The organism is Janthinobacterium woesei, assembly GCF_051380875.1.
In the GTDB taxonomy this organism is placed as follows: domain Bacteria; phylum Pseudomonadota; class Gammaproteobacteria; order Burkholderiales; family Burkholderiaceae_D; genus Janthinobacterium.
On record NZ_JBNYXW010000015.1, the window covers coordinates 1 to 178558 of the forward strand.

Annotated in this window: 145 protein-coding genes and 4 tRNA genes; 85 read left to right on the plus strand and 64 right to left on the minus strand. The window is 61.1% G+C overall.

Annotated elements, in window-relative coordinates:
* Window positions 1-173: 173 nt before the first annotated feature.
* Both dacB and ACQ4W6_RS17865 read right to left on the minus strand, forming a co-directional pair.
* Window positions 174-1676 carry a D-alanyl-D-alanine carboxypeptidase/D-alanyl-D-alanine endopeptidase gene (dacB, locus tag ACQ4W6_RS17860; protein ID WP_436568519.1) on the minus strand — a complete coding sequence of 501 codons (1503 nt, stop codon included), beginning with the start codon at window positions 1674-1676 and terminating at the stop codon, window positions 174-176.
* Between the two features lie 8 nt (window positions 1677-1684).
* Window positions 1685-2923, minus strand: coding sequence for a nucleoside recognition domain-containing protein (locus tag ACQ4W6_RS17865; RefSeq protein ID WP_436568520.1), 1239 nt, complete (start codon window positions 2921-2923; stop codon window positions 1685-1687).
* 219 nt (window positions 2924-3142) lie between these two features.
* On the opposite strand from ACQ4W6_RS17865, the gene ACQ4W6_RS17870 reads away from it, so the two are divergent.
* The 4 genes from ACQ4W6_RS17870 to ACQ4W6_RS17885 all read left to right on the plus strand — a co-directional run bounded on the left by ACQ4W6_RS17870 (window position 3143) and on the right by ACQ4W6_RS17885 (window position 10038).
* Window positions 3143-4963 carry an ABC transporter substrate-binding protein gene (locus ACQ4W6_RS17870; protein ID WP_436568647.1) on the plus strand — a complete coding sequence of 607 codons (1821 nt, stop codon included), beginning with the start codon at window positions 3143-3145 and terminating at the stop codon, window positions 4961-4963.
* 216 nt (window positions 4964-5179) lie between these two features.
* Window positions 5180-7933 (plus strand): TonB-dependent receptor, encoded by a 2754-nt coding sequence (locus ACQ4W6_RS17875; RefSeq protein WP_436568521.1) that lies wholly within the window; start codon window positions 5180-5182, stop codon window positions 7931-7933.
* Window positions 7934-8020: 87 nt separating this feature from the next.
* Window positions 8021-9100 (plus strand): S66 peptidase family protein, encoded by a 1080-nt coding sequence (locus ACQ4W6_RS17880; protein WP_436568522.1) that lies wholly within the window; start codon window positions 8021-8023, stop codon window positions 9098-9100.
* 44 nt (window positions 9101-9144) lie between these two features.
* Window positions 9145-10038 carry a YihY/virulence factor BrkB family protein gene (locus tag ACQ4W6_RS17885; protein WP_436568523.1) on the plus strand — a complete coding sequence of 298 codons (894 nt, stop codon included), beginning with the start codon at window positions 9145-9147 and terminating at the stop codon, window positions 10036-10038.
* Between the two features lie 494 nt (window positions 10039-10532).
* Here ACQ4W6_RS17885 and ACQ4W6_RS17890 read toward each other — a convergent pair whose 3' ends face one another.
* The 6 genes from ACQ4W6_RS17890 to ACQ4W6_RS17915 form a co-directional block, all read right to left on the minus strand.
* A complete protein-coding gene (locus ACQ4W6_RS17890; protein WP_436568524.1) occupies window positions 10533-11660 on the minus strand; it encodes an acyl-CoA dehydrogenase family protein in 1128 nt (375 codons plus the stop codon).
* Window positions 11661-11701: 41 nt separating this feature from the next.
* The gene (locus ACQ4W6_RS17895; RefSeq protein WP_436568525.1) at window positions 11702-12370 is read right to left on the minus strand and encodes an SDR family oxidoreductase; all 669 of its coding nucleotides are present in this window, start codon (window positions 12368-12370) and stop codon (window positions 11702-11704) included.
* An 81-nt stretch (window positions 12371-12451) separates the two neighbouring features.
* Entirely contained in the window at window positions 12452-13648 is a 1197-nt protein-coding gene (locus ACQ4W6_RS17900) for an acetyl-CoA C-acyltransferase (RefSeq protein ID WP_436568526.1), read from the minus strand.
* Window positions 13649-13686: 38 nt separating this feature from the next.
* The gene (gene aceK, locus ACQ4W6_RS17905; RefSeq protein WP_436568527.1) at window positions 13687-15516 is read right to left on the minus strand and encodes a bifunctional isocitrate dehydrogenase kinase/phosphatase; all 1830 of its coding nucleotides are present in this window, start codon (window positions 15514-15516) and stop codon (window positions 13687-13689) included.
* Window positions 15517-15567: 51 nt separating this feature from the next.
* Window positions 15568-16752, minus strand: coding sequence for an isovaleryl-CoA dehydrogenase (locus ACQ4W6_RS17910; RefSeq protein WP_436568528.1), 1185 nt, complete (start codon window positions 16750-16752; stop codon window positions 15568-15570).
* A gap of 148 nt (window positions 16753-16900) precedes the next feature.
* A complete protein-coding gene (locus ACQ4W6_RS17915) occupies window positions 16901-17305 on the minus strand; it encodes a MerR family transcriptional regulator (protein WP_436568648.1) in 405 nt (134 codons plus the stop codon).
* A gap of 713 nt (window positions 17306-18018) precedes the next feature.
* Between ACQ4W6_RS17915 and ACQ4W6_RS17920 the strand changes: the two genes are divergently transcribed.
* A complete protein-coding gene (locus tag ACQ4W6_RS17920; RefSeq protein WP_034753756.1) occupies window positions 18019-18426 on the plus strand; it encodes a hypothetical protein in 408 nt (135 codons plus the stop codon).
* An 89-nt stretch (window positions 18427-18515) separates the two neighbouring features.
* The gene (locus ACQ4W6_RS17925; RefSeq protein WP_436568658.1) at window positions 18516-18842 is read left to right on the plus strand and encodes a hypothetical protein; all 327 of its coding nucleotides are present in this window, start codon (window positions 18516-18518) and stop codon (window positions 18840-18842) included.
* Between the two features lie 171 nt (window positions 18843-19013).
* Here ACQ4W6_RS17925 and ACQ4W6_RS17930 read toward each other — a convergent pair whose 3' ends face one another.
* From ACQ4W6_RS17930 to ACQ4W6_RS17945, 4 genes are all read right to left on the minus strand, one after another.
* Window positions 19014-19604 carry a UbiX family flavin prenyltransferase gene (locus tag ACQ4W6_RS17930; RefSeq protein WP_436568529.1) on the minus strand — a complete coding sequence of 197 codons (591 nt, stop codon included), beginning with the start codon at window positions 19602-19604 and terminating at the stop codon, window positions 19014-19016.
* A complete protein-coding gene (grxD, locus tag ACQ4W6_RS17935) occupies window positions 19597-19908 on the minus strand; it encodes a Grx4 family monothiol glutaredoxin (protein WP_436476003.1) in 312 nt (103 codons plus the stop codon). Before grxD ends, ACQ4W6_RS17930 begins: the two co-directional genes overlap by 8 nt.
* 105 nt (window positions 19909-20013) lie before the next feature.
* Window positions 20014-20484 (minus strand): GNAT family N-acetyltransferase, encoded by a 471-nt coding sequence (locus tag ACQ4W6_RS17940; RefSeq protein ID WP_436568530.1) that lies wholly within the window; start codon window positions 20482-20484, stop codon window positions 20014-20016.
* A gap of 4 nt (window positions 20485-20488) precedes the next feature.
* Window positions 20489-22837, minus strand: coding sequence for a Tex family protein (locus ACQ4W6_RS17945; RefSeq protein ID WP_436568531.1), 2349 nt, complete (start codon window positions 22835-22837; stop codon window positions 20489-20491).
* 353 nt (window positions 22838-23190) lie between these two features.
* Between ACQ4W6_RS17945 and ACQ4W6_RS17950 the strand changes: the two genes are divergently transcribed.
* The 30 genes from ACQ4W6_RS17950 to tatC all read left to right on the plus strand — a co-directional run bounded on the left by ACQ4W6_RS17950 (window position 23191) and on the right by tatC (window position 53383).
* Window positions 23191-26295 carry a DEAD/DEAH box helicase gene (locus tag ACQ4W6_RS17950; protein WP_436568532.1) on the plus strand — a complete coding sequence of 1035 codons (3105 nt, stop codon included), beginning with the start codon at window positions 23191-23193 and terminating at the stop codon, window positions 26293-26295.
* A gap of 62 nt (window positions 26296-26357) precedes the next feature.
* Complete coding sequence (locus ACQ4W6_RS17955) at window positions 26358-27539, plus strand: PAS domain-containing sensor histidine kinase (protein ID WP_436568533.1); 1182 nt, start codon at window positions 26358-26360, stop codon at window positions 27537-27539.
* Window positions 27540-27622: 83 nt separating this feature from the next.
* Window positions 27623-28303 carry a response regulator transcription factor gene (locus tag ACQ4W6_RS17960; protein WP_436568534.1) on the plus strand — a complete coding sequence of 227 codons (681 nt, stop codon included), beginning with the start codon at window positions 27623-27625 and terminating at the stop codon, window positions 28301-28303.
* 166 nt (window positions 28304-28469) lie between these two features.
* A complete protein-coding gene (locus ACQ4W6_RS17965; protein WP_436568535.1) occupies window positions 28470-29177 on the plus strand; it encodes a transposase in 708 nt (235 codons plus the stop codon).
* 194 nt (window positions 29178-29371) lie between these two features.
* Window positions 29372-34072, plus strand: coding sequence for a glutamate synthase-related protein (locus ACQ4W6_RS17970; RefSeq protein WP_436568536.1), 4701 nt, complete (start codon window positions 29372-29374; stop codon window positions 34070-34072).
* 69 nt (window positions 34073-34141) lie between these two features.
* Window positions 34142-35605, plus strand: a complete 1464-nt coding sequence (locus tag ACQ4W6_RS17975; RefSeq protein WP_436568537.1) for a glutamate synthase subunit beta — start codon at window positions 34142-34144, stop codon at window positions 35603-35605.
* 222 nt (window positions 35606-35827) lie between these two features.
* Complete coding sequence (locus ACQ4W6_RS17980; RefSeq protein ID WP_436568538.1) at window positions 35828-36637, plus strand: ABC transporter ATP-binding protein; 810 nt, start codon at window positions 35828-35830, stop codon at window positions 36635-36637.
* The gene (gene mlaE, locus ACQ4W6_RS17985; protein ID WP_436568539.1) at window positions 36634-37416 is read left to right on the plus strand and encodes a lipid asymmetry maintenance ABC transporter permease subunit MlaE; all 783 of its coding nucleotides are present in this window, start codon (window positions 36634-36636) and stop codon (window positions 37414-37416) included. The genes ACQ4W6_RS17980 and mlaE overlap by 4 nt, the downstream gene beginning before the upstream one ends.
* An 80-nt stretch (window positions 37417-37496) precedes the next feature.
* Entirely contained in the window at window positions 37497-37967 is a 471-nt protein-coding gene (gene mlaD, locus ACQ4W6_RS17990; protein ID WP_436568540.1) for an outer membrane lipid asymmetry maintenance protein MlaD, read from the plus strand.
* Window positions 37964-38848 (plus strand): MlaA family lipoprotein, encoded by an 885-nt coding sequence (locus tag ACQ4W6_RS17995; protein ID WP_436568541.1) that lies wholly within the window; start codon window positions 37964-37966, stop codon window positions 38846-38848. Before mlaD ends, ACQ4W6_RS17995 begins: the two co-directional genes overlap by 4 nt.
* A gap of 71 nt (window positions 38849-38919) precedes the next feature.
* On the plus strand, window positions 38920-39555 hold the full coding sequence (locus tag ACQ4W6_RS18000; RefSeq protein WP_436568542.1) for an MlaC/ttg2D family ABC transporter substrate-binding protein: 636 nt from the start codon (window positions 38920-38922) through the stop codon (window positions 39553-39555).
* A gap of 51 nt (window positions 39556-39606) precedes the next feature.
* The gene (locus tag ACQ4W6_RS18005) at window positions 39607-39954 is read left to right on the plus strand and encodes an STAS domain-containing protein (RefSeq protein WP_436568543.1); all 348 of its coding nucleotides are present in this window, start codon (window positions 39607-39609) and stop codon (window positions 39952-39954) included.
* A gap of 212 nt (window positions 39955-40166) precedes the next feature.
* Window positions 40167-41084: an ABC transporter ATP-binding protein gene (locus ACQ4W6_RS18010; protein WP_436568544.1), complete on the plus strand. Its 918-nt coding sequence runs from the start codon at window positions 40167-40169 to the stop codon at window positions 41082-41084.
* Entirely contained in the window at window positions 41081-41842 is a 762-nt protein-coding gene (locus ACQ4W6_RS18015; RefSeq protein ID WP_436568545.1) for an ABC transporter permease, read from the plus strand. The genes ACQ4W6_RS18010 and ACQ4W6_RS18015 overlap by 4 nt, the downstream gene beginning before the upstream one ends.
* 72 nt (window positions 41843-41914) lie before the next feature.
* Window positions 41915-42151 carry a BolA family protein gene (locus ACQ4W6_RS18020; RefSeq protein ID WP_436568546.1) on the plus strand — a complete coding sequence of 79 codons (237 nt, stop codon included), beginning with the start codon at window positions 41915-41917 and terminating at the stop codon, window positions 42149-42151.
* A gap of 4 nt (window positions 42152-42155) precedes the next feature.
* Entirely contained in the window at window positions 42156-43406 is a 1251-nt protein-coding gene (gene murA / locus ACQ4W6_RS18025) for a UDP-N-acetylglucosamine 1-carboxyvinyltransferase (protein WP_436568547.1), read from the plus strand.
* A gap of 20 nt (window positions 43407-43426) precedes the next feature.
* Window positions 43427-44098: an ATP phosphoribosyltransferase gene (gene hisG, locus ACQ4W6_RS18030; protein WP_436568548.1), complete on the plus strand. Its 672-nt coding sequence runs from the start codon at window positions 43427-43429 to the stop codon at window positions 44096-44098.
* Window positions 44099-44115: 17 nt separating this feature from the next.
* Window positions 44116-45441, plus strand: coding sequence for a histidinol dehydrogenase (gene hisD, locus ACQ4W6_RS18035; protein ID WP_436568549.1), 1326 nt, complete (start codon window positions 44116-44118; stop codon window positions 45439-45441).
* Window positions 45438-46403 carry a DNA-methyltransferase gene (locus ACQ4W6_RS18040; protein WP_436568550.1) on the plus strand — a complete coding sequence of 322 codons (966 nt, stop codon included), beginning with the start codon at window positions 45438-45440 and terminating at the stop codon, window positions 46401-46403. Before hisD ends, ACQ4W6_RS18040 begins: the two co-directional genes overlap by 4 nt.
* 45 nt (window positions 46404-46448) lie before the next feature.
* Window positions 46449-47543: a histidinol-phosphate transaminase gene (gene hisC / locus ACQ4W6_RS18045; RefSeq protein ID WP_436568551.1), complete on the plus strand. Its 1095-nt coding sequence runs from the start codon at window positions 46449-46451 to the stop codon at window positions 47541-47543.
* A gap of 20 nt (window positions 47544-47563) precedes the next feature.
* Window positions 47564-48154, plus strand: coding sequence for an imidazoleglycerol-phosphate dehydratase HisB (hisB, locus tag ACQ4W6_RS18050; RefSeq protein ID WP_010402123.1), 591 nt, complete (start codon window positions 47564-47566; stop codon window positions 48152-48154).
* 40 nt (window positions 48155-48194) lie between these two features.
* Complete coding sequence (gene hisH, locus ACQ4W6_RS18055; protein WP_436568552.1) at window positions 48195-48833, plus strand: imidazole glycerol phosphate synthase subunit HisH; 639 nt, start codon at window positions 48195-48197, stop codon at window positions 48831-48833.
* 75 nt (window positions 48834-48908) lie between these two features.
* A complete protein-coding gene (hisA, locus tag ACQ4W6_RS18060) occupies window positions 48909-49682 on the plus strand; it encodes a 1-(5-phosphoribosyl)-5-[(5-phosphoribosylamino)methylideneamino]imidazole-4-carboxamide isomerase (RefSeq protein ID WP_436568553.1) in 774 nt (257 codons plus the stop codon).
* Between the two features lie 60 nt (window positions 49683-49742).
* Window positions 49743-50504, plus strand: a complete 762-nt coding sequence (hisF, locus tag ACQ4W6_RS18065) for an imidazole glycerol phosphate synthase subunit HisF (protein ID WP_436568554.1) — start codon at window positions 49743-49745, stop codon at window positions 50502-50504.
* Between the two features lie 23 nt (window positions 50505-50527).
* On the plus strand, window positions 50528-50965 hold the full coding sequence (gene hisI / locus ACQ4W6_RS18070) for a phosphoribosyl-AMP cyclohydrolase (protein ID WP_436568555.1): 438 nt from the start codon (window positions 50528-50530) through the stop codon (window positions 50963-50965).
* Window positions 50962-51333: a phosphoribosyl-ATP diphosphatase gene (locus tag ACQ4W6_RS18075; protein ID WP_436568556.1), complete on the plus strand. Its 372-nt coding sequence runs from the start codon at window positions 50962-50964 to the stop codon at window positions 51331-51333. The genes hisI and ACQ4W6_RS18075 overlap by 4 nt, the downstream gene beginning before the upstream one ends.
* Before the next feature lie 15 nt (window positions 51334-51348).
* A complete protein-coding gene (locus ACQ4W6_RS18080; RefSeq protein WP_436568557.1) occupies window positions 51349-51720 on the plus strand; it encodes a histidine triad nucleotide-binding protein in 372 nt (123 codons plus the stop codon).
* Between the two features lie 80 nt (window positions 51721-51800).
* A complete protein-coding gene (gene tatA / locus ACQ4W6_RS18085; RefSeq protein WP_436568649.1) occupies window positions 51801-52037 on the plus strand; it encodes a Sec-independent protein translocase subunit TatA in 237 nt (78 codons plus the stop codon).
* A 48-nt stretch (window positions 52038-52085) separates the two neighbouring features.
* Window positions 52086-52631 (plus strand): Sec-independent protein translocase protein TatB, encoded by a 546-nt coding sequence (gene tatB, locus ACQ4W6_RS18090; protein ID WP_436568558.1) that lies wholly within the window; start codon window positions 52086-52088, stop codon window positions 52629-52631.
* Window positions 52628-53383, plus strand: a complete 756-nt coding sequence (tatC, locus tag ACQ4W6_RS18095; RefSeq protein ID WP_436568559.1) for a twin-arginine translocase subunit TatC — start codon at window positions 52628-52630, stop codon at window positions 53381-53383. The genes tatB and tatC overlap by 4 nt, the downstream gene beginning before the upstream one ends.
* Window positions 53384-53814: 431 nt before the next feature.
* On the opposite strand, the gene ACQ4W6_RS18100 is transcribed toward tatC, so the two are convergent.
* From ACQ4W6_RS18100 to ACQ4W6_RS18115, 4 genes are all read right to left on the minus strand, one after another.
* Window positions 53815-55674: a DUF885 domain-containing protein gene (locus ACQ4W6_RS18100; RefSeq protein ID WP_436568650.1), complete on the minus strand. Its 1860-nt coding sequence runs from the start codon at window positions 55672-55674 to the stop codon at window positions 53815-53817.
* Between the two features lie 175 nt (window positions 55675-55849).
* Window positions 55850-56338, minus strand: coding sequence for a hypothetical protein (locus tag ACQ4W6_RS18105; protein WP_436568560.1), 489 nt, complete (start codon window positions 56336-56338; stop codon window positions 55850-55852).
* 52 nt (window positions 56339-56390) lie between these two features.
* The gene (locus ACQ4W6_RS18110) at window positions 56391-60572 is read right to left on the minus strand and encodes an SNF2-related protein (protein ID WP_436568561.1); all 4182 of its coding nucleotides are present in this window, start codon (window positions 60570-60572) and stop codon (window positions 56391-56393) included.
* Window positions 60569-62527: a dipeptidyl-peptidase 5 gene (locus tag ACQ4W6_RS18115; protein ID WP_436568562.1), complete on the minus strand. Its 1959-nt coding sequence runs from the start codon at window positions 62525-62527 to the stop codon at window positions 60569-60571. Before ACQ4W6_RS18115 ends, ACQ4W6_RS18110 begins: the two co-directional genes overlap by 4 nt.
* A gap of 196 nt (window positions 62528-62723) precedes the next feature.
* On the opposite strand from ACQ4W6_RS18115, the gene hemE reads away from it, so the two are divergent.
* The 3 genes from hemE to ACQ4W6_RS18130 all read left to right on the plus strand — a co-directional run bounded on the left by hemE (window position 62724) and on the right by ACQ4W6_RS18130 (window position 67112).
* Window positions 62724-63809, plus strand: coding sequence for a uroporphyrinogen decarboxylase (hemE, locus tag ACQ4W6_RS18120; RefSeq protein ID WP_436568563.1), 1086 nt, complete (start codon window positions 62724-62726; stop codon window positions 63807-63809).
* A 945-nt stretch (window positions 63810-64754) separates the two neighbouring features.
* Window positions 64755-64889: a hypothetical protein gene (locus ACQ4W6_RS18125; protein WP_436568564.1), complete on the plus strand. Its 135-nt coding sequence runs from the start codon at window positions 64755-64757 to the stop codon at window positions 64887-64889.
* A gap of 159 nt (window positions 64890-65048) precedes the next feature.
* Window positions 65049-67112 (plus strand): primosomal protein N', encoded by a 2064-nt coding sequence (locus ACQ4W6_RS18130; RefSeq protein ID WP_436568565.1) that lies wholly within the window; start codon window positions 65049-65051, stop codon window positions 67110-67112.
* Window position 67113: 1 nt separating this feature from the next.
* Here the strand turns inward: ACQ4W6_RS18130 and ACQ4W6_RS18135 are convergent, their stop codons facing one another.
* A complete protein-coding gene (locus ACQ4W6_RS18135; protein ID WP_436568566.1) occupies window positions 67114-68004 on the minus strand; it encodes an ArgP/LysG family DNA-binding transcriptional regulator in 891 nt (296 codons plus the stop codon).
* Between the two features lie 129 nt (window positions 68005-68133).
* On the opposite strand from ACQ4W6_RS18135, the gene ACQ4W6_RS18140 reads away from it, so the two are divergent.
* Both ACQ4W6_RS18140 and ACQ4W6_RS18145 read left to right on the plus strand, forming a co-directional pair.
* Window positions 68134-69582, plus strand: a complete 1449-nt coding sequence (locus ACQ4W6_RS18140; RefSeq protein WP_436568567.1) for a dihydrolipoyl dehydrogenase — start codon at window positions 68134-68136, stop codon at window positions 69580-69582.
* A gap of 173 nt (window positions 69583-69755) precedes the next feature.
* Window positions 69756-70877 (plus strand): HD-GYP domain-containing protein, encoded by a 1122-nt coding sequence (locus ACQ4W6_RS18145; RefSeq protein ID WP_436568568.1) that lies wholly within the window; start codon window positions 69756-69758, stop codon window positions 70875-70877.
* 6 nt (window positions 70878-70883) lie between these two features.
* Here the strand turns inward: ACQ4W6_RS18145 and ACQ4W6_RS18150 are convergent, their stop codons facing one another.
* Window positions 70884-71369: an SRPBCC family protein gene (locus tag ACQ4W6_RS18150; RefSeq protein ID WP_436568569.1), complete on the minus strand. Its 486-nt coding sequence runs from the start codon at window positions 71367-71369 to the stop codon at window positions 70884-70886.
* 209 nt (window positions 71370-71578) lie between these two features.
* Between ACQ4W6_RS18150 and ACQ4W6_RS18155 the strand changes: the two genes are divergently transcribed.
* Window positions 71579-73639: a UvrD-helicase domain-containing protein gene (locus ACQ4W6_RS18155; protein ID WP_436568570.1), complete on the plus strand. Its 2061-nt coding sequence runs from the start codon at window positions 71579-71581 to the stop codon at window positions 73637-73639.
* 23 nt (window positions 73640-73662) lie between these two features.
* On the opposite strand, the gene ACQ4W6_RS18160 is transcribed toward ACQ4W6_RS18155, so the two are convergent.
* Window positions 73663-74022: an addiction module antidote protein gene (locus tag ACQ4W6_RS18160; protein WP_436568571.1), complete on the minus strand. Its 360-nt coding sequence runs from the start codon at window positions 74020-74022 to the stop codon at window positions 73663-73665.
* Window positions 73962-74378, minus strand: a complete 417-nt coding sequence (locus ACQ4W6_RS18165) for a type II toxin-antitoxin system RelE/ParE family toxin (RefSeq protein ID WP_436568651.1) — start codon at window positions 74376-74378, stop codon at window positions 73962-73964. Before ACQ4W6_RS18165 ends, ACQ4W6_RS18160 begins: the two co-directional genes overlap by 61 nt.
* 197 nt (window positions 74379-74575) lie before the next feature.
* Between ACQ4W6_RS18165 and ACQ4W6_RS18170 the strand changes: the two genes are divergently transcribed.
* The 16 genes from ACQ4W6_RS18170 (at window position 74576) to ahpF (ending at window position 94859) form a co-directional block, all read left to right on the plus strand.
* Window positions 74576-74794 (plus strand): SlyX family protein, encoded by a 219-nt coding sequence (locus ACQ4W6_RS18170; protein ID WP_436568652.1) that lies wholly within the window; start codon window positions 74576-74578, stop codon window positions 74792-74794.
* Between the two features lie 154 nt (window positions 74795-74948).
* The gene (locus ACQ4W6_RS18175) at window positions 74949-77108 is read left to right on the plus strand and encodes a M3 family metallopeptidase (RefSeq protein ID WP_436568572.1); all 2160 of its coding nucleotides are present in this window, start codon (window positions 74949-74951) and stop codon (window positions 77106-77108) included.
* Between the two features lie 224 nt (window positions 77109-77332).
* Complete coding sequence (locus tag ACQ4W6_RS18180; protein ID WP_436568573.1) at window positions 77333-79486, plus strand: M3 family metallopeptidase; 2154 nt, start codon at window positions 77333-77335, stop codon at window positions 79484-79486.
* A 144-nt stretch (window positions 79487-79630) separates the two neighbouring features.
* The gene (locus tag ACQ4W6_RS18185) at window positions 79631-79843 is read left to right on the plus strand and encodes a VF530 family protein (protein WP_436568574.1); all 213 of its coding nucleotides are present in this window, start codon (window positions 79631-79633) and stop codon (window positions 79841-79843) included.
* 12 nt (window positions 79844-79855) lie between these two features.
* The gene (locus ACQ4W6_RS18190; RefSeq protein WP_436568575.1) at window positions 79856-80134 is read left to right on the plus strand and encodes a DUF4404 family protein; all 279 of its coding nucleotides are present in this window, start codon (window positions 79856-79858) and stop codon (window positions 80132-80134) included.
* Between the two features lie 237 nt (window positions 80135-80371).
* Window positions 80372-82627, plus strand: a complete 2256-nt coding sequence (locus ACQ4W6_RS18195) for a YgiQ family radical SAM protein (protein WP_436568653.1) — start codon at window positions 80372-80374, stop codon at window positions 82625-82627.
* A gap of 249 nt (window positions 82628-82876) precedes the next feature.
* On the plus strand, window positions 82877-83836 hold the full coding sequence (locus ACQ4W6_RS18200; protein ID WP_436568576.1) for a sugar ABC transporter substrate-binding protein: 960 nt from the start codon (window positions 82877-82879) through the stop codon (window positions 83834-83836).
* Between the two features lie 93 nt (window positions 83837-83929).
* On the plus strand, window positions 83930-85498 hold the full coding sequence (locus ACQ4W6_RS18205; RefSeq protein WP_436568577.1) for a sugar ABC transporter ATP-binding protein: 1569 nt from the start codon (window positions 83930-83932) through the stop codon (window positions 85496-85498).
* Between the two features lie 18 nt (window positions 85499-85516).
* Window positions 85517-86488 carry an ABC transporter permease gene (locus ACQ4W6_RS18210; protein WP_436568578.1) on the plus strand — a complete coding sequence of 324 codons (972 nt, stop codon included), beginning with the start codon at window positions 85517-85519 and terminating at the stop codon, window positions 86486-86488.
* Between the two features lie 20 nt (window positions 86489-86508).
* Window positions 86509-87558 carry a LacI family DNA-binding transcriptional regulator gene (locus ACQ4W6_RS18215; RefSeq protein ID WP_436568579.1) on the plus strand — a complete coding sequence of 350 codons (1050 nt, stop codon included), beginning with the start codon at window positions 86509-86511 and terminating at the stop codon, window positions 87556-87558.
* The gene (gene rbsK / locus ACQ4W6_RS18220; protein WP_436568580.1) at window positions 87555-88466 is read left to right on the plus strand and encodes a ribokinase; all 912 of its coding nucleotides are present in this window, start codon (window positions 87555-87557) and stop codon (window positions 88464-88466) included. Before ACQ4W6_RS18215 ends, rbsK begins: the two co-directional genes overlap by 4 nt.
* 9 nt (window positions 88467-88475) lie before the next feature.
* Window positions 88476-88868, plus strand: coding sequence for a D-ribose pyranase (gene rbsD, locus ACQ4W6_RS18225; protein WP_436568581.1), 393 nt, complete (start codon window positions 88476-88478; stop codon window positions 88866-88868).
* 133 nt (window positions 88869-89001) lie between these two features.
* A complete protein-coding gene (locus ACQ4W6_RS18230; protein WP_436568582.1) occupies window positions 89002-91848 on the plus strand; it encodes an EAL domain-containing protein in 2847 nt (948 codons plus the stop codon).
* Window positions 91849-92009: 161 nt separating this feature from the next.
* Window positions 92010-92414 carry a DUF3597 domain-containing protein gene (locus ACQ4W6_RS18235; protein ID WP_436568583.1) on the plus strand — a complete coding sequence of 135 codons (405 nt, stop codon included), beginning with the start codon at window positions 92010-92012 and terminating at the stop codon, window positions 92412-92414.
* A gap of 188 nt (window positions 92415-92602) precedes the next feature.
* The gene (gene ahpC / locus ACQ4W6_RS18240; protein WP_436568654.1) at window positions 92603-93166 is read left to right on the plus strand and encodes an alkyl hydroperoxide reductase subunit C; all 564 of its coding nucleotides are present in this window, start codon (window positions 92603-92605) and stop codon (window positions 93164-93166) included.
* A gap of 97 nt (window positions 93167-93263) precedes the next feature.
* Window positions 93264-94859 (plus strand): alkyl hydroperoxide reductase subunit F, encoded by a 1596-nt coding sequence (ahpF, locus tag ACQ4W6_RS18245; RefSeq protein ID WP_436568584.1) that lies wholly within the window; start codon window positions 93264-93266, stop codon window positions 94857-94859.
* Between the two features lie 72 nt (window positions 94860-94931).
* Here the strand turns inward: ahpF and ACQ4W6_RS18250 are convergent, their stop codons facing one another.
* The 8 genes from ACQ4W6_RS18250 to ACQ4W6_RS18285 all read right to left on the minus strand — a co-directional run bounded on the left by ACQ4W6_RS18250 (window position 94932) and on the right by ACQ4W6_RS18285 (window position 100150).
* Window positions 94932-95270 (minus strand): CzcE family metal-binding protein, encoded by a 339-nt coding sequence (locus tag ACQ4W6_RS18250; RefSeq protein ID WP_436568585.1) that lies wholly within the window; start codon window positions 95268-95270, stop codon window positions 94932-94934.
* 126 nt (window positions 95271-95396) lie between these two features.
* Window positions 95397-96023, minus strand: coding sequence for an ABC transporter ATP-binding protein (locus ACQ4W6_RS18255; protein WP_436568586.1), 627 nt, complete (start codon window positions 96021-96023; stop codon window positions 95397-95399).
* On the minus strand, window positions 96014-97111 hold the full coding sequence (locus ACQ4W6_RS18260; RefSeq protein ID WP_436568587.1) for a hypothetical protein: 1098 nt from the start codon (window positions 97109-97111) through the stop codon (window positions 96014-96016). Before ACQ4W6_RS18260 ends, ACQ4W6_RS18255 begins: the two co-directional genes overlap by 10 nt.
* Window positions 97112-97219: 108 nt before the next feature.
* A tRNA-Asp gene (locus ACQ4W6_RS18265) sits at window positions 97220-97296 on the minus strand.
* Between the two features lie 54 nt (window positions 97297-97350).
* Window positions 97351-97426: transfer RNA gene (locus ACQ4W6_RS18270), tRNA-Val, on the minus strand.
* Window positions 97427-97654: 228 nt separating this feature from the next.
* A tRNA-Asp gene (locus tag ACQ4W6_RS18275) sits at window positions 97655-97731 on the minus strand.
* 54 nt (window positions 97732-97785) lie between these two features.
* Window positions 97786-97861 (minus strand) — tRNA-Val (locus ACQ4W6_RS18280).
* 111 nt (window positions 97862-97972) lie between these two features.
* Window positions 97973-100150, minus strand: a complete 2178-nt coding sequence (locus ACQ4W6_RS18285; protein WP_436568588.1) for a S9 family peptidase — start codon at window positions 100148-100150, stop codon at window positions 97973-97975.
* A 179-nt stretch (window positions 100151-100329) separates the two neighbouring features.
* On the opposite strand from ACQ4W6_RS18285, the gene dinB reads away from it, so the two are divergent.
* Together dinB and ACQ4W6_RS18295 are read left to right on the plus strand one after the other, a co-directional pair.
* Entirely contained in the window at window positions 100330-101520 is a 1191-nt protein-coding gene (gene dinB / locus ACQ4W6_RS18290; protein WP_436568589.1) for a DNA polymerase IV, read from the plus strand.
* Window positions 101521-101638: 118 nt separating this feature from the next.
* Window positions 101639-102535: a recombination-associated protein RdgC gene (locus ACQ4W6_RS18295; RefSeq protein ID WP_436568590.1), complete on the plus strand. Its 897-nt coding sequence runs from the start codon at window positions 101639-101641 to the stop codon at window positions 102533-102535.
* A 143-nt stretch (window positions 102536-102678) separates the two neighbouring features.
* On the opposite strand, the gene ACQ4W6_RS18300 is transcribed toward ACQ4W6_RS18295, so the two are convergent.
* Window positions 102679-105402 (minus strand): TonB-dependent receptor, encoded by a 2724-nt coding sequence (locus ACQ4W6_RS18300; protein WP_436568591.1) that lies wholly within the window; start codon window positions 105400-105402, stop codon window positions 102679-102681.
* Window positions 105403-105922: 520 nt separating this feature from the next.
* A complete protein-coding gene (locus ACQ4W6_RS18305; RefSeq protein WP_436568592.1) occupies window positions 105923-106408 on the minus strand; it encodes an asparaginase domain-containing protein in 486 nt (161 codons plus the stop codon).
* 154 nt (window positions 106409-106562) lie between these two features.
* Here ACQ4W6_RS18305 and ACQ4W6_RS18310 point away from each other — a divergent pair, with 154 nt between their 5' ends.
* Window positions 106563-107336, plus strand: coding sequence for an L-asparaginase (locus ACQ4W6_RS18310; protein ID WP_436568593.1), 774 nt, complete (start codon window positions 106563-106565; stop codon window positions 107334-107336).
* Here ACQ4W6_RS18310 and ACQ4W6_RS18315 read toward each other — a convergent pair.
* Window positions 107324-108337, minus strand: a complete 1014-nt coding sequence (locus tag ACQ4W6_RS18315) for a D-2-hydroxyacid dehydrogenase family protein (RefSeq protein WP_436568594.1) — start codon at window positions 108335-108337, stop codon at window positions 107324-107326. The two genes, ACQ4W6_RS18310 and ACQ4W6_RS18315, sit on opposite strands and share 13 nt — an antisense overlap.
* A gap of 369 nt (window positions 108338-108706) precedes the next feature.
* Between ACQ4W6_RS18315 and ACQ4W6_RS18320 the strand changes: the two genes are divergently transcribed.
* On the plus strand, window positions 108707-110578 hold the full coding sequence (locus tag ACQ4W6_RS18320; protein WP_436568595.1) for a phosphoenolpyruvate carboxykinase (GTP): 1872 nt from the start codon (window positions 108707-108709) through the stop codon (window positions 110576-110578).
* Window positions 110579-110814: 236 nt separating this feature from the next.
* Here the strand turns inward: ACQ4W6_RS18320 and uvrA are convergent, their stop codons facing one another.
* Window positions 110815-113664: an excinuclease ABC subunit UvrA gene (gene uvrA / locus ACQ4W6_RS18325; RefSeq protein ID WP_436568596.1), complete on the minus strand. Its 2850-nt coding sequence runs from the start codon at window positions 113662-113664 to the stop codon at window positions 110815-110817.
* Window positions 113665-114043: 379 nt separating this feature from the next.
* Here uvrA and ssb point away from each other — a divergent pair, with 379 nt between their 5' ends.
* Window positions 114044-114556, plus strand: a complete 513-nt coding sequence (gene ssb, locus ACQ4W6_RS18330) for a single-stranded DNA-binding protein (protein WP_436568597.1) — start codon at window positions 114044-114046, stop codon at window positions 114554-114556.
* Window positions 114557-114562: 6 nt separating this feature from the next.
* Here ssb and ACQ4W6_RS18335 read toward each other — a convergent pair whose 3' ends face one another.
* Window positions 114563-115519 (minus strand): LysR substrate-binding domain-containing protein, encoded by a 957-nt coding sequence (locus ACQ4W6_RS18335; protein WP_436568598.1) that lies wholly within the window; start codon window positions 115517-115519, stop codon window positions 114563-114565.
* 113 nt (window positions 115520-115632) lie between these two features.
* On the opposite strand from ACQ4W6_RS18335, the gene phnD reads away from it, so the two are divergent.
* The 5 genes from phnD (at window position 115633) to phnX (ending at window position 120111) form a co-directional block, all read left to right on the plus strand.
* A complete protein-coding gene (gene phnD, locus ACQ4W6_RS18340) occupies window positions 115633-116505 on the plus strand; it encodes a phosphonate ABC transporter substrate-binding protein (protein WP_436568599.1) in 873 nt (290 codons plus the stop codon).
* Window positions 116502-117302, plus strand: coding sequence for a phosphonate ABC transporter ATP-binding protein (gene phnC / locus ACQ4W6_RS18345; protein WP_436568600.1), 801 nt, complete (start codon window positions 116502-116504; stop codon window positions 117300-117302). Before phnD ends, phnC begins: the two co-directional genes overlap by 4 nt.
* A complete protein-coding gene (phnE, locus tag ACQ4W6_RS18350; RefSeq protein ID WP_436568601.1) occupies window positions 117299-118126 on the plus strand; it encodes a phosphonate ABC transporter, permease protein PhnE in 828 nt (275 codons plus the stop codon). Before phnC ends, phnE begins: the two co-directional genes overlap by 4 nt.
* A 63-nt stretch (window positions 118127-118189) precedes the next feature.
* Window positions 118190-119272, plus strand: coding sequence for an iron-containing alcohol dehydrogenase PsrA (gene psrA, locus ACQ4W6_RS18355; RefSeq protein ID WP_436568602.1), 1083 nt, complete (start codon window positions 118190-118192; stop codon window positions 119270-119272).
* An 11-nt stretch (window positions 119273-119283) separates the two neighbouring features.
* Window positions 119284-120111: a phosphonoacetaldehyde hydrolase gene (gene phnX / locus ACQ4W6_RS18360; protein WP_436568603.1), complete on the plus strand. Its 828-nt coding sequence runs from the start codon at window positions 119284-119286 to the stop codon at window positions 120109-120111.
* Between the two features lie 357 nt (window positions 120112-120468).
* On the opposite strand, the gene ACQ4W6_RS18365 is transcribed toward phnX, so the two are convergent.
* A complete protein-coding gene (locus tag ACQ4W6_RS18365; RefSeq protein WP_436568604.1) occupies window positions 120469-124050 on the minus strand; it encodes an ABC transporter permease/M1 family aminopeptidase in 3582 nt (1193 codons plus the stop codon).
* 9 nt (window positions 124051-124059) lie between these two features.
* Window positions 124060-124977 (minus strand): ABC transporter ATP-binding protein, encoded by a 918-nt coding sequence (locus ACQ4W6_RS18370; protein ID WP_436568605.1) that lies wholly within the window; start codon window positions 124975-124977, stop codon window positions 124060-124062.
* Between the two features lie 278 nt (window positions 124978-125255).
* Between ACQ4W6_RS18370 and ACQ4W6_RS18375 the strand changes: the two genes are divergently transcribed.
* Both ACQ4W6_RS18375 and ACQ4W6_RS18380 read left to right on the plus strand, forming a co-directional pair.
* Window positions 125256-125744 carry a hypothetical protein gene (locus ACQ4W6_RS18375; protein WP_436568606.1) on the plus strand — a complete coding sequence of 163 codons (489 nt, stop codon included), beginning with the start codon at window positions 125256-125258 and terminating at the stop codon, window positions 125742-125744.
* A gap of 247 nt (window positions 125745-125991) precedes the next feature.
* Entirely contained in the window at window positions 125992-126741 is a 750-nt protein-coding gene (locus ACQ4W6_RS18380) for a metallophosphoesterase family protein (protein WP_436568607.1), read from the plus strand.
* On the opposite strand, the gene ACQ4W6_RS18385 is transcribed toward ACQ4W6_RS18380, so the two are convergent.
* The 4 genes from ACQ4W6_RS18385 to ACQ4W6_RS18400 form a co-directional block, all read right to left on the minus strand.
* Window positions 126738-128081, minus strand: coding sequence for a sigma-54-dependent transcriptional regulator (locus ACQ4W6_RS18385; RefSeq protein ID WP_436568608.1), 1344 nt, complete (start codon window positions 128079-128081; stop codon window positions 126738-126740). The two genes, ACQ4W6_RS18380 and ACQ4W6_RS18385, sit on opposite strands and share 4 nt — an antisense overlap.
* The gene (locus ACQ4W6_RS18390; protein WP_436568609.1) at window positions 128074-129981 is read right to left on the minus strand and encodes a sensor histidine kinase; all 1908 of its coding nucleotides are present in this window, start codon (window positions 129979-129981) and stop codon (window positions 128074-128076) included. The genes ACQ4W6_RS18385 and ACQ4W6_RS18390 overlap by 8 nt, the downstream gene beginning before the upstream one ends.
* Before the next feature lie 118 nt (window positions 129982-130099).
* On the minus strand, window positions 130100-131092 hold the full coding sequence (locus ACQ4W6_RS18395) for a porin (protein ID WP_436568610.1): 993 nt from the start codon (window positions 131090-131092) through the stop codon (window positions 130100-130102).
* A gap of 105 nt (window positions 131093-131197) precedes the next feature.
* Window positions 131198-132511 carry a dicarboxylate/amino acid:cation symporter gene (locus ACQ4W6_RS18400; RefSeq protein WP_436568611.1) on the minus strand — a complete coding sequence of 438 codons (1314 nt, stop codon included), beginning with the start codon at window positions 132509-132511 and terminating at the stop codon, window positions 131198-131200.
* A gap of 27 nt (window positions 132512-132538) precedes the next feature.
* On the opposite strand from ACQ4W6_RS18400, the gene ACQ4W6_RS18405 reads away from it, so the two are divergent.
* The gene (locus ACQ4W6_RS18405) at window positions 132539-132778 is read left to right on the plus strand and encodes a hypothetical protein (protein ID WP_436568612.1); all 240 of its coding nucleotides are present in this window, start codon (window positions 132539-132541) and stop codon (window positions 132776-132778) included.
* A gap of 129 nt (window positions 132779-132907) precedes the next feature.
* Here the strand turns inward: ACQ4W6_RS18405 and ACQ4W6_RS18410 are convergent, their stop codons facing one another.
* Window positions 132908-135232, minus strand: coding sequence for a catecholate siderophore receptor Fiu (locus ACQ4W6_RS18410; RefSeq protein WP_436568613.1), 2325 nt, complete (start codon window positions 135230-135232; stop codon window positions 132908-132910).
* A gap of 301 nt (window positions 135233-135533) precedes the next feature.
* Between ACQ4W6_RS18410 and nudC the strand changes: the two genes are divergently transcribed.
* Together nudC and folE are read left to right on the plus strand one after the other, a co-directional pair.
* Entirely contained in the window at window positions 135534-136367 is an 834-nt protein-coding gene (gene nudC / locus ACQ4W6_RS18415; protein WP_436568655.1) for an NAD(+) diphosphatase, read from the plus strand.
* Window positions 136368-136445: 78 nt separating this feature from the next.
* On the plus strand, window positions 136446-137012 hold the full coding sequence (folE, locus tag ACQ4W6_RS18420; RefSeq protein WP_183682873.1) for a GTP cyclohydrolase I FolE: 567 nt from the start codon (window positions 136446-136448) through the stop codon (window positions 137010-137012).
* Between the two features lie 90 nt (window positions 137013-137102).
* Here the strand turns inward: folE and ACQ4W6_RS18425 are convergent, their stop codons facing one another.
* Window positions 137103-137468 (minus strand): hypothetical protein, encoded by a 366-nt coding sequence (locus ACQ4W6_RS18425; protein ID WP_436568614.1) that lies wholly within the window; start codon window positions 137466-137468, stop codon window positions 137103-137105.
* 73 nt (window positions 137469-137541) lie between these two features.
* On the minus strand, window positions 137542-137970 hold the full coding sequence (locus ACQ4W6_RS18430) for an EamA family transporter (RefSeq protein ID WP_436568615.1): 429 nt from the start codon (window positions 137968-137970) through the stop codon (window positions 137542-137544).
* A 264-nt stretch (window positions 137971-138234) separates the two neighbouring features.
* On the opposite strand from ACQ4W6_RS18430, the gene ACQ4W6_RS18435 reads away from it, so the two are divergent.
* Complete coding sequence (locus ACQ4W6_RS18435) at window positions 138235-139884, plus strand: methyl-accepting chemotaxis protein (protein WP_436568616.1); 1650 nt, start codon at window positions 138235-138237, stop codon at window positions 139882-139884.
* 4 nt (window positions 139885-139888) lie between these two features.
* Here ACQ4W6_RS18435 and ACQ4W6_RS18440 read toward each other — a convergent pair whose 3' ends face one another.
* Window positions 139889-140311, minus strand: coding sequence for a YdgH/BhsA/McbA family protein (locus ACQ4W6_RS18440; RefSeq protein WP_436568617.1), 423 nt, complete (start codon window positions 140309-140311; stop codon window positions 139889-139891).
* 209 nt (window positions 140312-140520) lie between these two features.
* On the opposite strand from ACQ4W6_RS18440, the gene ACQ4W6_RS18445 reads away from it, so the two are divergent.
* The 3 genes from ACQ4W6_RS18445 (at window position 140521) to ACQ4W6_RS18455 (ending at window position 143403) form a co-directional block, all read left to right on the plus strand.
* The gene (locus tag ACQ4W6_RS18445; RefSeq protein WP_436568618.1) at window positions 140521-141219 is read left to right on the plus strand and encodes a glutathione binding-like protein; all 699 of its coding nucleotides are present in this window, start codon (window positions 140521-140523) and stop codon (window positions 141217-141219) included.
* Between the two features lie 67 nt (window positions 141220-141286).
* Window positions 141287-142006: a heavy metal response regulator transcription factor gene (locus tag ACQ4W6_RS18450; protein WP_436568619.1), complete on the plus strand. Its 720-nt coding sequence runs from the start codon at window positions 141287-141289 to the stop codon at window positions 142004-142006.
* Window positions 142003-143403, plus strand: coding sequence for a heavy metal sensor histidine kinase (locus tag ACQ4W6_RS18455; protein ID WP_436568620.1), 1401 nt, complete (start codon window positions 142003-142005; stop codon window positions 143401-143403). The genes ACQ4W6_RS18450 and ACQ4W6_RS18455 overlap by 4 nt, the downstream gene beginning before the upstream one ends.
* Here ACQ4W6_RS18455 and ACQ4W6_RS18460 read toward each other — a convergent pair.
* The 4 genes from ACQ4W6_RS18460 to ACQ4W6_RS18475 all read right to left on the minus strand — a co-directional run bounded on the left by ACQ4W6_RS18460 (window position 143400) and on the right by ACQ4W6_RS18475 (window position 150080).
* Window positions 143400-146738: a DEAD/DEAH box helicase gene (locus ACQ4W6_RS18460; RefSeq protein ID WP_436568621.1), complete on the minus strand. Its 3339-nt coding sequence runs from the start codon at window positions 146736-146738 to the stop codon at window positions 143400-143402. The genes ACQ4W6_RS18455 and ACQ4W6_RS18460 overlap by 4 nt on opposite strands.
* 174 nt (window positions 146739-146912) lie before the next feature.
* On the minus strand, window positions 146913-148622 hold the full coding sequence (locus ACQ4W6_RS18465; RefSeq protein ID WP_436568622.1) for a methyl-accepting chemotaxis protein: 1710 nt from the start codon (window positions 148620-148622) through the stop codon (window positions 146913-146915).
* A 262-nt stretch (window positions 148623-148884) separates the two neighbouring features.
* Complete coding sequence (locus ACQ4W6_RS18470) at window positions 148885-149433, minus strand: DinB family protein (RefSeq protein ID WP_436568623.1); 549 nt, start codon at window positions 149431-149433, stop codon at window positions 148885-148887.
* A gap of 47 nt (window positions 149434-149480) precedes the next feature.
* Window positions 149481-150080 carry a MarC family protein gene (locus ACQ4W6_RS18475; protein WP_436568624.1) on the minus strand — a complete coding sequence of 200 codons (600 nt, stop codon included), beginning with the start codon at window positions 150078-150080 and terminating at the stop codon, window positions 149481-149483.
* 597 nt (window positions 150081-150677) lie between these two features.
* Between ACQ4W6_RS18475 and ACQ4W6_RS18480 the strand changes: the two genes are divergently transcribed.
* Window positions 150678-152411: a methyl-accepting chemotaxis protein gene (locus ACQ4W6_RS18480; protein ID WP_436568625.1), complete on the plus strand. Its 1734-nt coding sequence runs from the start codon at window positions 150678-150680 to the stop codon at window positions 152409-152411.
* A gap of 1 nt (window position 152412) precedes the next feature.
* Here the strand turns inward: ACQ4W6_RS18480 and ACQ4W6_RS18485 are convergent, their stop codons facing one another.
* The 5 genes from ACQ4W6_RS18485 to dnaA all read right to left on the minus strand — a co-directional run bounded on the left by ACQ4W6_RS18485 (window position 152413) and on the right by dnaA (window position 160620).
* Window positions 152413-153564 carry an AI-2E family transporter gene (locus ACQ4W6_RS18485; protein WP_436568626.1) on the minus strand — a complete coding sequence of 384 codons (1152 nt, stop codon included), beginning with the start codon at window positions 153562-153564 and terminating at the stop codon, window positions 152413-152415.
* 199 nt (window positions 153565-153763) lie between these two features.
* Complete coding sequence (locus ACQ4W6_RS18490) at window positions 153764-154825, minus strand: GGDEF domain-containing protein (RefSeq protein ID WP_436568627.1); 1062 nt, start codon at window positions 154823-154825, stop codon at window positions 153764-153766.
* A gap of 562 nt (window positions 154826-155387) precedes the next feature.
* A complete protein-coding gene (gene gyrB, locus ACQ4W6_RS18495) occupies window positions 155388-157886 on the minus strand; it encodes a DNA topoisomerase (ATP-hydrolyzing) subunit B (RefSeq protein WP_436568628.1) in 2499 nt (832 codons plus the stop codon).
* Window positions 157887-157975: 89 nt separating this feature from the next.
* Window positions 157976-159082, minus strand: coding sequence for a DNA polymerase III subunit beta (dnaN, locus tag ACQ4W6_RS18500; RefSeq protein WP_436568629.1), 1107 nt, complete (start codon window positions 159080-159082; stop codon window positions 157976-157978).
* 140 nt (window positions 159083-159222) lie between these two features.
* On the minus strand, window positions 159223-160620 hold the full coding sequence (gene dnaA, locus ACQ4W6_RS18505) for a chromosomal replication initiator protein DnaA (protein ID WP_436568630.1): 1398 nt from the start codon (window positions 160618-160620) through the stop codon (window positions 159223-159225).
* Between the two features lie 514 nt (window positions 160621-161134).
* On the opposite strand from dnaA, the gene rpmH reads away from it, so the two are divergent.
* The 6 genes from rpmH (at window position 161135) to ACQ4W6_RS18535 (ending at window position 165579) form a co-directional block, all read left to right on the plus strand.
* Window positions 161135-161269, plus strand: coding sequence for a 50S ribosomal protein L34 (gene rpmH, locus ACQ4W6_RS18510; protein ID WP_010401996.1), 135 nt, complete (start codon window positions 161135-161137; stop codon window positions 161267-161269).
* A 23-nt stretch (window positions 161270-161292) separates the two neighbouring features.
* On the plus strand, window positions 161293-161730 hold the full coding sequence (gene rnpA / locus ACQ4W6_RS18515) for a ribonuclease P protein component (RefSeq protein ID WP_436568631.1): 438 nt from the start codon (window positions 161293-161295) through the stop codon (window positions 161728-161730).
* The gene (yidD, locus tag ACQ4W6_RS18520) at window positions 161727-161987 is read left to right on the plus strand and encodes a membrane protein insertion efficiency factor YidD (protein ID WP_436568632.1); all 261 of its coding nucleotides are present in this window, start codon (window positions 161727-161729) and stop codon (window positions 161985-161987) included. Before rnpA ends, yidD begins: the two co-directional genes overlap by 4 nt.
* 11 nt (window positions 161988-161998) lie before the next feature.
* The gene (yidC, locus tag ACQ4W6_RS18525; protein ID WP_436568633.1) at window positions 161999-163738 is read left to right on the plus strand and encodes a membrane protein insertase YidC; all 1740 of its coding nucleotides are present in this window, start codon (window positions 161999-162001) and stop codon (window positions 163736-163738) included.
* A gap of 88 nt (window positions 163739-163826) precedes the next feature.
* Window positions 163827-165206 (plus strand): tRNA uridine-5-carboxymethylaminomethyl(34) synthesis GTPase MnmE, encoded by a 1380-nt coding sequence (mnmE, locus tag ACQ4W6_RS18530; RefSeq protein WP_436568634.1) that lies wholly within the window; start codon window positions 163827-163829, stop codon window positions 165204-165206.
* Window positions 165207-165375: 169 nt separating this feature from the next.
* Entirely contained in the window at window positions 165376-165579 is a 204-nt protein-coding gene (locus tag ACQ4W6_RS18535) for a hypothetical protein (protein WP_436568635.1), read from the plus strand.
* A gap of 9 nt (window positions 165580-165588) precedes the next feature.
* Here the strand turns inward: ACQ4W6_RS18535 and ACQ4W6_RS18540 are convergent, their stop codons facing one another.
* Entirely contained in the window at window positions 165589-166224 is a 636-nt protein-coding gene (locus ACQ4W6_RS18540) for an Hpt domain-containing protein (RefSeq protein WP_436568636.1), read from the minus strand.
* 108 nt (window positions 166225-166332) lie between these two features.
* Window positions 166333-167289, minus strand: coding sequence for a CAP domain-containing protein (locus tag ACQ4W6_RS18545; RefSeq protein WP_436568637.1), 957 nt, complete (start codon window positions 167287-167289; stop codon window positions 166333-166335).
* 228 nt (window positions 167290-167517) lie between these two features.
* Here ACQ4W6_RS18545 and pssA point away from each other — a divergent pair, with 228 nt between their 5' ends.
* Window positions 167518-168288 (plus strand): CDP-diacylglycerol--serine O-phosphatidyltransferase, encoded by a 771-nt coding sequence (gene pssA / locus ACQ4W6_RS18550; RefSeq protein WP_436568656.1) that lies wholly within the window; start codon window positions 167518-167520, stop codon window positions 168286-168288.
* A gap of 11 nt (window positions 168289-168299) precedes the next feature.
* Here pssA and ACQ4W6_RS18555 read toward each other — a convergent pair whose 3' ends face one another.
* The 10 genes from ACQ4W6_RS18555 to ACQ4W6_RS18600 form a co-directional block, all read right to left on the minus strand.
* On the minus strand, window positions 168300-169226 hold the full coding sequence (locus ACQ4W6_RS18555) for an aldo/keto reductase (protein WP_436568638.1): 927 nt from the start codon (window positions 169224-169226) through the stop codon (window positions 168300-168302).
* 150 nt (window positions 169227-169376) lie between these two features.
* Window positions 169377-170522 (minus strand): D-alanyl-D-alanine carboxypeptidase family protein, encoded by a 1146-nt coding sequence (locus ACQ4W6_RS18560; protein WP_436568639.1) that lies wholly within the window; start codon window positions 170520-170522, stop codon window positions 169377-169379.
* Between the two features lie 113 nt (window positions 170523-170635).
* Window positions 170636-171289, minus strand: a complete 654-nt coding sequence (locus ACQ4W6_RS18565; protein ID WP_436568640.1) for an alpha/beta hydrolase — start codon at window positions 171287-171289, stop codon at window positions 170636-170638.
* A 35-nt stretch (window positions 171290-171324) separates the two neighbouring features.
* Complete coding sequence (locus ACQ4W6_RS18570) at window positions 171325-171642, minus strand: (2Fe-2S) ferredoxin domain-containing protein (protein ID WP_436568641.1); 318 nt, start codon at window positions 171640-171642, stop codon at window positions 171325-171327.
* A 43-nt stretch (window positions 171643-171685) separates the two neighbouring features.
* Window positions 171686-172873 carry a VanZ family protein gene (locus ACQ4W6_RS18575; protein ID WP_436568642.1) on the minus strand — a complete coding sequence of 396 codons (1188 nt, stop codon included), beginning with the start codon at window positions 172871-172873 and terminating at the stop codon, window positions 171686-171688.
* Between the two features lie 10 nt (window positions 172874-172883).
* Entirely contained in the window at window positions 172884-173507 is a 624-nt protein-coding gene (locus tag ACQ4W6_RS18580; RefSeq protein WP_436568643.1) for an ABC-type transport auxiliary lipoprotein family protein, read from the minus strand.
* A gap of 12 nt (window positions 173508-173519) precedes the next feature.
* Window positions 173520-174479 carry an MlaD family protein gene (locus ACQ4W6_RS18585; RefSeq protein WP_436568644.1) on the minus strand — a complete coding sequence of 320 codons (960 nt, stop codon included), beginning with the start codon at window positions 174477-174479 and terminating at the stop codon, window positions 173520-173522.
* Entirely contained in the window at window positions 174479-175378 is a 900-nt protein-coding gene (locus ACQ4W6_RS18590) for an ABC transporter ATP-binding protein (protein ID WP_436568645.1), read from the minus strand. Before ACQ4W6_RS18590 ends, ACQ4W6_RS18585 begins: the two co-directional genes overlap by 1 nt.
* Window positions 175378-176511 carry an MlaE family ABC transporter permease gene (locus ACQ4W6_RS18595; protein WP_436568657.1) on the minus strand — a complete coding sequence of 378 codons (1134 nt, stop codon included), beginning with the start codon at window positions 176509-176511 and terminating at the stop codon, window positions 175378-175380. Before ACQ4W6_RS18595 ends, ACQ4W6_RS18590 begins: the two co-directional genes overlap by 1 nt.
* Before the next feature lie 56 nt (window positions 176512-176567).
* On the minus strand, window positions 176568-178088 hold the full coding sequence (locus ACQ4W6_RS18600) for a B12-binding domain-containing radical SAM protein (protein WP_436568646.1): 1521 nt from the start codon (window positions 178086-178088) through the stop codon (window positions 176568-176570).
* Between the last annotated feature and the right edge of the window lie 470 nt (window positions 178089-178558).

Genomic DNA, 178558 nt, shown 5'->3' on the forward strand with positions numbered 1-178558 from the left:
GCGGTCGCCAATTGATTTACCTAAAAGACGAGAGTAAACGCGAAAACGAGAAAGTTTACAAGGGCTGCCGCAACGCATTGAATGTAAACGGCTTTTTCGCCCACGCGCTCGACGGTCCGGACTTGTGTATAACGACGTGGGTCAGACCCAAAAGGGTCTGACCCCAAAGTGGTTTATTGGCCAGCGGCCACCGGCGCGGCACCGCTCCTGGCTACCCACTCGATCAGCGCGTCGACGGCGGCGCGGCCGTTGCCATTGCCTACCAGGTCGCTATTGACCATGGCGACCACCACGCACAGCTGGTTATTGGCGTCGGGCACATAACCGGCGATGGCCACCACATTCTTTAATGTCCCCGTCTTGATGCGGGCCCGCGCGGCGGCGGGGCTGCCCAGCAGGCGCTTGCGCATGGTGCCGTCGAGGGCGGCGATGGGCAGGCTGGACTGGAACTCGGGCGCCCATGGACTTTGCTGCATCGCTTGCAAGACACCCGCCAATTGCGCTGGCGCAATGCGTTCCGTGCGCGACAAGCCGGAACCGTTCTCGAGCAGCATGCCCTGGGTCTCGATATTGTGCCGCTGGAACCATTCTTGGACTACTTGCCGCGCCCGGCTGGCCGTGTCTTCCGGCACGCTCATGGCGACGGGGCGGCTGCCCAGCCAGCCATCGCTTTGCAAGCTGCCCAGGCTGAGGAACAAGGTGCGGGCCAGGGTGTTATCGGACGTCTTGTTGATATCGCGCAGTACGTCCGGCAAGGCGCGTGCGACATGGTCGGCCAGCATGCGCGTGCCGACGGGCTCGGCGGTGGGTGGCAAGCCCGTTGCGGCTGCTTCGCGCACGCTGCCCGTGATCGTGCCGCCCAGGCGTTTCCAGGTGGCGCGGAACAAGCGGTCCGCGTAATCGTTGCGATCGAGCACATTGATGCTGGTCGCCTTGCTGCAGTTTTGCGGGAAGGTGCCGTGCAGTACTACCTGCAGCTTGCCGCTGGCATCGCGCCGGTATTCGGGTGGGCGCCAGCCATCTTCCCATTTGGCGCAATTGCCCTTGACCAGCTTCATGTCGCTGGTGATGCTGACATTCTCCAGTGCCGGCTGCATCTGGAAGTCCAGTTGCCGCTCTGTCGCGCTGATGTTGATATCGATCAAATTGGTATTGAGCAATAGCGCATCGGGGATGACGTTGTAGCGGAACTCGGCCGACTCATCGAATGGCTGCGCACCGATGTCCGGCCGTGCCGGCTGGAACAACTGGCGATCGAGGATCAGGTCGCCCTTGATTTTCACGATACCCTGGGTGCGCAGCGTTTGCAGCATGCGCGCCAGTACGTCCGCATTGAAATCCGTATCGGCGCCGCCGCGCAGGATCAAGTCGCCCTTCAGCACGCCATTGATGACGTCGGCACTGGTGCGCAGCTCGGTGCGGCCGCGAAAGATGGGACCGAGTTGCTCCAGGCCCACGGCCGTGGTCACCAGCTTCATGGTGGAAGCGGGCTGCATGCTGCGCTCGGCCCCATGCGACAGCACGGTGGTGTTGCCACGCAGGACGACGGCACCCATGGCGTCTTCGGGGATATTCGCGCTGCGCAGCAGCAGGCTGACCGATTCGGGCAATTGCGCCTGTGCATTCGACAGGCCAAGACTAGCCAAAAGCGCGGCCATCAGAACAGGACGTAACATGGCTCTCCTTAGTGGAAAAAGACGTAGGCGACAAAGACGGCGGCGATTACGCCAGCGAGATCGGCGATCAGGCCGGCCGTGATGGCATAGCGCGTCTTGCGGATGCCCACCGAGCCGAAATACAAGGCCACGATATAGAAGGTGGTGTCGGCCGAGCCCTGGAAGACGCAGGCCAGGCGGCCGACGAAGGAGTCGACGCCGTAAGTGTTCATGGCGTCGATCATCATGGCTTTCGAGCCGGAGCCGCTGAGCGGCTTCATCATGGCCGTCGGCAGGGCCGGCACGAAGTCCGTATTGATGCCCAGGCTGGCGAAGAACCAGTTCAGGCCGCTCATCAGGAAATTGAACACGCCCGCATTGCGGATCACGCTGATGGCTACCAGCATGCCGACCAGGTAGGGAATCACGGTGATCGAAGTCTGGATGCCGCCTTTCGCCCCTTCGATGAAGGCGTCGTACACGTTCACCTTCTTGCGCAGGGCGCCAATGATGAAGATGGCGATGACGCTGATCAAGACCAGGTTGCTGACTACTTTTGATACCAGTTCAATTTCCTGTTTCGTCAGGTATTGGGTGAAGTACCAGATCATCGCCACGATGGCGGCCGTCATGCCGCCCAGCCAGCTCAGCACGACGCGGTTGAGCAAGTTGATGCGTTGCTTGATGGATACCGTGATGATGCCGACCACGGTGGCCACATAGGTAGCGATCATGCACGGAATAAAGATATCGGATGGGTCGGCCGCGCCGAGAATGGAGCGCTGCGCCATGATGGCCAGCGGAATCAGGGTCAGGCCCGAGGTATGCAGCACCAGGAACATGATTTGCGCATTCGTCGCCTCATCCTTGTTCGGATTCAGGGTTTGCAGGCTTTCCATGGCTTTCAGGCCGAACGGCGTGGCGGCATTGTCCAGGCCCAGCAGGTTGGCCGAGAAATTCATCACCATGTGGCCCGTGGCCGGGTGGTCCTTGGGAATTTCCGGGAAGATCCGCGAAAAGAAGGGCGCGATCACCTTTGCCAGCCAGCCGACGATGCCGGCCTTTTCGCCGATGTTCATGATGCCCAGCCACAAGGTCATCACGCCCGCCAGCGGCAGGGCGATGTCCATCACGCCCATGCGCGCCGTCTCGAACGTGCCATCGATGATGCGCTTGAAGATATCGGTATCGCCGAGAAACAGCCACTGCAGCACTGCGGCCAGGAAGCCAACGAGGAAAAAGCCGGACCAGATGTAATTAAGTGCCATATGCGATCAGTTCTGTGTGTCGGGAGGGTGAAAAATATCAGCAAGCAAAGTATAGAGGCAGCCCGATACGAGTTGATGAAAGAATGCAGCAATTGCATGCCAAAAAGTTATAAGCTGGCAGTCTGTTTTCATTGGCGCCCCGTAGCTTGCCCGCGTAGTCTGGGGGATGCCTGCTGCTTATCGCTGTTCGTTACTCTTGTCTGCACTGGATCACTGATGATGTTTTTACGCAAAACCGCCTGCGCCGCCGGCCTGGCCCTGTTGACTGTATTGATGGCGCCTGGCATTGCTGCCACCGATGCGGCCCACGCCCAGGCTGCCCGCGCGGGCAAGACCTTGCACTTGTTCCTCAGCACCAGCGAGACGGGACTGGACCCCGCCGTGGCTTCCGACCTGGCCAGTTTGAACCTGATGGAAAACATCTTCGACCCGCTGCTGCGCTATGACTACCTGGCGCGCCCGGTGCAATTGCAGGGCAATACGGCGCGCAGCTTGCCGGCCATAGAAGATGGCGGGCGCACGTATCTGTTTCACTTGCAACCCGGTATTTTCTTTACGCCCGACCCCGCCTTCAAGGGCCAGCCGCGCGAAGTGACGGCGCAGGATTATGTCTACAGCCTGACGCGGCTGTATGACCCCAGCCTGAAGTCGCCCTGGCTGTTCTTGCTGGAAGACAAGCTGGTCGGCGATGCGGCTCTGAAAGCCAGGTTCAGCTACGACACGCCGATTGCCGGCCTGCAGGCGCTGGACAAATACACCTTGCGCATCCGACTGAACGCCATCGATCCGAACTTTTTGTTTTACCTGGCCATGCCGGCCACCGCCGTGGTGGCGCGCGAAGTGGCAGAAGCGTATGCGGCGCCCGGGCAGATCGGCAACCATCCCGTGGGCACGGGGCCGTTCCTGGTGAAGCAATGGAAGCGCAGCGACAAGATCGTGCTGCAGGCCAACCCGACTTTCCGCGCCACCGTATTCCATACCGAGGCCAGGGTGCTGGCCGCCTTGCCGTTTGACGCGCGTGCCATCGCCACGTCGCTGGAAGGCCAGCAATTGCCGCTGGTCGAGCGCATCGAGGTGCGCATCGTTGAGGAATATCAATCGCGCATGCTGGGTTTCTTGAAAGGCGAATTCGATTACCTGGAGCAAGTACCTGAATCGATGACGGACATGGTGCTGGCGAAGGGCGCTTTGAGGCCGGAACTGGCTGCCAAGGGCATGCAACTGACGCGCTTTCCCGTGCTGCAGACTTATTATATGTGGATGAATATGGACGACCCCGTGCTGGGCGGCACTACCAAGGACAAGCTGGCCCTGCGGCGCGCCATCGCCCTCAGCTACAACAGCGGCGAAGATATCGCCCTGCTGAAAAAAAGCCTGGCCTTGCCGGCGCAATCACCGCTGCCGCCCAACGTGCTGGGCCATGACAAGAGCTACCGCAGCCCTGTCGGCTACGATCCGGCGCTGGCGCGCGCGCTGCTGGACCGCTTCGGCTACAAGGTTGGCCCCGATGGTTTCCGCACGCAGCCTGACGGCACGCCCTTGCTCTTGAGCATGCATACGGAACCGAGCACGGTGGGACGCTTGCGCGATGAATTGTGGCGCCGCAACTTGAACGCCATCGGCGTGCGCGTAGCCTTCAAGAGCGACAAGAAGACGGAAATCATCAAGGCGTCGCGCCTGGGCAAGGTGCAGATGTTCGAGACCAACTGGATCGCCGACTTTCCCGATGGCGATAACTTTATGCAATTGTTGTACGGTGGCAACATCGGTCGCGCCAACTATGCCCGCTTCAACTTGCCCGATTACAATAAACGCTATGAGGAGGCGCGCCTGCTATCCGATACGCCGCGCCGACGCAGTCTGTACTTCGACCTGTTTCAGTTGATCCACGCTTACACGCCGTGGGTGCTGCTGACACATCCCATCTCTGCCGACCTGCAGCAATCGTGGCTAAAAAACTACAGGCGCCACCCCGTGGAATTCACGTCCTGGCGCTACCTGGACGTGGATATTGCCAAGGGTAGCCCCGCAGGCAAGTGACCATGTCGCTGAAAAGGGCATTCATTCCAAAAAGTTATGGTTAGGAAAGCATTTTTCATTGGCTGGCTGCGGATGCATCGCGCTACTCTGAAAATGAAAACAAATAAAGTAATGCGCTGGCGTCATAAAAAAATGTACCGCGAGACAGATGCCGCGACCTTACAAAACAGCCTGACTTGAGAACTCAAGTTTCGATTGCCCAACAAGGAGAGACCAGTGAAATTGAAGAAACTAGCGCAGTTGGTGGCATTGATGGGGGTGGTGGGGCCGGTACTGGCACAGGAAGCGGCACCGCCAGCGATGCAACGGGTCGAAGTCACCGGTAGTAGCATCAAACGCGTCGCCAAGGAAGGCGCGCTGCCGGTGCAAGTCATCACCTTTGATCAGATTGAAAAGCAAGGCATCACGACGACCGAGCAATTGGTGCGTACCCTGTCGGCAAATGGCACGGGCGCCGATAACATGACCTCTGGCAATAACGTCTTTGGCGCCGATGCCGACCGGGTCAGCGGTGGCGCTTCGTTCGCCTCGCTGCGCGGACTGGGGCCGTCGAGCACCCTGGTGCTGCTGAACGGACGCCGCATCGCCACCCATGGCGCCAGCGGCAAATCGGTCGACTTGAATTCGATTCCGCTGGGCGCGATTTCGCGCGTGGAAATTCTCAAGGACGGCGCCTCCGCCATCTATGGCACGGACGCCATCGGCGGCGTGATCAATTTCATTTTAAGAACCAATTACAGCGGCGTGGAAGCGTCCGTCTCCACCAACGACACGCAGGCAGGCGGCGGCGCCACGCGCCGCGCTTCCATCCTGGCCGGCACGGGCTCGCTGGAGGAAGACCGCTACAACGTCATGGCCAGTTTGACCGTCGACAAGGCGCAGCGCCTGAACGGCAGCGACCGCTCCTTCGTCAATGGCTTCCAGCCGGGCCGCGGCCTGTCGCCCGATACCACGGGTACGCCGTTTGCCAACCAGTTGACGGGCGCCGGCACGGCGCTGGGCACCTCGTACCAGTTGCCGGGCGACCCGAATAAATACCTGCAAGCCAATCCGCTGAGTTTCCAGGGCAAGTGCGACACGATAGCCGGCATGTCGCAATACCAGACGGAACTGTGGAAAGACGTGACCTCGCCGTTGCGCACCAAGTATTCCTGCGCGTATGACTATGGCGCCGACTATGTGCTGCAATTCCCCGTCGAGCGGGCCAATTTGTTGTCGCGCGGCACCTTCCAGCTGGCGCCCGAGCACCGCATGTTTGTCGAAGTGCTCGGTTCGCGCACCAAGGCCACGGCCATTTTGACGCCGATGCAGGTGCAGGCGACGATGACCAACAAGGCCGTGTATCCGGTGGGCGGCGCGTATTACCAGGATTTGTCGGCGTATATCCCATCGTTTGACAATACCAAGCCGATTTCCTATAAATGGCGCGCCAATGACGTCGGCAACCGTACCCAGGAAAACACCACCGACAATGCGCGCGTGCTGGTCGGCTTCGAGGGTAACTTCGGCAAGTGGGATTACAAGGCCGGCATTTCGCGCGCCGAAAGCACCACCAAGACCAAGCTGACGGACGGCTATTCCTACACGGACAAGCTGTATGCGGCGCTGGCGACGGGCATCATCAATCCGTGGGTGGGCGCTGGCCAGAGCCAGACGGACGCGGCCAGGCAATTGATCGAATCGACCAAGTTCCGCGGCGACTTCCAGCACGGCAAGACGACCTTGACGCAGATCGACGGCGCCGTTTCTGGCGAGCTGTTCCAGCTGCCAGCCGGCGCGCTGGCCATGGCGGCCGGCTTTGATTTGCGCCGTGAAGGCTATAATTTTGCGCAAGACACCGATGCCACGAAAATTCTGTTGGCACCAGGCAACGCCTCCTTGAGCGATGCCAGCCGTACCGTCAAGGCAGTGTATGCCGAGCTGCTGGTGCCGGTCCTGAAAGACCTGGAAATGCAGCTGGCCATCCGCCGCGATGAATACAGCCTGGTGGGTGCGACGACGAATCCGAAAGTGGCCTTCCGCTATCAGCCGACCGACTTCCTGCTGTTCCGTGGTTCAGCCAGCAAGGGCTTTTTGGCGCCCAGCTTCCAGCAGCTGTATTCGGGTTCGCTGAGCCAGGAATTGCCCAACGGCGTGATCGACCAGGAAGGTTGCGCCAAGCATCCGGGCGTGCCCGAGTATTGCGCCATCGACCGCCTCGATTACACGACCGGCGGCAACATCAACCTGAAGCCGGAAACATCGAAGCAGGGCAGCGTGGGTTTTGTCATCGAGCCATTCAAGGGCTATTCCGCCTCGTTTGACTACTGGGCCATCAATACCAAGGACCGCATCCTGAACCGCACGCCGCAAATCGTGCTGGCCAACTACCAGGCGCTGAACCAGTACATTCACCGCAATCCGGACGGCACCATCGAGTACGTGCAGGCGGGCTGGATCAATGCGGCAGGCAGCCGCGTGCGCGGTCTTGATGTGGCATTGCGCGGCGAAGGCAAGATCGAGGATGCCAAATGGACGGCGACCCTCGATGGCACGTATATGGACAGCTTCAAGTTTGCGGAATATCAAGGCCAGCAATACCAGGAACTGGTCGGCAAGTTTTATACGCGCGATCTGTACCTGCGCTGGAAGCACAATGCCAGCTTTGGCCTCTCGCGCGGCGACTGGAGCGGCTTGCTGATCCAGAGTTTTGCTTCCGGCTACAAGGACCAGGTGCCGAATGGGGGCAAGGGCACGCCGCCTGCCGGCTTCAACCCGGACGTGTCCAGCTACACCACGTATAACTTGTCGGGCAGCTACACGGGCTTCAAGAATACCACCTTGACCCTGGGCATCCAGAACCTGTTCGACCGCGATCCGCCATTCACCGCGCACAACGTCGATGAAGTGGTGGGCGCCGGCTGGGATCCGCGCGTGGCCGACCCGCGTGGCCGCGCCTTCACCTTCCAGCTGAAGTACAAGTTCATGTAAGCAACCATGCCGGTGGTAATCCCGCTGGCATGCTACTCTCGTGCGGCGGCGCCTGGCGCCGCCGTTTTTATTCCAGGAAAGGGCCGCATGTCCAGTCAGACCAATCTCAGCCGGCGCCGCTTTGGCGGCTTGCTGGCCGCCACCTTGGGGGCGGCAGGTGCACCGGCATTGGCGGCGGCCGCGCAAGGGAAGGGCAAACGCATGCAAGAGCAATATCCTTTGATCAAACCGGCGCGCTTGCGCCAGGGCGACTTGGTCGCCATCGTTGCACCGGGCGGCTTTACGGATGACGACGCCATCGCCAAGGCCGTGCGCAATATCGAATCGCTGGGCTTGCGTGCCATGCTGGGCGCCAACATTCGCGGCGTGCACGGCACCTACGCGGGCACGGTGCAGCAACGCCTCGACGATTTGCATGCGGCGTTTCGCGATCCCGAAGTCAAGGCGATCTGGGCGATACGCGGCGGCTCCGGCTGCATTTCGCTGCTGGCGCTGCTCGACTATGCCTTGATCCGCGTCAGTCCGAAGATATTGATCGGTTACTCCGACATCACGGCCCTGCACCTGGCTATCGGTCGCCAGACAGGCCTGGTAACCTTCCACGGCCCCGTGGCCTCGTCGACGTTGTCCGACTACACGCTGACGCAGCTGCAAAATGTGCTGATGACGCCGCAAGACAACTACACGATACCGATGGCGCTGGACAACCACCGCCGCGCGCAGACGGCAGCGAACTTCGCCATCCGCACCGTGCATGGCGGCCAGGCCACGGGACGCTTGACGGGCGGCAACCTGTGCATGGTCAGCGCGCTGGCCGGCACGCCGTATGCGGCCGATTTCCGCGAGCATATTTTGTTCCTCGAAGAAATCAACGAAGTGCCGTACCGCATCGACAGGATGTTGTGCCAGCTGGACCTGTCCGTGGGTTTTGACCAAGCGGCGGCATTGATGCTGGGCATCTTCGAGCATTGCGAAGCGGCCGAGGGCGACACCTCGCTGACCTTGAATGAAACGCTGGACCAGCATTTGCAGCCCTTGAGCGTGCCGGCCGTCAGCGGCTACTCGTTTGGGCATATCCGCCACCAGTTCACCATCCCGATGGGCATATTGGCCACGCTCGATGCGGATCGGCAAACGCTGACCTTGCTGGAGGCGGCCGTCAGTTAGCTTGCGCACGTCGGCGCGTGCAGATTGTCAGTATGATAGGGGGCATGATCAACCGCCACGCCAGTGCCTACATACTCAGCCATCCGCTGGCCTTCACGCTGCAGGTGCTGAAGGCCTTTCGCGCCAACCAGGGCTTGCTGCTGGCGGGCGCCGTCGCGTATTACTCGCTGCTGTCCATCGTGCCCCTGTTGATGCTGGTGGTGGTGGTTCTGTCGCATGTGATTGCGCAAGACGAGCTGTTACGCACCATCGGCCATTACCTGGAGTGGCTGGTGCCGGGCCAATCGAAGGCCATCGTGGCCGAAGTCGCGCATTTCCTCAACAACCGGGGCGTGATCGGCTGGCTCTTGCTGCTGACCATGCTGTTTTTCAGTTCGCTGGCGTTTACCGTGCTGGAAAACGCCATGAGCGTGATTTTCATGCACCGCGTAGCCATCCGCCGCCGCCATTTCCTCATTTCCGCTGTCTTACCTTATTGCTACATCCTGTGCCTGGGTGCGGGCATCTTGCTGATCACCCTGGTGGCCGGCGGCCTGCAAGTGATGAGCGAGGAAAGCGTGCGCTTCCTGCGCCATGACTGGGGCCTGGAAGGCGTCTCCGGCGTGCTGTTGTACTTGCTGGGGCTGACGGGTGAAATCCTGGTGCTCACTTCGATTTACCTGGTCATGCCCGTCGGAAGGCTGTCGATCACGCATGCGCTGATCGGCGGCGTAACGGCGGCCCTGCTGTGGGAAATCGCCCGTCATGTGTTGGTCTGGTATTTCTCGACCTTGTCACAGGTCAATATTGTCTACGGCTCCATGACGACGGCGATCGTCGTCATGTTCAGCCTGGAAATCGGCGCCACCTTGCTGCTCTTGGGCGCGCAAGTCATTTCCGAATACGAAAGAGTGGCACGCGGTGGCGAACAGGACAAGCCGCTGGCGCTAAGAACTTGATTTAAAGTATGGATTCAAATCGTTGTTGCAGCGCACAAAAATCTATGCTATACTGCGTTCAGTGATTGAGATTCGCTTGCGAATAGTCTCACTATCCAGTTTCAGCGCGGCGAGCGACAGGTGTAATGTCGATGGCGTGACAGTGCGAATGAATGGATTTTGTAATTCCGGATACGATGGTCGATTTACACCTTGGAGTCACCATGCAGATAGCATGGGAGTCCGAAAATCAGGAGGCACTTTGCAGATAGCACTGGCGTCCATGACACGATTAAAGCATTGGTAATACATTGGAACGAAGCCTGCATATGTGTGCAGGCTTTTTTTTCGTCTGTGGTTGGCATCTTGATCAACCTACTGCGCAGCTCGCTCTCGAATCGGCGTTACTCGCCGTACCGGAGTACGGCTGCGTTACTCAATCCGATATCGAGCTTGCTCGCTACGGTTGCTCAAGGCGCCGAGGCTTTTACTGCCTCACCCTTTTCGTTCCTTGCTTATAAAGCCCTGGCAATCAGGATTTTCTGGATATCGCTGGTGCCCTCGTAAATCTGGCACACGCGCACGTCGCGGTAGATGCGTTCGACGGGGAAGTCCGACACATAACCATAGCCGCCGTGCACCTGGATGGCGTCCGAGCACACTTTTTCCGCCATTTCCGAGGCAAACAGCTTGGCCATGGCCGCTTCCTTCAGGCATGGCAGGCCCGCATCCTTCATCGATGCCGCGTGGCGTATCAGTTGCCGCGCCGCTTCGATCTGCGTGGCCATGTCGGCCAGGCGGAATTGCACGGCCTGGTGCTCATAAATAGCCTTGCCGAAACTTTCCCGTTCGCGTGCGTAACTTAACGCCGCTTCATACGCGGCGCGCGCCATGCCGACCGCCTGCGAGGCGATGCCGATGCGTCCGCCTTCCAGGCCAGACAGGGCGATCTTGTAGCCTTGCCCTTCTTCGCCGATCAAGTTTTTCGCCGGGATACGGCACTGTTCGAACAGGATTTGCGCCGTGTCCGACGAATGCTGGCCCATCTTCTGTTCCAGGCCCGCCACGATGTAGCCGGGCGTGCCGGTCGGCACCCAGAAGGCGCTGATGCCGCGCTTGCCGGCCGCCTTGTCGGTCACGGCCATAACAATGGCCACGTCCGCATATTTGCCGCTGGTAATGAACTGTTTCGTGCCGTTGATGACGTATTCATCGCCATCGCGCGTGGCCGTGGTGCGCAGGGCCGAGGCGTCGCTGCCCGTATGCGGTTCCGTCAGGCAAAACGCACCCAGCATGCTGCCTTGCGCCAGCGGGCGCAGCCATTGTTCCTTTTGTGCCTCATTGGCGTACATCATGGCAATGCTGCATACGGGGCAATTGTTGACGGAGATGATGGTGGACGTGCCGCCATCGCCGGCAGCGATTTCTTCCAGCACCAGGGCCAGCGACACGTAATCGAGGCCGGCGCCGCCCAGCGCTTCCGGCACGGCCACGCCAAAGGCGCCCAGCGCGGCCAGTTCCTGCAATTCTTCCTTGGGGAAATGATGTTCCTTGTCCCAGCGGGCCGCGTTGGGCGCCAGGCGCTCGCGCGAAAAACTGCGCAGCGCTTCCTGGATCATCGTCTGTTCTTCATTGAGTATCATGGGACGTCGTCTCGATTATTCTTATGGTCGGTGTGGGGGAGTTACCAGCCGATGGGCTTGCCATCGTAGTTGCGGAACACGGCTTTTTCCGTGGCCGGCAGGCTGGCCAGGGTGGCGCGGATGCCGGCAGCGCTTTCCTCGGGAGAAATATCGGCGCCGGCGCCGCCCATCTCCGTGCGTACCCAACCCGGGTGAAAGGCCACGCAGCTGACGCCTTGCGGACCATGCACGAGGGCCGTGTCGATCAGCACGGAATTCAAGGCCGCCTTGCTGGCGCGGTACAAGGAACCGCCAGGGTTGCCGCGTTCGCTCAGGGAACCCATGTGCGAAGACAGCACGGCCAGCTTGCCGTGGGCATTGGCCACCAGCGGCGCCAGGATGGGCAGCAAGCGCATGGCTGCCAGCACGTTCGTGTGCATGACGGCATCGAAATCTTCTTGCGCAGGAAAACCGTCGTGGCGCGGGCCATACACGCCTGCGTTGAGGATGGCCACGTCGAGTTTTTCATCGTCGAGTTTCCAGCCCAGGCCGGCGCAGCCTTCCACGTCCGTCACGTCGAGCAGATGCGCTTCGGCGCCCAGTTGCCTGAGGGCGTCGCAATCGTCCGATTTACGCGCCGTGGCGATGACGCGCCAGCCATCGTGGCAGTATTGACGCACCATTTCGTGGCCGATGCCACGCGAAGCGCCGATGATCAGTGCGGTAGACATGCGTTTTCTCCTGGAAATAAAATGAAAGGGCGCGCAGCCATGCAGTAAAAACGGCGCTGCGCGCCCGTGCTCAGGAACAGCTTATACCAGTTCGATCGCCATCGCCGTCGCTTCGCCGCCGCCGATGCACAGGGCCGCCACGCCGCGCTTGCCGCCGGTTTTCTTCAGTGCGCCCAGCAGGGTGACGATGATGCGCGCGCCCGAGGCGCCGATCGGGTGGCCCAGCGCGCATGCGCCGCCATGGATGTTGATCTTGCTGTGTGGAATGTCGAGGTCATGCATGGCGGCCATCGGCACGGCGGCAAATGCTTCATTGATCTCGAACAAGTCGACATTGCTGCTGCTCCAGCCCGTTTTTGCGTAGAGTTTCTTCACGGCGCCGATGGGCGCCGTAGTGAACTCGTTCGGTGCCTGCGCATGCGTGGCGTGGCCGTGGATCCTGGCGATGACGGTGCAGCCCAGCTTTTTCGCCGTCGATTCGCGCATCAGCACCAGCGCTGCCGCGCCATCGTTGATGGATGACGAAGAGGCAGCCGTGATGGTGCCGTCCTTCTTGAAGGCCGCTTTTAACGTGGGAATTTTTTCCAGGCGGGCCTTTTGCGGGCCTTCATCGATGCTGACGATGGTGTCGCCGCCGCGCCCGGTCACGGTGACGGGCACGATTTCCCATTCGAAACTGCCATCCTTGGTGGCTGCCTGGGCGCGTTTCACCGATGCGATGGCAAACGCGTCCTGCGCTTCGCGCGTGAAGCCGTACTGGCTGGCGCACTCTTCGGCAAACGTGCCCATCGAGCGGGCATTGCCCTTTTCATCGCGGCTGTAGGCGTCTTCCAGGCCATCCATCATCATGTGGTCGTAGATCATGCCGTGGCCGATGCGGTAGCCGCCACGCGCCTTCGGTACCAGGTAGGGGGCGTTGGTCATCGATTCCATGCCGCCCGCCACCACCACCTCGGCGCTGCCCGCCAGCAAGGTGTCGTGCGCAAACATGGTCGTCTGCATGGCCGAGCCGCACATTTTCGACAGGGTCACGGCGCCGGTGGAGTCCGGCAAGCCAGCCTTGCGCAAGGCTTGGCGCGCGGGCGCCTGGCCCTGGCCAGCCATCAGGCAATTGCCGAAATACACGTGTTCAACGGCATCGGGAGCGATACCGGCGCGCTCGACGGCGGCGCGGATGGCCACGGCGCCCAGGTCACTGGCGGTGACGTTGGCAAAGTCGCCCTGGAAGGCGCCCATTGGGGTGCGCGCGGCACCGACGATTACGACTGGATCATGCATGGTGGATCTCCATTATTAAGGTGGTTCAATGAGGTGGTTCAATGAGGTGTGGTCAATGTGGTCATCACTGCTGGCGCTGCTGGCGCCGGAGTTGGGTGTTGCGGCTGCTTGCAGAAGCGGATGTGTTGCGGGTAGGGAAAGACGTCCTCGATATGCCCGTCGAGGATGCGCTGCTTGCGCGCTTGCCAGTATTGGGCCGTCAGCAGGTCGGCATGGTGCTGCATGAAATGCTTGCGGATGCGGGGATTGCCCAACAGGAAGGTGCCGAATTGCTCGGGAAACACATCATGCTTGCCGATGGGATACCACGGTTCGGCCGACATTTCTTCTTCCTCTGTACGGGCTTGCGGGATGACGCGGAACTGGCAATCGGTGATGTACTCGATTTCATCATAATCGTAAAAAACCACACGCTGCTGACGCGTCACGCCAAAGTTCTTGTACAGCATGTCGCCGGGGAAAATATTCGCCGCCACCAGTTCCTTGATGGCGTTGCCGTACTCGATGATGCCGTGTTCGACAAGGTCGTCGCGGCCCTCTTTCTCGGCGTTGCTCAGCCACATATTCAACGGCACCATGCGCCGCTCGATGTACAGGTGGCGGATGATGATTTTATCCTGGTCTTCTTCCACCAGCGACGGCGCGAAATGCTGCAGCTCGGCCAGCAAAGCATCGCTAAAGCGGGCACGGGGAAAGGCCACGTTCGAGTATTCCAGCGTGTCGGCCATGCGGCCCACGCGGTCGTGGTATTTCACCAGCAAATACTTTTCCTTGATCTGCGCGCGCGTGGTTTCCTTCGGCGGCGGGAAGAAATCCTTGATTACCTTGAATACATACGGAAACGAGGGCAGGGCAAACACCAGCATCACCAGGCCGCGGATGCCTGGGGCGATTTCAAAATGATCGGATGAGTGTTTCAGATGCTGCAGGTAATCGCGGTAAAACAGCGTCTTGCCCTGCTTTTGCAAGCCCAGTATCGTATAGATTTCGCTGCGCGGTTTGCTTGGCAGTAGGCTACGCAGGAATTGCACATAGGCCGACGGCACTTCCATATCGACCAGGAAATAGGCGCGCGTAAACGAGAACAGCATGGCGATTTGCTGGTGTTCGCACAGCACCGTGTCGAGCACCAGCTTGCCATGGCGGTTATGTAGAATTGGCACGACGAACGGGTATTCGCGGTTGCCATTGATGCCTTTGCCCACCAGGTAGGCGCCCTTGTTGCGGTAGAACAAGCTCGTCAGGACCTGGATCTGGTGGTTCGGTTCCAGCTTGTCGCCGCCAAACAACTGATGCAATCGCGCCTCGACTTGGGCCACGTCGCGCTCCAGGTTGGCAAACTCGCAGTCCAGCTGGAAATGGGTAACGATGCGCTTCAGGATGACGCGCAAGCCATCCTTGCCGGGGTAATACACGCGATAGGTGGGAACCCGCTCTTCTGTCTCGATGTATTCGGTGGAGACGACGGGGCGCACGAAAATGTAGTCATTGTGAAAATACGTGCGGTGCAAAATGTTGCAGCAGACGGAATTGAAGAACGTTTCCGCCAGTTCCGGCTGCTTGTGGCCGCTCAGCATGCCAATGTAGTGCAGCTTGAGTTCGCGCCACACTTCGTCGCTTAACTCCGACTCTTCGTATTCATCTTCGAGCATCTGCACGCATTCCTGCACGCGCTTGTCATAAAATCCGATGCGTTCGCGGGCCGCGGTTTGCGCCGCGGTCCAGGCGCCCTGCTCGAAATACTGGCGCGCTTGCTGGCTTGTTTCGCGGAATAAACGGTAATGCTTGTCGAAGCCTTCGCGGATGGTGCGCGCGATATCGAATGCAATCTGGGAAGACAGCAGTTTGGGGAAGGCAATTTGCGTCATTTGTCTGCTCGCATTGATAATCCCACCCAGTCGATAGCCGCGCGTCCGTGTTTACTTGGTTTCGGCAAATAATTCGCGGCCGATCAGCATGCGGCGGATTTCGCTGGTCCCGGCGCCGATTTCATACAGCTTGGCGTCGCGCCACAGGCGGCCGGCCGGATACTCATTGATGTAGCCGTTGCCACCCAGGGCCTGGATCGCCTCGCCGGCCATCCAGGTTGCCTTCTCCGCACTATACAGAATGGCGCCGGCCGCGTCCTTGCGCAACTGGCGCACGGCTTCCGGCGAGGTGGCGCGGTCGCAGGCCTGGCCCACGGCGTAGACATACGCCTTGCACGCCATCATGGTCGAATACATGTCGGCCAGTTTGCCCTGCATCAACTGGAATTCGCCGATGGCCTGGCCGAATTGCTTGCGATCGTGCACGTAGGGCACGACCAGGTCCATGCAGGCCTGCATGATGCCCAGCGGGCCACCGGACAGCACGGTGCGCTCGAAATCGAGGCCCGACATCAGCACGTTGACGCCCTTGCCCAGGCCGCCCAGCACATTTTCGGCCGGCACTTCGCAATCCTGGAACACCAGTTCGCCCGTGTGCGAGCCGCGCATGCCCAGCTTGTCGAGCTTTTGCGCGATGGAAAAACCCTTGAAATTCTTTTCAATCAGGAAAGCCGTCATGCCGCGCGCGCCCGCTTCCAGGTCGTTCTTCGCGTACACCACCAGCACGTCCGCGTCGGGGCCGTTGGTGATCCACATCTTGGTGCCGTTCAAGACCCAGCGGTCGCCCTTGAAGTCGGCGCGCAGCTTCATACTGACGACATCCGAACCCGCGTTCGGCTCGGACATGGCGAGGGCGCCGATATGCTCGCCCGTGATGAGCCTCGGCAGGTATTTCGCCTTTTGCTCGGCCGTGCCGTTGCGCTTGATCTGGTTGACGCACAGGTTCGAGTGGGCGCCGTAGGACAGGCCAACGGACGCCGAGGCGCGCGAGATCTCTTCCATGGCGATGATGTGCGCCAGGTAGCCCATGCCGGCGCCGCCGTATTCTTCGCTGACGGTGATGCCGAGCAAGCCCATGTCGCCCATCTTGCGCCACAGATCCATAGGGAACTGGTCGCTGCGGTCGATTTCGGCCGCGCGTGGCGCGATTTCAGCGGCGGCAAATTGTTGGATCGCTTCGCGCAGCGAGGCGATGTCTTCGCCGTGGTCAAAGGTCAAGCCTGGGAGATGGAGCATGTCGTCCTCGTCGTCGTTATCTTCGTTATATTGGTGGCGGTCATGGATGCCGGCTCAGTGAAGCTATGATACTCAGTTGTGACGTTTACGTAAACGTAAAGTAATACGTAAAGTGCTGCACGGCCAGGCAGCGCCCGGCACCTGTACCTTAGGCAGTATGCGCCTTGCCATCGTTCAACCCGGCCAGCATGCGCGCGCATGCATCTTCGTGTGAACTGATTTCCGCCAGCGCCATTTCGATATCGATGCGCTGCTGTTCCAGGGTTTGGCGATGCTGCGCCAGCAGGCCCAGGAAGCGGTCCATCTGCGCGCGCGTGTCCTTCGGCGACTCATACATGTCGACCAGGCTCTTGATCTCCGACAGCGTCAGGCCCAGCCGCTTGCCGCGCAGCGTCAGCTTCAAGCGGGTGCGGTCGCGCGGCGTGTAGACGCGGTTGCGCCCGCCTGCGCCTTCGCGTTTCGGGCTGAGCAAGCCCTGGTCTTCATAGAAACGGATGGCGCGGGCCGTGATGTCGAATTCCCGCGCCAGTTCGGTAATGGTATAGGTCGTCATTGCTGCGGGCGGTGTCGGTTGCATGGGGCGGTCGGTAGAAAGATGGGCGCTGCAAGGCAGGCTGGGCGGCAAAGTGCCGTTTACGTCAACGTCAACTATATTGTAGCGTGCCTTGTCCGTGCTGCAGCACAGAAAAATACGCCCCACATGGCGCAATTTGGCGATTTAGGCAACAGTTGCTGAAAATAAATTGATTCTTCTACCGCAAACACGTTTAAGATCGAGAGTTGGTGGCCAAGATGACACCAAAAAGAGCTTTCCTGGCGTAACGGCGGCATTTTTTCGCTAGGATCGCAGTAAAATTTTTTTGGGCCTGATTTTGCCATCCGGCACGACGAAAAAACAACGTTTCACTATGAAAACGTCAACTAATTTGTTTCAATATTAAAAACAAGATGGCTGTTATGAAAACTTTGTCCATAGGAAATTGTATGACATGGGCATTGCGCTAATCGGTGGAGGCGGGCATTATCCGATACCGTACGTTGTAATGCCAAACCGAGGCTTTGAATCGTGCTGCAGTGCGAAAATCAAGGCTAGCCGCGAATTTCACCCGAAGCCACGCAGGATAACAAGAGAAAATTCGGCCCAGGTTTTCATCCGAAAAGCCCCGCCGGAGTGTAAATTGTTAATTGATGCATTTTTCAAATGTAACAATCTGTATGGTCATTCAAGAAACTGACTTTCATGTTACAACATGAAATAGTACACCTATGAATTCTTCTAACGAACGCGAAAGCTTCAGCCAGCGACTTCAGTTGGCTCTCAAAAACGCCCATTATTCTCCAGACAGCCCGACCAGACTGGCACGGGAATTCAATATCCGTTTCGACGGGCGTCCGATTACCGTGCATGCTGCTAGGAAATGGTTAGTAGGTGAAGCAATTCCCACGCAAGAGAAATTGCGCATGATTGCCCAATGGTTGGGCGTTCCTGCGGAATGGTTGCGTTTTGGCGGCCCGGAAAGTGCCACGCCGAATGGTGAAGCGGGCAGCGCCTTATCGCGTTTTGAGTCCGCCGATGTAAAATTAATTGCCGATTTGCAAAGATTGGATGAACATCATCGTCAAATCGCGCGTGAATTTATTCGCATGTTGGTACGCGTCAACTACCAAAAGTAACCATTCAAGCCCTCCCGGGCTGGCGCCGTCCGCTTTTTGCTGGCGGCGCATCTCCTGTTCTTCTATTTGCGCAGAGTCATACTGGAGCCATGATTTTGCCGCACAATAAGACCTCGTATGTTGCGCTGCAGCGAAATTATTTGAGAATAATCCCGCCTGCAGCGGCGCAGCGAACAATAGCAGCGCATAATCACATCAGAAACAGCCAGTTCATCCACCACGGAGCCGAGCATTTGAGCCGTCTTATGAAAAGTAACTACAGCAATACCGCGCAGCTGAAAGACTTGATGACCGTGCCTCCCATGACCGCCGCGCAACATGCGGAAGTGATGCGAAAACGGATCGCCCACCGCAGGATGGTTGAAGAAGCCAGGGACTTGAAACAGGCCAGCGCCCAACAGTTCGAGAAGCGTTAATGAAGAATGCCTGACCAAAACTACTGCGCGTCGGAATAGGTGGTCTGCGATGCTCACCGTGCTTGAGCACGGTTGCGCTTCTCGACCACCTCTTCCTTCCGCTCGCTACGCTTTTGTCAGGCATCGTAGCGTGTGTAGTTTGTCAGTTTGTTGCTGTCTGGTTTGGCGCTTTCAAGTCAGTCCAGCCCAGCGCGGTGCCAGGCCATGTTCAATGCCGAGCAGGTCGATGACGCGCGCGACGGTGTGGTCGACCATCTCCGCAATGCTTTGCGGGTGGTGGTAAAAGCTGGGCAGGGGCGGAAAGATGATGCCGCCCATTTCAGTGACCATCGTCATATTGCGCAGGTGCGCCAGGTTGAACGGCGTTTCGCGCACCATCAGGATCAGGCGCCGGCGCTCCTTGAGCACCACATCGGCAGCGCGTGTGATCAGATTATCCGACAAGCCAAGGGCCACGGCTGCCAATGTCTTCATCGAGCACGGCGCCACGACCATGCCATCCGATTGAAATGAACCGCTGGCAATCGACGCGCCAATGTCGCGCAGCTTGTGCACCACGTGCGCCTGCGCTTCGACTTCCTTGCGCGCCATGCCGGTTTCCTGGTGCAAGGTCAACACGGCTGCGTCCGACAACACCAGATGCGTCTCGACGCCGGGGATGGCGCCTAGCAATTGCAGCAGCCGCAAGCCATACACGGCGCCCGTGGCGCCCGTGATGGCCACGACGATCCGCCGCGGCCGCTGCTGCAAACTATCAGGCATCGATCAGCGACTTCAGTTCGCCCGATTCAAACATTTCATTCATGATATCGGAACCACCGATGAACTCGCCTTTGACATACAGTTGCGGAATGGTTGGCCAGTTCGAGTAATCCTTGATGCCCTGGCGCACTTCCGGGTCATCGAGCACGTTGACGGTGGCGATGTTTTCCACGCCGCAGGCTTTCAGGATCTGGATGGCGCGGCCGGAAAAGCCGCACTGCGGGAATTGGGCCGTGCCCTTCATGAACAGCACGACCGGCGTGTTCGTCACGGTTTCTTTAATCCAGGTTTGTACGTCGCTCATAGCTGCCTCTGATGGGTAAATAAATAGATGGCGTCATTTTATAAGAAAACGACGCCACGGGTACGCGCTCAGGTCATATATTGAGCAAGTGCGCCACGCTGGCGTCTATAACTGCTTGCCCAGACAGGCCGATTGCGCGGCGCCCACGTATTTTCCCCACGCGGCAACGCTTGCATAGCCGTGCCTGGCATAAAAGGCCAGCGCGCGGACATTTGCTACGCGGGTGGACAAGTGCAGCCACGCATAGCCGTGCAGGTGCGCCTGCGCCTCCACATGCGCCAGCAGGGCCGCGCCCACGCCACCCTGGCCGGGGCGCGCATACATGCGCTTGAGCTCAGCGGTGGGGCTGTCCTGTTCGCCCAGCGGACGCAGGGCGGCGCAGCCGAGCAGTGCGCCAGCGGCATCGCGGGCGATATAGAAGCCGCCGCGCTGCGTTGCCGCCTCGGCATCGAACGAAGAACGGCCACTGTCGCCATTGATGCGCAGCAATGCTGCCGATAATTCATCGAGCAGCAGCTGGGCATCAAAGCCGGCGGCGTCCACCGCCAGCACGACGATGTCATGCCTGGCGGCCACGTGCTTAGCCGCGCAGCTTGGCGAACGCGGCGGCCATGCTGCCGGCCGGCTCGGGCGCATTGCGCGTTTGCGACTGGTGCTGCGCCATGCTGCGGCGGTCGTTGCGGTCGCCCTTTTGCTCGGGCTTGCTGCCCGCTTGCGGCGCGCTGTCCGTCAAACGCATGGTCAGCGCGATGCGCTTGCGCTTTTCATCGACTTCCAGCACTTTCACGCGCACCACCTGGCCCGCCTTCACCACCGTGTGCGGGTCTTTCACGAAGGTGTTCGACAGGGCCGAAATGTGCACCAGGCCATCCTGGTGCACGCCGATGTCGACAAAGGCGCCAAAGGCGGCCACGTTGGTGACCACGCCCTCCAAAATCATGTCCGGACGCAAGTCGCGGATTTCTTCCACACCTTCCTTGAAGGTGGCGGTGGTAAATTCCGGACGCGGGTCGCGGCCCGGCTTTTCCAGCTCCTTCAAGATGTCAGAGATGGTCGGCACGCCGAAAGTTTCATCGGCGTATTTGATCGGGCTCAAGGTTTTCAACAGCGCCGTTTCGCCGATGACGGCCTTGATGTCTTTCTTGATGTCAGCCAGGATCTTTTCCACCAGCGGGTACGACTCCGGGTGGACGGCCGAAGCGTCCAGCGGATTGTCGCCACCCATCACGCGCAAAAAGCCGGCTGCCTGCTCGAACGTTTTATCGCCCAGGCGCGGCACGGCTTTCAGCGCCGCGCGCGAGGTGAAGGCGCCCTTCATGTCACGGTAGCTGACGATGCTTTGCGCCACGCTGGCCGACAGGCCCGAGACGCGCGCCAGCAGGGGTGCCGAGGCCGTATTCACGTCCACGCCCACGGCATTCACGCAGTCTTCCACCACGGCATCGAGCGAGCGGGCCAGCTGGCTTTGACTCACGTCATGCTGGTACTGGCCCACGCCGATCGATTTCGGGTCGATTTTCACCAGCTCGGCCAGCGGATCTTGCAGGCGGCGCGCAATCGAGACGGCACCGCGCAGCGTCACATCCATGTCCGGCAACTCCTTCGAGGCGAACTCGGACGCCGAATACACCGACGCGCCCGCTTCCGAGACGACGATCTTCGTCATCTTCGCTTCCGGGTGCTGCTTGATCAAGTCCTGCGCCAGTTTATCGGTCTCGCGCGAAGCGGTGCCGTTGCCGATCGAAATCAGGGACACATTGTGCTTGGCGGCAAGACGGCCCAGCGTATGCAGGGAGCCGTCCCAGTCATTCTTCGGCTGGTGCGGGTAGATCACGGCCGTGTCGACCACCTTGCCGGTGGCGTCCACCACGGCGACCTTGACGCCCGTGCGCAGGCCAGGGTCCAGGCCCATGGTGGCGCGCTGGCCGGCGGGTGCGGCCAGCAGCAGTGCTTTCAGGTTGGTGGCGAAGACATTGATGGCGTCCAGTTCCGAGCGTTCGCGCAGCGCGCCCATCAGTTCCGTTTCCAGGTGCATGAAGCTTTTCACGCGCCAGGTCCAGCGCGCCGTGTCCGCCAGCCATTTATCGGCAGGGCGGCCTTGTTGCTTGATGCCGAAACGGACGGCGATGCGGCCTTCGCACGGATTGTGCGGCGCATCCCATTTTGGTTTTTCCGCTTCCGTATCCAGGCGCAAGATGACGTCGAGTATGCCTTCGCGGCGCCCGCGCAGCAGTGCCAGCGCACGGTGCGATGGCACCGTGGCAATTGTTTCCGAATAGTCAAAATAATCGGCGAATTTCTCGCCTTCGTCCTGCTTGCCTTCCACCACTTTCGATTCCACGATGCCATGTTCCTGCACGTACTCGCGCAAGGTTTGCAGCAGGGTCGCGTCTTCGGCGAAACGCTCCATCAAGATCTGGCGCGCGCCATCGAGGGCTGCCTTGGTGTCGGCCACGCCTGGATTGTTGCCGTCGGCACTAGTAAACGCCTCGCGCAGGAACTTGCCCGCTTCCATTTCCGGCGTCAGCTCCGGATTGCCCAGCAAGCCGTCGGCCAGCGGCGTCAAGCCCGCTTCGATGGCGATCTGCGCCTTGGTGCGGCGTTTTTGCTTGTACGGCAAATATAAATCTTCCAGGCGCGTCTTGTCTTCCGCATGCATGACGGCGTCGAGCAACTCGGGCGTCATCTTGTTCTGTTCCGTGATCGAGGCCACGATGGCGGCGCGGCGCTCTTCCAGTTCGCGCAGGTAGCGCAAGCGCTCTTCGAGCAGGCGCAGCTGGATATCGTCGAGGCCGCCGGTCGCTTCCTTGCGGTAACGGGCGATGAAGGGCACGGTGGCGCCTTCGTCGAGCAATTCGATGGCGGCGGCAACCTGCACCGGTTTGGCGGCAAGTTCAAGGGCAAGGCGTTGTTCGATAGTGGGCAGCATGGTTGTTTCCAGAGCGATCAAGCTTGGAATGATACGCAATCGGTGCGATTGCGCAATCTTGACAGCGCAAATGGACTGTGCGTTGACGGACAAGCCCAGCCTGCAACAAAAATGCTGGCCGAAGTGGCAACCGTGCCAGCCTGATAAAACGTGTGCAGACGGCAAAAAATGGCTGATTGCAGGCCGTTTTCGCCGCCTGCAGGGCCGGAGTGTCGTATTAAATACTTATTTTTTAGGCATCACACATGAAAACTGCGCAAACAGCGTGCGTGAATCAAGCCAGCAAGGCCGGTATGGCGGATAATATTGCCTGTTGCCGATTTGGATACGACCTTTACACAATCATGCGCCCCATGGATTTTACCCGCGACGAAACCAGTGAAACCCCAGTTGCCCCGGCCAGTACGCCGGGTGCGCCTTTGCCGTATGCCGTCGCCACCTGGCTGCAGCGGGTGGAGGCAGCCGCCCATCCGAAGGCCGTGCTGAGCATTGCCGAACCCGACCCAAAACTCAACCAGCATCGCCTGATCTACGTGCTGGCGCCCACCAGCGGCGGCCGCCACGTGGCGCTGTGCCTGTACAAGGCGCGCTTGCGGCCGAATGGCGATGTGGCGGCGGCGAGTCCGATCAGCGAAATTTTCTCGCTGCTGTCGGCGCCGCCGAGCTTTCTTACGCCAGCCGACGAAGACCTCGTGCGTTTCTTCGTGGCCATGCGCAGCGGGCAAAATTCGCAGACGGGCAGCGCCACGGAGCCCAAGGGCAAGGTGGGCGCGGCCCTGCTGAAAATGTTGGCCGAGCAAGATAAGCTGTTGTGGGCCAATTCCTGGGCCGATGTGGGCAATGGCCTCGTGTATCCATTGAAGGAAGGTCCCGTGCGTCCCGCCCGCCTGTTCTGGCGCGACGAAGGCAAGACCATGCGCCTGGGCTGGCAAGTCGATCCGCCGGAAGGCGCGAAGCACCATGGTGCCGACCAGATCGACTACATGCTGCCCACCGATCCGCCATGGTATATCGACAATCTGTCGTGCGGCGTGCTGGAGCTGAACCAGGGCGGTTCCGACATTTCCCTGGCCGACTTGCAGGCGCTGGTGGCGCAGGCGCCGCCGCTCAACGCGAACGACAAGGTGCGCGTCTCGCAATTGCTGCTGGCGCAGGGCTTGCAGCATTTGATGCCGTTGCCGCAACCGTTGCCGCAGCGCTTGCGCAAGGATGTGCCGGCGCAACCGGTGTTGCTGATGGACAGCGCCATGCTGGCCGACGGCAGCATCCAGCGCTGGCAGGACTTTGCCGTGCTGTCCTACGACTACGATGGCGAGCGCGTCTCGTTCGACCCCGCGCAGCGCGTGGTGCGCCAGGTGGGCGAAGTGACGGAAATTATCCAGAGAAATACGGCGGACGAGGCGCGCGCGCTGGCCACCCTGGCCGAGCTGCAATTCAAGAAGCCGGGCTCTGCGCCCTTGAGCGGCTTGAAGGGCGCTCAGCTGTTGCCTGGCCAGGCGCAATGGCTGCGTTTTGCCGAGTCCGGCATTGACGCTTTGCAAGAGCAGGGATGGATCGTTGAAAAGACGGCCAAGTACCGCTACGACGTCAGCGATGTGGACGACTGGTATGCGGACATCGATGACCAGGACCCGGACAGCGGCAACGCCTGGTTCGAGCTGGAACTGGGCATCGTCGTCAACCACCAGCGCGTGCCGCTGCTGCCCGTGCTGGTGCAGCTGATCCGCAACGCGCCCAACGATTTCAATCCGAAAGTCATCGAAGCGCATGCCGACGACGACCACATGCTGGCGACCTTGCCCGATGGCACGCGCGTGGCCCTGCCATGGGGCCGGGTGCGTCCCATCTTGAACACGCTGGGGGAACTCTACTTCAGCGACAAGATCAAACATGCCGTGCGCATGTCGACGCTGGATGCGGCGCGCCTGGAAGAGCTGGCGCGAGGGCTGGAGCTGCGCTGGACGGGTGGCGAGCGATTGCGCGCCATGGGCCGCAAGCTGAGCCAGTTCGGTTCCGTGCAAAAAGTGCCAGCCCCTGCCGGCTTGCAGGCGACCTTGCGCGATTACCAGGCGGACGGCCTGGCGTGGATGCAATTCCTGCGCGACCATGACCTGGCCGGCATCCTTGCCGATGACATGGGGCTGGGCAAGACCGTGCAAACCCTGGCGCATATCCTGGTGGAAAAGGAAGCGGGCCGTTTGACGCATCCGGCGCTGGTGATCGCGCCCACCAGCCTGATGGGCAACTGGCAGGACGAGGCGGCCAAGTTTGCGCCCAGCCTGAAGGTGCTGTTATTGCAAGGCAAGGACCGCGCGCAGCAATTCGACCAGATCGATCAATGCGACCTGGTGCTGACCACGTACGCCTTGTTGCCGCGCGATGAGGAAACCTTGCGCGAGCATGATTTCCATCTGGTCATCCTGGACGAATCGCATTACATCAAGAATACGCGCAGCAAGGCGGCGCAAAGCGCGGGCCTGCTGCGCGCGCGCCACCGGCTGTGCCTGTCCGGCACGCCGCTGGAAAACCACCTGGGGGAATTGTGGTCGCAATTTCACTTCCTGCTGCCGGGCTTGCTGGGCGACGAGAAAACCTTCAATACGCAGTTCCGCCATCCGATCGAACGCCAGGACGATCCGCTGCGCCGCATGCTGTTGAACCGCCGCATCAAGCCCTTCCTGCTGCGCCGCACGAAGGACAATGTGGCCAAGGAATTGCCGCCGAAGACGGAGATGGTGCGCAAGGTGGAACTGACGGGTCCGCAGCGCGACCTGTATGAAACCGTGCGTCTTGCGATGGATCAAAAAGTACGCGAAGAAATCGACAAGAAGGGCGTGGCGCGCAGCCAGATCGTCATCCTGGAAGCGCTGCTGAAACTGCGCCAGGTCTGTTGCGATCCGCGCCTGGTGAAATCCCTGCCGGCGAAGAAGCAATCGGCCGGTTCGGCCAAGCTGCTCGACCTGATGCAGATGGTGGAAGACTTGCTTGACGAAGGGCGCAAGATTCTCGTCTTCTCGCAATTTACCAGCATGCTGGAATTGATCGAAGAAGAGCTGGAATCGCGCGACATTCCCTACGCCTTGCTGACGGGCGACACCAAGGACCGGGGCGCGCAAGTGGCCGCCTTCCAGCAGGGCGCCGTGCCGATCTTCCTGATCAGCCTGAAAGCGGGCGGCGTGGGCCTGAACCTGACGGCTGCCGACACGGTCATCCACTACGATCCGTGGTGGAATCCGGCGGCGGAAAACCAGGCCACCGACCGCGCCTGGCGCATCGGCCAAGATAAGCCCGTGTTCGTCTACAAGCTGATCGCCAAGGGCACGCTGGAAGAAAAAATCCAGCTGCTGCAGCAAAAGAAAGCGGAACTGGCGCAATCGATCCTGGCCGAAGGCGAATCGCAAAAGATGGCCCTCACGCAGGAAGACTTGCAGCAGATTTTCGCGCCGCTAGAGGATTAAGGACACACGCCTGTTCCAGGCTGGCTCTATACTTGGCGATTCTATATTGCCAGGTGTAAAGCATGCTGCCCTTCCTCCTCTTGCTGCTTGCCGGCGTCATCCTGATGGCGCTGCGCTTTGTCCAGTTGCGCCGCGCCCTGCTGCGCGCGCGAGCAGGCGAAACACTGTTCCGCCTGCTCGCTGAACACAGCCGCGACGCGGCTTTCCTGCTCGACGCCACGACCCTGGAATTGATTTACATCAGTCCCGCCGCGCAGCGCGTGACAGGTTATGGCTTGCCCATGCTGCGCGAGCATGCGGCGCGCCTGGCGGTGGACGTGCCTGCCCGCTTGCAGCGCTGGCGCGACGGCGATAGCAGCCGCTTGACCCTGCTGCGCGAAGTGGCATTGCCGCATGCCGACGGGCATGTGCTGGCGCTGGAAATCAGTTCCACCATCGTACCCGCTGCAGCGGGGCGTGGCGTGAGCGTGGCGGGCAGCGTGCGCGATGTCAGCGAAGCGCAGGCGCAGGAAGCTGCGCGCGAGCACGAGCAAAAACGCTTCGCCTCCATGCTGTCGCACGAATTTCGCACGCCGCTGGCCACCATCGATGGCGCCATCCAGCGCCTGGTGTCGACCTCCGCGCAGGCCGACGAGGCCACGCGCAAGCGCTATGTGAAAATCCAGACGGCCGTCGACCGCCTGCTGGGCATGATAGACGAGTATCTGTCGCCCGAGCGCATGGCGGCGATTGGCCGCGAGCGTGCCGCCGACGGCATCGCGCCGCTGGCCTTGCTGCAGCAGGCGGCCGCCAATGTACCGGCCAGCCATGGCGTGCAGCTGGAACTGGACGAAGACTTGCCGCTCAAACTGCGCTGTGACGTACCCGGCATGGCGCTGTGCCTGAAAATCTTGCTGGACAACGCCGTCAAGTTCAGCCCGCCGGGCAGCGGCATCACCCTGTCGGCCGGCTTGGCGTCCGAGGGCGGCGTGGCACTGTGCGTGCGCGACGCGGGGCCCGGCATACCAGAGGAAGAATTGGCACATCTGTTTGAAAAAGGATGGCGCGGTGCCCATGCGGCGCATCCGGGCGCGGGCCTGGGCTTGTACATGGCGCGTGCCGTCGTCGAGGTACATGGCGGGAGTTTGCACGGGCATAATCTGCCCGCAGGCGGCGCGCTTTTCCGCATTTGGCTGCCCCTTCCTGTCCCGGCAGGGAAAAGCCTTGCTTCCGCTGACGGCAACCGTGATAATTCCTTGACGTAAACCTAGTGCGCCGTCCATCATGGTGCAGAAGTCACTGGCACGGTTTGCCCACGGCAGCTCACTAACAGAAGAATGGCGTAGCAATGACGAAAATATTGATCGTCGAAGACAATCTCGACTACGCCGAAGACATGGCGGAGTTCCTCGTTGAGCGCGAGCATGAAGTGCATATCACCAGCTCCGCTGGCGGCATGTGGACTGCGCTCAGCCATGGTAATGTAGGCGTGGTGGTGCTGGACCTGGGTTTGCCTGACGAGGACGGTTTCAACGTCATCCCCCGCATGCGCCAGCTGTATCCGCACATCGGCGTGCTAGTGCTGACGGGACGCGTCGCTTTCGACAGCCGCATCCTGGGCCTGCGCCTGGGCGCCGACCATTACCTGACCAAGCCGATCAAATTCCCCGAACTGGCCGCGCACATCGAGGCGCTCGACCGCCGCGTCGGTCCGCAAGACCCGCTGCCTGAACCGGGCCGCTGGACCTTGAAAGTAAGCGCTCGCCAACTCGAATTGATGGGCGCCGTAATCGCGCTGACGGAAAAAGAATTCAACTTCCTGCACCTGCTGACGATTAACACCCGCCCAGTGCCGCGCGACGTCATCGTGGCCGGCATGGGCGGCGAAGACCCCGATGCGGGCCGCCGTGTCGATATGCTGGTGTACCGCCTGCGCAAGAAGGCCAAGACCGGCCTGGGCCAGGACCTGCCCCTGCGCAGCGCGTATGGCGAGGGTTACAGCCTGTCAGCCAGCTTCAATCTGTCCTGATTGCCACTTCCTGCCGCTTCCTGCCACCCCACAACGCGGTGGCGGTATAAATAGGGACATAGCCGCCCGCTTTTTCGAACGCTTGAAATAAATCAGGGTCAGAGTCGCGCTGTGCACGGCAGAGTGTGTAAAATCAAGGCCTTAGCCTTCATTGACTGACCCTGCCATGGCCCGTTTGCCCCGCCTCATCATCCCCGCACTTCCCCATTACGTGATCCAGCGCGGCAACAATCGCCAGAGCGTATTCCAGGATACGGCGGATTACGCGCAATTTCTATCCTGGCTGAAAACGGGGGCGAAAATGTTCAAGGTGGCCATCCACGCCTATGTTTTATTGCCGGATCAGCTACATTTACTGGCCACTCCCAGCGATGCAACGGGCCTGGGGCAACTGATGCAGTGGCTGGGGCGCTATTACGTGCCGTATTTCAACCAGAAATATGCGCGCGTAGGCGGCTTGTGGCAGGGACGCTACAAAACGGCCGTCATCGATCCCGACAATTTCTTCCTCCTGTGCTGCCGCTACCTGGAATCCGTGCCCGTGCAAATGGGCCTGGCAGGGCAGGCGCTGGATCACGCCTGGTCCAGTTATGCCCACCATGCGGGCATCCGCGCCGATCCCGTCATCACCGACCACGCGCTGTACTGGGCGCTGGGCAACACGCCGTTCGACCGCGAGGCAGCCTATCTGCGCCTGTTCGAGCAGGGCCTGGGTCGCAGCCAGGTGAAAACGCTGGAACAGGCCGTATTGAAGGGCTGGCCGCTGGGTTCCGACGCTTTCAAGCAGGTGCTGGAACTGAAAATGCATCGGCAAGTGCTGCCCGCCAAGCGGGGCCGCCCGCGCAAAATCGTGGCCGAATCGGGCGCAGACTGAAACGCATTTGCATTTAAAACAAATATTACTTACTTCCTGATCTTTTATTGAGATCGCATTGACTATGTCCCTATTAAATTTTATGGACGACGGAAATAAATTTAATTCGACTCCGACCCTAATTGTTCTGGTTGAGTTTTTTGTTGCGTTGCACTACTCTAGCTTTTCGATATCCATATGCAGCGGAGAAGCCCATGAAAGCGCAAGGCCTGTACGACCCAGCCAATGAACACGATGCCTGCGGCGTCGGTTTCGTCGCCCATATCAAGGGCAACAAGACCCATTCGATCGTCGAGCAGGGCTTGCTGATCCTGAAAAACCTCGATCACCGGGGCGCCGTGGGCGCCGATGCGCTGATGGGCGATGGCGCCGGCATCCTGATCCAGATTCCAGACCAGTACTACCGCGAAGAAATGGCCAAGCAGGGCGTGGAATTGCCGCCGCCTGGCGAATACGGCGTGGGCATGGTCTTTTTGCCGAAAGAACACGCCTCGCGCATCGCTTGCGAACAGGAAATCGAACGCGCCGTGCGCATCGAAGGCCAGGTCGTCCTGGGCTGGCGCAACGTGCCCATCGATACCGACATGCCGATGTCGCCGACCGTACGCGCCAAAGAACCGGTCATCCGTCAGATCTTCATCGGCCGCGGCCCGGATATCATGGTCACCGACGCGCTCGAGCGCAAACTGTATGTGATCCGCAAATCGTCGGGCCACGCCATCCAGGCCTTGAAGCTGCTGCACGGCAAGGAATTCTTCGTACCGTCGATGTCGGCGCGCACGATTGTGTATAAAGGCTTGCTGCTGGCCGACCAGGTGGGCGTGTACTACAAGGACTTGCAGGACGCGCGCTGCATCTCGGCCCTGGCCCTGGTGCACCAGCGTTTCTCGACGAATACTTTCCCGGAATGGCCGCTGGCCCACCCCTACCGCTTGATCGCGCACAATGGCGAGATCAACACGGTGAAGGGCAACTTCAACTGGATGCGCGCGCGCGAAGGCGTGATGAAGTCGGCCGTGCTGGGCGACGACCTGCAAAAATTGTTCCCGCTGATCTATGAAGGCCAGTCCGACACGGCATGCTTCGACAATGCGCTCGAATTGCTGCTGATGGCCGGCTACCCGATCGCCCAGGCGATGATGATGATGATTCCGGAAGCGTGGGAAAACCACACGACGATGGATGACAACCGCCGCGCCTTCTATGAATACCACGCGGCCATGATGGAACCGTGGGACGGCCCTGCCGCCATGGCGTTCACCGACGGACGCCATATCGGCGGCACCCTGGACCGCAATGGCTTGCGCCCGGCCCGCTACATCGTCACCGACGACGACCTGGTGGTGATGGCATCCGAATCGGGCGTGCTGCCGATTCCTGAGTCGAAAATCATCCAGAAATGGCGTTTGCAGCCTGGCAAGATGTTCCTGATCGACCTGGAAGCGGGCCGCATCATCGACGACCAGGAACTGAAAAACACCTACGCCAACGCCAAGCCATACAAGGCGTGGATCAACTCGGTGCGCATCAAGCTCGACGAGATCAAGATGGCCGAAGGGCAAGCCAAGCAAGACCGCGCCCAGGGCGAAAAAGAGCAGCCATCGCTGCTGGACCGCCAGCAGGCGTTCGGCTACACCCAGGAAGACTTGAAGTTCCTCATGGCGCCGATGGCCGTGGCGGGCGAAGAAGCGACGGGCTCGATGGGCAATGACTCGCCGCTGGCCGTCATGTCGAACAAATTGAAACCGCTGTATAACTACTTCAAGCAGTTGTTCGCGCAAGTGACGAACCCGCCGATCGACCCGATCCGCGAAGCGATGGTGATGTCGCTGGTATCGTTCATCGGCCCGAAACCGAACTTGTTAGATACCAACAACGTCAACCCGCCGATGCGCCTGGAAGTGGCGCAGCCCGTGCTGGGCTTTGACGACATGGCGCGTTTGCGCAACATCAGCGCGCACACGGGTGGCAAGTTCAAGTCGTACGAACTCGACATCTGCTACCCGCTGGCCTGGGGCAAGGAAGGCATTGAGGCCTGCCTGGCCTCGCTGTGCGCGGAAGCCGTCGATGCCGTCAAATCGGGCCACAACATTTTGATCGTCTCGGACCGCGCCATCTGCGCCGACCAGGTGGCGATCCCCGCGCTGCTGGCCACGTCGACCGTGCATCAGCATCTGGTCAGCAAGGGCTTGCGCGCTTCCACTGGCCTCGTCGTGGAAACGGGCTCGGCTCGCGAAACGCACCACTTCGCCTTGCTCGCTGGCTATGGCGCGGAAGCCGTCCACCCGTATCTGGCCATGGAAACCCTGGTCGAGATGGCGCACGGCTTGCCGGGCGACTTGTCGGGCGACAAAGCCATCTACAACTATACCAAGGCAGTGGGCAAAGGCTTGATGAAAGTCATGTCGAAGATGGGCATTTCGACGTATATGTCGTACTGCGGCGCGCAGATTTTCGAAGCCATCGGCCTCAACAAGTCGCTGGTCGACAAGTATTTCAAGGGCACGGCCTCGAACGTGGAAGGCATCGGCGTGTTTGAAGTGGCGGAAGAAGCGCTGCGCCTGCACGCGCTGGCCTTCGGCAACGATCCCGTGCTGGCCGACAAGCTCGACGCGGGCGGCGAATATGCGTTCCGCGTGCGCGGTGAAGACCACATGTGGACGCCGGACGCGATTGCGAAATTGCAGCACTCCACGCGCAGCAACAATTTCTCCAGCTACAAGGAGTACGCGCAGATCATCAACGACCAGAGCCGTCGCCACCTGACCCTGCGCGGCCTGTTCGAGTTCAAGCTCGATCCGACCAAGGCGATACCGCTCGATGAAGTGGAACCGGCCAAGGAAATCGTCAAGCGCTTCGCCACGGGCGCCATGTCGCTCGGTTCCATCAGCACGGAAGCGCACGCGACATTGGCTGTCGCCATGAACCGCATCGGCGGCAAGTCGAATACGGGCGAAGGCGGCGAAGATCCGAACCGCTACATGCAGGAATTGAAGGGCATCCCGATCCGCCAGGGCGACACCATGGCCTCCATCGTGGGCAGCGAGCAGATCGTCGTCGATATTGCCCTGCAGGAAGGCGATTCCATGCGCTCGCGCATCAAGCAGGTGGCGTCGGGGCGTTTCGGCGTCACGGCCGCCTACCTGAACTCGGCCGACCAGATCCAGATCAAGATGGCGCAGGGCGCGAAACCGGGCGAAGGCGGCCAGTTGCCGGGCCATAAGGTGTCCGAATACATCGCCAGCCTGCGCTTTTCCGTGCCGGGCGTGGGCCTGATTTCGCCGCCGCCGCACCACGATATCTATTCGATCGAAGACCTGGCGCAGCTGATCCATGACTTGAAGAACGCCAATCCACGCGCCTCGATTTCCGTCAAACTGGTGTCGGAAGTGGGCATCGGCACGGTGGCCGCCGGCGTCACCAAGGCCAAGGCCGACCACGTGGTCGTCGCTGGCCACGACGGCGGCACGGGCGCCTCGCCTTTGTCGTCCGTCAAACATGCGGGCACGCCGTGGGAGCTGGGCCTGGCAGAAACGCAACAGACGCTGGTGCTGAACGGGCTGCGCAGCCGCATCCGCGTGCAGGCCGACGGCCAGATGAAGACGGGCCGCGACGTGGTCATCGCCGCACTGCTGGGCGCCGACGAGATCGGCTTCGCCACGGCGCCGCTGGTGGTCGAAGGCTGCATCATGATGCGTAAATGCCACTTGAATACCTGCCCGGTGGGCGTGGCCACGCAAGATCCGGTGCTGCGCGCCAAGTTCTCGGGTAAGCCGGAATACGTCGTCAATTACTTCTTCTTCGTTGCCGAAGAAGCCCGTCAACTGATGGCGCAGCTGGGCATCCGTACCTATGACGAGCTGATCGGCCGCGTCGACTTGCTGGATAAATCGAAGGCGATCACGCACTGGAAGGCGCAGGGCCTGGACTTCTCGGCCATCTTCTACAAGCCGGAAACGACGGGCGAGCAAGCCGTCCGCCACGTGGAAAACCAGGATCACGCGCTGGAAAAGGCGCTCGACCACAAGCTGATCGCGCAAGCGCGCGCGGCGCTGGAAAAGGGCGAGCGCGTCTCGTTCATTTCGCCGGTGCGCAACGTCAACCGCACGGTGGGCACCATGCTGTCCGGTGAAGTGGCGAAGAAATATGGCCACGCCGGCTTGCCGGACGACACCATCCACATCCAGTTGCAAGGCACGGCGGGCCAGTCGGCCTGCGCCTTCCTGGCGCACGGCATCACCATCGACCTGGTGGGCGAGGGCAACGATTACGTGGGTAAAGGCCTCTCGGGCGGACGCATCATCGTGCGCCCGAACACGGAATTCCGTGGCTGGGCGGTGGACAACATCATCATCGGCAACACGGTGCTGTACGGCGCCATCGCCGGCGAAGCGTTCTTCAATGGCGTGGCCGGCGAACGCTTTGCCGTGCGCAACTCGGGCGCCACCACGGTAGTCGAGGGCCTGGGCGACCATGGCTGCGAATACATGACGGGCGGCACGGTAGTGGTCCTGGGCAATACGGGACGCAACTTTGCGGCCGGCATGTCGGGCGGCATCGCCTACGTGTATGACCCTGCCGGCGACTTTGCCAGCCGATGCAACACGGCCATGGTCAGCCTCGACAAGGTCGTGTCTGCTACAGAACAGCACGTCGACCGCGACGCCTGGCATAGCCAGCACCGCGATGGCGCGCCGGAAGCCGATGAAGTGATCCTCAAGCGCCTGATCGAGCGTCACTTCAAGCACACGGGCAGCACCCGCGCCCGCGCCCTGCTCGACGACTGGGCAGCGGCCCGCGGCAAGTTCGTGAAAGTCTTCCCGAACGAATACAAGCGCGCGCTGATTGAAATGGCGGCCGATGCTGCCATGGAAGTACAAGCCGTCGCCGCCTGAGCCAGCCGAGATCAATGACAAGGGAGCGGCCAGGCCGCTCCCAGCTTTGCCAAATACAAAGGAACTATCGTGGGTAAAATTACCGGCTTCATGGAATTCAAGCGCCAGGACGAGCACTATCTGGAGCCTGCCGCGCGCCTGAAGAACTACAAGGAATTCGTGCTGCACCTGTCGAACGCACAAGCGACCGTGCAGGGTGCGCGCTGCATGGATTGCGGCATTCCTTTCTGCACCACGGGTTGTCCTGTGAATAACATCATTCCCGACTGGAATGACCTGGTCTACCGCGGCGCCTACCGCGAAGCGCTCGATATCTTGCACTCGACCAACAATTTCCCGGAATTTACGGGCCGCATCTGCCCGGCGCCGTGCGAATCGGCTTGCACCCTGGGTATCCACGAAGATCCGGTCGGCATCAAGTCGATCGAGCACAAGATCATCGACATGGGCTGGGAGCACGGCTGGGTCACGCCGCAGCCGGCCAGTTTCAGCACGGGCAAGAAAGTGGCCATCGTCGGTTCCGGCCCCGCCGGCCTGGCGGCGGCGCAGCAGCTGGCGCGCGCCGGCCATGCCGTCACCGTGTTTGAAAAGAGCGACCGGGTCGGTGGCTTGCTGCGTTACGGCATCCCCGACTTCAAGATGGAAAAGTCGCACATCGACTTGCGCGTGAAACAGATGCAAGCCGAAGGCGTGGTGTTCCGCACCAGCGTCCTGGTGGGCAAGGATTTCCCTGCGCATGTGAACAACTGGGCCAAGGAAACCATTTTCCCAGAAGACCTGGAAAAAGAATTCGACGCCGTCATCATGGCCGGTGGCGCCGAGCAGCCGCGCGACTTGCCCGTGCCCGGCCGCGAGTTGAAAGGCGTGCATTTCGCCATGGATTTCCTGCCGCTGCAAAACAAGGTCAACGCGGGCGACAAGCTCAAGGATCAGATCAAGGCCACCGGCAAGCATGTGGTGGTGATCGGCGGCGGCGACACGGGTTCGGATTGCGTGGGCACCTCGAACCGCCATGGCGCCGCCTCGGTGGCCCAGTTCGAACTGATGCCGCAGCCGCCGGAACAGGAAAACAAGCCGCTGGTGTGGCCGTACTGGCCGACCAAGCTGCGCACCTCGTCCTCGCACGAGGAAGGCTGCGAACGCGACTGGGCCGTGGCCACCAAGCGTTTCGAAGGCAAGGGCGGCAAGGTGGAAAAGCTGATCGCCTGCCGCGTCGAATGGAAAGACGGCAAGATGAGCGAAGTGCCGAACTCGGAATTCGAGATGAAGGCCGACCTGGTCTTCCTGGCCATGGGCTTTGTTTCACCAGTGCAACAAGTGCTGGAAGCGTTTGGCGTCGATATGGATGCGCGCGGCAATGTCAAGGCGACAACCGATGGCGAAGGCTGCTACCAGACCTCGGTGGCCAAGGTGTTTGCCGCAGGCGACATGCGCCGTGGCCAGTCGCTGGTGGTATGGGCCATCCGCGAGGGACGCCAATGCGCGCGCGCCGTCGATGCATTCCTGATGGGAGCTTCCTTGCTGCCACGCTAAGCTTTTTTTCTGCTGGGCAAGGCCAGGGCCACGGCGCGCGATGCGTCGTGGCCCTTGTTATTTTGTTCACGCGTGCAGACGGGCGTTTTTTACAAAAAATTATCTGACTTTTGATTCATTAGTGTTGTATTCTCCCCCTGTACAGGGTTGCCCCGAGGGGCGTCTCAGCAGAGATTGGCGTTTCTGCACTACAATACGCCATTGAAAAAAATGAGCTTCGTCGTGCCAAATCTTGTTGAAATCCGTGATTTACACTTTGCCTATGGAGAACGTTCGATCTTATCGGGCCTTCGAATGGATTTCCCACGTGGAAAAGTCGTGGCCGTCATGGGTGGCTCCGGCAGTGGCAAGACGACCGTATTGCGCCTGATCGGCGGACAATTGCGCCCCAATTCGGGCTCCGTCAATGTCGACGGCCAGATCGTGCATACGCTTAAGACCGACCAGCTATATCAGTTGCGCCGCAAGATGGGCATGCTGTTCCAGCACGGCGCGCTGTTTACCGACCTGACGGCGTTCGAGAACGTCGCCTTCCCGCTGCGCGAACATACGGATTTGAATGAAGAGCTGATCCGCACCCTGGTGCTGATGAAGCTGCACGCCGTGGGCCTGCGCAATGCGGCGCAATTGAAGCCAGCCGAGATTTCCGGTGGCATGGGCCGCCGCGTCGCCCTGGCGCGCGCCATCGCGCTCGACCCTGAATTGATCATGTATGACGAGCCGTTTGCCGGCCTCGATCCGATATCCATGGGCGTAACGGCCAATCTGATCCGCAATTTGAACGATGCGCTGGGCTCCACGTCCATCCTGGTATCGCACGATGTGAAGGAGTGTTTCACCATCGCTGATTATGTCTATTTTCTGTCATCGGGCAAGATTGTGGCGCACGGCACGCCGGCCGAGATGGCCGTGTCGACGCATCCGTACGTCAAGCAGTTCGTCAATGCCGAGGCCGATGGCCCCGTACCGTTCCACTATCCGGGCAAGTCGCTGGCCGACGACCTGGGTCTGCACGCGGGGGCGGGCCGATGATCGCGCGTTTCCTGGCGGCTATCGGAGCATGGTTGCGCAGTTCGGTACAAGACCTCGGCTTTGCCGTGCGTTCGTTCTTTATCATCATCGCCTCCTCGGGCGGCGTGTGGCGCCGTCCGCGCCTGGTGATTGAGCAGCTGTTTTTTCTGGGTAACCGCTCGCTGGTGATTACTGCCGTTTCCGGCCTGTTCGTCGGCATGGTGCTGGGGCTGCAGGGTTATTACACCCTGACCACGTACGGCGCCGAACAGTCGCTGGGCTTGCTGGTGGCGCTGTCGCTGACGCGCGAGCTGGGCCCGGTCGTCACGGCGCTGCTGTTTGCGGGCCGCGCCGGCACCTCGCTGACGGCGGAAATCGGCCTGATGAAGGCGGGCGAGCAATTGTCGGCCATGGAAATGATGGCCGTCAACCCGATCCAGCGCGTGCTGGTGCCGCGTTTCTGGGCTGGCGTGATCGCCATGCCGATTTTGGGCGCCATTTTTACGGCCGTCGGCATCATCGGCAGCTATCTGGTCGGCGTGGTGCTGATCGGCGTCGATGAAGGTTCGTTCTGGTCGCAGATGCAAGGCGGCGTGGATGTCTGGAAAGAAGTGGGCAACGGCACCATCAAGAGCCTGGTCTTCGGTATCGCGGTGACGTTCATCGCCCTGTTCCAGGGTTATCAGGCAGAGCCGACGCCGGAAGACGTGTCCGGCGCTACCACCCGCACGGTGGTGATTTCGTCGCTGATGGTGTGGTGGCTCGATTTCATGATGACGGCGTTGATGTTTAGCAAGTAATTGCCGATCAGCGACAAATTTAGCGGCCTGGGCAGTGTTTTGCGCAGGTGGCAGCAAGTAAAAATTATTTAGGATTGTTTATGCAACGTAAATTTTTGGATGTCTGGGTCGGCTTGTTCGTCTTGCTGGGTGTGGCGGCATTGATGTTTCTGGCGCTCAAGGCCGGCAATATGAGCTCGCTGTCGTTCAGCAAGACGTATACCATTAATGCCAAGTTCGACAATATCGGCGGCCTCAAGCCGCAGGCACCCGTCAAGGGGGCCGGCGTGGTGGTAGGACGCGTGTCGGAAATCACGTTTGACGACAAGACTTACCAGGCGCTGGTGAAACTCGACATCGAAGATGGCTACAAATTCCCGAAAGACAGCTCGGCCAAGATTCTGACGGCCGGCTTGCTGGGTGAGCAATATATCGGCCTGGAAGCAGGCGGCGATTTGGCTAACCTGGCAGAGGGCGACAAGATTGCCCGCACTCAATCGGCCACAGTGCTGGAAGACCTGATCAATCAGTTCATCTACAGCAAGGCAGCAGACGGAAAGGACAGCAAATGAGCGAGTCGACCATGCAACCCCGAGGCAGCCTGGCGCGTATCGCGCTGGGCCTGGCCATCGCCGCCACGTTGAGCGCTTGCGCCACCGGCACCAATCCGCGCGACCCGCTCGAAGGTTACAACCGCGCCATGTTCAAATTCAACGATACCGTTGACCAGGTGGCCCTGAAACCGGTCGCCACGGCCTACAAGACGGTCACGCCGTCGTTCGTGCAAACGGGCGTGGGCAACTTTTTCGGCAACTTGTCCGATGTCTGGAGTGCCGTGAACAACTTGCTGCAAGGCAAGGGCGAGGCGGGCTTGCAGGACGTCGTGCGCGTCAGCATGAACTCGACCTTCGGTTTGCTGGGCTTGATCGACATCGCCTCGCAGGCCGGCCTTCCCAAGCACAACGAAGACTTCGGCCAGACCCTGGGCTGGTATGGCGTGCGGCCCGGTCCGTACGTGATGCTGCCACTGCTGGGCCCATCGACCGTGCGCGACACGGTGGCCCTGCCGCTCGATATCACGGGCGACCCATGGCGCTACAAGAATCCGGCGTATGTGCGCAATATCGGCACGGTGACGCGCGTGGTCGACAAGCGCGCCGCGCTGCTCGACGCGACCAACCTGATGGAAGCGGCCGCGCTGGACCGCTATGAATTCATCCGCGACGGCTTCCTGCAAGCACGTGAAAGCAAGGTTTTCGATGGCGACACGGACCGCCGCGACCGCAAGTTGCCAAAAAACGACACCAGCGATTACGAACCTGAATACGACGCGAGACCGCAGTCGGCCCCGGCAGAAGCACCGCCCGCCACGGCTACCGCCCAGCTTGTGCCTGCCGACCTCGTAACATCTGGTAGCAATACCGTTGCTGCCGAGGCCAGGCCGCAAGAGTAAACTGGACGCAAGAACACCACGGCTGCGATCAACGCCAGCCGGTGCATAGCAATACCATGAAAGGTTAAACCATGAAATTGATGAAACAACTGCTGGCGATGGCCACCATCGCCTTTGCTGCCGCCGCCCAGGCCGCGGCCGCCGTGGAAGCGCCGGATGTGTTGGTAAAACGCATCAGCCAGGACGTGATCGAGACGGCCAAGGCAGACAAGTCCATCCAGGCTGGCGACATCAAGCGCGTCACCGAATTGGTGGAAAGCAAGATCTTGCCGTACGTGGATTTCCAGCGCATGACGGCCCTGGCCGCCGGCCGCTACTGGCGCGATGCTACGCCGGAGCAGCAAAAGCAACTGGCCGCGGAATTCCGTAGCCTGCTGATTTACACGTATTCGGGCGCCCTGTCGCAAATCAAGAACGAAACCGTGGAATTCAAGCCGCTGCGCGCCGATGCTGGCGACACGGAAGTGGAAGTGCGCTCGCAAGTGAACATGGCGCGCGGCGAACCCGTGCCCCTGAACTACCGTGTGGCGAAAACCCCGTCCGGCTGGAAGATCTATGACATCAACGTGCTGGGCGCGTGGCTGGTGGAAACCTACAAGAGCAGCTTTGCCAGCGAGATCAGCAAGGGCGGCATCGATGGCCTGATCAAGACCTTGGCCGCGAAAAACAAGGCCCTGGCAAGCCGTCCTGCTGCCAAAGCCAAATAATCGGCTATCATATAGCTCCGACTCAGCTACAGACCAGCGCAGCCCTACGCCATGCCCGACTCTCTCGACACCTTGCAGTCCCTGACTTCCCTGACCGTGCTCAATGCCAGCTCGGCATTGGAGCAGGGTCTGGACGCCATCCGCTCGGGCCAGACCAGGTTTGACTTGCGCAACGTCAAGGCCGTCGATTCGGCGGCCGTTTCCGTCATGCTGACGTGGCAGCGCGCGGCGCAGAATGCCGGCGGCGTGCTGGAACTGAAAAACCTGCCGGACAACCTGAAAAAACTCACCAAGCTGTATGGCGTCTGCTCGCTCGTCTCGAGCACCGTGAGCGCCGACGACTGCGCCAGCGCCGGCGGCCACGCTGAACGCGGCCCTTCCGACCTGCATCATCATTGATCCTGTCCCACTCCCCGCATCAGCAGTAGCTTTCAAGCCGGCAGGCCAGCAGCGCCGCCGGATTGATCTCCAAGTGTTCCACGAATTTTCCAACTATAATTGACTGTTGCGCTACCCTCTGCGGAAGGGGCGCCCTGCCCCGGTCTGTCGGCCTGTATCTGCCCCCGACAAACGGCGCATCACACCAGACGCATTACACTTGAAACAAGCACATGACCGCAATTCAAATAACGAATGTAGAAAAGAGCTATAAAGCGCTCAAGGCGCTGGGCGGCGTGTCGCTGGCCATCGAGGAAGGTGAATTCTTTGGCCTGCTCGGTCCCAACGGCGCCGGCAAGACCACCCTCATTTCCATCATCGCCGGCCTGATACGGCCCGATGCGGGCACTGTCAAGATCCACGGCCACGACGTGGTCAAGGACTTCCGCAATGCGCGCCGCAACCTGGGCGTGGTGCCGCAGGAACTGGTATTCGACCCGTTCTTCACCGTGCGCGAGACCCTGCGCCTGCAGTCCGGCTACTTCGGCCTGCCGAACAACGACAAGTGGATCGACGAGGTCATGGAAAACCTCGACCTCACCGGCAAGGCCGACACGAATATGCGCGCCCTGTCCGGCGGCATGAAGCGCCGCGTGCTGGTGGCGCAGGCGCTGGTGCACAAGCCGCCCGTCATCGTGCTCGATGAACCGACCGCCGGCGTCGACGTGGAACTGCGCCAGACCCTGTGGAAGTTCATCTCGCGCCTGAACCGCGAAGGCGGCCACACCGTCGTGCTGACCACCCACTACCTGGAAGAGGCGCAAGCCATGTGCCAGCGCGTGGCCATGCTCAAGACGGGCAAGGTGGTGGCGCTCGACACCATGTCGGCCCTGATCCGCCGCATCGCCGGCTCGCAGTTGCTGGTGCACCTGAAGCACGGCACACTGCCTGCCGACCTGCAGCACCTGGTGCTGCACCCGGAAGAACAGCAGGCGCCGAACAAATTCAGCCTGCGCGTGAACGAATACAGCGAAGTCGAAAAAATCCTTGCCCGCCTGCGCGAAGCGGGTGCCGAGATCGACGAAATGCAATTGCAACAAGCCGATCTGGAAGATATCTTCTTGCAGATCATGGATAAAGGTACCGTATGATTTCGACAGGATTTCGCACCCTCGTCTACAAAGAGACTTTGCGCTTCTGGAAAGTGGCGACGCAAACCGTGGCCGCTCCCGTGCTCACGTCGATGCTGTACCTGCTGGTGTTCGGCCATGTGCTGGACGGCCGCGTGGAACCGAGCCCCGGCGTCAGCTACACGGCGTTCCTGATTCCCGGCCTGGTGATGATGAGCGTGCTGCAAAACGCCTTCGCCAATTCCTCGTCCTCGCTGATCCAGTCGAAGATCACGGGCAACCTGGTGTTCGTGCTGCTCACGCCATTGTCGCACTGGGAAATCTTCTCGGCGTATGTACTCGCTTCCGTCGCACGCGGCCTGGCCGTGGGCTTTGGCGTATTTGCCATTACCTGCTGGTTCGCCGACCTGGCGTTTGTCGCGCCGCTGTGGATCGTCATCTTTGCCTTCCTGGGCGCCGCCATGCTGGGCACCATGGGCCTGATCGCCGGCATCTGGGCCGAAAAATTCGACCAGCTGGCCGCCTTCCAGAATTTCCTGATCATGCCGGCCACCTTTTTGTCGGGCGTGTTCTATTCGATCCACTCGCTGCCCCCGTTCTGGCAGACTGTGTCGCACCTGAACCCCTTCTTTTACATGATCGACGGCTTCCGCTACGGCTTCTTCGGCACCTCCGACGTCAGCCCCTGGCTGAGTCTTACCATCGTCGCCGGCTTCCTCGTGATCCTGGCGCTGGTATCGATCCGCTTGCTGAAAAGCGGCTATCGTTTGCGTCACTAGTTACGACACTAATTGCGGCGCCACTGATTGCGGCACATCACACACTACATTATTCAATATCAAGGACTTATCGTGACCACCACTCCAGAACTGATCCACGGCTACCTGTCGGCCGGCCTCGAATGCACGCACCTCGAAGTGGAGGGCGATGGCCAGCACTTCCAGGCCGTCATCGTCTCGCCCGCGTTTGTCGGCAAGCGTTTGATCGCCCGTCACCAGATCGTCTACGCGGCGCTGGGCGACCGCATGCGCGAAGAAATCCACGCGCTGTCGATGAAAACCCTGACACCTGAAGAATACCAAGGATAAGCACATGGACAAACTCCTGATCAACGGCGGCAACCGCCTGAACGGCGACATCGCCATCTCCGGCGCGAAGAACGCTGCCCTGCCTATCCTGTGCGCCGGTCTCCTGACGGCGGGCGACCTGGACCTCTCCAATGTGCCGCACCTGCACGACGTCGCCACCATGCTCAAGCTGCTGGGCCAGACGGGCCTGAAAGTGCAGCACGACGGCGACCGCGTGGTCTTGAACGGCAGCGCCATCACCTCCCTGGAAGCGCCGTATGAACTGGTGAAAACCATGCGCGCCTCGATCCTGGTGCTGGGCCCCATGCTGGCGCGCTTCGGTGAAGCCAAGGTGTCCTTGCCGGGCGGCTGCGCCATCGGTTCGCGCCCGGTCGACCAGCACATCAAGGGCCTGGAAGCGCTGGGCGCCGAAATCCGCATTGAAGCGGGCTACATCTACGCCAAGTGCGCCAAGCTCAAAGGCGCGCGCATCGTCACCGACATGATCACCGTCACCGGCACCGAGAACCTGCTGATGGCCGCGACCCTGGCCGAAGGCGAGACCATCCTGGAAAACGCCGCCTGCGAACCGGAAGTGACCGACCTGGCGCACCTGCTGGTGGCCATGGGCGCGAAGATCGACGGCATCGGCACCAGCCGCCTGGTGATCCAGGGCGTCGATGCGCTGCATGGCGCCTCGCACGCGGTCATCGCCGACCGTATCGAAACGGGCACCTTCCTGTGCGCCGTGGCGGCCACCGGTGGCGATATCACCCTGCGCAACGTGCGCACCGACATCCTCGATGCGGCGCTCGACAAGCTGCGCGCCATGGGCCTGACGATGACCTTCGGCGCCGACTGGATCCGCGCCGAGATGTCGGCCCGTCCGAACCCCGTCAGCTTCCGCACCACGGAATATCCGGGCTTCCCGACCGACATGCAGGCGCAGTTCATGGCCGTCAATACCATCGCCAATGGCGCCAGCCGCGTCACCGAGACGATTTTCGAGAACCGTTTCATGCACGTGCAGGAAATGAACCGCCTGGGCGCCGACATCACCATCGAAGGCAACACGGCCATCATCGCCGGCGTCAAGCAGCTGCGCGGCGCGCCCGTGATGGCGACCGACCTGCGCGCTTCGGCCTCGCTGGTGATCGCGGCCCTGGCCGCCGATGGCGAAACGCTGATCGACCGCATTTATCACCTCGACCGCGGCTACGACCGCATGGAAGTGAAGCTGTCGGCCGTGGGCGCGAACATTGTTCGTATCAAGTAAAAAGAAGAAAAGGAACAAGCATGAACGGATCGAACAACGGCGACAACTCCCAGCTGATACTGGCGCTGTCGAAGGGCCGCATTTTTGAGGACACCATGCCGCTGCTGGAAGCGGCCGGCATCAAGGTGCTGGAAAACCCGGAGACGTCGCGCAAGCTGATTTTGGCCACCAACGATCCGAACGTGCGCGTCATCATCGTGCGCGCCAGCGACGTGCCAACCTATGTGCAGTACGGCGCGGCCGACTTTGGCGTGGCGGGCAAGGATGTCTTGCTCGAACACGGCGGCGAAGGCCTGTACCAGCCGATCGACCTGAATATCGCCGCCTGCCGCATGTCGGTGGCGGTGCAGGCCGGTTTTGACTACGAAAAGGCCGTCCACCAGGGCGCGCGCCTGCGCGTGGCCACCAAGTTCGTGCACACGGCGCGCGAGCATTTCGCCGCCAAGGGCGTGCACGTCGACCTGATCAAGCTGTATGGTTCGATGGAGCTGGCGCCGCTGGTGGGCCTGTCCGACGCCATCGTCGACCTGGTCAGCACGGGCAGCACCTTGCGCGCGAACAACCTCGTCGAGGTCGAGCACATCATGGAAATCTCGTCGCGCCTGGTGGTCAACCAGGCAGCGCTCAAGCTCAAGCGCGAGCGCTTGCAGCCGATCATCGAGGCGTTCGAACGCGCTTCGCAGAGCAGATAAACAGCAGGGAGACGATTATGCCGATACAGATACGCAAGCTCGATTCAAGCCAGGAAGGTTTCCAACAATCGCTCGATACGCTGCTGGCGTTCGAGGCGGGTACCGATGCAGCGATTGAAACGTCGGTCGAAAAAATCCTGGCCGATGTGAAAACGCGGGGCGACGCCGCCGTGCTGGAATACACCAACCGTTTCGACCGCATCCCGCATGGCGGCGCGGCGGAAATGGCGGCCTTTGATATTTCGCAAGCCGAATTACAGGCAGCCTTGAACGGCTTGCCGTCGGCCCAGCGCGAAGCGTTGCAGATTGCCGCGCAGCGCATCCGCGCCTTCCACGAACGCCAGCGCGAAGAACTGCGCGGTTTTAGCTACACCGAACCCGATGGCACGGTGCTGGGGCAGAAGATCACGCCGCTCGACCGCGTCGGCATCTATGTCCCGGGCGGCAAGGCCGCCTACCCATCGTCGGTGCTGATGAACGCCATTCCCGCGCATGTGGCGGGCGTGGGCGAAATCATCATGGTAGTGCCGACGCCGGACGGCGTGAAGAACCAGATGGTGCTGGCCGCCGCCGCGATTGCCGGCGTGACGCGCGTGATCACCATCGGCGGCGCGCAAGCCGTTGGCGCGCTGGCCTACGGCACGCAGACGATAGGCGCCGTGGATAAAATCGTCGGCCCGGGCAACGCCTATGTGGCCGCTGCCAAGCGCCGCGTGTTTGGCATTGTCGGCATCGACATGATCGCCGGGCCGTCGGAAATCCTGGTGCTGTGCGACGGCACCACGGACCCGGACTGGGTCGCCATGGATCTGTTCTCGCAGGCCGAGCACGACGAGCTGGCGCAAGCGATTCTGCTGTGCCCCGACGCCGATTACATCGCCAGGGTCGAAGAAAGCATCCAAAAGCTGCTGCCGACGATGCCGCGCCAGGCCACCATCAGCACCTCGCTGGCCGACCGCGGCGCCCTGATCAAGGTGCGCAGCATGGAAGAGGCGTGTGAAATCGCCAACGCCATCGCCGCAGAACACCTGGAAATCTCGGCGGAAAACCCGCAGCAGTGGGCCGAGCAGATCCGTCATGCGGGTGCCATGTTCCTGGGCCGCTTCTCGTCCGAATCGCTGGGCGACTATTGCTGCGGTCCCAATCACGTGCTGCCGACGTCGCGCACGGCGCGCTTTTCCTCGCCGCTGGGGGTGTATGACTTCCAGAAGCGTTCGTCCATCATTCATGTCAGTGAGGCGGGCGCGCAAACCCTGGGCCGTGTCGCCGCCACCCTGGCGTATGGCGAAGGCTTGCAAGCCCACGCGCGCAGTGCCGAACTGCGCCTGAAGCCGCAGCCATGATGGCAGCGGCGGAGCGGCCGGACTGGGTCAACCAGGTTTATTGCGAAGACGCGCTGGCGGGCCTGGCGCGCATTCCCGATGGCTCGGTGGACCTGATCCTGACGGACCCGCCGTACAACCTGGGCAAGGATTACGGCAATACCTCGGACCAGCAGTCGGTGGCGGACTACCTGCGCTGGACGGAGCAATGGATCGATGCGGCGCTGCCCAAGCTGAAAGCCAACGGCAGCCTGTATATTTTTCTCACCTGGCGCTATTCGCCGGAGATCTTCGTCATGCTGAAACAGCGCATGGCGATGATGAACGAAATCATCTGGGACCGCCGCGTGCCGTCCATGGGCGGCAGCGTGCGCAGCTTTTCATCGGTGCACGACACCATCGGCTTCTTCGTCAAGCGCAAGGATTACTACTTCGACCTTGACGCGGTGCGCATCGCCTACGACGCGGCCACCAAGAAAGCCCGTTCGCGCTCGATCTTCATCGGCGCGAAATGGCTGGAAGTGGGCTACAACCCGAAAGACTTGTGGAGCGTGTCGCGCCTGCACAAGGAACACCCGGAGCGGGCCGACCACCCGACGCAAAAGCCGCTTGAAATCATCGAGCGCATGGTCAAGGCTTCGTGCCCGCCCGGTGGCGTGGTGCTCGACCTGTTCATGGGCAGCGGCACGACGGCGCTGGCGGCGAAGCGCTGCGGGCGCGATTTCGTCGGTTTTGAATTGAATCCCGATTACTGCGCCGTCATCGAACAGCGCTTGGCGGTGCTGGAACGGGACATGCACGCGCCACCCGCAGTGCCTGCCGAAAAAAAGGCGCCGGCCAAGCGCCGCGCGGCAGCGGCCGCGCCGAAGGCGGCCAAGGCGGCGGCGAAAAAGCCGGCAGCGGCGAAGCAGGCACCGGCAGTGAAAAAAGCCCCGGCCCGCAAGGCGCGCAGCGCTGCCATGCCGGAAGACGTGGCCCTGTAGCGCGGCCCTTTAGTTCCCCTATTTTATTCAGGAGTGTTTGCAGCAATGTCTTTCCTCGATCAGTTAATCAGCAACACCGTGCGGCCCGATGTGCGGGCCATTGGCAGCTATCAGGTAGCTGATGCCAGCGGCTATATCAAGCTCGATGCGATGGAAAACCCGTATCTGCTGCCGCAGCACTTGCGCGATGCACTGGGCGTGCGCCTGGCCGGCGCGGTGCTGAACCGCTATCCGCCTTCCTATGCCAGCCTGCAGGCGGCCATTTGCGCCAAGCTCGGCGTGCCAGCCGGCTACGACGTCATGCTGGGCAACGGCTCCGATGAACTGATCTCGATCCTGGCCATGGCCTGCGCGCACCAGGAGCGGGACCGCCGCGCCGTGCTGCTGGCACCCGTGCCCGCCTTCGTCATGTATGGCCGCTCGGCGCAGTTTGCCGGCATGGACTTCGTCGGCGTGCCCCTGCAGCCCGACTTCAGCCTGGACATGGACGCCATGCTGGCGGCGATTGAAAAGCACCGCCCGGCGCTGGTCTTCCTGGCCTACCCGAACAATCCGACCGGCAACCTGTTTGCCAGCGCCGATATCGAGCGCATCCTTGCCGCCCTGGGCGACACCGGCATCGCCGTCGTCGACGAAGCCTATGAACCGTTCGCGAAGCAGAGCTTCATGGGCCGCCTGCCCGAGTTCGAGAACCTGGTGGTGATGCGCACCGTGTCGAAACTGGGCCTGGCCGGCATCCGCCTGGGCTATATGTCGGCCGCGCCGGCCCTGCTGGAACAGTTCGAGAAAGTGCGTCCGCCGTACAATGTCAATGTGCTGACGCAGGCGGCAGCCGAATTCGCGCTTGAGCACCTCGAGGTGTTGAATGCGCAGGCAGCCCTGCTCAACAGCGCGCGCGACGAACTGGCGCTGCGCCTGGCAGAATTGCCCGGCGTGACGGTATTTCCCTCGAAGGCAAATTTTCTTCTGATTCGTGTGGCTGATGCCGACGATGTTTGCGCAAAACTGCTTGCCCGCAGGGTTTTAATTAAAAATATGCGTAAAATGCATGCTGTGCTGGCCAATTGCCTGCGCATCAGCGTCAGCACCCCGGAAGAGAATTCCCTTTTTTTCGATGCCTTCAAGGCATCCCTCGTTTAGCTAATCGCCAGAGTCCCTCCATGAACCGCACCGCAGAAATCACGCGTAACACCAATGAGACGCAAGTTCGCGTCGCCCTCAATCTTGACGGCACCGGCCAGCAAAAGCTGAATACCGGCGTGCCTTTCCTCGACCATATGCTGGACCAGATCGCCCGCCACGGCTTGATCGACCTGGACATTGAAGCGACGGGCGACGTGCATATCGACAACCACCACACGGTGGAAGACGTCGGCATCACCCTGGGCATGGCAGTGGCCAAGGCCATCGGCGACAAGAAGGGCATCCGCCGCTACGGCCATGCCTACGTGCCGCTGGACGAGGCGCTGTCGCGCGTGGTGCTCGATTTCTCGGGCCGCCCGGGCATCGAATACCACATTCCGTTTACGCGCGCCATGATCGCCGGCTTCGACGTCGACCTGACGCTGGAATTTTTCCGCGGCTTCGTCAACCATGCCGGCGTGACCTTGCATATCGACAACTTGCGCGGCACGAATGCCCACCATCAATGCGAAACCGTGTTCAAGGCTTTTGGCCGCGCGCTGCGCATGGCTGCCGAGCTCGATGAGCGCGCGGCCGGCATCATTCCATCGACCAAGGGCAGCCTGTAAGCGCCGCCCTCGATACACTGTAGATTCTGAGATCAAACACATGAAGAAAATTGTGGTGGTGGATTACGGCATGGGCAATTTGCGCTCGGTGGCGCAAGCGCTGCGCGCCGTCGCGCCCGAAGCCGATGTGCGTATTTCCGGCGTGCCGGCCGATATCGACAGCGCCGACCGCATCGTCCTGCCGGGCCAGGGCGCGATGCCCGACTGCATGCGCAGCCTGCGCGAATCAGGTGTGCAGGAAGCGCTGCTGCGCGCTGCCGCCAGCAAGCCCGTGCTGGGCGTGTGCATCGGCGAGCAAATGCTGTTCGAGCGTAGCGAAGAGGGCGATGCAGCCGGTTTGGGCTTGCTGCCAGGCAAAGTCGTGCGTTTCCAGCTCGACGGCCAAGTGCAGCAAGACGGCTCGCGCTTCAAGGTGCCGCAAATGGGCTGGAACCAGGTGCGGCAAACGGCGTCCCATGTGATGTGGGATGGCATTGCCGACAATGCTTATTTTTACTTTGTGCACAGTTATTTTGCTCAGCCTCAAGTGGCAGAACACACGGTCGGCGAGACTGTCTACGGTGCGCCGTTTGCCTGCGCCGTCGCCCGTGATAATATTTTCGCGACACAGTTTCATCCTGAAAAAAGCGCTGCCGCTGGCTTGCAGCTGTACAAGAACTTCGTTCACTGGCAACCTTGACGTTCCTTATTGACGTACCTTCGTGACCTTTCCGGCTTTTTTTCGCTCCTCACTCACTCATACACCACACTGACCATGCTGCTTATTCCCGCCATCGACCTGAAAGACGGTCACTGCGTACGCCTGAAACAAGGCGATATGGAACTTGCCACCGTATTTTCCGAAAACCCGGCCGACATGGCCCTCCATTGGCTCAAGCAAGGCGCGCGCCGCCTGCACCTGGTCGACCTGAACGGCGCCTTTGCCGGCAAGCCGAAGAACGAAGGCGCCGTCAAATCCATCCTGAAGGCCGTGCAGGATTTCGCCCTGGAGCATGACATCGAGGAAATCCCCGTGCAGCTGGGCGGCGGCATCCGCGACCTCGACACCATCGAACGCTACCTGGACGCTGGCATCAGCTACGTCATCATCGGCACGGCGGCCGTGAAAAACCCCGGTTTCCTGCACGATGCCTGCAGCGCTTTCCCGGGCCACATCATCGTCGGCCTCGATGCCAAGGATGGCAAAGTGGCAACGGATGGCTGGAGCAAGATGTCGGGCCACGAAGTGATCGACCTGGCCAAGAAATTCGAGGCGTATGGCGTCGAATCGATCATCTACACGGACATTGGCCGCGACGGCATGATGGGCGGCATCAATATCGAAGCCACCGTCAAGCTGGCGCAAGCGGTCAAGATCCCCGTCATCGCTTCGGGCGGCCTGCATAATATCGGCGACGTGGAAGCGCTGTGCGCGGTCCAGGCCGAAGGCATCGAAGGCGTGATCTGCGGCCGCTCCATCTATGAAGGCACGATCGACCTGGCGCAGGCGCAAGAACGCGCCGACGAGCTGACCGACGCCGCCGTTTAAGCCAGCCCGGCCGGGGCGTGCGTGCGCATGCCCTGGCCTGGCGACAATCTGGATACCATCATGCTTGCAAAACGTATCATCCCCTGCCTCGACGTGACCAATGGCCGCGTCGTCAAAGGCGTCAATTTCACGCAATTGCGCGACGCCGGCGACCCGGTGGAAATTGCCCGCCGTTATGACGAGCAGGGCGCCGATGAAATCACTTTTCTCGATATTACTGCCTCGAGCGACAACCGCGGTTTGATCTTCGACATCATCGAAGCGGTGGCGTCGCAAGTATTCATTCCGCTGACGGTGGGCGGCGGCGTGCGCGTGGTGGAAGACGTGCGCCGCCTGCTCAACGCGGGCGCCGACAAGGTCAGCATCAACACCTCGGCCGTGACGAATCCGCAGCTGGTGTTTGAGGCATCGCAAAAGCACGGCTCGCAATGCATCGTCGTGGCCATCGATGCCAAGCAAGTGTCGCCCGGCAAGTGGGAAGTATTTACCCACGGCGGACGCAATGCCACGGGCCTCGATGCGTTCGAATGGGCGCGTAAAATGGAAAGCCTGGGTGCGGGGGAAATCTTGCTCACCAGCATGGACCGCGACGGCACCAAGGTAGGCTTCGACCTGGGACTGACGCGCGGCGTGTCCGACGCCGTGGGCATTCCCGTCATCGCCTCGGGCGGCGTGGGCGGCTTGCAGGATCTGGTCGACGGCATCAAGGTGGGCCGCGCGGATGCCGTGCTGGCCGCCAGCATCTTCCACTATGGCCAGCACACGGTGCAGGAAGCCAAGCGTTTCATGGCGCAGCAGGGCATTCCCATGCGCCTGGCGTAAAGAAGTCAGAAGGATAGAATAATATGCAAAACGCAACGATGGTATCGAGCAATGCCAAGTGGCTGAAAAAGGTCAGATGGGACGAACACGGCCTGGTGCCGGTGATCGCGCAGGAAGCGGGCAGCAATGACGTGCTGATGTTTGCCTGGATGAACCGCGACGCCCTGGCGCGCACGGTGGAATTGGGCGAAGCCGTGTACTGGAGCCGCTCGCGCAAGAAACTCTGGCACAAGGGCGAGGAATCGGGCCATACGCAAAAGGTGCTGGAAATCCGCCTCGATTGCGACGAAGACGTGGTCTTGCTGAAAATCGAGCAGGCCGGCGGCATCGCCTGCCATACGGGCCGCCACTCGTGTTTCTTCCAGAAGTTCGAAGGCGACGAGAAAATTGGCGAATGGCAAGTTACCGACCCGGTGCTGAAAGACCCTGAAACGATCTACGCGGAAACCAAGAAAAAATGAGTGAAACTTTAAAGCGCCTGGCTGCCGTGATTGAATCGCGCAAGCCGGCCAATGGCGGCGACCCTGCCACTTCGTATGTCGCACGCCTGTTTGCCAAGGGCGATGATGCGATCTTGAAAAAAATCGGCGAAGAAGCGACGGAAACGGTGATGGCCGCCAAGGATGCGCGGCGCGACAACGACCCGTCGAAAGTCTTGTACGAGTGCGCCGACCTGTGGTTTCACACGCTGGTGATGCTGGCCCAGTTCGACTTGACGCCACAACAGGTGCTCGACGAGCTGGCGCGCCGCGAAGGCTTGTCCGGCCTCGAAGAGAAGGCCGCGCGCAAGGATGAGCTGCGCGACGCCGGCGAAGCGGACAAACACTGACACGAAGGAGCGTACGTGGATAACTGCATTTTCTGCAAGATTGCTGCAAAACAAATTCCTTCGTCCATCGTGTATGAAGACGAAGACTTGCTGGCCTTCAAGGACATCAACCCGGCTGCCCCCGTGCACCTGCTGCTGATCCCGAAACGCCACGTGGCCAGCCTGTCCGACTGCGACGACAGCCATACGGAAGTGCTGGGCAAGCTGCTGCGCCTGGCGCCAAAGCTCGCGGCCGAGTTCGGCTGCGCCGTCAGCTATGATGCCGATGGCGTGCCGTCGGGCGGCTTCAAGACCATGATCAACAGCGGCCCGAATGGCGGACAAGAGGTGTATCACCTGCACATGCATGTGTACGGCGGCCCCCGTCCGTGGCGCGGCCAGCACTGATTTCGCCGCACGCCGGGTTCGCGTGTATACTATCGGCATTGGTTGACGCTATTCGGGCACCGTCCCGCAAGGAGAATATGATGGGTTCATTGAGTATTTGGCACTGGCTGATCGTCCTGGTTATTGTGATGCTGGTTTTCGGCACCAAGAAACTGGGCAATATGGGCGGTGATATCGGCAAGGCCGTCAAAGGCTTCAAGGATGGCGTCAAGGGCGAAGATGATGCCCCGGCAGCCAACACTCCTCCTGCTGCGCCATCGCAAGTGGCCGACAAGACCACCATCGATGTCGAAACGAAAGAGAAAAACAAGTCCTGATAGCGTGGCGGGGCGCTTGCCTCGTCCGGTAACAGGCCTTGTCCGCTTATGATCGATCTCGGTCTCTCTAAAATCGCCATCATCGGCGTGGTTGCACTGATAGTCATCGGCCCTGAAAAGCTGCCGAAAGTAGCGCGCATGGTCGGTACCCTGTATGGCCGCGCGCAACGCTATCTGAACCAGGTGAAATCCGAAGTCACGCGTGAAATCGAGCTCGAAGAGCTGAAAAACCTGCAGAAGGAAGTGCAGGATGCGGCCCATTCCGTCAAGCAAAGCGTGGAGAAATCCATGCATGGCGTGGAAAACTCGATTTCCGGCAACCTGGCCGAGGTGGAAAACGCCTGGCGTGGCGATACGGCAGCGTATGCGGGACATGAAGACGGGCAACACGACGCCCACGAAGCCATGTTGCGCGCTACCAACGATGACCTGGCCCGCAAGGCGCGTGAATTTCGCCGCAAGAAACTGGTGCGCAACTCCGCCATCCCAGGCTGGTACAAGCAGCGCCATGGCGGCAAACTGCACGTGCAGTCGGCGGCCGCCCGCGTGGCGCGTTTTCGTCCCCGCGCCACTTCCTCCTCCTTTTACTCATGAGTAGCAAATCCCCGGTGGAAGAAACCTTTATCTCGCATCTGGTCGAGCTGCGCAACCGCCTGGTCAAGGCCTCGATCGGCATCGCCATCGTCTGCGCCGTGCTGTTTTACTGGCCCGGCCCGTCGCAGATCTACGACTTTATTGCCGCGCCGATGATCGCCTCGCTGCCGGCCGGCTCGAAAATGATCGCCACTGGCGTCATTTCCCCCTTCCTGGTGCCGATGAAAGTCACCCTGGTGATCGCCTTCATTGTCGCTTTGCCATGGGTGCTGTACCAGATGTGGGCCTTCATCGCCCCCGGCCTGTACACGCATGAAAAACGCCTGATCGCGCCATTGGTCATTTCCTCGTCCCTGCTGTTCATCGCCGGCGTGGCCTTCTGTTACTTCTTTGTCTTTGGCCGCGTGTTTCACTTCATTAGCGACTTTTCGCCGTCGTCGATTGCCGTCACGCCCGATATTGAAAACTATCTCGATTTCGTCATGTCTATGTGCCTGGCCTTTGGCGCCACCTTCGAAGTGCCCGTGGTCGTCGTCATTCTGGTGCGCATGGGGCTCGTTTCCGTCGCGAAACTCAAGGAAATGCGCTCGTACGTGATCGTTGGCGCCTTCGTCATCGCCGCCATCGTCACGCCGCCGGACGTGGTCAGCCAGTTCTCGCTGGCCATCCCGATGTGCTTGCTGTTCGAACTGGGCTTGCTGGTGGCGCCGATCTTCGTCAAGGCCACTCAGGCGCCTGAAGAAGCGTCCTAGACGGCAAGCAATACGTGCAAAAGCCGCTGACCTCCACCAAGGAGCAGCGGCTTTTTCATTGCCGGTGAAGTGGGCGGCACTTACTGCAGCATCACTTTGCTGAGGATGCCCAGATTGAGCAGGATCAAGGTGCTCATCATCCAGTACACGTGTTTCATGACCGCGCCCTGGCGCAAGTCCATGCGTTCCAGGCGGCCATCGCATTTCTGATCCAGGGTATCTATCCTGGTAGCGAATTTCTGTTCCAGCTCCTATGTTCCAACCTAGCAGAAAAAACGGCAATTGCCAGTGAGGAGAGCGGTGGCGCCTGCCTTCCAGTCAGCCTAGAGCGGATGGGGCAGCGTGGTTTGCGCTGGCGCAAACGGTGGCGAAAAGATAAAAAAAGGCGCCGCAGCGCCCCTTGAAGGTGAAGATATTCGTGCGTTAATTCATCAATTCATCAATTCCTTGATGACTTTGACGGGCGCGCTGCCGTAGCTGAGGAATTGCTCATGGAAATCCTTCAGCACGAACTTGCTGCCCAGGGCTTGCTTGCGCTGTTCGCGCAACTCCATGATTTCGCTGTAGCCGCTGAAATAGCTGGTCAGCTGCACCGAGCTCAACTGCACGCGACGCCATTTTTCCGTGGCTTCACGCTGCGTCTGGAAGGCCTGGCGCGTCAGCAGGTCCAGCGCCTGCGGTTCGGTGATGCCCAGCACGTGTACGCTGTAGTCGAGGATGGTGTTGGTGACGCTGCGCAAGTTCCACTTCGAGTACATCAGCCACATTTCCGGTGCGTTGTTGCCGTAGCCCGATTCGAGCATCATGCGTTCGCCATACACGGCCCAGCCTTCGATCATGGCGCCATTGCCGAAGATGGACTTGATCAGCGACGGCGACTTGTTGGCGTACACCAGCTGCGTGTAATGGCCGGGGATGGCTTCGTGGATATTCAGAATCTGCAAGATCCAGTGGTTGTATTCGCGCAAGCTGCTTTCTGCCTGTGCCGGCGTTTCGCCGTCGAGCGGCGTCACGTTGTAATAGGTGCGGTCTTGCGGACGGTAAGGACCGGGCGCTTCGATACTGGCGCCAGCCACGCCGCGCTGGTACATCGGCGTTTCACGCACGACCAGGGGCTTTTTCGGATCCATCGTCAGCAGGTTGTGGCTGGTTACCCATTCCTGCAATTCCGGGATCTGGCGGCGGATTTCCGGTACGAAATCGGCAGCGGCCACATGGTTGCTGGACAGCTTGTCGATCACCATGCCGATCTTCGCCGTGCGGTCAGCCGGCTTGGCCGTATTGCCCATGGTCTTGCTCCACAGCTCATCGGACAGGCTGTCCATGTGCTCCAGCAACTTTTCGCGCGCGGCCAAGGCCTTCTGGTACATCTGCTCGGCGCTGACACTAGCCTGGATATCGTAGGCAAATTTTTGCTCGTACAGATCCTTGCCGATGCGGAAGGAACGCGCGCTGCCGTTTTGCGCCAGCGCGCCATCCTGTTCCGTCAGCCAGCCAGCATAGCCTTGCACGGCCGTGCGCGCCGCCGCGATGCGGGCGTTGTACAGCTGCTTCTCGGCCGGTGTCAGGATGGAACCCTGCGCCGTCTTGTTCAAGTCGTCGAGCACGCTCAGCACGCCAGCACTCTGGGCGATGGCCAGCTGCGTGTGTTCGCGCGTGGGGTTGACAATGCTGGCGCGCGCGGCCGCATAGTATTGCGGCACGGTGGCGATGCGCTTGAGCAAGGTGCGCAGGCGCTGCGGCTGCGAAGCGTATTCCGTATTCAGGATGAAGTCGAGCGTGCCGGCCACGTTGTACTGGGCCGGATTCCATTCGAATTCGCGGAAGGTGGTCAGGTACCAGCGGTCCGATTGCAATTTGTTTGTCAGCAAGGCCAGGTCGGTACGTTGCTTGTCCGACATTTTGCTCGCATTCAACTTGCCGAACTTGCCCTGCCATTCCGCGATGAAGGCCAGCTGTTTCTGGCGGCTGGCGGCGTCTGGAATGCTCAGGTTGGCGGCGCCGTCGTATTTGCCGGCGGCAATCGCGCTTTCCGGATCCTGGCGCCACAGGGCCGTCAGGAACTGGCCGCTGAGGTTATTCATGGAACGGTCGCTGCTGGTCTCGTTGGCGACGGCCGCGGCGGTCGCTACCGTGGCCGCGCCGACGACAACGGCTTTCTTGGCAACGGCTTTTTTCTTGCTGCTGCTGGTACCCGCCTTGCCGTTTTTCTGCGGTTTTTTGGCGGCGCTGGCTGGGGTCAGGGTGAAAGCCAGCATCAATGCGGCGAGCGCAACTTTATTTTTTATCAGCATCGTTTATCTCTTGAATATTTTGAGGTTTGTCATTATCAGCAAAGAATAAACTGACAATATAGGCAACAAACAACTATTGAAAGGTTGGCTTTGCTTGCCAGGGCGGCCAAAGATTAGCATTAATTGCCGCCGCTGCGCAGATTTTTGCGCGCGCGCTGCCAGCTTCGCTGATCTAGACGACGACGGCGCTGCCGCGCAGCATCTCTTGGTGACGCGCATTCAGGGCCGTCACGGCATCCTTGCCGCGCGCCATGCCGGTAGCGTGGATCTCGCTTGCCTGGGGAGTGCGCTGGCTGACGCGCACCGTGTAGGACTGGAACAGCCAGCTCCAGAAGTTGGTTTCATAGACGGCTACAGCCATGTCGCGCCATTTGATGCCCGTCAATTTCTTTTTCCACGGCAAGATGCCGGACGCCAGCCAGACGCCAGCCTCGTCGTAATACAACTGGTAGCTGCGGATAGTCAGCAGGCGGTAGCCGACGATCAGGGCCGAGCCGATCAGCACCACGAAGGCGGCGCGCGCGTTGTACTTGAAGGCCAGCGGCAGGGCGGCGAAAAACAGCAGCACGGCAATGATAAAGGTGCTGGTGTAGGCGGTCCAGGATTTGCCACACAAGAAGGTGGCGCGCGGGCCGGCGCTGTTGGCGATAAAGTCGGTCATGGCAAGCTGGGACGAAGAAACAGGAATAATCGCACGGAACGGGGCTCGCCGTTTATTTTTTCAGCCCCTCCTGCAGCATGCCCAGCATGTCGCTGGCCGACATGCGCGCCGCAGCATCGCTGCCTTCCAGCAGACTGTCGGCCAGGTCGCGCTTGTGCTGGTGCAATTCGACGATGCCCTCTTCGATCGTGTGTTTCGCCACCAGGCGGTAAATGGTAACAGGACGCAATTGCCCCATGCGGTGGGCGCGGTCCGAGGCCTGGTCTTCCACGGCAGGGTTCCACCATGGGTCCATGTGGATCACGTAATCGGCCGCCGTCAGGTTGATGCCCATGCCGCCCGCCTTCAGGCTGATCAGGAAGACATCTCCCTCTCCAGCCTGGAAGGCATCGACGCGGCGCTTGCGCTCCTGCATCGGCGTGGCGCCATCGAGGTATTGATAGGCCACGCCATGCTGTTCCAGGTGCTGGCGGAGCAAGGTCAAATGGTCAACGAACTGGCTGAAGACGAGTACCTTGTGGCGGTTTTCCAGCAAACCCGACAGCAGCTGCGCAAACGCCGCCAGCTTGCTGCTGGCCAGGCCCAGCTCGGGCGCCACCAGTTGCGGATTGCAGCAGGCGCGGCGCAGCTTCATGATCTCGGCCAGGATCTGGATGGCTTTCTTCGACGCCGGCCCTTCCACCATGGCCAGCTTTTCCAGCGCTTCGCGGCGCAAGGATTCATACAGCGCCGTTTCCTGCGGCGAGAGCTGCACTTCCAGCACGATTTCCGTGCGCGACGGCAATTCCGACAGCACTTGCGTCTTGGTGCGGCGCAAGATGAACGGCGCGATCAATCGCCGCAGGCGCAGCCGCGCGCCGGCCGCCGCCCGCTTGTCTTGATCTTTCTCAATCGGCCCGGCGAAGCGCAAGTTAAACTGGTCGAGCGTCCCCAGCAAACCAGGGTTGATGAAGCGGAATAGATTCCACAATTCGCCCAAGTGGTTTTCCAGCGGCGTGCCGCTGGCCACCATGCGGAAGTCTCCTTGCAGCGCCATTACGGCTTGTGAGCGCTTGGTGGCGCCATTCTTGATCGCCTGCGCTTCGTCCAGCACGATCGTATGCCAGTGCACGCCGGCAAACAGGGCCGCTTCCTGCTGCAGCAAGCCATAGCTGGCCACCACTACATCGAACGCTTGCAAGCTGTCCAGCATGTCGGCCCGGTCGCCCGCGCCAAACAGTTTCACCTTCAACGTGGGCGCGAAGCGCTGCGCCTCGCTGATCCAGTTCATGCACACGGACGTGGGGGCCACCACCAGCGTGGGGCCGTTTGGCGCGCGCGCCAGGATCAGGGCTAGCGCCTGCAAGGTCTTGCCGAGCCCCATGTCGTCGGCCAGGCAGGCGCCCACGCCCCAGTGCGCCAGGCGCGCCAGCCATTCGAAGCCGGCCAGCTGGTAGTCGCGCAAGTCCGCCTGCAAGGTGCTGGGCAACTGCGGCGTCAGGTCGTCGAGTGCGCGCAGGCGCAGCAAGTGTTCGCGCCATAATTTGTCGGCTTTCACGCCGCCCGCGTCATTCGCCAGTTCTTCCAGTGCGAAGGCGGCCAGCGGGTGGATGTGCACGCCGTCGGCATGCACCTCGCCATACGCGGCCAGTTCGGACAGGCGGCGGTGCAATTCATCGCTGAGGGCGAGGAACTGGTTGTCGCCCAAGGCCACGAAGCGGCTCTTATTGTTCTGCATCAAGTCCAACAAGGCGCGCAGATCCATCACCTTGTCTTCATCGATCTGCACTTCGCCGCTGGCGGCAAACCAGTCTTTTTCGCTCTTGATATTGAGGCGCATCTGGCCACTGTCGATGCGTTTCGACACGCGCATCGCTTCGCCTTCCGGCCAGGCCAGCACAATACCGGAGCCGATAGCGGCGGGGTCCAGCGCTTGCAGCTCCACCAGCAATTGCAGGCCCAGGGCAGGCTGGCCCAGCAGCCATTCGCCATGCTCTTCCTGCGCCTCTTCCAGCACCAGGCAACGCCCGATCAGCTGGCGCTGCGCTTCGCGCTCGGCGTTCAAGTCGCGCCGCGCCTGCACGGCCCGCCCCGCCACGTCGGCAAACACGCTTTCGGCGCCGCTGCCCGGCGCGTAATAGGCGCCATTGTCGAGCAGTGGGCGCACCAGGATTTGCATCTTCAAGCCTTGGCTGTACGGCAGCAAATGCACGTGCAGGCGCTGGTCGGCCGTGATCATTTGCGCGTCGGCCGCGCCGCCGCCGATATCGGATTGCACGGTGACCATGGACGAGATGGCGCCGATGGCTTGCATGACTTGCTTTTCAGCATGCAGGGGCACGGACAGGCCCAGCCCGACGATGGCGCCGATGCGCCGGTGCTCGTCGAGGATGTGCACCACGCGCAAGCGCGTCGGCGTCTCTTTTTGCACCACCACATTGCTGCCGCTGTCGGGCAGGGGCGGCTGCATGCCCAGCCACAATTGCCCCTCGTGCGACTTGATCAACAGTTCCGGCGCGCCGGCGATCAGTTCCACGCGGGTGTCGGGGTTGTCCAGCCAGAACACCAGCGGATGGCCCGCCAGCAGCACGGCGGCCTTGTCGAGCTCGATTTCATAGCGGGGCGCCGACGAATAATACTGCTTGAACGGCGCGATGCTGCCGGCCGCACGGGCGTCTTGCGGCGTGAGGAAATCGATGTCGCCTGCCTCTTCGGCCAGGCGTTTCAAGCCCATGGCGCGGCCCTTGCTCCAGCCGCCCCGGGCGTCGCGCTTTTGCTCGCGCACTTCCACGGCCGTCAGGCCAAAGCGCGGGTCGAACGCCACCAGCCACACCAGCCGCGAGACGCTGCCGCTGGCCTCGGCGGTGGCATTTTGCTGCAAGTTGATCAAGGCGCTCAGCTGGCGCTGCCATGCTTCCTGGCGCTCGAACCACGGCGCCATGTCCGTCAAGCCATGTTTCGCCCGCTTGGCTGTGGCATAGCGCTCCTGTTCCGGCTCGCTCATCAAGCCCAGCAAGCCGGCCGCCTGCGCCGCGATCAAGTCGTAGCCGGCAGCGTCGGCCTGCTGTACCAGCAGCTGCAACTGGGGCTTGCGTTCGGCCAGTTGCGGCAGCGCAAGCCAGTAGTACAGCAAGCCCTGGAACAGCTGTGCCTGCAAGCCCGTTTCCCAGTTGCGCGTGAGTATCCCATCGGCCTGCATCACGCCGGCGCGCACCAGGCGCAGCATGTGCAGTTGCTGGTAGACGCTGCTGTCGTGGTTCGGCTGCGCGTGCAGGGCGATATCGAGATAGGTTTCCGCGTTTTTCAGCAGCTTGGCGTCGTTGCTGCGCAGCAAGGCCAGCATATACAGATGGCCGCCGATGCCCGTAAAGCACAGCTTGCGCTTGCCCGCTTCCTTGCGCAGGCCCTTCAGGGCCGTCTCGAAGCCCGCTACGGCGTGCGCATGTTCGCCGCGTAACAGGGCGATGCTACTGTCGATAAACAGCACCTGCGGCCCCTGCTGGCCTGCCAGGTAACGCGCGGCCGTGTCGAGTTCGCCGCACAGCAGGGCATCCTCGGCCATGGCCAGCGGTAAGGCGGCGCCGATATGGTCGCCGGCCGCCGTCTGGCGCGCATGATGCTCGCGCGCGTAGCGACGGATGGCGTGCGCCGTGGCTGGTTCGCGCGGCGCGTTGCCCAGCAGCACGGCCAGGATGTCATCCTGCAGTTGCGGCGTGACGAAGGACAACATTTCCGGCTCGAACGGTCGGCCGAAAATCTCGATCAGCGGATGCAGTTGCTGCGCTTCATAGCACGCCATGCAGGCGGCCAGGATGGCGGCCACCTGGCGTACCTCGTCATTGCGCAGCAGGGCGATGCGCAGGCGCGCCACGCCTTGGCGGTAGCTGCGCAGCTCCACATAGCCATCCCAGTTGCGGCGCACGGGATTGATCAGTTCGATGGCCTGGCACAGGTCGCGAAACACCAGGTGTTCGATGGCGGCGCGCATGGCGGGCCAGCGCAGCTTCGCCTCGCAGGCAAAGCCGCGCCCCACCACTTCGGCAACCAGCGCCAGGCGCGCCAGGCGCTGCAGCATGCCCGTGACGACGGCCAGCGTAAATGGCGTGCCGTTTGGCTCGACCACATTGGCGCGCTGCAAGTGTTCATACACCGCATGCTTGCCCACCGGCTCGCCCGTGATCGCCAGCAAGGCCAGGATCATCTGTTCGTGCTGCTCCAGGGCGGCGAATTCGTCAAGCAAATGCTGGTCGTTCATGCAGGCAAGTTATCGATCTGCACGGGGGCGTTACCGGCCGGCACCGGCAGGCCGAACACGCGCTGGTAGAAATACAGTTCCGCTTCCAGCGTGCGCACGATGTTTTCCGCCTTGCGGAAGCCATGGCCTTCGCCTTCCAGTGGCACATACGCCACCGGCACGCCGCGCGCCTGCAAGGCGTCGACCATCAGTTGCGACTGCTGCGGCGGCACCACTTTGTCATCCAGGCCCTGAAAGAAAATCATGGGGCGCGACAATTTATCCGTGTGGTGGATGGGCGAGCGTTCGCGGTACAGCGCTTCGGCCTGTGGCTGGGAGGCGATCAGGTAGTCGTTGTAGTGCGATTCGAACTTGTGCGAATCGAGGTCCAGCCCCTTCAGGTCGGACACGCCGTAATAGCTGGCGCCCGCCTTGAAGACGTCGTGGAAGGTCAGCGCGCACAGGGTCGTCAGGCCGCCGGCGCTGCCGCCGCGGATGATCAGGCGCTCCGGGTCGGCCAGGCCGTTGGCCGCCAGGTAGCGCGCGCCGGCGATGCAGTCTTCCACGTCGACGATACCCCACTGCCCGCGCAGCGCATCGCGGTATTCGCGGCCAAAGCCGCTGCTGCCGCCATAGTTGACATCGAGCACGCCGATGCCACGGCTGGTCCAGTACTGTGTCGCCAGTTTCAGGGTATTGCTGGCCATGCTGGTGGGGCCGCCATGGCTGATGACGATGACGGGTGGCAAGGTTCCTGCCGGCGCCTGCACGTCGGCGTTCTGCGGCGCATAAAAGAAGGCGTAAGCGGTGCGGCCATTGCTGCTAGGAAAGCTCAAGCTGCGCGGCACGGACAGGTAGCCCAGCGCGGGCAATTGCCCGATCGATTGGGCCAGCACTTCCAGTTCGTTGTTCGACAAGTCGATGCGCGCCAGTTCCAGCGCGATGGTGGGGCTGCCGCCCAGCAGCGCCACGAAGCCCGGCCCGACGCGCAGTTCGCGGATTTCCTGGTACGGGTGGGGCAGCGATTCGAGCTTGGCGGCGCTGACACTCAGCAGGGCAAGCTGGCTGATGCCGGCCTGGATATACGTGCAGACGATCTCGTCGGCTGAGAGGAAGCCGTACATGCTGGCGCCAAAGGTCCAGTGCGGCGTGGCAAATTCCGCCTCCATCGGGCACAGCGCTTCGATCTCGCCGCCCTGCAGGCGGTACAGGTTCCACCAGCCGCTGCTGTCGGAAACGAAATGCAGCAAGCCGCTGGGCGACCATTCCGGCTGGCAAATCGATTCGCGCGTGCCGCCGGCGATCAGGCGCGGCGAGCCAAGGCTGCCGTCCGCGTGCACGTCGGCCAGCCACAGTTCCGTGCCCTGCCACGGCAGGCGCGGGTGGTCCCAGCTGATCCAGGCCAGCTGGCTGCCGTCCGGCGACAAACGCGGTGCCGCATAGAAATCGTGGCCCCGTGCCAGCACCGTTTCGCACCCGTCGAAGCCGACGGCGGCCAGGCAGTTTTCCGGGTGTGCATGGCCTTCGTCCGGATGCTGTTCGCGCACGGCGATCAGGCGCGCGCGGGCCGTATCGACGACGAAGTCCGCATGGCGCGTATTGCCGCCCGCGCTCAATGGCTGGGGTGCGCCATCGCCGGCGATGCGGTACAGGCGGTTGTCGGCGAAATGCGAGAAGACTACGTTGTCGCCATCGACGCAATACGCGCCGCCGCCATATTCATGCACGCGCGTGCGCACATTGAAGGGCGCCGGCGTGAGTTCATCGACCCGCGCGCCGCGCTGGCGCAGCAGGGTATTGCGGCCCGCCTCGCTGGCGCGGCCCGCCAGCCAGTACACATCGCCGCCATCGGCGCCACCCAAGGCCAGCTGCGTCAGCGGCGAGGCGCCAGCGGCGACGACGGCGGCGCTGATCGGCGATGGCCAGGTAGCGAAGGGGGCGGTCAGGGCGGGCGTACTGGATGCGGTCGAGGTCATGCGGGCTCCGTAGGGTGGTGGAATCAAGGGCCGCCAGGCGGGGCTAGGCGTGTGGCAGCGTGCATCATGATAATGGAAGGGCAAGCACAACGAAAGCCATGGCGTGCGCGGGAAATGCTGCAAAGCGGCACTGGAATCAATGAAATGGCGGCGATTGGATGCGATAATACCGCTTCTCCAAGCTCGATTGCCTGCCATGCCACAATTTGCTCCGCTTCAGAATGATACTTTCCTGCGTGCCCTGCTGCGCCAGCCGACCGAGCACACCCCTGTCTGGCTGATGCGCCAGGCCGGCCGCTACCTGCCCGAATACCGCGCCACGCGCGAGCGGGCTGGCTCCTTCCTGGGCCTGGCAAAAAATCCCGATTACGCCACCGAAGTGACCCTGCAGCCCCTGGAGCGCTTCCCGCTCGATGCGGCCATCCTGTTTTCCGACATCCTGACGGTGCCCGACGCGATGGGCCTGGGCCTGTATTTTGCCGATGGCGAAGGACCGAAGTTCGAGCGCCCGCTGCGCACCGAGCAAGACGTGATGGCCTTGCAAGTGCCGGACCTGGAATCGCTCGACTATGTCTTCAAGGCCGTCACGCAGATCCGCACGGAATTGAACGGCCGCGTGCCGCTGATCGGCTTTTCCGGCAGCCCGTGGACCCTGGCGTGCTACATGGTGGAGGGTGGCGGCTCGAAAGAGTTCCACACCATCAAGAAGATGCTGTACAACCGGCCTGACCTGATGCACCACATCCTGGCCACCAACGCCACGTCCGTGGCGCAATACCTGAACGCGCAAATCGATGCCGGTGCGCAAGCGGTGATGATTTTCGACTCGTGGGGCGGTGCGCTGGCCGACGGTGCCTACCAGGAATTCTCGCTGACCTACATGCAGCAAGTGGTGGCGCAATTGAAGCGCGACAAGGATGGCGTGAAGATTCCCGCCATCGTGTTTACCAAGGGCGGCGGGCAGTGGATTGAGCAGATCGCCGACATCGGCGCCGATGCCGTGGGCCTGGACTGGACCGTCAACCTGACGCGCGCGCGCCAGCTGGTGGGCCACAAGGTGGGCTTGCAGGGCAACCTCGATCCGGCCATCCTGTTTGCCAGCCCGGAGCAGATCCGCGCCGAAGTGGCCAAGGTGCTCAACGCCTTTGGCGCGCCATCGGCAGGCACGGGCCACGTCTTCAACCTGGGCCATGGCATTTCGCAGTTCACGCCGCCGGAATCGGTGGCGGCGATGGTGGAAGCGGTGCACAGCATGAGCCGCGCCATGCGCAGCGACGCGTAATATTCAATAAGCAACATCGCAGCGGGGGCCAGCAAGGCGCCCGGCACGGTAAAAAGGCAGGTTTTCCCCAGGAAACCTGCCTTTTTTCAGGGCTGCCCTGCACTGCGCAATACCGACTTATGCACAATTTTTTTTGCTGCGGAAATAAAAGGCAGTTAAAAAGCCATGCCCGGGGAATCAATGCAAGTATTTGATTATTAAGAACTAAAAAATGCATCAAAGTGTGAACCTTGGCGCAATGGGCAAGGTTGTTCTGTTACCCGGCAGGCTTATAAGTTCATTGTCCACAAAGTTATCAACAGATTCTGTGGATAAAATTGAAAAGTATTTTGTTAACCGAGACTTAGCGCAGATGCTGAGGTTTTACCTGAAGTGCATGTTGCAGTACATGATATTTGAATAATCTTTTGTGACAACGGGCGTGCCAGCCAGCGCCTTCTCTGCCGAAGCGGCAACGTGCCTCTGCGTAGCATAAAAAACATGGAATCTGCGCATGCAAATGGCGTCTATCCTTGTGTGAAAAATTCATGAATGGCTCAGTTATGCACAGACACGGGGAAAGTCACCCGATTTTTCGCCTCCCGGGCAACGATTTTTAAGTCATTGATTTTAAATGATTAAATTTTCTTTCGTGCCCCCTTGACGGCGGCAAAATTTTTCTATTCAGATTATTTCGGAAGTTAATTTTGCTTTGTCCACAAAGTTATCCACAGACATATTCAGGCAGGATGCTGTTTTTTATCTGGCTAAAGGAGGGCATATATTCCGGTAGACAAGATTGCCCTGCGCACACTCGCGACTTGCAAAGAAAGCATTGATAAAATTTGCATTGTGGCAAGACTTGTCCTTGCCTGGACGATATCCCACAGTCTGGCGCTCTGGTGAAGGACGGGAACGCATCCAGCGTGCAGTTTCTCAGGCATATCGTGGCGCCAGTGTTTCCCCATGATGGAAAACATTGCATCGCTCGACCGCCTGGCTTCGCAAGCGGGCCAGCGCGAATGGCAGAGAATTGCCGGTCACTTGCATGACAGTAGCCTGCAGCCGTACATCGGCCTGCGCCATGGCATGCGTGCCTGAAATTGCCGAAAGGATAACCATGGGCGGCGCGCTGACGCTGCGTGCCCGCTAGGTGTTTGCCGGGCAGAGCTAGTATCATGGCCGGCTGGCGCACGCGCCGGTACCTGACGCCGCGCCGCGCGTTGTTGACGCTAATTATTCTGATAGGCCATCCCCCCCATGCCGCAGTGCCAGACGACGCAGTGCATCTTGAAAATTGCGCTCGACACCCCTTTGAACGCCCTGTTCGATTACCGCTGGAACGCGGCGCCGGATGTGGGCGCAGACGCGGGTGCCGCAGCGCCGCTGCCGCAGGTGGGACAGCTGGCGCTGGTGCCGTTTGGCCGGCGCGAGGTGATGGGGCTGATCGTCGGCGTATCCGACAGCACCGACGTGCCTGCGGCGAAATTGAAAGAGGTGCTGGCCGTGCGCAGCCAGCTGGCGCCGTTGTCCGGGCAATGGCTGGCGCTGGCCGCCTTTGCCGCCGATTACTACCAGCGCCCGCTGGGCGAAGTGGCCTTGCCGGGGCTACCTAAAAATTTGCGCGTGCTCACTACCGTGGCGCTCGACCGCGCCATCAAGAAGCTGGCCAAGCTGCCCGATGCGCACGACGGCACGCCGCTGAACATGCCGGCGCTCAACCCGGCACAGCAAGAGGCGGCCGACGCCGTCGGCGGCGCGCAGGGTTTTAAGCCAACCCTGCTGTACGGCGTCACGGGCAGCGGCAAGACGGAAGTGTATTTGCAGGCCTGCGCGCAGGTGCTGGCGCGCGACGAGGCGGCGCAAATCCTGATCCTGGTGCCGGAAATCAACTTGACGCCGCAGCTGGAAGGCAATATCCGCGCGCGCTTTCCCGGCGTCATGCTGGCCACCTTGCACAGCAGCCTGTCCGAAGGCGAGCGCATGCTGCACTGGCTGGCCGCGCACCAGGGCCAGGCGCGTATCGTGCTGGGTACGCGGCTGGCCATCCTGGCTTCCCTGCCGCAACTGAAACTGATCGTCATCGACGAAGAGCACGACCCGTCCTACAAGCAGCAGGAAGGCTTGCGTTATTCGGCGCGCGACCTGGCCGTGTGGCGCGCCTGGCAATTGCAGATTCCCATCGTGCTGGGCTCGGCCACGCCATCGCTGGAAAGCTGGCACCACGCGCAGACGGGGCGCTACCGCAAGCTCGAATTGCGCGAGCGCGCCGTCAAGAACGCCGTCTTGCCGCGCGTCAAGATACTCGACATGGAGCGCGACCGGCCCAAGGATGGCTTGACCTCGCACCTGGTGGCGGCCTTGAAGCTGCGCATGGAGCGGGGCGAGCAGTCGCTGCTGTTCTTGAACCGGCGCGGCTATTCTCCCGTCATCTGCTGCGAATCGTGCGGCTGGATCAGCAATTGCACGCGCTGCACCTCGTTCATGGTGCTGCACAAACCCGAACACCGTTTGCGCTGCCACCATTGCAGCCTGGAATTGCGCATTCCCCGTCATTGCCCCACCTGCGGCAACGTCGACTTGCAACCGCTGGGACGCGGCACGCAGCGGGTGGAAGAGGGCTTGCAGCAATTGTTTCCAGAGGCGCGCATTTTGCGCATCGACGCCGATTCCACGCGCAAGAAGGGCAGCGCGCAAGAAGCGTTCGACACCGTCCACCGTGGCGAAGTGGATATCCTGATCGGCACGCAGATGGTGGCCAAGGGCCACGATTTCAAACGGCTGACCCTGGTGGGCATTTTGAACCCGGACACGGCCCTGTTTTCCCAGGATTACCGCGCCAGCGAGCGCCTGTTTGCCCAATTGATGCAAGTGGCGGGCCGCGCCGGACGTGCCGCGCAAACGGAAGGCGGCAGCGTTTCCGAAGTGCTGATCCAGACGCGCTATGCGCGCCATCCGCTGTACGACGCCGTGGTCAACCACGATTACGACCATTTCGCCACCACCTTGCTCGAAGAGCGGGCGCAGGCGGCGCTGCCGCCGTATCTGTTCCAGGCCCTGCTGCGCGCCGAAGCGCCCGAACTGGCCACCGCCATCGAATTCCTGCAGGCGGCGAAAGAGTGCATGGAGCACCCGCAGATCACCATCAATGACCCGATTCCCATGAGCATGACGCGCGTCTACAACGTCGACCGTGCCCAGCTGCTGTTGGAGTCAAGCTCGCGGCCCGCCCTGCAGGCGTTTTTAAAGGAATGGCTGACGCAACTGCGCGCCATGAAGACGCGCGTGAAATGGTCGCTGGAAGTGGACCCGCTGGATATTTGATTCAGCTCAAATAGGCGCGGCCCGCCTGGATGACTTGCTCGGACAGCAGCTTGGTAAATGGCGTGTCCAGCGTCCAGGCGTGCCAGCTCAGGGGCACGTCCAGGGTGCTGCCCGGCGCCAGGTCGACCAGGCGTTCCGTCGCCAGCGCCTGCGCGGCCAGGCGCTGCGGCATCAGGCCGTAGGCCAGGCTTTCCTGGACGCAGGCGCGGCGCGCCGCTTCCACCGGCAAGGTGTGGTGCGGAAACGCTGCGTGCAAGTTCAATTGTTCCGCCAGGAAACGCGCCAGCAAGCCGTGCTGGCCCACCACGGCGGGCGCCAGTTGCACCGCTTCGCTGCTGAAGCCATCGCCAAACCAGTGTCCGGCAAACGTCGGTGTTGCCACGCAGACATAGCGCAGGCTGCCCAGCGGCGTCACGCTGGTGGCCGCTGCCGCGTCCTGCGCCACGCCGGACTGCGTTGCCACGCAGCCAAATACCGTGCCGTCGCGCACCATCTGCAAGGCGGCATCGCTGTCGGCCAGGCGCACGTCGAGCTGGCAGCGGGGCGGCGCCAGCAGGGCCGGCAGGGTGTCGGGGAACCAGGTGGCCAGGCTGTCGGCATCGATGGCGATGGCGATTTCCGGCATGCTGACGCTATTGCCCAGGTCGATATCGAGCGATGCTTCCATCAGCTTGACGTTGCGGTGATGCACGATCAGGCGCTGGCCCAGCCCCGTCGGCACGGCTGGCTGGCCACGGATGATCAACAGGCGCCCGCTGGCGTCTTCCAGCGCCTTGATGCGCTGCGAGACGGCCGACTGGGTGATGCCCAGCGCCAGTGCGGCCTTGTCGAAACTGCCATGGCTGGCCACGGCGTCCAGCACGGCCAGCGCGCGATAATCGAGTGATCCCATTAGTTCAGCTTATAAATTTTGAAATTGATTAGTTATACTAATGCATATATTGCCGCAAAGTAAAACCTTATTTTTGGCAAACGGGTAGTATCGAACGCTGTGAGTAATCTGAACGGGATGAACAGCAGCATGAAGACGATACGAGTGGATGTGGTCGTGATCGGCAGCGGCACGGCCGGCATGACGGCGCACAGGGCGGCGCGCATGCAGGGCAAGCGCGTGCTGATGATCGAAAGCGGGCCTTACGGCACGACCTGCGCGCGCGTGGGCTGCATGCCCAGCAAACTCTTGATCGCGGCGGCCGAAGCGGCCCATGCGGTGACAGCGGCACCCGGTTTCGGCGTGCATGCTGGCCCCGTGCGCATCGATGGCCAGCAGGTGATGGCCAGGGTGCGCAGCGAGCGCGACCGCTTTGTCGGCTTCGTGCTCGATGGCGTCAATGCGATTGCTGACGAGGAAAAACTGCGCGGCCATGCGCGTTTCATCGCTCCGGGCAAGCTACAGGTCGATGAACACACCATTGTCGAGGCTGCCAGCGTGGTGATCGCCACCGGTTCGACGCCCATCGTGCCGCCCGAGTGGCAGGCGGCGGGCGAGCGCGTCATCACCAGCGACGCCGTGTTCGAGTGGACGGACTTGCCGCGCTCGCTCGCCGTGGTTGGCAGCGGCGTCATCGGCCTGGAGCTGGGCCAGGCGCTGGCCCGGCTCGGCGTGCGCGTGACGGTGTTTGCGCGCGGCAACAAAGTGGCGCAGCTGACCGATCCGCTGGTCTTGCAGGAGGCGGCAGCGGTGCTGGCGCGCGAACTCGACATCCGCTTCCAGACCAGCGTCGCCCACCTGGCAAAAAGCCCGGATGGCAGCGCCATCGTGCTGACCAGCCGCGATGGCGCCGGCCAGGAAAAAACCGAATCGTTCGACTATGTGCTGGCCGCCATCGGCCGCCGTCCGAATGTCGACCGGATCGGCCTGGAAACGGCGCAAATCGAGCTCGACCGCCATGGCATCCCCCTGTATGACCCGCACACCATGCAGTGCGGCAAGAGCGCCATCTTCATCGCGGGCGACGCGGACAACGCCATGCCGCTGCTGCCCGAGGCAGCTGACGAGGGCCGCATCGCGGGCGACAACGCGGCGCGCTTTCCTGATGTGCAACCAAGCATGCGCCGCACGCCCTTGACGATCGCCTTCACGGAGCCGCAGATCGCCACCCTGGGCGCGACGTACCAGCAATTGTGCCTCAGCCATGCGGGCCGCTACGTCGTGGGCGCCGTGTCCTTCGGCAACCAGGGCCGCAGCCGCGTGATGCTGCAAAACCAGGGCTTGCTGCGCGTGTATGCGGAGTTTGGCAGCAAGCGTTTCCTTGGTGCCGAGCTGATCGGCCCACGGGCGGAGCACCTGGGTCATTTGCTGGCCTGGGCTTGCCAGGCGCAGCTGACGGTGCCGGCCATGCTCGAGATGCCGTTTTACCACCCCGTCATCGAGGAAGGCGTGCGCACGGCCTTGCGCGAACTGGCGCTACACCTGGAAAAAGACCCGGAACACGCACCCGGCTGCGCCGATTGCTCGCCTGGCGTCTGATGAAAATTTAATACAACTTTACGTTTTAAACAATTATGTAGACAAGCTCGCATGATTGCGCGATCATCGCTGCCACATTGAAACATTGATTAAAAGCAAAAAACATTTCAATTGGTATATAGCGCCGCCGTCCAGATGGTAAAAAGCGGTGCTAGCGATGACATGGAGACGATGTGAAGATTCGGCGCATTTATGCGGGGGAACTGGCGCTGGGCCTGGCCCTGCCCTGGGACGTGCACGGCGAGACGGGCGGTTTGCTGGCCAGGCTGGGCCACGTGATCAGCAGCGAGGCGCAGATCGAACTGCTGCTGGCGCGCGGCATCATCGCCGATGCCAGCGAGGATGCGCGCGGCGCAGCCAAGGAAGCGCCCTCGGCCCTGCGCATGCTGAACCTGGCCACCACGGGCCTGGCGCTGGTCTTGCCGGCCATCGCCGCCGGGCAAGTCATGGCGCAGGAGCAACTGGCGCCGCTGGCGCAACTGGTGCAAGAAGCCGTTGCGCTCGACGCCGACGTGGCGCTGGCGTGCATCTTGCACAACCAGGGCGCGGGCGACTTTGCCGTGCGCCATAGCGTCGACACGGCCGTCATCACGGCCCTGCTGGCGCGCGCCTTGAAACTCGATGAGGCCGTCCTGCGCAGCCTGGTGCTGGCCGCGTTGAGCATGAATGTGGGCATGCTGGAACGCCACGCACATTTCCAGCACAAGGAAGGGCCACTCGACGCGGCGGAGCGCGCCTATATCCGCGCCCATCCGCAAATGGGGGTCAATTTGCTGCGTGCGGCTGGCGTGACGGATGGCGTCTGGCTGCAGGCGGTGCTGCAGCACCATGAAAATGTCGATGGCAGCGGCTATCCGCTGGGCATCGACGGCGCGCAAATCGGCGTCGGCGCTAGGCTGATCATGCTGGCCGACCGCTATTGCGCCCGGGTTTCCGCGCGCAGCTACCGCAAGCCCTTGTTGCCGAACGTGGCCCTGCGCGAAATGCTGATGGCGGACAAAGCCACGCTGGACGCACCGCTGGCGTCCCTGCTGGTGCGCGAGCTGGGCATTTACCCGGTCGGCACCTTCGTCAAACTATTGAATGGGGAAATCGGCGTCGTCACGCGCAAGGGCCTGAGCGCTGCCACGCCGCACGTGCAATCGCTGATCGGCCCGCGCGGCGCGCGCCTGGATGTGCCGCTGCGGCGCGATACGCGCGTGGACTTGCACGCCATCCGCGAAGTGCTCAGCGCAGAGCAGGCGGGGCTGCAGTTTCGCCCCGACCAGCTGTGGGGCCGCAGCGCGCGGATTTAGTTCAGTTTAATTCAGCAGGCCAGCGTCGAGGCGGCCTTCTGCTGCCAGTTCGCGCAAGACGCGCACGGTGTCGATGTCGGACTCCTGGTAGGCCGAGCGGCGGAAATCGTCATACATGGCGTTGGCCGCATCGGTGGCCGCATCGTGGCCGTCGTCATACTGGAAACGCACCCACAGGCTCGCTGCATCGGGCATCTCGATCGTCATCACCAGCGAGGACGCGCTGATATCCTTTTGCGCCAGCACTTCGTAGCGTACCTGCAGTTGCGGCACCAGCACCACCTTGTCGTTGATGACCAGCTCGCCATAGCGCAGGCTGCGCGCAAAACCGGCATCGCTGCGCTCGCTGATCTGGCACGCGTCCAGGTGCGGCACGAACAGCTTGGGCGATTCGGCGCGCAAGACCAGACCGCACCAGACTTGCTCCAGCGTCAAGGTGTCGATCAGTGGATTCAAGGGATCGTTGATTTCAATCAGATGTTCAAATTTCATAGGACTGCCATTCGGTAAGTGGGCGCGCGCGGGCGATATAGCCGGAATGGTACTCCAGGCGTGGCTGCGCCGCACGCATTGAATCGCCCAAGGTGGCGCCACATGGCGATATATCAATGCCCTTGCCTGTTTTTCAGGCGCGGCCGGCCGTGTAAATGGCGGACGCGACGCTGTTACAATGGGCTGCTGTTCCCTGCGGAAATACCCTGATGTCCAAAGCGCCACAATTCGGCCTGAATGCCCCCCAAAGCGAAGCGGTTACCTACCTCGACGGCCCCTGCCTGGTGCTGGCGGGCGCCGGCTCGGGCAAGACACGCGTGATCACGCAAAAGATCGCCCATCTGATCGAAGACCGGGGCTACGATCCGCGTACCATCGCCGCCTTGACATTCACCAACAAGGCGGCGCTGGAGATGCAGGAGCGCATCGCCAAGCTGTTGAAGCAGCCACGCCAGGCCAAGCAGCTGACGGTGTCGACCTTCCACTCGTTGGGCGTGAAAATCCTGCGCCAGGAAGCCAATGGCGTGGGGCTGAAGGACCGCTTTTCCATCATGGACAGCGACGATTGTTTTTCCCTGGTGCAAGACCTTGCCATTACCACCGATAAACAGGTGATCCGTGGCATCCAGGGCGCCATGTCGCTGTGGAAAAACGGCCTCATCGATCCGGACATGGCCCTGGCGCAAGCCAAGGATGAAGATGAAGCGAACGCGGCGCGCATCTACCGCAGCTATGTGGCAACGCTTTCGGCCTACCAGGCCGTCGATTTCGACGATCTGATCCGTTTGCCGGTGGAACTGTTCCGCAACAACGGCCCCGTGCGCGACAAGTGGCAGCGCCGCCTGCGCTATCTGCTCGTCGACGAGTACCAGGATACGAATACCTGCCAGTACGAACTGGTGAAACTGATGGTGACGGGCATCGGCAAGAAGCCGATGTTTACGGCCGTGGGCGACGACGACCAGGCCATCTATGCGTGGCGCGGCGCCACCGTGGAAAACCTGAAGACGCTGGAGACGGATTTCCCCGATTTGCGCGTCATCAAGCTGGAGCAGAATTACCGTTCCACCATGCGCATCCTGAACGCGGCCAATGCCGTCATCGGCAACAATCCGAAGCTGTTTGACAAGTCGCTGTGGTCCGAACACGGCTTGGGCGAACCGATCAAGGTGCTGGGCATGCAGACGGACGAGCAGGAGGCCGAACAGGTCGCCATCATGATTTCGGCCGACCATTTCGAGCGCAAGAACAAGTTTTCCGATTACGCGATTTTGTACCGGGGCAATCACCAGGCGCGCATCATCGAACAATGTTTGCGCAAGGAACGTATTCCGTACACGATTTCGGGCGGCCAGAGCTTCTTCGACAAGGCCGAGATCAAGGACATCATCAGCTATTTGCGCCTGCTGGCCAACGAGGACGATGACCCGGCCTTCATCCGCGCCGTGACGACGCCGCGCCGTGGCGTGGGCCAGTCGACGCTGGAAGTGCTGGGCGCGTTTTCGGGCCAGTGGCAGTGTTCGCTGTTCCAGGCCGTCTTCAAGGGCGGCATCGAGGCCAAGCTGACGGACCGCCAGCTGGGACCCTTGCGCGACTTCTGTAACTTCATCAACGATCTCGAATCGCGCGCCAGCCGCCCGGGCGCGGCCGGCAGCGGCGACAACGCGGCCGAAGTGCTGGACGACATGATGAAGGAAATCCACTACGAATCGTATCTGTACGATGCCTTCGAGGAACGCCAGGCGCAAAGCAAGTGGCAAAACGTGCTGGAATTCGTCAACTGGCTCAAGGAACGGGGCCGCGGTGGCAAGGACCGCGACGGCGAAGAAAAGAACGTGCTGGAACTGACGCAGATGGTGGCCTTGATGACCATGTTGGAGGGCAAGGACGAAGAGCAGGATGCCGTACGCATGTCTACCCTGCACGCCTCGAAAGGGCTGGAGTTTCCGCACGTCTTCCTGGTTGGCGTGGAAGAGGGCATTTTGCCGCACAAGGGCGACCCGGACGCACCGGCAGAAACCATCGCCGCGCGCATCCAGGAAGAGCGCCGTTTGATGTACGTGGGCATCACGCGCGCCCAGCGCACCCTGCAAATCACCTGGTGCAAGAAGCGCAAGCGTGCTGGCGAGCAAGTCCATTGCGACCCGTCACGTTTCATCAAGGAAATGGAACTCGACGTGGGCGACGCCGTGCCGACGGAGTCGGAAATCATCTCGCCGAAGGAGCGGCTGGCGCGCATGAAGGCGCTATTGGCCATGCCGAAGGTTTAGGACACACAAACATTAAGCGGCGTTCAAGCTTCCACGGCGCCGCTATCGTGTGGCGTCTTCGGCACGATGGCCAGCTGCATGCCGAGCGCATCGAGCATCTTTAAAATGGTTTCGAAGCGCGGCTTGCTGCCTTGGCGCAAGGCTTTATACGCGCCTTCGCGCGTGATGTCGGCCCTGGCCGCCACCTTGCCCATGCCATGCGCGCGCACCACGTCGTTCATGGCGGACTGGAACAGTTCCGCATTGCCGGTGGCGACGATTTCGCTCATGTAGGCGGCCACCGCTGCCTGGCTGGTCAGGTGTTGCGCTGGATCAAATTTGCTCAGTCCCAGCGCTTCCAGGTCATCGAGGTCAAAGGTGTCGTTGTCGGGGTGTTGCTGCATTTTTTTCTTACTCCTGTGGATGGCCCTGCCGCCGCCTTTCTGATGGCCGCTTGTTGGGCTTTCAATGCCTTGAGGATCGCTTGCGCTTTCTTGATGTCGCGCTGCTGGCTCGACTTGTCGCCGCCCAGCAACAGCAAAATCAGGGTGCCCAGATTGGTTTCGTGAAAATACACGCGCCAGCCTGGCCCCGTCTGTAAAAAGCGCAGTTCGCACACGCCTTCGCCCACCGCCCGCGAATCGCTCTTTTTGCCATGCTGCAAATGCTTGATGCGCGCATCGATGGTGGCCGCCGCCACGTCATGCAGGGTATCTTCCCAGCGGCGATATTCGGCGATATTCGGCGCTCTTGCGCGTATCGATCAGGACTGGTTCGGAAGGTGTTGATGTAGTCATTGTAATCGTTTGTTCTCATTCGTCAAGCAGATTAAGCAGCCGTCTATGAAGAATAGGCCGCAATCGCGGCCCGTCCGGCAGGCAATGCTGCATGTTTGTCCTTGCTCACACCGCGACGGCGTTAGAATGCCGCTTTAAGTCAGGAGTCACCGTGAGCACCATGGAAAATGCAGAACAGATGGAAGTGCGCTTCGTCGATATCGAAATCAAGTTGGCGCAGCAGGAAGACCTGGTCGAGTCGCTGAACCAGATGGTGTACCAGCAGGGCAAGCGCATCGATCAATTGGAAGCGATGCTGCACAAGCTGGGCGAGCACGTGCGCGACGGCGCACAGCAGGCGAATGGCGGACCGGTCAACGACCGCCCGCCGCATTACTAAATAGGCATCATGGCGTGAAGAGCATGAAAACCGTTCATCACTGGCCGGCGCGCTACCATCGGTAGTTGCGAGTGACGCAAGTGTTTCAGACTGGTATTATTTCAGGCTGGCCCGCGACACAATCGCGGTTCTCTTGCGTTCCTTGAAAGATGTCATGACCCGTCCAACCCTACTCGTCATCGCCGCCAGCCTGATGCTGGCGCCAGCCGCTTTTGCCGCCACCAGCGCGCCGACCACTGCCCCGACCGCTACCGCGGCTGCAGCGCTGCCCGCTTCGAACCCGTTTGCGCAGGCCAGCAGCCTGCCATTCAACTACCCACCGTTCGACAAGGTGCAGGACGCCGACTATGCGCCGGCCTTTACCGCAGGCATGGCCGCCAACCTGGCGGAAATCAATGCGCTCGCCAACAACCCGAAAGCGGCCACGTTTGACAACACCATCGTGGCCATGGAACGCTCGGGCCAGTTGCTGGGCCGCGTGCGCACCGTGTTTTCGGTGATGTCCGGTTCGAACACGAATGACACGATCCAGGGCCTGGAACGCGAGCTGGCGCCCAAGATGGCGGCCCACAGCGACGCGATCATGCTCAACGACAAGCTGTTCAAGCGCATCGACACCCTGTACGCCAAGCGCGACAAGCTGGGCCTCGATGCGGAATCGAAACGCTTGCTGGAGCGTTACCACACGGACTTCGTGCGCGCCGGCGCCAAGCTGTCGGCGGCGGACAAGGAAAAGCTGCGCGCCTATAACGGCCAGCTCGCTGCCCTGTCGACCAAGTTTGCGCAGAACGTACTGAAAGAATTGAACGCCTCGGCCGTCGTCGTCGACACGCGCGAAGAGCTCGACGGCCTGTCGCCGGCTGCCATCGAAGTCGCTGCCGGCCTGGCCAAGAAGCGCGGCCTGGATGGCAAGTATGTGATCGCCCTCGTCAACACGACGGGCCAGGCGCCGCTGTCGCAGCTGACCAACCGCGCCTTGCGCGAACGCATCATGGCCACTTCGCAAGCGCGTGGCAGCCGTGGCGGTGAGTTCGACAACACCCAGGAAGTGCTGGAATTGGCGAAACTGCGCGCCGAACGTGCCGCGCTGATGGGCTACCCGAACTACGCGGCCTACTCGCTGGAAGACCAGACGGCAAAGAACACCACCGCCGTGAACGCCTTGCTGGGCGAACTGGCGAAACCGGCCGTCGTCAATGCGCGCCATGAAGCGGACGATATCCAGAAGATCATCGATGCAGAAAAGGGTGGTTTCAAGGTGGGCGCAGCGGACTGGGCCTTCTACAGCGACAAAGTGCGCGCCGAACGCTATAACTTTGATCAGAATCAATTAAAACCGTACTTTGAAATGCACAGCGTGCTGACCCGTGGCGTGTTCTTTGCCGCTGGTAAATTGTACGGCTTGAGTTTCAAGCAACGCACCGACTTGCCCGTCTACAACGCCGACATGCTGGTGTTCGACGTCTTCAACGAAGACGGCACGCAGCTGGCCATCTTCACGCTCGACCCTTACGCGCGCAGCAACAAGCGCGGCGGCGCTTGGGCGAATGCCTACGTGGGCCAGTCGGCCTTGCTCAATCGCAAGCCTGTCATCGCGAATAACCTGAACATTCCAAAGCCGGAAGCGGGCCAGCCGACGCTGATGACGTTTGACGAAGTCACCACCATGTTCCACGAATTCGGCCATGCGCTGCACGGCATGTTCTCCAACGTGAAATACCCGCGCTTCGCCGGCACCAGCGTGCCGCGCGACTTCGTCGAATACCCGTCGCAAGTCAATGAAATGTGGTCGCTGTGGCCGGAAGTGCTGCAAAACTACGCCAAACACTATCAAACGGGCGCGGCCATTCCGGCCGAACTGCTGGCGAAGGTGACGGCGGCCGACAATTTCAACCAGGGTTATAAAACTACGGAGTACCTGGCGTCGGCCCTGCTGGACCAGCGCTGGCACCAGCTGACCCCGGCTCAGATCCCGACCGACGTGGTGGCCTTTGAAAAGACCGCCTTGACGGATGCCGGCGTCGATTTCGCCCCGGCGCCACCGCGCTACCGCACCACGTATTTCTCGCACGCGTTCGCGGGCGGCTACTCGGCCGGCTACTACGCCTACCTGTGGTCGGAAAAGCTGGACGCCGACACGGTCGAGTGGTTCAAGGAAAATGGCGGCCTGACGCGCAAGAACGGCGACTGGTTCAGAGCCAAGCTGCTGTCGCGTGGCGGCAGCGCCGATGCGCTCGACATCTACCGCAACTTCCGCGGCCGCGATGCGAAGATTGAACCGTTGCTGGAACGCCGTGGCTTGAACGCCAAGTAATCGCTTTTCGCCGGCCCCGCCGGTGATGATTATCAATGGCCGCCAAGCAATTGGCGGCCATTTTTATTTGGCAAATAGCTGCGCAAACCGTGGTAAACCGCGCAGTTGGGCCACAGGGCCAGCATATCGGCCATGTTGGATGACGCCTGTGTGACAGGCTGCTATGATCTGCAACTGGCCCGCGACGCGATCGCGGTTCTTCCCCGCGCTTCCTGAAAGATGTCATGATCCGTCCACAACTGCTCGTCATCGCCGCCAGCGTCATGCTGGCCCACGCCGCCCCATCCGCCCTGGCCGCCGCCGCTGCACCTGCACCTGCCATTGCCGCCATCAGCGCCCAGAACCCCTTGCTGAAAGCCAGTGCGCTGCCTTTCCAGATGCCGCAGTTCGGCCTGATCAAGGACGCGCACTACGCGCCGGCGTTTGCCGAAGGCATGAAGCGTCAGCTGGCCGAAGTCAATGCGATCGCCAACAACCGCCAGGCGCCCACGTTTGAAAACACCATCGTGGCGCTCGAGCGCACGGGGCAGTTGCTGCACCGTGTGCAAAGCATCTTCAGCAACATGACCTCCACCAACACGAATAGCGTGCTCGAAGCGGTGGAAGTGGACATGTCGCCAAAACTGGCCGCCCACACGGACGCCATCGACCTGAATCCGAAGCTGTTCGCGCGTATCGACACCCTGTACGCCAAGCGCGACAAGCTGGGTCTCGATGCCGAGTCCTTGCGCTTGCTGGAACGCTATCACACCGATTTCGTGCGCGCCGGCGCCAAGCTGTCGGACGCGGACAAGGAAAAACTCAAGGCCTACAACGCCGAGCAGGCAAGCCTGGAAACGGCCTTCGCGCAAAACGTGCTGAAGGAAACCAATGCCAAGAGCATCGTCGTCGATACGCGCGCCGAACTGGCGGGCATGACCGACAGCGATATCGACACGGCCGCCGCGGCCGCCAAGGAACGTGGCTTGACGGGCAAGTTCGTCATCGCTCTGGTCAACACCAGCGGCCAGCCGCCTCTGGCCGTCTTGACGGATCGCAAGACGCGCCAGCGCCTGATGGATGCGTCGCTGAACCGTGGCAGCCAGGGCGGCGAATTCGACAACCGCGCCAACGTGCTGAAATTGGCGAAACTGCGCGCCGAACGGGCCACCTTGCTCGGTTATGCGAACTATGCCGCGTATGCGCTGGAAGACCAGACTGCCAAGACCACCACGGCCGTCAACACCTTGCTGTCGGAACTGGCGAAACCAGCCGTGGCCAATGCGCGCCGCGAAGCAGCTGACCTGCAGCAAATCGTCGATGCGGAAAAAGGCGGCTTCCAGGTTGCGGCTGCCGACTGGGCCATCTACACGGACAAGCTGCGCAAGCAGCGCTTCAATTTCGATGAAAACGAACTGAAGCCGTACCTGGAATTGAATAGCGTGCTGAACAACGGCGTCTTCTTTGCCGCCAATAAACTCTACGGCATCAGCTTCAAAGAACGCAAGGACTTGCCGGTGTACAACCCGGACGTGCGCGTGTACGACGTGCTGGACGCCAATGGCAAGCCGCTGGCCCTGTTCATCGCCGACTTCTATGCGCGCGGCAACAAGCATGGCGGCGCGTGGATGAATGAATACGTGTCGCAGTCGTCCCTGATGGGCACGCATCCGGTGGTGGCCAACCAGCTCAACATTCCCAAGCCGCCCGCCGGCCAGCCGACTTTGCTGACGTTCGATGAAGTGACGACCATGTTCCATGAATTCGGCCATGCGCTGCACGGCATGTTCTCGAACGTGAAATACCCGCGCTTTGCCGGCACCAGCGTGCCGAGCGACTTCGTCGAGTACCCGTCGCAAGTCAATGAAATGTGGGCCGTGTGGCCGGAAGTGCTGCAAAACTACGCCAAGCACTACCAGAGCGGCGCGGCCATGCCGCAAGAACTGCTGGACAAAGTCACGGCGGCAAAAAAATTCAACCAGGGCTTCATGACGACCGAATACCTGTCGGCTGCCCTGCTGGACCAGCGCTGGCACCAGTTGGCGCCAGCGCAGATTCCAACGGACGTGCTGGCCTTTGAAGCGGCGTCCCTGAAAGACGCGGGCGTCGATTACGCACCCGTGCCGCCGCGCTACCGCACCAGCTACTTCTCGCACAGTTTCTCGGGCGGCTACTCGGCGGCGTACTATGCCTACCTGTGGTCAGAAAAGCTGGACGCGGAATCGGTCAACTGGTTCAAGGAAAACGGCGGCCTGACGCGCAAGAATGGCGACTGGTTCAGAACCAAGCTGCTGTCGCGCGGCGGCAGCGTCGATGCGCTGCAACTGTTCCGTGACTTCCGCGGCCGCGATGCGACCGTCGAACCGCTGCTGGAACGCCGTGGCTTGAACGCCAAGTAAGCCTTCGTACTAGTGCCTGCGCTGCGTCGTCATGACGTGGCGCAAGCATGCGGCGCAAGCAGAACGGTATCGTCAGCGTAGAATTGAGTAATATAGACAGTAAGATCGACAGTAAGATTGACAGTAAGCGGCAGAAAGAGAAATATGAGTCAGCAAGATTTGAATGGCATTACCCTGGAAGGTATCGTGACGCGCCTGCAAGCCCATTACGGCTGGGATGGCCTGGCCAAGCACATCGATATCAATTGCTTCATCAGCGATCCCAGCGTCAAGTCGAGCCTGAAGTTTTTGCGCAAGACCCCGTGGGCCAGGAGCAAGGTGGAACAGCTATACCTGGACACGCAATTTACTGACTGACAGGAAAAAAACATGGATAGCAAACTCAAGGAAGCGTTACAAGAACTGAAGTCGAACCTGGAGTCCAGCGGCCCCGTCGATGAAGAGCTGCATGGTTTGCTGAAGAAACTCGATGGCGACATCAAATTGGTGATGGAAAAGCGCGCAGTGCTGGAACAGAATGCCGAAACGACGACCTACGGGCTAGCCGAGCGCAGCCAGGAACTGTCGGCCAAGTTTGCCGTGAAGCATCCGAAACTGGAACCCGCCTTGCGCGAGCTTGGCGAGATCCTGGCGAACATGGGGATCTGATTTCAGCCCCGAACAAAGGATTGGGCCAGGCCAAAAAGGCTCTGGCCCCGTCATGAACGTTTCACAAGTGATTGAAAAATAAACGTTTTTTGTACTGAAATCCAACAGTAAAAAGCAGGCCGTCAGGTTGGAAATGGCCAATTCCGGTACAATCCGTACCCTATGAGCTCCCCTACCAATTTATTTGCGACCGTTCCCAAGCGGTCTGCCCGCGCTGCCGTTGCGCCTTTCCTGCCGATGTCGCGTGCCGAGATGGACGTGCTGGGCTGGGACCAGTGCGACGTCATTCTTGTCACGGGCGACGCCTACATCGACCATCCGAGCTTCGGCATGGCCCTGGTCGGGCGCCTGCTCGAAGCGCAAGGTTACCGCGTCGGCATCATCAGCCAGCCGGACTGGCTGTCGGCCGAAGCCTTCCGCGTGCTGGGCAAGCCGCGCCTGTACTACGGCATTACGGCTGGCAACATGGATTCCATGGTCAACCAGTACACGGCCGACCGCAAGATCCGCTCCGACGACGCCTATACGGCCAACGCGGAACCAAACAAGCGTCCGGACCGCGCCGTCACCGTGTACGCCCAGCGCGCGCGCGAAGCGTATGCCGACGTGCCCATCGTCATTGGCAGCATCGAAGCGTCGCTGCGCCGCATCGCCCATTACGATTACTGGTCGGACAAGGTCCGCCGTTCCGTCTTGCCCGATTCCAAGGCCGATTTGTTGATTTTCGGCAATGCTGAACGGGCGCTGGTGGATCTGACCCACCGCCTGGCCGCCGGTGAACCGATCAAGGATATCCGCGACTTGCGCGGCACGGCCTTCATGGTGCCGGCTGGCTGGCTGCCTGGCGCCGACTGGGGCGAGCACAATTCCACCCGCGTCGATGTGCCGGGCAAGGTCGATCCGCACTACAGCCCGTATGAAATGGTGCAGGAAGACAAGACCGCCTGCGCCACGGAAAATGCGTCGAAGTCGGCCGAAGTCATCAAGCCGATCCGCATCATGAGCCGCGAAGAGCGCCTGGCCATGGCCAAGGAAAAGCACGACAAGACGGTGGTGCGCCTGCCCGCCTACGATGTCGTCAAGGATGACCCCGTGATGTATGCGCACGCTTCGCGCGTGTTCCACCTGGAATCGAATCCCGGCAATGCCCGCGCCATGGTGCAGGCGCATGGCGAGCGCGACGTGTGGCTCAATCCGCCGCCGCTGCCGCTGGCCATGGACGAGATGGATGGCGTGTATGACATGAACTACGCGCGGGCCCCGCACCCGAGCTACGGCAAGGCACACATCCCGGCCTGGGAAATGATCCGCTTTTCCGTCAACATCATGCGCGGCTGCTTCGGCGGCTGCACCTTCTGCTCGATTACCGAGCATGAAGGACGCATCATCCAGAGCCGTTCGGAACCGTCGATCCTGCGCGAGATTGAACATATCCGCGATAAAACCAAAGGCTTTACGGGCACCATTTCTGATATGGGTGGCCCGACGGCCAACATGTACCGCCTGGCTTGCAAGGAAAAAGAGATCGAAGTCTCATGCCGCCGCCTGTCCTGCGTCTACCCGTCCATCTGCGTCAACCTGGGTACCGACCACAGCAAGCTGATCTCGCTGTACCGCAAGGCGCGCGCCATTCCCGGCATCAAGAAAGTGCTGATCAGCTCGGGCTTGCGCTACGACCTGGCCGTGCGTTCGCCCGAGTACGTGAAGGAACTGGTGACGCACCACGTGGGCGGCTTGCTGAAGATCGCGCCCGAGCACACGGAAGAAGGCACATTGTCGAAGATGATGAAGCCCGGCATCGGCGCGTACGACGAATTCAAGGAAATGTTTGACCGTTTCTCGCTCGAAGCGGGCAAGAAGCAGTATCTGATTCCTTACTTCATCGCTGCGCATCCGGGCACGACGGACCTGGACATGCTGAACCTGGCCCTGTGGCTGAAGAAAAACAATTTCAAGCTCGACCAGGTGCAAACCTTCATGCCAACGCCGATGGCCATGGCCACGACGATGTATCACACGCGCAAGAATCCCTTGCGCAAGGTGACCGCCGACTCGGAAGTGGTGGAAACGGCGCGCAGCGGCAAGATTCGCCGCACGCACAAGGCCTTCCTGCGCTACCAGGACCCGGCCAACTGGCCGATCCTGCGCGAAGCGCTGGTCAACATGGGCCGTGGCGACCTGATCGGCAATGGCGACAAGCACTTGATCCCCGCCTGGACGTCGTCGGAGTCTGGCGGCCTGGCAGCGGGCGAACGCAGCCGCCAGACGCATGGCGCCGGCACGCCCGACAAGTTCAAGGTGGCGCCAGGCAAGAGTCGCATCGCCCTGGGTGGCACGGCAGCCGCGCCAAAGGCTTCGGCTGCGGAATCGAAGGTGCGTCCATCGATTCTGTCGACCATCAAGACGAAAGCCAAGCCCGCCGACGCACCGATGGGCCGTGGCAGCAAGCCGCCGGCCAAGGGTGGCACGCCGGCACGCGGTGGCCGCAGGTAAGCTTGCATTGCTGCAGCAAGAACCCGGCCTGTGCGCCGGGTTTTTTATTGGTGCGCCGGGCAGGGTGCACTGACTCTGTGAGCGGCATGAAGCCCCTGGCGGCGTCTTTTTGCTGCACCGCACATACAGTTTTGCTTGCACTGTTACGTGGCATTGAGGCACTATTCGCTTCGCGCAAACGTTTGCGCACTGTTAAATTCCACAAAAGCATGGTGTAGACGTGCTTGACCAACAATTCTGGAGACGCTCATGACATCCCGTATTCGCCTGAAAATGATTGCCGCCGCTGTCCTGGTGTGTGCCTTGCCCGCTGTGCCGGCGCTGGCGCAAACGCCTGCCAAACCGAAGGTGGCGCTGGTGATGAAGTCGCTCGCCAATGAATTTTTTCTGACCATGGAAAACGGCGCCAAGGCGCACCAGAAAGCCAATGCCGCCAAGTACGACTTGCTGTCGAACGGTATCAAGGACGAAACGGATACGTCCAGCCAGATCAAGCTGGTTGAGCAAATGATCGTCGCGCGCGTCAGCGCGCTGGTGATCGCCCCTGCCGATTCGAAAGCGCTGGTGCCGGTGCTGAAGAAAGCCATCGATGCAGGCATCATCGTCGTCAATATCGACAATCAGCTCGATGCTGGCGCCCTGAAAGAAAAGGGCATCACGGTGCCGTTCGTCGGCCCGGACAACCGCAAGGGCGCCAAGGTGGTGGGCGACTATCTGGCCAAGCAAATCAAGAAAGGCGATCCGGTCGGCATCATCGAAGGCGTCTCCACCACGTACAACGCGCAGCAGCGCACCCTGGGCTTCCAGGATGCCATGAGCGCGGCTGGCGCGAAAGTGGTCAGCGTGCAGTCGGGCCAGTGGGAAATCGCCCCTGCCAACACGGTGGCCGCCGCCATGCTGAACGCCAACCCGAATATCAAGGCCTTGCTGTGCGGTAACGACAACATGGCCATCGGCGCCATTTCCGCCATCAAGGCAGCCGGCAAGACGGGCAAGGTGCTGGTGGTCGGCTACGACAACATCAACGCCATCAAGCCGATGCTGGCCGATGGCCGCGTACTGGCTACCGCCGACCAGTTCGGTTCGCAGCAAGCCGTGTTCGGCATCGAAACCGTGCTGAAAGCCCTGGCGCAGAAGAAGAAACAGTCCGAACTCGGTGGCGCCATCGTCACCAAGGTCGAACTGGTCGCCAAGGGCGCCAAGTCCTGATCGCCTGATCGTCTGATCCCGCCGGGGCCAGCGGCCGCGTACCCATATGAGGTCGCGGCGCCGGCCCCGCCGCCACTACCGCGGAGTTTTATCATGCCTACCGACATTCCCCCGGCGCCACCAGCCGCCACCCCTCTGTTGACCCTGGATAACATCGGCAAGTCCTATGTCGGCCCCGTGCTGGGCGGCGTAGGCCTGCGTTTTGCCCCTGGCCAGGTGCTGGCGCTGACGGGCGAAAATGGCGCGGGCAAGAGCACCTTGTCGAAGATCATCTGCGGCCTGGAGCAAGCCACCACGGGCACGATGCTGCTCGACGGCAAGCCTTACCAGCCCGCCTCGCGCGGCGCCGCCGAGGCGCTGGGCATTCGCATGGTGATGCAGGAATTGAACCTGATTGCCACCCTGTCGATCGCGGAAAACCTGTACCTGAAGCATTTGCCGCAGCGCTTCGGCTTTATCGACCGCGCCCGCCTGGAGCGCGACGCGCGCGAGCAGATGGAAAAAGTGGGCCTGGGCGGACTCGACCCGTGGACCCTCGTTGGCGCGCTGGGCATTGGCCACCAGCAAATGATTGAAATCGCGCGCAACCTGATCGGTTCCTGCCGCTTGCTGGTGTTAGATGAGCCGACGGCCATGCTGACGCACCGCGAAGTCGAATTGCTGTTCCTGCAAATTGAACGCCTGAAGGCCGAAGGCGTGTGCATCATCTATATTTCCCACCGCCTGGAAGAACTCAAGCGCGTGGCCGACCGCATTGCCGTGCTGCGCGATGGCCAGCTGGTGTGCGACGACGACATCGCCGGCCACTCGGCAGCCGACCTGGTCAGCCTGATGGTGGGCCGTTCGGCCGACGACGCCGTCGATTTGAGCGGCCGCACCATCGGCGCACCCTTGCTGCGCGTGCGTGGACTGGCGCGCGGCACGGTGGTCAAGCCCACCTCGTTCGACTTGCGCGCCGGGGAAATCCTCGGCATCGCCGGCCTGATCGGCTCGGGCCGCACGGAATTGCTGCGCCTGATCTTCGGCGCCGACCGCGCCGACGCGGGCGAAGTGTTCCTTGGCGACAGCGAGATTGCTGCCGCCATCGGCTCGCCACAGGCCGCCGTCAAGGCCGGCATCGCCATGATCACGGAAGACCGCAAGGGCCAGGGCTTGCTGCTGCGCCAGTCGATCGCCGTCAACACGACGCTGGCCTCGCTGGCTACCGTCAGTCATGCTGGCCTTGGCTGGCTCAACGAGGCGGCCGAAGCGACGGTGGCCGACGATTACATCAGCCGCCTGGGCATCCGCTCGCGCAACAGCGCGCAAACGGTGGCGGAGCTCTCCGGCGGCAACCAGCAAAAGGTGGTGATCGCGCGCTGGCTGTACCGCGACTGTCCCGTGATGCTGTTTGACGAACCCACGCGCGGCATCGATATCGGCGCCAAGTTTGATATTTATCAGGTGCTGGCCGAACAGGCGCGCCAGGGCAAGGGCCTCGTTATCGTGTCGAGCGACCTGCGCGAGCTGATGCTGATCTGCGACCGCATCGCCGTCATGAGCGCCGGCAGCATCGTCGAGACCTTCGAGCGCGGCGCCTGGAGCCAGGACGCGCTGCTGTCGGCCGCCTTCTCCGGCTACATGTCGTCCCCGTCTTCCTCATCCACTCCCGCTGCGGCTTGATCCGCCGGAAAGATTCCCATGACCACTACTTCTTCTCCTTCGTATCTGCAGCGCAGCCTGGCTGACCTGAAAAATTATGCCGGCCTGATCGGCGCCTTGCTGGCCATGTGCGTGCTGTTCTCGTTTGCCAGCGAAAACTTCTTTACCCTGGCCACGCTTAGCACCCTGTCGAACAATATCCCGACCCTGGTGGTGATGGCGGTCGGCATGACGTTCGTGCTGATCATTGGCGGCATCGATCTGTCGGTCGGCTCCGTGATGGCGCTGGCCGCTTCCGTGCTGTCGCTGGCCGTGGTGCACTGGGGCTGGCCCGTGTGGAGCGCGGCCCTGCTGGGCATGTTTGTCGCCGCCCTGTGCGGCGCGACGACGGGCTTGATTTCCGTCGGCTGGCGCATCCCTTCGTTCATCGTTTCGTTGGGCGTGCTGGAAATGGCACGCGGCCTGGCGTATCAGGTGACCAACTCGCGCACGGAATACATCGGCAGCGCCGTCGAAGGCATCAGCTCGCCGATCGTGCTGGGCCTGTCGCCCGCCTTCATCGCCTCGATCGCCGTCGTCGTCATCGGCCACCTGGTGCTCACGCGCACGGTGCTGGGACGCCACTGGATCGGCATCGGCACGAATGAAGAAGCCGTGCGTTTGTCCGGCATCAACACGAAACCGTCGAAAGTGCTGGTGTTTGCCTTGATGGGTTTACTGGCAGGCGTCGGTGCGCTGTTCCAGGTGTCGCGCCTGGAAGCGGCCGACCCGAACGGCGGCGTGGGCATGGAATTGCAAGTGATCGCCGCCGTGGTGATCGGCGGCACGAGCCTGATGGGCGGGCGCGGTTCCGTCATCAGCACCTTCATTGGCGTGTTGATCATTTCTGTACTGGAAGCGGGCCTGGCGCAAGTGGGCGTGTCCGAACCCGTGAAACGCATCGTCACCGGCCTCGTCATCGTGGCCGCCGTGGTGCTCGACACCTACCGCCGCCGCGGCGAGCGCGCCTAAGCGACGCAGAGCGCTGCTCCATGGCAACCATCAAACAAGTGGCGCTGGCGGCGGGGGTGTCGTTTACCACCGTCTCGCATGTCCTCAACAACACCCGCCCCGTCAGCGACGAGGCGCGCCGCGCCGTGCTGGCGGCCGTGGAACAATTGCATTACGTGCCCAGCGCGCTAGCGCGCTCCCTGCGCTGCCGCAGCACGGGCACCATCGGCCTGATCATTCCGAATAATACGAATCCGTACTTTTCGGAAGTGGCGCGCGGCATCGAAGACAGCTGCTACGCGGCCGGCTACAGCGTGATCCTGTGCAATTCCGATGACGACCCCGTCAAACAGCGCGAGTACCTGAACGTGCTGCTGACCAAGCGTTGCGACGGCTTGATCTTGTCTGCGCTGGCCGACAGCGATGGCGAATTGCTGCGCAAGATGAAGGTGCCGGCCGTGCTGCTCGACCGCGCGCCCAGCGACCTGTCCATCGATGCGGTGGCCGTCGACAACCGCGCCGGCGGTGTCCTGGCGGCGCGCCACCTGCTGGACCTGGGGCGCCGCCGCCTTGCCTGCATCGCCGGTCCGCGTGAAGTGAGCATTTCCAACGAGCGCATCGACGGCGCCCGCAGCGCCATGGCGGACGCGGGCGTGGCCCTGGCCGATGCCCTGTGCCTGTATAGCGACTTTACCAGCGCGGGCGGCTATGCGGCGGCGCTGGACTTGCTGGCGCTGCCCAAGGGCCAGCGCCCCGACGCCCTGTTTTGCTGCAATGACTTGATGGCCTTTGGCGCCCTGCGCGCGGCCGCCGAACGCGGTGTCGCCGTGCCGGGTGACTTGGCCGTGGTGGGCTTCGACGATATCGACCTGGCCAGCTTCGTGCATCCGGCGCTCAGCAGCGTGGCGCAAAATACGCGCGAGCTGGGCCATATCACGGCCGCCTGCCTGCTGGCGCGCATCGCCGAGCCGGGCTTGCCGCGCCAGCAGCGCAGCATCGCCCCCGTGCTGCACGTGCGCGGCTCCAGCGCGGCGGCGCCCGGACGGTCTTCTTTTTTACCACCAACTGAACTGATGGGAATGACACCATGATCGTGGTTATCGGCAGCATCAATATGGACCTGGTCTTGCGCGTGCCGCGCATGCCACTCCCCGGCGAAACCCTGACGGGCGGCGCTTTTAGAACCATTCCTGGCGGCAAGGGCGCAAATCAAGCCGTCGCTTGCGCGCGCATGAGCGGCAAGGTCGAGGCCGGTGGCCAGCAAGTGGCCATGATAGGTTGCGTGGGCGACGATGCGTTCGGCGCGACCCTGCGCGCGGCGCTGGTGGGCGATGGCATCATCGACAGCCACATTACCACCTTGCCGGGTGTCGCTTCCGGCATCGCCTCGATCCTGGTGGACGACAATGGCCAGAACAGCATCGTGATTGCCGGCGGCGCCAACGATTTATTGAGCCCTGCGCACATTGACGCAGCGCAAGGTTTGATCGAACAGGCCGACATCGTCGTGCTGCAGCTGGAAACGCCGATGGCCACCGTCGTGCACGCCATCAAGCTGGCCCGCTCGCTGGGCAAGACCGTGGTGCTGAACCCGGCGCCGGCGGCCAGCTTGCCGGACGGCTTGCTGGAACTGGTCGACTACCTGATCCCGAATGAAATCGAAGCGGCCATGCTGGCCGGCGTTAGCCCGGACAGCACGGACATCCCGGCGCTGGCTGCCGCGCTGCAAAAGCAGGGCAGCGACAACGTCATCATCACCCTGGGCTCCAAGGGCGTGCACGCGGCCCTGTATGGCGGCGACACCACCTTCCCGGCCGAAGCCGTGAAAGCCGTCGATACGACAGCGGCCGGCGACACCTTCATCGGTGGTTTCGTCGCGGGCCTGGCGTCCGGCATGGACGAGGCAGAAGCCATCGGGCAAGGCCAGCGCGCGGCCGCCTGGAGCGTCACCAAGCCCGGCGCGCAAACGTCGATTCCCCACCTGCACGAATTGTTCTGAACCACTGCCATGAAAAAAACACCGCTGCTGAATATTGCGTTATCGCAAATGATCGCTTCGCTGGGCCATGGTGACATGCTCGTCATCGGCGACGCAGGCTTGCCCTCGCAGCCGGGCGTGCCCCTGATCGACCTGGCCCTGACGCGTGGCATTCCCGGCTTCATCGATACCGTGCAAACGGTCTTGAGCGAAATGCAGGTGGAATCCCACTTGCTGGCCAGCGAATTGCCGCAGCACAACCCGGCCGTGGCGGCGCAGGTGGCTGGTTTGAACTTGCCTGACGCGCGCCAGGTGACGCACGAAGAGTTCAAGCAACTGTCCAAAGGCGCGCGCGCCATCGTGCGCACGGGAGAGTGCAGCCCGTATGCCAACATTATCCTGGTGGCCGGCGTCGTGTTTTAAGCACGCAATTGTGTGACTGTTTGATAAAAGCATCAACGATATTGCTACTAGTAAAATAATTTTCCATCGGTAATAGGGACGGCTACAATAGGCTTATCCTGCCTGCTCGGCAGTTACCCTATGGTTTCCTGCCATGCCAATGGAAGCATTGCGCGCTTTCCGTGCCCCCTTGTTGTCGCCCGCTGGCAGGCGCGCACTCGGCTGGCTGGCTATCCTGGTCTTGCTGTGGGGTTGCATGGTGCCTGCCCAAGCCCTGGAGCATGTCGCGCTGCAACTCAACTTCACCCACCAGTTCCAGTTCGCTGGCTATTACGCGGCCATCGAGCAAGGCTATTACCGCGAGGCGGGCCTCGACGTGAGGCTGCTGGAGGGCCGCGACGGGCGGCGTGCCGAGGCGGTCGTGCTGGACGGCCAGGCCGAATATGGCGTGGGCAACAGCGATCTCTTGCTCAGCCGCCTGAGTGGCAAGCCGGTGGTGGTGCTGGCCGTGGTCTTCCAGCATTCACCCAGCGTGCTGCTGATGCGCCAGCATGGCGGCGCGCCCGATGTGCGCCGGCTGGCCGGTGCGCCCGTGATGATAGCCACGCCCGGCGAGGTGCCGTTCGCCACCGATGAAGTCTCGCTATTCCTGCAGAAAATGGGCGTCGCGCCAGAGCAGATGCGCCACTTGCCGCCCAGCTACCGTGTCGAGGACTTGATCGATGGCAAGGTTGATGCGCTTGCCGCGTATTCCACCAACGAGCCGGACTACCTGGACCGGGCCGGTTTCCCCTACTACCAGTTTACGCCGCGCACGGTCGGCATCGATTTCTACGGCGACAACCTGTTTACCAGCGAGCACGAAGTGCGCCGCCATCCCGAGCGCGTGAAAGCATTCCGCGTGGCCAGCCTGCGCGGCTGGCAATATGCGATGGCCCATCGCGAGGAAATGGCGCAGTTGATCCTCCGCAAATACAGCCAGCGCCATGACCGCGCGCACCTGCTGTACGAGGCGCAGCAGATGGAGTTGCTGCTGCAGCCCGTGCTGGTGGAAGTGGGTTACATGAATCCCCAGCGCTGGCAGCATATTGCCGATACCTATGCCGGCATGGGCATGCTGCCGCTTGACGCCACCGACAGCACCGCGTACAAGGGCTTTTTGTACCGCCCCGCGCCGGGCGCCGAGATGGGCTGGCTGTATTTGTCGCTGGGCCTGGCTGGCAGCATGCTGGCGGTGGCGGCCGCGTTTCACTTCAGCAACCTGGCGCGCGAGCGGCGCCGCACCGAGGCAACCATCCGCCAGGGTGAATTGCGCTTTCGCACCATGTTCGAGGAAGCGCCGATGGGCATCGCCCTGATCGATACCCTGAGCGGACAGTTTCTCGACATCAACCCGCGCTACCTCGCCATCGCCGGGCGTAGCCTGGAACACATGAAGCAATCGAGCTGGATGGAAATCAGCCATCCTGACGATGTGGCGGGCGAGCAGGAGCAAATGGCGCAGTTGCTGGCGCGCTGCCTGCCCGGCTTTCGCCACTCGAAGCGCATCGTGCGCCCCGATGGCGCCGTGGTGTGGGTCGACGCTTCCGTGACGGCCATCGACACGGCGCGCCATGGCGGCCCGCACCACCTGTGCATGCTGGAAGACGTGACGGACAAGCGCCAGTCGGAGGCGCTGATCTGGCAGCAAGCCAATTTTGATGCCCTGACGCAACTGCCGAACCGGCGCATGTTCCACGAGCGCTTGCGCCAGGCGCTGGCGCACGGCCGCCGCGACACCAGCCGCGTGGCCATCCTGTTCATCGACCTCGACCACTTCAAGGAAGTCAACGACACGCTCGGCCACCACCAGGGCGACATCTTGCTGATCGAAGCGGCGCGGCGCATCCGCGTGGGCGTGCGCGAGACCGACACGGTGGCGCGCCTGGGCGGCGATGAATTCACGGTGATCCTGTCCGACCTCGATGATCTGCAGCAAGTGGACCGCATCGCGCGGCAAATCCTCGACGGCTTGCTGGCGCCGTTCCTGCTGGGCCAGGAGCAGGCGTTTGTCTCGGCCTCGATCGGCATCACGCTGTATCCGGACGATGCGGGCAATATCGAAGACTTGCTCAAGCATGCGGACCAGGCCATGTATGTCTCGAAAGGGGCGGGGCGCAACCGCTACAGCTATTTCACGCCCGCGCTGCAGGTGGCGGCCGTCAACCGCATGCGCCTGGGAGCGGACTTGCGCACCGCCCTGCGCGAGCAGCAGATGCAGCTGTATTACCAGCCCATCGTTGCGCTGCACGACGGGCGCATCGTCAAGGCGGAAGCCTTGCTGCGCTGGAACCATCCGCAGCGGGGCCTGGTGGCGCCGTCCGACTTCCTGGCGCTGGCCGAAAGCAGCGGCCTGATCGTGGACATCGGCGACTGGGTGCTGCGCGCGGCGGCCGCGCAATTACTGCACTGGCGCGCAGAAGGCGTGGCCATCGGCTTGCCAGGACTGCAACTGTGCCTGAACCTGTCGCCGCTGGAGTTGCAGCGCGAGGCGGAAGCGCCCGGCGCCTGGATGCGCCAGCTGGCGGCGCTGGGCGTGCCCGCTTCGGCCATCGTGCTCGACATGCGCGAAGATGCGCTGCTGGGCGCCGGCAGCGGCATGGCGCAGCGGCTGCAGCACTTGCGGGTGGCCGGTTTGCAGGTTGCCCTCGACGATTTTGGCAGCGGCCATGCCTCGCTGACGCAATTGCAGCAGTGCAGCATCGATTACCTGAAGATCGACGGCGCCATGATCGGCAAGCTGGCGCCAGGCAGCAGCGAACTGGCCCTGTGCGAAGCGATCATCAACGTGGCCCACAAGCTGGGCTTGCAGGTGATCGCCGAAGAGGTGGAAACGGTGCTCCAGCGCACGCTGCTGCAGGACATTGGCTGCGACCTGGCGCAAGGCTATCTGTTTGCGCCGCCGTTGAGCATCGAGGCGTTCGACGCGCTGCTGCACGCGCAGCGGCCCTTGAACCGTTGAAACGGGCACGCCGCGCAGCGGCCAGCGGGACGGGGCTCCCGGCCTGAACGGGCTTATACTCGACATGCTGGCGCCTGCGCGCCCGGCTTTAGCTGTCACCGGTCCTTGCACCGGGCGCGCAGGCAATACTTCTTCCATTCACTCCAACTCGAGGTGTACTCATGGGCATTTTCAGCAATATCTACAACAAAATCTTCCACCATTCGTCCGATGCCGCTCCGGCTGCCACGCCGGCTGCCGCCACGCAAGCCCCTGCCGCCGCCGCCCCTGCCGCCGCCCCTGCGTCGGTACCGGCTGCTGCCGTGCCCGTGGTGGACGTGGAAGTGGTGCTGGTCGACCTGGCCAGCAAGAATGCAGAAAAACTCAATTGGCGCACGTCCATCGTCGACCTGATGAAACTGTTGCAACTCGATAGCAGCCTGGCCTCGCGCAAGGAACTGGCGCAAGAGCTGCATTTCACGGGCGACACCAACGATTCGGCCAGCATGAATATCTGGCTGCACCGCCAGGTGATGATCAAGCTGGCGGAAAACGGCGGCAAAGTACCGGCAGAGTTGCAAAATTAAACACCTGGCGGTGGCAGGGGTATCTACTGCTGCCGCTATTCAATCCCGTGGGAACTGCCTATGATGGTGTTCCCATAGCGTCGCGATAGCTAAAACTAATTGAAACTATTGTGACAATCAATTTTGAATATGGACAAAAACCCCTTACACTAGGGTCTTACTGATTCACAACCCGAGAGGAAATGACTATGTCGCTCATCAATACCCAAGTTAAACCATTCAAGGCAACCGCATTCCACAATGGCAAATTCGTCGACCTGACGGAAGCGTCGCTGAAAGGCAAGTGGGCGGTATTCATGTTCTACCCAGCCGACTTCACCTTTGTTTGCCCAACCGAACTGGAAGACCTGGCCGATAACCACGCCGAGTTCCAGAAGATGGGCGTCGATGTCTACGGCATCTCGACCGATTCGCACTTTGCGCACAAAGCATGGCATGACACCTCGGACGCGATCAAGAAAGTGCAATACGCACTGATCGGCGACCCAACCGGTACCCTGTCGCGCAATTTCGAAGTCATGATCGAAGAAGAAGGCATGGCACTGCGCGGTACCTTCGTCATCAATCCAGACGGTTTCATCAAAGTGCTGGAAGTGCATGACAACGGCATCGGCCGTGACGCATCGGAACTGTTGCGCAAAGTCAAGGCAGCCCAATACGTTGCCGCTCACCCAGGTGAAGTTTGCCCGGCAAAATGGACGGAAGGCGCAGCAACCCTGACCCCATCGCTGGACCTGGTTGGCAAGATCTAAGTCTTGAAGTACCAAGTAGCAAACAAGTAGTTACCGCGATGCCGGACCGGGTGTCCGGCCCGGCATACGCCTAAATATTTGTAAAGGAATAAAAATCATGTTGGACGTAAATCTCAAAGCGCAGTTGAAAACCTATTTGGAAAAAGTAGTGCAGCCCATTGAGATCGTCGCCAGTCTCGATGACAGCGCCAAGGCCCGTGAAATGGAAGAACTGCTCCAGGAAATTACCCTGTTGAGCGACAAGATCACCTTGGTCAAGCGCCTGGACGACGCCGAGCGCAAGCCATCGTTCAGTATCAACCGCCCAGGCACCGATATCGGCGTGCGTTTCGCCGGCATCCCGCTGGGCCATGAATTTACCTCGCTGGTGCTGGCGCTGCTGCAAGTGGGCGGCCACACCATCAAGCTCGACGATGCCGTGATCGAGCAGATCCGCAACCTCGATGGCGATTACGCGTTTGAAACGTTTATTTCGCTCTCCTGCCATAACTGCCCGGAAGTGGTGCAGGCATTGAATGCGATGGCGGTGATCAACCCGCGCATCAAGGTCACCACCATCGATGGCGGCGTGTTCCCGAAAGAAGTGGAAGAGCGCCAGATCATGGCCGTGCCGATGATGTTCCTGAATGGTGAGCATTTCGGCCAGGGACGCACGAATGTCGAGGAAATCCTCGCCAAGCTGGACACGAATGCCGGTGTGCGCCAGGCCGAAGCGCTGAACAAGAAAGACGTGTTCGACGTGCTGATCGTCGGCGGCGGCCCTGCCGGCGCGGCAGCGGCCATCTACGCGGCCCGCAAAGGCATCAAGACGGGCGTGCTGGCCGAGCGTTTCGGCGGCCAGGTGCTCGACACCCTTGCCATCGAGAACTTTATTTCGGTCAAGGCAACCGATGGTCCGAAGTTCGCCATGGCGCTGGAACAGCACGTCAAGGAATATGACGTCGACATCATGAACACCCAGCGCGCTACGAAGTTGACGCCAGGCAAGCTGGTGGAAATTGAAACGGCGAATGGCGCCATCTTGAAAGCCAAGACCGTCATCCTGGCCACCGGTGCGCGCTGGCGCGAAATCAACGTGCCGGGCGAGAAGCAATACCGCAACCACGGCGTAGCGTATTGCCCGCACTGCGACGGTCCCTTGTTCAAGGGCAAGCGCGTGGCCGTGATCGGCGGCGGTAACTCGGGCGTGGAAGCGGCGATCGACCTGGCCGGTTTGGTCAAGCATGTGACCCTGATCGAGTTCGGCGCAGAACTGCGGGCCGATGCGGTGCTGCAGCGCAAGCTGCACAGCCTGCCGAACGTGACCGTGATCACCTCGGCGCAAACCACCGAGATCCACGGCGATGGCAAGATCGTCAACGCCCTGAGCTACACGGACCGGGTCAGCGGCGCATCGAAGAAAGTCGAACTGGAAGGCGTCTTCGTGCAAATCGGCCTGGTGCCGAACACGGAATGGCTGAAAGGCACGCTGGCGCTGTCGCGCCACGGCGAAATCGAAGTCGATGCCCGTGGCCAGACTTCGATCCCCGGCGTGTTTGCGGCCGGCGACGTCACCACGGTGCCGTACAAGCAGATCATCATCGCCACCGGCGAAGGTGCCAAGGCAGCCCTGTCCGCCTTTGACCATCTGATCCGCTCGGATGACGAGGAAGTGGTCGATGCCGCCGCGTCAAAAGAAGCGCTGACCGCGTAAAGTTTGCGCTGTATCAAAAAAAACCGGGGCGGCCGCAAGGCTGTTCCGGTTTTTTTTATGCGCGCAGGAAATTTAGTTACCCGAGTACAGCGGGTTGCTGGCGACATACACCAGGATGGCGTCGACGGCCATGTCTTTTGGCGCGATCTCGGCCATGGCGAAGACGGTCTTGTTGTTGAAGGTGTTCACATGCCACGTAAAGCGCTGGCCGGCGCGCGTGATGGTGACGGTTTCGCCGCGCGTGACATTGATGTGGCGGGTATCGGCTTGCATGGCGATGCTGCGCTGGGCCGCATCGTGCGGCGCGCTGCTGCCATAGTCGGCGGGGCTGCCGGTCGGGCCGGCGGCGATGGCGCTGCTGGCAAAGATGGTGCACAGGAGTGCCAGGGCGCTGCGGTGGGTGTTCAACATACGATACTCCAGGAATGCATGGCGCGGGTGATCGCCCTGCCGGTGTTGGGATAGGCTGCGCCGGGATCGCCGGCTGGTGCAAGCCGGCATCGTAAGCTGTGCCTTAACTATCCGCAAAGAACTATTTCATAGTTGCACCGTTGCCGCCAACGGCAGTTGCGGCTCCAGGTGGCTGGTCAGCACGATGCATTGGCGCGCCAGGCGGGCAGGCTCGGCCAGGCGCTGGCGCAAATAGGCCATGGCGGCTGCGTCGAGGCCATTGAACGGCTCGTCGATCAGCAGCAAACGTACGGGCAAGGCCATGGCCAGCGCCAGTTGCAACTTCTTGTGCTGTCCCAGGGAGAGGGCGGTGATGCTTTGCTGCAAGGTGGACGTCATGGCAAACGCTGTGAGTTCCTCGTTCAGCAGGGCCTGGTCGCTGCCCGGATACAGGGCCAGGTGCAGGTCCAGCCATTCGCTGACCGTCAGCCAGGGCAGGGCGGGCGCGTCGCCGCCGCAATAAAAGGCTTGCGCACGGTAGGCCAGCGCCATGCTGGTGCTGTCGATGCCATCGAGGCGGATGGCGCCATGCGCGGGCAGCAGGGCGCCGCCCGCCAGCTTCAGCAAGGTGGTCTTGCCCGCCCCGTTCGCGCCGCGCAGCCAGCTGATGCCGGCGCCGAATTGCAGATTGCGGCGCTGGAACACGCTGTGCGTGGCAAAGTGAAAATCGAGCTGCTCGATGTGCAGCACGGGAGAAGAGACATTCAATTCCATAATTCGCTTCCGATGGCGCTCAAGGCAAGGATGGACAAGGCGACCAGCACGACACGCCCGCGCGCCGTCAGGCGCGGCAGGCCGACGATGGCCAGCAGGGCCACGCTGGCGGTGATGGCATACACGCTGGTCACGCGCTGCTGCAAGGCGGCAGGATTGATGCCGTACAGCAAGGCGCCGGCGCCCAGCAGCACGGCAAAGGCGGGTAGCAGGCTGATGGCGCAGGCCAGGCGGGTCAGGCGGCCGCTGGCGAAGGGCCAGGCATTCAGTATTGGGCGCAACACGGTGATCTGCTCGCGCACGGCCTTGTCGCCACGGTCTGTCAACAGGATCAGGCTGGCGCTGGCCAGTAAACCAAGCAGTGGTGCGGGCACGAATGGCGCGCGCAGCAGCCAGGCCAGCATGCTGGCCACGGCGCCGGCCAGCAGCACGCCTTGCTGGATGCCAATCACATTCTCGTTGCGCCAGAATGGCAGCCAGAACAGCTGGCGCCACAGGAACACGGTGCGCCAGCGGGGCGCGTGCGGCAGATAGGTGCTCGCCGTGAGTTGCCGCGCCTGCTGCACGGGGCGTGGCGCGCGCAGGCGCAGCGCCAGCATGCAGCTCGTCAACAGCCAGGCCAGCAGCCATGCGGCGACGGTGGCGGCAATGCCGGGCGCGACAATCGGACGCAGCCAGGGTGGCGATTGCACCAGCCACACGCCCGTCGAGATGGCATAGACGATGCCCAGCGGCAACATCAGCAAGCCAGCCACGGCCACATCGGCTTGCCAGCGCAGTTGGCGCGGCAAGGGCAGCTGGCGCAGCCAGGCCGCGATATTGGCGGGCAACAGCCGCTTGCGCAGCAGCCAGGCGGGCAGGCTGGTGAGCAATGCTTGCGCGCTCAAGACGCCCAGGGCGGCAGGCCAGGGCAGGGTCACTGCCAGCAAGCTGGGCAGGGCGATGACGCTAAGCAGGCCCAGCAAGACGGGGCCGGCCAGGAAAACGAGGATTTCCACGGAGCTGGCCAGGCTGGCGGCAAATTGCAGCAGAGCATGATGGGCCAGGCGCAAGCGCAAGGCGAGATAGGGATGAATATTGCGGGGCAAGCGCATCGTGGGCGGGCAGAGTCAGGAGGTGCGCTGATTTTAGTGTATTTCTGGCGCGGAAATGGGAAAAGCCCTTCGGTTCAGAGAACCAAAGGGCTTTTCTTTTATTGGCGGAGCGGACGGGACTCGAACCCGCGACCCCCGACGTGACAGGCCGGTATTCTAACCAACTGAACTACCACTCCAAGCTCGTATGATCTGTGTTGCTGATCCATGAAGCACTGGATAATTTTCTGTTTTGGTGGGTGCTGAGAGGCTCGAACTCCCGACCTACGCCTTGTAAGGGCGCCGCTCTACCAACTGAGCTAAGCACCCGCATACCCAGAAAACTATCCCGACGTTTGTCACCACGTCTGGAAGAGGCACTATTATAGGGGGCGTGTTCCCGCTTGTGCAACTATTCTTGGGGGCTAAAAGCAGTTTTTTTGCTAAAAAATGCAAAAATGTCGAGGGCAAGGGAAGATGGCAGCTTTTCTGGCGCATTTGTTGCCCCACAATGGGAAAAGCCCTTCGGTTCAGAGAACCAAAGGGCTTTTCTTTTATTGGCGGAGCGGACGGGACTCGAACCCGCGACCCCCGACGTGACAGGCCGGTATTCTAACCAACTGAACTACCACTCCAAGCTCGTATGATCTGTGTTGCTGATCCATGAAGCACTGGACAGTTTTCTGATTTGGTGGGTGCTGAGAGGCTCGAACTCCCGACCTACGCCTTGTAAGGGCGCCGCTCTACCAACTGAGCTAAGCACCCGTTGCTTGTCTCAGAAAACCATCCCGACGTTTGTCACCACGTCTGGAAGAGGCGCTATTATAGGACGGCGAAAATCCTTGTGCAAGCGCTTTTTCCTGTTTTTTTGCTGTTTCAGCTGTCGATGCCCCACTGCGACAGCATCCACGCCATATTGAAGGCGTTTTCCTTGATGGCGTCATAGCGGCCCGACGCGCCGCCGTGGCCGGCGCCCATATTCGTTTTCAGCAGCAAGGGATTGCCGTCCGTCTTGTAGGCGCGCAACTTGGCCACGTATTTGGCTGGCTCCCAGTACATGACCTGGCTATCGTTCAAGCCCGTCGTCACCAGCATGGAGGGATAGTTCTTGCGCGCAATGTTGTCATACGGCGAGTAGCTGAGCATGTAGTCGTAGGCTGCCTTCTGGTTCGGGTCGCCCCATTCCAGGTATTCGCCCGTGGTCAACGGCAGGCTGGCGTCCATCATGGTATTCATCACGTCGACAAACGGCACGGCTGCGTGCACGGCGTGGAACAGCTCGGGGCGCAGGTTGACGACGGCGCCCATCAGCAAGCCGCCCGCGCTACCGCCCTGGATGATCAGGCGGTTCGGGCTGGTCCATTTTTCGCGCACCAGGTAGTCGGCGCTGTCGATGAAGTCATTGAAGGTGTTTTTCTTCTTCATCAGCATGCCGTCTTCATGCCACGCTTCGCCCATGTCGGTGCCGCCGCGGATGTGTGCCTGCGCATAGATCACGTCCCGTTCCAGCAGGCTGATGCGGCTGATGGCAAAACCCGCTTCCGTGGAAATGCCGTAGGAGCCATATGAATACAGCAGCAGCGGTGCGGAGCCGTCGAGCTTGACGCCTTTCTTGTAGACGATCCACAGCGGCACTTGCACGCCATCGCGCGCTTTCACCCACAAGCGCTGCGTGGTGTAACGGGAAGGATCATAGCCGCCGACGATTTCCTGCTGCTTCAGCACCGTGCGCTTGCCATCGGCCATGGCCACGTCGATGACGGTGGGTGGCGTGACGGGCGATTGATATGACATGCGAAATTGCGTGGCGGAAAATTCCGGCGTGCCGGCCGCGCTGGCCAGGTAGACGGGGTCGTCGAACTGCACGGTTTTCCAGTTCTTGTGCGCAAAGTCGTAGATGCGTGCGCGGTTCAGGGCGCGCGTCTTTTCCATCACCACCAGGTAGCCCTGGAATACATCGAGCGACTTGATGACGGCATCCTTGTCGTGCGGCACCAGCGGCTTCCAGTTCTTCGGTTGTGGCGCGGCCAGTGGCGCGCTGACGATGCGGAAGTTCTTTGCATCCTTGTTGGTCAGAATATACAACTGGCCATCGCGGTGTTCGATGCCGTAGCGGTGGCCTTTTTCGCGCGGCAACACGGATTTGAAAACACCGCCGGGCTGGTCGGTGGGCAGCAGGAATACTTCGCTGGTATCGGTGCTGCCGGTTCTGAGGGTAAAGAATTTCTTGTCTTGCGTGCGGTCTACGCCGATGGAAAATTGTTCCACGGACTCGTAATACACTTGCTGCGGTGCGCCGCCCAGGGCCAGGCGGAACAAACGGTCCGAGCGCTTGGTGGTGGCGTCTTCCTGGGCCAGCATCAGGGTGGCATTGTCCGCCGCCCAGGCCAGCGAGGTGACGCGCGGCATGGTATCAAGCAGCAACTTGCCCGTTTTTAAGTCCTTGACATGCAGCTCGTACTGGCGGAAACCCGTCGTGTCGGTGGTGTAGGCCAGCAACTGTTCATTCGGGCTGACGGCAAAGGCGCGCACGGAAAAGAACTTGTGGCCGTCGGCCAGCTGGTTCTGGTCCAGCAAGACCTCTTCAACGGCTTGCGCATCGTAGACACCGGCGGCGCCAGTCGGGCGGCGGCAGTGAATAGGGTATTGCTTGCCCGCTTCCGTGCGCGTGTAATAGTAGAAGTGACCCATGCGCACAGGCACGGACAGGTCCACTTCCTGCATGCGGCCCTTCACTTCGGCGTAGACCTTGTCGGCCAGCGGCTGTATCGGCTTTGTCACGGCGGCAGTGTAGGCGTTTTCCGCATTCAAATAGTCGATGACGGCCGGATCGGTCTTCTTTTGCAGCCAGCGGTAGTCGTCCGTGACGACCGTGCCGTGGCGTGTTTCCTGCCAGGCTGTCTTGGCGGCAACGGGCGCGGTGGCCGTGGCCGTGGTGGCGGTGGTGGCAACGTCGGCGGCTGTCGCGGATGGCGACAGCGTGGACAGCAGCAGGGCAGGCAGGATGGATAAGCAGGCGGACCGGCGGCGCAAGGCGTGATAGGCGATAGACAAGGCAACTCCCTTTAATAGTTGTAGCAAGATTGTAATCTTGCCATTGGGAAAAGCAACTGCAGATCGCTACCGCCCGTCTTCGTGCGTTTCACCTTGCATACCGGCGCATTTCCGGTAATACTGTATGCATGTACAGTTCCTTGCCACACTGAGGCAAGCCGACCCGCCGCGAGGTGCTTTTGACTCTATCTGCCCAACCACATACTGAAGCGCGCCGCCCGGTCGCCGGCCGCTGGATAGCCCACCTGGACATGGATGCCTTTTTTGCCTCCGTCGAATTGCTGAAATATCCGGAATTGCACGGTGCCGCCGTCGTCATCGGCGGCGGGCGCCTGCAGCAACCCGTGCTGCAAGCTGATGGCACGCGGCAATTTGCGCGCATGCGCGATTACGTGGGGCGCGGCGTCGTCACCACGTCCACTTACGCGGCGCGCGCGTTTGGCGTGTTTTCCGCCATGGGCATCATGAAGGCAGCCAAGCTGGCGCCGGACAGCATCTTGCTGCCGGCCGATTTCGAGGCTTACCGCGAGTATTCGGCGCGCTTCAAGCAGGCCGTGGCGAATATCGCCCCCATCATTCAAAACGTGGGCATCGATGAAATCTATGTCGACCTGAGCGAACACGGCGAGCAGGGGCCGGCCATGGCGGCGCGCCTGAAGGCGGCCGTGTTCGAGGCGACGGGCCTGTCGTGCTCGATCGGCCTGGCGCCCAACAAATTGCTGGCAAAAATCTGTTCCGACCTGGAAAAGCCAGACGGGCTGACCATCTTGTACCCCGAAGATGTCGAGACGCGCGTATGGCCCTTGCCGGCAAAAAAAATCAATGGCATCGGCCCCAAGGCGACGGCCAAGCTCGAAGCGCTGGGCATCGTCAGCATTGGCGAGCTGGCAAAGGCCGACATGGCCATGCTGCGCACGCAATTTGGCGACCTGTATACCAGCTGGCTGCACCAGGCGGCGCTGGGCATCGATGATCGCCCCGTGCAGACGAGCCGCGAAACCAAGTCCGTCAGCCGTGAAACCACGTTCGAGCGCGACTTGCAGGTGGTGCGCGACCGCGCCACCCTGTCGGAAAAGCTGGAAAGCCTGTGCACGCGCGTGGCGGGCGACCTGGACAAGCAGTCGCTGGCGGGGCGCACGGTGGGCATCAAGCTGCGTTTTGAGGATTTCAGCACCGTGACGCGCGACATTACTTTACCCAGTGCAACAGCGGACGCCGCCGCCATCTTGCGCGCCAGCCGCGATTGTTTGCGGCGCGTGCCGTTCGAAAAGAAAATCCGCCTGCTGGGCGTGCGCATTTCGACCTTGTGCGATCCGGCCGTGGTCACGCGGCAACTGCCCGCCCAGGCCGAGCTGTTCCCCGCCCTGTAGCAAACCAAAGCGCTTATTAAAAGCATCGCGCCAGAGCGCGCTTTTGACGGCAGGAGCGTGTCGAAAGTGTAGAATGGCGTTCCCCTGGCACTACTGAAACAAACGGAAGACAAAAACTATGTGGTTCAAGAATCTTCAGATTTACCGCCTGCCCGTACCATGGGCTTATACGCCAGAACAACTGGAAGAGGCCTTGTCCTCGAACAAATTTACGCCGGCGACCAGCATGGATCTGATGCGCCAGGGCTGGGATACGCCGCGCCCGAACGGCGGCCTGGTGCACGTGGTCAACAAGCAGATGCTGATCCTGCTGGGCACGGAAAAGAAATTGTTGCCAGCGACCGTCATCAACCAGGTGGCCAAGGCCCGCGCTGCCGAGATGGAAGAAGCGCAAGGCTTTGCGCCGGGCAAGAAAGCCATGAAAGAATTGAAGGAACGCGTGGCCGACGAGTTGCTGCCGCGCGCTTTCAGCATCCGCAGCAATGTCTGGACGTGGATCGATCCCGTCAATGGCTGGCTGGTGGTCGATGCCGCCAGCCCGGCAAAGGCCGATGAAGTCATCAAGCTGCTGCTCAAAGCCGTCGACAAATTGCCGCTGGAAAGCCTGCGCGTACAGCGCTCGCCGGTGGCGGTGATGACGGAATGGCTGCAGGCTGACGACGCGCCTGCCGGCTTCACGGTCGACATGGATACGGAATTGCGCGCCACGGGCGAGAGCAAGGCCACCGTGCGCTATGTGCGCCACACCCTGGAGGCGGACGATGTGCGTCGCCACATCGCGGCCGGCAAGCAATGTACGCGCCTGGCCATGACGTGGAACGACAAGATCTCGTTCGTGCTGACGGAGTCGCTGGCCATCAAGAGCGTCAAGCCGCTCGACGTGATCAAGGAAACGGAATCGAGCACGAAGAACGACGAAGAGCGTTTCGACGGCGATGTGATGCTGATGACGGGCGAGCTGAGCAAGCTGATGGCCGACGTGGTCGCAGCCCTGGGCGGCGAAGCGACTGCGTAAGTGCAATAAGCGCAGTCATGCTGGTACGGAAAAGGAGCTACGGCTCCTTTTTTTCGCCTGTACCTTGCGCAGAAGATAAAAAAAAGCGCCTTGCACGGTAAAGTGCAAGGCGCTCTGGATACAAGCTAATTCAAGACGTCAAATTAGAACTTGTAATTGCCGGTGATGTAGAACGAACGCATCATTGGATCGGCGTAACGTGGGTCGAAACCGACCTGGTGGCCCGACGAAGCGCGCAGCGACAGAGGCGGTGCACGGTCGAACAGGTTTTTGATGCCTGCACGGATCGTGGTCGACTGGTTGTAGGCAAAACGGCCTTGCCAGTCGATGGTGGTGTACGAAGGAACTTGCAGACGCAGTTTCTCGTTCAGGCCTGAATCAACGTTACGCACCGTTGCTTCAGCATCGGTGTAGCCGTTGCGGTAGCTGGCGATCAGGGTATTGGTCAGGCGGCCGCTTTCGAGGCTGACATTCAATTTGATCAGGTTACGGAACGTGACGGCATCGGTGATGCCGTAGTAGTTCATATTGCTGGTCCATTGATCCTTGGTGCCTGGCACGGTGTAGTCGGCCCGGATCATGTGGGTGCCGCTCAGGTTGGCGGTCAATTTGCCGAACGCGAACTTGTGGTTCGCGGACATATCCCAGTCGATACCGCGGTTATGCGTCTGGCCGATGTTCATCGACAGCGATTTGAACGCATAGTAGGTATTACCGGTCGATGGCTCGGTGTAGGTGCTGAACAGCGAGTTATACAGCGCCGGATTGGCAAACGCTTGCGCTTCGCTGACAGCCGACACGGCGTCGGTGATCTTCACGTCCCACAGGTCGGCGCCAAACGAGAAGGCCGACGTAGGCTCGATACGGAAACCAACGGTGAACTGTTTCGATTTTTCCGATTTCAGATTTTCGTTACCGCCCGACAATTCGTTGTACTGGGTGGACGACGAACGGCAGTATTGCGTGCCTGGGAACGGGCAATCGTAGGACTTGGCGGTAAAGCCGGCATTGACCAGTGGCTGGCCGATGTCGAGCATGCTAGGCGCCTTGAAGCCGGTACCGTAGGAACCGCGGATCAAGACGGTCTGCACCGGCTGCCAGCGGGCCGACACTTTGTAGGTGTTGGCGCTGTCGCTCTTGCCCATGGTGCTCTTGGTGATGCCGTTGTCGATTTCCGAGACATTGTCGTAGCGGCCGCCAACGGTTACTTCCAGGGACTTGGTCAGCGGTGCCAGCAACTCGATGAAGGCGCCATAAGTGTCACGGCTCAGGTCGTAAGCAGGCGATTCATTGAAGTTGTAGATGGTGTCGCTGTTGGCATTGGCGTTAGGCGATTGCTCGTAGCGATAAGTGCGGTAATCGCCGCCCACGCCGATGCTGGCTTTGCCGCCTGGCAGGCTGAACAGTTCACGCGAACCGTGGCTATCGACGCCGCGCATGGTGGTCGATGCGGTGCGGATCGAACCCGTGTACTGCGACGCATCGATCTGCGATTGCAGGGCTGCCGACTGCGAACCGGCGAACGGATTGAACAGCGGGTTGGCCACGACGGCCTTGAATTCCGTATTCTTGGCATAGCCGCCGGTGTAGCGCTCGTCGATCGCGTTTTGCGACCAGGTCAGGCCGCTTTCGAAGTTCCACGCGCCCAGTTCGCCTTCCACGCCCAGCACCAGGTGCTTGGTGTCGGTGATGGTGGTGCTCGAACGCAAGCCCCAGTCGGTACTACGGTAGTTGGCGGTAACCGATTTGATGTTGTCTTGCTGCGCCGGCGTCAGGTAAGGCTTGACGTAGGTGTTGTACAGGGCGCTGTTCTTGGCGATCGAAATCGGCACTGGATTGGCGGCGATACGGGCCGTCAAGTCAAAACGCGACAAAGCCATTTCTGCAAACGCGTTCAGGTTGTCGTTGAGCTTGTAGGTGCCCTTGACGAACAGGCTGTCGCGTTTCGATTGTGGCACGATTTCCACGGTAGAGCCGGTATCGAAACCGCAAGCATTTGAGTTGCTCAGCGTGACATAGCTGTGCTCAGCGCAGTTGCCGTTTTGCTTCAGGTAAGGGGAGAAAGCGGTCGCAGTGTTGTCCTTGAAGGCGACGGTGGCACCGGCCGGCGAGGCCGAGGTGCTGGTACGGTCCCATACGTAGTTCTTGCCATTGCGGCTGAATGGCACGTAGGAGGTGTTCGCAAACGAACGATCGGTTGCGCGCAGTTTTTCTTGTTCGTCGTGGCGGTAGGAAACCAGCACGTTGTAACGGTCTTCGTCCAGGTCACCGAAACCGGCGGTGACATTCGTATTCCAGGCGCTGCCACCCTTGTCTTCAGGGCCACCATAGGTCGCTTCCAGGGTTACGCCTTGAACATTTTTCTTCAGAATGAAGTTGATGACGCCAGCAATAGCATCCGAACCGTACAGGGCCGAAGCGCCGTCGGTCAGGATTTCTACGCGCTCGATGGCGCTCATTGGAATCGCGTTCAGATTGACGGAGGTGCCCGAGCCTTGTGGCGCGATGCGGCGACCGTTCAGCAGCACCAGGGTATAGCTTTCGCCGATGTCATGGATCGACGCGCTGGTGCGGCCGCCCGAGTTTGAGCCTGCAGCCACTGCGCCGATGGTGAAACCTTGCATGGCTGGCAGAGCTTGCATCAGATCGGCCACGGTGGTCGCGCCCGTCTTGGCGATCGCTTCTTGCGTCAGGCGCTGCACCGGCAGTGCGCCTTCGACGGCGATACGCTTGATGCTCGAACCGGTAATTTCAACTTTTTGAATCGCTTCATCTGCCATGGACTGGCCAGAGAACAAGACGCTACCTGCCAGAACGGTCAGGGCCAGGCGTACGCTGCGCGCGCCAATTTTTTCTTTCAATGCCATTATAACAATTACTCCGTAGTAGTTTTAATAACGACAAGCAGTACCCGAACACTGCACGGCCATCGGATAGATGGCCAGCGATGGCGAGTATGGTAGCGGCCCTGAGTCCGGACGGACGTGGAAGACTACTGCGTGCAATATTGTTATAAATGCACTCTTTTGCTTGTCGAGTCAAACATTATGTCGTCTCAGCAAGAAAAAATGGACATCAACCATGTCGAATTTGGCAATAAATTGCAAATGTTGAAGAATATTTAATTTAATTGTCAAATCGCAGTCTTTTATTTGAAAAAATCATTATTTTAATAAACTATTAATGGCGTTTTTTTACAACATAAAATTATTATGTTGGCAATTTGATGTTTTACCGGCAATAATTCGTTAAAAAGTGCAGAAGAGCGGAATTTATGCAAAGTGAAAAATATAAAAAAAGCCCGCTGATTGCGGGCTTGTTAAATTGTAAAAAATGAAAATCAGGCGCCTTGCTTGCTGGCTTGTCTGCCAGTTGCCATGCCACGGCTTACAAGGGCTGGAATACGCCGGCGGCGCGGTTCTTTTGCACATTGTCCCAGGCGAAGATCTGGCCATTCATGGCCACATACACGCCGGCCGGCAAGGTTTGCGCCACGCCGCAGGCAAAGCCCAGGTTGAACAGGGCGTCTGAATTGTTTATTTCATAAGGAATCATGGCGCCGGTGAGTATCACCGTTTGCTGCAATTGCGCCGCGCCCAGCACTTGCGCCGTTTCGCGCATGGTATCGGTGCCGTGGATGATGACGATGGCTTTTTCCTGCGCTGCGCGGCACGAGGCCAGCACGCGCTGGCGGTCCGCATCCTGCATGTCGAGCGAGTCCAGCAGCGGCAGTTGCTCCAGCGCCACGGGCGCCGTCATGCGTGCGCGGGCGATGGCGGCCGGCAAATGACTGTCGGAAAAGCCCAGTGTGCCGTTCAATTCGTTGTAGTGTTTGTCGAAGGTGCCGCCGGTAGCGAGTATGCGCAAAGTCATGATGTGGTCACGATGTCAGTGGAGAATGACGGGCATGATATCGTGTATTGCATGTATTGCGTACCTTGCGTGAATGGCCGCCGGTCGCGTCTGGAAAATTCTGCCATCTGTGAGTACACTTGTTTCTTTGTTCGCCCACCGGCCCGACTCCCGTATGAAAGCGCTCGCTCCTGGCACCGTCATTTTTCACCGCCACCGTGGTTATGGCGTGATCACGTCCGTCAATCTGCTGACGGGCTGGATTGCCGCGCGCTTCGGCAGCGAGGCGCGCACCCTGGACCTGAACCTGTCGACCGACGACGTGCAGTTTGCCGATGGCGAGGCGATCCTGTTTCGCCGTGCGCCGCCCGACCGCATGCCGCATGCGCGCCTGATGGCCATGGTGCGCGAGCTGCACCAGGCCGGCTATCAAAAATTGTATCTGTATTCCTGGCCCAAGCCGTCCGGCCTGCACTGGCGCTGGCATCTGTTCACGGGGCCGCGCGACTGGATGCAGCGGCCCTGGCGCGAAGGCTGGTATGGCTCGGGTGCCGATTACAACGTCAATCCCGTGATGGGCTGGGGCGATACACCGGGCGCGTCGACCAGCGAGCTGATCGACGCGCTGGCGCGTTTCGACCCGCAGGGGCTGGCCCAGGCGCTGGGGCGCGATGACGACCATAGCGAGTGGTTCGGGCGCGTCTGCGAGGCCTTGTTGCCCAATTATATGTATAGCCTGGACATGCAGCGCATCGACGGCGCGCCCTTGCCCGACATGCCGCCCGTGCCGGTGGTCGCTGTGCGCGCCGGCGTGGCGCCGTATGCGGGCGCGCCTATCGCCTGGCCGCCCGGCTGGGCAGGCCTGTGGCGCGGGCGGCATGTGCTGCCGGCGCCCGCCATCAGTATGACGGGCGAGCCGGACTTGCTGAAGGGCTTTCAGCGCTCCTGAGGCGTTTGCCGCGCATGCGCCAGCGCCTCTGGATTGAGCAGGCGCGTGCATTGACCTTGCGCAAAATCCACGATGTTTTGCAGGGCGTAGCGGAAATACAGTTCATAGCTGTCACGCTCGACGTAGCCCAGGTGGGGCGTGGCCAGCACATTGGGCAGCAGCAACAGCGGCGCCCCAGGCGGCAACGGTTCGTCCGTAAACACGTCCAGCGCGGCGGCGCCCGGGCGTCCCTGCAGCAGCGCCGCTTCCAGCGCGCCGTCCATCACCAGCTCGGCGCGGCTGGTGTTGACGAACAGCGCGCTCGGCTTCATGCGCGCCAGGTCATCGGCCGTCACCAGGCCCCGCGTGGCGTCCGCCAGGCGCAGATGCAGGGTCAATACGTCGGCTTGCTCAAAAAATGCCTCGCGCGATGTTGCCGCCGTGTCGCCAGCGGCCACGGCCGCGGCGCGGCTCGCTTCGCTGCCCCAGACGAGGATGGTCATGCCGAACGCGCGGCCATAGCCGGCGATCAACTGGCCGATCTTGCCGTAGCCCCAGATGGCCAGGGTACGCCCTTTCAATACCGTGCCCAATGTGTTGCGCGCCGGTTCGAGCGACGCCGTCTGCCATAGTCCTTCCTGTAAATGTTGCGCGTACGGCACGATCTTGCGCTGCGCCGCCATGATCAGCGCCCACGTCAGCTCGGCCGGCGCCGTGGGCGAGCCGATGCCCTCCGCGATGGCGATGCCCAGCTCGGTGGCTGCGGCGACGTCGATATGCCCGCCGACCTTGCCCGTCTGCGAAATAAGTTTCAAATTTGGTAATTTTGACAGCAGCGCCCGGTTCAAACTGCTGCGTTCGCGGATCAGCACCAGCGCGTCGAACGGCGCCAGGCGGATTGCCAGCTGGCCCAGTCCCCGCGCCGTATTGCTGAACACCTTGACCTCGTGGCCATCGAGCAATTGGAAACAATCGAGGCCGCGCACGGCATCCTGGTAATCATCGAGTATGGCAATTTTCATGGTAGATGGCCGATTTTAGTGAGGATTTGGTAGGGAAATAACAGGATACGGGAAATGCTGAATAGCCTACTACATTAGTCAAGCTATTCTCCTACATTTTTGCGAGAATAGCGGTTTTGCGGGTGTACAATCGCCGGCACTTTTGACGCTTCCTGATGCGCCAAGTGCAAATGAAGCGCAAACTGTTCTTGCAATCTTGGAGCAAGATCGAGCTACTGCCGCTGGCGCGAACGCTGCGGCTGACACGACACGACACCAGAGCCCTGCCAGCGTGATCTTACCGCCCGCAGTGAGCCGCAGCCACCTCTTAACGATGCTGCCTGTCTTGCCGGAACGACCAGAATTTCTTTTATTGGTATTGGAGGTAATATGAATCAGCCCGTCATGGGTGGCGTCGCCGCACTCAACGTCCCAGCTTATATTAAACAACAGAAACTGATCAACTGGGTGGCGGACATCGCTGCGCTGACCAAGCCGGAGCGCATCTACTGGTGCGATGGCTCGCAGGAAGAGTACGAGCGCCTGTGCGCCGAAATGGTTGCCAGCGGCACCATGAAAAAACTCAACGGGGAAAAGCGTCCGAATTCCTACCTGGCCTGCTCCGACCCGAGCGACGTGGCCCGCGTCGAAGACCGCACGTATATCTGTTCGGCAACGAAAGAAGCGGCCGGCCCGACGAATAACTGGACCGAGCCTGGCGAAATGCGCCACACCCTGAACGGCCTGTTTGATGGCTGCATGCGCGGCCGTACCATGTACGTCGTGCCATTCTCGATGGGCCCGCTGGGCTCGCCGATCGCGCACATCGGCGTGGAACTGTCCGATTCGCCTTACGTCGCCGTCAACATGAAGATCATGACCCGCATGGGCCGTGCCGTGTATGACGTGCTGGGCACCGATGGCGCCTTCGTGCCATGCGTGCACAGCGTGGGCGCGCCGCTGGCTGCCGGCCAGCCAGACGTGAAATGGCCGTGCAACAGCACCAAATACATCGTGCATTTCCCGGAAACGCGTGAAATCTGGTCCTTCGGTTCCGGCTACGGCGGCAACGCCTTGCTGGGCAAGAAGTGTTTTGCCCTGCGCATCGCCTCGACCATGGGCTACCAGGAAGCGCAAGCGGCGGACAACAACCCGGGCTGGCTGGCTGAACACATGCTGATCCTCGGCGTCGAATCGCCGGAAGGCAAGAAACATTACGTGGCGGCAGCGTTCCCATCGGCCTGCGGCAAGACCAACTTCGCCATGCTGATCCCGCCAGCCAGTTTCAAGGGCTGGAAAGTGACCACCATCGGCGACGATATCGCCTGGATCAAGCCGGGTGCCGATGGCCGTTTGTACGCCATCAACCCGGAAGCGGGCTACTTTGGCGTGGCGCCGGGCACGAATGAAAAAACCAATTTCAACTGCATGGCCTCCATGCGCGACAACACCATCTTCACCAACGTCGCGCTGACGGATGATGGCGACGTCTGGTGGGAAGGCTTGACCAAGGAAGCGCCAGCACACCTGGTCGACTGGCAGGGCAAGGACTGGACGCCGGCGTCCGGCACCAAGGCCGCCCATCCGAACGCGCGCTTTACTGTTGCTGCTACGCAAAACCCCGTCATCGACGCGGCCTGGGACGATCCGGCCGGCGTGCCGATCTCGGCCTTCATCTTCGGTGGCCGCCGCTCGACCACCGTGCCGCTCGTCACCGAAGCGCGCAACTGGGTCGAAGGCGTCTACATGGCAGCGACCATGGGCTCCGAAACGACGGCTGCCGCCGTGGGCCAGATGGGCATCGTGCGCCGCGATCCATTTGCCATGTTGCCATTTATCGGCTATAACATGAGCGATTACTTCCAGCACTGGCTGGACATGGGCGTCAAAGTGGGCAAAGTCAACCCGGCTGCCCTGCCGAAGATCTATTGCGTCAACTGGTTCCGTACGGACGAGGCTGGCAAATTCGTCTGGCCTGGCTTTGGCGACAATATGCGCGTGCTCAAATGGATGCTGGAGCGCATCGAAGGCACGGCGGGCGGCGTGGAAAACCTGTTCGGCACGACGCCGCAGTATGGCGACCTGAACTGGGATGGCTTGCCATTCACGCAGGAACAATTCGACACCATCACCTCGATCGACAAGGCCGCATGGGTGGACGAGTTGAAATTGCATACGGAGCTGTTCGAAAAACTCGCGTATCATCTGCCGCAAGAATTGGCAGATAACAAGGCTGCGCTGGAAAAGCGGCTGGCTGCGTAAGTTGAGGTAAAACGTAAGGTAAAGCGGCGCCTGACAAGCATAGCGAGCGGCAGTGATTTGTGGCTAAGAAGCACAGCAGCTTGTCAGGTGCTGGGAGTTGTAGTGGGGGGAGAAACACGCCGGCAAAGACTGGCGTGCTATAAATGACATGCCGGCAACGACTGGCGTGCTATAAAAAAGAGAAACGGCGCGGATTGCATGAGCAAGCCGCGCCGTTTTTTATTGTGTTGTGGTCTTTACTGTTTCAGCAGCGGCCCCAGGTATTTGCCCGTCACGCTGGCCGGGTTCAGCGCCACGTCTTCCGGCGTGCCCGTGGCGATGATCTGTCCGCCGCCGGCGCCGCCTTCGGGGCCCAGGTCGACCAGCCAGTCGGCCGTCTTGATGACGTCCAGGTTGTGCTCGATGATCACCAGCGTGTTGCCCTGGTCGCGCAGGCGGTGGATGACTTTCAGCAGCAAGTCGATGTCGTGGAAGTGCAAGCCCGTGGTCGGTTCGTCCAGGATATACAGGGTGCGGCCCGTGTCGCGCTTGGACAGTTCCAGCGAGAGTTTCACGCGCTGCGCCTCGCCGCCCGAGAGGGTGGTGGCGCTCTGGCCCAGCTTGATGTAGCCCAGGCCCACGTCGAGCAGGGTTTGCAGCTTGCGCGCGATCAATGGCACGGGTTTGAAGAATACATGCGCCTCTTCCACCGTCATGCCCAGCACTTCCGTGATGTTCTTGCCCTTGTATTGCACTTCCAGCGTTTCGCGGTTGTAGCGCTTGCCGTGGCATACGTCGCATGGCACGTAGACGTCGGGCAAGAAGTGCATCTCGACTTTGATCACGCCATCGCCCTGGCACGCTTCGCAGCGCCCGCCCTTGACGTTGAACGAGAAGCGTCCCGCGCTGTAGCCCCGCTCCTTGGCTGTCGGCACGGTGGAGAACAAATCGCGGATCGGTGTAAACAAGCCCGTATATGTGGCCGGATTGGAGCGCGGCGTGCGCCCGATCGGCGCCTGGTCGACGGAGATGACCTTGTCGAAATGCTCCAGGCCGCTGATCGATTCGTGCGCCGCCGGTTCCGTCTGCGAGCCGTACAAGTGGCGCGACAGGGCCGGATACAGGGTATCGTTGACCAGCGACGATTTGCCCGAGCCAGACACGCCCGTCACGCACGTCATCAAGCCCACCGGCAAGCTCAAGGAGACGTTTTTCAGGTTGTTGCCCGTCGCGCCCGTGATCACCAGCTGCTTTTCCGGATTGCTGATGTGGCGCTTGTTTGGTACGGCGATTTTCAGCTTGCCGTTCAGGTACTGCGCCGTCAGCGACTTCTTGTTCTTTAAAATATCTTGCAGGGTGCCTTCGGCAATGATTTCGCCGCCGTGCACGCCCGCGCCGATGCCCATGTCGACGATGTAGTCAGCGGTGCGGATGGCGTCTTCATCATGCTCGACCACCAGCACGCTGTTGCCGATGTCGCGCAAGTGTTTCAGGGTTTCGATCAATCGGTCATTATCGCGCTGATGCAAGCCGATCGACGGTTCATCGAGCACATACATGACGCCCGTCAAACCGGAGCCAATCTGCGATGCAAGGCGGATGCGTTGGGCTTCGCCACCGGACAGCGTGTCGGCGCTGCGGTCCAGCGACAGGTAGTCGAGGCCTACATTGTTGAGAAATTTCAGGCGCGAAATGATTTCCTTGACGACCCTGTCGGCGATCTCTTTCTTGGCGCCCGTCAGTTTCAGTTTTTCAAAAAATTCCAGCGTCTCGCGCAGTGGTTTTCCCGCCACTTCATAGATGGCGCGCTGCTGTTTTCCAGTCCCTACTTTGACAAAGCGCGCTTCCACGCGCAGGCGCGCGCCGTGGCACGACGGGCACTGTTTTTCATTGATGAACTTGGCCAGCTCTTCCTTGACGGCCATGGAATCCGTTTCGCGGTAGCGGCGCGACAAATTGTTGACCACGCCTTCGAAGGTGTGTTCCTTGATGACGGTACGGCCCCGTTCGTTGACGTAGGTAAATGGAATCACTTGCTTGCCAGAACCGTACAGCACGGCTTGCTGGGAATTGAGATCGAGCTGCTCGAACGGCATGTCCAAGTCGAATTCGTAGTACGCGGCCAGGTTCGACAGCATCTGGAAGTAAAACTGGTTGCGGCGGTCCCAGCCCTTGACGGCGCCCGAGGCCAGCGACAGATTGGGGAACGCAACGATGCGTTTCGGGTCAAAGAATTCAATATGTCCCAGGCCGTCGCATTCGGGGCAGGCGCCCATGGGGTTGTTGAACGAGAACAGACGCGGTTCCAGTTCCTGCAGGGAATAGCCACACACATTGCAGGCGAACTTGTTGGAGTACACGTGTTCCTTGGCGGACTCCATTTCGTAGGCGATGGCGCGGCCGTCGGCCAGGCGCAGGGCCGTCTCGAAACTTTCCGCCAGGCGCTGCTTGATCTCCTGGTTCACCTTGACGCGGTCGATGACGACGTCGATCGTGTGTTTTTCCGTTTTCTTCAGTTTCGGGAGGTCATCGACTTCATAAATCTTGGCCGCATGCGTGCCGCTCTGCACGCGAAAGCGCACGAAGCCCTGCGCCTGCATCTGCTCGAACAGGTCCACATGCTCGCCCTTGCGATTGGCGACGACCGGCGCCAGGATCATCAGCTTGGTGTCTTCCGGCATGGCCAGCACGGCATCGACCATTTGCGACACGGATTGCGCGGCCAGCGCGTTTTCCGGATGGTCGGGGCAGTACGGCGTGCCCACGCGCGCATACAGCAGGCGCAGATAATCGTGGATTTCCGTCACGGTGCCCACCGTGGAGCGCGGGTTGTGCGAAGTTGCCTTCTGTTCGATGGAGATGGCGGGCGATAGGCCCTCGATCAAGTCCACGTCCGGCTTTTCCATCAATTGCAGGAACTGGCGCGCGTAGGCCGACAGCGATTCGACATAGCGGCGCTGGCCTTCCGCGTACAAAGTGTCGAAGGCCAGCGAGGATTTGCCGGAGCCGGACAAGCCGGTAATCACGATGAGCTTGTTGCGCGGCAAATCGAGATTGATATTCTTGAGGTTATGCGTGCGAGCGCCGCGAATGCGGATCTGTTCCATGTGATTGCCTTGCTTTCAGTGAGTGTGCGGCCGGCGCATTGCGTGAGCTGCCAGATGAGGAGCCACAATGGGTCAACCTGTTACTATAGCCGGGTTTTGATCCGCATGCCTGAGGCAGTCACGGGCGGATTGCGCCGCCAGGCGAGCGTGCCCCGGGAAAGTTTGATACAGATGCGTGCAGACGTTTAAACACTGTATATAATACCAGTATTCAAGTTTCCTGTTTTCACCTGCCGTGAAAAAAACGTGCTGCCGCACGGTAGATGGCGAGCCGAGAAAGCGTGTGCTTTGCGCCGCCTGGTCGCTTATAATCCTCGTTTAGTACACTAAACTAACGCGCGGGACACCGGCTCCCGCTGCAGTTCATCAGGAGTTATTCATGGCATCAGTCAACAAAGTCATCATCGTCGGCAATCTGGGCCGTGACCCGGAAATCCGCTACATGCCTAGCGGCGACGCGATTGCCAACATCGCCGTGGCCACTTCGTACAAATCGAAGGACCGCAACACGGGCGAACAAAAAGAATTGACAGAGTGGCACCGTATTTCGTTCTTCGGCCGCCTGGCGGAAATCGTCGGCCAATACCTGAAAAAAGGTTCCTCCGTCTACGTCGAAGGCCGTCTGCAAACGCGTAAATACACGGACAAGGACGGCGTCGAGAAGTATGCAACCGACATCATCGCGGAACAAATGCAAATGCTGGGCGGTCGCTCCGGCATGGGCGGCGACGCCGGCGGTGCGGATGAAAGCTACGGTGGTGGTGGCTACGACGCCCCAGCCCCGGCTCCGCGCCAGGCACCTGCCCCGCGCCCAGCGCCAGCCCCGGCGCCACGCCCGGCACCAAAGCCAGCGCCGAACTTCTCGGATATGGATGACGATATTCCGTTTTAAATCTGACTAAGTATCTTTTTTGTTGATACAGGCCCGTTCTTCGCGAGAAGAACGGGTTTTTTTATTTACCCACACTTGCGACTGATTGTGGTGCCTGCCCTCTACCAATTCGACCGCTTGCGCCAAGAAGGAGTTGACCAGGCGGCTGTCCCTGCGCTCCGCCAAGCTGTAGATATAGGTTTGCGTGGTGACTGGATCGCCTTCGATACGCACCCGCCGGAGGCGCGGATCAGCAATGAATTCCGCTTCGGACACGACACCCAGCCCCAAGCCGCGCGCTACCGCCTCGCGCAAGGCCTCGCGGCTGCCGATTTCCATCGCTACCTTGAGCGTCACCCCCGCTTGCTTGAGCACGCGCTCCAGCGCCAGTCGCGTGCTCGAACCGCGCTCGCGCATGAGCATCGGCTGCTGGTTTAGCTCCTCCACACGGATCGCTTCGCGCTGCGCGAAGGGATGGCCGATATGGACAAACAACACCACGGCATGGCTCGCGTATGGAAGGGCGACGAAGCGCGGATCATCGCTGAAGCTTGCCAGCACAGCCACATCGGTCAGGTAGTTTTCCAGATCGGCCAGCGTTTGCGCCGAGTTGCCCAGTCTGATAGACAGCTCCATATGCGGATAGCGCTGGCGGTAAGCCTCGACGATCTCGATGACATGGAAGGGTCCCACCGCGCCGACTTTCAGATGGCCGGCATTGAGCACGCCGGCGTTGTACAGCAGGCTGTGGGCGTCCAGTTCCAGCTCCGACATTTTCTGCGCAATCGGCATCAGCTTCTGGCCGATATCGGTCAGTTCCAGGCGGCGCCCGCGCCGGTGAAACAGTTCGACATTGTTCTGGCGCTCCAGCGCCTGGACTTGCGAAGTCAGCGTAGGCTGGCTCAGGCCCAGCGTCTGGGCGGCGGCGGTAAAGCTGCGGTGGCGGGCGACGGCCAGGAAAGCACGTAGTTGAGCAGAAGTCATATATAGAAGAAATCTATAGTAGGTAGCAGAAAACTCAATTATATCAATGGTACTGTTGTCATAATCCGGTTACATACTTCCCTGGTCAGCACCTCCACCACACCAGGACAATTATGAAACCGACCCGTTACTTTGCCCGCCTCGCCGCCATCGCCGCTGTGTGCCTCGGCGCCGTGTTCGCCCCCGCCCACGCCGCCCAGCCACTTACTGTCGGCCTGATTCCTTCCGAAGATGCGCAAGCGATGCTGGAAAGCAGCAAGAAAGTCATCGACAGCCTGCAGGCCCAGCTCGGCATACCGGTCAAGGCTTTCATCGCCACCGACTACAACGGCATCATTGAAGCCCTGCGCTCGAAGAAGCTGGACGTTGCTTACCTAGGCCCCTTCTCCTACGTGCTGGCCACCTCGGTCGCCAACGTCGAAGCGTTTGCCGTGGCGGAAACCAAAAAGACCGGCAAGAGCGCCTATCGCAGCCTGATCATCGCCCGCAAAGATAGCGGCCTGGCTACGCTGGCGCAACTGAAAGGCCGCACCATGGCGTTTGTCGACCCCAGCTCGGCCTCCGGCCACCTGTTTCCCAAGGCTGGCCTGCAACAGCAAGGCATCGATGCCAACAGCTATTTCTCGCGCGTGATCTTCTCCGGCTCCCACGACGCCAGCATCCTGGCCGTGGCCAACAAGAAGGTAGAAGCCGCCGCCGTGGCCGACCGCATCCTGGCCTCCGCGATTGCCAACGGCATCGTCAAGCAGGGCGACTTCAACGTGATCTGGACCTCGTCCGATATCCCGGAATCGCCGATGGTGTGGCGCAAGGACCTCGATCCGGCACTGAAGAAACGCATCGCCGTCGCCATGGCCAATATCAAGAACGTGGAATGGGGCGACCAGGGCGTGCTGAACGGCTTCCAGCCGACGAGCGACAGCGCCTATGACGTGGTGCGCGAAACCGCCAAGGTCCTTAACCTCAACCTGAAGGGCATGAAATGATACGCATCCGTGGCTTGAGCAAACAGTACGGCGACAACCAGGTCTTGCGCGGCATCGACCTGGATGTGCCACAAGGCCAGTTCTTGGTCGTGCTGGGACCATCAGGCGCAGGCAAGTCCACCTTGCTCCGTTGCATCAATGGCCTGGTGGCGCCCAGTGCCGGCGAACTCAGTGCCGCCGGCCACACCGCCAGCGACGCCCGCAGCCTGCGCCTGTTGCGGCAACAGGTGGCGATGATCTTCCAGCACCACAACGTTGTGCCGCGCCTGTCCGTGCTGAAGAACGTGCTGACCGGCCGTCTCGGCCAAGTGTCGACGCTGGCTTCGGTGTTGCAGCTATTTAGCCAGCAGGACATCGCGCTGGCACAGGACTGCCTGCGCCGCGTCGAACTGGCACACAAGGCGGACGAGGCAACCTCGACCCTGTCCGGCGGCCAGCGCCAGCGGGTCGGCATTGCCCGCGCCCTGGCGCAGCGGCCCCAAGTGATCCTGGCCGACGAGCCCGTCGCCAGTCTCGATCCAAAAACTTCGCGCTTGGTGCTGCATTATCTGCGCGCCGCCTGCCGCGAACTCGGCATCACCGTGGTGTGCAACCTGCACCAAGTCGACTATGCCCGCGAATTCGGCGACCGCATCGTTGGCTTGGCGGGCGGCCGGCTGGTATTCGACGGCAGCAGCGACGAACTGCACGAGCGCGACCTGCACCTGATTTATTCCGGCGACCACGCCGACCACCTGCACACCACCGCGCCGCCGGCGCCGGGCTGCAGCCCGTTTGTACAAGGAGTTACACCATGAGCCTGACGACCTTACGCGATTATGTCTGGACAGGACCGCGCCCGCAGTCACTGCGCAGCTGGGGCCTGTTTATCGGCGGCGTGTTGCTGGCCGCCTGGGTGCTGGTCTGGAGCGCGCAAGGCACGGAGCTGAGCTGGAATGAACTCAGCAACGGCCTGCCGCAAATCGGCGACTTCCTCAGCCGCTCGGCGCCGCCCAACTGGGGCATTCTTGGCCACCTGGTCGGACCCGCGGTGGAAACACTGCAGATCGCGCTGTGGGGCACCTTGCTGGGCGTGCTGATGGCAGTGCCGCTGTCGTTCCTGGCGGCGCGCAACCTCAGTCCCAACCGCGTGGTGTACCAATTGGTGCGCCAGCTGCTGAACGTCACCCGCAGCATCAATGAACTGATCCTGGCGCTAATATTCGTCTCGGCGGTCGGCCTCGGTCCGTTTGCCGGCGTGTTGGCGCTGGCGCTGCACGCGGCCGGCATGGTCGGCAAGTTCTTCGCCGAGAGCATCGAGGAAATCGACCAGGGGCCACTGGAAGCGTTGCGCGCCACCGGCGCCCGTCCGCTGCAAGTGATTGTGTTTGGCGTGCTGCCGCAGGTGATCACGGCGTGGATCGCCACCGTGCTGTACCGCTTTGAAGTCAACCTGCGCCAGGCCACCGTGCTGGGCATGGTCGGCGCCGGCGGGCTGGGATTCGAGCTGGTCAACAACCTCAAGCTGTTCAAGTATCAGGACACCGCCACCTGCATCGTCGTGGTGACGCTGATGGTAGTGGCAGCCGACACCATATCGAGCCGCCTGCGGCAGATCATTCAGGATGGCGACCGCCATTAAGTTTATGCGCCAGCGCCCGCCGCGCCGGCGCCCCTCCCTCAATCTGACAACATACTAAAAATCATGTGGAATTTTCATAACCCGGTGGCCATCCACGCGGGCCAAGGGGCCCTTGCCCGCTTGCCGGCCGTGCTGGCGGGCCGCCGCGCCCTGCTGATGACCTTTCCGGAAGCCGCCTCGCTCGGGCTGGTGGCGCAAGTGCAGCAACTGCTGGGCGATCAGCTGGCCGGCGTCGAAAGCGCCATCCAGCCCAACCCGGACGTGGCCTGGCTAGACGCGATGTATGAACGCGTCTGGGCCACCTATCCGGACGTCGAGTGCATCATTGCACTCGGCGGCGGCAGCACCATCGACTGCGCCAAGGCCATGCTGGGACGCATGCCGTCCGGCCGCTTTGCCGAGCTACTCGGCCACCTGCGGGGCGGCGCGGCCTTTGCGCCGGCTGCCGTCAAGGCGCTGATCGCCATCCCCACCACTGCCGGCACCGGCAGCGAAGTGACGCCATGGGCCACCATCTGGGATGCTGCTCACGACAGCAAATACTCGCTGCACCAGAACTGGACCTGGCCGCAAGCGGCCATCATCGACCCGCAACTGATGACCAGCCTGCCGAACAGCGTCACGCTGGCCAGCGCGCTGGACGCCCTGTCGCACGCCATGGAATCAATCTGGAACGTCAACCGCAATCCAGTCTCGGCCAGCTTGGCGGTGACCGCCGCGCGCAGCATCATTGCCACCTTGCCTGCCTTGCTGGCGCAGCCGGCCAACGTGGTGCTGCGCGAGCGCATGGCCATCGCCGCCTTGCAGGCCGGCTTGGCGTTTTCCAACACCAAGACCGCGCTGGCGCACTCGCTGTCGTATGCGATCACCTTGCAGCACGGCGTCCCGCATGGCATCGCCTGCTCGTTCTCGCTGCCGTACGTGATGGCGCTGGCCTTTGGCCGCTCGCCAGAAGTCGATGCGCTGCTGCTGTCCATCTTCGACGCCAACGACGCCCGCACCGCCGTCGCCTCGCTGACCGGTTTCCTGGAACGGCACGGCGTCAGTACCGATCCCGCCCACTACGGCGCCGCCGGCCAGTGGGAGACTCTAGTCCAGCAGGCCTTGCAAGGGCCGCGCGGACGTAATTTTATTCCCCTCCATTGAAGGATAGTTTGATGACACATACGCTCAAGCCGCTGCAGGCGGTGATTTTCGACTGGGCTGGTACGCTGGTCGACTTCGGCTCGCTGGCGCCGACCCAGATTTTTGTCGAGGCCTTCGGCAGCTTCGGTATCAGCATCACGCTGGCGCAGGCGCGCGGCCCGATGGGCCTGTCCAAGTGGCAGCACATTCACACCCTGCTGCAGGACCAAGGCATACGCGCACAATGGCAGCAACGCTTCGGCAAGGAACCGGATGATGCCGATGTCGATGCGCTGTACGCCCGCTTCATGCCGCTGCAGATTGCCAAGGTCGGCGACCATTCGCAGCCGATCGACGGCGCCGCCGCTACGCTGGCCTGGCTGCGTGAGCGAGGTCTGAAAGTCGGTTCGTGTTCCGGCTATCCGCGCCAGGTGCTCGATGTGCTGCTGCCACTGGCCGCCGCCAACGGCATCGCTCCCGACCATGTAGTGGCCGGTGATGAACTGGAGGCCGGCGGCCGTCCGGGCCCTTACATGGCCCTGGCCAATATGCTGGCGCTGCGGATTTCCGACGTGGCGTCCTGCATCAAGGTGGACGACACCGTGCCAGGAATCGAAGAAGGCCGGAACGCCGGCATGTGGAATGTAGGCGTGACGCTGTCCGGCAATGAAGTGGGCTGCACTGTTGTCGAACTGGCGCAGCTGGCCGACGGCGAGCGCGGGGCGCTGAAGCGGCAGGCGGCTGCCCGGCTGCGCGCGGCCGGCGCCCATTACGTGATCGACTCGGTGGCCACGCTGCCGCAAGTGGTCGAGCAGATCGCCGCGCGGCTGGCCGCCGGCGAGCGCCCGCCTGCCGTGTAGGACGCGCCGCAGTCGAACCGGCTGGCACGCACCGTTCCATGCGCGCCAGCTTGAATCCGGCTCGAGCATCAGTTGCACAGCAGCGCTGCTGAAGTTGGAGATGCCATCCTCAAAAGGCTTGCCATCCTGGCCGACGTAGAGTGTTTCGACGTACAGGATAGGCAGGCAGGCAGGCAGGTTGGCTGGCCGAAGTGACAGGTGCGAGCTGGGTGCGGCCTGCATGAAATTTGTTGATGGCATCGCGCTCGGCCGTGCCAAAACGCCGGACGAGGTGGTGGCATGGTCTACCGTTAAACGTTGTCGCCGTAAAAAACAGGCCGCGCACTCATCGAATGCGCGGCTGCGTTGCATCAAGGCTTAGTTGAAACTGACTTCCTTGCGGTTATCGCGCGAGACGCGGTCGATCATCTTGTTGTAGGGATCGACGCCCACTTCGAACGGTTTTTCCTTCACCGTGATGGTCACCACAGGGTCGCTGCCGATCAATACGCGTTTGTCGCTGAACAAGACTTTTTCGTCTTTCTCCTTGGCACCGGGGGCGCGCGCGAAGATGGCGATTTCTACCGGTTCGTCGTAGGCGCGTGGGCTTTCCTTGCCCTTGCCGTCCGACTCCAGCTTGGCCAGGTGCAGCTGCATGGTGACATCCCACTGGCCGTCCGGGCGCTTGACGGCGCTCGCTTGCGTCACGCGGTTATCGTAGAAAACGATTTTCTCGAACAAGTCCGTGATCAGGGCCTGCTTGTCCTGCGGCGCTTCGGCGCGGATGTACGCCAGCAGTTCGCGCGAGGTGGTGAATGGCGCCTGCTGGTAGCCCTTGTCCTGCAGATAGCGTTTCAGGGCACGGTTCAGGGCTTCCTCGCCGATTTCGTCGCGCAGGCGGTAGAACACCAGGCTGCCCTTGTTGTAGTGGATGTATTGCTGTCCTTCCACGCGCGCCAGCGCTTGCTCTTCGATGGCTTCGCCGCCGCGCCCGCTCAGGTAACGGTCCAGTTCATAGCGCAGGAAGCGGCGCATTTTTTCGCGCCCGTATTCCTTCTCCATCACCATCAAGGCCGAGTATTGCGCCAAGGACTCCATCAGCATGCTGGCGCCCTGCACATTGGCGCCGATCACCTGGTGGCCCCACCACTGGTGCGCCATTTCATGCGCGGTGACGTAGAACACATAGTCGATGTCATCCTTGTCGCGCAGGTCGGCGATGAAGCCGATGCCTTCCGAATACGGTATCGTATTGGCAAACGACTGCGCGAAGCTCTGGTAGCCGGGGAACTCCAGGATGCGCACCTGCTTGTGCTGGTAGGGCGTGAACTGGGTGGTGTAGTAGTCGAGCGACTTTTGCACGGAGGTAATCATGCGCTGCGTGTTGTAGCCATGCTTTTTATCGACATAAATTTCGATCGGCACGCCGTGCCAGTCGCCTTTCTGCACTTCCCAGCGGGCCGACAGATAGGCAAAGAACGGCATCATGGGCTGGTCCATCTTGTAGCGGTAATAGCGGCGGCCATCCTTCTCCCAGCTGCTTTGCAGATAGCCGGGTGCCAGGGCGATCTGCTCGCCGCTGGTGGAGACGGTGGTGTCGAAATTGATCCAGTCCGCTTCGCCAGTGATCACGTTATTGCCATAGGCCGGCTTGTCTTCCAGCTTGGCCATGCGTACCGGTTCACCCAGGCCCCGCTTGCGGCGCTCGTTGCGGTCTAGCAGCTCCATGTCTTTCTGGTAGCCGAAGTGCGGAAAGAACGCCATGTTGTTGAAGAAGCTGCCGTTCAGGTTGACGGTGTCGGGCGCGCCGCTGTTGGTGAAGCCCTGGTGCGTCACGGCCACCGTGAAGTCCAGCGGCAAGGTCGCGCCCGGCGCCAGCGCTTGCGCCAGCTTGATGATGCTGAAACCCAGCGCCTTGTCGTCCAGCACCACGCTGTGCGAGGGCAGGTTCAGCCAAGTCGTCTTGAGTTCAGGATCGAGCTGGATGCGCAGGGTGTCGAGCGCTTGCGCCGTTTTGTTTTGCAGCACATAGTGGCCTTGGATCAAGACTTTACGTTGCTCAGGATAAATATCCACGTTGGCCTGGACGTCGGTGATCTTCGGCTGCGGCAAGCCCTGGTACTGGCGATACTGTTTTTCGTAGCGCGCCTGCTTGTCCATGCCCACGTCCGCCGTTTCATACTTGTTCAGCACATTCGTGTTGTAGAAGATCCAGCCACCCGTGCCTGCCCAGCACAGCAGCACAGCAGCCAGGGCGGCGCCAGCGCTGCCGCGCAGGCGCTGGCGGGCCAGGCGCATGCGCGAACGCCAGTCGGCCGACAGGCCGCGCACCCAGAACGCCTGCGCCAGCATCACCAGCGCCACGGTAAACAAGCTCCAGTACAGCGCGAACCAGGCCCAGCCTGCCAGGAAGTGGCCGTAGCCGTTCATGTCGGAATACTTGATGGCAGGCGTGCCGCCGAAGTTGTACAGATTGTGTTCGAAGTGCAACATGCCCAGCACGGCCTGTGACACCATCAGCAGGATCACCAGCAAATAGCCGATGAACTTATTATTGGACAACACTTGCAGCGTGAGGGCGCACAAGCCCATCAGTACGAAGAAGAGGGCGCCCAGCAAGATGCCTTTCAGGTACAGGCCCAGTTCCACGGGCGCGCCGCCCTTGTAGAGCTGGAAACCGATGGCGGTGATGCTGCCCACCAGCAGGTAGCCGCCGATGACGCCGATCAAGGCCATGCATTTGGCCAGCAGGGGCACCCAGTTGGGCACGGGCATGGCATCGCTGACATCGGCGATCTTGACTTGCCGTTCCTTGAAGATCAGTTCGCCCGCATAAAACGTGACAATGATGATCAGCAGGAAGCTGAAGCTGTTGCTGATCTGCTGCAGCATCAAATGCGTCATCGGATACACGGCCGTGCCGTACATGTCCTTGCCGACACTGGCGCCGGCGATCAGGTTGATCACGCCGAACAGCAGCATGACCAGGAAGGGCAGGCTCTTGAAGACGCCGGCGGCGTCGAAGCGCAGGATTTGCCACCACTGGCGCCAGGCGGTCGCGCGCGTGAAGCGCGGTACGCTGCGCGGCAGGTGCAGCGGCGCCGTGACGGCGGCAGCGGCCGCCTGCGCCTTGTGCTTGCCGAACAGTCTCTTGCCGGTGCCCGTGCGCTGCGGCTTGAAGAGAAGCACGGTGGCGAGGAATAGCACTGCCGTGATGCCCAGCCACAGCAGGCGGTTGGCCAGCAGGAAGCCGGACAATGGCGGCAGGCTGGCGTTCGATTCGGCGGCCGTGAAGTAGCGCGTCATGCGGCCAAAGGCGCGCAGGCCAAACGGATCGAGCAAGACTGCCAGCCATTCATTGTTGATATCGCGCGTAAATACGCCGGCCGTGGCCCACAGCACGAAAAAACCCAGTACGCCCACGTAGACCAGCATCATCGAGCGCGTGGTGGCCGCCAGGAACATCAGCAGGGCGCCGATGAAGAGCAGGTTGGGGATTACCATGACGGCGAAGCTCCAGGCGTAGGTGTGCAGCGAAAACGCGCCCACGCGCTGCGCATCGACCCAGGGCATGACGGGGCCGAGCATGGTGGCCAAGCCAATCGCGATAAAGATCACCAGGCAGGCGACAAAGCCGGCGGCGAAGCGTCCGAACAGGTAATCCCACCGACGCATGGGGGTGGCGAACAGCATGTCGGCCATGCCGACTTCGCTGTCGCGCAGCACGGCGCCGGCGATGAAGACGGTGACGAGAAACATCGCCAACAGGCTGAATATGCCCAGCATCTGCGCTATCACGGTGGGTGCATTGCGGTTGATATTGCCGATGGCGCCGCCGATCTGCACGGAGTCGCTGGTGGTGGCGCCAAAGGCCATCAAGGCCATGATGACGGCAAATACCCACAGCAGCGGCTGTTTCAGCTGGTAGCCGAGGTCAAACTTGAAAAATTCCTTCCACATGGCGGCCCCTTACGCTGCTACTGCGGCTGGTGCCGCGGCGGGAGCGGCGGCGCCGTTGCGGGCAGCGTTGCGCACATGCAAGAAGTACACGTCTTCCAGGTCCGGGGCGATTTGCACGAAGCCGCTGTCGGGCTGGCTGTCGGCAAATACATTGATTTGCGGCTTGCCGCCCACCAGGCGCGTCGACAGCACGTTCAAGCTTTGCTGGTACTGCGCCAGTTCGTCCGTGGTGACGCTGCGGCGCCAGACCTTGTTATGCAAGGTTGCGATGGCCGCCTGCGGCTCGCCCTGCACCAGCACTTCACCCTTGACGATCATGGCCATGCGCGGGCACAGGTCCGTCACGTCGTCGACGATATGCGTCGACAGGATCACTACCACCTGCTCGCCGATCTTCGCCAGCAGGTTCAGGAAGCGGTTGCGTTCGTCCGGGTCCAGGCCCGCCGTCGGTTCATCGACGATCACCAGGCGCGGCGCGCCCAGCAGCGCCTGGGCGATGCCGAAGCGCTGGCGCATGCCGCCCGAATACGTGCCCAGGTTGCGCTTGCGCGCTTCCCACAGATTGGTTTGCTGCAACAACGCTTCCACGGCTTCCTTGCGCGGCCCCTTTTCCGTCAAGCCTTTTAAAACGGCAAAGTGATTGAGCAGGGTTTCCGCGCTCACTTTCGGATATACGCCGAAATCTTGCGGCAAATAACCAAGCTGGCGGCGCAAGTCTTCCTTGTTCTTGAGCACGTCCAGGCCATCGAAATGGATGCTGCCGCTATCGGGATCTTGCAAAGTGGCAATGGTACGCATCAGCGAAGACTTGCCCGCGCCATTCGGTCCCAGCAAGCCGAACATTCCGTTTGGAATGTCCAGGCTGACATTGTTGATGGCCTTGACGCCATTCGCGTAGGTTTTGTTCAGCTGTTTGATCGATAGCATGTGCAGCATTCTCCAGAGCTTGGGTAAGAAGCCGGCAGATACATGTCTACCGGTCTGTGGAAGGGGATCACCCTTGTTTCTTGTCAACCGCGATGGCGGATGTTACTTAAAAACAATCGTATCGCGAATTGCGAGGAAATTAATATTTTTGCGACAAGGGGTGAAAATGCAGGGATGAAATGCATGAGCGGCGGGACGAATGGCGCAGTGCTACTATCGCCGACTTGAGCAACGCCACTGTGCGGAAAGGTAGGGGGAGTATGCCAGCAGCAACGAACATGACATTGCGTGCCATCGCGCCGGGCGAAAAGGGCGCGCTGGCGCAGCTATTCCAGCTGTATTGCTACGACAATTCCGCCTGGTGCGGCGAAGACGTGCTGGCCGATGGCCGCTACGATGTCTGCGCTGCCTCGCTGGCCGAGTATGTGCACGCGGTTGGTCATTCGGCGTACTGGATCGACGTCGATGGCGCGTTGGCAGGCTTTTTCATCACGGAGCCGTGCATGGCGGGCACGCTGCCGGTGCAGGAGTTCAGCGACTTCTTCATTCTCAAGAAATACCGGCGCCGGGGGCTGGCGCTGGAAGTGGTGCGGCGCGTACTGTTGGGCAACGATACGACGTGGATGGTGGCCATGTTCCGCGACGATGCGCTCGCCAACGCCTTCTGGCAGCAGGCATTTGCGCGTCTGCCGTTTGCCCGGGTCGAGCCGTGGGAAGATGACGCCTTGCCGCAGTTTCACCTTTACCTGGTGACGCCAGCGGCTTGAGCGGTGTCAGGAGCGTACTGTGACATACGCCGACGGTCCCGTCAGGCGCCTGTTCAGATCCGCATCGCGTTCGCTGTCGCGGTGCAGCTTGATTTTCCAGATGCGTAGTCGGCGACGATGCCGACAGGCAGACAAAGGAGAGAGCCACTTTCGAGCATCCGGCCTTGCCGCCGGGCCATCGATTGCGTACACATTGCCTGTATCGTCTGACGCGCGCAGAATGGTGCGCACGGGAGGAGAAAAACACATGAAAATTGCCGTCATTTCCGATATCCACGGCAACCTGGACGCGCTCGACGCCGTGCTGGCCGACATCGCCCGGCGTGGCGCGGATGTGATCGTCAACCTGGGCGATATCGTCTCGGGCCATCTGCAGCCGCGCGCCACGGCTGCGCGCCTGATGGCGCTCGATTTGCCCACCATTCGCGGCAACCACGAGCGGCAATTGCTGGGCGATCCGGCCCGCATGGGCGAGTCGGATAGCTATGCACGCGCGCAACTGTTGCCGGAGCAGCTAGCGTGGATAGCCGCGTTGCCTGCCACCTTGCGCTTGCGCAAGGACGTGCTGCTCGTGCATGGCACGCCCACGAGCGACCTCGTGTATTTTCTCGACAGCGTGACGCCGCAGGGCAGCCGCGCCGCCACGCAAGAGGAAGTGGCGGCGCGCGCCGATGGTGGTGCAGCGGCGGACGTGGCGCTGATCCTGTGCGGCCACACGCACATGCCGCGCAGCATGCATCTGGCCGATGGGCGCTTGATCGTCAATCCGGGCAGCGTCGGCTTGCAGGCGTATGGCGACGAGCATGGCTATCCCCACGTGATGGAAAACGGCACGCCGCACGCGCGCTACGCCATCGCCGAACAGGGTGCAGATGGCATCTGGATGGCGCAGTTTCATGCCGTCGAGTATGACTGGGAACAGGCAGCCCGGCTGGCGCTGGCAAACGGCCGGCCCGACTGGGCCGTGCCCTTGCGCACGGGCCGCGTCGGCGCCTAACGGAACTCTTCTGCCACTAGGTTGTATTTCTGCATCTTGTGATACAGGGTCTGTTTCGGCAAGCCCAGTACGTTGCTGACCTCGCTGACGTTGCCGGAATATACGCGCAGTTCTTGCTCGATCAAGGCGCGTTCGAAGCCGTTAACCTGTTCTGCGAGAGATGGCGGGCTGGGCTGGCCGCCCGCCAGCAGGCTCGATGCGCCACCGGCGATGCCCAGCACGAAGCGGTCGGCGATATTGCGCAGTTCGCGCACGTTGCCGGGCCAGGAATGCGCCATCAGGTTGCGCATCTGCGCCGTGGAGACGACGGGCGCGGCGCGGTTGTAGCGGGCTGCGGCAGCCAGCACGAAGTGTTCGAACAGGATGGGAATATCTTCGCGCCGCTCGCGCAGGGGCGGCAAATGCAGCACGATCAGGTTCAGGCGGTAATACAGGTCGCTGCGAAATTTCTGCTGCTGCGACAAGTCTTCCAAGTCCAGCTTGGCCGCCGCGATCACGCGGACGTCGACCGGCGTGGGCACGTTGGAGCCGAGGCGTTCGATATAGCGCTCCTGTAGCACGCGCAGCAATTTCACTTGCAGGGACAGGGGCAGCGATTCGATTTCATCGAGAAAGAAGGTGCCGTGGTCGGCGTGCTCTATCTTGCCTACCTGCCGCTTGGCCGCACCCGTAAACGCGCCCGGTTCATGGCCGAAGACTTCGCTCTCAAAGATGCTTTCAGGAATCGCGCCACAGTTGACGGCGACGAAATTGTGCTTGCGGCGATGGCTGAAGTCGTGCAGGCAGCGGGCCACCATTTCCTTGCCCGTGCCCGTATCACCATAGATCAGCACGTCGGCCGGTTCGTCGGCAACGTCGAGTATCAAGCGCCGTATGTCGCGCATCGCCAAGGAATTTCCCAGCAAGCGCGATTCGATGCCGCCGCCATCCTCGAGCTGGCGGCGCAGGCTGTGCACTTCCAGCATCAAGCGCCGCGTTTCCAGCGCGCGCAGGATGACGTCGACCAGTTGCTCGGACGAATAAGGTTTTTCGATGAAATCGTAGGCACCTGTACGCATGGCGTGCACGGCCATGGTGATGTCGCCATGGCCCGTGACGAGGATGACGGGCAGGTGCGGGTCCAGTGTCTTCACCGCTTGCAGCAACTCCAGGCCGCTCATGCCGGGCAGGCGTACATCGCTCACCACGATGCCGGGAAAATTCGGCGTCAGCAGTTTATAGGCCAGCTCGGCCGAGTGGAAGGCCAGCACATCCAGGCCGGCCAGCTGCAGTGCCTGCTCGCTGCCTTCGCGTACGGTGGGGTCGTCCTCGACCAGCAAGACCTTCAAGCCGTCAAACATGTTTTTCCTCCTGCGTTGCAATCTGTAGTTCGATGGTGAAGATGGCGCCGCCGCCGGCGGCGTTTTCGGCGCGCAGCACGCCGCCGAACTGGCGCGTGATCTGTTCGGAAATGGCCAGTCCCAGGCCCAGTCCCTGGCCTTGCGGCTTGGTGGTGAAAAATGGCTCGAACAGGTGTTCGCAGACTTCCGTCGACAGGCCGGGACCTGTGTCGGCCACGTGGATCAGCACCTGCTCCTGCGTGCATGCGACCGACACGCGCAGGCTGCGCACGTCGCTGCCATTCATGGCGTCGAGCGCATTGGCGTACAGGTTCACCAGCACCTGCTCCAGGCGGTTGCTTTCGCACATGGCGAAGATGTCTTCGGGCGGCAGATGCAGGCTGAAACGCACATTTTCAACCTGCAGGCGGCGTTCGACCAGAAACAGGGCGTTGCTGATGGCAGTGGGAATCGAGACGGAGGTCAGGCTGGTCGTCGATTTTCGCGCAAAAACCTTTAATTGTCCGGTAATGGTGCCCATCCTGGCTGCAATTTGCGATATCTTCGCCAGATTTCGCCGCGCATCGTCGAGCCGGCCGCGTTCCAGCAGGATGACGGCATTGTCGGACATGGTGCGCAGCGCCGTCAGCGGCTGGTTCAATTCATGCGTGATGCTGGCCGACATTTGCCCCAGTACCGCCATCTTGCCAGCCTGGAACAGTTCGTTTTGCGTGATATGCAGCTTTTGCTCGGCCTTGCTGCGCACCTCGATTTCCTGGCTCAGGCTTTGCGTCATGGCATTGAGTTCCGACGTGCGTTCCTCGACCATGGTTTCCAGGTTGTCGTAAGCATGTTGCAAGTCTTCGCGGGCGCGCAGTTTTTGCGCCACGGCCGCGCGGCGCTGGCGCAAGTAAAAGAACAGCAGCATGAAAAAGCCCAGCAGCACGCAGGAGAAAGCGGCCGCCGCGCGCGCGCTAGCCTTGGCCTGCGCCAGGTCGGACAGATAGATGAAGGTCCAGTCGCGCGGCGACTTGAGTTTGATCTGCGTCATCACGCTCGAACTGGTCTTCGGCGGCGCACCGGCGCGTTCCTGCTCGCGCACGCTGATCACGCGCGCGCCATTGCCCAGCTGGCGGTCCGAGACGACGGGGATCGCTTCGAGCTGCTTCGAGTAATACTGGCGTGTGCGCTTGAGTTCTTCGAGCACGGCCGGCGAGAGCGGAGCCAGGGTGCGGTATTTCCAGTCCGGCATAGAGCTGAGGAAGATCACGCCGTGCTCGTCGGCCAGCATCACCTTGTCGGCGCCCTGCACCCAGCGTTTTTCCAGGTTTTCCAGGTTGACCTTCACCGTTGCCAGGCCCAGCATGCGGCCATTTTGATAGATGCCGTGGGCAAAGAAATAGCCGGGTTCCAGCCGCGTCGTGCCGACGCCATAGAAGCGCCCCGGCGTGCCGCGCAGCGCATCCTGCGCATACGGGCGGAAGGAAATGTTGTCGCCAATAAAGCTGTCAGGCTGCTGCCAATTGCTGGCGGCCCGCGTGTTGCCGTCGAGGTTGCTGATAAAGATGGTCGACGATTTCGCCTGGGCATTCATTTGCTCCAGGTAATGGTTGACCGTGTCGACCAGCACCGGATCTTCCGGGTGCTGCAGCAGGCGGATGACGTCGCGGTTCAGCTCCAGGGTCTTGGGCAGGAAGTCGTATTTCTCCAGTGCATTTTCCAGGCTGCTGACATACACCTCCAGGCGCTGCGCGCCACTGGCCTGAAGCTTGCCGATGGCGATGCGTTCGGTCCAGAAATACACCAGCCAGACGGTCGCCAGGCAGGCGGCCAGCACCACGCCCCAGGCCAGGGTTTCGCGGCCTGAGCGTTGCGACAGGCGTTGACGCCAGGAAAGAGGTGCTTTGATGCTGGTATTCATAGTCGGGTGCCAACTTGCAAGAGCCCACAGTATCGCATTAAGTAATCTCTAAAAAGAAAAAGCCGCCGGATGTATATCCGGCGGCCTACGCATTTATTTCACGGACATCTCGAGGTCCTCAGAAAGTGTGGCGCATGCCCAGGTTAAAACCGCTGTTGCCGGTGCCATTATCGGTGGCGTTGCCGACGACGAAGGTAGCGCCGTTCTTGTTGCTGATGTGGCCGTAGCCCGTGTACAGGTCGCTGCGCTTGGACAGCGAGTAGAACGCGCCGATGGCCCACTGCTGGGCGTCACGGTTCAGGTTGCTCTTGTCGTTGTGGCGGATATATGACGCGACTAGTTTGGTGGCGCCGAACGGGGCGCTCAAGCCGAGCAGGATGTCATTGCTCTTGCTGTCGTCGAGGGCGCGGTTGTCGGCGTAGCCAAAGTTGCCTTGCAGTACGCCGAAGTCGTAGCGCGTGGCCAGCAGGGTGTTGCGCGTTTCCTGGGTCGCCAGCGCATTTTCCTTGCGGTGGTGCGTCAGGGTCACATTCAGGGGGCCGTCGATGTAGTGCACGGCGCCGCCCATGCTGCGGTTTTTCGCGTTGTCGTCAGCCACTTCGCCGAAGCCATACGCCAGGTCGGCCGACAGCTTGTAGTAGGCGGGCGTGGTGTATTGCAGCATGTTGTCGACGCGGATATTCGTCACCATCAGGTTCGATGCGGTACCGGCCAGGCCGATGACGAAGGGGTCGGCCACGTCGCGCAGGGCCAGGTAGTACGGGGAGTACTGGCGGCCGAGGGTAACGGCGCCGGCGCTGCCGGACAGGCCGACATACGCCTGGCGGCCGAACAGCAGGCCGCCCTGGCCGGAAGTGCCCGTATCGATATTGAAACCGCTTTCCAGCACGAAATTGGCCGACAGGCCGCTGCCCAGGTCTTCCTTGCCCTTGAAACCGATGCGCGAGCCGGAGGCGACGCCCGAGGCAACGCGGGTGATGCGGTCGCCGGCGGCATCCTTGTCGAGCACCAGGCCGGCGTCAGCCACGCCATAAATGGTGACGCTCGATTGGGCCAGCGCGCCGCCGGAAGCTGCGCCAAGGGCCAGCAGAGTAAATAGGACATTTTTCATGAGAATCTCTCTAGTGAGGGGGATGACTACTGATCGCACTACCTGACTGCTTGTTACTCAACAATGAAAACAAATAAATGGCCCGCTCGTGGCGGGCCATGGCACTTAGGCCTTGCTAGCGTGGTCCGCTTCGCCCCAGTGGCTTTCTGTACTCTGTCTGGCCGCATTGGCTGCGGCCGCTTCTTCTTCGGTGGCCAGGCCACCTTCCCATTTGGCAACGACGGCCGTGGCGACGGCATTGCCGACCGCGTTGGTGGCCGAACGGCCCATGTCAAGGAATTGGTCGACGCCCATCAGCAGCAGCAGGCCCGCTTCCGGGATGTTGAACTGGTTCAGGGTGGCGGCGATCACCACCAGCGAGGCGCGCGGCACGCCGGCGATGCCTTTCGAGGTCAGCATCAAGAGCAGCAGCATGGTGATCTGGGTGCCGATCGACAGGTCGATGCCGTAAGCCTGGGCAATGAACAGCACGGCAAAGGTGCAATACATCATCGAGCCATCCAGGTTGAACGAGTAACCGAGTGGCATCACGAAGCTGGAAATCTTGCGGTCCACGCCGAACTGGTCGAGCGCCGTCAGCAGTTTCGGATACGCCGCTTCCGAGCTGGCCGTCGAGAATGCCAGCAAGAAAGGTTCGCGGATCAGGCCGACCAGCTTGAAGACGCGCGGACCGATCACCATGAAACCGGCGGCGATCAACAGTACCCACAGGCACACCAGGCCTAGGTAGAAGCCGCCCATGAACTTGGCAAACGTGACCAGCACGCCCAGGCCGTGGGTGGTGACGACCGAGGCCATCGCGGCAAACACGGCCAGCGGCGCCAGGTTCATGATGGTGCCGGTGATGCGCAGCATGACTTGCGCCAGCTGGTCGATCACGTTGGTGAGCGCCTTGCCCGATTCGCCCAAGCCAGCCAGTGCGCCGCCGAAGAAGATCGAGAACACCAGCACTTGCAGGATTTCATTGTTGGCCATGGCCTCGATCGGCGACTTCGGCACCAGGTGCGTGAAGAAGTCTTTCATGGTGAAAGCGGCCGTTTTCAGGTTGGTCGAGGCGTGTACGTCCGGCAATGGCAGACCCAGGTTAGTGCCCAGCTGCATGATGTTCGACAGCACCATGCCCAGCGCCAGCGACACCAGCGAGGCGACCAGGAACCAGCACATGGCTTTCAAGCCAATGCGGCCCGCCGTCTTGCCGTCACCCATGTGGGCGATACCCACTGTCAGGGTGGAGAACACCAGCAGCGCAATGATCATCTTGATCAGGCGCAAGAAGATATCGGTGATGATGGAAATATTGCCAGCGATCTTGGCGCTGGCATCCGTATCGGGGTAGGCGGTGTGACAGGCATAGCCGACCAGAATGCCAAGGATCATGGCAATCAGGATGTACAGGGTTAATGGCCGTTTCTTTTTCATTTTGACTCCTCCAAATGAAGCGCCGCTGTGAGCGGATTATTGATTGCGAGCAACTCAAGCTTGGAGTCAATATTTCTCAAAAACAAGCCCTTGCATGCTGGCGATTATTTGCAGCAAAACCTGTACATAGCAAAGGATATGCCTGAAATCGATTTTCAGCAGAACCTTTCTCAAGCTATTGATTTAAAGCACTTTTTTACTGATGGAAAAATTGCTAAATGGCAGCATTGCGCGAAATATTGGACGGCGGAGGGAATCGTTGTATGACTTTTCATACGCTAGTGTGGCGCGCTGGCCGCACGTAAAAAAAGCAAGATTATCAGGAGAATAAAAAAGCCCCTCCGAAGAGGGGCTGCGATACTGCGAAAAAGCGTATTCTTTTATCTCTACATGACTTTAGAACTTGATATTGGCCGTCAGGCTGAACGAACGCGGCTGGCCTGGCGTGTAGCGGTAGCCGGACTTGTTGATGGCCGCCACGTAGGTCTTGTCGGCCAGGTTGTAGGCGTTCAGCTGCAGGTCGAGGTTCTTGTTGACCGGATACGTTGCCATGGCGTCGAAGACCCAGTAGGAATCGATGCGCGCCGGGGTGCCCACGGCGCCATCGGTGCCGCGCAGCATTTCGCCGACATAGCGGGCGCCGCCGCCAATTTTCAGGCCGAACGGCAAGGTGTACGAAGTCCAGCTGGTGAACGCCTGTTTTGGCGTGTAGCTGAGGTTGTTGATGCCGGACGCCGTGACGACCTTGCCCGCTTCCACGCTGGTGTTCATGCGGGTGTAGCCGGCGCTGACCAGCCAGTCATGCATGATTTCGCCCACCACGCCGATCTCGACGCCTTGTACGCGTTTCTTGCCGTTCTGGTAATAGATCAGATCGACCGGATCCTGTTCCACTTCATTTTTCACTTCGGTCTGGTACAGGGCGGCCGAGAACGACAGTTTTTGCTTCAGGAAGTCCCATTTGGTGCCGAGTTCCTTGGTGCTGGTTTCCTGCGGGTCATAGATCGGGTTTTGCCCGCTGTTCACGTTGCCGCTCAGGGTGAAGTTGGTGCCCGGCGGCGCCTTCGATGTTGCATACAGCGCATACACGCTGCTGTCCGGCGTCGGCTTGTACAGGGCCGAGATCTTGCCGTTGTACACAGTGTCGCCCAGCGAGATCGGCGTCAGCACGCCGGTGGTGGCAATGGTATTGTATTTGGCGCTGAAATGATCGGCGCGAATGCCGCCATTGACTTGCCATTGCTCGTTCAATTTCAGCGTATCGAACAGGTAGGCGCTTTGGGTGTCGATCTTGCCTTCGGTAAAGGCGCCGCTGCGCACCGGCGTGAAGACGGTGGTGCTTTCGTGCAGATTCGGCTTGTACAAGTTGGCCAGCGGAATCGTGCGCGTGGCGGCGACGACGGTACTGGCGCCCAGGCTGGCCGGTACATAGCTGTAGTTGACCTGCTTCTCGGACGTCAATTCCACGCCGCCGACCAGTGTATGCTTGATCGCGCCCGTGTTGAAGGAGGCCGTGACGTTGGTCTGGTTGGTCAGGATGGTGTTTTTCTGATCCTTGATGGTGCGGTTCGAGCGCGCCAGCAGCCATGTCGACGGATTGCCTGGCACGGCGCCCAGCGCCGGATTGTCCGTCACCAGGTTGGCGGCCGAACCCATGAAGGCCGTCAGCAGGTAATCCTGCTTGGTCTTGCCCCAGCGCGTGACGTTCTGCAGTTTCACATCCGGCGAGAAATCATGCTCGACTTTCACGGTGAACATGTCCGCCTTGACCTTGTCATAGTCCGATGCCAGGCCGTAGAAGTTCTTCGGATCAACTTTTGCCGCGCTGTTCAGGTAAGGGCGATAGGTAGCCGCAGTAGGCGCTTCCGGCGCCGTGTAGCCAGGCAAGCCGATGGTCGGCACGCCGCCGTCCGGCACGTTGTCCTGGTCGACGTGCAGGAAGCTGGCGGTCAGGCGCGTGGGTTTGCCCAGGCCGAACGTGACCGAGGGCGCAATAGCCCAGCGCTTGTTCTTGACTTCATCGCGCGCCGGGTTGCCGCTGTCCTGCGTCATCAGGTTCAGGCGGAACGCCGTGCCGGAATCGGCGTCGATGATGCGGTTCCAGTCGGCCGTGGCGCGTTTCTGCTTGCCGCTGCCGGCCGTCAGCAGGGAATTGAAGGCGTTTTCCATGCTTGCCGTCTTGCTGACCAGGTTGATCGAGCCTGTCGGCGCGCCGCGGCCGCTGTCGGTGCCAGCAGGACCCTTCAGCACGTCGATCTGTTCGATGTTGAAGACGTCGCGCGAGATCGAGCCGATGTCGCGCACGCCATCGACGTAAATGCTGCTCGATGCATCGAAGCCGCGCATGTAGACGGCGTCGCCCGTGTTCGTGTTGCCGTTTTCACCGAGGAAGAAGGTGCCCACGCCCGGCGTATTGCGCAGCGCTTCCGTCAGCGTCAGCGCGCCTTGCTGCTCGATCAACTCCTTCTTGATCACGACGATGGTTTGCGGCGTATTGACCAGCGCTTCCGTGTATTTCGGTGACGAGGCTTTCTCGGCCTTGAAATCATTTTCCTTGGAACCGACGACCTTGATTTCATTCAGAGTTTGCTGCGATGCGGGGGCGCTTTGGCCGGCGGGGTCGGCCGCCTGGGCGGCGACGGGCAGCAGCATCACGGCCAGGGCGGCGCCGAGGTGCTGGTTGAAACGGGATGGGGCGTGTTTGCGGCTCTTGATTGCCATCTTGCTCTCTCGATAAGGTCAGGGAATTGGTTCCTGGCTGGCGCTGCGGCGGCGATACACGATCACGGGGGCAAGTGGCTGGCGGTGGAAACTGCTTGTGTGACATTGTAATAATCTGGCGCCAATTAGTAAATGAGAATAGTTATCAGTCTCGTTTACGCAACGCATTGCGCGTGCCGTGAAGAAACCTGTGCCATGCCGCATGCATGCTTGCTTTACGCTCCCGCCGCTGCTATGCGCGCAAGGGATCGGAAGCGGGAGCGGGAGTATGATGAGCAACCTCGACAAATTACCGCTCAGCATGCTCCATACTCCCGACGCTTTTGTGCCCCTCATCGATGCGCCCGAACCGGCGCCCGCCGCTGACCAGACCCTCACTTTTGTCTTTCACCGCAGCCGTTTATTGCTGCACGCAGCTGACCTAGCCCTGCCGACGCCGGCCCAGCTGGCCGCGAGCGATATTGACCTGGGCCGCGCCCAGCCCGTGGGCCTGTGGCAGGGCCGCTACTGCCAGGCCATCTGGACCGATGACGAGGCCGTGCCAGACAGCAGCCTGGCATGGCATGGCCTGCGCTCGCTGTTCAATGCCGTCGACGACGGCTTCCTGGGCTTGGCCAGCCGCGCCGTGCAACTGGCTGAATGGGCGCGCACGCACCGTTATTGCGGCATGTGCGCCACGCCCATGCAGCGCGCCCGTGGCGAGCGCTGCTTCAAGTGCGCCGCTTGCGGCATGCTGGCGTATCCACGCATCTCGCCGGCCATGATGGTGCTGATCCGCAAGGGCGAGCAGGTATTGCTGGCCATGCACAAGCATTCGCCATCGCAGCGTTTCAGCCCGCTGGCCGGTTTCCTGGAAGCGGGTGAATCGATCGAGGAAGCCGTGCACCGCGAAGTGATGGAAGAGGTGGGCTTGCGCGTGCACAATCTGCGCTACTTCATGAGCCAGTCGTGGCCGTTTCCCCACTCGCTGATGATCGCGTTTACGGCCGATTACCTGGACGGCGAGATCCGCCTGGACGAGAATGAGATCGCCGAGGCGCGCTGGTTCGGCCCCGGCGATGCGTGGCCGGAAGCGAGCTCCAGCGTGTCGATTTCGGCGCTGCTGGTACGGGCGCACCGCCCGCCGGCGGCATAGGCAAAGCAATGGCCGCCGGGGCAGCCGGTCACATTTTCTATATACTGGCGGCAATTGCAAATTTTAGGGTGGTTTAGCATGTCTCAAGAAGAATTCTCCGAAAACGACTGGCGCCGGCTGATCAGCAGCCTTGGCGAAGACCCGCAGCGTCCTGGCTTGCTGGAAACGCCTGCGCGCGTGGCGAAAGCCTGGAAGCACTGGACTTCCGGCTACGGACAAAATCCGGTCGACCTGCTGAAAGCCTTTGAAGATGGCGCGGAACAGTACAACGAGCTGATCGTCGTGCGCGGTATTCCCGTCTACAGCCATTGCGAACACCATCTGGCGCCGTTTTTCGGCAAGGCCACCATCGGCTATGTGCCAAACGGCAAGATCGTTGGCCTGTCGAAACTGACGCGCCTCGTCGATTGCTTTTCCAAGCGCCTGCAAGTGCAGGAACGCATGACGATGCAGATCGCCAATGCCTTGATGGAAGTGCTGGAACCGAAATCGGTAGGCGTGGTCGTGCGCTGCCGCCACCTGTGCATGGAAAGCCGCGGCATCCGCACGCCGGGCGAGGAAACCATCACCTCGGCCATGCTGGGCGAGATGCAGCCGAACCTGGCACTGCGCACGGAATTTCTGGCCCTGGCGCGAGAAAGCTGATTTTTCAGCGACGATGCAAGACGAAGGCGGCGCAATGCCGCCTTTTTTATGCCTGCCCGGCTGCTCTGGCGCGTGCCGGGGGCGGGCGCATCAGTAGCGGTAGTCGTTGACGAAGTGCTTGGTGAAGTTGTACTTGCTGCCGCCATCGAGCAAGTCGACCAAGCGTTTTGGCGCCGAGGCTGACATGAAGGCGTCGGCCGCGCCGGCCGTGCTGCGAAACCGCATGCCGGGGCTGAGGATCTGGTTGGCGCCGATCTTCAGGTGCTGGAAACTCTTGGTCTTCTCATTGTTGAGAATGAAGTGCAATTCCTGTTTGAAGGTCAGGAAGGGGATCTTCAGCCACCAGCCTTCGTCCGTGCCATAACCGGCAACGCTGGCAAAATGCGTGTTCTTGTCCGTCAGGGTGGGTTTGCCCAGGCGGTCGTTGATGCGTTTCATGGCTTCATTCTTGGTCATGCTGTTCTTTCGTGATTCGATCTATCCGGCGTGCATTCTGACACAGGCGCGCCGCCGCGTGCCGCGTAATGCTTCACAGCAGCAGAATCAGGGACCCGAGCACGACAAAACCGCCGCCGAGGGCTGCCTTCCAGGTGAACGGCTCGCCCAGCACCAGCCAGCCAGCCAGCATCACCAGCGCCACGCTGAGCTTGTCGATGGGCGCCACCCGCGAGACGGGCCCCAGCTGCAGTGCGCGGAAGTAGCACAGCCACGACAGCCCCGTGGTGACGCCCGAGGCGATCAAACAGGTCCAGCCGACCCAACTGCTGCCGCCCGGACGCTGCCACTCCGCGCGCAGCGAAATGATGGCTGCCGTGACCAGCAGGATGACGCCGGTGCGTATCAGGGTGGCCATGTTGCTGTTCATCTGGGCGACGCCCAGCTTGCCCAGGATGGCGGTCATGGCCGCAAACACGGCCGACAGGATGGCAAAGCCTTGCCAGGTGAGCGAGGTGGACATGCTATGACTGTAGCGTAAAAAATGCGCGGCCGCTGGCGCAATTGTATTGCGTTGCAACATGTCGCAGCGCAGCGCATGAACGCAACCCATTAACAACACTGCGTCAAAATCATTGCTGTGGCGCATTGTAAATATCGGTAGTTACAGCGTATGCTGGAGTCGCCTGAACGGTGCCGCCAGAGCGCCGTCGCCGCCGCATTCCTGGCCAGCAGAGCTGGAAGCGGGCCAAGCCACCACCGCCGCACATACAGTTGGAGACACCGCATGAAGAAGTTGACATTCCAGCAGAAGTTATGGATCCCCCTGATTTGCAGCTTGCTGTGCATTACGATAATTTTCGTCTACAACGCCCTGGAAATTCGCAAGATCCGCATCGAGGAGCGTAGCGCCGACCTGAGCAATGCTGCCGACCTGGGCCTGGGCGCCGTGAAGATGTTTGGCGACCTGGCCGCCAGCGGCGCCTTGACGAAGGAAGAGGCGCAAAAGCAGGCCACTGCCGTCATCAAGAGCATGCGCTTTGGCGAGACCGGCTATTTGTCCATCATCAACCTCGATGCCGTCGTGGTGATGAATCCTGCCGCGCCGCAAACCAATGGCAAGGATATGTCGAACTTCCAGGATGCCAATGGCACCTATCTGTACCGCGACATCGTCGCCGTCGGCAAGAGCGATGCGGGCAAGGGCTTCGTCCACTATTATTTCCCCCGTCCCGGGCAGAAAAACGCCGAGCCGAAGATGAGCCGCGTGGCGGCCTACAAACCGTGGGCCTGGACCATCGTGGTGGGCGTGTACATGGACGACATCGACGCGGCCTTCCGCCAGTCGCTGATCACCTCGCTGGGCGTGCTGCTGCTGGTGTGCGCGCTGCTGGCGGCCGTCGTCGTGGCGATTAACCGCAGCCTGCGCCATGCGCTGGGTGGCGACCCCGAATATGCGGCCGAAGTAGCGGGAAAAATCGCTAACAACGATTTGAGCAGCAGTGTGCGCACGCATGCCAGCGACCGCCACAGCGTGCTGTACGCGATGAAGACCATGCAGGCCAACCTGGTCGATGCGATCAGCGAAATTCGCCACAGCGCCGAAACCATCGCCACCGCGTCGAGCGAGATTGCCAGCGGCAATATGGACTTGTCGGCGCGCACGGAAATGCAGGCCAGTTCGCTGGAAGAAACGGCCGCGTCGATGGAAGAACTGACCTCGACCGTGACACAAAATGCGGGCAACGCCGTGCAGGCGAATGAATTGGCGCAGTCGGCCTCAGCAGTAGCGCGCCAGGGTGGCGCCGTGGTGGCGCAAGTGATCGGCACCATGGACACCATCAACGCCTCGTCGCGCAAGATCGTCGACATCATCGGCGTCATCGATGGCATCGCCTTCCAGACGAACATCCTGGCCCTGAACGCGGCGGTGGAAGCGGCGCGTGCGGGCGAGCAGGGGCGCGGCTTCGCCGTCGTCGCCAGCGAAGTGCGCAACCTGGCGCAGCGCTCGGCAGGCGCTGCCAAGGAAATCAAGGAACTCATCGGCGCCTCCGTCGACAGCATCGCCGCTGGCAGCACCCTGGTCGCACAGGCGGGCACGACCATGGACCAGGTGGTGGCCAGCGTTTCGCGCGTGACCGACATCATGGCCGACATCACGGCCGCTTCGCACGAGCAAAGCACGGGCATCGGCCACGTCAACCAGGCGATTACGGAGATGGATAGCGTGACGCAGCAAAATGCGGCGCTGGTGGAAGAGGCGGCGGCAGCGGCGTCGAGCATGCAGGACCAGGCGGCCGTGCTGGCGCAGCTGGTGGCGCGCTTCAAGCTGTCGGCGCACGAGCACGGTGCTGCTGCGCCGCGTTTGGCGGCATCCTCGGCTGGCGCGCCGCGCGCCGTGGCGAAAAAACCGGCGCGCAGCCTGGCGGCGCGCTAAGCGTTTATTGGGCTGGGGCCGGCGCTTGCGCTGGCTCAAACGCCAGCTTTTCATCGACGACCACGAATTGCCCGACCCGTTGGCCCAGGTCGGCTTTCGGGTCGTTTTCCATTTCTGTCAGTTGATTGCAGGTATTCGTTTCCGCCTGCCACAACTGTTTGCCCATGCGGATATTCCACACGCCATCGCCGGCCGCAAACAGTTCCACCTTGATATCGGCCGGCGCAGCCGTCGACAAGGTATGCAGGCGCTGGCATTGCGGCAGGTTCGTTGCCCTCAGCTGCACTTCCACCGTATCTTGCCAAAAATAATTCTGCTGGCGGCGCACGGTCAGGGAATGGTCGTGGCCATCGAACATATAGATGGCGAAGTCCTGGACACAGCCTGACAGCAGGACGGACAGCATGACGATCAGGAGTTTGCGCATGGTCGGCTTTCTTTTGTGGCACTCGGGAATGACGGATACTAGGTGTTGCAGCGAGTGTGGGCGCTTGCTTGCATGGCAAGCGGGGCGCCCGCCGTCTTGTTTTTCGCTGACGTGGCATTATATCCATGCACACCAGTTGCGGCGCGAGAATAGTCATGCAGCGTCCGCGCCGTCTGCCGAACGCCAGCCACCGACCCGGAAAGACCACAATGATCGACCTGTATTACTGGACCACGCCCAACGGGCACAAAGTGACGATGTTCCTGGAAGAAGCGGGCATTGCCTACAACATCATTCCCGTGCATATCGGCAAGGGCGAGCAGTTCAAGCCGGAATTTCTCGCCATCGCGCCGAATAACCGCATCCCCGCCATCGTCGACCAGGCGCCGGAAGATGGCGGCGCGCCCCTGTCCTTGTTCGAGTCGGGCGCCATCTTGCAATACCTGGCCGAGAAAAGCGGGCAATTCCTGCCGTTTGATGCGCGCGGACGTGCCGAGGTCATGCAGTGGCTGTTCTGGCAAATGGGCGGCCTGGGGCCGATGGCGGGGCAGAACCACCATTTCGTGCAATACGCGCCCGAGCCGATCGACTACGCGATCACGCGCTATGTGAATGAAACAAACCGCCTGTACGGTGTGCTGAACAAGCGCCTGGCCGACCGCGCCTTCGTTGCCGGCGATACCTATTCCATCGCCGACATGGCAATCTACCCGTGGATCGTGCCGCACGAGCGCCAGCGCCAGAAGCTGGACGATTTCCCCCACCTGGCGCGCTGGTTCGCCGCCATCGCCGCCCGCCCGGCCACCGTGCGCGCGTATGCGCGCGCCGCCGACATCAACGTGCAGCCCACCGTCAGCGGCGACGCGAAAAGCGTGCTGTTCGGCCAAACGGCAAAAACGGCCGGCTGACATTTTTGTCATCTTCGCCGCCAGTTGGCGGGCGTAAAATGGCTCACCTTCCCTGAAGAAAGCGGCCATGCGCATACTCGTAATCGAAGATGAACCGAAAACGGGCGACTACCTGCTGCGCGGCCTGGCGGAATCCGGTTTTACGGTCAGCCTGGCGCGCAATGGCCGCGACGGCTTGCAGATGGCCAGCAGCGACGCGCCCGATTTGATCGTGCTCGACGTCATGCTGCCCATCATGGATGGCTGGCAAGTGCTGCACGCGCTGCGTCTGCTACCCGGCGGGGCAGACGTGCCCGTGATTTTTCTGACGGCGCGCGACGAAGTGCAGGACCGGGTCAAGGGGCTGGAGCTGGGCGCCGACGATTACCTGGTCAAGCCGTTCGCCTTTGCCGAACTGGTGGCGCGCATCCGCACCCTGCTGCGGCGCGGCCCGCCCCGTGAAGACGACGTGATACGCATCGGCGACATGGAAATCGATGTGATGAAACGCAAGGTCAGCCGGCAAGGCCAGCGCATCACCCTGACGGCCAAGGAATTTGGCTTGCTGCATCTGTTGGCGCGGCGCCAGGGCGAAGTCTTGTCGCGCTCCAGCATCGCCGCGCAAGTGTGGGACATCCATTTCGAGAGCGACACCAACGTCATCGACGCGGCCATCCGCCGCCTGCGCAGTAAACTCGACGACCCATTTGAACCCAAGCTGATCCACACCTTGCGCGGCATGGGCTACGTCTGCGAATTGCGCGCACCCACTGTTCCCACCGCTGGCGACAACGGCGCCACCGCATGAAGCTGGCGCAGCTACGCCGCTCGCTGACCCTGCGCGTCACGCTCGTGTTCGTGCTGATCGTGGCGCTGGTGTCGGCCGGGCTGGGCATGCATTTGTACCGCTCGTTCGTGGTGGAAATCGAGCGCCGCGACGATATTTTATTGCTGGGAAAATTGCGGCAGATCCAGCAATTGCTGGGCAACGCGGGCACGCTGGACATCATCCGCGAGCGGCCCCAGTATTTCCGCGACACCATGAGCGGGCAAGAAAATTCGCTGGTGCGCATCGTGCGCGCCGATGGCACACGTTTGATCGATGTCAACCCGCATGGCGAGAGCGTCGTGCAAGCTGTTCCCGTGGCCGTCGATGCGCCAGTCACTGCCAGCGCGATTGTCAGCTGGACCAGCCGCGACGGTTACCCTGCCCGCGCGGTGGCAGCCAGCGCACGCATCGGCGATCCGGCGCAGATGGCCGACATTTCCGTCGCCCGCGTGTATGGCGACCGCAGCGCCATGTTTGCCGCCTATCGCTGGCAGATCGTCATCTCGGTAGCCGTCAGCGCGCTGGTGGCGGCCTTGTTGTCGAGCGTGATGCTGTTGCGCGGCTTGCGCCCGCTGCGCAATATCGCCGCCCACGCGGCCCTGGTGCGCCCCGGCAAGCTGGGGCAGCAACTCGATGCGCGTGGCGCGCCGACGGAATTGCTGCCCTTGATCCAGGCGCTGAACGCCATGCTGGCGCGCTTGCAGGAAGGCTACGCCCGGCTGTCGCAGTTTTCGGCCGACCTGGCGCATGAATTTCGCACGCCCGTTACCAATCTGCTGGGGCAAAGCCAGGTGATGCTGGCCCGTCCCCGCAGTGCGCAAGACTATGCCCAGCTGGTGTCGTCGAACATGGAAGAGCTGGAACGGCTGTCGCGCATGATCGACAGCATGCTGTTTTTGGCGCGCGCGCAGCAGGACGAGATGATCGTGCACCAGCAAGCCTTGCCCGTGCAGGACGAATTCTTGCGGCTGGCCGATTTCTTTGAAGGCCTGGCCGAAGAGAAAGGACTGGCGCTGGCGTGCCACGGCAGCGGCGAGGTGAGCGCCGAGCCGCAGCTGCTGCGCCGCGCACTGGGCAATCTGCTGTCGAATGCGATACGCCACGCGGCGCCGGGCAGCACGATTTTGTTGCGTTCGCACACGACGAACGATGGCGTGGAACTGAGCGTGAGCAATCTTGGCACTGCCATTCCCGCGCGCCACCTGCCGCACCTGTTCGAACGCTTCTACCGCGCCGACCCGGCCCGCAGCGACTCGGCCGCTTCCACAGGCTTAGGCCTGGCCATCGTCACGGCCATCATGCAATTGCATGGCGGCAGCGCGACGGTGGCGTCTGACGCCGCCGCCACCACATTTACCCTCGTTTTCCCTGTTTAGCCCATCTCCACCAGGAACTCATGCATGCCCGTATGCGCCAACTGCGCGCAGGCGGGAGCAAAATGCGGCAACTGGCCCCACAGCTGCGGGTTGCCGACGATATACACATAATGCTGCGCGCGCGTCAGGGCCACGTTGAGCAGGTTCGGCGTGGCGGCCGCCCACTGTGCGGCGCCCTGGGTGCTGTCGTCGGCGCCCAGGATCAGCATCACCACGCTTTGCTCCTTGCCCTGGAAGGTGTGCACGGTGCCCACCATCTGGCTGCTCCACTGGCGCAGTTCGCGGGCGGTGGGCGCCTTGCCGTAGCCCAGGCGGCGGTCCCAGTCCAGGTCCATGATGCGCGAGCGCAATTCGTTGCGCACGGCCTTGAAGGGCGTGATCAAATACATCTCGGGCAACTTGCCGTCGCGGCGGTACAGTTTCAGCAGCACTTCCAGTACGAAGTCGAGCTGCAGGGGCACCACCTGTTTGTAGCTGACGGAACCAATCGCGTCGATCCAGCGGCTGGCGCCGCGCGTGAGGCCCCGTGCGCCGGCCGGCGGCGTGCGTTCGGCGGCACCGTAGACCATCTTGTCTTCATAGGCGATGCTATTGGCCAGCGAAAACATCGGTTCCACGCAGCGGCGGTGTACGCGCAGCGGACTGCCGATCCACAAGGGCTGTGCGCTGCCAGCGCCCACATGTGCGCCATAGCGGTTGGCGCGGTCGGCGAGTGTTTGTACGGAAACGGCGGTCGGCGCGTAGCTGCCATCCTGCGTATGCGGCGACAGGGCGGACAAGCTTTGCACCAGGCGGCCCGGCACCGTGAACACGGGTTCGATCTGCAGCGGATCGCCCACCACGACAGCGCGTTTGGCGCGCCACAGGCAGCCCAGCGCCGCTTGCGGCACGGCCTGGCCCGCTTCATCGATGAACAGCCAGCCCAGCGATTCGGCGCCCATGCCCTGGAACTGGCGCGCGAACGAGGCAAACGTGGTCGATACGACAGGCACCACCATGAACAGGCTCTGCCATACCATGGCGATATGCGACTGGTCATAGGCGCGCTTGTTCTTTAATAGTTTGGAGACGGCCAGCAGGTTGCCGCCAAAGCCAGGTCCGCCTTTTCTCGCCACTTCGGCAAGCCACGCTTCGTGCAGGGCCAGGGCTTTGGCGAACAGGCGCGAGCGCAGCCGCGCCAGGGCTGGTTCGTGCCACAGGCCACCGATCTGCAGCGCGTCGCCGTCCAGCTCGTCCAGGGAATCGGGCGCGATGATGGTGGGGAAGCGCATGCGCGCGCGGCGCAGCAGCTCGGTGCTGTCATCCCATTCGCGCTGGCGCGACTGCGCCGTGCGCAGGGCGATATGCAGGCTGTTGCGGGCGCGCTCGCAGCGCGGCTCCAACTCTCCCTTGAGCAGCAGCTTGATGGCCGACACATCGCGCGCAGCCTGGCGCTGCGCCTCGGCGTTGGCGACGACGGCGTCCTTGTAGGCGCGCGCCGGTGCCGTACGGAACAAGCGGGCAAAGAAGCCCGGCTGCGTCAGCGCCACCAGGCGTTCTTCTTCCAGCAATTCCTTCTTGCTGGCCAGTAAAGTGTCCTGCTGCGCCAGGGCGGCGGCCAGGGCGCCATTCGCCGCATCCATTTCTTGTTCTGCGGCAATGAGCGCCTGCTGGCTGCTGTGGATGAATTCGGCTTGGGTGCAGGTGCCCACGGCTTGCCACAGGGCCGCGTACTGGCCTTGCTCGGCCAGCGCCTTTTCCACCACGTGTTCCGTCTCGCGAAACTCGCGCGCCGCCTGGGCGAAGCCGACGCCCTGGTAGCTGGCCAGCCACTGGCGAATATTCTGCGCGTTCGGCGTCTTGCGCGGCGTGCTCTTATCCCAGTCGTCGTCGTAGAAATTGCTGATGAAGCGGCGGCGGTTGGCGCTGTTGCCCAGCGCACAGGACATCAAGCCCCATGGCGCTTCTTCCTGGCTCAGGGCGCGGTTCGCACCGTTGCCATCGGCCACCACGCGGCGCGCCACGCTTTCAAAGTAGCGCGTGCGGGCCCATTCCTTGCCCAGCTGCTTCGGTTTGGGCAGATCGCCGGAAATGTTTTCCACTGCCGCGTTGTTGGACGAGGCCACGACCATTTCAAAGCCCGTCAGTTCCGGGCGCAAGCGGGCGATGGTAATCGGGTCGCGCACGCCTTCGAAGGCCACGGCCACCTTGCCGATGAAAGCGTCGGCAGCGCGGTCGAGGCAGGACAGCACGCTGGCGCGGCGCACGATGTTGTCGGCGAACAATTCGCGCAGCAGGGTCGTCTTGCCCGTGCCTGGCGGGCCATTGACGGAAAAGATGCCCCGCTCAGCCAGACCCGTGCGCGCGCCGTGGATGGCGAACTGCTGCATCAAGCTCATGGCGTAGCTGGCGTCTTCCAGCCAGTGTCCCCGATGCATGTTGGCCGGATTGAGCATGGCGGCCAGCGCCTGGCGTCCGGCCGGGCTGTACAGGTCGATGCGTTCATCCTGCGCCAGCGGCGTCAGATAGGCGGCGACGGTGGCCGGCAACTTGCCGCCGCGCAAGGCGCGGATGATCTGTTCCAGGTCATCGAGGTAAAAACTGTTGAGGATATCGACGGCCGGTGCCACCGTGTCGCCAAAGTCCAGCGTGCGGTTGCCGCTTTTTTCAGCGGCGTCGATATCGGCCACGGCGGCGCGTTTCTTGCGCGTGCGTAACTCCAGCACGGCCAGCGGCTGCGCGGCGGACGGATGGAACTGCGCCCAGTCGCGTAACAGGTCGGCCAGCGCCGCGATCTCCATGCCCGACAGGGGCGATGATACATTGCCCGCCTCGTCCGTCACTTGCTGCGGGGCGCGCGCGGCCGCGAAATTGCGCAGGCTGTCTTGCAGGGCCAGCTGGCTGTCGCTGAAGGCGTCCAGACTCAGGCCCGACCAGTCCGGCGTACGCGCGCGGCCCAGCGCCCACGGCAGCGTTGACACGGAAACGGGGTCGAATTGCGGCTCGCCCAGCGCATTCAGGGACAGGCGGGCAAAGCACGTGCGTCCTGCCAGTTCCGTTTTTTCCGCTTCAGCCATGCTTTCCGGGCCGGTGGATGGCGGGCAGGCCTTGTTGATCTCGGCCTTGTCGAAGACGCCGAGAAACAATTGAAAACCGTCGATCTCACGGTCGGAGGCTACTTGCCATTGCGTATAGAACTGCGGCGTCAATTGCGCCAGCTGTTCGCGGTGCAGGAGGCGCACGCTGGACTGGTCTTCGACGTCCGTGATTTGATTCAGGTCAAACGGGATAAAGAATTCGATCTTGTGCCAATACTCCAGGATAGCCAGGAGGCGCTGCTGTTCTGCCTGATTCATGATGACCACTATTTTGTAAAGCGAGCGAGGATTGTAAAGCGTATGCGCAGCGCACGTTTTGCACTTTTGCCTATTGCGCGCGCTTTGCCGCAAAAAAAGTGCGGGGGATGGACGAAAAAAAGCCAGGCAGCAACTTCCTGCCTGGCTTTCCTTGGGTAAGGATGTTGCTACTTGTTAAAACTCTTCCCATTCGCTGTCGGCGGCGGCATTGCTGCGGTGCGCAGGCGCGGCTGCGACGGCCTGGCGCGCTGGGCGTGGCAGGGGCGTGCGCGCCGGTGGCGCCACCGGTGCTCGTGGCGTTTGGCTGCGTACCGGACTCAGTTTCGGTGTGGCAACTGCATTGCCCGTCTTGAAGAAGCCCACCACGTGCGCCAGCTCGCCTGCCTGCTCCTGCATGCTTTGCGAGGCGGCCGCCGCTTCTTCCACCAGGGCCGCGTTTTGCTGCGTCACTTCGTCCATCTGGGCAATGGCCATGTTGATCTGTTCGATGCCGATGGTCTGCTCGTGCGTGGCGGAGGTGATTTCGCCCATGATGTCGGTCACGCGCACGATGCTGTCGACGATGTCGCCCATGGTCTGGCCCGCTTCATTGACGAGGCGCGAACCGGTGTCCACGTTGGCCACCGAGGCGGCGATCAGTTCCTTGATTTCCTTGGCGGCCGAGGCCGAACGGTGCGCCAGGTTGCGCACTTCCGTGGCGACCACGGCGAAGCCACGGCCCTGTTCGCCTGCGCGCGCCGCTTCCACGGCCGCGTTCAGGGCCAGGATATTCGTCTGGAAGGCGATGCCGTCGATGACGCCGATGATGTCGACAATCTTTTTCGACGAGGCATTGATGGTGCCCATGGTGTCGACCACTTGTGCGACGATGTTGCCGCCGCGCACTGCCACCTCGGAGGCGCTTTTCGCCAGTTGATTGGCCTGGCGCGCGTTGTCGGCGTTCTGCTTCACGGTCGAGGTCAGCTCTTCCATTGCCGAGGCCGTTTCTTCCAGCGAACTGGCCTGCTCTTCCGTGCGCGAAGACAGGTCGAGGTTGCCGGCGGCAATTTCGCTCGATGCCGTGGCGATCGCCTCCGTGCCGTGACGCACTTGCGCCACTACGCCCAGCAGGCTGTCATTCATGGCTTTCAGCGCGCCCAGCAGGCGGCCCGTTTCATCGCTGGAATTGACCACGATGTGCGACGACAGATCGCCCGAGGCCACCGTTTCGGCCACGCCGACGGCTGCATTGATGGGGCGGGTGATCGAGCGCGTGATGATCCAGGCAACAAAGGCGCCCAGCAACACGGCCACGCTGCCCAGGATAATCATGAAGGCGCGCGCGCTGGCGCTCAGCGTCTCAGCGTCCAGGGCCGCCTGCGCCGCCTGTTCTCTCTCATACGCGACCAGGCTGTCGAGCGCCGTCAGGACGCGTTTCAGGCTGGGCGCCGCCTGCTGCGTCAAAAAGGTAACCGCTTCTTCCGTCTGGCCCGCATTGCGCAGTGCGATGACCTTGTTGTTCATTGGCGCGCCCGCCTTCAGGGCCGCGCCCAGTTCGGCCATCAGCGCCGTTTCCTTGTCGGTCGATATCATTTTCTGCAGCGTTTCTTTGGCGGCGCCGTATTTTTTGCGCGCCTCGCCGATCTTCGCCAGTTCCGCCTGTAGCAGCGCTTCTGTCGGCGCCACCACCACGCTGGTGATCGCCAGGGTAATGTCGCGCACGTTGTCGCTCATGATACTGGCGGCGGCCGTCTTGACGTTCTTGTCGGCCACGATGTCGTGCGTGCGCTCGCTCAGTTGCGCCATGGAATACAAGCCGACGAGCAAGACGGCCACCAGCAGGCCGAGGACGACCGCGAACCCGATGCCGAGCCGGGTGCCGATTTTGAATTGTGTGAGTGACATGATTGCTTTCGTATTGCGGAAGTGGAAAGAAACGTGGACAGGCCAGGCGCCAGGCGCGGCCATGCCTTGCCGCTACGGGTTTATACCTATAGTCGGCGAGCCTGTAATTGTTCCTCAAAATTCTTCAAGGCAATACAAATACTTGTATCAAGTTTGCGAATAGTTAAGGAATTGGCAGCAAATGAAATGAGTTGTCGTGTGGAAACAACGTGGGCGCTGTGGCGCTGGCCGTCATGGTGCTGAAGGGCGGTACCGCCTGGCGCTACCAGGACTCAATGTGGTTGGGGATGCGAAACAGTAAATCCGTATCGCCCACATCGACGCCCAGCTGCGACAGCAGGGTGCTGGTCTGGCCCCGGTGATGCGTCTGGTGGTTGAAGAAATGCATCAGCAGGCTAAAAAATTCACGCCGGTTCGGCCCCTTGCTGTTGCGGTAGTCGAGCAAATGATCCAGGTCGGCTTCCTTGATGGAGGCGGCCCAGGCAACGATGGCCTGGTCCAGCCACAGCCGGTGCGCCTGCATGGCGCAAAAATCCTCGGCTTCGAACAGGGGCTGCGTGAGCGAGCTGGGCGGCGTGATGGCGCGGATGGGGTCGAGCAGGGAAAAACCGGCAGGGTGGGCGGCAAAGCGTTGCAGCCACAGGGTATCGCCCACCATCACGTGGTTCAGGGTGGCCAGCAGGGAGCCAAAAAAGGCGCCCCGCTCGCGCCGCAGTTCGTCGGGCGGCAGGCTGGCTGCCGCCGCATACATCCTGGCATTCATCCACTGGTTGTAATCGGCCATCAGGCAAATGTGGGCACAACGGTTCATGGCGAACTCCTCAGGTGGATGATTGCAATATTAAACGGATTTCAAGGTTAAACGGACTTCAAAAACGCGCGTATGCCGGCCAGCAACATTTCGATGGCCATTGCCGTCAGGATCAAGCCCATCAGGCGCTCGAAGGCCGTCATGACGCGTGGACCCAGTGCGCGCTGCAGGCGTTCGGCGCACAGGAAGACGGCCAGCCAGACGATGGCCACGGCCGTCAGCCCCGCCACGTGGGCGATGACTTCGTTCATGTCATGCGAGGAAAACAGCAATACCGTGGCCAGCGCCGACGGGCCGGCCAGCGCGGGGATGGCCAGCGGCACGATGAAGGGTTCGCCGCCCATGTCGTGGTCGCTATTGCTGCTGTTTGGTTGCGGAAACACCATGCGCATGGCGATCAGGAACAAGATCACGCCGCCGCCGATGCGCAGGGCGATTTCCGACAGTTGCATGGCTTTCAGGAAATGGCGGCCAAAGAACATGAACAGCAGCAAGATGCCGAAGGCAATCATGCACTCGCGCACCACGACTTTCCAGCGCCGCTCGATGGGTACCCGTTTCAGGGCATTGACGAACAGGGAAACGTTGCCGAACGGATCGGTGACGAGCAGGAGCAGGATAAAAGTCTGGAAGAAGTTCTGTGTCATGGTGGTGGCAGAAAAGGGCGACACCGCTGCCAGGATGGGCGCGGTTGAATAAGGCTTGCGATGATAACAAGCCCATCTCCAATCTCCCATGATTATTGATGCATAGCAGCATTTTATTTACATGCGCATGGCCACGGCACCTTGGTCGGCTATGTCACTATCGATGGTGACTTGCTGCCGGGAAAACCGACGCAAGCGCGGCGGCGCGGCACCAGTATTTTTGCAATGACGGCAAGCTGGTCGAAGAAACCATTTATTACATTTAGGACATTCTAATGTGGGCCTCGCGCGCTGCTGGCATGCCAATTCTGCGCAAAAAACATCATCCACCTGTTACAAAGTGTGAAAATCCATGCTGGAGATTGCTACCAGTAATCTTTCCCTGTATCTTGCAATCAGGAAATAAAATACAGGAAACCTCCACCCTGTTCCCTCGTATTTCACTCCTGACGATATCCGCGGGCCGCCTTTCCCCCTGCTGCCGCACACGCCGCATCGATCTGTACTGAATAATTCGAATTACCCGCCCATCTGGCGTTTGCCGCTATCCCATCCGGCAAGCGGTCGCGTGGTTGCGCCCTTACCAAGGAAAATTGCATGCTGTCGAATATAACAATAAAAATGCGCCTGATCGCCACCATGAGTGTGCTGGGCTTGCTGATCGCCGTGCTGGGCGCCATGAGCATGATCGGGCTGAAAGCGGCCAACAACAGCTTCAATGAGGTGTACAGCAATCAACTGGCGTCGACCCAGGCGATCGGCGAATCGCAGATTTTCCTGGGCCGCGCCCGCTTCACCATGGACCGCGTGATGCTGCATCCCGATGCAGCTGAAACCAAGGCTACCTTGGAGCGTGCCGAGCAATTCGTGGAGAGCTCGAACAAGGGATGGAAGCGTTACTTGGACTTGCCGCAAAGCACAGAAGAAGAGCGCTTGTCCGACGACATGGATAAGAAGCGCAGCGATTACATCAACAATGGCTTGCTGGCCCTGGACAAGGCTTTGCGTGAAGGAAGACTCGAACAGGCGGATGCCCTGGTGATGACGGGCTTGTCGCCGCTGTCGCGCGCACTGGAAGCGTCGGCGGAAACTCTGCTCAAGTACCAGGCCAGCTCGGCCGCCACGATGTACGCAGAGAGCCAGTCCAGCTATCGCACGCAAGTGACCTTGGTGATCATCGGCATGGTGGTGGGCGGCTTGCTGATCATTATTTCCAGCATGCTCTTGCTGCGCGCCATCTTCGGTCCGCTGGACCAGGCACTGCGCCACTTTGGCGCCATTTCTGACGGCAACCTGGCCAACGATATCGTCGTCTCGCGCCACGATGAGATGGGCGCCTTGCTGACGGGCTTGCAACAGATGCAGGAGCGGCTGTCGAACACCGTGCGCGGCGTGCGCGACGGCAGCGGCGCCATCGCCACGGCCAGCAATGAAATCGCCTCGGGCAACCTGGACTTGTCGAGCCGCACGGAACAGCAGGCGTCGAGCCTGGAAGAAACGGCGTCTTCGCTGGAAGAGCTGACTTCGACCGTCAAGCAAAATTCCGACAATGCGCGCCAGGCGAACCAGCTGGCCGTGTCCGCATCCAGCGTGGCCGTCAAGGGCGGCGCGCTGGTGGCGCAAGTGGTCGATACCATGGCTTCCATCAGCGCATCGTCGAAAAAGATTGCCGACATCATCGGCGTGATCGACGGCATCGCCTTCCAGACCAACATCCTGGCCTTGAATGCGGCTGTGGAAGCGGCGCGTGCCGGCGAGCAGGGCCGTGGCTTTGCCGTCGTCGCCACGGAAGTGCGCAACCTGGCGCACCGCTCGGCCAGCGCGGCCAAGGACATCAAGGTGCTGATCGAAGCGTCGGTGCAGAATGTGGGCGCCGGTAGCGAACTGGTCAGCCAGACGGGCACGACCATGAACGAGATCGTTTCGAGCATCGGCCGCGTCACCGACATCATGGCTGAAATCAGCGCCGCTGGCCGCGAGCAGGAACTGGGCATCGGCCAGATCAATCAGGCCGTGGCGGAAATGGATACCGTGACGCAACAAAATGCGGCGCTGGTGGAAGAAGCGGCGGCCGCCTCGGAAGCCATGCAGGAGCAGGCGGCGGCGCTGGCCGAAATGGTCAGCATCTTCAAGCTTGACGCCAACCATAGCGGCCCGGCAGCGGCCAAGCCTGCCTTGCGCAAGCCTGTCGTGGCCGCTGCCAGCACAGCCATGAAACGCCCGCCGTTGCGCCTGGCGACGGCCCGTACTGCCGCCGCACCTGTGGCGGCCGCCAAGCCACGGCCAGCCAAACCCGCCGCAGACAACAGCGGCGAATGGGAAGAGTTTTAAGTTATTCAGGCCCCAGGGCCACCCTGCTGCCCTGTTCCTGCAATAGCGCCGCTTCGGCCAAGGCCTGGGCGTGCGCTTCTTCCGCTGCCTGTTCGGCTTTCTCAAAAGCATCGTGGCGCGCCTGCAATGCCGCGCGGGCGCGCACGAAGACGATCTTGATGGCCGCCATCACGGGCACGGACAGGAAGATGCCCACCACGCCACCGAGCTGGTCGCCTGCCAGCAAGCCGACGATCACCATCAGCGGGCTCACTTCCACGCCTTCGCTCATCAAATACGGGTTGACCACGTAATCCTGGAACAAACGGTAGGCGGCGATAAAGCCGATCAGCCAGAACACGTGGTCAAAGCCGCTGAAACCGGCCACCACTACGGCGATGACGGCGGCCGCCAGCGGGCCGGCAAACGGGATGAATTCCAGCAAGGCGGCGGCACCGGCCAGCAGCAAGCCGTAGGGCACGCCCATCAGGGAAAAAGCGATGCTATAGGAAACAAAGGTGGCGATCGACAACAGCAGCAGGGCGCGCACATAGCGCGACAGCAGCACGTCGAGGTCGTCGATGATGGCGCCCCATAATTTCCTGTTGGGACGGTTCAACAAGGACAGCAAGCCGTCGCGCATGTCCGGCCCTTCCTTGATCAGCAAAAAGCTCAGCACGGGCACCAGCACCAGATAGATCAGGTTGCTGGCCGCATGCATTACCGTCAATCCCAGTTCCTTCGCCAGCGGCATGGCTTGCCCGGTGCCGCTGCTCAGCTGTTCCTGCATGAACGCTAAAATACGCGCACGCAGCGGTTCCATGAATTCTGGCAGGGGGAGGCGCTCGGCAAAATTATTGCCTTTCAGCAAGGTTGGCAACTGCGCGCTGAGCTTGGTGGCCTCCGCCTCGATACGGGCGCCGAAAATCGACCCTAATATTGCTACCAGCAGCACCACGACGAAGAAAACGATGGCGATGGCGGCCGTGCGCGGCAGGCGCTTCGGGCCGTGGCGTTCCAGCAATTGAATCAGCGGATACACGAGGTAGCTGAAGAAAATCGCAAACACCACTACGATCAGGGTCGACGAGACTTGATACGTGAGGAACAGCAGGAGCAGGATCAAAAACGCCGTCCACACCATCTTGGCGACGCGCAGGTTAAAACCGAACATAAAATTCCTTAGGCAGAGAATGCTACTCAAGCGTGGCTGTGCTTGATGAGGGCGGTGGGCAGGGCAGGAACCGGGCAGCGCCGCACGATTGGAAATCATACCGCAAAGTGCCAAAATGCCATGCTCTTGTACGGGGCGGCAATGCTTTCAGACGTCGGGGGTGACGGCTGGATGCTGCGTGGCGGAATCGTGAAACTTGCTATGCTGCATTTAATACATAACGGTTCTTGCCGCTCTTCTTGGCCACGTACAGCGATTCATCGGCGCGCCGGTAGCTGTGCGACAAATCGACTTCCTTGAGCAATTCCGCCAGGCCGATGCTGATGGACACCTTGCGTTCCGGCACGAAAGCCGCCTCGACGCTATCGACCAGCTGTGCGGCGAAGGCACACGCGGCCTGCTTTTCTCCCTGGTAGATGACGGCGAACTCTTCGCCCCCCAGGCGGCCGCACAGGTGATCGCCCGACAGCCCGGCGATCACGTCGGCGATCTTTTTCAATACTTCATCGCCGGCGTCATGCCCATATGCATCATTGATCTTCTTGAAATCGTCGATGTCGATCATCAGGAAAAACGCGGGCAGCTGGGCCGTGTGCTGCAGGGCGCGTGCGCTTTGCGTGAACATGCGGCGGTTGTTGAGCCCGGTCAAGCCATCCGTGTAAGCCATCGTCGCCAGGTCGCGCTGGGCGCGATAGTTGTTGATACGCAAGACGAGAAAATAGATATTCAGCGCCAGGCCGATGATCACGCTGATGGTGACGGCCAGCACGGGCCAGTACTCGTCGGCCCGCTGCGCGTGCACGGGAAAATGCCCCAGCCCTAGTATGGCCCACACGCCCAGCGATACGCCCAGGTAATACGCGATGCCGCTGAAGATGGGCGCCGTCGTCAAGGTGATCATCACGCCCAGCGGCAGCACCCAGAAAGCGGGATCTTCCGTGCCCAGCATCAAGACGCGAAAGCCGAAACCGATGAACAATACGCTGATGGTGCCGCTGACGATGATCGCTTGCAGCGACTTCGCATACGCCGCCATCACCAGCCCGATCAGCATGCCTGTCGCGGCCAGCGCGGCATTCGCATAATCGAGCGAGGCGCGCGGCTGCGTCAGTGAAAACGTGATCGTCCAGCTGGCCAGGCCAAAGGTCAGGATGGCTATCGAAATGAAATGCAGTTCCTTGAAAAAGCGCTGCTGCTGCTCCGGTTCTCCTGAAAAGAACAGGTAATACAAGGCAGGAGACAGGTTGCGCGAATTGAACATTGCATTCGTCCAGGCAGACAGAGCCTTGCGGCTAGGGCGCCTCCCGGCAACGGCAGGCGGCATGGCATGCGCGCAAGTTAGTTGCGCTCAGGAACTAGTGTACTGGTTTCTTGGGGGAGTGGTATGGAGACTTTTAGTTATCGATGGCAAGTTGGAGCAAGTGCGGAAAACGTTTGGCGAGGTGTTGTGGCCCAAGGTGGCCTGATATCGCTAAAGTAAAATAAGATTCGTATTATTTCATTTTTAAGTTCAAGTTAAAATAAAGCCTCACTCAATTTTAACTTCCCCAAACCTATGGAACGCGGACTCACAGGCGCTTAGCCCCGGTCTAGAAAATCCTTGGCATCTCGTCCCGAACCACAACCAGCATCCAGCACGCATCCGCCAGTACTAACTACAGACAAAAAACGGTCATGTAATATGGACATATCGACGCTGACGGTATTGTTAAAAAAGCTAAGCGCGTTTTGATTGTAGTAAGTAAGGGTTGATGTCATTGTTTTGGTCAGTATGATCAAAAAAAAGGCGACACATAGTGTCGCCTGATGTTTATAAATACTATTTAAACATCAATATTCCCCGCCCGCAACGCATTATTCTCAATGAACGCGCGGCGTGGTTCCACGTCGTCGCCCATCAAGGTAGTGAAGATTTGATCTGCCGCAATGGCGTCTTCGATCTGTACTTTCAGCAAACGGCGCACGGTCGGGTCCATCGTGGTTTCCCACAGTTGTTCCGGGTTCATTTCGCCCAGACCCTTGTAGCGCTGTTTCGAGACGGTGCGTTCGGCTTCGTCGCGCAGCCATTGCATGGCTTGGTGGAAGTCGGCGACGGCAATTTCCTTGACGCGTTCGCCTTCGCCGCGGCGCACGAATGCGCCTTCGCCCATCAGGCCTTCGAAGGTGGCGGCGCCGGTGCTCAGCACGGCGTAGTCGGGGCCTTGCACGAAGTCGGCGTCGATGGCGCTGACTTTCACGTTACCGTGGTGCATGCGCTCGATGCGCAGTATGTGTCGTTCCGACAGCTCGTCGGAGCGCACGTGCACGCTGACGGCCGGGTCGTTGATGGCCGTTTGCAGGGCCTTGGCCGAGGTTTCCGCCAGTTCCAGCGTCGACAGGTCCAGCTGCACGCCCGTCATGATGGCGGTCAGGGCGGCACGGTCGATGACGCGCGTCAAACGCATCATGATGCTGTTCGACAGGTTGAACTTGCGCACCAGTTCGGCCAGGGTTTCGCCGGAAATGCCTTCTGCGCCTTCGCGCGGCACCAGCACGGCCGTGTTCAGCGCCACCGTCATCATGTAGCTGGCTTCTTCGGCGTCATCTTTCAGATAGCGCTCGTCGCGGCCGGCTTTCACTTTGTACAGCGGCGGTTGCGCGATGTAAATGTGGCCGCGCTCGACCAGTTGCGGCATCTGGCGGTAGAACAGCGTCAGCAGCAGGGTACGGATGTGGGCGCCGTCGACGTCTGCATCAGTCATGATGATGATGCGGTGGTAGCGCAGTTTTTCGACGTTGAATTCGTCCGGTCCGATCGAGGTGCCGAGCGTGGCGATCAGGGTGGTGATCTGCTCGGACGAGAGCATTTTCTCGAAACGGGCTTTTTCCACGTTCAGCACTTTACCGCGCAGCGGCAAGATCGCCTGGAACTTGCGGTCGCGGCCCTGTTTTGCCGAGCCACCTGCCGAGTCACCCTCGACGATGTACAGTTCGCACAGGGCGGGATCTTTTTCCTGGCAATCGGCCAGCTTGGCCGACAGGCCCAGGCCGTCCATGATGCCTTTGCGGCGCGTCAGGTCGCGCGCCTTGCGGGCCGCTTCGCGCGCGCGCGCCGCTTCGACGATCTTGCCGCAAATGATCTTGGCGTCGTTCGGTTTTTCCTGCAGGTAATCGGACAGGGTCTTGGCGACGATCTCTTCGACCGGGCCGCGCACTTCGGAGGACACCAGTTTGTCTTTCGTCTGCGACGAGAATTTCGGTTCCGGCACTTTCACCGACAGTACGCAAGTGAGGCCTTCGCGCATGTCGTCGCCGCTGATTTCCACTTTCGCCTTCTTGGCGAAATCGTGTTCATCGATGTATTTGTTGATCACGCGCGTCATCGCCGCGCGCAGGCCCGTCAGGTGGGTGCCGCCGTCGCGCTGCGGGATGTTATTCGTAAAGCACAGCACCTGTTCGTTGTAGGCATCATTCCACTGCATCGACACATCGACCGAGATGTTCGTGCCCTGGTCCGACAGGCGCTCGCCCGTGGCCTGGAAGATGGTCGGGTGCAACACCGATTTGGCCTTGTTGATGTATTCGACGAAGCCGCGCGTGCCGCCTTCGAAGGCGAAGATTTCTTCCTTGCCCGTGCGCTGGTCGGACAATTTGATCTTGACGCCATTGTTCAGGAAGGACAGTTCGCGGATGCGCTTGGCCAGGATTTCGTAGTGGAATTCCACATGCGTGAAGATTTCTTCGTCGGCCCAGAAATGCACGTCGGTGCCGCGCTTGTCGGTGTCGCCGATGACTTTGATCGGCGAGGTGGCGATGTCGCCGACCATGACGATCTGGCGGTCTTGCGGCACGCCGCGCACGAATTCCATGTGATGCACTTTGCCATCGCGGCGGATGGTCAGTTTCAGCAATTTCGACAGGCCATTGACGCAGGACACACCCACGCCATGCAAACCGCCCGATACTTTGTACGAGTTCTGGTCGAACTTGCCGCCCGCGTGCAATTCGGTCATGACGATTTCCGCCGCCGAACGCTTCGGATCGTGCTTGTCGTCCATTTTCAGGCCGGTCGGCACGCCGCGGCCATTGTCGGTGATCGAGATCGAATTGTCGCTGTGGATGGTGACGTGGATGTCCGTGCAGTGGCCGGCCAGCGATTCATCGATCGAGTTGTCCAGCACTTCGAATACCAGGTGGTGCAAGCCAGTGCCGTCCGAGGTGTCGCCAATGTACATGCCCGGGCGTTTGCGTACGGCTTCCAGGCCTTCCAGGATCTGGATGGAGGAGGCGCCGTATTCTTCCGTGCTGGCCTGGATCGGGGTGTCTTGTGGATTCTCGGACATGGACTGCTTTCTCAAATAACGATTACTGATTGCTGGGGTCGGACCCTGTGGGTCCGGCCCCAGTTCTTGCATTGGGTCTCGGCTGAAGCTTAAATCCGCATCGGCATGACGACATACTTGAAGTCGGCATTGTCAGGGATGGAGACGAGTGCGGACGAATTCGAGTCGCCCAGCGCGATGTTGACATATTCGCACTTCAGATTGTTCAGCACGTCCAGCAGGTACGTCACGTTGAAGCCGATGTCGACGGAATCGCCGCCGTAGTCGATTTCCAGCTCTTCGACCGCTTCTTCCTGGTCCGCATTGGTCGAGCTGATCTTCATGCTGCCCGGGGTGATGATGCAGCGCACGCCCTTGAACTTGTCGCTCGTCATGATGGCAGCGCGTTGCAGCGAGCGCAGCAATTCATCGCGGCCGATCGTGAAGTCGTTTTTATAGCCTTTTGGAATCACCCGCGTGTAGTCGGGGAACTTGCCTTCCACCAGTTTCGAGATCAGCTCGATGTCGGCAAAGGTCAGTTTCACCTGGTTGGCGGCGATGTCCAGTTGCACCGGCTCATCGTTCTCTTCCAGCAGACGCTGCAGTTCGATGATGGTCTTGCGCGGGATGATGACTTCCTGGCGCGCAAAAGTTTGCTCGGTGGCAACCTGGCAAAACGCCAGGCGGTGGCCATCGGTGGCCACGGCGATGACATTATTGCCATCCAATACCAGCAGCAAGCCGTTCAGGTAATAGCGGATGTCTTGCTGCGCCATCGAGAAATGCACCATGTTGAACAGGTGTTTCAGCGTTTTCTGGGGCAGGGTGACGGAAGCGTTGTAGCTTTCCGCCTGTTGCACGGTAGGAAACTCTTCCGCCGCCAGGGTTTGCAGCGCGAAGCGCGACTTGCCCGTTTGCACGGTCAGGCGCTTGTTGAGCAAGGTCATCGTGACGTCGCCCGATTCGGGCAGCGCGCGCAAAATATCGAGCAGCTTGCGTGCGGCCACGGTGGTGCCGGTGACGTCCGCGCCGGAGCCGATTTGCGCGTGCGTGGTGATCTGCACTTCGGTGTCGGTCGACAGGAAGGAGACATTTTCACCGTCTTTGCGGATGAGGATATTGGCCAGAATCGGCATAGTGTGCCGACGCTCGACAATACCGCTCACGATCTGCAGTGGCCGGAGAAGGGTATCTCGGGTGGTTTTGACCAATTGCATATTTATCCTCAATGTATGGGTATGAAGTTTAACGTAATATTTTAACAATCATTGCAAGGGGCGCCCGGCAGGCCATGCGGTGCTCTCCCAGATAATAAGGGTAAAGCACGTTTTGAGCCAGCCTTGCCCAGCAGGCGTGCTTATCCTTTTAATGTTTGTTCCAGTACATGCAACTCATGGTTGCATTCCGGATTCTTGGTGCGGTCCAGGGCGATCTTGCGCACGGCATGCAGCACCGTGGTGTGGTCGCGGCCGCCGAACAGCTCGCCGATTTCCGGCAGACTCTTCTGTGTCAATTCCTTGGCCAGGTACATGGCGATCTGGCGCGGCCGGGCGATATTCGCGGGGCGGCGCTTCGAATACATGTCGGCGACCTTGATATTGAAGAAGTCGGCCACCGTTTTCTGGATGTTTTCCACGGAAATCTGGCGATTTTGTACCGACAGCAAGTCTTTCAGGGCTTCCTTGACGATATCGATCGTGATGTCTTTGCCATGGAAACGCGAATACGCGAGAATCTTGCGCAGCGCGCCTTCCAGCTCGCGCACGTTCGAGCGCAAATGCTTGGCGACAAAGAAGGCCACATCGTCGGAGAAGGTCACGCCTTCCTGCTTGGCTTTTTTCAGCAAAATGGCCACGCGCATTTCCAGTTCCGGCGGTTCGATGGCCACCGTCAGGCCCGAGTCGAAGCGCGAGATCAGGCGGTCGTCCATGCCCGTGATTTCCTTCGGATAGGTATCCGAGGTGATGATGATCTGTTTCTTCGCTGCAATTAATGCCTCGAACGCATAGAAAAACTCTTCTTGCGTGCGGCTCTTGCCGCCAAAGAACTGAATATCATCGATCAACAGCATGTCGAGCGAGTGATAGTAATGCTTGAAATCGTCGAAACCCTTGCGCTGGTAAGCGGTCACTACGTCGCGAACGTACTGTTCTGCGTGGATGTAGCGGATCTTCGCGCCCGGATTGTCGGCCATCACCTGGTTGCCGATGGCATGGATCAAGTGGGTCTTACCCAGGCCGACGCCGCCGTAGAAGAACAGCGGGTTATACGACACGCCCGGATTGTTGGCTACCTGGATGGCGGCGGCGCGTGCCAGCTGGTTGGCCTTACCCGTGACGAAGCTGTCGAAGGTCAGGTCGGTGTTGATGCGGCTTTGCTCGCGGCGCGGCGCGGCGCCGATGCTCAATTCCGGCACGCTCGGTGGCGCTTCCGCGGCGCTGCGCGCACTGGGCGCGCCGCCATTCGGATCGCTGGCCGGGGTGCTGGCGGTAACGGGCTTCTTCGGCAGGGCCAGGCGCGGGTCGAGCACGAACTGCACGTCCGTCGGCGCTTCAAAGTATTGTATTGCCAGGGCGGTAATGCGGCTGGCGAACTGGGTCTTGACCCAATCGAGCTTGAAGCGATTGGGCGCAGCAATGCGCAGCTTGCCCTCTGCGTAATCGAGAGGGATAAGCGGTTTTATCCACGCACTGAATTGTTGCGGTGTCAGCTCCAGTTCCAACTGCGCGGAACAGGCCTGCCAGAAATTATCCATGAATGTCTATGTGAAAAGGTGTGGGAGGGCGTATCGATTCTGCCCTGCGTTCGCCGTGTTGCAAGGCCGGCGCCGCGCGAGGGCTCGCCACACGTAACGCGCTATTCTACTCCCGACTGACAAAGTTATCCACAGGCACGGCCGTTATTTTTATGTCCGGGGGCGGTGGCGGCGTGTGCATAAGCGGTGACTTATCCCCCGGTTATCCCGTCTCAGGCAGTGCTGGCGCGGCCTGTGGCGGGGCCTTGCCTCCAGACGTGGGCTGGCGCGTAAATTTTCAGGAGATCACGGCAATCCTTGACAAGAGGGGGGGATATGCTGAATAATTCAGGGTTCCCCGCCCGTATTCCGTGTTTATTCATTTGGAACGACAATATGGACTAAGCGTGGATTAAGCGGGCGATGAGATTGGCCAGCTTGTGCCTTGGCATAAGTGCGCGATTGTCATTGGCACCAAAAACTGACGGGACGTCAGACCCGATTTTGCATTTTTTTTGTTTTTAGCGAGACCAACATGAAACGTACTTACCAACCTTCCGTCGTTCGCCGCAAGCGTACGCATGGCTTCCGCGCTCGTATGGCTACCCGTGGTGGCCGTGATGTGCTCAACGCACGTCGCGCAAAGGGCCGCAAACGTCTGGCCGTCTAGGCTTGTCGTTGACAGCTGATCGCGTGGCTAGCTGTACTCCAGTCGGCAATGATCGCGAAGGTTCACACGACTTCGCGCGCGTTCGGCGTATCGTTAAAACGGATGAATTTTCATCCGTTTTTCGTTTGCGCCCGTCGCAAAAAACAGCGCATTTTGTGCTGTATACCCGACACAATCAATTGCCGCATGCGCGGCTGGGCGTCGTTGTGGCCAAGCGTTTCGCGCCACGCGCGGCGACCCGCAACACGATCAAACGCGTGACGCGCGAGCTGTTTCGCAACAGTGCGCTGCCGCCGGTCGACTGCGTGGTGCGCCTGTCGCGGGCCGTCAACAGCAAGGATGGACCGGCTACCACGACCCGGCTGAAAGCCGAACTGCGTGAAGAATTGAGCCGCCTGTTCGCGGCGCAAATCGCCGCCCAGGCCCGTTCTGTTGCTGCGCCACCACCATCTGCGCCATGAAAACCCTGCTGCTGCTACTGCTGCGTGCTTATCAGTTATTGATCAGCCCCATGCTGGGACAGAATTGCCGTTTCTATCCGAGCTGTTCGCATTACGCAATGGAAGCACTGCGCGTGCACGGTGCCGCCAAGGGCAGCCTGCTGGCTGCCAAGCGCGTGTGCCGTTGCCACCCCTGGAATGAAGGGGGCGTCGATCCGGTGCCGCCGGCCGATGCTAAACAATCTTCAACGACCGCTTGCGGTTGCAACCACTCCTGACAAATACCCTAATGGATATCAATAAACGTACCATCCTGTGGATCGTGTTTTCCGTCTCGCTGGTAATTCTCTGGAACGAATGGATGATCTCGAACGGCAAGCCGTCGATGTTCTCCGCGAACACGGAACAAACCGCCAAGGCGCCTGTGACCCCGGCCAAGACGGCTGCTTTGGCAGCTAGCGGCGCCGCTGCCGGCGCGACTGCCGTGCCGGGTGAAGCTGTCGATTCCGCCGCGTTCAAGCGCGAAGTGATTACCATCACCACTGACGTCATCAAGGTCGATATCGACACCCTGGGCGGCCAAGTCAAGCGTCTGGAATTGCTGAAATTCAAGGGCGCCGGCAATCCGGGCTGGTTTGGCGGCTGCTTTGGCCTGTTCAAATGGTGCCAGCCCGATGACGGCAAGCAAAACGAAGTGCTGTTCGACGAAGGCGCGAACCATACCTACCTGGCGCAATCGGGCCTGGTCGGCGGTCCTTTCCCGACACACGCGAGCGGTTTCAGCGTGCAGCCTGGCGTGCGCACCCTGGGTGACGGCAAGCAAGTGCAACTGGTGATGGAAGCGGTCGAAGGCGGCGTCAAGCTGACCAAGACATTTACCTTCAAGCGCGGCGACTACGTCATTGACGTGCGTCATGACGTCTCCAACGTGGGCGCAGCGCCTGTCACGCCTCAGCTGTATCTGCAACTGACGCATGATGGCAACAAGCCGGTGGGCGATTCGTTCTTTAACAGCAGCTTCACCGGTCCGACCCTGTACACGCCACAGGACAAGTACCAGAAGCTGACGTTCGAGAAAATCGAAAAAGCGGCCGTGGAAGATGAGAAGAAGGGCAATGACAACGCTATGAAGGCGCTGCATCCGGCGACGGCGACTAGCGGCTGGTTTGCTATTTCGCAACACTTCTTTGTTTCCGCTTTCGTTCCGCCTGAAAACGTCAAGCGCGACATCTTCACGAAGAAGGTCGGCACCAATCTGTACGCCATCGGCAACGTGCTGCCCCTGCCTACCCTGGCGCCTGGCGCCTCGGCCAGCATGGATAGCAAGCTGTACTCGGGTCCGCAAATCGCGCACCTGCTGGAAAAGGTCTCGCCTGGCCTGGAACTGGTCAAGGACTATGGCTGGCTGACCATCATCGCCAAGCCGATGTTCTGGGTCATGGAACAGATCCACAGCGTGCTGGGCAACTGGGGCTGGACCATCATCGCCTTCACGATCCTGATCAAGCTGCTGTTCTTCCCGCTGTCGGCTGCCGGTTACCGCAGCATGGCGAAGATGAAACTGGTCACGCCGAAGATGCAGGCCATCCGCGAGCGCTTCAAAGGCGACCCGCAAAAGATGAACCAGGCAACGATGGAGCTGTACAAGACGGAAAAAATCAATCCCTTGGGCGGCTGCCTGCCGATCCTGATCCAGATGCCCGTCTTTATCGCCCTGTACTGGGTGCTGAACGCGTCCGTGGAAATTCGCGGCGCGCCATGGATCGGCTGGATCACGGACTTGGCCCAGCATGACCCATGGTGCATCCTGCCGGTGCTGTACGCGATTTCGATGTTCATCACGACCAAGCTGAACCCGGCGCCTGCCGATCCGATGCAAGCGAAGATGATGCTGTTCATGCCTTTGGCATTCTCGGTGATGTTCTTCTTCTTCCCGTCGGGCCTGGTGCTCTACTGGGTCGTCAACAACGTCCTGTCGATCGGCCAGCAATGGGTGATCACCAAGAAATACGCGCCAGCCGTCAAGTAAGTCCGGCCAGCGACCAGAAAGCCCGCCTCGCGCGGGCTTTTTTTATGCGGCGCAGTGCCGCGCCTTGCGAATAATCTACAATATCCCCATGAAACTTGACTCTTCCCCTATCGCCGCCATCGCCACCGCTCCCGGACGCGGCGGCATCGGCGTGGTACGCGCCTCCGGCAAAAACCTCACTCCCCTAATGACGGCCCTGTTTGGCGCGCAGGCGCTCAAACCGCGCCACGCCACCTATGTACCGTTTACGGAAGCCGATGGCGCCATCATCGACCAGGGCATCGCCATTCATTTCAAGGGTCCCTATTCGTACACGGGCGAAGACGTGCTGGAATTGCAGGGCCACGGCGGCCCCGTGGTGCTGCAGCTGCTGCTGGCGCGCGTGCTCGAAGCGGGCCGGGACAGCGGCTTGCGCCTGGCCGAGCCCGGCGAATTCACGCGCCGCGCGTTTTTGAATGACAAGCTTGATCTGGCGCAAGCCGAAGCCGTGGCCGACCTGATCGACGCCTCGACGGAAGCGGCGGCCAAGTCCGCCTCGCAATCGCTGTCGGGCGCTTTCTCGAAAACCATCCACACATTGGTCGAGCAGGTGACGGGGCTGCGCATGCTGGTTGAAGCGACGCTGGACTTCCCGGAAGAAGAAATCGATTTCCTGGAAAAATCGAATGCGCGCGGTCAATTGAAGGCCGTCATCGAAGCCTTGAATAAAGTGTTCAGCCAAGCGGCGCAAGGCGCGCTGCTGCGCGAAGGTCTCAATGTCGTGCTGGCGGGCCAGCCCAACGTGGGCAAATCGTCCTTGCTGAACGCGCTGGCGGGCGCCGACGTGGCCATCGTCACGCCGATCGCCGGCACCACGCGCGACAAGGTCAGCGAAACCATCCAGATCGAAGGCATTCCACTCAACATCATCGACACGGCCGGCATCCGCAGCGCGGGCGATACCATCGACGCCGTCGAGCGCATCGGCATCGAGCGCACCTGGGGCGAAATCGGCAAGGCCGACGTCATCTTGCATTTGCTCGACGCCGACCACGGCCCCACCCTGGCCGATGAAACCATCGTCGCCGCCTTTCCCGAAGGCGTGCCGGTGGTGCGCGTGTGGAACAAGATTGATCTCTCTGGCCACAAGCCCAGCGTCGACAGCCTGCCCGACGCCACCCACGTCTACCTGTCGGCGCACGAGAACATCGGCATCGACCTGCTGCGCGCCGAATTGCTGCGCATCGCCGGCTGGCAGCAGACGGGCGAATCGCTGTACCTGGCGCGCGAACGCCATTTGATCGCGCTCAAGTCGGCCGGCAAGCACTTGAGTATCGCCGCCGAGCACGCCGCGCAGGACGACCAGTCGCTGGACCTGTTCGCCGAAGAACTGCGCCTGGCGCAGGTGCAGCTATCGAGCATTACAGGGGAATTTTCGCCCGACGACTTGTTGGGCGTGATTTTCAGCCGTTTCTGTATCGGCAAGTAAATGATGGCTGGAAGCCGTTGATAAAAACTGTGCTTTCGGTGACACGTTTCAGGAAATGTACCTCCTTGCCAGGCAAGCGTGGCCGCCCTTGAGAATTATCATGAACGCCAGATTGCACTGACGTAATCTTGCTGAGCGGCCTTGAAGTGCCGCCAGGAAAGGAAGCGCCATGCACAGCGAACAGCCGGACGTCGTGGAAAGCAGGGGGGATGGGGGGCTGGCTGGGTCATTGCCCACCATGCCGGAATGGATTGCGGTCTTGCCGCCGAAAGGTGCGTGTTGGTATTGCGACAAGCCCCTCGATGCCGTGCGCCGCTTTTGCTGCAAGAACTGTGGCGTGGCGTATGCGGAAGAAGTGCAGTACAAGGCGTAAATGCGGAAATCAGCGGCGCCGCAGCAGCGCTGCCAGGGCGCCGTCGAAGTCGAACTCGTGCGCGGCGGCCGCCACTTCCTGGTAGACGTTCACGCCCAGGCTGGCGGCGAGCAGGCTGGCCGAGTTTTCCAGGATGTCGATGGCCGCGCCGTCGCCTTCGCGCAAATGGCTGGCCAGGCGCGCCAGCAGTAACTGGATGGCGGGCGCGGCCGGGTCGGGCGCCACATCTTGTGCGGCGATATGGGGGGCTTCCGGCGTGCCCAGCATGCTGCTGATGGCACCGAGCAATTGATCCTGTGCCAGTTCCAGCTGCAGCATTTGCTGCGCCAGGTCGGGCGCCTGCGCCCGCAGCGCCGCTTCCAGCGTGGCCGACAGGCTGTGCACGTGGTGCGCACCGATCATGCCGGCGGCGCCTTTCAGGGTATGCGCCTTCAGGCGTGCTGAGCTGTAATTGCCCGCAGCGAACTCGGCGAGGATCTGGCATGGCGTGGTGCCGTGGTCGTGCAGGAAGCGGCGCAGGATTTTCAGGTACAGCAGACGGTCGCCCATGATGCGGCCCAGTCCGTTCTCGACATCGAGTATCCGGACCATGTCGGCTGCCGCGAGGGCAGCATCATCATCGCAAGTGGCGTGTGGTTTCATCATGCCTGGTGTGCCGAAGCCCCAAAACGTGTCTATGGCAGTAAAGCAGGAAGTGCTATTTTACATCCAGTCGTCTTCGGTGCGGCGTCCGTTTGCCACGGCTAGCGCTGCCTAGCGCGTGGTGAATGACCAATTGCGCGTGATGTCCGCGCCGTTCACGTTGCCGATGAAACTCACGTCATAGGTCGTATTCGCGGCCAATGGCGCGAATGGAATGATGGCGGCGGCCGATTTCGGCGTATGCGCATCGCTTCCATACTTCAGCAGGAGGACAGTCAGGTCCGTGCCGGCGCCGCGCTGGCGCACGCTGAACGCCGTCACGCTGATGGCCGAGCCGTAGTTGGCATGCACGCTGATCGGGTAGCCGACCACGTCCTGGTTCGGCACGGGATCGGGCGATTCGTTGTTGCTGGAAAAACTGGTGGCGACATTCAACTGTCCGCTGAACGGGTAGGTGACGAGTTGTCCCGCCGTCAAGCCGGGGCCGTAGCTGCTGTTGCCGGCCAGGTCGGTGGTGAAATACGCGTAGCCGCCGGTATTGACGGCCGCACCCGCGCCACCCTCCTTGAACAGCGGCTCGAAAATGACAAAGCGGTGATAGATGGCCGTGACCAGTTCTTCGGCCAGGTAGAAGCCGGAAGTGTTCGCCGCGCCAGCGATGACTTCGCCCTGCAGCGAGGTGACGACATAGCCCGCCTTGGCCAGGCGGTCGCCCAGTTTGACGCCGGTAAAGCCGGGCTTGCCTTGTACTTGCTCGTGCGCCACCGTATTGTTGCTGTTCTGATAGTTGGAATGGCCAAGCGCCGCGTTGTCGATCAGGCCATTGCGCGCCAGCGGCGCCAGGCCGGCCTGGCTGCGCCGGTAATTGAACCAGTTGAAGCCATCCGTGGCGATATTGTTGCTGAGGGCGGGAGCACCCGGCTCCTGGCTCAGCTGTCCGGCAGGCGTCGCGGTGGTTTGTGCGGCATTGCTGCTGCTATTGCTGCTGCCACCGCCGCAGGCGCTCAGCAATGCGGCGATCAGGAAGGCGGAGATGCAGTGTTTCCAACGCGGTGACGAGGCAATCAAGCTGACTCCTGTATATATTAAGTGGGGTGCGCTGTGCCGCCCTGTCATTGATTCTAAGGCATTTTTATAGGCCGTAGAGCATCCATGAAAAGATATGTCGCGTGCTTGTGCGCGGACGATGGTGCCGCCGCACAGGGTAGAATGAGCATCGTGCAGCGTTTGCCGCTGCGCTGTTTTTTCCCGATTTCTTTGATTGCCGATAATTTGAACACATTGCCCAAGTCGCGCCTGCAGCGCGCCAAGTACGCCTTGCCCAGCATGGTGACGTTGCTGTCGATCGCTTGCGGTTTTGCCAGCATCGTCATTTCCGTCGATAACGCCGCAGTCGGCGATGCCGATGCGTACCGCCTGGCCGCCGCGCTGCTGGTACTGGCCGGTGTGTTTGACGCGCTCGACGGCTATGTGGCGCGGCTGACGGGCACCAGTTCGCAATTCGGCGTGCAGCTCGATTCCATCGCCGACGTGATGAATTTCGGCTGCGCCCCGGCAGTATTATTGTATTGCTATGGTTTTGTGCAGATGGGCGTGCATGATCCACTGCTGCTGCGCTTTGGCGGCATGGCCAGCTTCTTCTTTGTTGCCTGCGGCGCCATGCGCCTGGCGCGCTTCAATGTGAATGTGGGGCGTACCGACCCCCTGTATTTCGTCGGCATGCCGATCACGGCCGGCGCCGCCTGCGTGGCCGCCGTGGTGGTGGCCTGGCCGGCACCCATCGATTCGATGCTGCACAGCTATCTGCTGATGCTGCTGCTGGTCGGCGTGGGCAGCCTGATGGTCTCGACCTTGCGTTTCCCCAGCTCTAAGCAAAAGAAAAGCTGGGCCGCGCTGCTGCTGCTAATCGCCGCCATCGCCCTGCTGGTGTGGCTGAAAACCAGCTTCTTCGCACTGTTCTTCGCCCTCTACATCGGCGCCACGCTGGCCCTGAACCTGGCGTGGTACCTGGGCTGGCGCGGCATTGCGCTGCCGCAAGTATTTACCGACCCGGATGAAATAGACTGATAGCCTGATGATCAGGCAACCTCGTGCCCGCGCGCGGCGCGCAGGATGGCAAACCAGTCGCTGCGGCTGAGCGTGAATTGCGTGCCTTCCACTGCCACGCCTACGGCTTCGATACGCCCCGTGCCCGTCAGCGGCAGGGGCCGGCAAGGCAGTTGCATGATCCAGGCAAACACCACGCTGGCAAACGGGCGCTGCAGCTGGTCGGCGATCTGCTTGATGACATTGCGCAAATTCTCCACATTCGCATCGCCACCCTGGAACAGCCGGCCGCCGGCCAGCGGCGACCAGATCATCGGCGCCACTTTCATGTCCTGCAAGCCATCGAAGGTCGCGTCGAACAGCGGCGCCACATGCAGCGGCGAAAATTCGACCTGGTTCGTCACCAGTGGAAAGCGCCGGTGCAGGCATTCGAACTGGTGGCCGCTGAAATTGGAGACGCCAAAGTGCAGCACCTTGCCCGCCTGTTGTAGCTGGGTAAAGGCACCGGCGATTTCGTCGAAATCCATCAGCGGATCGGGACGGTGGATCAGCAGCAAGTCCAGGCGGTCCGTCTGCAACTGGCGCAAGGTGTGTTCCACGGAACTGGTGATGTGCGCCGTGCTCGTATCGTAATGCTGGATGGCATGACCGGGACGGTGCGGCGAGAGCAGCTTGATGCCGCACTTGCTGACCAGCTCCATCTTGTCGCGCAAGCCCGGCTGCAGGGCCAGCGCTTCGCCAAACAGGCCTTCCGCGCTGTAATCGCCATAGATATCGGCGTGATCAAAACTCGTCACACCCAGCGCCAGGCATTGCTCGATGAAGGTCAATCGTTGCTGCGCCGACATATTCCATTCGCCGATGCGCCACATGCCGGCGACGATGCGCGACAGTTCGGGACCGTTGACACTCAAACGGCTGCGCGGCGCTTGCAGGCTGGCGGGAAATACGTGGCTCATGGGCTGGCTTTCAGGTGATTGCATTCAATAATGATGACGATTATAGCCAGTGACAGCCCGTCGCGTCTGCCGCGTATGGCGATGCTGGAAAACAAAAAAAATGCCCGCAGATCGCGGGCATTCTTCATCGTGCACAGGCGCTTGCTGCGCTTACTTCATCCACAGGCGCATCGAATCCCAGGCGCGGCCGAAGATGGTAGCCTGGTTGATGGTTTCCAGGGCCACGACGGGCAGTTCCAGCAAGGTCTTGCCATCGACAACCATTTTCAGTTTGCCGACAGGGGCGTTCTCGGCCAGCGGGGCGACCAGCGGGTCCTTGCGCTCCAGCACAGGTTTCATCTTGGCAGCCATGCCTTTGGGTACGGTGACCAGCACGTCGCGCGCAAAACCGATTTTCACGGTGCCTTTCGAGCCTTTCCACACTTCCGGCGTGGCAACAGCCTGGCCTTTCGAGTACAGCTTGACCGTATCGAAATTCTGGAAGCCCCAGTTCAGCAACTTCTGGCTTTCCTGCGTACGTGCCTGGTCGGAGGTGGTGCCCAGCACCACGGAGATCAAACGGCGCTCGCCGGAGCCGCCCGGACGGCGTGCCGAGGCGATCATGCAATAGCCGGCCGCTTCCGTGTGGCCCGTCTTCATGCCGTCCACGGTTGGGTCCAGCCACAGCAGGCGGTTGCGGTTAGGCTGGGTAATCTTGTTGTAGGTGAAACTTTTGATGGAATCGATTTTGTAGAATTCCGGGTAGTCGGCGATCACGCGCTGGGCCAGGACGGACAGGTCTTGCGCCGTGGAATAGTTATCCGGGCTAGGCAAGCCATGCGGATTGCCAAAACGCGTGTTTTTCAAGCCCATGCGCTGCGCTTCGCGGTTCATCAGCACGACGAAGGTGCCTTCATCGCCGGCAACGGCTTCGGCCAGCGCCACGGCGGCGTCGTTACCCGATTGAATCATCAGGCCGTGCAGCAAGTCGTCGATCGATACGGGGGTGGCCGGGTCGATGAACATCTTCGAGCTGCTGGCGTCGACTTTCCATGCGCGCACGGAAACATTCACTTTTTGGTCCAGCGCCAGTTTCTTTTCGCGGATGGCGGCAAACGTCACGTAGGCCGTCATGATCTTGGTCAACGACGCCGGCTCGATGCGGGCATCCGGATCTTGCGAAGCAATGATCTGGCCACTGGTGGCGTCAAGCAGCAGCCATGACTTGGCGGCGATGGTCGGTGCGGGAACGCTCTGGGCGAAGGCGGCGGATAGGAAAAATACACTGGAGGCCAGTGCCGCTAAAAGTTTTTTCATGGAGGCTGGTCTGCGAAAAAGATGAAGGCTGAGGGCCATGTTGTTGATGCTCACATGGCCGCGTGGAAAAAACGGATCAATTATAGCCGTGCAGGCGCTAGTAAGCCCACACTTCAATGATCATCTGCGGGTATTGCGGGTTTGTCACCATGCCATAGCGCGATCACGAGCTGCTTGATGTGATTGAGCTTGCGGTGGAAAAAATGGTCGGCGCCCGGGATCACGATCACGGGAATGTCTTGTGGACGGGCCCAGTCGAAGACGGCGGAGAGGGGAATGGTGTCGTCCAGTTCGCCGTGGATCAAGATGGTGTCGGCCGGAATGTCGGCCATGGCCCACTTGCCGGCCGCGCTGCCGATCAGCGCCAGGCGCTCGACCGGTGTGCCGGCGGCGGCCAGGCGTTCCTGCAGTTTCGATTGCACGAAGGTGCCGAACGAGAAGCCGGACAAGGCCACGGGCAAGCCCGGATACAGGCCGCGCATGTGTTCATACAGCAATTGCATGTCATCCGTCTCGCCCACGCCATGGTCGTGCACGCCTTCCGAGGCGCCCACGCCGCGAAAGTTGATGCGCGCCACCACATAACCGAGGGCGACAAAGGCACGCGCCAGGGTTTGTGTCACTTTATTGTCCATCGTGCCGCCGTACAGCGGGTGCGGATGGGCAACCAGCGCGATGCCGCGCGGGGTGTCTGCCGGGAAATCGAGCAAGCCTTCCATGCTGCCTGCATGGCCGGCGAGGGTAAATTTTTCCGAATTTCTGTTCATGATGCTCATACTGGCGGGTATCTCTTAAATTGGCATTAAATTTTCAGGCGTTCGACGATTTTGCCGCCCACCAGGTGCGTATCGATGATTTCGTCGATATCGCTGGCGTCGACATAGGTGTACCAGGTCGCTTCCGGGTAGATCACCAGCACCGGGCCCTCTTCGCAGCGGTCCATGCAACCGGCCTGGTTGATGCGGATCTTGCCCGCGCCATTCATGCCGAGTTCCTTGATGCGGCGCTTGCAATGCTTTTGCGCCGCTTCCGCGCCATGGTCGCCGCAGCTGTTGCGGCCGTCTTCACGTTTATTCATGCAGAAAAAAACGTGGCGTTCAAAATACGATGTGTCGCTCATGCGGCTCTCCTGCTATTAATACATTAATGCGCCATGATAGCGCTTATAGATGGTCTTCGCGACGGTGGCGCTGCGCATCGTCCTGCCGGTTCAGGCGGTGCGATGGCAGGCACAGGAACCACAGGGCCATGAAGGGCCACAGCAAGGCCAAAAATTGCGCCGCGCCATTAAAGTTGAGGAACTTGCCTTGCACCCAGCCTTGCAGGGTCGACATGAAATATGGGTTGATCGGCGTCGTGTTCACCATGACCAGACTCAGCAGCAAGGTGGCGGTGGCGATGCGGCGCTGCGCCACGTGGGGCGCGAAGGCCAGGCCGCCCAGCATGATCAGACCGATCAGGACGCCGCCCTGGGCGCCAGGCGTGATCCAGACGAAGGCGTTTTCGGGTGAAAACAGCAGCGCGCTGGCCATCGAGCGCACGATCAATGCGGCGGCGATCAGGACCAGCATCAGCACGGCGCGGGGCGCGGCGCGGCGCAGCAGGCACAGCAAGGTGAGCACGGCGCCCGTCATGCCGCAGGCGGTGATGATGGTTTCCGAGAGCCAGTATTGCTCGACTGTCAATATCGTGTCGGGGCGCAGATAGGACGCCAGGTCGATTTCCATGCCCATCAGGCTGGAAAGCCAGTCCGACAGGATGGGCAGCAGCTGGCCCAGGCCGAACAGATAGCCTTGCGGATAGATTTGCGCCAGCGGCCACAGCGCCACCAGCACCAGGCCCTGGCTGGCGTGCTGGGCAAACCAGCGCTGGCGCAGCCGGTACAGATGGCTATGGTCGAGCAGTTTGCGCGCCGTCAAGGCGCCGATGATGGAACCGATGAAGCAGCCCGCCGAATTCGTATAAAAGTCGAGATTCGATGAAACGCGGCTGGGCAAATAGGTTTGTACCGCTTCCATGCTGCCGGAAATGAGCATGCCGCACAGGCTGGCGATGACGACGGCAAAGAAACCAGTGACTCTTGGAAACAGCGAATACACGAGCAGGGCGCCCAGCGGAATATAGCCGACGACATTGATGCCGACGTCAAAGCCGGTCCAGTAACGGGGCATGCGCGTGTTTTCCAGGAAGGTCAGCGGCGACAGGCCATTGCTGTGCCAGCCCGTGAAGGGGAACCAGCTGGCATACACGATCAGGAAGATGTAGGCGAGCAGGGTCGCACGCGACACGGGCGAGGAGCGGACGGGCGGCAGCGGTGCTGGCGGGCTGGCGGGGGCTGCGGGTGCGGTCATGCTGTTGCGGTCACTCTGTCGCGAGGTTCAGCGTGCCCAGCCAGGTGAGCAGGTCGGCGGCGATGGCGTCCGATGCCGCTGCCAGTGCCTGCGCGCCACCTTGCGCGTCGGCACTGCTGGCCGGGCCGCTGCGGCTGAAGGTTTTCTGGTCGATCAGGCGATGGCCGCGAAATACCGAGGCGCGCAGCGACACATGGCCGCTGCTTTGCGTTTGTGTATCGAAATTTTGCGAAAAATCATCGACGTCGATGCGCAACAGGGGCATGCCTGCCGCAGCATCCGTGCTCGACAGCACTTTCACGCCGCTCTGGGCGACGCGGGTTTTCAGGCGCTGGCTGAGCAGTTGCAGGGGCGGCGTATTCCAGCGGTTGTAGGCGTAGGGCCGCGATTGCTGGGCATCGGCGTACAGCAAACGGTAATACATGCGCTGGCTGTCGAGCCAGGATGGGCCGTTGGCATCGGCGATCACCAGCACGGGCACGGGCGGCGTGGCAGGCTGCGCCGCAGCTTGCGCTGCCAGCGGCGCCACCGGGCCGAAATCATAAAAAGTGGGGACGGGGCCGCGCGTGGCGCAGCCGCCCAGCAGGAAAGCGCTGGCAAGGGCCAGCACGCTGAGATGGCGTGGAATTTGCATGGTTCGTTCTCCTTATTTGCCTGGCGCCGAAAAGCCGGGCTCGCCCGGACCGGGCGGGATGTCTGGGGCGCCGAACAAGATGCTCTGCGGCTGTTCATTGAGCGTGCTCATGGTGGTTTTCAGGGCGCGCATCGAGGAACGCGCTTCGCCGCTCAGCTCGATCACTTGCGGCAGCACTTCCAGCGACACGCTATTGGCCACCGTTTCCACCGAGCTGCCCACCTTGTCGACCGTGCCAACGACCTTGTCGAGCACGCCACCGGGCGCCTGGATATCGTTGCCCAGCTTTTTCCAGGTTGTCGTCAGGTCCGAGACATTCTTGCTGGCCGTACTGACGGCCGTCAATGTTTGCCGCGTTTGTTCGGTCAGCTGCGGCAGTTGCGTCAGGGTCGGTTCCAGTTGCTGCGGAATGGCGCCGAAGGCCTTGGCCGCCTTGCCCACTTCGTTGAAGGCGCCCAGCATGGCCGCCTGGTTGTCCGGGCTGAGCAGATTATTCACCTTGTTGGTAATCTGCTCGGCCTGGTCGAGGATGCGCTTGCCGCGCTTTTCCAGCTGGTCGAGCAAGCCGGCGCGCAGCGGGATCAGCGACGGCCTGTCCTTGCTGGTACCCAGCAGTTTCGAGCCCACCTGTTCATCGTCGAGCTGGATGTAGGCGATGCCCGTCACGCCCTGGTAGCCCAGGGTGGCAAAGGTGGTGTTAGTGACGGGCGTGTCGGGCGCGACGCTGATGTGCACCAGGATTTGCCCCGCCTTTTGCGTATCGAAGTCGATGGCATCGACCTTGCCCACTTCCAAGCCACGGTAGCGCACGGTGGCTTGCGGGTTCAGGCCCGGCACGGAGAGGGTGGTGGCCAGCAGATAGGGCACCCGTTCCACGCGGTCGCGGTTGAACCAGACGCCGAACAGGATGGCCGCCACCAGCAGGGTGAGTGTAAAAAATCCCGTCATCAGGGCATGTGATCTGTTTTCCATTACTTCTCCGCTTGTGTGTCAGTGCCGGCGGGAGCGCCTGGCTGCGCAGCCTTGTCTGCCGCCTGTTTTTCATCGAGGACGGCCAGTGCGCGCTTGCCGCGGTCGCCGAGGAAAAATTGCTTGATGAACGGGTGATCGACTTCGATGACCTCGCGCGTGGGGCCGATGGCGATCACGTGTTTTTCCGCCAGCACGGCGATACGCGTGGACAGGGCGAACAGGGTGTCGAGGTCATGCGTGACCATGACGACCGTCAAGCCCAGCTCACGGTGCAGCGACTGGATCAGGGTCACAAAGCTTTCCGACAGGTCAGGGTCCAGGCCGGCCGTGGGCTCGTCGAGGAACAGCAGCTTCGGTTCCAGCGCCAGGGCGCGCGCCAGGGCCACGCGCTTGATCATGCCGCCAGACAAGTCCGACGGCATCTTCAGCGCATGTTCCGGTCCCAGGCCCACCATATTCATCTTCAATAATACCGCGTCGTGGATCAGCGTCTCGGGCAGTACGCGCAATTCGCGCATCGGTTGCGCGACGTTGTCGAACACGGTCAGCGCCGAATACAGCGCGCCTTGCTGGAACAGCATGCCCCAGTGGTTGCGCAATTGTTGCAACTGGTCGGAACTTGCCTGGTTGATATCTTCGCCGAAGACTTTCACGCAGCCGCGTGCCGGATGTTCCAGGCCCAGCATCTGGCGCAGCAGTACCGTCTTGCCCGTGCCGGAGCCGCCCACGATGGAGAGGATTTCGCCCCGTTCGATTTCCAGGTTCAAGTCCTGGTGCACGACGGTGCGGCCGAACTTGGTCCACAGATTGGTGATTTCCACCACGGGCGCGCTGCCATGCAGGTTGAACTGGCCCTCCTTGCCCTCGCTCACCTTGCAAGCGTTATTATCGTCCGCCATCAATACCCCACTCCATTGAAGACGATGGCGAACACGGCGTCGGCCAGGATCACCACGGTAATGGCCGTGACGACTGCGGTGGTGGTGCCGCGCCCCAGGCTTTCCGTGTTGGCCTTGATGCGCAGGCCGAAATGGCAGGAAACCAGCGCGATCAGCATGCCGAAGATGACGCCCTTGCCCAGGCCGATCATGTAGTTGGCCAGCGGCACGGCGTCCGGCAGCTTCTGGATGAAGTAGCGCGCCGACAGGTTCAGTTCCACCTTGGCCGCCACCATGCCGCCGATCAACGCGGCCGTATCGGTCCAGATGACGAGCAGGGGCATGCAAATGGCCAGGGCCAGCACTTTGGGCATGACTAGGCGAAAACCGTGCGAAATGCCCATCACCAGCATGGCGTCGAGCTCTTCCGTGACGCGCATCACGCCCAGCTGCGCCGTGATGGACGAGCCAGAGCGCCCGGCCACCAGGATCGCCGCCAGCAGCGGCCCCAGTTCGCGGATGACGCTCATGCCCAGCAGGTTGACCAGGTAAATGTCGCCGCCAAAGGCGCGCAGTTGCTGCGCCGACAGATAAGACAGCACCACGCCGATCAGGAAACCGACGAGCGCCGTGATGCCCAGCGCCTGGAAGCCAGCATGGTAGATATTGGCGGAAATTTCACGCCAGGGTCCGCGCAGCGGATGGCGCGCGAAGCGGCCGATATCCTGCGTCACCTGGCCGACCAGGGCAATAAACCCCTTCAAATGTTCAAAAAAGAGCAGGATGGCCATGCCCAGCTTCATCACGGGCGTCAGGCGGTTGGCGCGCGATGGCGGCGTTGCCAGGGGGCCCGTTGCTTCGATGCGCTTGAAAAACTCTTCCTGGGATGGCGCCAGGGTCAGCTGTGCAGGGCGCTGCTTGCCCCAGGCATTCCAGAACAGCTGGGCGCCGATATGGTCCATGCTGTCGATCTGCGACAGGTCCCAGTGGGTGCTAGCATCGCCTTGCAAGGGCTTGAGCTGGGCATCGATGGCCTTGATCGCATTGTCATGCGCCAGGGCGTGCACCTGCCAGGTGCCGCTGGCGGTCACGATGGCCCCCTGTTGGGGGCTGGTCTGGGAGAGGGTCAGTTTCGGCGATTGTACAGTCGGCATCATGTGAGTTTAAGGGAGAATCGCGCAGACCGCCACCGCTGTTCGAGTACCGCTGCTCAAGAGGCCAGGTGGCGCGCCTGGCGCTGCGGCAGCGTGATGTCCGGGCGCACCTTGGCGTTGCCAGTGCTGCCTTCGTTTGCCTTGGCATGCGTGGCCGCCTGGGCGCCGCCCGCATAGTCGCTGGCCACTAAGGCATTGGCCTCAGGCGCGCTCAGACCCCGCGTTTGCAGCCATTGCGCCACCAGCTTGGCCAGGCGCTCCATGGCGATGCGGTGGGTGGCGTCCGTATGGGCGTACAGCCAGTTCGAAAAGTCCATGAAGTTTTCAAACGGTGCATCGCCCAGCATCCATTGCACCGTATTGGCGAAACGGCCCGAGTTGGCCACCAGGTCCCAGTAGCGGGCGAAGCGCACCAGGCGCTGCATGCTCATGAAATCGAGCTGTTTATTCGCCAGAATGGTGTAAGGGGGGTGCGGATCGAACACCAGCCCAAAGTTTTCCGTGTGGCGGATGATGGGCGTGCCGCGCAGCCGCTTCAATATGCCGAACTGGATTTCATGCGGCTTCAATGCCACCAGCTTGTTGAAACCGGCGGCAAAGCTCGCTTCATCCTCGCCCGGCAGGCCGGCGATGAGGTCCACGTGCAGGTGGGCATTTGATTCTTCGCAAAGCCAGCGGATATTCTCGGCTGCCTTTTGATTATCCTGCTTGCGGCTGACCAGCGATTGCACTTCCGGATTGAAACTCTGGATGCCGATCTCGAACTGCAGCGCGCCGGGCGGGAACTTGCTGATACCTTCTTTGAGGGCATCGGGCAAATGGTCGGGCACCAGCTCGAAGTGGGCGTAGATCGGGTCGTCCGGATTGGCTTCGATCTTGTCGAGGAAGAACTGCATGATCTTCAGGCTGGTCTTGATGTTCAGGTTGAAGGTGCGGTCGACGAACTTGAACAGGCGCGCGCCGCGCGCATGCAAGGATTCCATCTCGGCCAGGAAGTTCTCCAGGGCGAAGGGCCAGGCCGTCTTGTCGAGTGCCGACAGGCAAAACTCGCACTTGAACGGGCAGCCGCGCGAGGCTTCCACGTAAATCGTACGATGCTTGATATCGTCATCTGTATACAAGGAGTAGGGCAGTTGCAGTTCCGCCAGCGGCGCCTGCACACCCGCATGGATCTTCATCAGCGGTTTTGGGCCGTTGAGTATCTCGCCACACAGCTTGGGGAAAGTGACGTCGCCCCAGCCCGTGATCAGGTAATCGGCCAGCTTGACGATTTCTTGCTCGCCCGCTTCATGCGACACTTCCGGGCCGCCCAGCACGATGATGACGTCGGGCGCCACGCGCTTGAGCATGGCCACCAGCTTGGTGGTTTCCTCGACGTTCCATATATACACGCCAAAACCGATGATGCGCGGCTTGTTCGCCAGGATGCGCTCGACCAGTTCCGTGGTCTTCGTGCCGATGACGAATTCCTGCAGCCGCGTCTGCGCCTGCAGCGGCCCCATATTGGCCAGCAGATAGCGCAGCCCCAGCGAAGCGTGGGTATAGCGGGCGTTCAAAGTGGAGAGCAGGATGGTCATGACAGGTGCGGATCGAGGAAAACAGTCATTTTACGCTGCACTCGACGATTTCTCTGGATAAAGCTTGCTTCCTGGGCAGGAGTTGGCTATAGTTCGCCTCCCCGATGAGACGCAGTCAAATGCGGCAGTTGAGGATCACCGGAAACGGCGATGCAGTAAGTTTTTAAGCGCAATGCGCTGAAAAACGAAGGTTGACAAAGTAGCCGAAACGCTTCATACTCTTCCTTCTTCGCAGCTGACAAACACAACGCTTTGTCGATAGCGCGAAAGCAGTACCGATCACAGTTCTTTAACAATTAACAGTCGATAAGTGTGGGCATTTGATGCAAGTGCAGCGCCGATCTTCGGATTGGCGTCTAACTTAAAATATCAAATGTTCACAAGAAATAATGAAATAGGATACTTCTTCGGAAGTAGCCTGTCAGTTTTTTGAGTGAGCAAACACCTCGCAATGCGAGGGGTTTGAACTA

Coding starts and splice junctions, on each gene's coding strand:
- dnaN (WP_436568629.1), bottom strand. CDS start 159,082: ATGCAATTGGTCAAAACCACCCGAGATACCCTTCTCCGGCCACTGCAG.
- ACQ4W6_RS18475 (WP_436568624.1), bottom strand. CDS start 150,080: ATGACACAGAACTTCTTCCAGACTTTTATCCTGCTCCTGCTCGTCACC.
- ACQ4W6_RS17890 (WP_436568524.1), bottom strand. CDS start 11,660: ATGATACTCAATGAAGAACAGACGATGATCCAGGAAGCGCTGCGCAGT.
- hisI (WP_436568555.1), top strand. CDS start 50,528: ATGCAAAACGCAACGATGGTATCGAGCAATGCCAAGTGGCTGAAAAAG.
- hisG (WP_436568548.1), top strand. CDS start 43,427: ATGAACGGATCGAACAACGGCGACAACTCCCAGCTGATACTGGCGCTG.
- ACQ4W6_RS18480 (WP_436568625.1), top strand. CDS start 150,678: ATGCTGTCGAATATAACAATAAAAATGCGCCTGATCGCCACCATGAGT.
- ACQ4W6_RS17900 (WP_436568526.1), bottom strand. CDS start 13,648: ATGCATGATCCAGTCGTAATCGTCGGTGCCGCGCGCACCCCAATGGGC.
- ACQ4W6_RS18110 (WP_436568561.1), bottom strand. CDS start 60,572: ATGAACGACCAGCATTTGCTTGACGAATTCGCCGCCCTGGAGCAGCAC.
- ACQ4W6_RS18320 (WP_436568595.1), top strand. CDS start 108,707: ATGAATCAGCCCGTCATGGGTGGCGTCGCCGCACTCAACGTCCCAGCT.
- ACQ4W6_RS18365 (WP_436568604.1), bottom strand. CDS start 124,050: ATGTGGAAGGAATTTTTCAAGTTTGACCTCGGCTACCAGCTGAAACAG.
- ACQ4W6_RS18150 (WP_436568569.1), bottom strand. CDS start 71,369: ATGAAATTTGAACATCTGATTGAAATCAACGATCCCTTGAATCCACTG.
- ACQ4W6_RS17955 (WP_436568533.1), top strand. CDS start 26,358: ATGCTGCCCTTCCTCCTCTTGCTGCTTGCCGGCGTCATCCTGATGGCG.
- ACQ4W6_RS18235 (WP_436568583.1), top strand. CDS start 92,010: ATGGGCATTTTCAGCAATATCTACAACAAAATCTTCCACCATTCGTCC.
- nudC (WP_436568655.1), top strand. CDS start 135,534: ATGCTCCATACTCCCGACGCTTTTGTGCCCCTCATCGATGCGCCCGAA.
- ACQ4W6_RS18440 (WP_436568617.1), bottom strand. CDS start 140,311: ATGCGCAAACTCCTGATCGTCATGCTGTCCGTCCTGCTGTCAGGCTGT.
- dacB (WP_436568519.1), bottom strand. CDS start 1,676: ATGTTACGTCCTGTTCTGATGGCCGCGCTTTTGGCTAGTCTTGGCCTG.
- ACQ4W6_RS18310 (WP_436568593.1), top strand. CDS start 106,563: ATGAAAGCGCTCGCTCCTGGCACCGTCATTTTTCACCGCCACCGTGGT.
- ACQ4W6_RS18385 (WP_436568608.1), bottom strand. CDS start 128,081: ATGTTTGACGGCTTGAAGGTCTTGCTGGTCGAGGACGACCCCACCGTA.
- ACQ4W6_RS18560 (WP_436568639.1), bottom strand. CDS start 170,522: ATGAAAAAACTTTTAGCGGCACTGGCCTCCAGTGTATTTTTCCTATCC.
- ACQ4W6_RS18230 (WP_436568582.1), top strand. CDS start 89,002: ATGCCAATGGAAGCATTGCGCGCTTTCCGTGCCCCCTTGTTGTCGCCC.
- ACQ4W6_RS18155 (WP_436568570.1), top strand. CDS start 71,579: ATGTCCAAAGCGCCACAATTCGGCCTGAATGCCCCCCAAAGCGAAGCG.
- ACQ4W6_RS18125 (WP_436568564.1), top strand. CDS start 64,755: ATGATGGAAAACATTGCATCGCTCGACCGCCTGGCTTCGCAAGCGGGC.
- hisC (WP_436568551.1), top strand. CDS start 46,449: ATGTCTTTCCTCGATCAGTTAATCAGCAACACCGTGCGGCCCGATGTG.
- ACQ4W6_RS18390 (WP_436568609.1), bottom strand. CDS start 129,981: ATGAATACCAGCATCAAAGCACCTCTTTCCTGGCGTCAACGCCTGTCG.
- mnmE (WP_436568634.1), top strand. CDS start 163,827: ATGAAACTTGACTCTTCCCCTATCGCCGCCATCGCCACCGCTCCCGGA.
- yidD (WP_436568632.1), top strand. CDS start 161,727: ATGAAAACCCTGCTGCTGCTACTGCTGCGTGCTTATCAGTTATTGATC.
- phnC (WP_436568600.1), top strand. CDS start 116,502: ATGATACGCATCCGTGGCTTGAGCAAACAGTACGGCGACAACCAGGTC.
- ACQ4W6_RS17910 (WP_436568528.1), bottom strand. CDS start 16,752: ATGCTCCATCTCCCAGGCTTGACCTTTGACCACGGCGAAGACATCGCC.
- aceK (WP_436568527.1), bottom strand. CDS start 15,516: ATGACGCAAATTGCCTTCCCCAAACTGCTGTCTTCCCAGATTGCATTC.
- ACQ4W6_RS18195 (WP_436568653.1), top strand. CDS start 80,372: ATGTCGCGTGCCGAGATGGACGTGCTGGGCTGGGACCAGTGCGACGTC.
- murA (WP_436568547.1), top strand. CDS start 42,156: ATGGACAAACTCCTGATCAACGGCGGCAACCGCCTGAACGGCGACATC.
- psrA (WP_436568602.1), top strand. CDS start 118,190: ATGTGGAATTTTCATAACCCGGTGGCCATCCACGCGGGCCAAGGGGCC.
- ACQ4W6_RS18565 (WP_436568640.1), bottom strand. CDS start 171,289: ATGAACAGAAATTCGGAAAAATTTACCCTCGCCGGCCATGCAGGCAGC.
- ACQ4W6_RS17870 (WP_436568647.1), top strand. CDS start 3,143: ATGTTTTTACGCAAAACCGCCTGCGCCGCCGGCCTGGCCCTGTTGACT.
- rbsK (WP_436568580.1), top strand. CDS start 87,555: ATGATCGTGGTTATCGGCAGCATCAATATGGACCTGGTCTTGCGCGTG.
- ACQ4W6_RS18205 (WP_436568577.1), top strand. CDS start 83,930: ATGCCTACCGACATTCCCCCGGCGCCACCAGCCGCCACCCCTCTGTTG.
- ACQ4W6_RS17895 (WP_436568525.1), bottom strand. CDS start 12,370: ATGTCTACCGCACTGATCATCGGCGCTTCGCGTGGCATCGGCCACGAA.
- ACQ4W6_RS17885 (WP_436568523.1), top strand. CDS start 9,145: ATGATCAACCGCCACGCCAGTGCCTACATACTCAGCCATCCGCTGGCC.
- phnE (WP_436568601.1), top strand. CDS start 117,299: ATGAGCCTGACGACCTTACGCGATTATGTCTGGACAGGACCGCGCCCG.
- tatB (WP_436568558.1), top strand. CDS start 52,086: ATGATCGATCTCGGTCTCTCTAAAATCGCCATCATCGGCGTGGTTGCA.
- ACQ4W6_RS18370 (WP_436568605.1), bottom strand. CDS start 124,977: ATGCTATCGATCAAACAGCTGAACAAAACCTACGCGAATGGCGTCAAG.
- ACQ4W6_RS18470 (WP_436568623.1), bottom strand. CDS start 149,433: ATGAACCGTTGTGCCCACATTTGCCTGATGGCCGATTACAACCAGTGG.
- ACQ4W6_RS17915 (WP_436568648.1), bottom strand. CDS start 17,305: ATGACGACCTATACCATTACCGAACTGGCGCGGGAATTCGACATCACG.
- ACQ4W6_RS18315 (WP_436568594.1), bottom strand. CDS start 108,337: ATGAAAATTGCCATACTCGATGATTACCAGGATGCCGTGCGCGGCCTC.
- ACQ4W6_RS18485 (WP_436568626.1), bottom strand. CDS start 153,564: ATGTTCGGTTTTAACCTGCGCGTCGCCAAGATGGTGTGGACGGCGTTT.
- ACQ4W6_RS18140 (WP_436568567.1), top strand. CDS start 68,134: ATGAAGACGATACGAGTGGATGTGGTCGTGATCGGCAGCGGCACGGCC.
- ACQ4W6_RS18115 (WP_436568562.1), bottom strand. CDS start 62,527: ATGACCTCGACCGCATCCAGTACGCCCGCCCTGACCGCCCCCTTCGCT.
- ACQ4W6_RS18570 (WP_436568641.1), bottom strand. CDS start 171,642: ATGAGCGACACATCGTATTTTGAACGCCACGTTTTTTTCTGCATGAAT.
- ACQ4W6_RS18210 (WP_436568578.1), top strand. CDS start 85,517: ATGACCACTACTTCTTCTCCTTCGTATCTGCAGCGCAGCCTGGCTGAC.
- ACQ4W6_RS18130 (WP_436568565.1), top strand. CDS start 65,049: ATGCCGCAGTGCCAGACGACGCAGTGCATCTTGAAAATTGCGCTCGAC.
- ACQ4W6_RS17930 (WP_436568529.1), bottom strand. CDS start 19,604: ATGCCTGATAGTTTGCAGCAGCGGCCGCGGCGGATCGTCGTGGCCATC.
- ACQ4W6_RS18160 (WP_436568571.1), bottom strand. CDS start 74,022: ATGCAGCAACACCCCGACAACGACACCTTTGACCTCGATGACCTGGAA.
- ACQ4W6_RS18000 (WP_436568542.1), top strand. CDS start 38,920: ATGAAATTGATGAAACAACTGCTGGCGATGGCCACCATCGCCTTTGCT.
- ACQ4W6_RS18555 (WP_436568638.1), bottom strand. CDS start 169,226: ATGAGCCACGTATTTCCCGCCAGCCTGCAAGCGCCGCGCAGCCGTTTG.
- ACQ4W6_RS18445 (WP_436568618.1), top strand. CDS start 140,521: ATGATCGACCTGTATTACTGGACCACGCCCAACGGGCACAAAGTGACG.
- ACQ4W6_RS17995 (WP_436568541.1), top strand. CDS start 37,964: ATGAGCGAGTCGACCATGCAACCCCGAGGCAGCCTGGCGCGTATCGCG.
- ACQ4W6_RS18490 (WP_436568627.1), bottom strand. CDS start 154,825: ATGTTCAATTCGCGCAACCTGTCTCCTGCCTTGTATTACCTGTTCTTT.
- folE (WP_183682873.1), top strand. CDS start 136,446: ATGTCTCAAGAAGAATTCTCCGAAAACGACTGGCGCCGGCTGATCAGC.
- hisH (WP_436568552.1), top strand. CDS start 48,195: ATGAAGAAAATTGTGGTGGTGGATTACGGCATGGGCAATTTGCGCTCG.
- ACQ4W6_RS18590 (WP_436568645.1), bottom strand. CDS start 175,378: ATGGCGGACGATAATAACGCTTGCAAGGTGAGCGAGGGCAAGGAGGGC.
- ACQ4W6_RS18075 (WP_436568556.1), top strand. CDS start 50,962: ATGAGTGAAACTTTAAAGCGCCTGGCTGCCGTGATTGAATCGCGCAAG.
- phnX (WP_436568603.1), top strand. CDS start 119,284: ATGACACATACGCTCAAGCCGCTGCAGGCGGTGATTTTCGACTGGGCT.
- ACQ4W6_RS18180 (WP_436568573.1), top strand. CDS start 77,333: ATGATCCGTCCACAACTGCTCGTCATCGCCGCCAGCGTCATGCTGGCC.
- ACQ4W6_RS17965 (WP_436568535.1), top strand. CDS start 28,470: ATGGCCCGTTTGCCCCGCCTCATCATCCCCGCACTTCCCCATTACGTG.
- hemE (WP_436568563.1), top strand. CDS start 62,724: ATGCCACAATTTGCTCCGCTTCAGAATGATACTTTCCTGCGTGCCCTG.
- ACQ4W6_RS18255 (WP_436568586.1), bottom strand. CDS start 96,023: ATGGAATTGAATGTCTCTTCTCCCGTGCTGCACATCGAGCAGCTCGAT.
- ACQ4W6_RS18410 (WP_436568613.1), bottom strand. CDS start 135,232: ATGGCAATCAAGAGCCGCAAACACGCCCCATCCCGTTTCAACCAGCAC.
- ACQ4W6_RS18335 (WP_436568598.1), bottom strand. CDS start 115,519: ATGACTTCTGCTCAACTACGTGCTTTCCTGGCCGTCGCCCGCCACCGC.
- rpmH (WP_010401996.1), top strand. CDS start 161,135: ATGAAACGTACTTACCAACCTTCCGTCGTTCGCCGCAAGCGTACGCAT.
- ACQ4W6_RS18435 (WP_436568616.1), top strand. CDS start 138,235: ATGAAGAAGTTGACATTCCAGCAGAAGTTATGGATCCCCCTGATTTGC.
- ACQ4W6_RS18295 (WP_436568590.1), top strand. CDS start 101,639: ATGTGGTTCAAGAATCTTCAGATTTACCGCCTGCCCGTACCATGGGCT.
- ACQ4W6_RS18170 (WP_436568652.1), top strand. CDS start 74,576: ATGGAAAATGCAGAACAGATGGAAGTGCGCTTCGTCGATATCGAAATC.
- ACQ4W6_RS17945 (WP_436568531.1), bottom strand. CDS start 22,837: ATGCTGCCCACTATCGAACAACGCCTTGCCCTTGAACTTGCCGCCAAA.
- gyrB (WP_436568628.1), bottom strand. CDS start 157,886: ATGTCCGAGAATCCACAAGACACCCCGATCCAGGCCAGCACGGAAGAA.
- yidC (WP_436568633.1), top strand. CDS start 161,999: ATGGATATCAATAAACGTACCATCCTGTGGATCGTGTTTTCCGTCTCG.
- ACQ4W6_RS18190 (WP_436568575.1), top strand. CDS start 79,856: ATGGATAGCAAACTCAAGGAAGCGTTACAAGAACTGAAGTCGAACCTG.
- ACQ4W6_RS18375 (WP_436568606.1), top strand. CDS start 125,256: ATGACATTGCGTGCCATCGCGCCGGGCGAAAAGGGCGCGCTGGCGCAG.
- ACQ4W6_RS18600 (WP_436568646.1), bottom strand. CDS start 178,088: ATGACCATCCTGCTCTCCACTTTGAACGCCCGCTATACCCACGCTTCG.
- ACQ4W6_RS18455 (WP_436568620.1), top strand. CDS start 142,003: ATGAAGCTGGCGCAGCTACGCCGCTCGCTGACCCTGCGCGTCACGCTC.
- mlaD (WP_436568540.1), top strand. CDS start 37,497: ATGCAACGTAAATTTTTGGATGTCTGGGTCGGCTTGTTCGTCTTGCTG.
- ACQ4W6_RS18135 (WP_436568566.1), bottom strand. CDS start 68,004: ATGGGATCACTCGATTATCGCGCGCTGGCCGTGCTGGACGCCGTGGCC.
- ACQ4W6_RS18425 (WP_436568614.1), bottom strand. CDS start 137,468: ATGACCAAGAATGAAGCCATGAAACGCATCAACGACCGCCTGGGCAAA.
- ACQ4W6_RS18200 (WP_436568576.1), top strand. CDS start 82,877: ATGACATCCCGTATTCGCCTGAAAATGATTGCCGCCGCTGTCCTGGTG.
- ACQ4W6_RS18395 (WP_436568610.1), bottom strand. CDS start 131,092: ATGAAAAATGTCCTATTTACTCTGCTGGCCCTTGGCGCAGCTTCCGGC.
- ACQ4W6_RS17970 (WP_436568536.1), top strand. CDS start 29,372: ATGAAAGCGCAAGGCCTGTACGACCCAGCCAATGAACACGATGCCTGC.
- ACQ4W6_RS18400 (WP_436568611.1), bottom strand. CDS start 132,511: ATGAAAAAGAAACGGCCATTAACCCTGTACATCCTGATTGCCATGATC.
- ACQ4W6_RS18105 (WP_436568560.1), bottom strand. CDS start 56,338: ATGACCGACTTTATCGCCAACAGCGCCGGCCCGCGCGCCACCTTCTTG.
- hisD (WP_436568549.1), top strand. CDS start 44,116: ATGCCGATACAGATACGCAAGCTCGATTCAAGCCAGGAAGGTTTCCAA.
- hisF (WP_436568554.1), top strand. CDS start 49,743: ATGCTTGCAAAACGTATCATCCCCTGCCTCGACGTGACCAATGGCCGC.
- hisA (WP_436568553.1), top strand. CDS start 48,909: ATGCTGCTTATTCCCGCCATCGACCTGAAAGACGGTCACTGCGTACGC.
- dnaA (WP_436568630.1), bottom strand. CDS start 160,620: ATGGATAATTTCTGGCAGGCCTGTTCCGCGCAGTTGGAACTGGAGCTG.
- ACQ4W6_RS18250 (WP_436568585.1), bottom strand. CDS start 95,270: ATGTTGAACACCCACCGCAGCGCCCTGGCACTCCTGTGCACCATCTTT.
- ACQ4W6_RS18595 (WP_436568657.1), bottom strand. CDS start 176,511: ATGCCGACTGTACAATCGCCGAAACTGACCCTCTCCCAGACCAGCCCC.
- ACQ4W6_RS17880 (WP_436568522.1), top strand. CDS start 8,021: ATGTCCAGTCAGACCAATCTCAGCCGGCGCCGCTTTGGCGGCTTGCTG.
- hisB (WP_010402123.1), top strand. CDS start 47,564: ATGAACCGCACCGCAGAAATCACGCGTAACACCAATGAGACGCAAGTT.
- tatC (WP_436568559.1), top strand. CDS start 52,628: ATGAGTAGCAAATCCCCGGTGGAAGAAACCTTTATCTCGCATCTGGTC.
- ACQ4W6_RS18540 (WP_436568636.1), bottom strand. CDS start 166,224: ATGATGAAACCACACGCCACTTGCGATGATGATGCTGCCCTCGCGGCA.
- grxD (WP_436476003.1), bottom strand. CDS start 19,908: ATGAGCGACGTACAAACCTGGATTAAAGAAACCGTGACGAACACGCCG.
- uvrA (WP_436568596.1), bottom strand. CDS start 113,664: ATGGAACAGATCCGCATTCGCGGCGCTCGCACGCATAACCTCAAGAAT.
- ACQ4W6_RS18005 (WP_436568543.1), top strand. CDS start 39,607: ATGCCCGACTCTCTCGACACCTTGCAGTCCCTGACTTCCCTGACCGTG.
- ACQ4W6_RS18465 (WP_436568622.1), bottom strand. CDS start 148,622: ATGTCACTCACACAATTCAAAATCGGCACCCGGCTCGGCATCGGGTTC.
- ACQ4W6_RS18575 (WP_436568642.1), bottom strand. CDS start 172,873: ATGACCGCACCCGCAGCCCCCGCCAGCCCGCCAGCACCGCTGCCGCCC.
- ACQ4W6_RS18585 (WP_436568644.1), bottom strand. CDS start 174,479: ATGGAAAACAGATCACATGCCCTGATGACGGGATTTTTTACACTCACC.
- ACQ4W6_RS18380 (WP_436568607.1), top strand. CDS start 125,992: ATGAAAATTGCCGTCATTTCCGATATCCACGGCAACCTGGACGCGCTC.
- ACQ4W6_RS18300 (WP_436568591.1), bottom strand. CDS start 105,402: ATGGCATTGAAAGAAAAAATTGGCGCGCGCAGCGTACGCCTGGCCCTG.
- tatA (WP_436568649.1), top strand. CDS start 51,801: ATGGGTTCATTGAGTATTTGGCACTGGCTGATCGTCCTGGTTATTGTG.
- ACQ4W6_RS18580 (WP_436568643.1), bottom strand. CDS start 173,507: ATGCAAATTCCACGCCATCTCAGCGTGCTGGCCCTTGCCAGCGCTTTC.
- phnD (WP_436568599.1), top strand. CDS start 115,633: ATGAAACCGACCCGTTACTTTGCCCGCCTCGCCGCCATCGCCGCTGTG.
- ACQ4W6_RS17950 (WP_436568532.1), top strand. CDS start 23,191: ATGGATTTTACCCGCGACGAAACCAGTGAAACCCCAGTTGCCCCGGCC.
- ACQ4W6_RS18535 (WP_436568635.1), top strand. CDS start 165,376: ATGCACAGCGAACAGCCGGACGTCGTGGAAAGCAGGGGGGATGGGGGG.
- ACQ4W6_RS17865 (WP_436568520.1), bottom strand. CDS start 2,923: ATGGCACTTAATTACATCTGGTCCGGCTTTTTCCTCGTTGGCTTCCTG.
- ACQ4W6_RS17920 (WP_034753756.1), top strand. CDS start 18,019: ATGAATTCTTCTAACGAACGCGAAAGCTTCAGCCAGCGACTTCAGTTG.
- ACQ4W6_RS18305 (WP_436568592.1), bottom strand. CDS start 106,408: ATGACTTTGCGCATACTCGCTACCGGCGGCACCTTCGACAAACACTAC.
- ahpC (WP_436568654.1), top strand. CDS start 92,603: ATGTCGCTCATCAATACCCAAGTTAAACCATTCAAGGCAACCGCATTC.
- rbsD (WP_436568581.1), top strand. CDS start 88,476: ATGAAAAAAACACCGCTGCTGAATATTGCGTTATCGCAAATGATCGCT.
- ACQ4W6_RS18175 (WP_436568572.1), top strand. CDS start 74,949: ATGACCCGTCCAACCCTACTCGTCATCGCCGCCAGCCTGATGCTGGCG.
- ssb (WP_436568597.1), top strand. CDS start 114,044: ATGGCATCAGTCAACAAAGTCATCATCGTCGGCAATCTGGGCCGTGAC.
- ACQ4W6_RS18015 (WP_436568545.1), top strand. CDS start 41,081: ATGATTTCGACAGGATTTCGCACCCTCGTCTACAAAGAGACTTTGCGC.
- ACQ4W6_RS17925 (WP_436568658.1), top strand. CDS start 18,516: ATGATTTTGCCGCACAATAAGACCTCGTATGTTGCGCTGCAGCGAAAT.
- ACQ4W6_RS18460 (WP_436568621.1), bottom strand. CDS start 146,738: ATGAATCAGGCAGAACAGCAGCGCCTCCTGGCTATCCTGGAGTATTGG.
- ACQ4W6_RS18185 (WP_436568574.1), top strand. CDS start 79,631: ATGAGTCAGCAAGATTTGAATGGCATTACCCTGGAAGGTATCGTGACG.
- ahpF (WP_436568584.1), top strand. CDS start 93,264: ATGTTGGACGTAAATCTCAAAGCGCAGTTGAAAACCTATTTGGAAAAA.
- ACQ4W6_RS18040 (WP_436568550.1), top strand. CDS start 45,438: ATGATGGCAGCGGCGGAGCGGCCGGACTGGGTCAACCAGGTTTATTGC.
- mlaE (WP_436568539.1), top strand. CDS start 36,634: ATGATCGCGCGTTTCCTGGCGGCTATCGGAGCATGGTTGCGCAGTTCG.
- ACQ4W6_RS18215 (WP_436568579.1), top strand. CDS start 86,509: ATGGCAACCATCAAACAAGTGGCGCTGGCGGCGGGGGTGTCGTTTACC.
- ACQ4W6_RS18450 (WP_436568619.1), top strand. CDS start 141,287: ATGCGCATACTCGTAATCGAAGATGAACCGAAAACGGGCGACTACCTG.
- ACQ4W6_RS17960 (WP_436568534.1), top strand. CDS start 27,623: ATGACGAAAATATTGATCGTCGAAGACAATCTCGACTACGCCGAAGAC.
- ACQ4W6_RS18010 (WP_436568544.1), top strand. CDS start 40,167: ATGACCGCAATTCAAATAACGAATGTAGAAAAGAGCTATAAAGCGCTC.
- ACQ4W6_RS18430 (WP_436568615.1), bottom strand. CDS start 137,970: ATGTCCACCTCGCTCACCTGGCAAGGCTTTGCCATCCTGTCGGCCGTG.